Below are 226,358 nucleotides of genomic sequence, written 5' to 3'. Positions count from 1 at the left end.
ACGTGCGAACGGCCTCGACGACGCGCGCGAGATCGGCCACCATCACGCGGGCCCGACGCTGCAGCATGCGATCGTCTCCCGCCCAGTCGACAGCCTGCGCCACGGCGTCGTGACAGACGGCTCCGAGACCGGCGCGGTCAAGGGTCGGCACGACGGCGATCACACCCGCAGCATCCCGTCTTGCGGCGGCGCTGGCGAGTTCGGCGATCGCCGCCGTCAACGCTGACGACGATGCCTGTGCCGCGGCGGCGGTGAGCGGTTCGACGACGGATGCCCCTCCGATGCGCACCGCCACCGACGCCGTGAGGCTCGCGAGCAGCAGGTGCCCCAGCTCGAGCCCTCGGCCGACCGCGGTCGCGATCACCTCCACGGCGCGCTCGGGCTGCGAATCGTGCACCGCTATCCAGGCCTCGGCCTCGGCGGTCTGCAGCACCACCTTCACGTCGTCGCGGTGCGCGTCGGCCAGTTGGGCCAGCAGATCTCGGGCACGATCCAGCTCTCCGCGCTGCGCGTGCACCGTGGCCGCGAGTGCGAGGGCGGGGCCCACCAGACCGGTGAAGTCGCGCCAGCGCAATTGCTGCACGGCGAGAGCAGCGAGCGGCGCTGCGTCACTCAGCCGCCCCGAGTGCAGCGCGACAAGTGCGAGCGCATACGACCAGATGCCCGCCGAGTCGGCAAAGGGCGTCAATCGACGCCCTTCAGCGAACGAGCGGGCATCAGCGATGCGGCCGTCGGCGACATGCACGAGAAAGGTTGACAGGTCGAGCAGATCGCCCGCGTGGGGCTGCACATCGGCGAATCGGTCGGCAAGGGGGCGCCCCGCGTCGACGGCTGCCCGCGCCTCATCGACCCGCCCCATCATCGTGCTCATCATGGCCTGGCTCAGCGCTGAGCCGAGGGCCGCGGCCGAGTCGTCGGCCCCGGCTCGGTCGAGCGCCTGACCGACGGCCGAGGCGTCGCCAGCCATGAGCCGCCACTTTGCGAGGTCGGGGGCCAGCAGGTCGGCCGCCACGTGATCGAGCTGCGCGACGAGTGCGGTCGCGCGCGCGACGGCCGCCGCCGGGTCATGAGCCCGGAAGGCCGTGTGCTGACCCCAGCGAAGTTCGACGCGAGCACGCGCCTCGTCGTCGCGGGCGAGCTCTGCAGCGCGGGCGAACGCATTGTCGACCTCGACGTCGTCCCCCCGGATCGCGCTGAGCGCCACAGCGCGGGCGAGTGCCGCGCGGGCGGTCGCCGGGCCGAGTTGATCGCGCGTGTCACGCAGTGCGCGGTCGGCAAGCTGCACGGCTCGAGCATGATCGCCCACACGGTGCGCACGCTCAGCCGCCCACACCAGGTCGTCCGCGGCGATCTCGCCCTGGGCGTCGAACAGCAGACAGAGCGCAGTGAAACGCACGGTCTCTTCATCGATGCGCAGCAGTCGTTTGGCCGCTGTGCGCCGCCGGTCGGCGCGCTCGACCGCGCTCAGGCGCGCCAGAATGGCCTCGGCATAGAGCGAATGAGCGAGGTGCAGGTAGCCGGCTTCCGCCGGTTCGGCCGGCACCAGAACGCCGCTGTCGAGCAGATCGATGACAGCGTTCCTTTCGCTCTCGAGCACCGCGGCGCGCGGCCACAACTGTGCCACAGCCACGAGTTCGACGATCGATCGCTGCTCGTCGGTGAGCACCCGCAGGCGACCGGAGACCGACTCGAGCACGTGCGCAGGCACGTTGGCCGTCTCGACCGTGGCACCGTGCTCGTCGACGTGCACGCGCCCGGCCCGTTCGGCTTCGATCACGAGCTCGCGCAGAAAGAGAGGGTTGCCGCGCGTGCGCTCGTACAAGTGCTGCAGGGTTTCGGGCCGTGGTTCGACCGAGAACCGGCGGCTGAGCAGCGTGCGGGTTTCGTCGAGCGTCAGTTCGGCGAGCTCGGTGACCGTCACGAGATCTTCGTGCAGTAGGCGAGCGATCGCCCCGGTCATCGGATGCTCGTCGCGAGCGGTGAGAAGCGTCGGCACCCCGAACACGCGCACGAGCTGATAGAGCGCCGCGGCCGACGCCTCATCGAGAAGGGGTGCATCGTCGACGACCAGCAGGTACTCCCTGGCATGGCGGCCCACCAGTGCCATGAGCTCGTTCAGGCGGGTGCCGACGTCGCTTGCGGTGTCGCCCCGTGCCGTGGCGAGCAGGGGGGCAAGTGCACCCAAGGGCACCGAGCGCAACTCTTCGAGGGCGACGATCGGCACGACCGTGCGACCGCTCGCGACGAGCGTCGAGGCGACGGAAGCCGCCAGTGTGGTCTTGCCGACGCCGCTCGCACCTCGCAGCAGCTGCGCTCGAGACGGCGAACCGGTGAGTCCGCCGATGAGCGAGTCGAGCACGTCGGTACGCGCGACGAGAGGCCAAGGGGGCACGCAATTCTCCTTGACCGATTGACGTGACGGGGCAAACGATGCTGAACGCTGGTGCAGGGAATCTTAGGGGGGCACACTGGAAAGACATTCGACTGACGGGAGAATTCTCATGCGCCGTACCTCCATCATTGTCGCCCTGAGTGCCGGCCTGACACTGGCGCTCTCCGGGTGCTTCGCGAATCCGCTGGAACAGCTCACCGAAGGCCTGGTCGAAGGGGTCGTTGAAGGCGGCGTCGAACAGCTCATCGAGCAGGGCTCAGGCGTCGACATCAATTTCGGCGACGGTGCCGCCCTGCCTTCCGACTGGCCGGCAGAGCTTCCCGTGCCCGACGGCGAGATCCTGATCTCGGGGTCGGCCGAGGGCACGTCGACGATCGCCATGAACACGACACCGGCTCTCGCCGAGAGCGGAGTCGCTGACCTGCTCGCTCAGGGCTTCACCGTGGTGCAAGAGCAGTCAGCCGGCGACGGCACCAAGCTCTACATCCTGGAGAACGACGCCTACACCCTCTCCTACGCGTGGGCCAGCGGTTCTGAAGACGGCATCGTGTTCTTGCAGTACGGGGTGACTCCGAAGAACTAGCGCGGAGCATCCGCAGGTTCGTAGCGCACTTTCGTGCGTGCACGCACATTTCGTGCGTGGTTCGCAACCACGGCCCTCCACCGCCTGCGTAGGCTCGGGGGTGCGCGGTCTTTTTCGCGCGCTCGCACGCCACGACCTGACGAAGGAGGGACCCATGACTGACATCACAGCCGTACAGACCGGCACCATCATCGGAGAGCCCGAGGTTGTCGAAGACCGCGCAGCCGCCGATCGAACCGCACTGACGGATGCTGCGCTCACGGCCGCGCAGCTCGTCGCCGACCCGGCCTGGTCGCGACTGAAGCTGGCCGCCGAGGCGCTGCGCCCGATGCAGGTGCATGACGGCAGCATTCCCGAGGCCGAGCACCACGCCGAGGCCACGCGGCACGTCGCCGTCATCGTCGAGGCGCTGCGGCACTTCGCCCCGCTCATGCCGCACGATGAGCAGTACCTGACGACGTGCGCCGCCGACTTCGAGCGCTGGGCCGAGAGCGGCTTCGGCATGCCCGACTTCTACGAGTCGCTCGACGCCTTCCACCCCGCGCGCGATCGTCGTGATGGCGTCGCGCACCTCGTGGTCTTTCCGATGTACACGCAGAACGGCTCGGCCGACCGCCTCGTCGAGGCCGTCGTCTTCGAGGTGATCTGGCCAGACTTCGTCGCCGAGCTCGAAGCGGGCGACTACGGCAACGCGCTCTACCTAGGGCTGCGCTTCGCCGACTTCACGCCGGGATACGACACCAACTCGGCCGTGCTGTTTCCCGAGTCGGTGGCCGTCACCCCACGCGTGCCCGTCGGCGCGCCCGAGGGCACCCCGGCGCAGCTGCCGACGTTCACGTGGGGGGCGATCTTCGCCGACCGCGAGGCCGCGCGCTACCGCCGAGTCGTGCGCGCCGCCGCCGACATCACCAAGCTCGATCTGCCCGACGACGCTCTCGAGCTGCTCGACGACCAGGCTCTGGCCGAGCGCACCTTCGTCATGTGGGACATGATTCACGACCGCACCCACATGCGTGGCGACCTGCCGTTCGACCCGTTCATGATCAAGCAGCGCATGCCGTTCTTCTTGTACTCGCTCGAAGAGCTGCGGTGCGACCTGACGGCGTTCCGCGAAGCGGTGACCCTGTGGCGCGCCGAGGACACCGACGACGTGACCCGCCAGCACGCACGGCTCGTGCAGTACGCCGTCATCTTCGACCGCATCTTCCGCTTCGCGATCACGGGCACCCGCACGCGCAATTACGACGCGGTCGGCGGTCAGCTGCTGTTCGCGTGGATGCACCAGAAGGGTGTGCTGCACTGGACAGACACCCAGCTCGCCATCGACTGGGAGCACGTGCCCGACGTCGTCGTCGAACTCTCGAACGCGATCAATGACCTGTACTGGGCCTCGATCGACCGTCCCAAAGCGGTGCACTGGCTCAAGGCCTACGAGCTCGTCTCGAGCACTCTGACCCCGCACCCCGCGTCGGTCTGGGCGCGCGGGCTCAGCGACGAGGTGCTGGCTGGCCCGCTCAAGGGCTACACCGATCTCGTGCTCGACGACGAGTTTCCGCTCTCGATGTTCTACGAGGCCCTGCAGAAGAAGATGGCGGTTGTCATCGAGTCGACGGCGGGCATCACTGGTCGCACAGCGTGACGGGTGACCTCACCGACCGCACGGTCGTGGTGGCCGGCGCCGGCGGCGTCGGCGGTCGCGCCGTGTGCGCGGCCCTCACCGCCGCGGGCGCGCACGTCGTGGCGGTCGGGTCTCGAGCCGAGTCGCTGACCGACGTGGATGCGTCTGAAACCGCGGTCGTCGACCTCGCCGACCCGGCCGCCGTGACCGCGTGGGCGGCCGAGCTGCGCGAGCGCCGGCCGAGCATCGACGGCCTGCTGCACCTTGTCGGCGGATGGCGCGGCGGCTCTGACCCCGACGACTTCGAGTGGCTCGAACGTCGCGTGCTCACGACTTTGCGCGTGGTCAGCCGCGAGTTGCGCGACGACCTGAGCACGTCGAGCGCGGGGCGCTTGGCGATCGTGAGTTCAGCATCCGTCGCCCAGCCGAAGTGGGGCATGGCCAATTACGTCACCCTCAAGTCGGCGGCCGAGACGTGGGTGCAGGCGCTCGCGAGCGGCTGGCGCACCAAGGGCACCCCGACTGCGGCCGTGACGTTCGTCGTCGGAGCGCTCGACGAGCCGGGCACGGTCGACAACCTCGCCGCGGCGTGCGCGGCGCTCTGGTCGGTCGAGCACGATCAGCTCAATGGTGCCCTCGTCGAAGTGGCCACTGAGATCTGACGAGCGCGACCTGAGCGAATCCGTCTCGTGACGGATGCCGCGCCGTCTCGCGGCGGATAGCGTTCAGAGGTGAGCTCTGCAGAGGTCGATGCCGACGGGTACTGGATGCGCCCCGCCCCGGGCCGCGCCGGCCTGCGCGGCGACGGCCTGCTCGCGCTCGGCATCGCGCTCGGTGCCGCGGCCACCGTCGTGCTGTACTCGGCAGCCGAGTTCTTCGACGAGCCCCCTGTGCCGTGGATGGCCGCGCTCATGGTGCTCGGCCTCTCAGGGCCGCTGGTGTGGCGCCGCATGTACCCGATCACGGTGACCGTCATCATCTCGGTCGTCTTTATCGCCGGGTTGCAGAACGGCGTGCCCGAAGTACTGTTCAGCAATATCGCGCTCTTCGTGGGCATGTACTCGATCGGCGCGTGGAGCCGCTCTCGACGACGCGCGCTCATCTCGCGGGCCGTGATCGTGGGCGCCATGTTCGCCTGGCTGTTCTGGAGCCTGACGCAAGCCGCGTTCGACACCTCGCTCGCGCCGGAAGACTCGGGCGTCGGGTTTATCGCGCCCGGAGTCGCGTTCGGCATAATCACCGTGCTCACGAACATCCTCTACTTCGCTGGAGCCTGGGCGTTCGGCGACCGCGCGTGGGCCGCCGCCCGCGAGCGCGCCCAGCTGCAGGCCCGCACCGACGAGCTCGCCCGCGAGCGCGAGCGCACCGCCGAGCAGGCCGTGGCACTCGATCGCGTGCGCATCGGGCGTGAGCTGCACGACGTCGTCGCCCACCACGTGTCGGTCATGGGCATTCAGGCGGGAGCGGCTCGCCGGGCGCTCGGCAGCGATCGCCCCGAAGCCGCCGCGGCCGCGACCGCGTCTCTCGAAGCGATCGAGCAATCGGCCCGGCAAGCAGTCGATGAGCTACACCGGCTGGTGTCGACCCTGCGGTCTCCCGCCGACGGCGAGAGCGAGGCGGTCGACGGCCCGAGCACCCGCACGACCGCGCACCTGCAGCTGCTCGTCGACGATGTACGCGGCACAGGCCGCCCGGCGACCCTGACCGTCGTCGGCGAGCCCGTGCCGCTCGGCCCGCTCGTCGACACCACCCTCTACCGCGTCGCGCGCGAAGCCGTCACGAACAGCCTCAAGCACGCCGGGGCGAGTGCGGGCCTCGAAGTGCGGCTGCGGTTCACACCAGAGGCGGTCGAGCTCGAGGTCGCCGACTCTGGCGTGGGGGCGCGGGCAGCTGCCCGGTCAGGCGCATCCACGCCCGGCGGCGGGCTCGGGCAGGTCGGCATGCGCGAGCGGCTCGCCGCCGTCGGCGGCACGCTCGAGGCCGGGCCGCGCAGTCGCGGCGGGTACCTCGTGCGGGCATCCGTGCCCCTCATGGTGAGTGAGCACAGCGTGGCGGGGGGCGCGTCGTGACCGTGCGCGTGCTGCTCGTCGACGATCACGATCTGGTGCGCACGGGCTTTCGCACAATTCTCGAGTCAGAGCCGGACATCGAGGTTGTCGGAGAAGCGCGCGACGGGGCCGAGGCGATTAATCAAGCCACCGCACTGCGCCCCGATGTGATCTGCATGGACGTGCAGATGCCCGGCATGGACGGCCTCGAGGCGACGCACCGCATCGTCGAGGCGACGGATGCTCGCACAGGGCCGCCCGTCGGCGTTCTCGTCTTGACGACCTTCGACCGTGACGACTACCTCTTCGCAGCGCTCGACGCCGGTGCGAGCGGCTTTCTGCTCAAGAACGCGAGCCCCGAGAAGCTCGTCGAGGCCGTGCTTGTCGTCGCTCGGGGCGAAGCACTGCTGGCGCCCGACGTCACTCGGCGCGTGATCGAGCGGGCAACCGAGGCTCGCGAGGCTGCCTCGCCCACGCCTGACGCACGTCTCGCCGATCTCACCGAGCGCGAGACGGAGGTGCTGCGGCTGCTCGCCCGCGGCCTCAGCAACGCCGAGATCGCGCGCGAGCTCTGGCTCGGCGAAGCGACCGTCAAGACCCACGTCTCGAAAGTGCTGCTGAAACTCGGGCTGCGCGACCGCGTGCACGCCGTGGTGTTCGCCTACGAGAACGGCGTCGCCACCCCGGGCGACGCCGACTGATCCCCCGCGCGGGGGAGACCGCCGCCGCACGACCCGTCGCATGGGGGATGCCCCGACCGTGCCCGCTCTCTAGCGTGAGGAGAGACGAAAGGGGCACCATGCTCACGATCAGCAACGTGACCAAGCACTACGGCGAGCGCCGCGTGCTTGACGACGTGTCGTTTGAGGTCGGCCGCGGTCGCCTCACGGGCTTCGTCGGCGGCAACGGCGCCGGCAAGACCACGACCATGCGCATCATTCTCGGTGTGCTCGCCGCCGACTCGGGCTCGATCGACCTCGACGGCAGCCCGCTGACCCGCGAGGGCCGTCGGCGCTTCGGCTACATGCCCGAAGAGCGCGGGCTCTACCCCAAGATGAAGGTGCACGAGCAACTCGTGTACCTGGCGCGTCTGCGCGGTATGCGGTCTGCCGTCGCTGCCGAGAAGGCCGATGAGCTGCTCGAGCGGCTCGAGCTGCACGAGCGGCGCAACGAGCCCATCGAGAAGCTCTCGCTCGGCAACCAGCAGCGCGCGCAGATCGCTGCCGCGCTCGTGCACGAGCCCGAGGTGCTCGTGCTCGATGAGCCGTTCTCGGGCCTCGACCCGATGGCCGTCGAGACAGTGCTGGGCGTGCTGAGCGAGCGCGCTGCGCGCGGAGTGCCGGTGCTGTTCTCGAGCCACCAGCTCGATGTCGTCGAGCGCCTCTGCGACGACATCGTCGTGATCGCCGACGGCGCGATCCGGGCCGCCGGCACGCGCGAGGCGCTGCGCGAGGCCAACTCTGGCTCGCAGTGGGAACTGCAGGTCGGCGACGACGCCGCGTGGGTGCGTGCGATGCCCGATATCGAGGTCGTCGAGTTCGACGGCAGCTACGTGCTCTTCGAAGCCGATGCGCGCAGCGCCCAGAGCGTCGTGCAGCAGGCCGCCCAGCGCGGCGAGGTGCACCGATTCGCACCCCGTCGCCCCACCTTGACCGAGATCTTCCGAGAGGTCGTGCAGTGATGACCACCACCGTTGCTCCCCATTCAGCGCTCTCCACGCGCGCCGCCGTCGGCCTCGTCGCAGGCCGCGAGATCAGCTCGAAGGTGCGATCGAAGTCGTTCCAGATCTCGACCGCGATCCTCGTCGTGCTCGTCGCGGCGGGCATCATCATCGCGAACTTGCTGTCGAGCTCGGGTGATGCGACCCGCATCGCCGCGGTCGGCGACGCCGCCGACGGTTTCGTCGGCATTGAGAGCATCGAGGTCGAGGCCGTGTCGACCGTCGCGCAGGCAGAGCAGCTCGTGCTCGACGGTGATGTCGAAGCGGCCGTCGTGCCACTCTCGAACGCCGAGCCCGGCACTCCCGCCGTGGAGATCATCGCGCTCGACGCGACGCCCGTGTCACTCGTGCAGGCGCTCTCGATCGCACCCGATGTGCGCCTGCTGCAAGAGGCGCCGGTCGACTCAGGGCTGGGCTTTCTCATCGCCTTCGGCTTCGGCATCGTCTTCTTCACCGCCGCGATCACCTTCGGCGGCACGATCGCGCAAAGCGTTGTCGAAGAGAAGCAGACGCGCATCGTCGAGATTCTGCTGACCGCCGTGCCGGCCCGGGCTCTGCTCGCGGGCAAGGTCGTCGGCAACTCGGCGCTCGCGCTCGGTCAGATCGTGCTCATCGCCATCGCGGCGGCGCTCGCGCTCATGCTCACCGGGCAAGACGTGCTCTTGAGCGACTTGGGCCCCGCGGCCGTCTGGTTCATCGTGTTCTTCGCGGTCGGCTTTGTGCTGCTCGCCGCGATGTTCGCGGCCTCGGCCTCGCTCGTGTCGCGGATGGAGGACACGGGCAGCGTGCTGCAGCCGGTCATGTGGCTCGTGATGCTGCCCTACTTCTTGATCATCTTCTTCTACGACAACGAGGTAGTGGTCGGCATCATGTCGTACGTGCCCTTCTCGTCGCCCGTCGGCATGCCGACGCGCATCTTCCTCGAGCAGGTGCAGTGGTGGGAGCCCTACCTCTCGCTCGTGCTGCTCGCGGCAAGCGCCGCGGTCATCGTGGCGATCGGCGCTCGCATCTACGAGAACTCGCTGCTGCGCACCGGCGGCCGCGTGAAGCTCGGCGAGGCGCTGCGGGGCTGATGCAGCCAGGTGCTGAGCGATTCTGCACAGCACCACGGCCGCGGTGGGTGGGAGGATACGGGGGTGACCCGCATCCATGACACCACCTACCGCGGCTTCGCCAGCGACAACTACGCCGGCGTGCACCCCGAAGTGCTCGCCGCCCTCGCCGACGCCAACGGCGGCCACCAGATCGCCTACGGCGAAGACCAGTACACGGCGCAGCTCGCCGAGGTCATCAAGGCCGAGTTCGGCGAGCACGCCGAGGTGTTCCCCGTGTTCAACGGCACGGGCGCCAACGTACTCTCGCTCACCGCGCTCATGCCGCGCTGGGGCGCCGTCATCGCGAGCGGTACGGCGCACATTCACACCGACGAAGGCGGGGCACCCGAGCGCGTGAGCGGGCTCAAGCTCTTCACGGTGCCGACACCCGACGGCAAGCTCACCCCCGAACTCATCGACACCGAGGCCTTCGGCTGGGGCGACGAGCACCGCGCGCAGCCGCTCGCCGTCAGCATCACGAACACGAGCGAGGTCGGCACGGTCTACACGCCCGACGAGGTGCGTGCGATCGCCGACCACGCGCACGCGCACGGCATGGCGCTGCACCTCGACGGTGCCCGCGTCTGGAACGCCGCCGCCGCTCTTGGCACCAGCCTGCGCGCGTTCACCGCCGATGCTGGCGTCGACGTGCTGTCGCTTGGCGGCACCAAGAACGGGCTGCTCGGTGCTGAAGCGATCGTCGTGCTCGACCCCTCGCGCGTCGATGGGCTCATCTATCTGCGCAAGATGAACATGCAGCTCGCGAGCAAGATGCGCTTCATCTCAGCACAGCTGCTGACGCTGTTCGACGAGGGACTGGGCATCCGCTCGGCGATGCATGCGAACGCGATGGCGGCCCGCTTGCGATCGGGTCTTGAGGGGATGCTCGCCGCCGGCGACGTGCCCACCGACTCGCTCGGCTTCAGCCAGCCGACACAGGCCAATGCCGTGTTCGCACTCCTGGCGAACGACGCCGCCGACCGCATTCGCGAGCGCGTGCGCTTCTACGACTGGGACCGCGCTCGCGGCGAGGTGCGCTGGATGTGCGCGTTCGACACGACTGAGGCCGACATCGACGGCTTCATCGAGGTCGTGCGGCAAGAGCTCACCCGCTAGATCTGTCAGCACCCCCCAAGCTGCGCCGCGCAGGCTAGATGCGTGAGCACCCACGACCCCCGCATTCTTCAACCCGGCGACGCCGGGTACGAGGCCGCGGGTGCCGCGACGCGCATCACCAAGCCGCGCTCAGCCGCGGCGTCGGCGCGCGAGGCGATTCGGCGACGCCCGAAGCTCGACCGGGCCTACCGCACCGGCGTGAAGGTGGTCGGCGGCACGACCGTCGGGCTGGGCGTCGTGCTCATGCCTCTGCCCGGCCCCGGCACTCTCATCGCCCTCGGCGGACTCGCGATTCTCGGCACCGAGAGCGAGCGGGCGAAGAAGCTCAATCGGCAGGGCGTCGACCTGGCCACGCGCGCGGCGGCCACCGCGAAGGCGGCGCGCGAGAAGCGCGCTGCGCGAAAGGATGCTCCCCAGGCGTAGCGTGGGGTGCATGAGATTCGGACTCTTCATTCCCCAGGGCTGGCGCCACGACCTCGTCGACATCGACCCGAACGAGCACTGGGCGGTGATGAAGAGTCTCGCGCTGCACGCCGATGCGGGGCAGTGGGAGTCGATCTGGGTCTACGACCACTTTCACACCGTGCCGGTGCCGAGTGACGAGGCCACGCACGAGGCGTGGAGCCTCATGGCGGCGTTCGGCGCTGTGACCGAGCGCGTGCGCCTCGGCCAGATGTGCACGTGCATGGGCTATCGCAACCCCGCCTATCTGGCGAAGGTCGCTGCCACGGTCGACCACGTCTCGGGGGGTCGCGTCGAGATGGGCATCGGCGGCGGCTGGTACGAGCACGAGTGGAACGCCTACGGCTACGGGTTCCCCGAGATCGGCGACCGCCTGCGCATGCTCGACGAGGGCGTACAGATCATGAAGCAGGCCTGGTCTGAGGGCACGGCGACCCTCGATGGCCGGTACTACCAGGTCGACGGCGCGATCGTTCGGCCGCTACCCGTGCAGAAGGAGGGCATCCCGTTCTGGATCGCCGGCGGCGGCGAGAAGGTAACCCTGCGCATCGCCGCGCAGTACGCCCGGTACACGAACTTCGCCGGCACCCCCGAAGAGTTCACGCACAAGAGCGAGGTTCTGCGCGGTCACTGCGAACGACTCGGAACAAGCTTCGACGCGATCACGCGGTCGTCGAACTTCAACACCGTCGTCGGCCGCGATGAGGCGGAGGTCGCCGAGCGCATCGCCGCGATCGAAGCGCGCCTGACGCCCTACATCGGTGACGAGCGCGCGGCGAAGGCCGTCGCCGACCTGCGCAACGGGTCGGGTCTCGCCGGCACTCCCGAGCAGATCGTCGAGCAGCTCAAGGCACGCGAGTCACTCGGCATGACCTACGCCATCACCTACTTCGCCGAGGCCGCCTACGACACGAGCGGTATCGAGTTGTTCGAGAAAGAGGTCATGCCCGCGCTGCTGTAATCTCGTCGGGCCGGTCGCCGATGCGGGCGGTCTGACCGAGAGGATGCCCGTGCTGGAGGCACTGCTGGCTGGCGCGATCGCGGGCTATGCCCTGGCGATACCCGTCGGTGCGATCGCCGCGCTGCTGATCACTCTCGGCGCGCGGCACGGCGCGCGAGTGGCCGCGGGCGGCGCCTTCGGCGCCGCGACGGTCGACGGGATCTACGCGACCGTTGCGGTCACCGCCGGGGCCGTGATCGCGCCCCTGATCCTGCAGATCGAAGAGCCTCTGCGGTGGATCTCGGTGGTCGTGCTCGTGGTGCTGGGCATCGTGCTCGCGTGGCCCGCGTTCCGTCGGCAAGCGGCACCGATCACGGCGGTCGAGATCGACGAGCACAGCGCGGCTGATGCTGATGCGTCGACGGCTCGGGTCGGCGTGCGTCGCGTGACGGCATGGCGGCTGTTCGTGACCGTCAGCGCGCTCACGCTCATCAACCCCGTGACCGTCGTCTACTTCGCGGCGCTCATCGGCAGTTCGACGATCCCCGCAGACGCCACCGCGGCGGAGCGAGCGGTGTTCGTGCTCGCCGCCTTCGCCGCCTCGCTCAGCTGGCAACTGCTGCTCACGACGGCCGGGTCGCTCGTCGGGCGGGTGCTCACGGGCCCGAAGGGCGCGCGAGTTACCGCCCTCGTCGGCGGGGCGCTCGTCATCGCGCTCGCGGTGCGCGCCGCCCTCGTCTAGGTTCAGGACCTTCGGCCCTTTACCGCGACACGGCAGAGGATCACACTGAGCGGCATCCCCTCCGACCTTGGAGGTTCTCATGACCGAGACCCAGGCTGTTCCGCATCTGCTCACCGTCGACCCGTGCCCCGTCGCGGTGCTGCGCGAGGTCGTACCCCTGTCGACGTTGCCGCAGTTCTTCGATCGCGCGTTCCAGGCGGTTCCCGCCGTGCTGAGTCGCCAGCAGATCACGATCACAGGCCCGCCGCTCGCCATTTACTTCGGGATGCCCACCGACACCGTCGACGTCGCGGGCGGTGTGCCCAGCGCAGGCATGGTGGTGCCCGAAGACGGAGTCGGGGCGTTCACGCTGCCCGGCGGCCGCGTCGCGCGGGTCGTGCACCGCGGCTCGTACGACACTCTCGGTGAGAGCTACGGACTTCTCACCGAGTGGATGGGCGAGCACTCGCTGACCCCCGGGCCGCTCATGTGGGAGTCGTACCTCACCGAGCCCGAACCCGGTGGGGATCCGATGGACCTGCTCACCGAGATCAGCTGGCCGGTCGCCGAAGCAGCTGCTCCGAACTCCGACGCAGCAGCTTAGGCAGGCACGTCAGCCATACGGGCCACCACGAGGTCGTCGCCACCCGGTGCCACGTCGACCCGCACGACGTCGCCGTCGCTAATCGTGCCCGACAGTATCGCTCGGGCGAGGGCGTCGTCGATCTCGTGCTGCATGAGGCGGCGCAGCGGCCGCGCGCCGTACACGGGGTCGTAGCCGCGCTCGGCGAGCCAGGTGCGAGCATCCGGCGTCACCGCCAGTTGCAGACGGCGCTCGGTGAGACGGCGTTCGAGGCGGTCGATCTGCAGCGAGACGATCTGGCCGAGGTCGTCGACCGAGAGCGGCGAGAAGACAACGATGTCGTCGAGACGGTTGACGAACTCAGGCTTGAACGCCTGTCGCACGATGTCGTTGACGCCCGCGACCTTCGCCGGCCAGTCGAGCGACGGGTCGATGAGCAGCTGCGAACCCAGGTTCGAGGTCAGAATCAGGATCGTGTTGCGGAAGTCGACGGTGCGACCCTGACCATCGGTGAGACGGCCGTCATCGAGCACCTGCAGCAGCAGGTCGAAGACCTCGGGGTGGGCCTTCTCGACCTCGTCGAGCAGGATCACCGAGTAGGGCCGTCGACGCACGGCCTCGGTCAGCTGACCTCCCTGCTCGTAGCCCACGTAGCCGGGAGGGGCACCGATGAGGCGCGAGACAGAGAACTTCTCGCCGTACTCGCTCATGTCGATGCGCACCATCGACTTCTCGTCGTCGAACAGGTAGTCGGCGAGCGCCTTCGCGAGCTCGGTCTTGCCCACGCCCGTCGGGCCGAGGAAGAGGAACGAGCCGGTCGGGCGGTCGGGGTCGCTGATGCCGGCCCGGGTGCGACGCACGGCCTCGGCGACGGCGACGACCGCGTCTTTCTGCCCGATGATGCGCTTGCCGAGCTCGGCTTCGAGGGTCAGCAGCTTTTCGGTCTCGCCCTGCGTGAGCTTGTCGACGGGAATACCCGTCCACGCCGCAACGACCGCCGCGATGTCGTCGTCGGTCACCTGATCGTTGACCATGCGAGGGCCGCTCTCAACGCTCTCGGCGTCGGCGAGCTGCTGCTCGATGCCCGGAATGATCTCGTAGTTGAGTTTCGAGGCCTGCTGGTACTCGCCCTCGCGCATGGCCTTGTCGAGCGCGATGCGCGACTCGTTGAGGCGCGTCTTCAACTCGCCGACGGCGGTGAGGCCCGACTTCTCGAGGCTCCAGCGCTGCTGCAGAGCATCCCGCTGCTGGGTCTTCTCTTTCAGCTCATCGCGCAGTTTCACCAGACGCGCTTTCGAGGCCTCGTCTTTCTCCTTCTTGAGCGCGAGCTCTTCGATCTCGAGGCGCGTGACGGCGCGCTTGAGCTCGTCGAGTTCGACGGGGCTCGACTCGATCTCCATCTTGAGGCGGCTCGCGGCCTCGTCGACGAGGTCGATGGCCTTGTCGGGCAGCTGGCGGCTCGTGATGTAGCGATTGCTGAGGGATGCCGCTGCCACGAGCGCGCTGTCGGCGATCGTCACCTTGTGGTGCGCCTCGTATCGCTCTTTCAGGCCGCGCAGAATGGCGACGGTGTCTTCGACGCTCGGCTCGCCGACGAAGACCTGCTGAAAGCGGCGCTCGAGCGCAGCGTCTTTCTCGATGTACTCGCGGTACTCGTTGAGCGTGGTCGCACCGATCATGCGCAGTTCGCCGCGCGCAAGCATGGGCTTGAGCATGTTGGCGGCCGCGACCGAGCCCTCACCGCCTCCCGCGCCCATGAGCGAGTGCAGCTCGTCGATGAAGGTGATGACCTGGCCGTTCGACTCGTCGATCTCTTTCAACACCGCCTTGAGGCGCTCTTCGAACTCGCCGCGGTACTTCGCGCCGGCGACGAGCGCCGACAGGTCGAGGCCGACGAGCTGCTTGTCTTTGAGTGAGTCGGGCACGTCGCCCGCGACGATGCGCTGGGCGAGGCCTTCGACGACGGCGGTCTTGCCGACGCCGGGCTCACCGATGAGCACGGGGTTGTTCTTCGTGCGGCGGCTGAGCACCTGGCTGACGCGTCGAATCTCGGCGTCGCGCCCGATCACCGGGTCGAGCTTGCCCGACCGTGCGATCTCGGTGAGGTTGACGCCGTACTGCTCGAGGGCAGACTTCTGCTGCTCTTGGCTAGAGGGGGCGCCCTGCATGTTGGCCATGGTGTGCTCTCCTGCTGGTTGACCTGGTGTCGGATGAACCTGAGTCGGTATGACTCAAGTTTACGCCGCGCTTGGCTGTGAAGCCAGCGCGGGCCCCCGACTCTCCTGCGCTCACGGCGAACGGGGAATGCACCGGCGTGCTGACCGATTGCACCCAGCATGACCACGACGATAGGCATCATCGGTTCGGGCAACATCGGCGGCACCCTCGCCATCGCACTGACGAGAGCGGGGCACGAAGTCGTGGTGGCGAACTCGCGGGGCCCTGAATCGCTCGGCGCGGTCGTCGCCGAGTTGGGCGACCTGGCCAGCGCGGGCACGGTAGCCGAGGCGGCGCACGCGGGCGAGATCGTGGTCGTCGCGGTTCCGCTGTGGGCGCTCGCGAGCATCCCGAGCGACCTGCTCGAGGGGCGCATCGTGATCGACACGAACAACTACTACCCAGGTCGCGACGGCGCGATCGCTGAGTTGGATGCTCGCGAGACCACCACATCAGAACTCGTCGCCCGGCACTTCGCCGGTGCGCGCGTCGTGAAGGCGTTCAACCACATTCCGGCGCGCGAGATCCTCACGCACGCGCAGCCCGCAGGCTCCGACGGGCGTCGAGCGCTGGCCGTCTATGCCGACGACGCCGACGCGCGCGATCGGGTGGCCGCGCTCATCGACGAGATCGGTTTCGACGTCGTCGACGGCGGAGCGCTCACCGACAGCTGGCGCATCGAGCGCGATCAGCCCGGGTACATTCCGCACTTCACGGTTGAGCAGCTGAGAGGCAAGCTCGCCGAAGCCCAGCGCTGACGAAGTCGCTCAGCGTTTGCGCGAGACGGTCACCGTGAACTTCGGGGTACGGCTGGCCTGACGAGTCGAGCCCACGGCGCGCTCGAGCGCCGGAGTGTGCGCCAAGTGGCTGTTCCACACGGCCCAGAGCTGGCCGCCCGGCCGCAGCACGCGCGCGGCCTCGACGAACAGTCGCTCGGCGACTCCGGTGTGCACCGCGGCGCCCACGTGAAACGGCGGGTTGAGCACGATGAGGTCGGCGCTGCCGTGGGGCTGCAGTGAGAGTCCGTCGTCACGCACGGCCTCGATCGCGACACCGTTCGCCTGCGCCGTGAGAGCCGCGCTCGCGACGGCGACCGCCGAGATGTCGCTCGCGATGACGTGCGCGCCGGGCTCTCGGCGGGCGAGCGTCGTGGCGAGCACGCCGGTTCCGCATCCGAGATCGATCGCGCGCTCATAGGCAGGCCACTGGTCGGCGACCTCGAGCATCGCCCGCGTGCCGATGTCGAGCGACGCCCCGGCGAAGACGCCCGCAAGCGCCACGATCGTGAGGTCAAGCTCGTCGATGCGGGTTTCGGTCGGCGGTCGCGACGAGACGGCGCGCGGCCGCTGCGCCGTGAGCAGTCGCGCTTTGCCGCGCGCGAGCGACACGTCGACCTGCTCGAAGCTCTCGCGCAGCACGTCGTTTTGCGTCGGCGTCATGTGCTTGAGCATGTTGCCCGCGAGCACCACGACGTCAGACGGGCAAGCCCGCGCGATCTCGCGGACGATGGCGTCGAGATGGTCGAGCGCGCGAGGCAGGCGCAGCAGCACGAGGCGCGATGCCGCGGTCACGACCTCGTCGAGCGGATGCAGCGTGAAGCGGCTCTCGCCAAGCTCGGCGGCGTTCGCCTGCAGGGCCCGTTCGGCCACGAGCGAGTCGGTCTGCACGCGAACCTGCTGCGCGCCGAGTGCGAGAGCGCCCAGCGTCAACGCCCCGTGCGTATCGCCGATGACGACGACCTCGGTCGCGCGGTCGCTCAGTAGCGGGGCGGCGGTGTCGAGCAGATAGCGATCGGCGGCGTCCCACGCCCGCAGTTCTGCCGTGGCGATGTCGGGGCGACGGCTCAGGCCGTTGAGAAGAGTGTCGACGGTCATGGATCAGCCGCGCCGCAAGGGGCGCCAGACGACCAGCTGATTCGCTTTCTGCACGCGCGTGCCGGCTTTGATCGACACGACGTCGCCCTCGGCGCCAGCCGCGAAGACGCGACGGCCGGGGCGCGCGAGCAGCTCATCGGCGAGTGCCGTCTCGAGCTCGCGCACGCGCGAGCGCAAGGCGATGACCTCGTTCTCGAGCTCGAGAATGCGGCGAATGCCCTCGAGGTTGAGGCCCTCGCCGCTCAGCCGCGCGATCTCGCGCAGCTGCACGACGTCGCGCATCGAGTAGCGGCGGCTCTGGCCAGCCGTGCGCGTCGGCGAGACGAGCCCGAGCCGGTCGTATTGCCGCAGCGTCTGCGGGTGCATGCCGGCGAGCTCAGCGGCGACGGCAATCGCGAAGATCGGGCTGCTCTCGTCCATGGCCTCCACCCCTCTCGCTCCTATCCTTGCGCTCGAGTGATCAGCTCGTCACGCGGATTCTCGGCGGGCAGCGCCGCGGCGAAGGCCTGCAGATGCTTCTGGGCCTCGGCACTGAGGTGCGCGGGCACCGCCACCTGCACGGTCGCGAGCAGATCGCCCGTGCCTTTGTTCGTCGTCACCCCGCGGCCCTTGACGCGCAGCACACGGCCACTGGGGGTGCCGGGCGCCACCTTGAGCTTGACGGGAGCACCACCGAGGGTGGGCACCTCGATGGTCGCACCCAGTGCCGCCTCGACGAACGTGACCGGAACATCGACGCGCAGGTGAATACCGTCGCGCTCGAAGACCGGATGCTTGCGCACCTGCACCGTGAGCACGAGGTCACCGGCCTCGCCGCCGTCGGGGCTCGGCTCGCCCTTGCCGCGCAGTCGAATCTTCTGCCCGTCGGCTACACCGGCGGGGATCTTGACCTGCAGCGGCTTGCCCCCGCCCGGGCGCTCGAGCGTCACGGTGTCGCCCTGAATCGCGGTCATGAACTCGAGGCCCACGGTCGCGACCTGGTCGCGCCCCTTCGTGGGGCCGCCGTATCCGCGAAAGCCGCCGTTCGTCTGCCCGAACCGGCCGTTGCCGAACATGCCGCCGAAGATGTCTTCGAAGCCACCGGGGGCGGTGCGCTGACCTCCGCGCTGACCTTGCCCGAACATCCCGCCGAAGACATCGTCGAAGCCGCCCGGAGCACCGCCCGCCGTGAAGCGGGCGCCGGAGCCCATGGCGCGCACCTGGTCGTACTCGGCACGCTGCGCCGGGTCGCTCAGCACCGAGTGCGCTTCGCTGATCTCTTTGAAGCGCGCTTCGGCGGCGGCATCACCCGGGTTCGAGTCGGGGTGGTACTGCCGCGCGAGCTTGCGGTAGGCCTTCTTGAGTTCGGCCTCAGAGACATCTTTCTTCACGCCGAGCACGGCGTAGAAGTCTTTCTCGAACCAGTCTTGACTGGCCATGCCTCACCTACCCCTGCGGAACCGAGACAGCGACCTTGGCGGGCCGCACGAGGCGGTCGCCGAGGGCGTAGCCGCCCTCGATCACGTCAGCCACGGTGTTCTCGGTGACGTCAGCACTCGGCAGCTGCACGATCGCTTCGTGCACCGCCGGGTCGAAGGGCTCGCCCACGACGCCGACTGAGCGCAGACCGTAGCGCTCGAGCGCCGCCCGCAGCTTCTGCGCCACGAGCTCGAGGGGGCTGCCCTCGAGGTCGCCGTGCGCGGCCGCGCGATCGAGGTCGTCGATCGCGGGCAGCAGCGAACGGATCACGTCGGCAATGACCGCTTCGCGGTTCGCGGCGCGGTCGCGCTCGACGCGCGTGCGAAAGTTGGCGAGCTCGGCCTCGGCGCGGGCGGCGCGATCGCGGTACTCCTCGATCTCGCGCTGCCCGGCCTCGCTGAGGATGTGGTCGATGTCGGCGTCAAGAGTGTTCCCCGACTCCGACACCTCGACGTCGGCGTCTTCCGCCGCAAAGAGTTCGTCGATCTCTTCTGCATCGGTCACCGCGCCGTCCTCGGCGAGAGGCTCGGTCGATTCGTCGATCGGCTCGAGGTTCGCGTCGTTCTCGTCGTCGCGCTTCTTCGGCGCCATGACTAGCCCTTGTCCTTGTCCGCGTTCTTCTCCGACTCGTCTTCGTCGTCGACGATCTCGGCGTCGACCACGTCATCGTCGTTCGACGACTCCTGCTGGTCTTCCGAGGGCGTCGGGTCCATCTGCGAGGCAGCGTAGATCGCTTCACCGAGCTTGGTCTGCGAGGCGTTGAGGGCGTCGAACGCGGTCTTCACCGCCGCGTCGTCGTCACCGGCGAGCGCCGTCTTGAGAGCATCCACATCGGCCTGCACCTCGCCCTTGACGTCGTCAGGAAGCTTGTCGTCGTTCTCCTTGATGAGCTTCTCGATCGAGTAGACGAGCTGCTCAGAGTTGTTGCGCACCTCGGCCTTCTCGCGACGATCCTTGTCTTCGGCGGCGTGCTCTTCGGCCTCGCGCACCATGCGCTCGATGTCTTCTTTCGCGAGCGACGAGCCGCCCGTGATGGTCATCGACTGCTCCTTGCCGGTGCCCTTGTCTTTCGCCGACACGTGCACGATGCCATTGGCGTCAATGTCGAAGGTGACCTCGATCTGCGGAATTCCGCGCGGAGCCGGCGCGATGCCCGTGAGCTCGAACGTGCCCAGGTTCTTGTTGTCGCGCGTGAACTCGCGCTCGCCCTGGAAGACCTGGATCGCCACGCTCGGCTGGTTGTCGTCGGCCGTCGTGAAGGTCTCACTGCGCTTGGTCGGAATCGCCGTGTTGCGCTCGATGAGCTTCGTCATGATGCCGCCCTTGGTCTCGATGCCGAGACTCAGCGGGGTGACGTCGATGAGCAGAACGTCTTTGCGCTCGCCCTTCAGCACACCGGCCTGCAGTGCGGCGCCGACGGCCACGACCTCATCGGGGTTGACGCCCTTGTTGGGCTCTTTGCCACCCGTGAGCTTCTTGACGAGCTCGGTGACGGCGGGCATGCGGGTCGAGCCGCCGACGAGCACGACGTGCGCGATGTCGTCGACCTTGACGCCCGCTTCGCGGATGACGTCTTCGAACGGCTTCTTCGTGCGGTCGAGCAGGTCTTTCGTCAGCTCTTCGAACTTGGCGCGGCTGAGCGTCTCGTCGAGGTTCGCAGGGCCGTTCTCGGTCAGCGACAGGTAGGGCAGCTGAATGCTCGTGCTCGTCGAGCTCGAGAGCTCTTTCTTCGCCTGCTCGGCGGCCTCCTTGAGGCGCTGCTTGGCGATCTTGTCGTTGCTGACGTCGACGCCCGTGGTCTCTTTGAAGCGCTGGATCAGGTAGGCCACGACTCGGCCGTCCCAGTCGTCGCCGCCGAGGCGGTTGTCGCCGGCGGTCGAGCGCACCTGAATCGTGCTGAAGTCGTCGTCTTTGCCCACTTCGAGCAGGCTCACGTCGAAGGTTCCGCCACCGAGGTCGAAGACCAGGATGAGCTCGTCCTCCTTGCCCTTGTCGAGGCCGTAGGCGAGCGCGGCCGCGGTGGGCTCATTGATGATGCGCAGCACGTTGAGGCCCGCGATCTCGCCGGCCTCCTTCGTGGCCTGGCGCTCGGCGTCGTTGAAGTACGCCGGAACCGTGACGACGGCGTCGGTGACGCTCTCGCCCAGGTACTGCTCCGCATCCCGCTTCAGCTTCGCCAGAATGCGCGCGCTGATCTCTTGCGGGGTGTACTTCTTGTCGTCGACCTCGACCTTCCAGTCGGTGCCCATGTGGCGCTTGACGCTCGCGATGGTGCGGTCGACGTTGGTAACCGCCTGGCGCTTTGCGGTCTCGCCGACGAGCACCTCGCCGTCTTTCGTGAAGGCGACGACCGACGGGGTCGTGCGAAAGCCTTCTGCGTTGGCGATAACGGTGGGTTCTCCACCTTCGAGAACAGAGACGACGGAGTTGGTGGTTCCGAGGTCGATACCGACGGCACGAGCCATGGTGGTGCTCCTTACGAGATCAGGGAGCGCGAAAGGTTGAGTCGCGCTGTATCAAGTTTGGATTTCCGGATGCTCGCTGTCAAGTCGAGAGGCACAAACTTGAGCGGCACTGGCTCAATTCTCAGGTAGCTCTTGTCCGAGGCTGCCGCGCGGGGCTAGCGTGGCGGTAGTCGGATCGCGCACCAGCGCTTCGCGCCATCGAGAACAGCCCCGTCGAGAGAGGAGCACGCCATGACTGTCGTCAGCCTGCGCGCATACCCCTCGACCATTCGGGCCGCTCTCGTCTAGACCTTCTCTCTCAGCGCGGCGGCCTCCGGCATTCGGAGTTCTCTCGTGACCTCTTTCGACCTGCACCATTCCTTCTCTGCGCTCCCCGACGAGCCCGGGTCCGACCAGCGATGGTCGACCTGGCCCCTCACCACACCGACGCAACGCGGGCCCGCACCGCGCCCCGACTGGGTGATCACCGCATCCGCCGCCTGGGATACGGAGCTCGGCGTTCTCAAGACCGGCAAAGAAGCAGATGTGCATCTGATCGAGCGCGGTGTTGCGGGCGGCGATCGCGTGGTGCTCGCCGCGAAGCGCTACCGCGACCCCGACCATCGTGATTTCCATCGCTCGTCGCAGTACACCGAGGGCCGCCGGCTGCGGCGGTCGCGCGACACTCGAGCGGTCGAGCGCGGATCCCGCTACGGGCGCCAGGTGCAGGCCGGCGTCTGGGCAGCCGCAGAATTCGACGCGCTCAGCCGCCTGTGGATGCTCGGCGCACCGGTTCCGTACCCGGTGCAGGTGCTCGGCACCGAGCTGCTGCTCGAGTTCATCGGCGACTGCCGCGCCGCCGCGCCTCGACTTGCAGAGGTGCGCGTCGACCGCGCCGAGCTCGCGAGGCTCTTCGAGCAGGTGCGCAGCGTGCTGCTGCTGTTCGCCGACCAGGGCTGGGCGCACGGCGACCTGTCGCCCTACAACCTGCTCGTGCACCACAGGCGCATCGTGGTCATCGACCTGCCACAACTCGTCGACGTGGTCTCGAACCCGAGCGGTTTTGAGTTGCTCGAGCGCGATTGCCGCGTCATTGCCGAGTGGTTCGCGCGGCGTGGTCTCGCCGTCGACGCCCGGGCTCTCACCGACGAGGTGTTCGCGTGCCTGGGGTGACGATGCGCGGCGCGAAAACGATGCCGATTCGCGCTACCTGTTGTTCACTGCTGCGGGATAGCGTGAGCCCATGACTGAGAAGCCCTCCGACAACGACGTCGCACACGAATCAGCCGCCACTCCCCCCACCGTTGCTCGCACGGGAGCGGTTGCGGCAGTCGGTAGCACTGAAGCCACCGGCGCCGTACCCAAGAAGGCGGTGTGGTCGTGGGCGTTCTGGGACTGGGCCACACAGCCCTTCAACACGGTCATTGTGACCTTCGTGTTCGCCGCGCTGTACCTGACCTCTGACGCCTTCATCGACCCGGAGATCGCCGCTCTTGGTCCTGAGGACCCGCGCTACGGACAAGCGATCGACGCGCTCGCGGCCAACTATGGGATCGCCGGGCTCATCGCCGGCATCCTGATCGCCCTCATTGCGCCCGTGCTCGGCCAGCGTGCCGATGCGGCGGGCAACCGCAAACTGTGGCTCGGCATCGGAACAGGGCTGCTGGTGGCGTGCACCCTCGGCCTGTTCTTCGTCGAAGCGATGCCTGCCTACTTCTGGTTCGGCGCGTTGTTGATCGCGGCCGGCTCCGTGTTTGGTGAGATCGCAGGAGTCAACTACAACGCGATGCTGCGGCAGGTCTCGACGCCGGCCACCATCGGTCGCGTCAGCGGCCTCGGTTGGGGTTTCGGCTATCTCGGTGGCATCCTCGCGCTGATCCTCGTCGTCGTCGCCCAGACGTTCGACTTCTTCGGGCTTCCGCTCGACAACGGTCTGCCCTTCCGCGTGATCGCCCTGTGCTGCGCGATCTGGACGATCATCTTCGCGATTCCGATCTTCCTCAACGTACCGGAGGCACCCGCTGCCGCTGGTGCTGAGCGAGTCAGCTTCTTTCGGTCGTACGGGATCCTCGTGAGGAACATCGTCGATCTGTTTCGCAACGCACGTCAGACTTTCTGGTTCCTCCTCGCCGCCGCGGTCTACCGCGACGGGCTGGCAGGCGTCTTCACCTACGGCGCGATTCTGGCATCCGTCGCATTCGGATTCAGCGCCGAGCAGGTCATCCTGTTTGGCATCGCTGCCAACCTCATCGCCGGTGTTTCCACGATCTTCGCCGGCCGCCTCGACGATCGCTTCGGCGCTCGACGCGTCATCCTGTACTCACTGGCGGGCCTCAGTATCGCGGGAATCCTGGTCTTCCTCCTGGAGCCCGCTGGCGTCATCGTGTTCTGGATCTTCGGGCTTCTGCTCACTGCCTTCGTCGGACCGGTGCAGGCGGCGAGTCGTTCGCTCCTTGCGCGCGTCACCCCGCCCGGCCGGGAAGGCGAGATCTTCGGCTTGTACGCGACGACCGGTCGGGCCGCGAGCTTCCTCTCTCCCGCCGCGTGGGTCGGTTTCATCGCGATCGCGGTCGCTTTGGACATCCCTAACGCCACACTCTGGGGCGTTCTCGGCATCGTGGTGATCCTGGTGATCGGATTCATCCTGATGTTGTTCGTGAAGCCCGAAGCGCCCGTGGCCGTGGCCGAGTAGCGAGACGTGAGCGAACGCACACCTACGGTGCCCAAAGACTCTCCGGGTTCGCGCGCCCTCGAATCAGCCGATAGAGGTGCGGTGCTCGGGCGCGGCTGGCATCCTGACCCTTCAGACTCTCAACGCGAGCGCTGGCACGATGGAACGGCGTTCACCGAGCACACTCACCGAGCACTTCGGCGCGCGAGCTACCTGGGCGCCGGATACGACCGAAGTATGTGGCCAGGAGCAAATCACGACGCCCGAATCGCTCGGCGGGCTAGCAATGTGTCATCGCTCATCTTCATGCTGGCCTTCATCGGTGTGCTCGCGATTGTCGCTCTTCCCGTGGCGTTCACCATCATCGGCATCCTCATGCTGTTGTTGGCCGTCTCAGCCACCGTGCAGGTTCTCTTCGGTGCGCGGGGATGGCGGCGGGCATCAGTCGATGGAGCTCTCGGCATCTCGATCACCGTCGTTCTGCAGGGCGCGATCTATATGCTGATCAGCTTCGGCTACCTGGTTACCCGGGTCGTCTTCGCGCTCATCGGCTGAGCGCTTCCACCGCCGTCAGGTCGAGCGGCCACCGGCGACAAAGCGGGCGAGCATCTCGGCGAACTGCGCGCGCTCGTCGGCGGAGAAGCCCTGCAGTGCCTGCTCGACGGCGGCGCGGCGTTCGCGGCGGCGCTCGTCGAGCACGGCCCGGCCGGCGTCGGTGAGGGCGATGACGCTGCGGCGGGCATCCGCGAGGTCGGTCTGCTTCGTGACGAGACCGCGCTCGACGCAGTCGGCGACCACGCGGCTCGCGCGCGGCTGATCGACGCCGATCGCGGCGGCGAGCTCGTTCACGCTCGCACCGTCGCCCACGCGGTCGAGCGTCGAGAGCAGTCGGTAGCGCGCCATATTTGCGAACGGATGCTCGTGCCGCGGGCCCTTCCGCCCAAACGGCCCGTGCTGCCCGTCATGGAGCTGATGCGCGTCGCGGTGCTTCTGGTCTGCCGCCGGCCGGCTCCACGGCGACCGGCTGCCCGCACGCCGCAGCTCGCTGACGGCGCGCTCGATCGCGGTGATCGGGTCGAGATCATCGCGCGGAGCATCCATAGATGTCACGGTACATCGATCGCGCGCTCGATGGCGACCGTGGCGGTTGACGCCCTCCGGGAATATATGTATTGTGACATTCGTTGTCATATGACATACACACTGTCTGAAGGAGACATCCCTATGAATAACTCATCTGAGAAGTCAGAAGGCTCGAACCCTGAGCCCACCGACCGCGAGGCGTTCGACGCCGCGTCGATGACCCCCGGCCGCTGGATGCGCGCCGCTGCCTGGCGCAAGCGCGCCCTGGCCCACGAGTACTACCGCGGCCTCGACGCCACCGCCCGTGAAGGCATTAGCGACGAGGACTACGCCACGACCATGGCGACCCTCGAGACCATGGCCCGAAACCTGGGCTGGGATGAGAGCCAGGGCATGCCCGGGCGCGGCCCCGGCGGATGGCGCGGGCGTGGTCACGGTGACGGTCACGGCCACGGCCACGGCCATCACCGTGGACACCGTCGTGGTCACGGCCACTGCGGCGAGCACGGCGGCACCGCTGAACGCAAGGCCGAGCGCAAGGCCGCCAAGAAGGCGGCGCGCAAGACCGAGGCTGCTGGCTGATCGGTCGCAGCACGAGAGACGGGGTGGGCACGATGTGCTCGCCCCGCTTCTGTGTGACCGGAGTCGTGTCAGGGTAGAGCCATGCCCACTACCGCTGACAAAGCTGCCGCCCTCTCCGCCCTGCACATCCCGGGCGACCCGCTGATCGTCGTCAACGTGTGGGACGCCATGACTGCCCGCATCGTCGCCCGCACTCCCGGCGTGAAGGCTCTCGCGACCGCGAGTCACTCGATCGCATTCTCACTGGGCGTCGACGACGGCGAGGGCATGACAGTCGACATGGCGCTCGGCGCCGCCGCACGCATCACGGCCTCGACCGAGCTGCCCGTGAGCGTCGACTTCGAGCGGGGATACGCGGCAGATGCCGCGGGGGTGCGCGAGAACGTCGCGCGGCTCATCGAGGCGGGGGCAGCCGGGCTCAACATCGAAGACTCGCTCGCCGGAGCGACGAGCGAACGACGGCCGATCGACGAGGCCGCCGCTCGCGTCGCCGCCGCCCGTGCCGCGGCCGACGCCGCCGGAGTGCCGCTCGCGATCAACGCCCGCACAGACACGCTCGCGGGCTCGCCCGACAACTGGGAAGAAGCGATCGACCGCGCCAACGCCTACGTCGATGCGGGTGCCACGAGCATCTTCATGCTCGGCCTCAGTACGGAGGAGAAGGTCGCGGATGCTGTGGCCGCCGTGCGTGCGCCGATCGCCCTGTTCGCGCATCCCGGCTACATCCCGCTCGCCCGGCTCGCCGAGCTCGGGGTCGGACGCATCTCGTTCGGCCCGCAGATTCTCGGGCTGACCCTCAGCCACCTTGCCAGCGCCGCGGTGCAGCTCACCGCTCGGGGCGACTACCCGAGCGAGCTCGGCTACCGTTACGAGTTGTGAGCAGCGCGCCCTTCGACGACGACCTCGACCCCGATCAGTCGGGCGCCGGCTGGCAGCCCTTGCTCGAGAAGCCCGGCTACGAGCAGTGGTACGACGGTGCCGAGTGGCGCGGTCGCCCGCACCGCGAGCCCGACCCGTTCTCGGCCTTCACGCCCGACCTCGCGCGAAGCCTGCGCCCCGGCCCCAACCGGGCGGCGCACGTCGCTCGCATCGGTATTGCGGGTATTCTGCTGAGCTTCGTGCTGCAGACGCTCGTCGCGACGAGCACCATCGTGATCTCCGGGGTCGAGCAGATCGCCCTCATCATCGCAGCGCTCGTCGTCGCTGCCGCGATTGGCATCGGTACTGCCGTTGCCGCGACCCTCGCCCTGCGCGCGGCGCCCCGACTCGGAGGCAAGGCGATCGCGTCGCTCGCGCTCGGCACGAGCATTCTGCTCGGCTTGGCTCCGGTGCTGCTGCTCGTCGCGATCGGCCTCGCGGGCGGCGTGCAGGCCGGCTAGCGCAGGCGCACGACGGCAGCCGAGCGGGCGGGCAGCTCGAGCTGCGCGACTCCGGTCGTCTCGTCGACGTGCACTCGAGCGTCGGCCGTCGACAGCAGCAGCTGCGCACGCGGAGACGAACGAAGGCCGGTCGGCGGCGCGAACTCCATCACCGCGTCGTGCGCGAAGGCCGCGCACACCGCGACGAGTCCGCCGCGCGCATCGTGAGTACCAGGGCCCCGCAGCATGCGGAACGACTCGGGCGTCGCGGCCGCGTCGGCTCCAGCACTGGCGGCCGAGCTGTGGGCGAAGCTCGGGTCGGTCAGCTCGGGGGTCGTTCGCCGCAGGGTGATGAGCTCGCGATGCAGCTCCAGCAGGCGCGCATGACCCGCGTCGTCGAGCTCGGTCCAGTCGAGACGCGAACTCTCGAAGGTGGCAGGGTCTTGAGGGTTCGGCACGACCGACTCGTCCCACCCCATCTTGACGAACTCGGCGAGACGCCCTTCGGCAGTCGCGCGCCCGAGCTCGGGCTCGGGGTGCGAGGTGAAGAACTGCCACGGAGTCGAGGCGCCCCACTCCTCGCCCATGAAGAGCATGGGCGTGAAGGGGCTCGTGAGGTTCAACACGGCCGTGACCGCGAGCAGGTCGACATCGACGAGCGCCGAGAGACGATCACCCGCGGCCCGGTTGCCGATCTGGTCGTGGTTCTGCGCGCACGTCACGAACCGCCAGGCGGGCACCTCGACGGGAATCGGATGCCCGTGCTCGCGTTCGCGAAAGCTCGAGTACGTGCCGGCGTGGAAGAACCCGCGCATCGAGGTCGTGGGCAGAGCATCGCGCGTCGCGAAGTCGGCGTAGTAGCCCGCCGCCTCGCCCGAAACGGCGGTGTGGATCGCGTGATGGTGGTCGTCGCTCCACTGAGCGGTGAGGCCGTAGCCGCCCGCCTCGCGCGGCAGGATGAGCCGCGGGTCGTTGAGGTCGCTCTCGGCGATGAGCGACAGGGGCCGCCCGAGGTGCGCTGAGCGAGCATCCGTCTCGATCGCCATGTCGCGCAGAATGTGCTCGTCGGGGTCGTCGACCAGAGCGTGCACGGCATCGAGCCGCAGGCCGTCGACGTGGAAGTCGTCGAACCACATCGCGAGATTGTCGAGCACGAAACGCCGCACCTCGGGCTCGGCGAGGTTGACCGAATCGCCCCACGTGTTTGCGCTCGCCTCATGCAGGTAGGGGCCGAACCGCGGCAGGTAGTTGCCGCTCGGCCCCAGGTGGTTGTAGACGACGTCTTGCACGACGCCGAGGCCGCGCGCGTGGCACGCGTCGACGAAGCGGCGGTAGCCCTCGGGCCCGCCATAGCCCTCGTGCACGGTGTACCAGAGCACGCCGTCGTAGCCCCAGTTGTGGATGCCGTTGAATCCGTTGACGGGCAGCAGCTCGATGAGGTCGACGCCGAGGTCGACGAGGTGGTCGAGCCGCGCGATCGCCGCATCGAACGTGCCCTGCGGCGTGAACGTGCCGATGTGCAGTTCGTAGAGCACGCTGCCGGCGAGCTGGCGCCCTGTCCACGAGTCGTCGCTCCACGAGAACTCGCTCGGGTCGTCGAGCGCGCTCAGGGCATGCACGCCCTCGGGCTGCCGCCGCGAGCGGGGATCGGGCACGGGGTGCTGCGCATCGTCGAGCACGAAGCCGTAACGGTCGGCGGCGGCGAGCGCCGCCAGAGCGACGAACCAGCCGCCGCCGTCGGGCACCATCGGCACCCGTTGGGTCTCGCCCTCGCGCTCGCGATGCAGCTCGACGCTCATGGCCCGGGGCGCCCAGACGCGCGCGTCGACGTGGTGAGTGGTGTGAGTCACGATGGCTCCTCGAGCAGCAGGGCGACGGGATACCTGTGCAGCACATCCCTGAGCGGCAGCTCGCCGCCGGCGTAGTGCGCGCCCGTGATGACATCGATGACGGGGCGGTGCGGCAGCACGACGAGAGTGTCGTGCCAGCCGCCACGCCGTTCAAGCCCGACCGGCAAGCGGGTGGCGAGCGTCACCGCGCCGCCGCGATCGAAGGCGATCGCGTGATCGGCCGCTTGGCCCACGACCGAGAGCGGGGCGTAGCGCGTGAAGAGCTCGGGCCGATCGCGGCGGGCCCGCAGGGCGCGGTTGGTCACGAGCAGCTTGGCCGCACCCTCGGCGTCGATGGGCGGCAGTTCGCCGTCGTCGAGGCGCGCGAGAATCGACCGGCGCTGTGCGAAGTCGACCGGGCGGCGGTTGTCGGGGTCGACGAGGCTCGTCTCCCACAGCTCGCTGCCCTGATAGACGTCGGGCACTCCCGGCGCGGTGAGCTGCAGCAGCTTGGCGCTCAGGCCGTTCGACCAGCCCGCCGCCGCGACGTCGTCGACGAGCGTCTCGAGAAGCGCGCGCACGGCAGGGTCGTCGAAGGCGGCATCGACCGCGGCGTGCATCCGTGTTTCGAAAGCTGTGTCGGGCGCTGTCCACGTCGTCGAGGTGCCGGCCTCACGCGACGCCTTCTCGGCGTAGGCATGCGCTCGCTCGCGCGAGAGCGGCCAGGCGCCGACGATCGATTCCCACAGGATGTTCTCGAAGGGCCCGTCGCCGATCGGCGCTCGGCGGCGCAACTCGTCGAGCACGGCCTCCCAGCGTTCGTGATGCTCGGCAAGCACGTGGATGCGGGCGCGGGTGTCTTCGCCGCGCTTGGTGTCGTGCGTCGACAGCGTGGTGAGCGACGCGGGAAACGAGCCCTGCCGCACGGTCTGCCGTCGGTGGAACTCATCGACATCGATCGAGAACTCGGCCGGGTCGGCACCGACCTCGGTGAGCGAGGCCAGTCGCGAGTAACGGTAGAACGCGGTGTCTTCGACGCCCTTCGCCATGACCATGCCACTCGTCTGCTGAAAGCGGCGGGCGGCAGGCTGAGTGGCATCACCGAGCACGGTCGCGAGCGCGTCGAAGGCGGCCGAGAGCTCGGGGCGCGACCGGCGAGCGTTGGCGAGCGCCGCCTCGAGGTGCTCGAGCCCGACCGGCAAGTATGAGCGGTACACCGGAAAGCACGCCAGCAGCTCGGCGAGCGCGTCGGCCGCGCCCTCGACGGGGTGCGGCAGCTCGCGCTCGAGCCGCAGCACTTCGCTGCGCAGAATCGTGTCGGCGATGCGGCGCTTGGTCGATCGGATGAGGTCTGACCAGCTGGTGACCGACTCGGTTCCGCGCACTCGGGCGTCGAGCCGGCTGAGCGGCACGCGGGCATCAGGATCGACGAGCACGCGATCGATGGAGGCGAGCGCGTCGTAGCCGGTCGTGCCGGCTGTCTGCCAGTGGCCCGGCAGCGGCTCGTCGCCCTCGAGAATCTTCTCGACCCACACGGGTGCATGGTTCGTGAGGTCGGCGAGCGCGTCGAGGTACGCGCCCGGGTCAGCGAGGCCATCGGGGTGGTCGACGCGAATGCCGTCGACGAGCCCCTCGGTCACCCAGCGCACGATCTCGCGATGACTCTCGAGCATGACCCACGGCACCTCGACGCGAAGTGCGGCGAGCGTCGTGACGGCGAAGAACCGCCGATAGTTGAGCTCAGAATCCGCTCGGCGCCAGTGCACGAGCTCGTAGTGCTGACGTTCGAGCACGCGGCGCACCTCGGCGGGTGCCGCTGTCGTGCGGTCGACCACGTCGTCGGCGCTGCCCTCGGCGAGCGGATAGTCGGTGCCGTGAACCCGCACGGCGTCGTGGAGCAACTCGACCTCGCCCGCCGCGATGACCTGCGGCAGGTCGTCGCCGAGCACCGGCAGGCGGATGCGCCCGTCGGCGAAGGCCCAGTCGACATCGAAAGCCTCGACCATCGGGCCGTGTTGGCCGGTGCGCAGCAGCTGCCACCACCACGAGTTCTGCCTCGGGTCGGCGACGCCGACGTGGTTGGGCACGATGTCGACGAGCACTCCGAGTCGCTGCTCTCGCGCGGCGACGACGGCCCGCGAGAGTGCCTCGGCACCCCCGCGCTCGTCATCGACCGCACCGTGGTCGACAACGTCGTAACCGTGCGTCGATCCGCGAGTCGCCTGCAGCAGCGGTGAGAGGTAGAGCCAGTCAGCACCGAGGGCGCGCACATAGTCGGCCTGCGCCGCGACGTCGTCAAGAGTGAACTCGCTCGAGACCTGCAGGCGGTAGGTCGAGAGCGGCAGGCGTGCATCGGTCACGATGCGCTGCCCGAATCTGCCGTGCTGCCGAGCTCGGCGTCGGTCGTGCCCGACGGGGCCGACAGCGAGGCTGCCACCGCGCCGTCGAGCGTCGGCTCGGCCTCCATCCATTGACGCAGCACCACGAGGCTGCGCGGCTCGAGCGTCATGCTCGACCCCGCGTCGACGACCACGGGGCCGTCGATGCCCGCGGTGTCGACGAGCCGCTCCCAGCGCTCGCCGTAAGCCGCGCCTGGCAGCGTCACCTCGATCGACTCGTCGTGCGCCGACACGTAGACGACGAACGAGCGGTCGACGATGGGCTCGCCGCGAGCATCCCGCTCTCGAATGCCGTGGCCGTTCAGAAAGACGCCGACCACGCGCCCGAAACCGGCATCCCAGTCTGCCTCATCCATCGAACTGCCGTCGGTGCGCAGCCAGTCGAGGTCCGCCACCGAATCGCCGCCACCGCGGTGCACGAGACGCCCCGTGAAGAATCGGGTGCGCCGGAAGACCGGATGCTCGCGCCGCAGCCGCACGATCGAGGCGACGAACTCGATGAGCGCCGCGTCGGCCGTCGACCAGTCGATCCACGAAAGCTCTGAGTCGTGCGCATAGACGTTGTTGTTGCCCTTCTGCGTGCGACCGAGCTCGTCGCCGTGGGCGATCATCGGCACGCCCTGCGAGAGCAGCAGCGTCGCCAGCAGGTTGCGCACTTGGCGCGAACGAGCGGCGAGCACCTCGGGGTCGTCGGTTGGGCCTTCTGCGCCCATGTTGTATGACCGGTTGTGCGATTCGCCGTCGGCGTTGCCTTCACCGTTGGCCTCGTTGTGCTTCTCGTTGTACGACACGAGGTCGGCCAGGGTGAAGCCGTCGTGCGCCGTGATGAAGTTGATCGAGGCAACGGGGCGACGACCCGAGTTCTCGTAGAGATCGGCCGAGCCGGTGAGCCGCGCGGCGAACTCGCCGAGCGTGCCCTCCTCACCACGCCAGAAGTCGCGCATGGTGTCGCGGTAGCGGCCGTTCCACTCGGTCCACAGGGCCGGAAAGTTGCCCACCTGGTACCCGCCCGGGCCGACATCCCACGGTTCGGCGATGAGCTTCACCTGGCTCACGACGGGGTCTTGATGAACGAGGTCGAAGAACGCCGCCAGACGGTCGACGTCGTAGAACTCGCGGGCGAGCGCCGACGCGAGGTCGAAGCGAAACCCGTCGACGTGCATCTCGGTGACCCAGTAGCGCAGCGAATCCATGATCAACTGCAGCGAGTGCGGGTGGCGCACGTTGAGGCTGTTGCCCGTGCCCGTGTAATCCATGTAGTACTGCGGGTCGTCGTCGACGAGTCGGTAGTAGGCGGCATTGTCGATGCCCTTGAGTGACAGCATCGGCCCCAGGTGGTTGCCCTCGGCCGTGTGGTTGTAGACCACATCGAGAATGACCTCGATGCCCGCCGCGTGCAGCGTGCGCACCATGCTCTTGAACTCTTGCACCTGCTCGCCGCGATCACCGCTCGCCGAGTACGCGTTGTGGGGCGCGAGAAAGCCGATGGTGTTGTAGCCCCAGTAGTTGGTCAGGCCCTGGTCGACGAGGTGCTTGTCGTGCACGAACTGGTGCACGGGCATGAGCTCCAGGGCGGTGATGCCGAGTTTCTGAAGGTGCTCGATGATCGCCGGGTGCGCGACAGCCGCATAGGTGCCGCGCAGCTCGTCGGGAATCGCGGGGTGCGTGCGCGTGAGGCCGACCACGTGCGCCTCGTAGATGACGCTCTCGCTGTAGGGAGTGTTCGGCGGCCGGTCGCCTGCCCAATCGAAGTAGGGATTGATGACGACCGAAAGCATCGCGTGCGCCGCCGAGTCGTCGGTGTTGCGCGCGCTCGGGTCGTCGAAGCGGTACGCGAAGAGCGACTCATCCCAGTCGACCTCGCCGTGCACGGCCTTCGCGTAGGGATCGAGCAGCAGCTTCTCGCCCGCGCAACGGTCACCCGTCGAGGGGTCGTAGGGCCCGTGCACGCGAAAGCCGTACCGCTGGCCCGGCTGCACGCCCGGCAGGTAGGCGTGCCAGACGAAGGCGTCGACCTCGATGAGGGCGACCCTCGTCTCGACGCGATCGTCATCGAACAAGCACAGCTCGACGCGCTCGGCCACTTCGCTGAACAGTGCGAAGTTGGTGCCGCTGCCGTCGAAGGTCGCGCCCAGCGGATAAGCCTCGCCCGGCCAAGTCGTCAAAGTCAAGCCCCCCATGCATTCGACGGTACCCCTCGAACGAGGCACATTTCTCCCCCTAGCATGAGGGCCTTATGGGGGCTATGGGGGCAACAGGGGCAATCGGGTTCGTCGTGACCCACTACGGCAACGAGTATGTCGTGACGCCCGAGATCGCTGAGATCTTCTTGCGTCAACGACGTCGACTGCTCGACGCCGGTCAAGGAGAGCTCGTGCCTCTTCCGCATGCGCAAGGCGTCGCCATGCTCTGGGTCGAGGCGAGCGTGCCGTGCGGCACCGCCCCCATCACGGTGCTCGACGGGGAAGATGTCGAGGCAGCTCGCCGGCGCTGGGGCTTGTGCCGCCGCCGGCGCGCATCAAGCGGCACGGCAGGTGCTGCATCGGATTCCGCCCGGTCGATCGACGGCCCGACACTCGTCAGCGGTTGATCGCCCAGTAGATCATGAGCATCGTGACGATCGCGCCGGCCACGAAGTTGAGCAGCAAGAAGCGCTTCCAGCCGCGGTTGGCCGACTCGGCGGTCTCGTCGGTGATCATCCAGAACTGGGCCGTGATCACCACGTAAGGAAGGGCGGCGATCGCGGCGAGTGGCCCCGGCCAGTCGGTTCCGAGCAGCAGCAGCCCCGCGAGCACATAGGCGACGACCGACAGGCGCACGGTCGCACGCGCCCCGATGACTGTCGCCATTGAGGCGAGCCCGCCCTCGCGATCGGCGATGACGTCTTGCACGGCCCCGAAGGCGTGCGAGGCGATGCCCCACAAGAAGAACGAAGCGAGAATGAGCCACAGTGCGGGCGTGAAGGTCGCTCCCGCCAGCACGAGGCCGTAGACGGCCGGGCTTACGAAGTGGGTCGACGAGGTGACCGAGTCGAGAAAGGGCTTCTCTTTGAACCGGAGGCCTTTGGCCGAGTAGGCGATGACCGCGAAGACGCTCACGGCGAGCACGACCCACGAGAGCGGCGATCCGAGGGCCACCAGCGCCACGAGAAACGGCACGTTGGTGACGACCGCGGCCCACAGCGTCGTGCGGTGGATGCTCGGGTCGAGCAGTGCCCCCTCGACGCCGCCCTTGCGCGGGTTGCGCAGGTCGCTCTCATAGTCGAAGACGTCGTTGATGCCGTACATCGCGAGGTTGTACGGAACGAGGAAGTAGATCGTGCCCACGATGAACGCCGTATCGATGCGCCCCGTGGTCAGCAGGTAGGCGGCGGCGAAGGGGAACGCCGTGTTGATCCAGCTCAGCGGGCGCGAACTGATGAACAGCTGACCGAGGGTCCTCACGACTCACTATCCTGGCGCGCGGGCGTTCGCCGCAGCAGCTCCCACACCGAGGGCAGCAGCACGAGAGCGGCGACCGTGTAGGCGAAGTCTTCGATCGGAGCGAGCCCGATGCGCACCCCGCTGATGAGGCTGTCGTCGTACGCGACGAGGCCCGTGCCGATGATGACGTTGTCGAAGACGGCCGTGAGGGTGAGCAGCAGCACGGCGGCGAGCCCCACCGCGCGCCAGCGCGGTGCCCGGCGCACGACGATGGCAGCGATCGCGACGAGGGCTACGATCGCCAGAAAGACGACGTTGAGAAGGGTGTAGGTCATCCTTCGCGACCTCCCTCGATCGAGGGTGTGGATGCTCGCCGCGCCCACCGGCCGTCGAGCCAGTCGCCCGCCGCCGTGTACGCGTTCATCGTGTTGTAGCAGAGCAGCGTGAGGAAGAAGACCTCTTCGATCGGCAGCTCGGGCCCGATGAGAAGCCCTGTCATGAAGTCGGTCTGCCCACGAAAGAAGATGCCGAGCAGAATGCCGCCGAGATCCCAGATGAGGAAGAAGGCCACGCCGGTCACGATCACGATCGCGGCACGGCGTGCGTCGCGCCAGAAGAACAGCGTGAAGCGGCGGTCGAGCAGCACCATGCCGGTGAGCGCCACGGCGAGCGCGGCGAGGTACGCGAAGTTGATCGGTGACATCGCGACGCTCAGGCTCATGCGGTGGCGGATTCAGTCACGGGCTCGGCAGGCACCGTGCGCTCGAGAGGCTCGGGTAGCGGGCCGGTCGACGTGTCGCCGCGTAGGCGCTTGACGAGCACCTCGGCACTGATGAGGCACATCGGCAGTCCGATTCCCGGAATCGTCGAGCCGCCCGCGTAGTAGAGGCCTTTGACCTTCTTCGAGATGTTGCCGGCCCTAAAGAAGGCACTCTGCGAGAGGATGTGCGCCGGACCGAGGGCCGTGCCGCGCCAGGCGTTGAGGTCGGCATTGAAGTTGCCGGGGCCGTAGCTACGGCGCACGACGATGCGGTCGGCGAGGTCAGGAATCTTCGCCCAGTCGGCGATTTGGGCGATGATGCGGTCGGCGTACACCTCGAGAGGAGTGTCGCCATCGCCGTCGACATCGCCGCGCCCAAACGAGAGGTCGGCGGGCGCCGGAACGAGCACGAAGACGTTCTCGTGGCCCTCGGGTGCGACCGAAGGGTCGACGCCGCTCGGCTTGCAGATGTAGAGCGACGCCGGGTCGGGCAGGCTCGGCTGCGGGCCGAAGATGGCCTCGAAGTTCTCGCGCCAGTTGGCCGTGAAGAGCAGCGTGTGGTGCTCGAGCTGCGGCAGATCGCCCTCGACGCCCAAGTAGAGCAGCAGAGCGCTCGGCCCCGCGGTCTTCTTGTCCCAGTACGACTGCGGATAGGTCTGCAGCGCCTCGGGCAGCAACTGAGTCTCGCTGTGGTGCAGGTCGGCCGCCGACACGACAATGTCGGCTTCGATGACCTCGCCCCCCTCGAGCTCCACACCCGTGGTGCGCTTCGTGGTCTCGTCGACGAGGATGCGCGCGACGGGCGAGGAGGTGCGGATGCTCACGCCCTGCTGCTCTGTCACCGCGGCGACGCGCTCGATGAGTTTCGTGAAGCCGCCCATCGGGTAGAGCACGCCGTCGGTCAGGTCGAGGTGCGACATGAGGTGGTACATGCTCGGGGTCAAGAACGGCGACGAGCCGAGGAACACCGCGGGGTAGCCGAGCACCTGACGTAGGCGCAAGTCGCTGAAGCGGCGGCCCACGTAGTCGTCGAGACTCTGCAGCAGCATCTTGACGAGCTTTCCCGTGCGCTTGAGCACGTCGCCGCGCAGTAGCGGGCCGAAAGAGGCGAAGCTCGTGTAGAGAAAGCGCTTCTTGGCCATGTCGTAGGTGTCGAGTGCCGAGTCGAGGTACTTGTCGAGCTTGGCACCCGCGCCGGGCTCGATCGACTCGAACAGGGCGATGTTCTCGTCGCGCGTGGCCGCGATGTCGGTCGGCTCGTCGAAGCCCTGCGTGATGACGCGGTAGCCCGGGTCGAGCTGCACGAGCTCGAGCTGCTCTGCTGCGCTCGTGCCGCACAACTTGAAGAAGTGGTCGAACACCTCGGGCATGAGGTACCACGAGGGGCCCATGTCGAAGCGGAAGCCGTCTTTCTCCCACGACCCTGCCCTGCCACCCACCTCGGGCTGCTTCTCGACGAGCGTCACCTGGTGACCATCGCGAGCAAGCAGGGCTGCGCTCGCGAGGCCGGCGATGCCTCCACCGATGACGACGACGCGACTCATGATGCTGCTCCGATCGAAAGGGTTGCCGCGGCGGGCCGCGGTCGAGGAGTGCGGCCGGCGAGCGCCCCGAGGGCGATGCGGGCCTTGACGGGGTCGGGCACTCGCACCCGCGCGCGCACGAGCTGCGACGCGGGGGTCTTGCGCAGTCGCACAGAGAGCTCGGCGAAGAGGCCTTGCGCGAGGGCGACAGCCCGGCGGCTGCCCTTGGGCAGTTCGGGAATCACCGCGGCAGAGGTACGCAGGTCGGCGTCGATGTCGTCGAGCAAGCGGTGCTTCTCCTCTTCGGTGAACGAGTCGACGCGGATTCCGGGAAAGTAGCTGCGCCCGAGCGTCTCGAAGTCAGCCGCGAGGTCGCGCAAGAAGTTGACCTTCTGGAAGGCCGCGCCCAGTGCCCGTGCTCCGGTGACCAGGCGCTCATCCTGCTCTGCGTCGATGGACATCCCCTGAACGAATGCCCGCAGGCACATGAGCCCGACGACCTCGGCCGAGCCGTAGACGTAGCGGTCGAAGCTCGCCTGGTCGTGCTCGGTATCGGTGAGATCCATGCGCATCGAGTGGAAGAAGGGCTCGGTGAGCTCGGTGCCGAACCCCACTTCGCGCGCTGTGCGGGCGAAAGCGTGCACGACGAGATTGGTTGAGTAGCCCGACTGCATAGCGGCCTCGGTCTCGGCCTCGAACTCGTTGAGGTAACGCGCGGCGTGCACGCTGTCGAGGCCGGCGTCGGTGACGCCGCCGTCGACGATCTCGTCGGCGACGCGCACAAGCGCGTAGATGTTCTCGACGTGCTGGCGCACGCGGGCGTCGAGCAGGCTCGAGGCGAGACCGAACGAGGTCGAATAGCGGCGGATCACCATCGACGCGGTTTCGTCGGCAACCCGGTCGTAGAGACTGAGGCGGTTCATCGCACCCGTTTCAGCACGGTCTCGGCGACGGGGTGCAGCTCGTCGCGCAGGGCGGAGGGGATGTGCGGCTCGGCGAGCCGTGCGAGAGCCCGGTTGGCGTAGCCGCGAGCGAGGTCTTCGGCGAAGGCGCGGGCGCCGCACTCGATGAGCAGCAGTCGCGCTTCGCTCGCTTCGTCGAGCGAGAGGTCTGGCTTGCCGATGAGCTCGCACAAACGGGCCCACGCGGGCGTCGAGCACGCGAACGCGATCATGACGGTGCGCTTGCCCTCGCGCAGGTCGCCGATCGTCGTCTTGCCGGTCGCCTCTTCTTCGCCGAAGACCCCGAGCACATCGTCGACGATCTGGTAGGCGATGCCGATGTCACGGCCGAACTCGCCGAGAGTCGCGACGGTGCTCTCGGGAGCCCCCGCAAGGATCGCGCCGGCCTGCAGAGGCGACTCGAACGAATAGACGGCCGTCTTGAGGCGCTCCATGGTGAGAATGTCGTCGACGAGCGGCATCTCGGGGTCGATCGAGAAGTCGACGTCGATGAGCTCGCCCGCAGCACTCGTGAACATCGCCTCGTCGAGCACGTCGAGCAGACGCTCTCGAACGGGCGAGCCGACGCCGCTCTTGTCGATGAGGCGGTACGCGTTGAAGAGTGCGAGGTCGCCCGCGATGACCGCCGCCGACACTCCGCGGTGCTCGGCGATCTCGACGCTCACGCCCCGATCGACGGCGTGGTCGCGATAGGCGCCAGAGATGTTCGGGATGCCCCTCCGCACGAAATCGCGATCGATCACATCGTCGTGCACGATGAGGGCGGTGTGCAGCAGCTCGAAGGCGGCTCCCACGTAGGCGGCAGCATCCCGATCATCGCCGCCGAGTCCTTCATACGCGGCCATGACCATGCGAGGCCTGAAGCGCTTGCCGCCCTGGGTGTTGCGCTCGAGCAAACCCCAGAGGTGCTCGTAATGCGCGCCGAGAGGCGCCGCGCGCTTCTTGGATAGGCTGAAGAAGCGCTGCAGCACAGCGTCGACCAAGGCAGCTCGCGCCTCTGCGATGCTCGACTGGTCGTTCCTCTTCACCCGAGCAGACTACCGCGGCCCATGAACGAACTTCCTGAAACCGTCGTGCTGCTGTCTGACGACGGCACCGCCATCGGTACGGCCCCCAAGGCGACCGTGCACACCACCGAGACTCCCCTGCATCTGGCGTTCTCCTGCCACGTGTTCGATGGAGCCGGCCGCGTGCTCGTCACCCGTCGGGCACTGAGCAAGGCCACCTGGCCGGGAGTGTGGACGAACTCGTTCTGCGGGCATCCGGCGCCCGGCGAAGACACGGTCGAGGCGATCGTGCGCCGAGCGCAGCGCGAGCTCGGGCTTGCCCTCACCGACGTGCAGGTCGCCCTGCCCGAGTTCCGCTACCGCGCGGTCGACGCCTCAGGAGTCGTCGAAAACGAGATCTGCCCGGTCTACGTCGCCCGCGCCGCGACCGACGTCGCCCCGGCTGACGACGAAGTCGCCGAGTGGGCGTGGGTCGACCCCGCTGAACTGCGTGCCTCGGTCGAGGCGGCACCGTTCGCGTTCAGCCCCTGGCTCGGCTGGCAGTTGGCCGCCTGGCCCGGCGACTACCGCGCGGCCGACTGAGTCGGCGGAGCGATCGACAACGGCGACCGCGGAATGCGCACGACCACACTCGTGCCGGCCACGCCATCAGAGCTCAAGGCCACCTGCCCGCCGATGCGGTGCTCAACGAGCGCGCGCACGATCGGCAGGCCGAGCCCGGTGCCCGGCACGTCGCGGTGCTGAGGCGTCTGCACGCGGTAGAAGCGCTCCCAGACCGCCTCCTGCTCAGCCAGCGGAATGCCGGGCCCCTCATCGTCGATGCGCACATCGAGCCACGCCGACGCAGGCGGTGCATCGAGCGTGACGACGACCGTGCCCTCGGCGGGGCTGAACTTGAGGGCATTAGTGAGCAGATTCGAGAAGACCCGCACGAGATCTGGTTCGATGCCGTGGATCATCACCGGCTCGTCGGGCAGTCGCCGCTCGACCGTGACGGCGCGCGCCGCCGGCACGAGAATCAGCGTGTCGTCGATGCAGTTGTCGAGCAGCTCGCGCAGGTCGAGATCGGCGGGTGGGCGAGTGCTGCCCTCTGAGGTGCTCAAGCGACTGAGCTCGAGAACGTCTTCGATGACGTCGGCGAGTCGGCGTGCATTGCGGTGGATGATGCGCCCGGCTTGATCAGTCTCGGGGTCGAGGTCTGCGTCGACGAGCTGCTCAGCGAAGCCCAAGATGCTCGTCACGGGCGTGCGCAGCTCATGGCTGACGGCCGAGATGAAGTCGTCTTTCTGTGCGTTGAGCTGCAAGAGCTCATCGGCCACCAGCGTGGCATCGCGCTCGCGGGTAGCGAGGGCTTCTGCGGCAGTGTTCCAATCGGAGCTCTGGCCCGAGACGAACAGGGCGGCGGCGGCATGGGTCATGATGAAGAGCTGCAGGGCGAAGATGGCTCCGCGCTGATCGGTGTCGAGCAGTAGTGCGAAGGGGCCGATGCCCGTAGCGGTGGCCAGGGTCGCCGCGACCGCGAGGGCGACGGTCTGCAACGCGACGGTCATCGGCGGCAGTCGATAGGCACCCCACATGAGCGTCGTGATGATCAAGAACGTCAGCGCGAGGCCACCCGCGAGAGCGAAGACGACGACTGTGAGAAACACGAGAGCAAGGGTCTGCACGAGGGGCTCCCACGCAGGCACCCGCAGCGGAATGCTCGGCGAGACCAGGGCGAGCGGCCCGATGGCGAAGAAGGCGCTGGCGTGCGAGGTGATGAGCGATGAGGCGACGAGCGCCGGTTCGGCGCCGGCGAGCAGGGCCGCCGCCCCCGCGGTCAAGATAGCGAAGAGCAGCGTGCCGACGGCGACGCTGATCAAGAAGCGCCCGATCTGCGTCAGAGTCGTGAACCGGGCGTGCGCTGCGCCGCCGGTCAGAATACGCACGACGATCCAGACCTCGATCGCATTGGTGAGCCCGTAGGCGAGAGAAAGCTCGAGAGGCTGACCCCCGAGGTAGTTTCCGACCGCCACGGCCACGGCCACGACGCCGCTCACGGCGAGGCGGCGACCGCGACTGGCGAGCACCGCGAAGAAGAGCACGCCGATCGCCGGCCACCAGAGCGCGATCGGGGCGTCAGGGCTGATGGCTGACAGGCTCAGCCGCGCGACGCCGATCGCGGCGACGATGAGTGCTGCGATGAGGATGCGCCGGGGCAGGGCGGGCAGGTCGTGTAGACGAGCGGCCAGCCCTCGAGCATCCATCGTTCGTCCTCGACTCAGTGCGAGGGCTTAATCACCCTCGTGCGCCAACGATAGCGCCGGAGCCTCGCTGGGCAGGCGAACAATCGCGGTCGTTCCTCCGCCTTGGGTCTCGGTGATCGACACGGTTCCGCCGAGCCGAGTCTCGACGAGTGCCCTGACGATCGGCAGCCCCAGCCCCGTGCCCGGCACTGCACGGTGGCTGTCGACGGGAGCCCGTGCGAAGCGCTCCCACACCATGTCGCGGTGCTCGGCCGGAATGCCGAGCCCGTGGTCGATGACGTGCACCACGGCACCCTCGCCGTCGCGCTGAATTTCGATCGTGACGGTTCCGTCGTCGTGCGAGAACTTGACCGCGTTCGAGAGCAGATTCGCGCACACTCGCTCCAGCTCGCGAGTGCGCGATCGCACGACGACGGGACCATCGGGTGCCGACACGGTCACGCTCACGCGGCGGCTCAGCACGAGACCTTCGGAGTCGCGCGCGCACTCGGCCGCGAGCGTCACGAGGTCGATCGTCTCGGGCGCCGTGCGCGGGCCTCCGAGGGCGCTCAACCGGCTGAGCTCGAGCACGTCGTCGATGACATCGGCCAGTCGGCGCGCGTTGCGGGCGATGATCGCACCGGCCTGCGCAGCCTCGGGGGGCAGAGGCGATGCTTCGAGCTGCTCGCTGAAGCCGAGAATACTCGTCACCGGCGTGCGCAGCTCGTGGCTGACTGCAGAGATGAAGTCGTCTTTCTGGTCGTTCAGGCGACGCAACTGGTCAGCGCTCTCGAGAGCGACTCGCTCGCGCTCATCGCGCTCGGTCACGTCAGAAATCACGATGGTGACGAGCCCAGGTCCTTCGCTCACACCTCGTTCGGCAATCGACGCCTCATACGTGCGATCGTCGCGCTCGAAGACAACTTGGCCAGAGTCAGAATTCTTGACCAGCTGGTCGATCGCGGCGATCCCGAACGGGGGGCCATCCGCGCCGAAGACGCGAAGCGCGAGATCATTTCGAGCCACCTCGCGCAACCCGTGTTCTGCACGTTCAGCGATGAAGATGCCCGCGTCGGCGGCGACGATTCCCTCTCTCAGCAACTCTTCTTGCGCTCGCAGCCGAACGACCACGGCAAGCCAGTCCGCTCGAGCAGCACACGTCAGCAGTGCGGTGATGGCATAGACGAGAAGAAAGGTCTGGATCAAGACGACCGGAATGCGCCCGCCACCGTCGTCGACGAGCGCGAACGGTCCTCCCCCCAACAACGTCAACACGATCACCGCGGCCGCGGTGGCGAGCATCTGCGCAGCGCTCACCAGCATCGGAAAGCGAAACGCCGACCAGAGGAACGCGACTACAGGAAGGAAGGCGATCGGCCATGTGTTGCCAGGCCAGAACACGAGCAAGACCAGGCCGATCAAGAAGGTTGACTGCGTCACGACTTCTAGCCAGCGTCGACCCAGACCTTGAGGGATCGGCACCATGAAGAGGGGCAGCATGACTAGGGTCGCAGACGCATGCGACGCGGTTAACTGCGCGAAACCTTCAAGAAGAGGTCGCTGAAGAAACAGCATTGCCGCGATCGCAAGAGCCGCGCCCGTCGCGGCAGCGGCGAGCAACGCGACCGCGATGAAGCGCACACTGTGCAGAAGTGTCGACAACCGGGAAGGCACCCCAGCCGGCGCCAGCATCGCAGCGATGATCGCCACCTCGAGGGTGTTTCCCACCGCCAGCAGCGCCGCGAAGAGGGGGTCGCGGCCGGCCAGCAGATTGCCGCTGCCCGTCGCCACCACGACGAGCAGGAGCACCAGCCACCTCTCGCGGCCGCGAGCGAGCATCGCGGCCACCGAAGCGAAGCCGGCCGCCGGCCACCATGCCGCCAGTTCCGGATCAACGAAGCTGAACGCGACCGCCGCGTATGCGGCGACAGCCGTGGCCCCGATCAACAAGGCGATGGCAACCCGGCGCACCGCGTCGGAGGAGGCGGCGAGTCGTGCGATGATGCTCACGCGGACTCCTCTCTCGGCGACAGGCGTCCCTTCGCATAAGGCGAACGTCGATCTGCGTGAGAGACTATCGACATCACGAGGGGACGTGGGGTGGCATGGCGCAGATCTTGATCGTCGAGGATGAGCCCGACGTGCTGCTGCTGCTCGAGAACCGAGTTCGCGCGGCCGGGCACGACGTCGAGAGCGCCACCGACGGCGAGACGGCGCTCGAGATGATCGCCGAGCGCCGCCCGGGTGTCATCGTGCTCGACTGGATGATGCCGCGCGTCAGCGGCATCGACGTGCTCGAGAAGCTGCGCGTCGACGACCCCGACCACGAGGTCAAGGTGCTCATGCTGACCGCGAAGTCGCAGCAGAGCGATATCGATCGTGCCTATGCCGCGGGGGCCGACGACTACATCGTGAAGCCGTTCAGCTCGCGCGACCTCATCGAGCGCATCGCGAGCCTCGCCGGCGCGTGACGCCCGACCGGCCTACTCGGCGGTCGGTGCGATCTCAGTGCGGTGGAAGTTCTGCCACGAGCGCGACGCCGTCGGCCCGCGCTGCCCCTGATAGCGGTTCAGGTACCCGCCCGTGCCATAGGGGTTCTCTGCCGGAGAGCTGAGCCGGAAGAAGCACAGCTGCCCGATCTTCATGCCCGGCCACAGCTTGATGGGCAGGGTCGCGACGTTGCTCAGCTCGAGCGTGACGTGTCCCGTGAACCCCGGGTCGATGAAGCCCGCCGTCGAGTGGGTGAGCAGGCCCAGTCGCCCGAGCGAGCTCTTGCCCTCGAGCCGAGCCGCGACGTCATCGGGCAGGCTGACCTGCTCGTAGGTCGAACCGAGCACGAACTCGCCCGGGTGCAGAATGAACGGCTCGTCGGGCCTCGCCTCGACCAGGCGCGTCAGCTCGGGCTGCTCGTCAGCCGGATCGATGAACGGGTACTTGTGGTTGTCGAACAGCCGGAAGAGCGAGTCGAGCCGCACGTCGACGCTCGAGGGCTGCACCATCGCCAGGTCGAGCGGGTCGAGGCCGATGCGGCCCGAAGACAGTTCAGTGCGGATATCGCGGTCGCTCAGCAGCATGCGGTCAGCCTAGCGACGCTTGCTACACTGCTCACGCGACCTGGTGCCCAAGACGGGCACCAGCGCTGGCGTCGCGGCGAAGATCAGAAATGATCTTCGCTCTGAGCTCCAGCGCGGGGATGTAGTTCAATGGCAGAACTTCAGCTTCCCAAGCTGATAGCGCGGGTTCGATTCCCGTCATCCCCTCTGGCCCGCCGAAAGTTTCCCGGCACGATGCTCGACGCGCAGACGCTGACGCGTCTGCGGGGTGGGCCCACGCCGCCAGAGGCTCCGCGCGCCGGGAAGCGGCGTGTGGAGGGGCGGTGGGGACGATTCCCGTAATCCCCTCTGTGTTGATTTCTGGCTGCGCCGCCGCTCCTGCGGCGCAGCGCGCTTCGCGCCACGAGCGCGGTCGCGGCGCTTCGCTGGCGACGGGCTCTCAGTCTTCGTCGGTGATCGCGTAGCTGGCGATCTCGGCTCGCAGGGCGTCGAGGGCGGCCGGGGTGAGGCCCGCGTCACCGGTCACGTCACGCCAGCCGTCGACCATGACGTCGCCGAAGTTGTGGCCGTGCCGCGCCGGAACGCTCTGCCCCATGAGCATGTCGATCGTGACCTGCAAGCCGGTGACCACGGGAATCCAGCGCATCGACGGGCTTACGTCGGCACCGCGCTGCTCGGGCTCGAGCCACTCGGGCGGTGACCACAGCAGCTCAGGCGTCAGCCACGTGATCGGGTCGGTTGCGTGCTGCAGGTACAGCACCCGGGGCTCGGCCCACGGGCCGGGCAGACGCTCGGTGTCACCCGGCTGCGACATCCACCGCACTTCGGCGCCGCCGTCGAGCACGGGCTGCCAGGCAGGAGTGCCGGCGTCGCGCGCGGCCTGCAGCTCGCGCCACATGGTCGAGCTCGCCGGGCTGCCCACGAAGAGTGCGCCGTCGGTGCGCTCGCGCAGCTCGTCGACATCGGCGAACGTCTCCTGCCCGCCGTGCGCACCGAGGCTGAGCCCATAGGTCACGAGCCGAGGGCGATCATCAGCAGGCAGACTCGACCACTCGGCGTAGACCGCCTCGAAGGTCGCCTGCGCGGCCCCGATCGGAGCATCCTGATCGAACAAGAACGACACCCAGCTCGGGGTGTAGGCGTACTGCACCGCCACGATCGCCGTGTCGCCCGCGTGCAGGTACTCGACCGAGTCGACCCCCTGGTCTTCGAGCCACCCCGAGCCGGTCGTGGTCGCGACGACGAGTAGCTCGCGCTCGAACGCGCCCGTGCGGCGCAGCTCGGCGACCGCGAGCTCGGCCCGCTCGACGACCGTCTCGGCATGAGCGAGCCCCACGTACACGCGAATGGGCTCGAGGGCGTCGACACCCGTCTGCTCGCTGATCTGCGCCGCCGTCGGGCCGCCCGCGATGAAGGTGCCACCGTGCCGGCCGAGGCCCTGCCACTCGACGGCCGACTGGGGCCCGGCCGAGCGGAACTCGCTCGAGGGCTCGACGAGCGCGGCATCGGGCGCACCGTTGCGGTCGGCGTAGATCGCGTCGATCGCCGCGACGACTACCATGCCGAGCGCGAGCACTCCCGCTGCGACCGCGACCGTCGCCGTGAGCAGGCCGATCGCCGGACCGGCGAGCCGCACGGGGTGGGCGCTCATCCGCCGCACGCCGCGGCCGATCACCACGAGCAGAACGGCGGTGACGAGCGCACCGGCGAGGAAGGCGCCGACCGCGACCGCGTCGAGCGGGGAGACCTCGACGAGCGCGCGCACCTCGTTCTGCCAGCCCACGGCCACGAGACCGATCACGATGATGATGAACGCGGCGAGAGCGAGCATCCCCCACCAGAACGCGCGACGCACGCGCGCAGTCGGCCGCCACCCGAGAGACGACCGGATGATCCACCAGACGAGGGCGCCGACCATGTACCCGAGGCCGAACGCGACGCCCGCGAGCACCCCCTGCAGAATCGCGGGGCGCGGCAGCAACGAGGGCGTGAGCGAGAGGGCCACGAGCGCGAGGCCGATGAGCACTCCGCCCGGGTCGAGGTGCCACCAGCGCCGGGTCATGGCGTCAGCCTAGGGCGGCGATGAGGGTTGAGAAAGTTCCACCAAACCACTCTGCGCCGGGTGCCGAACTCCATGCACACGCAAGGGGGAGAAATGAGAACCGCAGTGAACCGGGCACTCGTGACCATGGCAGCGGTGGGGGCCGCCGTCATTCACGCCGCCGCTGCTCTCACGACGACGTCGGGGAGCGTCGGCGCTGTTCTCTGGGTGGTGGCAGCCATCGAGCTGGCGATCGCGGTGGGGGCCGCACTCGCCGCCCGATGGCTCCCCGCCGCACGCACGGTCGCACTGGTGCTCGTGGCACCGGTGCTGCTGTGGGCGACGTTGCTGCTGGTCGCCGTCACCGCCGATTCACCGGCGATCGCGAGTGCGCTCGCGACCGCTCCGCTCGTCGGAGCATCGATTCTGGGGCTGGCCGGGGCTGCATTCGCGGGGGCGGATGCGCGGCGCACGCGGGTGGGGGCCCGCGTGCGCCCGGCCCGCGCCGCGATCGCCCTGGCGGCCTCCGCCGCACTGACGGTGCTCGTCGTCACGCCCTCGGTCGCTGCCACGCTGCCGGCACCGAGCGTCGCGCCCGAGGTCGTCGAGGTCGAACGGGCCGTCGTCTTCGGTGACCACAGTGGGCACGAGGGCTACACCGACTGAGCGACCGCCCGGCCGATGAGCGGCTCGACGTCGGCCATGAAGCGCCGCACGTTCTCGTCGACGATGATGTCACTCGGCCGCAGCGGGCGTGCCAGGTGCAGGCCGTCGAGCGAGCGGATGCGGCTGAGCGCCACATACGTCTGCCCCGGCGCGAAGGCTCGCGGGCCGAGGTCGACGATCGCCGCGTCGTAGGTCGAGCCCTGCGACTTGTGAATCGTCACCGCCCAGGCCAGGCGCAACGGAAACTGGGTGAATTCGGCCACGATGTCTTTCGAGACCCGCTTCGTCGCGCTCGAATAGGTGTAGCGGTACTTCTCCCACGTGGCCGGCACGACCTCGTGGCTCACGCCGTCGACCTCGACGAAGACCGTGCGACCGATGCGCTCGACGGTGCCGAGCGAGCCGTTGACCCAGCGCGGGGTGCCATCACCCCCGGTGTCATTGCGCAAGAACATGACCTGCGCACCGATCTTGAGCTGCAGCTCTTCGTCGGCGGGGTAGCCGCCCTTCGGCCCGAACTCGCCCTGCACGTCGGCCCGAGCCGTCTTCGGTTCTCCGGGCAAGCGGCGGAGGGCATCCATATTGATGCGCGTCACGGTCGCGTTCGTCGTCGCCAGGGTCAGCACGCCCTCGCTCGGCGCGGGGCGCGCACCCGCCTCGTTGAGCGCCCAGCCGATCTCGGGGGTCACCGTGCCGTGGCGCACGGCGGTGAGCATGGCCCGGAAGTCAGCGTCGTGCTGCCGATGAATCGTCTGCAGCTCGACGATGCGTAAGGAGGCCTCGTTCCACACCGAAGCATCGAAGAACCACATCGAGCGGTAGTGGTCGGCGTAGTACGCACGCTCGCCCTCATCGCGGCCGGGCACGGGCGCGAGCTGGTACGGGTCGCCGAAGAGCACGACCTGCACGCCGCCGAACGGCTCGTGACGGCGCGCACGGGCCTGGCGCAGGCGTCGATCGATCGCATCCATGAGGTCGGCGCTCACCATCGAGACCTCGTCGATGACGACCGTGTCGATCGAGGCGAGCAGGCGACGCAGCTCGGGTGGGTCGTCGAAATCATGATCGGCGATGAGCCCGATCGGCAGCCGGAAGAGCGAGTGGATGGTCTGCCCGCCGACATTGAGCGCCGCCACACCCGTGGGGGCGCAGACGACGACCTGGCGGTCGGTCGCAGCGATGAACGACTCGAGCAGGGTCGACTTGCCCGTGCCGGCGCGACCCGTCACGAAGACGTGCTCGCGCGTCGACTCGATGAGGTCGAGCACAGCCGACTGCTCGGGGCTGAGAGGCGTGCCGTCGGGCGCGGTGCGACCCTCGGCCTGCATCGTCATGCGTCTCCTGACCCGTCGGCGATCGGCCGACGATCCTCCACTGTAGCCGTGGCACCTCGACAGCCTGGCGCGACCCCCGGGTGGTCGTCGACGCGCGCGCCTAGGCTGACCGCATGAGACGCGAAGCCCAGCTCTGGGGAGGAGCCGCCGCCGCAGTGCTCGGCCTGGGCGCGGCGTCGTTCGCGCTCGCCGTGGTCGCGACGGCCACTCCTGAAGCGCATGTGCTGCGCTACCTAGAGGCGCTCGCCGCCGACGACCTCGTCGCCGCAGCGCGACTCGCGGGAGTGCCGGACGGCGACGCGCTGCCCCTCGGAGACGACGGCGAACCGAGCATCGTGCGCATCATCGAACGCACCGACAGCACCGACGGCGACGCGCGGGTGATCGCCGAGTACGGCACAGAGCAGGATGCGGTCACGGCGGTGTTCTTGCTCACGCCCGGCCCCGCGCATCTCGGCATCGTGCCGGTCTGGCAGTTCGCTCGCTCGCCGATCGACAGCGCATCCGTCGAGGTCGACCAGCATGATCGTCTGCGGGTGAACGGTCAGATCGTACAGACCCCCGAGGCGGGCGAGGCCGTGTCTCTCGCGGTCTTCGTGCCGAGCCGCGTCACGGCTCGCGTCGTCGACCCACACGTGCAGGCAGACGCGGTCTCGCGTCGCGTCAACGGTTCGACCCCGACGGCGATCGTGCTCGAGGCGAAACCCACCGCTCTCTTGACGCGCGACGTCGCTGTCGAGTTCGAGTCGTTCCTCATCGCCTGCACCGAGCAGCGCGTGCTGCTGCCCACCGGGTGCCCGTTCGGGCGTTCGGTGACGGAACGCGTTGTCGATCGGCCGACCTGGCAGCTCACGTCGCCGCCCGACATCGAGATCGTCGCGGGGCGGTCACCCGGAACGTGGGCCGTGGTCGGCGAGGCCGAGCTGCGACTGACGGTGCAGGTGCAACGCCTGCGCGACGGACTCGTGAGCGATCTCGACGAGACAGTCACGGCAAACCTCGGCGGGGAGGTCGTGATCACTGACGATGGCCCTGAGCTGACGATCTATCCGCCGCCCGGCTGATCGACCTTCTGGCGCTCGGCTCGCTCGGCGAGCATCGCGTTCCAGGCCGCCAGGTCGGCATCGCCGTCACGATCAGCCTGCCGATCGCGACGTTTCGACTCGCGGCCGTCGGCTCGGCTCCACGACCAGACCACGAGCATCGCCAGCACCAGGGTGGGAATCTCGCCGACGCTCCAGGCGATGCCGCCGCCAGTCTGCTGATCAGCGAGCGGCGTCTGCCCCCACTCGCGCCCCATCGCGCCGAACCACTCGGGCAGCAGCAGCCCGGTGCCCGTGATGAGCGAGAGCCCGAAGAACGCATGGAACGCCATGGTCGCGAGCAGGATGATGAGCCGGATCGGGTACACCGGCCGGTACGGCGACGGGTCGACGCCGATGAGCGCGTTGACGAACAGGTAGCCGCTGAGCAAGAAGTGCAGAATCATCCACTGGTGCCCGAGGTGGTCGCTCACCGCCCACGAGAACAGCGGCGAGTAGTAGAACACCAGCAGCGACACCGCAAAGACGACCGAGGCGACGAGCGGGTGCCCCATGATGCCCGCGAAGCGCGAGTGCACGATGGCGAGAATCCATTCGCGCGGGCCCCGCGAACCGTCTGTGCGGGCGTGGATGGCCCGCGACGCGAGCGTCACGGGCGCCCCCAGCACGAGCATCACGGGAATGCCCATGCTGAGCACCATGTGGCCGAGCATGTGGACGCTGAACAGGTAGCGCTCGTACACAGCGAGGCCGCTGCTCGTCACGAGCACGAGCGACAGCATGCCGAGCGTGAAGAGAATCGTGCGGTGCAGGGGCCACGCGTCTCCTCGGCGATGCAGGCGCGCAGCGCCCGCGAGGTAGAAGAAGGCGCCGAACACTGCGATGAGCGCCCACAGCAGGTTGAGATCCCACTCGGTCGCAAGGCGCCACGGCTCGAAGGCCGGCGGCAGGGGCGCGCCCGTGAGAATCTCTGCCGGAGACGGGTCGGCTAGTTGATCGACGGGCACCTGCGGCACCGGGGTGGCCGTGCGCGCGAGCGCCGTGGCGAGCCCGGCGGCGGCACCCATGAGCGCGAGCTCGGCCGCCACGATGATCCAGAAGGCGCTGCGCCCGCGGTCGTCGCGCTCCATGCGCGCGATCATGCGCAGTCGGTAGTACGCGCCGAAGGCGCCCAGCCCGATGAGGGCGACGACCTTCGCGATCACGAGGAGCCCGTAAGGAGTCGCCAGCGCCTCGAGGCCGCCGACGCGCAGCTGCGCGCTCACGAGTCCGGATGCCGCCACGACGATGAACGAGATGAGTGCGACCGTCGAATAACGCCGAAGCACGACCGTGAGGCGCTCGTCGAGCACCGGGCGCAGTGTCGCGATCACCAGCAGCCCGCCGATCCAGACGGCCGCGAACACGCTGTGCAGGTAGACCGCGGTGACGGCGGCATCGTGGTCGGCGGTGCCGCCGGTGTGACCGGTCTGCGCGACCGGCCACAGGGCGGCCGCGGCGATCGCGGCAACGCCCGCGAGCAGCGCGGGGCTGCGCACGGCGAAGCACAGCACCGTCACGACCGCGGCCAAGAGCGCCGTCGAGAGCCAGGCCTGCCCGAGGTCGGTGGTGCTGAAGTACGCCCCGAGCAGTGCGCCGAACCGCTCATCGATCGAGAGCGGCTCGTTGTAGACGCTCATGAAAGTGAAGAAGCCCGTCGCGACCGCTGCGATGGTCCAGACCGCGGCCGAGGCGGCGGCCACGTCGAGGGCCCTCGAGAACTCGGCGCGCGTCGGGCTCAGCGCGAGCAGTGCGAGCAGCAGGCCACCGATGGTGCCGGCGGCACCCAGCGTCGAGGCGATCTTCGCGATCGGCAGGCCGTACCGCACGATCGCCCCGGGGTCGATGGCGAGGGGGGCGTCGGCGCCGCCCCCGATCGCGAGCCCGATGAGCAAGGCGACGATCGCGCCCGACACGAGCGATGCGGTGCCGACGAGAGCCCAGGGCAGCGCAGTAGTGCGGGTCGCCGGAGCAGTCGTGGTCACGATCTCAGGGTAGGCGACGGTGCTGTGCGGGGGCTTCGGCTGAGCATCCGGAATGCGCGAAGGGCGACCCCCCGTCGAAACGGGAAGCCGCCCTCACAGCGGTGCGAGACCGAAGACTACTTGGCAGCAGCCTTCAGCTTGCTACCGGCGCTGACCTTCACGCCGTTCGACGCGGCGATCTGAATCGTCGCACCCGTCTGGGGGTTGCGGCCGGTGCGCGCCTTGCGGTGCGTCTGCTCGAACGAGATCCAGCCCGGGATCGAGACCTTGGTGCCCGACGCGACGGCGCCCGAGACGACCGAGAAGAGTGCGTCGACGGTGCGGTTCACATCTGCCTGGCTCAGGCCCGACTCAGCGGCCACAGCGGCGACAAGCTCGGAACGGTTCATGGTGTCCTCCTCGGACCTCAACGTTGGTGGTGATAATTCGCGAGTCATGAATGACTGCGAACCGCCTTGACGGTATCAGCAGACCCGCGTGTTTCCGGGCAATTCACCTCGGTGCGCCGAAACTGGGGATTCCGCGGTCGAGAACGCGAAAGGCGGGGTACCCCGGCTCGGGGACCCCGCCTTCGCAGACTGTTCTGACTACCAGCTCGACTTGGTGATGCCGGGCAGCTCGCCGCGGTGCGCCATGTCGCGGAACCGCACACGCGAGATGCCGAACTTCGTCAGCACACCACGGGGACGGCCGTCGACGGCATCGCGTGAACGCACGCGCACGGGCGAGGCGTTGCGGGGCAGCTTCTGCAGACCCTTGCGGGCAGCCTCGCGCGACTCGTCGGTGCCGTTCGGGTCGACGAGGGCCTTCTTCAGTTCGAGTCGCTTCGCGGCGTATCGCTCGACGACGACCTTGCGCTGCTCGTTGCGCGCGATCTTGCTCTTCTTGGCCATGACTTAGCGCTCCTCGCGGAATTCGACGTGCTTGCGGACGACCGGGTCGTACTTCTTGAGCACGAGGCGGTCGGGGTCGTTGCGACGGTTCTTGCGGGTCACGTAGGTGTACCCGGTACCGGCGGTCGACTTGAGCTTGATGATCGGACGGACGTCCTGCTGCTTGGCCACTAGATCTTCACCCCACGAGCGAGCAGGTCTTTGACGACCGACTCGATACCGCGAGCATCAATGGTCTTGATGCCCTTGGCCGACAGGGTGAGGGTCACATTGCGGCGAAGCGACGGCACGAAGTACGTCTTCTTCTGAATGTTCGGATCGAAACGGCGCTTGGTGCGCCGGTGCGAGTGCGAGATGTTGTGCCCAAAGCCGGGAACGGCTCCGGTCACCTGGCAGACGGCTGCCATGGTTCCTCCAATATGTGGTTACCGTACGGCGAGCGCCGTACCCAAGGTCACTTGTCGGCACGCAGACACCCGCTGGTCCTTCCGATGACACTGGAAGGGCGAGAGCGCGTACAAGAAGAGCGGATGGCCGCTCAACACAAACCCCTAGCTTACGACGAAGAGGGGCCGGCCTGCAATTTGGAACAACGCTCGCACAGGCCGAAGACGTCGACGACGTGCTCAGCCCTGGTGAATCCATGCTGCGACGCCACCTGGCGCGCCCAGTCTTCGACCGCCGTCGCCTCGATCTCGACTGTGAGACCGCAGTTGCGGCAGATGAGGTGGTGATGGTGGCTGCCGGGCGTGCAGGCGCGGTAGAGCGCCTCACCCTCCTGCTGCAGCGAGTCGGCCTCGCCCTCATCCGCGAGGTCGGCGAGGGCCCGGTAGACGGTCGCGAGCCCAATGCTCGAGCCCGACTCTCGCAGGGCCCCGTGGAGGGCCTGAGCACTGACGAAATTCTCGTTCTCGCTGAGAGCCGTGCGCACGGCCTCACGCTGCCACGTATTGCGCTTCATGCCGCCCTCACATCGGCCGCCTCAGCCAGAGCAGATCTCGCCTTCACCGAACCGCGACGCGAACCCACGACCCGGCAGACGACGTAGATCGCGAACGAGATCGTCGTGATGTACGGGCTTATCGGCAGGGAGCCGCCGAGCGCGAGCAGGATTCCGCCGACCGCCGAGACGAGGCCGAAGACCATGCTGAGAATCGGCACGAGCACCGGTGACGCTGAGACCCGCAACGCCGCAGCGGCAGGTGTCACGAGCAGCGCGAGCACGAGCAGCGCCCCGATGATCTGCACCGACACGGCCACCGTGAGACCGAGAAGAGTCATGAACACGAAGCTGAGGGCTCGGCTCGGCACCCCGCGGGCGCTCGCCACCTCGGGGTCGAGGCTGTCGAAGGTGAGCGGCCGCCAGACGATGAGCAGCGAGATGAGCACGACGATGCTGATCGCGATGAGCAGCCCGAGTTGAGGAAGGTCGACACTGATGATCTGCCCGGTGAGTAGGCCGAACTTGTTACCGCTGCGTCCCGGGTAGAGGGCCAGGAACAGAATGCCGAGACCGAGGCCGAACGGCATGAGCACCCCGATGATCGAGTTGCGATCGCGGGCCTTGGCGCCGAGCACGCCGATCAGCGCCGCAGCGATGAGCGAGCCCACGATCGATCCGGCCACGACATTGATGCCCAGCAGCAGCGCCGCCGCGGCGCCCGCGAACGACAGCTCGCTGATGCCGTGCACGGCGAACGCCATGTCGCGCTGCATCACGAACACCCCGATGAGACCGCCGACGATGCCGAGCACGGCCGCGGCGATGATCGAGTTCTGCACGAGCGCGAGCAGCTGTAGGTAGGTGGCGGGGTCGACGAAGGTCACGCGATCACCTCGTGGTGGTGCTCGGCCTCGGGTGCACCGACGACGACGACCCGGCCGCGCGAGCGGAACACTTCGACCGGGGTTCCGTACAGGCGCGAGAGCACGTCGTCGCGCAGCACCTCGTCAGGTGTGCCGATCGTGAAGCGGCCCTGGGCGAGGTAGAGCACCCGGTCGACCATGCCCAGCACCGGGTTGATGTCGTGCGTCACGAAAATGACGGCCGTGCCGTGCTGGCGCCGCCGACGGTCGATGAGCTCGCTGACGGCACGCTGATGCTGAAGGTCGAGGCTCATGAGCGGTTCGTCGCACAGCAGCAGGTTGGGGTCGTCGGCGAGCGCCTGGGCAACGCGCAAGCGCTGCTGCTCGCCGCCCGACAGGCTGCCGAGCGGCTGGTCGGCGAACGACTCGGCGCCGACTGCCGTCAGCAGAGCATCCACCGCCGCACGATCGTCGCGCCGCGTGATCGGAGGCCCAAAGCGCTGACCGTTGACGCCGAGCATGACGAGATCGCGGCCTCGCAGGGGAGTGCCAGGGGCGACGATCTTCTGCTGGGGAATGTACCCGATGCGGCGATGACCGCGATGTGCCGGATGCCCGTCGACGAGCACCGCGCCGGCGTCGAGCCGCTGCTCGCCGAGCATGGCGCGTAGCAGGCTCGTCTTGCCCGTTCCGTTTCCGCCGAGCACGGCGATGAACTCGCCGGGCTGCACGTCGAGGTCGAGCCCGCTCCAGAGTGCGCGGTCGCCGAAGCCGAGAGCCCCGCCCCGAATGCTCAGCACCGGGGCGGGGTCGGTCACATCGTCGCGAGCCGTCACGCGGCCGTCAGTGCCCCGCTCACGGCCTCGAGGTTCGCGCGCATCCACGAGACGTAGTCTTCACCGTCAGGCAGGGTTTCGACGAATGAGACCACGGGAATGCCCGCCGCCTCGGCGGCCGCGCGCACGCGCTCGGTCTCGGGGCTCGCAGTCTGCTCGTTGTAGGCGAGCAGTCGCACGTCGCCCGCCTCGATCATGTCGAGCGTCTGCTGCAGTGCGAGCGGCGGCACATCAGCACCCTCTTCGATCGCCTCGAGAAACGCTTCGGGGGTCTCGTCGTCGAAACCGAGTTCGGCCAGCAGGTAGGCCGGAACCGGCTCGGTCGAGGCGACCATGCCGCCACCGAGCTCGCTCGCGAGCACCTCGAGCTCGGCCTCGAGGGTCTCGAGCTCGGCTTCGAAGTCGCTGAGGTTCTGCGCGTAGGCCTCGGCGTTGTCGGCGTCGACGGTCGAGAGCGCCTCGGCGATCGCCGCGGCGACATCGCCCATGACGTGAATGTCGTACCAGACGTGCTCGTTGGCGCCGTCGAGGTGACCGTGGTCGTCGCCCTCTTCAGAGTGGGCGTCTGCCTCGTCTTCGGCGTGCGCCTCGTCTTCTGCATGCGCCTCTTCTTCTGCATGCGCCTCTTCGTCGCTGTGACCGTGCTCCTCGATCTCGAGCCCCGCCACCTCAACGGCGTTGACGACCAGGGCGGTCGAGCCAGAGCCGTCAATGAGCACGTCAACGAAGGGGTCGTAGCCCCCGCCGTTCTCGATGACGACATCGGCACCGGCGATAGCGAGCTGGTCTTGCGCGTTCGCCTCGTAGCTGTGCGGGTCGATAGCGGCTGAGCTGATGATGCTCGTGACCGTGGCGAAGTCGCCGGCGATCGAGGCGGCAATGTCGCCGTAGACGTTGGTCGAGGCGACGACGGAGATGCCGGTCGCTTCCGGTGCGGGTGCGGCGCATCCCGTGAGGGCGAGACCGGCGGTGGCGGCGACGAGCAGTGCGGGTAGAGAGCGGCGGTAGGTCATGGCTCGATGCTAGAGCTTATCGAGAATGATTGTCAAAACGATTCTCAATAAGGCCCGCGCTGCGGCTACGCCTCAGGATGCCCCGCTAGCGTGCCGCCATGTCGAACCGTCGCTCGATGCTCACCATGACCGGGCTGCACCGCGCCGTGCTGCGGCTGAGTGGCGGTCGGCTCGGGCGCCGGCTCGGGGGAATGCCCGTGGTCGAGCTCACCACCATAGGCAGGTCGAGCGGCCTGCCGCGCACGACGATCCTCACCGTTCCGCACCGCGAGCCGATGCCCGACCGTCAGAGCGGCGAACGGCTGGTCGTCATCGCGAGCCGGGGTGGCGACGACCTGCAACCGGCGTGGTACCTCAACCTGCTGGCCGAGCCGAGCGTGCAGGTGGCGCGGTGGGGCGAGCATCCGTCGCCGTATCGGGCGCGCACCGCGGATCGCGACGAGCGCGCCCGGCTGTGGCCGCTCGCGGTCGAGGCCTACAGCGGGTACGCCGCGTACCAGCGCAAGACCGAGCGCGAGATACCGGTCGTGATTCTCGAGCCGATGCCGACGAGCTAGATCAGTCGAGCAGCAGCGCGGGCTCTTCGATCACGCTCGCGACATCGGCCAAGAAGCGGCTCGCCACGTCGCCGTCGACGACGCGGTGGTCGAACGAGGCGCCGAGCGTCGTGACGAAGCGCGGGCGCACCTCGCCGTCGACGACCCACGGCTTCTGCTTGATCGTGCCGAGCGCGACGATCGCGACCTCGCCGGGGTTCAAGATCGGCGTGCCGGTATCCATGCCGAAGACGCCGATGTTCGTGATCGTGATCGTGCCGTCGGCCATGTCGGCGGGCTGCAGCTTGCCGTCACGCGCCGTGATGGTCATGGCCTCGATCGCCTGGGCGAGCTCGCGCAGGCTGAGATCTTGCGCGTTCTTGATGTTCGGCACGACGAGCCCGCGGGGGGTCGCCGCCGCGAAGCCGAAGTTGACGAAGTGGTGCACGATGATCTCGGTGTCGGTCCAGGTCGAGTTGACCGTGGGGTTGCGGCGCACGGCCCAGATCATCGCCTTCGCCATGATCAGCAGCGGCGAAACCTTGATGCCCGCGAAGTCGGGGCTCGCCTTAAGTCGCTTGACGAACTCCATCGTGCGGGTCGCGTCGACGTCGACGAACAGCCCGACGTGCGGGGCGCTGAAGGCGCTCTTCACCATGCCAGCGGCGATCGCCTTGCGCACGCCCTTGACGGGGATGCGGTCTTCGCGCTCGTTCGGCCAGGCGGGCGTCTGAATGTTGCGGAACACGCTCGCCTGCTGCGCGTGACGGATGACGTCGTCGCGCGTGATCTCACCCGCGAGGCCCGTGGCGGTGACCGCCGAGAGGTCGACATCGAGGTCTTTCGCGAGCTTGCGGATGGGCGGCTTCGCGATGACCGGGCCCGAATCGGCAGCCGGTACCGAAGCCAGACGCGGGGCCGCGGCGGGCGGGGCGGTCTCGGCGGGCACGGCGGGTCGACCCCGCGTACGGCGCGAAGCGACGTGCCCCTTCGAGCCGTAGCCGACAAGCACGGCGCCCGACGTCGACGGCTCGGCCTCGCTCGCGATGCTCGAGGCGGTGTCGGCGACGCCGTCGGCGGCACCGGTGTCGGGCGACGCGAGATCAGCATCCCCCCGCACCGTGATGATCGGCGTGCCGACCTCGACGGTCTGGCCCTCGTCGACCAGCAGCGCGTCGACCGTGCCCGCGAACGGCGACGGCAGCTCGACGAGCGACTTCGCCGTCTCGATCTCGACGAGCACCTGGTTGATGGTCACAGTGTCGCCGGGCTTGACGCGCCACGACACGATCTCGGCCTCGGTGAGGCCTTCCCCGACATCGGGGAGGGGGAACTCGGAGACGCTCACGGTGTCCTCCAGTCAGGCTTCGGTCAGTATGCCAGGGCGCGGTCGACGGCGTGCAGGATGCGGTCGACGTCGGGCAGATAGACGCCCTCGAGCTTGGCGGGCGGGAAGGGGGTGTCGTAGCCGCTCACGCGCAGCACCGGCGCTTCGAGCGAGTAAAAGGCGCGCTCGGTGATCGTCGCTGCGATCTCCGACCCGATGCTCACCGAGCCCGGGGCCTCTTGCGCCACGACGAGCCGGCCAGTGCGCCGCACCGAGTCGAGCAGCGGGCCGTAGTCGATGGGTGAGAGTGATCGCAGGTCGACCACCTCGATGCTCGTGCCCTCTTCGGCAGCGAGCTCGGCAGCGTCGAGCAGCATGCTCACCATGGCGCCGTGGCCCACGACCGTGACATCGGTGCCCGCGCGCACGACGCGCGAGGCGTGCAGCTCGATACCCGGGGCATCGAGGTCGACCTCGCCCTTCGGCCAATAGCGGCTCTTCGGCTCGAAGAACAGCACGGGGTCGGTGCTCGTGATCGCCTGCTGAATCATCCAGTAGGCGTCGTGCGGCGTGGCCGGGCTGACGAGACGCAGGCCGGGCGTGTGCGCGAAGTAGGCCTCAGGGCTCTCTTGGTGGTGCTCGACGGCGCCGATGTGCCCGCCGTAGGGCACGCGGATCACGACCGGTAGCTGCAGAGAACCTTCGTGGCGAGCCGTGAGCTTGGCGAGCTGCGTCGTGATCTGGTCGAAGCCCGGAAAGATGAAGCCGTCGAACTGAATCTCGCAGACCGGGCGGTAACCGCGCATGGCGAGACCGATCGCGGTGCCGACGATGCCCGACTCAGCGAGAGGCGTATCGAGCACGCGCGTCGCACCGAACTGCGACTGCAGCCCCTCGGTCACCCGGAACACGCCGCCCAGCGGACCGATGTCTTCACCCATGAGGACGACCTTCTCGTCGGCCTGCATCGCGGCCGCGAGCCCGAGCGTCAGGGCCTTCGCCATCGTGAGAGTCTCGACAGCCATCAGGCACCACCCTCAAACGAGGCCTCGTAGTCGGCGAGCTGCTGGCGCTGAGCATCCATGACCGGATGCGCCTCGCTGTAGACGTGGGCGAACATCGATTCGGCGGGCGGCGGTTCGAGAGCGAGGGTGCGCGCCCGGGCCTCTGCCGCGAACTGCTCGGCTTCGTCGTGCACGTCGGTGAAGAAGGCCTCGCCCTCGCCGAGACCGCGCAGGTAGGTCTCAAAGCGCGCGATAGGGTCGCGCTCTTGCCAGTAGTGCAGCTCGTCGTCGTCGCGGTACTTGCTGGGGTCGTCGCTCGTCGTGTGGGCACCGATGCGATAGGTCAGCGCCTCGATGAACTGCGGGCCCTCACCGCTGCGAGCGGCGTCGAGGCTCGACGCCGTGGCGGCGTAGCTCATGAGCACGTCGTTGCCGTCGATCTGCACGCTCGGAATACCGAAGCCGCGCGGGCGGTGGAAGAGCGGCGTGCGCGACTGCACGCGCACGGGCACCGAGATGGCCCAGTGGTTGTTCTGCAAGAAGAAGACCTGCGGCGTCTGATAGCTCTGCGCGAAGACGAAGGCCTCGTTGACATCGCCCTGGCTCGTCGCGCCGTCGCCGAAGTAGACCATGACCGCGGTGTCGCGCTCGGGGTCTCCCGTGCCGACAAGGCCGTCGAGCTGCACGCCCATCGCGTAGCCCGTCGCGTGCAGCGCCTGCGACCCGATGACCAGGGTGTAGAGGTGAAAGTTGCCGGTCTCGGCCGGGTTCCAGCCGCCGTGGGTGTGGCCGCGCAGCATCGTGATGATCTGAACGAGGTCGAGGCCGCGAATGTGCCCGACCGCGTGCTCGCGGTACGCGGGAAAGATGTGGTCGTGCGCCCGGGCGGCAAAACCGGAGCCGACCTGGGCCGCTTCCTGCCCGATGCTGGGGATCCAGAGGGCAAGCTGGCCCTGGCGCTGCAGATTGCCCGCTTCCACGTCGAAGCGGCGCACGACGGTCATGGTGCGGTAGAACTCGCGCAACTGCTGCTCGGTGAGGGCATCCACGTAGGGGAGATAGGCCTCGGTGGCCTCGCTGTCGACGCGAGTTCCGTCCGGTGCCAGTAGCTGGAGGGTCTCCGGCGTGTACGACATGGATTCCACTCTAGGCCCGACCATATGCCGACTCGTCAGAGGGTTCGCACAACCTCACCCGCGACGCGCACGAGAGTGGCGACAGACTCGGCTTCGGCGATCGAGATGCGGATGCCCTCCGGAGCGAAAGCGCGCACGACGAGCCCTGCACCGGCAAATGCCGACGCCGCCTCCGCCGTCGCCTGGCCCGTCGGCAGCCACACGAAGTTGCCGTGCGAGACGGGCAACTGCCAGCCCTGCGCGCACAGCTGCTGTTGCACCTCGTCGCGCCGCGCCGCGAGCACGGCCACATGCTCGAGCAGCTCAGCCTCGTGATCGAGGGCGGCGAGCACCGCGCGCTGGGCTGCCTCGGTCACTGAGAGCGGAATCGCAGTGCTGCGCGCCGCACGCACGATCGCCTCGTGCGCGATCGCGTAGCCGACGCGCAGGCCGGCGAGTCCGTAGGCCTTCGAGAAGGTGCGCAGCACGACCAGGTTCGGGTAGCGCCCGAGGAGGGCTGCACCGTCGACCGAGGTGTCGTCACGCACGAACTCAACGTAGGCCTCGTCGAGAATGACGAGCAGGTCGTCGGGCACGGTCGCCATGAACGCTTCAAACTCGTCGGCCGTCACGATCGTGCCCGTGGGGTTGTTGGGGGTGCAGACGATGACGACCCGCGTGCGGTCGGTGATCGCGGCGGCCATGGCAGGCAGATCGTGGCGGGCGTCGGGCAGCAGCGCGACCGCAACACCAGTTGCACCCGCGACGGTGATGAGCCCGGGGTAGGCCTCGAAGCTGCGCCAGGCGTGCACGACCTCGTCGCCGACCGAGGCGGCCGCGCTGATGAGTTGCGCGAGCACCGCGACTGAGCCTGCGCCGACGATGATCTCGTCTGCCGTCACTCCATGGCGCGACGCCAATCGCTCTCGCACGACGAGCGCCGAGGCATCCGGGTACCGGTTGATGTCGAGATCACGAATCGCGGCGAGCACGGCGGGATGCGGAGGGAAGGGGTTCTCGTTGCTCGAGAGCTTGAAGGCATCGGGCGCCGCCGGGCGACCCTGCGCATAGGCCGGCAGGGCGACGATCTCAGGGCGCAAGCGCACGGGTGAAGACACGTCGTCAGCCTATGTCGAGTGACCCGTCACCTGATGCTCGTTTGCCACGGCCGTGCCCGCCTCGGCATAGTTGACCCATGGCCCGCTTTCTGATCCGCCTCATCATCAACACCATCGCCCTGTGGCTCACGACCCTCATCGTCGCTGGCGTCTCGGTCGTCTCGTACGGCACCGAGGGCGACACGGTGGCCCTCGTGCTCACCTATCTGCTGGTGGGTCTGATCTTCGGCCTCGTCAACGGCATCATCGGCAACCTCATCCGCATTGTCGCCTTTCCGCTTTACATCCTCACCCTCGGCCTCATCGCGCTCATCGTGAACGGCCTGCTGCTGCTGCTCGTGGCGTGGATCTCGAGCCTGCTCGGTTTCGGCCTCACGGTCGACGGCTTCTGGTGGGGCGTGCTCGGAGCCATCGTGCTCGGCCTGCTGAGCTGGCTCATCGGCATCCTGCTGCGGCCGCTCGTCGGTCGCAAGCGCTCTTGATCTGACGGCATCACTGCTCGCCTCGAGCGACGCGCGTCGCCGTGTACGTCAGGCGCTCGCCGTTCGTCGACGGAGACGGTAGGCCCGCAATGGCCGCTTGTAGCGCGGCATGGGTGTGCGCATCGGCGGCCGTCGCGGTCGTCTCGTAGCGTTCGAGCTCGTGCGCGGGCAGCGCGCTGTCGTGCCCCGTTGCTGAGGTGAGCGCATCACCGCGCACGATGACGGCGTTCGTCTCGCGACGGATGCCCGAGAGCACCGGCACGAGATCCTCGCGGTGCTCGATCACGACGGCGGGGTAGTCGCCCTGCACGGGCATGCCGCCGGTGGGGGCGCCGACCGTCACGAGCCCCGTGGTGCTCCACTGACCCGACGCGGCGAGTGCTGTGGCGATGGCCCCGCCCTGCGAGTAGCCGGTGAACACCACCGAGCTCGCCGACGTCGCGCCGGCGTCGAGCAGCGCCGCCTGCACCGCCTGCAACGAGCTCGCGTTCTGCTCGGCGACAAGTGCGACGTTGCTCGCCATGTCCCACGGCCGATCGCCCCCGAGCTCGGCAGACGAGTCGGTGCCCGCGATGTACACCTCGAAGTGCCACGTGCCGTCGGGCAGGGGGTAGCGCTCGATCACGATCGGCGTGGCCGGGTCGGGAACCCTGCCCACCCGGTCAGCGATCGAGGCAGGAGGGGTGCTCGCGGTCTGGCCCTCGCCGCGTCGCCGGTCGGCGCCGACGCGGTCGACGCGCACGGGGTCGACTCCGCTCGACCCGGCGAGCGCCGCGAGCCCCAGCACGGCGAGCGCCGCAGAGTCGATGCCCGACACCTCGGTGCCGGTCTCGCCGAGGGCCGCGACGAGCGCGGGTGGCACCCCGATAGCGCCGAGCGCCGCATCGTCGACAAACGTGAGCGCGTGGCGCAGCGTGTCAACGAATCGTGGGTCGCTCAGCGCGGGAACCCCCTGGTCGAGAGCGACGGCCGCCCCGTGGCTCGCAGCCTCGCGCAGCGCCGGGGGCAGTACCGCCCAGACGGCGGCAGCCGCGATCGCGGCGTTGACGAGCGCGGGCACGATCATGAGGCCGAGCCGCGCCGCGACGAGCCCGACCGTCGCGGCGAGCTGGGCCATGACCATCTCGACCGCCGAGGCCGCTGCTCGCTCTGTCTGCGTGTAGAGCTCGACGGCGGCCTGCAACGACGCGGCGAGGTCGCTGAGTCTCTCGCGCACCTGACGCACGGTGCGATCGATATCGGCGAGGTCGGCCTCGCGCGCCGCGTTGTCGCCGGTGCGCAACGGCGGAAGGCGCACGATGATCTCGTGGCACTCTGCACTCGCGCGCCGCAGCCGCCCAGCGAGCAACTCGAGGTGCTCGGTCGCGATAGAGGCTGGACCGCCGATCGTGATTGAGCCGGTCACGGCATGCCCCCGAGCGAGACTGTCTCGGTCTCGATGAAGTACGCGTCGGCCCTCAAGCTCGACCGCACAGTGTCGAGCCGATACACCTGACGACCGAGGTGCGCACCCTGCTCGTCAACCGCCGCCGTGAAGAGATCGGCCGCGGCACCTCGCCACCCTTCGAGATCGGCACCGGTCGGCAGCCCGCGCCTGATGGCGACGATGCGGTCGAAGAGGTCATCGACGAGTCGCGCCTGGCGCCGCAGTTCGGCGGCCCGGTCGGCCGTCGAGCCCGGCGCCGGGCATCCGATCGCATCATCGCCCACAGCTTCGCCCTCTTCTCGCAGCGGATCAGTCGGCGTCGAGCATGACGGCCCGCGCGGCACAGGCTGCCGCCAAGACTCCGACCGCCGCTCGGCCTCGGCCGGCCGCCGAGTGTGGAGGAGGGCCAACTGGGACACAATGGGGGCATGAGCTTCGACCGGGTCCTCGCTGAACCCGGAGCGTTCCGCATCTGCTTCGTGTGCACCGGCAACATCTGCCGGTCGCCTATGGCGGAGGCCGTGTTTCGAGAGCTGATTCGCGCGCGCGGGTGGGAGAACCACGTGACGGTGCTCTCAGCCGGCACGGGAGAGTGGCACGTCGGCGAGCGCAGCGACCCTCGCACCCTCACCTCGCTGACCGCGCGAGGCTACGACGGCACCGCTCACCGAGCACGGCAGTTCGAGGTCGACTGGTTCGACAAGCTCGACCTCATCATCGCGTTCGACCGCACGCACGAGCGCATCTTGAAGACCTGGGCGCCCGACGACGACGCCCGGTCGAAAGTGCACCTGCTGATGAGCTTCGACCCCGAGGGCAATGGCGCGCTCGATGTGCCCGACCCGTACTACTCCGACACCGCGATGTTCGACTCGGTGCTCGGCATGATCGAACGGGCGTGCGCGGCACTGTTCCGACAACTCGAACCCGGAATCCGACAGGGAGTGTCATGAGTCCGCTCAACATCCAGCCCCTCAGCCCGCTCGACGGGCGCTACCGAGCCCAGGTCGCGGCCCTCGGCGAGCACCTCAGCGAGGCCGGACTCAACCGCGCTCGCATTCAAGTCGAGGTCGAGTGGCTCATCCACCTCACCGACCACGAGCTCTTCGGCTCGCGCCGGTTGAACCCTGAGCAGCTGCGGCAGCTGCGGCAACTCGTCACCGAGTTCGGTGACGACGACATCGCCGACCTCGCCCGCCGTGAAGCCGTAACACGGCACGACGTCAAGGCCGTCGAGTACCTCGTACGCGACAAGCTCGCCGACCTCGGGCTCACCGAGATCGCCGAGCTCACGCACTTCGCCTGCACGAGCGAAGACATCAACAACCTCGCCTACGCCATCACGATCCGTGCGGCTGTGCGGGATGCCTGGATGCCCAAGGCCCACTCGGTCGTCGACGCGTTGCGACAGCAGGCGCTCGCGCTGCGCGACGTGCCGATGCTTGCTCACACCCACGGTCAACCCGCGACCCCCACCACGATGGGCAAAGAGCTCGCCGTTGTCGTGCACCGCCTAGAACTGCTGCTCGCAACGGTCGATGAGGTCGAATACCGCGGCAAGTTCTCGGGCGCGACCGGCACCTTCTCGGCGCACCTCGCCGCTGATCCCGACCACGACTGGATCAGCGCATCCCGCGACTTCGTCACCTCGCTCGGTCTCACCTGGAACCCGCTCACCACGCAGATCGAGTCGCACGACTGGCAGGCGCAGCTCTACCAGCGCATCAGCCACGTCGGCCGCGTGCTGCACAACCTCTGCACTGACGTGTGGAGCTACATCTCGATGGGCTACTTCCGGCAGATTCCGCAGGAGGGCGCGACAGGCTCGTCAACGATGCCCCACAAGATTAACCCCATCCGCTTTGAGAACGCCGAGGCGAACCTCGAGCTCGCGAGCGCACTGCTCGACTCGCTCGCGGCCACCCTCGTGACCTCGCGGCTGCAACGCGACCTCACCGACTCGACGACGCAGCGCAACATCGGCGTGGCTCTCGGGCACTCGCTACTCGCGCTCGACAACATCGAGAAGGGCCTGGGCGAGATCGCGATCGACGAGGCAGCGCTCGGCCGCGACCTCGACGCCAACTGGGAGGTGCTCGGCGAGGCGATCCAGACTGTCATCCGCGCCGAGGTGACCGCGGGGCGCAGCTCGATCGCCGACCCGTACGCCTTGCTCAAGCAGCTCACGCGCGGCCATCGGGTCGGCGCCGACGAGTTGCGCCAGTTCATCGACGGGCTCGACATCGGCGCTGAGGCGAAGTCACGACTGCGCGAGCTGACGCCGTGGACGTATGTCGGCGCGGCCTCGCAGCTTGTCGATTTCGTCGAATCCGACACTGCTTCGTAGCGACGCTCCCCGTCGAGCAGCAGCTCAGTCGTTAAACGACTCAATCGTTGAGAGTCTCAATCGTTGAGAGTCTCAGGCTGACGTTCGCCGTCGGCCGGGCGGTTGGGGGTGACCGCAAGCATGAGCATCGCGAGTGTCACGAGGTCGAGTACGAACGTCGCGCCGAAGGCGATCGCGGCAATCACCGGGTCGCGCGTCACCATGAGCGTGATGAGCCCGATGAAGACGGCGATGATGCCAGCAAGGGCAACGAGTTCGCCCGGCTTGAGAGTGATGCGCTGACGGGGTTCGCTCATGCGGCCGACGCCTCCTGGGTTGTGACGGGCGTGGTCGTCTCGGGCGTGGTCGCGTCCGACCACCGCGCGCTGAGCCCGGCGATGATGAGGAAGATGCCGAGCATCACGGCGTAGGCCCCGAAAAACCCGACCGCGCTGACCGGGTCGGCCACGAGCGCGAGCACGATCGCGAGGGCGAGAGTGCCAATGCCGATGACCACGCCGTCGCGAGCGAGCGCGCTGCGTCCTCGATGACGGATGCCCCAGACGAGTTCGAGCGCCCCCGCGAGCACGGCGTACCCGCCGACGAGCAACAGCAGCACGGGCAGCGCCGAGCCGACGAGCGCTGCAGCCACCGCCGCGAGCACGCCGACCACGGCTGCGACAAGCGCGAGGCCTCGGTGTAGTCCGCGCACGGGCTCGGTGCTGTCGAGCCGCAGGCTCGTGGCGAGCAGCACGAGCGCCGACGTCATGCCGAAGACCGCGAGCATAACGAGGCCGAGCAGAGCCGAGTGGTCGGCGATGAACGTGATGGCGAGGCCAACCGCGATGGCGGGAACGGCCCGCAGCACAGGGGCGAGCCAGGGCGAGCGCGCTGCGGCACGCGGGTCGGCGTCAGGCGCGGTCGTCATGACCTTCATCGTAGAGCGGGTATGCCGTGAAGTCTCTGCGCATGCGGCGGTCGCGACCGCCGACCCACGACGGCACCGGCCACGACGAGACTGCTGCTCGCGGGCCAGTGGAAGAACTAGATGCGGGGCATGTCGGCGAAGCGCGAGAAGTGACCCTGGAAGGCGACGGTGATGGTCTTGGTCGGGCCGTTGCGGTGCTTCGCGACGATGAGGTCGGCCTCGCCCGGGCGGGCGCTCTCTTTCTCGAAGGCATTGTCGCGGTGCAACAAGATGACCATGTCAGCGTCTTGTTCGAGCGAGCCCGACTCGCGAAGGTCGCTCAGCGCCGGCATCTTGTCGGCTCGCTGCTCGGGACCACGGTTGAGCTGCGAGAGGGCGACGACCGGAACCTGCAGTTCTTTCGACATGAGCTTGAGAGCCCGCGAGAACTCGCTGACCTCTTGCTGCCGACTCTCGACGCGCTTGCCGCTCGTCATGAGCTGCAGGTAGTCGATGACGACCATCTTCAGGCCGACTTTCTGCTTGAGCCGCCGACACTTGGCGCGAATCTCGACGAGCGTCATGTTCGGGCTGTCGTCGATGTAGAGCGGTGCATCGTTGATGCGCCCGCGCACCTGGGCGATCGTCGTCCAATCGCGGGCGTCGACGGTGCCCTTGCGCATCGACTGCAGCGGAACGGAGGCCTCGGCCGAGAGCAGGCGCATCGCGATCTCGCTGCGGCCCATCTCGAGCGAGAAGATGATCGTGGGCATGTCGTGCTTGATCGCCGCGCCGCGCGCGAAGTCGAGCGCGAGGGTCGACTTGCCCAGCGCGGGCCGCGCCGCCACGAGAATGAGCTGGCCGCCGTGAAAACCGTTCGTGAGCTCGTCGAGATCAGCGAAGCCCGTGGGCACGCCCGTCATCGAACCGTCGCGGCCCTTCGCAGCCTCGATCTCATCGATGGCGACCGTGACCGCCTCGGTGAGCGGGATGAAGTCTTCTGACTCGACCCCGCCGGCCACCTGGTAGATCTCGGCCTGCGCGTTGTTCACGAGGTCGGTGACCTCGCCCTCCGAGGCGTAGCCCATTTGCACGATGCGCGTGCCGGCCTCGACGAGCCGGCGCAGCACGGCCTTCTCGGCCACGAGTGAGGCGTAGTACCCCGCGTTCGCCGCAGTCGGCACGATCGCGGTGAGCGTGTGCAGGTAGTCGGCGCCGCCAGCCCGCCCGAGGGCGCCTCCCTTGGTGAGCTCGTCGGTCACCGCGATGACGTCGGTCGGCTCGCCGTGCGAGTAGAGCGTCATGATCGCTTCGAAGATGACTTCGTGCTTCGGAATATAGAAGTCGATGCCGCGCACGACCTCAATGACATCGGCGACGGCGTCTTTGCTCAGCAGCATGCCGCCAAGCGCACTCTGCTCTGCCAGCAGATCGTGCGGGGGAACCCGGTCGGGGCCGCGCGAGTCGGAGGTCGCCCGCGTCTCAGGAGCTGCCGAGATGTGCGTGATCGACATAGTGACTCCCTCCCCGAATTCATGGTGCGCGCTCGCGCCGTACCGCTGTGTCTGGTCTACCGCCGACCCCCGACGCACGGGCTGACGACGCGCCCTGCGACCGTGATCGGAGCGTGACGGTTCACCCTAGGAACGGGTGAGAGTAGCGGGCAAGCCGGCCTGTGGATAACTATGTGGACTTCTGCGGAGAAACGCCGCTGATCGTGGGGACAACCTGGGGAAAGTCCTGTGCACTTTTCAGTAGTTTCGGCCATGAAACGAACCCTGACCAGGCTTTTCTTCATGCACACCGTGTGTGTAGAAACAGCCTTCAAGTGCCGCCTGAGAGTTGTGGATGCGCAGGGTCGGGCTGTGGACGAACACGCCGACAGCGACTTGACAGCGCGCACAGAAAAGCGGTAGCCGGGCGAGCGCCCGGCTACCGCTGTGCAGAGTCTGCCGGCTACTTCGCCGCAACCACCTTGAGGGTGATCGTGGCGACGATGCCGTCGCGCAGCTTGAGGATCGCCTCGTACTGCCCGACCGTCTTGACGGGCGTGACGAGCTCGAGCAGTCGCTTGTCGATCGAACCGAGGCCCGCTGCAGCAACCGCGTCGGCCACGTCTCCGGTCTTCACCGAGCCGAACAGTCGGCCTTCGGCTCCGGCCTTGACGACGAGCGTGACGGGGTTCGCTTCAAGGCGGGCCTTGAGGTCTTGCGCCTCTTCGATCGTGGCGTGCTCGCGAGCGGCGCGAGCGGCCTTGATCGACTCGATCTGCTTCTCGCCACCGCGGGTCCACGCCACGGCGAGGCCCTGCGGAACGAGATAGTTGCGTGCGTAGCCGTTCTTGACCTCGACCACGTCGCCGGGGGCACCGAGGCCCGTGACATCCTGCGTGAGAATGAGCTTCGACATCAGATGCTCCTAACGGCCGGCGCCGGCATAGGGGAGCAGTGCCATCTCACGCGCGTTCTTGACGGCGCGGGCGATGAGGCGCTGCTCCTGGACGGAGACACCGGTGATGCGGCGTGCACGGATCTTCCCGCGCTCGGAGATGAACTTGCGCAGCGTCGCGACATCTTTGTAGTCGATGACGCCGACGCGGATTGCTTTCGCGGGGGCAGCGTTCTTCGCGCCCTTGCCACCGCGAGGCTTGCGGCGATCGCCGCTGCTCTTGCCAGCCATGTGGTTGTCCTTTGCTTACTGAGAAATTACGAAGAGATGCGGTCGACGACCGGATCAGAAGGGAGTGTCGTCCGAGAACGACCCAGGCGTGTTCCAGACATCGCCGCCGCTGGCGGGAGCAGCAGCTCCGCCGGCCGGTGCGCCCCACGGCTCGTCGGCCACGGGTGCGGCGCCGGAGCGCTGGCCCATCTGACCGCCGCCGCCGCCACTGCTCTGGCTGCGCGTGACCTGCGCGGTCGCGTAACGCAGACTCGGGCCGATCTCGTCGACCTCGAGCTCGATCGCGGTGCGCTTCTCGCCCTCTTTGGTCTCGTACGAACGCTGCTTCAGGCGACCCTGCGCGATGACACGCGAGCCCTTCGTCAGCGACGACGCGACGTGCTCGGCGAACTCGCGCCAGACGCTCGCGCGCAGGAACAGGGCTTCACCGTCTTTCCAATCGTTCGACGCGCGGTCGAACGACCGAGGAGTCGAGGCGATCGTGAAGTTCGCGACGGCGAGCCCGCTCTGCGTGTACCGCAGTTCAGGGTCGGCGGTGAGGTTGCCGACGACGGTGATGATCGTCTCGCCGGCCATGACTACTCCGCAGCTTTCGCGGCGGCGGCAGCCTTTCCGGCGGCAACAGTCGCGCGAGCGGCCTTCGCCTCGGCGCGAGCAGCGTTCTCGGCCTCGATCGACGCAGCGCGTGCCACGGCCTCTTCGGTGCGGAGCACCTTCGTGCGCATGACTGCTTCGCTGAGCTTCAGCTGACGGTCGAGCTCTTGCGTCGCGGCCGGAGTCGCCGAGAAGTTGACGACGGCGTAGATGCCCTCGTTCTTCTTGTTGATCTCGTACGCGAGCCGGCGCCGGCCCCAGATGTCGACGTTCTCGATGGTGCCGCCGTCGTTCCGGATCACGCCAAGGAACTTGTCCAGGCTCGGAGCGACAGTGCGCTCATCGATCTCCGGGTCGAGAATGACCATCAATTCGTACTGATGCATGACTCACCCACCTCCTTCGGACTCGAACGGCTGCAGACGGTCTGCAGCAGGAGGGTTATGGCATCGTGTGCACCCACGCAGAGAACCGCCGGGGCAACCTGCAGAGTCTAGTCGCATGCGGCCCGGGTCTCCAACCGCGGTCGTTCACTCCTCGCGCGCGGCGTACCAGTCGCGCAGCCGGCGCTCGGCTTCGTCCTCGCCGAGCGGGCCCTCATCGAGCCGCTGCTCGAGCAGGAAGCGGTAGGCCTCGCCGACGATCGGTCCGGGCCGCACCCCCAGCAGAGCCATGATCTGCTCGCCGTCGAGATCAGGGCGAATGGCCTGCAACTCTTCCTGCTCGGCCAGTTCGGTGATGCGGCTTTCGAGCTCGTCGTAGGCGCCTCGCAGCCGCGCCTCCTTGCGCCGATTGCGCGTCGTGACATCGGCACGGGTGAGCATGTGAAGTCGTTCGAGCTCATCGCCAGCATCCCGCACATAGCGCCGCACGCCTGAGTCGGTCCACGGCGCATCGCTGTAGCCGAAGAACCGCAAATGCAGCTCGATCAGTCGCGAGACCGCGGCGATGGTGTCTTTATCGAACCGCAGCGCGGTCAGTCGCTTGCGGGCGAGCTTCGCGCCGACGACATCGTGGTGGTGAAAGCTCACCGCTCCGCCCGACTCGACCTTCTTCGTGGCGGGTTTGCCGATGTCATGCAGCAGCGCCGCGAGGCGCAGCACGACATCGGCAGGCTGCTCGGGGTGACGCTCGCGCTCGAGGTCGATGGCTTGCTCGAGCACGGTCAGAGTGTGCTCATAAACGTCTTTGTGGTGCGCGTGCTCGTCGACTTCGAGCCGCAGGGCGGGCAGCTCGGGCAGCACGAGCTCGGCGATGCCGGTGTCGACGAGCAGCTCGAGGCCAGGTCGCGGCCTCTCGGTGCTGAGTAGCTTCACGAGCTCGTCGCGCACGCGCTCGGCCGACACGATCGACAGCCGGTCACGCATTCCCGTCATGGCCTCGATGACCGCCGGGTCGACCTCGACGTCGAGCTGCGCCGCGAAACGTGCGGCACGCAGCATGCGCAGCGGGTCGTCGCCGAACGACTGCTCGGGCCCCCCGGGGGTGAGCAGCCGTCGGGCGAGTAGGTGCTCGAGTCCGCCAGAGGGGTCAACGAGGGTGAGGGACGGCAGGCGCAGCGCGAGGGCGTTCATGGTGAAGTCGCGCCTCACCAGATCGCCGTCGAGCGTGTCGCCGAAGTGCACCTCGGGCTTGCGCGAATTGGCCGAGTAGTCGTCAGAGCGGTAGGTCGTGATCTCGACCGTCTGGTCGCCGAGCCTCGCGCCGATGGTGCCGAACGCCCGGCCGATCTCCCAGTGGGCATCGGCGATCGGGCGCACGATGCGAACGATGTCGTCGGGATGCGCGGAGGTCGCGAAGTCGAGGTCGTTCACGGGGCGACCCAAGAACGCATCACGCACCGGTCCGCCGACGAGCGCGAGCTCGTGCCCTGCCGCGGTGAACCGCTCGGCGAGCGTCGCCAAAGGCTCGGATGCGGCGAGAGCCTGCAACCGAGTGACGGCCTCGGCCACGCTCTGCATAGTCACCAGAGTCTAGACTTCCCCCATGTCGGCCGTGCGGGAACGAGGGGGTCGCCGCACCCCTCTCCGCTCGGTACTGGGGGTGGCGATCGCGCTGGGGCTGGCCCTGCCGACGGTCGTGGATGCGGGCGCTCCGAGCGCCGCGACCGTCACGGAAGAGTCTGCTGAACTCGAGGTGCTCGCCGCGCCGAGCGCGAGCGGAGCAGTGCGTGAGGGGCAGCCGCTCACCGTGCGGGTCACTCTGTCGAACGACGGTGAGCAGGCAACCGGGCCGCTCGACATTGAGCTGCGGCTCGACGGTTCGCGTGTCGCCCCTGCTGACGAGCTGGCGGCCTGGTTCGAGGGCGGCGAAGACCCTGCGCCGCTGCTCGATGTCGGGCTGATCGCGGCACGGGCCTCGATCGGCGCGCTGGCGCCCGGGGCGAGTGCCGTGCTCGATCTCTCGGTCGCTGGCTCGAGCGCCTTGTGGGGCGGAGCCTTCGGCGCACGCCTTGCCGAAGTGCTGGTCGCCGACGGCGACCAGTTGCTCGCGGTCGACCGCACGGCGGTCGTACGTGTGCCCGACGGCACGACGCCGGGGTCGGCGGCGACGGTGTTCGTGCAACCGCTGACGACCCCCGGCGAGACGGCGGGGCTTCTCTCGGCAGAGACGCTTGAGGCTCTCACCGCCGAGGCAGGCGTGCTGAGTCGCACGCTGTCGGCGAGCGCCGGCCGATCGGTGCTGCTCGCGATCGACCCGCGCGTGATCGCGTCGATCCGAGCTCTCGGTGAGGCCGCGCCGGCGAGCGCGCTCGACTTTCTCGACCGGCTCGCGACAGCGCCGAACGAGAGCTTCGTGCTGCCCTGGGCCGATGCCGACCCCTTGGCGACGATCGCGACGGCCGACGTCGTGCTGCCGCAGCCCGAGGGAACGGGCCTGGTCACGGGCGATCAGGGCGTCGACGAGACGGAGGCGACTGCAGAGCCCAGTGAGGCTCCCGCCGACGACCCCGACGAGAGCGAGCTCATGACGCAGCCCGTCGCCGGACTGATCGGCGTCAGCGCGACGCTCGACGGCGTCAGCTGGCCCGGCGCCGAGGGGTTCAGCGCCGCAGCACTCGAGTCGGCCGCGGCCGAAGGCACTCGCGTCGTGATCGCGCCCTCGTCGGTGCTCGAGAGCGACGACGCCGTGCAGCGCTATCAGGGCACGGTGTTGCTACGCACCGACGATGCCCTCGGCATCGCCGCCCGCGACGCCGTACGAGCCCCCTCGCAACAGCAGTTCGACCGGGCGATGGCGCGGGTGTCTGCATTGCTGGCGACGAGCGCCGCGCGTGCGCCGGGAGCCCCGGCGATCATCGCCCTCGACCGCGAAGTGCCTCGCGGCGCCGACCGACTGCTCGACACGCTCGCGCAGACGATCTCGCTGCCGTGGTCATCGGCGGGCTCGACAGCCGCTGCCATCGCTCGACCGGCCGCCGACGCCGTCATCATCGACGCTCCGCTAGGCGAGGCGCGGCAGATGGCCGTGGTCGCTGCGCTCGACGCCGAGACAGCCGACCGCCAGTTCGCGCAGATCGCCCTGACCCCCGCCCTCATCACCGACGTGCGCCGGCTCGAGCTGCTCTCGGCCCTCTCGCTCGGCTGGGGCGAGACCTCGGTCGAGGCGCTGCGCGGCTTCAGCGCTCAGTCGCAGGCTCTGCGAGCATCCGTTCAGGTGGTCGAGAGCGTGCCCATCTTGCTGCTCTCCGACCGTTCGACGCTGCCCGTCACCGTGCAGAACGATCTCGACGTCGCCGTGCGCGTCTTCGTGCGCGTCGAGCCCGATACCGCGCAACTGCGGGTGCTCGACTCAGCCGTCGAGGCGACCGTCGAGCCGCGATCGCAAGCACGAGTGCTCGTGCCGGTCGAATCGCTGACGAACGGCGAGGTCGACATCACCGTGACGGTGCGGGATGCGCAGAACCGCGTGCTCTCAGAGCCCACGCGCGTCTCGCTGAACCTGCAGGCGGGGTGGGAGACGGCGGGCGTGATCATCGTGGCGATCGCTGTCGCGCTGCTGTTCGTGGTCGGCATCGCGCGCGACCTGCGCAAGCGCGGGCGGCGCGCTGCCGAGAAGGCAGACCCCGACGACGACGCGTCGCTCGCGAGCGAGAGCGATCTCTCGTGAGCGCGCCCGCCGTCGCCGGCAACGGGGGTATCGGCCGAGCGAGCATGATGCTCGCCTCGGGCACGATCGTCTCGCGACTGCTGGGCTTCGTGAGCGCTGTCGTGCTCGCGCAGACGATCGGCACGGTCGGCGCCGGTGCCGACGCTTTCGCGCTCGCGAACCAGTTGCCCAACAACATCTACGCGATCGTCGCGGGCGGTGTGCTCAGCGCCGTGCTCGTGCCGCAGATCGTGAAGGCCGGGCTCAACGACGACGGCGGAACGCGGTTCGTCAACAAGCTCGTCACCCTGGGTGTCGTCATCTTTCTCGCGGCAGCCGTCATCGCCACGCTCGCAGCCCCGCTGCTGGTGGCCCTCTATGCGCAGCAGGCGGGCGACAGCGGCCGGGGCTTCTCCGACGATGAACTCGCCCTCGCCGTGGCGTTTGCCTACTGGTGCCTGCCGCAAGTGCTCTTCTACGCGCTCTATGCCCTGCTCGGCGAAGTGCTCAACGCCCGCAAGGTCTTCGGCCCCTTCACCTGGGCGCCCGCGCTCAACAACGTCGTGACGATCGCGGGACTCGTCGCGTTCACGCTGCTCTTCTCCGCCGACGTCACCGACGCCACCGCGTGGACCCCGGCGATGATCAGCGTGCTCGCCGGCTCGGCGACCCTCGGCATCGCGGCTCAAGCCCTCGTGCTGACCTTCTTCTGGCGCCGCGCGGGCCTGCGCTACCGCCCCGACTTCCGCTGGCGCGGGGTGGGCCTGCGCGACACGGGCCGCGCCGCGGGCTGGGTGTTCGGCATGGTGATCGTGACGCAACTCGCGGGCATCGTGCAGGCGAACGTCGCTTCGCTCGCGGCCGCCGGCGACGACCCCTCGCTCGCGGTGCTGCGATTCTCATGGCTCATCTTCATGCTGCCGCACTCGGTCGTCACCGTCTCGCTCGCCACCGCGTACTTCACGCGCATGAGTGCGCACGCCCGCGACGGTGATCGCGTCGCGGTGCGCGCCGACGTCAGCGAGTCGCTACGGCGCATCCTCATGATCATGGTGCTCGCCGCCGTGGGCCTGCTCGTCGTCGCCGCGCCCTTCGCCCGTCTCTTCGGCAGCAACCAGGCGGTCGTCGATGCGATGGCGCTCGTGATCTCGGCCTACGTGCTTGGCCTGATCCCGTTCACGGTGCTGTTCGTGGTGCAGCGCGTGTTCTACGCCCTGAACGACACACGAACGCCCTTCGTCATCCAGGTCGTGCAGGCCCTCGTCTTCGTCGGCGGGGCGCTGCTCGTGTCGATGGCTCCGACGCCGCTCATCGCAATCGGCCTGGCGCTCGTCACCTCGTTCGCGGGCACCGTACAGTGCCTGCTCGGCGTGGCCCTGCTCCGTCGACGCCTGCAGGGCATCGGCGGCCGCGCGATCATGCGCCGCCTCGGGCAATACGCTCTCGCGTCGATTCCCGCAGCGCTCGTCGGGGTGCTGCTGGGCTGGGCACTCGGCGCCTACGACCCGGCCGGCGCGGCGCGAGCGAGCGAGTGGGCCGCCGGCAGCACGATGGTGCTCATCGCGATCGTGATGACGCTCGTCTATGGCGGGGCCCTGCGGGCGATGCGCATCCCCGAGCTCGCGGCGATCACCGACCCCGTGATGCGTCGGCTGCGTCGCGGGCGCTGAGTGAACAGCCGCTGAATCGCCCCCGCACGAGCACGCGGGTCGGAATACGGCCGACCTACACTGGGTTGTCACTGCTGTCGCCGTTCGAGCGACGCGCCCGTCGGGCGCCGGTACGACCGCGAGGGGAACCATGCGACACGTCATCATCATCGGCTCAGGCCCTGCGGGGTACACCGCAGCGATCTACGCCGGGCGCGCGAACCTCGAGCCGCTCGTCATCGCGAGCTCAGTCGAGTTCGGCGGCGAGCTCATGAAGACCACCGACGTCGAGAACTTTCCGGGCTTCCCCGAGGGCATCATGGGCCCCGACCTCATGACCCGCATGCAGCAGCAGGCCGAGAAGTTCGGCGCCGAGATCGTCTATGACGATGTCGTCTCGCTCGAGCTCGACGGGCCCGTCAAGGCCGTGACGCTCGGCAACGGCGACCGGCACGAAGCCCACGCGATCATCTACGCGACCGGCTCGGCCTACCGCAAGCTCGGGCTGCCCGATGAAGAGCGGTTGAGCGGCTACGGCGTCTCGTGGTGCGCCACGTGCGACGGCGCGTTCTTCCGGCAGAAGACCGTCGCGGTCGTCGGCGGTGGCGACTCGGCCATGGAGGAAGCGACCTTTCTGACTCGTTTCGCCGACAAGGTCTACGTCATTCACCGCAGTGAGACTCTTCGCGCCTCGGCTGCGATGGTTGACCGCGCCTCGAACGACCCGAAGATCGAATTCATCTTCAACGCGCGCGTCGACCGCATCTTCGGCACCGACCTTGTGACGGGCGTCGGCCTTGTTGACACCGTGACGGGCGTCGAGTCGACGCTCGACCTGCAGGGGCTGTTCATCGCGATCGGCGCCGACCCGCGTACGCACCTCGTGCACGGTCTGCTCGACCTGACCGATCAAGGCACGATCGCGGTCGAAGGGCGCTCGTCGCGCACGAGCCTGCCGGGCGTCTTCGCTGCGGGCGATGTCGTCGACCCGACCTACCGCCAGGCGATCACAGCGGCCGGCAGCGGCACCGTGGCCGCCCTCGACGCCCAGCACTACCTCGAGACGATCGCCGACGACGTGCGCCGCACGGCCGCGACCGTCTGACCCACCTACCACCCACCGAAAGGGGACCCATGTCCACGCGCGATGTCACCGATGCCACCTTCGACAGCGAGGTGCTGCAGAGCGAGAAGACGATCATGGTCGACTTCTGGGCAGAGTGGTGCGGCCCGTGCCGCGCCGTCTCGCCGATTCTCGACGCGATCGCGTCAGAGAACAGCGACAAGATCGAGATCGTCAAGCTCAACGTCGACGACAACCCGGCGACGGCGATGAAGTACCAGATCACCTCGATCCCCGCGATGAAGGTGTTCCGCGGAGGCGAGGTCGTCAAGACCGTCATCGGCGCGAAGCCCAAGCCGGCGCTTGAGGCCGACCTGGCCGAGTTCCTGGCGTAAAGCATCCGTCTACGGGTTACCGACCCGCTGCGACCAGAAGCCCGTCCCCGTTCGCGGGGGCGGGTTTTCTCCTGTCGACCCGTATTCTGGAACGCACTGCCCCTCCGGCAGTGCGCGCCGGCCGTTCTGGCGCGTCGAGGCGATCAGAAACGACGAGCATGACGATCTCGCGCGAGGGCACCAACCTCGACCCCTGGTACGGCCACTACGCCGACCGCACCTCGGGGCTGAGCGCCTCAGAAGTGCGCGCGTTGTTTGCCGTCGCCTCGCGCCCCGAGGTCGTCTCGCTCGCCGGCGGCATGCCCGCCGTCTCGGCTCTGCCGCACGAGACGATCACCGAGTCGATGCAGCGCGTCATGCGCGACCGCGGCTCGGCCGCCCTGCAGTACGGCTCGGGGCAGGGCACGCCCGAGCTGCGCGAGCACATTCTCGAGATCATGGCGCTCGAAGGCATTCGCGCCGGCGTCGACGATGTCGTCGTCACGACCGGCTCACAGCAGGCTCTCGACCTCGTCGCGAAGCTCTTCCTCGATCCGGGCGACGTGGTGCTCGCCGAGTCGCCCTCGTACGTGGGCGCCATGGGCATCTTCCGGTCGTATCAAGCGGCGGTCGCGCACATTCCGATGGATGCTGACGGCATGATCCCCGCCGCCCTCAGCGAGCGCATCCAGAGCCTCAAGGCCGAGGGGCGCAGCATCAAGCTCCTCTACCTCATTCCCAACTTCCACAACCCTGCAGGGGTGACTCTCAGCAGCGAGCGGCGCCTCCAGATCATCGACATCGCCCGCTCCGAAGGCATTCTGATCCTGGAAGACAACCCCTATGGGTTGCTTTGGTTCGATCGGCCCGCTCCTGCCGCGATGCGCTCGGTCGAGAGCGACGGCATCATCTACCTCGGGTCGTTCTCGAAGACTCTCGCCCCGGGCTTCCGCGTCGGGTGGGCTCTCGCCCCCCACGCCATCCGCGAGAAACTCGTGCTCGCCGCCGAGTCAGCGATCCTCAGCCCCTCGTCGCTCAACCAAATGGTCATCAGCGATTACCTCGACCAGGCCGACTGGCGCGGCCAGATCGACGTGTTCCGCGATCTGTACCGCGAGCGGCGCGACGCGATGATCGACGCACTTGAGCACCACCTGCCCGATCTCACGTGGACCGTGCCGAACGGCGGCTTCTACGTCTGGCTTTCCCTCGGCGACGGCCTCGACTCAAAAGACATGCTGCCGCGTGCGGTGAAAGAGCTCGTGGCCTACACCCCGGGCACCGCCTTCTTCGCCGACGGCTCGGGCCGGGGTCACCTGCGGCTCGCGTTCTGCTACCCGCCGCCCGCTGAAGTGCGCGAGGGCATCCGTCGCCTGGCCACCGTCGTGCGGTCGGAGCAAGAGCTTCTGCAGACCTTCTCGCCGACCGGACCCATCGAGGCGGTGCGCTACGACCCGCACGTCACGAGCCCGCCGCCGAACCTGTCGTAGCGATCATGACCGGTACAGACTCCAGTGCCGCGCAGCGCGTGCTCGTGCTCGCCGGCGGCATCTCGCACGAGCGTGACATCTCGCTCAAGTCGGGTCGACGTGTCGCCGACGGGCTCGCCGCGCACGGGCTGCAGGTCGAGCTTCGCGACCCCGATGCCACCCTGCTGCCCGCGCTGCTCGCCGATCGACCCGAGGTCATCTGGCCGACGCTGCACGGCGCGAGCGGAGAAGACGGGGCCCTGCGCAGCCTGCTCGAGTTTCTCGGCATCCCCTACGTGGGCTCGACCGCGAGCGCGACACGGCTGGCCTGGGACAAGCCCCGGGCCAAGACGCTCGTCGAGCGCGCGGGGGTTCCGACGCCGCACTCGATCACACTGACGCGTGACGCGTTCCGCGAGCTCGGCGCCGAGAGCGTGCTCTCGGCCGTGCAGCACGAGCTGCCGCCCCCCGTCGCGGTGAAGCCTGCCCAGGGCGGCTCGGCGCAGGGCGTGAGCCTCGTGAGCACCGACGACGAGCTGCGGCGTGCGATGGTGCTCGCCTACACCTACTGCGATGTCGCGCTCATCGAGCAGCGCATCACGGGCGTCGAGGTGGCCATCGGCATCATCGACACCGGTGATGGTCCGGTTGCTCTGCCGCCCGTCGAGATCGAGCCGCTGTCGGGCGTGTACGGCTTCGAGGCGCGCTACAACGCGGGGGAGACCCGCTTCTACGCTCCGGCGCGCATCGACGATGACACGGCCGCCCGCGCCACCGAGGTGGCGCTCGCCGCGCATCGCGCGCTCGGGCTGCGGCACATCAGCCGCATCGACCTCATCATCGACGGCGCGGGAACGCCGTGGTTTCTCGAGGCCAGCGTCATGCCAGGACTCACCGAGACCTCGACCTTCGCGCTCGCGCTCGAGGCCGCAGGGCACGACGTCGGGTGGGTCTACGCCGAGCTCGCGCAGACGGCGTGGCGCGAGGCTCGCGCCTAGCTGTACCCGGTCATGACGTTGGTGACACTCGGCTGATCGGCGGCAGGCCTCCGCAAGCGGTGTGGCCTCGAGCGTAGTTGTAATGCTCAAGCCACGGCGAGAGAGCATCGTGACGAGCTTGGTTGGTCAAGAACGGATGCCGATAAGCCCAGTTCTCCTGCAGGGTTCTGTTGAACCGTTCAGCCTTGCCGTTCTGCCATGGGCAGTGCGGCCGCGTCGTCACGTGCCGTGCGCCCAGCAGTCTCAACGTGTCTTGGAACGCGTGGGAGATGACGTAGTTCTTGGCGTTGTCCGTCATCACCGCTCGAATCGCCACGCCGTGCTGGGCGAAGAACGCTGCCGCGGCGGTGAGGAACGCCGCGCACGTGGCGCCTTTCTCATCCGGCAGAATCTGCGCAAACGCGAGCCGGGAGTGGTCATCGACGGCGACGTGAACGTAGTCGAACCCGAGCTTGGCTGACTTCACGCGGCCGCGATTGTGATCGATGACGGCAGGGCCGTCGATTCTCCACCCGCCGCCGTCAGGAATGCGACCGAGCTTCTTCACGTCGACGTGGATCAGATCGCCGGGCCTCTCGTGCTCGTAACGCAGCTGCGTGGTCCGGGAGGCGCGAATACGAATCCCGGTGACCGGGTCCAGCTCATGCAGGCGCGGCAGCCCTGCTCGAGCGATGATCCGAGACGCCGTCGAGGCGCTGACCGTGAAGCGCAACGCCAACTCGTCACGGCCGATGCGTTCGGCCTGACGGACCGCAATCAGCTCCCTGACGACCGTGGACGGCGTCGCCGTCGGTGATCGCCGTGGCCTCGATGAGCGATCGATTAAACCCGCAGCGCCGTGGCTGCGGAAGCGGCCCACCCATCGGTGCGCGCACTGGCGCGAAACACCGAGTTCTTTCGCGACGTGCGAGATCGGGCGGCCCTGCAGCACCCGTTGAACCAGGATCATTCGGCCGGCGGGCGCCAGCCTCGCATTACGGTGGACCAAGAGAAGGCCTTCCTCTTCGATGGCGTTAGACACCACTCAGAATGAAGGCCTTCTCCTCAACTCCGTGTCACCAACCTGCTGACCGGGTACACCTAGCGGAAGCCGTCGTCGCCGAGTTCGCCGAGAATGCGGTTGAGGTCGGCCACGGTCGCGAAGTCGATCACGAGCGAGCCCTTCTTTTGGCCGAGCGAGATCGAGACGCGGGTGTTGAGCCGATCACCTAGCCGTTCCGCGATCTCGTTGAGCTGACCCTGGCGCGAGCCCGCTACGGGCTTCTTGGCCGCCTTCTTCGCCGACGTGCCGTTGAGCAGCGCGGCCGCGGCTTCAGCCTGTCGCACCGAAAGCTCTTCGTTGACGATCTTGTCAGAGAGCTTGAGCATGGCCTGCGCATTCGGGGCGGCGAGAATCGCCCTCGCGTGGCCGGCCGTCAGAACGCCGGCGGCGACGCGCGCCTGCACGGCCTCGGGCAGCTTCAGCAGCCGCAGGGTGTTGGTGATCTGCGGTCGCGACCGACCGAGGCGCTCGGCGAGTTGCTCCTGAGTGATGCCGAAGTCGTCGAGCAGCTGGTGGTAGGCGCTCGCTTCTTCGAGCGCGTTCAGCTGGGCACGGTGCAGATTCTCGAGCAGAGCATCCCGCAGCATGGCGTCGTCAGCCGTATTGCGCACGATCGCAGGAATCGTCTCGAGGCCCGCGATCGTGGATGCTCGCAACCGCCGCTCGCCCATGATCAGCTCGTACTGCGCCTCGCCGGCTGCCGCACCCGCGCGCTCGCGCACCACGATCGGCTGCAGAATGCCGAACTCACGCACCGAGTGCACGAGCTCGGCGAGCTCTTCTTCGCGGAACTCCGTGCGCGGCTGCTGCGGGTTGGGCACGATGTCGCTCGGCGCGATCGCCGCAAGCCGGGCGCCAGGAACCGCAGCCAGATCGGCCGCGTTGACGGGAGCAGGAAAGAAGACGTCGACGGGGCGCTCGCCCTCGCCGGTCGGGATGAGTGCTCCGATGCCGCGACCGAGACCGGTGCGCTTGGGTCCGGCCATCAGGCGGCGCTCCCGCGACGGGCGATCTCGGCGGCGGCCTCGAGGTACGAGAGCGACCCGGGGGAGCCCTCGTCATAGCTGATGACGCTCTGGCCGTAGCTCGGCGCCTCGCTGATGCGCACCGAGCGCGGAATCAGAGTGTCGAGCACCTGCTCGGGAAAGTGCTCGCGCACATCGCTCACGACCTGGTTGGCGAGGTTGGTACGCGAGTCGTACATGGTCAGCAGGATCGTCGAGACCCGCAACTGCGGGTTCAGGTGCCGCTCGATGAGCTGAATGCTGTTGAGTAGCTGGCTCAGCCCTTCGAGGGCGTAGTACTCGCACTGGATGGGGATGAGAACCTCGCGCGCCGCGACGAAGGCGTTGATCGTCAGCAGGCCGAGCGAGGGCGGGCAGTCGATGAAGACGTAGTGGAACTGCTCGTTGGTCGTCGTGAGAAAGGTGTCGAGCGCCGTGCGCAGTCGCTGCTCGCGCGCGACGAGCGAGACGAGCTCGATCTCGGCACCGGCGAGGTGGATGGTCGCGGGCACGCAGTACAGCTGCTCGAACTCGGGGCTCTTCTGCACGACATCGGCGAGGGGCGAGTCGCCGACGACCACGTCGTAGACGCTGGGCGTGTCAGCACGATGCTCGACCCCGAGCGCCGTCGACGCATTGCCCTGCGGGTCGAGGTCGATCACGAGAACTCGGGCACCCGAGCGCGCGAGCGCGGCGGCAAGGTTGACGGTCGTGGTGGTCTTGCCGACTCCGCCCTTCTGATTCGAGACGGTAATCACGCGCGTGACCGCAGGCAGCGGCAGGTCGGTGTCGGCGAGAGCAAGCCGACGCCGGGTGATCTCCGCGACCTCCCGCGCCAGCGGCGTGGTCTCGTCGTACGGCGTCTCGGTCGTCACAGCCCAGCCTCCAGCTTGCAATGTTTCACGTGAAACGGTCGGCCCCGCGGCCCCCGTGCGGCATCGACTCGCGAGCCCTGCACCGCAGTCGCGGTGCCGCTCTCCGTCAGGATGCCCCGCCTACTGTAGCCCGAAACAGTCGCGTGACTTCGGGCACGACTCCAGCCCCGAGCTCTAGCACTTCGACATCATGCACCCGATGCTTGCGGATGACCGCTGAAGCCGCCGCGATCTCATCACTCACACGTGCGCCCTTGAGGAACAGCAGCTCGCCCTCCGGCCGCACGAGCGGAGCAACGAGGGGGATGAGCTTCGACAATGCGCTCACCGCGCGCGCCGTCACCTGGTCGAAGCGACCCGCCTCGAGCGCGCCCGTACCGGCGACCTCTTCTGCTCTGGCTCGCAGCACTGTGACGTTCGTGAGGCCGAGGCGCTGAGTCTCGGCCAGCAGCCAGTCAGTGCGTCGCTCCATGGGTTCGATGAGCACGAGGTCGACGTCGGGGCGGGCAATGGCGAGCACGAGTCCGGGCAGGCCGACACCGCTGCCGACATCACCCACTCTCCCGCCAGCACGCAGGTACGGGCCGACGAGAGCGCAGTTGATGATGTGGCGCGACCACAGGCGCGAGGCCTCGAGCGGACCGATCAGACCGAGCTGCTCGCCGAACTGCGCGAGGTCGGCCGTGAATCGACGTGCAAGCTCGATGCGATCTCCGAACACCTGCAGGGCGCTCTCCGGCTCCGACTCCAGGGGCGCGGCGGGTCGACCCGATGAGGGGCCGAATGTTTCACGTGAAACAGTGGGGGAGTCGTCAGCCACGTCGAATGACGGTGTGGCGCTCAGAACCCTCACCCTCGGACTCGGAGGTGAAGCCGCGCTCAGAGACGAGGTCGTGCACGAGCTTGCGCTCGTAGCTCGACATCGGCGGCAGGGCGGCCGACGCTGCGCCGGCCTCGATGCGCTCGACCGCACGATCGACCAGGCGCTGAAGCTCTTCGGCGCGGGCATCGCGCGAGCCGGCGATGTCGAGGATCAGGCGGGAGAACTCGCCGGTCTTGGCGTGCACCGCGAGTCGAGTGAGTTCTTGCAGCGCGCCGACGGTGTCGGGCTTCGACAGCAGGCGGAGGGCATCCGGTTCGTCAGCCTCGACGGTCAGGTACACCCGACCAGCGCGCGTGGCGATCTCGATGTCTCCATCGAGGTCGGCCAGGTCGAGCAGCTCTTCGAGGTAATCGGCCGCGATGTCGCCCTCGTCGATCGCGGATGACTCGTCGACCTCCGGAGCGTCGGTGGGAGCGTCGGTGATGGTCGGGGTCTCAGTGGTGTCGCTCATGAGTCAGCGGCCGCCCTTCTTCTTCGCACGGTTCTTGCTGACAGGTTGAGTGCGCTGCGGCTTCTTGGGCTCCTCGACGGCCAGGGTTCCTGGCTCGTCTTCAATGATCTCGGGGAGGCCCCGACGTTGCCGGCGCTTGGCAAGACGGGCCTCGCGTGCGAGGGCCGCATCGCTGCCCGGGGTCGGCATGTTCCTGATGACGATGAACTGCTGCACCATCGTCCAGATGTTCGAGACGAACCAGTAGAACATCACGCCGAGGGGGAAGGCCACGCCGGAGAAGAGGAAGACCAGCGGCAGGATGTAGAGCAGGATGCGCTGCTGCCGGTACATCGGCGAGGCCTTCATCTCTGGGCTCTGGTTCTTCGACATGATCTGCAGCTGCGTGATGAACTGCGATGCCGTCATGAGGATGATGAGCACGATCGCGATCACGATGACCCAGACATTGCCGTCTGAGGTGAGCATGGTCGAGCCGAGGGGGGCGATGCCGAAGAGCGTCGCGCTGCCGAACTCCGCCGAGAGCTGCTCGTTGAGAAGGCCTACGCCCGAGAGTCCGTTGAACGAGCTGTTGAGCACCGAGAACAGGCCGAAGAAGATCGGCATCTGCAGCAGGATCGGCAGGCACGACGACAGAGGGTTCGTGCCGTGCTTCTTGTAGAGCGCCATGGTCTCGCGCGACATGGCCTCACGCGAGAACTGGTCGCGTTTGCCCTTGTACTTGTCTTGGATCTTCTTGAGGTCGGGTGAGATCTCGAGCATCTTGCGCTGGTTCTTGATCTGGCGCACGAAGACGGGGATGAGGGCGGCACGCACGACGACGACGAGGCCCGCGATCGAGAGCACCCACGTGAGGCCGGCCTCGCTCTCGAGACCCATGAACGTGAACAGCCAGTGGAAGCCCACGAGAATCGCCTCGATGGCCCATTTGATGGGCCAGAGGATGATGGCGAAGATGTCCATGGTGGCGGGTTATGCCTTTCTCTCGAGCACGATCAGGCCCCACCGCGTGCGGCGGTAGGGAGAGTTGTCACGGACGGGCCAGTCGTCGATGCCGCCCTCTGCCCACGGGTGGCAACGAGCCAGCCGACGTGCGGCGAGCCAGCCGCCCTTCGTCACCCCGTGCTCTTGCACAGAGCCCAGCGCGTAGGCCGAGCAGCTCGGGTAATAGCGGCAGACATCACCGTACAACGGTGAGATCACCGCTCGATAGGCCCGCAGCACGATGACCACGGCGTTGCGCGGGATCAGAGCGACCGTCTGCGCGGCGCGCACCACCGTCGTCGTCACCGTGCCACCACCGCCCGTCGCAATCCGTCGCCGATCTCCGAGCGCAGAGTATCCCACCCGACCTCGGGTGAGCCGGGGAGTGCCCGCACCACGATCAGATCGCCGTGCGGAACGGTCGACAGGTGATCGGCGCAGATCGACTGGATGCGACGGCGCACCCGGTTGCGCACGACCGCGCCCCCGACCTTCTTCGACACGACGACGCCGAAGCGTGCAGCGCTATCGCTGCCGTTCGGGATGCGATGCACCACCGCGTGAGGCGTCACGGTTCGCCTGCCACGACGCACAGTCATGACAATTTCGGCGCCCCGGGAGATCCGGTGTGCTCGCGGGAGCACGATAGTGCTCAGGCCGAGAGTTCGGTGCGACCCTTGCGGCGACGAGCGGCCAGGATCGAGCGGCCGGCGCGCGTGCGCATGCGCAGGCGGAAGCCGTGAACCTTGGCGCGACGGCGGTTGTTCGGTTGGAAGGTGCGCTTGGTCATGGCTATCTCCTCGGCCCGGAGGCCAGCGACGATGGAACGAGAATGTCTAGATGCCGTGAATCGGCGTCAGACAGAAGTCAACCGGTTAACAATAGGTCCCGACTCGGTACCGGTCAAACTGCACGCGGCGCGGCCGCATTATCCACACCTGCCCATTGCATCGTTGGTAACGACGCGCCGTGTCGAACTACAGTAGGCGCACGGCCCCCGCGCCCCTCCGTGCGCGGTGCCCACAGACTTATCCACCTGGTTATCCACTGACTCATCCCAAGGAGTTCCGCGATGTCGGACGACACCGAATCCCCCCTCGAGCTGTGGGAGTCGGTGAAGGCGGTGCTCACCGCCGACGAACGCATCACCCCTCAGCTGCATGGGTTCATCAACCTCGTCGAGCCGCGTGGCGTCATGGCCGGCACCTTGTATCTCGAGGTTCCCAACGAGCTGACCCGGGGCATGCTCGAGCAGCGCATCCGTCTTCCTCTGCTCAGTGCCCTCACCTCTGCAGCCGGTGAGACGGTCTCGAGCTTCGCGATCGTCGTCAATCCCGAGATCCAGCATGAAGACCTCGAGGGCAGGTCCGAGCCGCTCGAGGCGAGCCCCTCGTACATCGAGCAATCGGTGCCACCCGCCACCGCAGAAGCCTCGGGTCGGCGCGGCGACAGCCGACTCAACGACAAGTACAGCTTCGACAACTTCGTCATCGGCGGCTCGAACCGATTCGCCCATGCTGCGGCCGTCGCCGTGGCCGAAGCGCCCGCCAAGGCCTACAACCCGCTCTTCATCTATGGCGAGTCGGGCCTGGGCAAGACCCACCTCCTTCACGCCATCGGTCACTACGCCGAAAGCCTGTACCCGGGCATCCGGGTGCGATACGTCTCGAGCGAGGAGTTCACGAACGACTTCATCAACTCGATCGCCAACAACCGCGCGAGCCTCTTCCAGTCGCGCTATCGCGAGATCGACATTCTGCTCATCGACGACATCCAGTTTCTCCAGGGGAAGGACTCGACGCAGGAAGCGTTCTTCCACACCTTCAACACGCTGCATGATCACAACAAGCAGGTGGTCATCACGAGCGACCTGCCGCCGAAGCACCTCACCGGCTTCGAAGACCGCATGCGCAGCCGTTTCGAGTGGGGCCTCATCACCGACGTGCAGGCTCCCGATCTCGAGACGCGCATCGCGATCCTGCGCAAGAAGGCGCAGAACGACAAACTGCAAGTTCGCGACGACGTGCTCGAGTACATAGCCTCGAAGGTCTCGAGCAACATCCGCGAGCTCGAAGGCACGCTCATCCGCGTCACCGCGTTCGCCAACTTGAACCGCACTCCGGTCGACATGCAGCTCGTGCAGACGGTACTGAAAGATCTCATCACCCTCGATGAAGACAACGTCATCGCACCGGTCGACATCATCAATCACACCGCCGCCTACTTCAAGCTGACGGTCGACGACCTCTACGGTTCATCGCGTTCACAGGCTGTGGCCACCGCCCGACAGATCGCCATGTACCTGTGCCGTGAGCTCACGAACCTCTCGCTGCCGAAGATCGGCCAGCTCTTCGGCAACCGCGATCACACCACCGTGATGTACGCGAACAAGAAAATCAGCGACCTCATGAAAGAGCGCCGCTCGATCTACAACCAGGTCACCGAGTTGACCAGTCGTATCAAGCAGAATCACCGCTACAGCTGATCTTTTGTCGCCCGACCCAGTCAACGTCCAGTTTCACTGCACGTTTCGCACACTGGGGAAAGCCTGTGGATAACTTCGTGTCTGCATGGGGATGACCGTGGCACAACTCGTCGTCGGATGTGAAAGTCGACCGAGCTGCGGGTGAACATCCCACGCTCACCACGCAGGTTCTCCCCGGCTCGCACACATCTTGCACCGTTGTAGTTCCCGCTGAATGGGCGGACTCCGCGATGTTATCCACACTGTGAACAGAGGTTAATGATGCTGTTCTCTTCTTTCTTCCATGCCGGATGAGGGATAACTTTTCGAGTCTCGAAGCCCGGCACCCCCACGAGCACGGGCTGTGCCAGTATGGAAGGCCCCGGGCCCACGGGTGAGGTTCGACCGAGAGGGAGCCGCGTGAAGTTCCAGGTCAATCGCGATGTCTTCAGCGAAGGCGTGTCATTCGCCGTGAAGCTTCTTCCGCAGCGCACTACTCTGCCGATTCTCAGCGGCGTGCTGCTGCGTGCCGAAGGCTCGACCGTCACGCTCTCCTCGTTCGACTACGAGGTGTCTGCCCAGACATCGATCACCGCTGACGTCACCGAAGACGGCACCGTGCTCGTGTCGGGCCGGCTGCTCGCCGAGATCGCCTCGCGCCTTCCGAATGCACCCGTCGAGTTCTCCACCGACGACGGCAAGATCGCTGTGCGCTGCGGTTCGGCGCGCTTCACCTTGTCGAGCATGCCCGTCGAGGAGTACCCGAGCCTGCCCGTCGTCGATGGTGCCAGCGGAATTCTGCCGGGTGAGGCGTTCGCCGACGCCGTCGGTCAAGTCTCGGTCGCGGCTTCTCGCGACGATGTGACGCCGGTCATCACGGGCGTGCAGCTCGAGATCGCCGACAACAGGCTGTCGCTCGTGGCCACCGACCGCTATCGCGTCGCCGTTCGCGAGATCGACTGGGAGAGCTCTGCTGTCGCCGAGGGCGTCACCGCTCTGGTTCCCTCACGCACGCTGTCAGAGATCGGCAAGATCTTCGCGCACGCAGCGACCGTGACTGTCACGATCGTCAGCGGGGGCGACCGCGAACTCATCGCCTTCTCGGCCGACCAGAAGACCGTGACCTCGTTGCTCATCAAGGGCAACTTCCCACCCGTAAAGCGCCTCTTCCCCGAGACGGTCGACAACTACGCGGTCATGAACACTGCCGAGCTGATCGAAGCCACCCGCCGCGTGCAGCTCGTGCTCGAGCGCGACGCCGCTCTGCGCTACAGCTTCTCTGACGATGGCCTCACCCTCGAGGCCATCGGCTCTGAGAATGCCCAGGCCTCCGAGACGATCGACGCTCACTTGACCGGCGGTGACACCACGGTGTCGCTCAAGCCGCAGTTCTTGATCGATGGTCTCTCGGCGGTGCACAGCGAGTTCGTGCGCATCTCGTTTACCAAGACCGACAACCCGAACAAGCCGGGGCCTGTGCTCATCACGAGCCAGTCGTCGAAAGACCAGCCGGGCGCTGACAACTACCGCTACCTGCTGCAGCCCAATCTGCTGCTGCGCTGACGCGCGTGCACGTCACGCACCTCGCGCTCACCGACTTTCGCAACTACGAGCGCGCCGAGGTCGCACTCGCCCCGGGTGCGGTGCTTTTCGTCGGCCGCAACGGCCAGGGAAAGACGAACCTCGTTGAGGCGATCGCGTATGCGGGTAGCGCGGCGTCGCACCGCGTCTCGACCGACCAGGCACTCATCCGCTTCGGTGCAGAGTCGGCGACTGTACGGTTGCGGGTGCAGCACGACGATCGCGCGCTCGTCATCGATGTCGAACTGAATCGCTCTTCGCCGAATCGCGCGCAAGTCAACCGCTCGTCGGTTCGGGTGCGTGAACTGCCCCGCTATTTCGCGAGCGTCATTTTTGCCCCCGAAGACCTCTCGCTCGTGCGGGGCGACCCGGGCGTGCGTCGTTCTTTTCTCGACACCCTCGTCGTGCAGCGGTCGCCGCGGTTCGCGGGGGTCATCGCCGACTATGACCGCGTCGTGCGCCAGCGCAACTCGCTGCTCAAGTCGGCGAGAGCATCACGGCTCTCTGCCGACAACCTGCCCACGCTCGACGTGTGGGACGAGCGGCTGGTGAGTCTGGGCACCGAGCTCATCGTTGCGCGCGCTGAGCTCATCGACGCTCTTCGGCCTCACGTCGCCCAGGCCTACGCCGCCGTTGCCGGCGATGATCACACCACCCGACTCTCTCTGAAGCTCAGTATTGATGGCGAGATCGAGGGCGAATCCGTCGAGCACATCGAGATCACAGAGGCGCTCGCAGAAAAATTTCGCTCACGGTTGGCGAGTGTGCGACGGGCCGAGCTCGACCGCGCGGTGACGCTCATCGGGCCGCACCGCGACGACCTCGTGCTGACGCTCAACGAGCTACCCGCCCGTGGCTACGCGAGCCACGGCGAGAGCTGGTCGTACGCACTCGCACTCAAGCTCGCCTCGGCCGAGGTGCTGCGAGCGGACGCGGTCGCCGGCGATCCGGTTCTGATTCTCGACGACGTCTTCGCCGAACTCGACGAAGGGCGCCGAGAGCGTCTGGCTGACGCTGTCGGCGGGTTCGAGCAGGTGCTCATCACCGCGGCAGTCGGCGCTGATGTACCCAAGCGGCTCGCCGCGACGCGCATCGGCATCGCCGCCGGCGCGATCGAGCAACGGGGTGCCGAATGACCGCGATGCCTGACGACACCGAGCCGACCCCGGAAAGCGAGGCGGTCGCCGTCTACCGCCGGTTGCGCCGGGTGTTCGGCGACCCGTCGATGCGTTCCTCCGATGCGCGCCGACGCGCGATCAAGACTCCTGGAGCATCGTCACCCTTCGGTGCCGGTCGAGACCCGGAAGGCATCGGCGACGTGCTCGAGGGCATGACCCGGTCTCTCGGCTGGACCTCGCCGCTCGCGCGCGGCGAGCTGCTCACCTCGTGGCCCGAGCTCGTCGGCGCTGACGTCGCCGCGCACTGCGAGCCCGCGGGCATCGACGAGGGCGTGCTCACGGTGCAGTGCGACTCGACCGCCTGGGCGACCCAGTTGCGCCTCATGCGGGCCGACATTCTCACCACGATTCTGCGTCGGTATCCCGAGGCGCAGGTGTCGAGCATCCGCTTCACCGGGCCCGGAGCACCGAGCTGGAAGCGGGGCCCGCGCTCCGTTCCGGGCCGAGGGCCCCGCGACACCTACGGTTGAGCCTCGAGCGGCCGAGAAACAAATCACTCCACCTGTGTCGCGAAATCTCCCCAGAGGCCCCGTCTGGCGGCTCTGGGGGGCATTAACTTGGTAGGATGGACCCGCTGCTGGGAGCCCCATCCGGGCCCCCGTGATCGGCCACCACGATCGACCTCGGCGGGAGCCCTACGTTCTATGACGACCTCGTCCCCCACCCCTCGGAACGACCACAGCTACGACGCCGGAGACATTCAGGTTCTCGAGGGCCTCGAGGCCGTGCGCAAGCGGCCGGGCATGTACATCGGCTCGACGGGCCCGCGCGGGCTGCACCACTTGGTCTACGAGATCGTCGACAACTCGGTCGATGAGGCACTCGCCGGGCACTGCGACACGATCCACATCACACTGCTCGCCGATGGCGGGGTCAAGGTCGTCGACAACGGCCGCGGAATCCCGGTCGACGAGCACCCCGTCGAGAAGAAATCGACGGTCGAGGTCGTGCTCACGATTCTGCACGCCGGCGGCAAGTTCGGCGGCGGCGGCTACGCGGTGTCGGGTGGTCTGCACGGAGTCGGCAGCTCGGTGGTCAACGCGCTCTCGAAGCGACTCGCCGTCGAGGTGCGCCGCCAGGGCAGCGTCTGGCGCCAGAGCTACCAGAACGGTGTGCCGGATGCTCCTCTCGCGCAGGCGGAGAAGACCGACTCGACCGGCACGACGATCACCTTCTGGCCGAACGACGACATCTTCGAGACCGTCGAGTTCGACTTCGAGACGCTGCGCACACGCTTTCAGCAGATGGCCTTCTTGAACAAGGGGCTGCGCATCACGATCGCCGACGAGCGTCGTGATGCCGATGCCGCCGCCGATGCAGAAGATCGACGCGAAGAGTTCCTTTATGAGAAGGGCCTCGTCGACTACGTCGAGTTCTTGAACTCGGCCAAGAAGATCGAGGTCGTGCACCCCGAGATCATCTCGTTCGAGTCAGAAGACACTGAGCGCCGCATCGCGCTCGAAGTGGCCATGCAGTGGACCAACGCTTACTCCGAGTCGGTGCACACCTACGCCAACACGATCAACACGCACGAGGGCGGTACGCACGAAGAGGGCTTTCGTGCCGCGCTGACGACGCTCGTCAACAAGTACGCCCGCGAGAAGGGCATTCTCAAGGAGAAAGACGAGAATCTCTCGGGCGACGACGTTCGCGAGGGTCTCACCGCGGTCATCTCGATCAAGCTGGGCGAGCCGCAGTTCGAGGGTCAGACAAAGACCAAGCTCGGCAACACCGAGGCGAAGTCGTTCGTGCAGAAGATCACCGGCGAGCACCTGGCCGACTGGTTCGAACGCAACCCCGTGCAGGCGAAAGACGTGATCCGCAAGGCGCTGCAGGCCTCGGCCGCGCGCATCGCCGCGCGCAAGGCGCGCGAGCAGACCCGGCGCAAAGGGCTGCTCGAATCGGGCGGCATGCCCGGCAAGCTCAAAGACTGCCAGTCGAAAGACCCCTCGCTGAGCGAGATCTTCATCGTCGAGGGTGACTCGGCCGGGGGCTCCGCCGTGCAGGGGCGCAACCCCGAGACCCAGGCGATCCTGCCGCTGCGCGGCAAGATTCTCAACGTCGAGAAGGCGCGTCTCGACCGCGCGCTCGGCAACGCCGAGGTGCAGGCGATGATCACGGCCTTCGGTGCGGGCATCGGAGAAGACTTCGACCCCGACAAGGTTCGCTATCACAAGATCGTGCTCATGGCCGATGCCGATGTCGACGGCCAGCACATCACGACTCTGCTGCTCACCCTGCTCTTCCGCTACATGCGACCCCTCATCGACCTCGGCTACGTCTACCTCGCGCAGCCGCCGCTCTACCGCTTGAAGTGGACCAACGCCGATCACGAGTACGTCTACAGCGACCGCGAGCGCGACGCGCTCATGGAAGCCGGCGTCGCGGCCGGCAAGCGCATCCCGAAAGACAACGGTGTTCAGCGCTACAAGGGTCTCGGCGAGATGAACCACCAAGAGCTGTGGGACACGACGATGAACCCCGAGTCGCGCACCCTGTTGCAGGTGACTCTCGACGACGCGGCCATGGCCGACAGCGTGTTCTCGACCCTTATGGGCGAAGACGTCGAGTCGCGCCGCACGTTCATCCAGCAGAACGCGAAAGACGTGCGCTTCCTCGACATCTAGTGCTGGTTGCCGCACTCCGATCACACCACCACCAAAAGGATTCCCCTCATGGCAGACGACACCACCGGCACCGAGCCGGTCGACTACGGACCGGGCGGCAGGGTCAACCAGGTCGACCTCCAGCTCGAGATGCAGCGGTCGTACCTCGACTACGCCATGAGCGTCATCGTCGGGCGCGCCCTGCCCGACGTGCGCGACGGTCTCAAGCCCGTGCACCGCCGCGTGATCTACGCGATGTTCGACGGCGGCTACCGCCCCGACAAGGCCTACTCGAAGTGCTCGCGCGTCGTCGGTGACGTCATGGGGCAGTTCCACCCGCACGGCGACTCGGCCATCTACGACGCGCTCGTGCGCCTGGTGCAGCCGTGGTCGATGCGGTATCCGCTCGCCGCCGGGCAGGGCAACTTCGGGTCGCCCGGCAACGACGGTGCCGCGGCCCCTCGGTACACCGAGACCAAGATGGCTCCGCTCGCCATGGAGATGGTGCGCGACATCGAGGAAGACACCGTCGACTTCCAAGACAACTACGACGGCAGAACGCGCGAGCCGAGCATCCTGCCCGCCCGCTTCCCGAACCTGCTCGTCAACGGCTCGGTCGGCATCGCGGTTGGCATGGCCACCAACATTCCTCCCCACAACCTGCGCGAAGTCGCCTCGGCCGCACTGTGGCACCTCGAGAATCCTGACGCCGACCGCGAGAGCCTGCTCGAGGCCATACTGCAGCGGGTCAAGGGCCCCGACTTCCCGACCGGTGCACAGATTCTCGGCGTCAAGGGCATCCACGATGCTTATCGCACCGGCCGCGGCTCCATCACCATGCGCGCGGTCGTCACCGTCGAAGAGATCCAGGGCCGCACCTGCCTTGTCATCACCGAGCTGCCGTACCAGGTCAACCCCGACAACCTGGCGATCAAGATCGCCGACCTCGTCAAAGAGGGCAAGCTCGGCGGCATCGCCGACATTCGCGACGAGTCATCGGGCCGCACGGGCCAGCGCCTCGTCATCGTGCTCAAGCGCGACGCGGTCGCGAAGGTCGTGCTCAACAACCTCTACAAGCACACGCAGCTGCAAGACAACTTCGGCGCCAACATGCTCGCGATCGTCGATGGCGTGCCGCGCACGCTGCCGATCGACGGCTTCATCACCTACTGGGTGTCGCACCAGATCGAGGTCATCGTGCGCCGCACGGCGTTCCGCCTTGCGAAGGCCGAGGCAGACGCTCACATTCTGCGCGGCTACCTCAAGGCGCTGGATGCTCTCGACGAGGTCATCGCCCTCATTCGTCGCTCGCAGACCACGGAAGAAGCCCGCGACGGCCTCATGCAGCTGCTCGACGTTGACGAGCTGCAGGCGACGGCGATCCTCAACCTGCAACTGCGCCGACTCGCTGCGCTCGAGCGCCAGAAGATCCAAGATCAGGCGGAAGAGCTCGAGCGGCTCATCGCTGATTACCAGGCGATTCTTGCGAGCCCCGAGCGGCAGCGCTCGATCGTGAGCGATGAGCTCACCGAGATCGTCGACCGCTACGGCGATGACCGGCGCACCGAGATCATGTTCGGCTTCGACGGAGACATGAGCGTCGAAGACCTGATTCCCGAAGAGGAGATGGTTGTCACCGTCACGCGCGGCGGCTACATCAAGCGCACGCGCAGCGACAACTACCGCTCGCAGCACCGCGGCGGCAAGGGCGTCAAGGGTGCGCAGCTGCGCGCCGACGATGTCGTCGAGCACTTCTTCGTGACCACGACGCACCACTGGCTGCTGTTCTTCACCACCACGGGCCGGGTCTACCGCCTGAAGACCTACGAGATTCAAGAGGCCGGCCGCGACGCCAAGGGCCAACACGTCGCCAACCTGCTGGCGCTGCAGCCGGGGGAGGAGATCGCGCAGATTCTCGACATTCGCGACTACTCCGTCGCGCAGCATCTCGTGCTCGCGACCCGGCGGGGCCTCGTCAAGAAGACGGCGCTGACCGAGTACGACACCAACCGCACGGGCGGCATCATCGCCATCAACCTGCGCGAGGGAGACACTCTGGTCTCGGCCATGCTCGCCGACGACTCCGACGACATCCTGCTCGTCTCACGGCTCGGAATGTCGTTGCGCTTCACGGCCGACGACTCGGCCTTGCGCCCGATGGGCCGCTCGACCTCGGGTGTCACGGGTATGAAGTTCCGCGCGAACGACGAACTGCTCTCGGCCTCCGTGGTGGGCGACCGCGGCTACGTCTTCGTCGTCACCGAGGGCGGCTACGCCAAACGCACCGATGTCGACCAGTACCGCATCCAGCAGCGCGGTGGCCTCGGCATCAAGGTCGCGAAGCTCAGTGACGACCGCGGCGCGCTCGCCGGCGGTCTGATCGTGGCCGACGACGACGAGGTGCTCGTGGTGATGCAAAACGGCAAGGTGGTACGCTCCTCGGTGGCCGAAGTGCCCGCTAAGGGCCGCGACACCATGGGGGTCGTGTTCGCCAGGCCGGACGACGACGACCGCATCATCGCGATCGCCCGCAACAGCGAACGCAACCTGGTCGACCCTGACGCGGAGCCCGTAGAGGCTGAAACCGATGGCCGAGAAGCGGCCAGTATTGAAAACACAGACGACACCGCCGAGACTGCATCACAGGTCGAGGTCGGAAAGGACGAGAACGAGTGAGTACTGTCGCCGAGAAGCTGCAGCGCAAGTCGCAGCGCCAGGCCCCCACCAAACAGGTGCGCCTCAAGCTCGTCTACATCGACTTCTGGTCGGCGGTGAAGCTCTCGTTCCTCGTCGCCATCTGCGGCGCGATCCTGCTGCTCGTTGCCACGCTGTTCGTGTGGATCGTGCTCAACTCGCTCGGCGTCATCGAGCAGGTCGACTCGGTCTTCAGCGACATCATCGGCGACGAAGCGACGAGCCTTGCCAGCGTCTTCTCGCTCGGTCAGGTCATGTTCTTCGCGAGCATTGTGGCCGTGCTGAACATCGTGGGCGGCACCGCCATCGGCGCGATCAGCGCCCTTCTCTACAACCTCAGCGTGCGCCTCACCGGCGGACTGCTCGTCGGCTTCACCAACAACTGATCGGCCGCCTCCGCCCGATTGGGAGGAGGCTCACCGGGTGCGGTACAGTCGTACCCGGTCTTACGGGGATATAGCTCAGGCGGTTAGAGCGCTTCGCTGATAACGAAGAGGTCCGAGGTTCAAGTCCTCGTATCCCCACGCGATGTTCTTCTATCGCGCCGCCGCTCCTACGGCGCGATGCCGCTTCGGTAGAATCGAAGCAACGGGGCCTTAGCTCAATTGGTAGAGCGCCTGCTTTGCAAGCAGGAGGTCAGGAGTTCGATTCTCCTAGGCTCCACTCCTTGCCCGCCGCTCTCTTGCCCGCGCTCAGGCTCGACGCGCAACCGCATAACCTGCGGTCGCGGGGTTCGATTCTCCTAGGCTCCACTCCATTTTCTGATCGCGCCGCCGCTCCTGCGGCGCGATGCCGCTTCCGCGTCACGAGCGCGGTCGCGACGCTTCGCGTCTCGGCTCGGGGTTGCACGGAGGCGCTCCTGCGGCGCGATGCCGCTTCCGCGAGACAATGGGGCGATGAGCCCTCGTACGGTCGGCATCGACGAGGTCGTCACGCAGATCACTGCGCTGCGGGATGCTCGCACGCCCGTGATCGTGGGGATCGACGGCGCGGGCGGCTCCGGCAAAAGCACCCTCGCGGCCGCGATTGCGGAAAGGCTCGGCGCCGACGCCGTCGTGATTCCGATGGACGACTTCATCGTGCGCGAACGCATGCTCGACGACTCGTGGGATCGGGGTTGGGATCACGATCGGCTTCTGCAGCAGGTCATCACTCCGTTACGCCGCGGCGAACCTGTCGTCTATCAGCGACGGGAGTGGTCGTCGAATTCTCTGAGCGATCCGATCGCTGTGCCCGGAGCCTCGATCGTGATCGTGGAAGGCATCACGGCGCTGCACCCGACGCTGGCACCGCACTGGGATCTCGCGATCTGGGTCGAGACCGATGCGATGATCGCTCTCGAGCGGGGCCGAGCGCGCGACGCTGGCAACGAGAATGCTCAGCACTGGGAGCTCTGGTCGAGCAACGACGCGCGCTATCGCGCCGAACACGAACCGCACGGCCGTGCCGACCTCATCGTGCGCGGCGCGTGATGCACAGTGCATGAGCAGGTTGCCGTGCAACTCTAGAGTTGAGCTCGAGAGAGAGCCCCCGGACGAGGTATCCCGTACCCGGACAGCGACAAGACGGGTCAGAAGGCTGACCTCATGTCGTGGATCATCTTGCTCGCCTCGGGCGTGCTCGAAGCCGTCTGGGCTACCGCCTTGGGAGCATCCAAAGGCTTCACCAAGATCGTGCCGTCGATCGTCTTTCTCGTCGCCCTCGCCCTCAGCATGCTCGGACTCGCTATCGCCATGCGCGAGATTCCGACCGGCACCGCGTATGCAGTGTGGGTTGGCGTCGGCGCGAGCCTGACGATCGTCTGGGCCATGATCACCGGCGCCGAGACCGCCTCAGTGATCAAGCTGCTACTCGTGCTCGGCATCGTCGCGTGCGTCGTGGCGCTCAAGCTCGTGAGCGACGTCGAGCACTGAGAACCGGCGCTAGGCGGCAGGCGTCGGGTCGACCGTCTCGTCTTCTTCGACCCAGAGGTCGTCGTCGGCGCGCAGCGTCTGCCAGGCGGCGTAGGCGATGGCGGCCGTGGCGACAACACCGAGGCCGATGAGAATGTAGGTTCCCGGGCCGCGCTGCGGCTTGACCTCGATGAGGCCGACCCTCTGGCCCGCTTTGGTGGCGAGCTCGCGACCGGTCGACGACACCGACTTGAGAGCATCCCGAATGCGCTTGTCGCGCGCGACGTCGAGAACGGCGATGGCTGACCCGATCGCGCCCGTCACGGCGGGGATCACGTCGTCGACGAAGCGGTCGCGCGTCGCGCTCGCAGCGTGCTTGACCGAATCGACACCGGCCTCGACCGTTGGCACGACGCGCTTCTCGTAGGTGCTGCGCACGCGGGGTGCGACATCATCGCGGGCGACGCTGGCGGCTTGACGGCTGGCATCACGCAGGATGCTCGCCGCGTGCTCGAGAACCTCGCGCTGCTCGTCCCAGACGCCTTCGGCCTCTCGGCGCAGCTTCTTGATCTCGCGACGGCGCTTGCGTGACAGTTCCATGACGTCCTCCCCTGGTCGACAATGTGCGACACCACCATCCTGGCACTGATGACCAGGGCACCCAACAGGCATCGACCGAATGCTCAGGAAGCGACCAGCGCCCACCGTGCCAGAATTGGGGTATGACGATCCACACCGCTGTTGCGACCATCCACACCAACCACGGCGACATCGTCGTCAATCTCTTCGGCAACCACGCGCCCAAGACAGTCGACAACTTCGTCGGCCTCGCCACGGGCACGAAGGAGTGGAAGAACCCGGCCACGGGAGAGACCACCACCGCCCCGCTCTACAACGGCGTGATCTTCCACCGCATCATCAAAGACTTCATGCTGCAGGGCGGCGACCCGCTCGGTCAGGGCATTGGCGGCCCAGGATACGAGTTCGACGACGAGATCCACCCCGAGCTGCAGTTCACCGAGCCGTACCTGTTCGCCATGGCCAACGCCGGAAAGCGCATGGGCAAGGGCACGAACGGCTCGCAATTCTTCATCACGACGAAGCCGACCACGTGGCTGAACGGCAACCACACGATCTTCGGCGTTGTGGCCGATGAGGCGTCGCGTGCGGTCGTAGACGCGATCGAGGCCGTGCCCACGAATGCCAACGACAAGCCTCTCGACGACGTCATCATCACGTCTATCGAGGTCGTCGAGGTCGCGTGACCGATCCGGTCGGGGGAGGGCCGCGCGCCGGCGCTGACTCCGACACGTGCTACCGGCACCCGGACCGCCGTAGCTTCGTGCTGTGCCAACGGTGCGGGCGCACGGTGTGCCCGCAATGCCAGACGCCGGCGCCCGTCGGCGTGCACTGCCCGGACTGCGTCGCAGGTGCGCGGGCCGCTCAACCCCGCAGACCATCAGCCCTGCAGCGCGCCTTTCGGCCGGGCAGTCGAGTTCCGGTCGTCAGCTACAGCATCCTGGCTGTGACGCTCGTGGTCTTCGTGCTGCAACTGCTGTCGCAGGGCGCCGTGACGAACGCGCTCGCCTACTACCCGCCGTTCACGCTGCAAGAGCCGTGGCGCATGCTCACCGTGGCCCTCGTGCACAGCGACCGCTCGTTCTTCCACATTCTGTTCAACATGTACTCGCTGTTCGTGCTCGGGCCGCTGCTCGAGGCTCTCATCGGTCGAGTCCGCTTCGCGGCGACATATGTGCTCTCGACGCTCGGCGGCTCCGTCGCGGCGCTGTGGCTCGCACCGGACACCGCCATTGTGGGAGCATCCGGTGCGATCTTCGGCCTGCTGGGTGCCTTTTTCGTCATTCAGCGGCGCTTGGGCGGAACCAGCATTCAGCTCGTGGTGATCATTGCGATCAACCTGGGGCTCGGCTTCATCGTGCCGGGACTCTCATGGCAGGCGCACATTGGCGGTCTGCTCGTCGGCGCTGCGTGCGCGGCCGTGATGCTGCGCACCCGTCGCGCCGACCAGCAGCGACGGCAAGCGCTGCTGCTGGCGCTCGTCGGCGGCGTGCTCGTGCTCGCGACGATCGCGCGTTTCGCCCTGCTCTAAAGGGGCGCGGGTGGAAAGTTATCCACAGACGATTCCACAGTGGGGATAATCACACCGCTGTAGTTTTCGAGAAAGCCCCGGTCAGCGCCACCGGGTGGTCATCAAGAACCCGATGAACATGATGCCGAAGCCCACCATGATGTTCCAGGGGCCGAGGCTCGGCACCGGCCACGATGCCTGGCTCACGTAGTAGACGAGAATCCAGATAAGGCCGACGAGCATGAACCCGAACATCACGGGCTTGAACCAGACGGGGTTCGGGGCGTCGTTGCCGCGGGGGGTCTCGGGGTTCTCGGCGCTGCGCGCAGTTGACCGTGCCATGCGGTCGAGTCTAGCCCGACAGGCCGCACAGCACCTGCGCCTACAATGAGCGGGTGATTGAGAACGACCGGCCTCACGACGGTCTCTCGCCCGACGAGGCCGCTGGGCCCGGGGTGGAGCCAGAAGCGAGCGCGCCGTTGAGCCGCAAAGAGGCTCGCGAGCGCGAACGTGCCGCGTCGAAGCGCACCCGCTCGGCACAATCACGATCGTCAGACGACAGCGCTTTCGAGACCAGCCCCTCAGAGTTCGGCTCGACCGACGCGACCCCGCCAAAGGCCGCACCGAAGATCACCATCGTGGGAGTGCTCGGTGAGCTGCTGATCACCGCGGGTGTCGTCGTGATGCTCTTTTTGGGCTGGTACGTCTGGCTCGACGACATCATCTCGGGCACCGAGCAGCAGGCCGCGGGTGTTGAGGTGCAGCAGCAGCTGCAGCAGGAGTGGGAGCGGGCGGAAGCCATCACCGAGCGACCGGCGGTGGACAACGGCGAACCTGTGGTGGCTGAGCCTGCCGCGGCTGGTGAAGTGTTCGGCACGCTCATCGTTCCGCGATTCGGTGCCGACTGGGTGCGCCCGATCGCGGGCGGCATCGACCTGAGCACCGTGCTCAACAATCGACAGATCGGTGTGGGGCACTACCTCGACACGCAGATGCCCGGCGAGATGGGCAACTTCGCCATCGCCGCGCACCGCACGACCTTCGGGGCGCCCTTCGCCAACATCGCTGAGCTGCGGGTCGGCGACCTGATCTACGTCGAGACCGCCGACGGCTGGTACGAGTACGGCTTCAGAGGCCTCGAGTACGTGTGGCCAACCTACGTCTCGGTGCTGGAGCCCGTGCCACGCGAGCCGTCGGTCGAAGCAACCGATCGCTTTCTCACCATGACGAGCTGCAACCCTCGGTTCTCATCGGCCGAGCGCATCATCGCCTACGCCGTGATGGAGAACTGGTACCCCCGCGCAGGAGGCCCGCCCGCCGCCATCAGCGGTCTCGTCGAGGCGGCCGGCTCGTGAGCGCTCGAGGCGGCGACTGACGTGTACGCATCGCTCTGGCGCATTCTGCCCGGCCCGGCCTGGCTGCGCATCCTGATTTTCGCGGTGGCTGCGGTGTTCATTGTGGCAGCACTCGTCGAGTGGGTCTTTCCGTGGGCTTCCGACACCTTCCTGCCGCAAGACTCGACCGTGGAGGAGTGACGTCAGTGCGCGTTCTCGTCATCGACAACTACGACAGCTTCGTCTACACGCTCGACGGATATCTGCAGCAGCTCGGCGCTGAGACGACGGTCGTGCGCAACGACATTGTCGAGCCCGGCGGGGTCGAGCGACTCATCGCCGACTACGACGCCGTGCTCATCTCGCCTGGTCCGGGAAACCCCGCTTCGGCCGGCATCTCGATCGATGTCGTTCATGCGACGATGCGAAACGACACTCCGCTGCTCGGGGTGTGCTTGGGGCATCAGGCGATCGCCGAAGCTCTCGGAGCCACCGTGACGCACGCCGACGAGCTCATGCACGGCAAGACCTCGATGATCGAGCACGACGCGAGCGACTTCTTCGACGGGGTGCCGCAGCCGTTTCGTGCCACGAGGTACCACAGCCTGGCGATCGTCGACGGTACGGTACCAGATGAGCTGATCGTCACGGCGCGCACCGAGGGCGGCGTCATCATGGGCGTGCGGCACCGCGAAGCTCGGGTGCACGGCGTGCAGTTCCACCCCGAATCGGTGCTGACCGAGGGCGGCTACCGCATGCTCGGCAACTGGCTTGCCGAAGCTGGTCTGCCCAGCGCGCGCGAGACGGCGAACGGGCTCAGCCCGCTCGTTGCGCTCACGCCGCACGCCTGACGCGCGACTCGAACGAGGTCTAGTCTCCGTCGCCCGGCTGGCCGCTGCAGTAACGCAGCGTGACGGCCGAGCCTTGCGGTCGGTCTCCAGGTGCGAGCGACTGCGCCGTCACCGTCTGGCCCGTGCAACTGTCATCGCCCTGCACCGACACGGTCAGCCCGAGTGCGGTGAGCTGCGCTGAGGCCTCGCCGATCTGAAGCGTGCGCACATCGGGCACCCGCACGAGGCCCGTCGACACCACGACGTTGACTGTGTCGCCCTCGCGCAGCTCAGCCCCTGACTCGGGGTCGGAGCGGATGACGACGTCTTTCGCGACTGAGGACGAGTTCTCGGCCGAGACCGTGCCGAGCACGAGCCCTCGGGCCTCGAGCGCCGCCTGCGCCTCGGCGAGAGTGAGCAGGGCGATGCTCGGCACCTCGATGCGCTCGGGGCCGGACGAGACGAGCACCTCGATGACCTGCCCGGGCGAGACCGTGATGCCTGCACCAGGGTCGGTGCTGATGATCTGGCCCTCGGGCACATCAGGGTCGGTGATCGTCGTCGGCTGCGGCTGAAGCTCGGCGTCGAGAAGAATCTGGCCGCCCTCCTCGTAGGCGAGGCCCACGACGTCGGGAACCTCTACGGCGACGGAGCCGACGAGCGGAGTGCGCTCGAGCGTGAACGCCCAGAACAGCACAGCGGCCACGACGGCGGCCATGACGACGATGCCCGCCCAGATCCACGCGACGGGCGGCCTCGACTGTGTGCGGCTGCGGCGCTCTTCGTCATCATCGACGCTGAGCTGGCGCATGGCCGCTTCAGTGTCGGTTGTTGCCGCGGGGTCGATGCCGAAGAGGGTCGACGTGAAGTCGGAGCCGGTCTCGGGCCGTACCGGTAGCGCTTGGCCTGCCGCGGCCGCAGTGAGGTCGGCGCGAAACTCGCTCGCGGTTTGGAAGCGGGCGAACCGGTCTTTGGCGAGGGCGTGCAGAACGACGGCGTCGAGTGCGACCGGCACCTGCGGAGCGATGGAGCTCGGAGCCGCGGGCACCTCACTGACGTGCTGGTACGCCACGGCGACGGCCGACTCGGCCTGAAAGAGCGGGCGACCCGTGAGCATCTCGAAGAGCACCACGCCCGTTGCGTAGAGGTCGGTGCGAGCATCCACAGCCTCGCCCTTCGCCTGCTCCGGCGAGAAGTACTGCGCCGTGCCGAGAATCGAGCTGGTCTGCGCGACCGTCGCGGCCGAATCGGAGATGGCTCGGGCGATGCCGAAATCCATGACCTTGACCTGGCCGGTCGCCGTCACCATGACGTTGCCGGGCTTGATGTCGCGGTGCACGACACCTGCGCGGTGCGAGTACTCGAGCGCGGTCAGAATCTGCTCGGCGATGCGGGCGGCCTCGGCCACCGGCATCGGTCCTTCGTCGATGAGCTCGCGCAGCAGGCGGCCCTCGACGTGCTCCATGACGATGAAGGGCACGACCGACTCGGCACCCGCGGCATCGCGCACGATCTCTTCGCCGGCGTCGTAGACCCGAACGATCGTGGGGTGCGCCATGCGCGCCGCGGCCTGCGCCTCGTGACGGAACCGCGTGCGGAACACCGGATCGTTGGCGAGACTCGACTTGAGCAGCTTGATGGCCACGCGCCGCCCGAGCTTGGCGTCGGTGGCGACGTGCACGTCAGACATGCCGCCGCGCCCGATGAGCGGGCCGACCTCATAGCGCCCCGCGATCACGCGTGCGGTCTGTGCGACCTCGTCCATCGCCCCTCGGCTCTCGTCGTGCTGCTGCGGTACTCAGCCCAGTCTAGGCCGTCGAGTGGTGCTCGACTCTGCAGGCCGGTTGGCTACGGTGCTGGATCGATCGTGACGGCGAGCTCGTTCGATCGCTGCGACTGAAGCGAGTCGCACAGGGCGATGTAAGTCACCCGCAGTTGACCGCTGGCCGCGAGCGTCACGGTCAAACTCGTGGCGGACGCCGGCAGCGGGTTCGACTGCGCAGGCGTGCCGCCGACGATCGTGAAGTTGTAGCCGGTGAGCGAGAAGCCCGCGGGGCACTCGTTGTAGGTCGGCCAGTTCAAGACGACCTCACTGCCGCCCACGTACGGCCCCGAGCCGGGGTCGATCGCCAGATTTGCGGGTTGCGGTGGTGTCGGAATGTTGGTGTAGAAGAACACTGTGATGACGGCGTTCGCCTGCACGACCCCGCTGCGCGGATTGATCTGGTACGAGAGCCCCTGTTGCGCCGTCGACGGTGCGATGTTGCCTTCGACGGGGTCGAGCCGCAGCCCGAGGTCGGCGATCTTCGCGTCGATCGCCGCGCGGGTGAGACCGAGCCACTCGTCTTCGACGATGAGCACGGTGTCGATGGTCGGCGTCGGCGAGGGCGTATCGGTCTCCGTCGGCTCGGCCGACGGGGTATCGCTCGGCTCCGGTTCGGGCGGGCTCGGCTGCGCGAACACAGCGATGAGTGCGCCGACGAGCAGCACGATGAGAATGCCGATGAGAGCGACAAGCGGCCAGGTCCAGGGGCTGCGTTGCGTCTCGGTGGGCGTCGTCGGCGTCTCGCCCATGCTCGGCAGAACGCGCGTCGTCTCGTCGTTGGCCGCAGGCTGCATGACCCGCGTGGCCGCGGTTGCATCGGCGCCCGAGGCGACCGCAGGAACGATCGCGGCAGCGGCGCCAACGTCGCCCCGGCGCAGGGCCTCGGCGGCGCGAGCGAAGAGCTGCGCCGAGGCGGGGCGTCCGGCGGGCTTCTTGGCGATCGCCGCGAACACCAGGTTGCGCACGGGCTCGGCGACTGTGATCGGCAGCTCGGGCGGTGGCTCGTTGATCTGCGCCATGGCGATGGCGACTTGCGACTCGCCCGTGAACGGGCGGCGACCGGCGAGGGCCTCGTAGGCGACGATGCCGAGCGAGTAGACGTCTGTCGAGGGCGATGCGGGATGCCCGCTCGCCTGCTCGGGCGACAGGTACTGCACCGTTCCCATGACCTGGCCGGTCGCGGTGAGGGGCACCTGGTCGGCGATGCGCGCGATGCCGAAGTCGGTGATCTTCACCCTGCGGTCGGGCGTGATCAGCAGGTTGCCCGGCTTGATGTCGCGGTGTACGAGACCGGCCTGGTGCGCGGCGTGAAGAGCCGAGGCCGTTTGCGCGACAATATCGAGCACCTGATCGGCGGGCAGCACGCGCTCGCGCTCGAGAATCGTCGAGAGCGCCTCGCCCGGCACGAGCTCCATGACGAGAAAGGCGCTGCCCTCTTCTTCGCCGTAGTCGTAGACGTTGGCGATGCCCTCGTGGTTCACGAGCGCGGCGTGCCGTGCCTCGGCGCGGAAGCGCTCGAGGAACCCGGGGTCGCCGAGGTACTCCTCTTTCAAGATCTTGATCGCGACCGTGCGCCCGATGACGAGATCGGTCGCCTGCCAGACTTCGCCCATGCCGCCGATCGCGACGCGCGAGAGCAACTGGTAGCGCCCGCCGAAGGTCACACCGCTCGTGGGTCTCATCTGCTCAGCACCGCCTCAAGCACTCTCTTCGCGATCGGTGCCGCGATCTGGTTTCCTGACCCGTCTTGACCGCGCCCTCCGCCGTCTTCCACGACGACCGCGATCGCCACCTGAGGGTTCTCGGCCGGAGCGAATCCGGTGAACCACAGCGTGTAGGGGCGGTCTCCGCCGTTCTCGGCGGTGCCCGTCTTACCCGCGACGGCGACGCCTTCTATTCTGGCATTAGAGGCGACGCCGTTCGAGACTCCGTCGACCATCATTCGCGTCATCGTCTCCGCAGTGGTGCGCGTGATGGGCTGGCTCACGAGCACCGGGTCGGGCTGCTGCACGATCGAGAGGTCGGGCGCGATGATGCGGTCGAGCAGAGTGGGCTGCATCAGGTTTCCCCCATTGGCGATCGCGGCGCTCACGAGCGCCATCTGCAGCGGGGTGACCCGCGTGTCGAACTGGCCGAACGACGAGAGCATGAGCTGCGCGTCATCCATGTCTTGTGGGTAGGTCGACGCCGTGGCGGTCATGGGCACCTCGAACTGCGTGCCGAATCCGAACGCCGTCGCGTAGTCGTCGATGGTCTCTTGACCGAGCGCGAGCCCGAGCTCGGCGAAGGGGATGTTGCAGCTGAGTCGCAGAGCCGTCTCGATCGAGACGGTCTCGGTGCCGCCGCACGTGCTGCCGCCCGAGTTGGTGATCACCCGCGTGCTCAACGGAAGCTGCAGCTGGGGCGGGTTGGCGAAGACATCGGTCGAGGTGAACTGACCCGAGTCGATCGCGGCCGCGGCGACCAGCAGCTTGAAGGTCGAGCCCGGAAAGTAAAGGTCGCCCGCGATCGTGCGGTTCACGAGGGGATCGTTCGGGTCGGCCAGCAACTGGTCATAGGCCTCGAGCACGCTGCTTGTGCTGTGGGACGACAGCCGGTTCGGGTCGAAGCTCGGCGTCGACACCATGGCGAGAATGCGGCCGGTGGCGGGCTCAATCGCGATGATGGCGCCCTTCAGGTCACCCATCGCGTCCACTGCCGCCTGCTGCACCACCGGGTCAATGGTCACCTGCACCGCGGCGCCCTGCGGGCGCTGGCCGGTGACGAGCGCGCCGAGCTGGTCGAGAAACTGCTCGTTGGCGGTGCCCGTGAGAAAGTCGTTGAAGGCGCCCTCGACGCCCGTGTTGCCCTGATTGAGAGTGAAGTAGCCGGTGACCGGAGCGTAGAGCTCGGGCTCGGGGTAGACCCGCAAGAACTCGAACACCGACTCGACGGCGACCGACTCGGCGATCGGCTGCCCGTCGACCAGAATGGGCCCGCGTTCGGCCGAGTAGCTCGCATACAGCGTTCGCACATTGCGCGGGTCGGCCCGCAGCTCGTCGACCGCGAAGACCTGGATCACGCTCGTCGAGACGAACAGGGCGAGGAACATCGCGAGCGTCACGATGCTGATGCGCCGAAGCTCTTTATTCATCGTCGGTCACCACCAGTCGGGGCTGGTGCCGCACTGTGTCGCTGAGCCGCAGCAGCAGCGCGGCGATGATCCAGTTGGCGACGAGCGCCGAGCCGCCTGCCGCCAAGAAGGGAGTCGTGAGGCCCGTGAGCGGAATCACCCGCGTCACACCGCCGATGACGATGAAGACCTGCAGCGCGACGACGAAGGCGAGCCCGACCGCGAGCAGTCGCCCGAAGTCGTCGGTGCCGTTGAACCCGATACGGAACCCTCGGGCGACGAAGAGCAGGTAGAGGCCGAGGATCGCGAAGAGCCCGACGAGACCGAGTTCTTCGCCGAGGCTCGCGACAATAAAGTCGCTCTCGGCGAGTGGCACGATGTCGGGGCGGCCTTGCCCGAGCCCGGTGCCAATGAGGCCGCCGTCGGCGAGCCCAAACATGCCCTGCACGAGCTGGAAGCTGCCGCCGATCGCGTCGTAATTCTCTTGCTCGAACGCACCGAGCCATGCGGCGAAACGACCATTGACGTAGCCGAGGGTCTGCGCGGCGATGAGCGCGCCGCCCAAGAAGAGCGTGAGCCCGAGCAGCACCCAACTGAGTCGGCCGGTGGCGACGTAGATCATGACGAGGAAGAGCCCGAAGTAGAGCAGCGAGGTGCCGAGGTCGCGCTGGAAGACGAGCACCGCCATCGCGGCCACCCACACGACGAGAATGGGCCCGAGATCGCGGCCGCGCGGCAGACGAATACCGAGCACGGTGCGCCCGACCATCGAGAGCGACTCACGAGCGGTCATGAGATAGCCCGCGAAGAACACGGCCAGAGCGATCTTGCCGATCTCGCCCGGCTGGAACGAGAACGGCCCGACCTGAATCCAGAGACGGGCACCGTTGATGGTCTGCCCGATACCCGGAAGCATCGGCAGCAGTAGCAGCGCGATGCCGGCGAGCATGGCCACATAGCGGTAGCGCGCGAGCATGCGGTGGTTGCGCACGATGAGCAGCACGGCAAGAGCGATGACCATCGCGATCGCCGTCCAGACCATCTGCCGCACGCCGGCCATCTCCCAGCCCACGTAGCCCTCGGCCAGGTCGAGCCGGTAGATCATGGCGACACCGAGGCCGTTGAGTGTCACGATGATCGGCAAGATGAACGGGTCGGCGTCGGGGGCCGTGATGCGCAGCACGACGTGCATGCCGAGAGCGAGCATCCCGAGACCGGCGCCGTAGCCGATGATCGTGAGATCGAGCTCGCCGATCGCGCCGAGTTGCACGAGAGCGACAGCCGCTCCCGTGATGCCGATAGCGACGAGCAGCAGCAGCAGCTCGAGGTTGCGCAGCTTGGCCGGGGTGCGCAGCTTGATGGTGATGGCTTCCGTGACCGTCACGCGCGGTGCAGCGACGTCGACCGCGGGGCCGGCGGCATCAGTCGAGCTCATCGCGCAGCCGTTCGATGATCGAGAGGGCGTCGGGCAGATCGTCGGCGTTGATGGTCGCCTCGACCCGTTGACGCGTGAAGGGCGAGAGCTCGTCGACATCGATGCCGCTCTCGAGGTAGACGCTCGAGAGGGGGAACGGCCCGATGCCCTGCTGAACGCCCTGGAAGACTGCGACCTGACCGTCGGAGACGCCGACGAAGAAGCGCGACTGCGTCCACTGGTATCCGGCGACGAGGGCGCCGATGACGAGAGCGGCGACGAGCACGAGGCCGATCGACCAGGTGATGCGGCGGCGAACCTTGCGTCGAGCGTCTTCGGCGATGAGCTCGCGCAAGAACTCTTCAGATTCGGGCTCGAAGTGCTCGTCTTCGGGAATCGTCGCGGCCTTGAGCGGGTGCAGCAGCAGGGCCGGAAGCCGCACGCTGCGCTTGGGCGACTTGGCCGCGTAGGTGAGCGGCTGGGCGGCGGCCCCGACCATGACGGGCTGCGGCGCCGAGCTCGTCGGGGTCTCGTCGATGTCGACGATCACGACGGTGACATTGTCGGGCGCGCCCTCGTCGAGGCTTTCGTCGATGAGAGCCTCGACCGCCGCGCTCGCGTCGGAGTGCTCGACGAGCAGCTCGGCAACGCGCTCGTCAGAGACGAAGCCGCTGAGGCCGTCAGAGCACAGCAGCCATCGATCGCCCGATTGCGTCTCAACGATCTCGGTGTCGATCTCGGGGTTGAGGTCGACGTCGCCGAGCACGCGCATGAGCACCGAACGCCGAGGGTGCACCGCGGCCTCTTCTGCCGTGATGCGTCCGCTGTCGACGAGACGCTGCACGAAGGTGTGGTCTTTCGTGATCTGGGTGAACTCGCCGTCGCGCCAGCGGTAGATGCGGCTGTCGCCGATGTGGGCGAGAGCGAGGCGGTCACCGACGCGCACAACGCCGCTCACGGTCGTGCCCATGCCGGTGAGTTCGGGATGCTGGAAGACCGCCTCGGCGAGCTCGCCGTTGGCCTCGAGCAGCGCGGATCGCAGAACGCGCTCGGCCTCATCGACCGAGTCGAACGGGCGGTCGACGTGGGCGATCGACTGGATCGCGATCGCGCTCGCGACATCGCCGCCCGCGTGCCCGCCCATGCCGTCGGCGACGACAAACAGGTGGGTGCCGGCATAGCCAGAGTCTTGGTTGTTCGACCGGACTTTGCCGACGTGCGAGCCGGCGGCCGAGAGCGACGTCATGGGCTACCGTCGCAGCTCGAACGTCGTCGTGCCGATGCTGACGGGAGTGTTGGGGGGCACGGGGGTCGGGGCACCGACCTTCTTGCCCTTGACGAAGCTGCCGTTGGTCGAGTCGAGGTCTTGCAGCATCCAGACGTCGTCCCACAGCATGAGGCGCGCGTGGTGCGTCGAGGTGTAGTCATCGCGAATGACGAGACCCGAGTCGGCCGAACGGCCGATCGTGAGCTGGTCGTCGTCGAGGGCGAGCTCGAGGCCTTCTTTCGCGCCCGAGGTGATGACGAGCCGGCGGGCCGGAGGGCCGTCGGCGGCGGGCGGCGAGCTCGTGGCACGAGGGGCGGCAGCAGGAGCGGCAGATGCGGGGGCGGCGGTAGCCGCGGGGGAGGCCGCTGCGGGCATCCGTCTCACGCGCGTGCCGAACAGATCGGAGCGCAAGGCGTAGACGATCGCGAAGACGAACGCCCACATGAGGATGAGAAACCCGATGCGCAGCAGCAGCAGGGTGAGCTCGCTCATCGGCCGCCTCCTCGTGGTCGGTTTCGGGGGTCGGCCACTTCGCCGCGCTGGGCGAGCACTCGGAACAGGATGCGCGTGCGCCCGATCTCGACCACGCTATCGGGCGGCAAGACGGCCCGCGTGATCGGCTCACCGTTGAGCAGGGTTCCGTTGGTGCTGCCGAGGTCGGTTACCTGGGCGCGCTCGCCGTCCCACAGAATCTCGACGTGCTTGCGGCTCGTGCCCGAGTCATCGAGCGTGATGTCGGCCTCGCTGCCCCGGCCGATCACCGTGCGTGAGCGGGTGAGCGGGTGACGTGTGCCGCCGATGTCGAGCACGGGGCTCCACACGACCTGGCCTTTGACGGTCTGCGAACTGACGGCCACGACGCCTTCGGCGACCGAGCCGTCGCTCTCGAACGAGATGCTGATGCCGCCCGGAAAGGTGTAGCCCTGCGCGGTGCCGTGATTCTGCAGCAGCAGCGTGAGCTCGTCGATGAGCGACTCGCCGAGGTCGGTCATGCGCGCGTGATCGGGCGGAGCGAGTCGCACGTGCAGCTCGTTCGGCACGAGAATGCGGTCGCGCGAGACGACGGCCGCCTTCGTGTCGAGCTCGCGGCGCAGCGCAGCAGCAATCTCGAGCGGCTGCACACCGCTCTTGAACGTTTTCGCGAACGCACCGCCGACGGCGCGCTCAAGGCCGCGCTCGAAGCTGTCGAGAAGCCCCACCTGCGTCCTCCCTCGGCCGATGACCTTCTGATGGTAGTCGGCTGGCCTTGCTGGTGCCGCACAGCCGCCCGGGTGCGCTGTGCTAATCTCGCTGAGTTGACGAGCCTGAAGGCCCGTCGCGCGCGAGTGGCGGAATGGCAGACGCGCTGGCTTCAGGTGCCAGTGTCCGTAAGGACGTGGGGGTTCAAGTCCCCCCTCGCGCACCAGGGTTTCTTCTGGTGCGAGGTTCGACCCGCTTCGGCGTAGGCTCGGGCCTCATGGCAGCCGGCGCAGTGGTCTACACGTTCACGGGCTCTCTTGCCGATATCGATCGCGGCGTCTACGACGACCTTTCGTTGCGTGTGGCCCGCCACCCCTCCGAGACCGACACGTACATGGTCACTCGGCTTCTCGCGTACTGCCTCGAGTTCGAGGAGGGCATCGCGTTCAGCGAGGGCGTCTCGTCGACCGATGAGCCCGCCGTGATCGTGCGCGACCGCACGGGTCGCCTCACGGCCTGGGTCGAGGTGGGGGCTCCGGATGCTGAGCGCTTGCATTTCGGCAGCAAGAAGGCCGACCGCACGGTGATTTATACGCACCGCGACCCTGCGAAGGTGCTCGCGCTCTGGGCGGGCAAGAAGATTCACGAATCAGATCGCATCGTGCTGCACAGCTTCGACCCCGGCTTCATCGACGCCGCGGTCGCCGTGCTCGAGCGACGCAACACGATCACGGTGTCGGTGACCGAGCGGCAGCTCTATCTCGACCTCAACGGTGTGACGTTGAGCTCAGTCGTGCACGACCACCCGCTGGTCTGAGCCCGCGCGCAGGGCGCGATCGCCGAGGGTGACGAGTGCCATGTGGGGCACCGTCAGGGCCGCGAGGCCGATAAAGACGACGCGCAGCAGCTGGTCATCGAGGGAGGCCGTGCCGGCCGTCGCCCACAGGAACGCTCCCGCCAGCAGCAGGGGGGCGAGCGTGTAGGTCGCGACGATGAGCACCGTCAGGCGGCGGCCGTGACCGTGCTCTTCGCGGAAGCCCTCGCGCAAGTGCCGCGCACTGTGCAGCGCGCAGAAGTAGACGATGAAGAACATGAGCGGCGGGGCGAGCAGGGCGAGGGCGGCGGCCGCGAGCAACTCGATCCCCTCGTGGGGTGCTCGGCGGGCGGCGACGACCGCGGCCGCCGCCAGGGCGACGAGGAGCACGGGGCCGATCGCGGCCTGGGTCTGGGCGACGACGCGAGCGCTCTCGCCGGCGAGGGTCGCGTAGAGGTCGGCCACGGCATCCACGTCGCGAAGTGAAGGGAGGCTGAGCAGGGCCGCGCCCGTGATGAAGCGCAGGGTGAGGGGGCGCTCGCGGTTCCAATCGCTGCCGAAGTGGGCGGCCGAGATGAGCAGGAAGGCGACGAGGCTCGGCACGGATGCGATGAGCCAGAGGGCGACGACCGCGGCCGCGACGCCGGTATAGACGAGGTTGAAGACCGCGAAGGTCAGCGGCGTGCGCCAGTAGCCGAGGCGCCGCGCGATGAGCGGGTCGAGGGCGCCGTGCGGCATGCCGAGCACGGCGGCGAGGATCGCGATCGCGGCGATCTGTGCGACGAGCGGCGGCTCGGGAGTCGCGAGCAGGAAGGCGAGGGCGGTCAGCAGGGCGAGCGACAAGAAGAGGCGGGTCTCGAGCGGCACGACGACGGAAGCCGTCGTGTGCCTCGGCCGCGCGGCTGGCGTCGAGAGCGCGGGCGTCGTCGTGACCGCGGTGGGTTCGATCGACGTCATCGCGACACGCGGTCGGCGCGTGCGGCGCTCGCCGCCGCGACCAGTCGTGCGCGCTTGTCGGGCAGCTGCGCGAGGAACGGCAGCAGGGGCAGACTCACAATGATGCCGGCGAGGTCGCCGACGGTTGCACGATCGGTGAGGAACCGCAGCAGGCGCCGAGGGGCAACCCCGCGCGACATCGCCATGAAGTAGTCGGCGGTGCGCTCCGGATGCGCGCGCACAGCCTGCAAGAAGATGCGGTCCATCTGCCGCCGCACCCACGGCTCGGGCGGGTGCGGCGCAGGGTCTTCTCCCCGCGCGAGCGCATCGGAGCACCGACGCGCCCACTGCTGGATGCGCAGGAAGGCGTACCCCGAGGCATCCCGAAGCGCGCCGCCGGCGTTGCCCGCCAGCACGACGCCCGGGATCGAGGTGTCGTCTGCGGGCATGCGTCCCATCGGCAGAATGCCGCCCTCCTCGCGCACGACCGTCGCCTCCGCGAGATCCAGGGCCCCGAGCTCGGCGTCGCGCTCCGCGACCACCACCTGCTGAGCGAGCGGCACGGGGCTGAAGCGCGTCCACTCGACGAGTGCGCGCGTCGGTGACAGTGGTAGCACGTAGACAAAGCCCAAGCCGTCGGCGCCGCTGCGCATGCGGGTCATCAGTCCCACAGCGTCGGGCTCGGTGGTGAGCGCGCCGCCGTGCTCCACCTCCACCCCGCTGAAGCACTGGTACAGCAGCGCGGGCGACCGTCGCGGCCGGGTGTCGACTACGCGGCGGGCGAGCACGTCGCCGCCGTCGGTCGTGACGCGCACGCCCTGCGAGCCGTCGGTGAGCGTGATCGACGACAGGTCGCGAGCCGCGACGCCGAGCCGCAGCTCGATGCTCTCATCGCCGGCGATCTCGGCAAGGGCCCAGCGGTAGAAGTCGACACCGCGGATGTACTGGTAGCTCATGTCCGGCACGCGATGCGTGATCGGTTCGCCGTCAAGTGCCGCGTATGTCCAACCGCTCCATTGGTGGGCGACAATGTCGCGCAGCGGGTGGTGGTCGTGGTGCCAGAAGCTCCAGCTGCGGTCGTCGGCGAACTCGGTGCGCGGGTCGATCAGCGTGACCCGCAGGTCGCCGTCGCCGCTCGCGAGACGGGCCGCGAGCGAGAGCCCCGCGCATCCGGCACCGAGAATCGCGAGGTCGACGACCTCGTCGGGCGTCACAGGGGGCATCGACGGCTCCAGCGTGAGGGGGCGATCGTCGGAGCGGAGCGGCCCGACGGTGCCGACGCTAAGCACCGAGGCTGGAGGCCCGCCGCACAGCGGGTGGGGGAATGCTGGTGATGCGCGCGCGGTCGTCAAGCAGTACCCCCGGGGGGTTTGCTACCATGTGGCGCATGGAGACCACACGAACTGACCTGCTGACCGGCGCGAGCGTTGAAGCCGCGGGCGAAGCCAACCTCATGGGCGGCGGGTGCTGCGGCGGAGGGTCGTGCGCCTGCAGCAACGGCGCCGAGAGCACGACCGAGAGCGTTGCCGTGCCTGCCGCGACCGCCGGCACCGAGTTTCTCGTCACGGGAATGACCTGCGGCCACTGCGTCTCGAGCGTGACCGAAGAGGTCGGCGCCATCGACGGCGTCGAGTCGGTCGAGGTCGTGCTCAAGAAGGGCGGTGCCTCGCGCGTCACCGTGACGTCGGCCGGCCCGATCGATGCGGATGCTGTGCGCGCGGCAGTCGAAGAAGCCGGCTACCAGCTGGCCTGAGCCCAGTACGGAGAGAAGGGGCGGAGCCTGACGGCTCCGCCCCTTCTGCGTTGGTCGTGGCTAGCGGCGCGCCGGGCGAACCGTGAAGCGGCGGATCGCGATGAGCGCGGCACCGGTGCCGAGCAGCGCAGCGGCGATTCCGCCCATCAGAAGCTGCTCATCGATGCCCGCGCCGGTATCGGCGAGCTCGGCATCGGGCGCAGCGGCGGGCTGCCAGTTGCCGACGGTGACCTCGGTGGGAATGCCGCGCGTGAGGCGACCATTAAAGCTCGCAAACTCGGCCATGAACGAGGCCGGAGTCTCGGCTTCGTGGCTCGAGGCGGGGGCGGGGACCGGCATCGGAGCCAGGTCGTCTGCCGCCTCGTTTGACGTCTCGGCATCAGCAGGAGCCGAGTTGGGCAGCGGCTGCTGCAGTTCGAGCTCGGGCTCTTGCACCTTGTGGAAGAACGCGATCGCCACCGTCTCGCCTGCGGCGATCGTCGCCCCGGCCGCGGGGTCGAGCAGCACGCCCGCCTGGTCGTACCCGCTGTGACCCACCCTGGTTCCGAACAGCGGCAGGCCGTCAATGCCCCAGGCGACGCCCGCGTTCAGGGTCTCGTCGCCGATGTTGTACGACCACACGTCTGATGCTCCGAGGAGTCCCTCGTCGGCAGCCGTGTCTTGCACGATGGTCGGCTCGCTGCTGCGCACGTGACCGGTGCTCTCGCCGTAGTTCCAGTAGTACTCGTAGCTCAGCACGATGGGGGCTGCCGTGGTGTTGGTGATGAAGAACGTCATGCGGGCGAGATCGCCCGGTGCGAGCACACGCACATCAGACGTGATCGAGAGGCCCCACGGCGTCGTGAGGGTCTGGTCGCAGCTGACGACCTCGTCATCACCCGACACGGTCAGGGTCGACGACACGCACTCGAAGGGGAAGTACCCCGCAGGAATCGCCGGCTCGATGCCCTCGGACGTGCTCGCCACGTCAAACTCATCGGGGTCGTAGAAGACGGCGCCCGAGCCGTCCCAGGCGTCGCCGCCCCTGGTGATGCCGTCGTCGTATGAGGTCTCGTCGACACTCCACTCGCCACCGCCGGCGGCGATGTACCAGTTCCACGGCGGCATGTCGACGGTCTGGCCCGCGCCATTCGCGAAGGCGGGCGCCGCGACAAGTGCGGTGACGCTCGCGAGGGCGGCGATGATCGTGATGCGGGCACTGCGGCGCATGAGAAACCTCAGGGGATCGGGGTGGAAAGAAAGAAGATCCTTCACAGGGTAAACCTCGGGAGCGCCCTTCACCCACGATTCGGAGAGATTGATACCCCAGAGGGGTATGCGTACACTGAAGGCATGACCACCCACCCCGCACCATCGCTCGACCTGCAGCTCGAGCTGACGGGCATGACCTGCGCGTCGTGCGCGAACCGCATCGAGCGCGGACTCAACAAGGTGCCGGGCGTCGAAGCCACGGTCAACTATGCGACCGAGAAGGCGTCGGTGCGCGCGGCCGACGGTGCCGAGCTCGACGCCGATGCACTGATCGCGGCCGTCGCGAAGGCCGGGTACGGGGCGACGGTGGTCGTTCCGCGCGAGGTGAGCGCAGCATCCACCGCCCCCGTGTCGGCGCCGGTCGACGAGCTCGCGCCTTTGCGGCAGCGGCTGATCATCTCTGCCGTGCTGACGGTGCCGGTGCTGCTGCTCTCGATGATTCCGGCGCTGCAGTTCACGAACTGGCAGTGGCTCGCGCTGACCCTGGCCTCGCCGGTCGCGGTGTGGGGGGCATGGCCGTTCCACAAGGTGGCGCTGCACAACGCCCGCCGCTTCATCGCGAGCATGGACACCCTCATCTCGGTGGGCGTGACCGCCGCCTACCTGTGGAGCCTCTACGCCCTGTTCTTCGGCGAGGCCGGCATGCCGGGCATGACCATGACGCTGCAGCTGCTCGGGCGGCCCGAGGAGGGCGCGCACGAGATCTACCTCGAGGTCGCCGCGGCCGTGACCGTCTTCATCCTGCTGGGGCGCTACCTCGAGGCGCGCGCCAAGCGCTCGTCGCGCGAAGCCCTCGACGCCCTTCTCGACCTCGCCGCCCGTGACGCTGCGGTGCTGCGCGACGGCGTCGAAGTGCGCGTGCCGGTCGGCCAGCTGCAGCTCAACGACCGCTTCGTCGTGCGCCCGGGCGAGACCATCGCCACCGACGGCGTCGTCATCGAAGGCACGTCATCGGTCGACAACTCGCTGCTGACGGGTGAATCGCTGCCGGTCGACGTCGAGCCCGACAGCCGCGTCGTCGGCGGCACCATCAACGTGGGCGGCCGACTCGTTGTCGAAGCCTCGCGCATCGGCGCCGACACCGAGCTCGCGCGCATGGGCCGCCTCGTCGAAGAGGCGCAGACCGGCAAGGCCGACGTGCAGCGCCTCGCCGACCGGGTGTCTGGCGTGTTCGTGCCCATCGTCTTCGTGCTCGCGCTGCTCACCTTGCTCGGGTGGATTCTGCTCGGCAACTCGGTCGAGATCGGCTTCACCGCCGCGGTCGCGACGCTCATCATCGCCTGCCCGTGCGCCCTCGGGCTCGCGACCCCGACCGCGCTGCTTGTCGGCACGGGGCGCGGCTCGCAGCTCGGCATCCTCATCCGCGGCCCGCAGGTGCTCGAGCGCACGCGCCGCATCGACACGATCGTTCTCGACAAGACCGGTACCGTCACGACGGGGCAGATGGCCGTCACCTCGGTCATCGCGGTGCCGGGTGTCGATAGTGACCGGATGCTCGCACTGGCCGCCTCGGCCGAAGACGGGTCGGAGCATCCGCTCGCCCGGGCGGTCGTCGACCACGCGCGCAGTGTCGGCGTCGATGCGCCCGCTGCCGAGAGCTTCGAGTCGCACGCTGGCGCGGGTGTCACCGCCGTGGTCGAGGGGCATGCCCTCGCGATCGGCCGCGCGTCATGGCTGCACGAGGCCTGGGCGATCGAGGTCGACGCCGCGCTCATCGTGACGCACGAAGACGCGGGCGCGACGCCGATCGTCGTCGCGATCGACGGGGCCGTGGCGGGAGTCATCGTGCTCGCCGACACGCTCAAGCCGACCTCGGCACTCGCGATCGAACGGTTGCGCGCCCTCGGCCTCGAGCCCGTGCTGCTGACCGGCGACAACGCCGGTGCGGCGCGCACCGTGGGTTCGGCTCTCGACATCGACGACGTGCGTGCAGGGGTGACTCCGGCGGGCAAGCTCGACGTCATTCGGCAGCTGCAGGCCGACGGTCACGTCGTGGCGATGGTCGGCGACGGTGTCAACGACGCGGCGGCGCTTGCCGCCGCCGACTTGGGCATCGCCATGGGCGGAGGCACCGACGCGGCGATGGCGGCCTCCGACCTCACTGTGGTGAGCGGCGACCTGCTCGTCGTCGTCGACGCCATCCGGCTCGCGCGGCGCACGCTGCGCACGATCATCGGCAACCTGTTCTGGGCCTTCGGCTACAACGTCGCCGCGATCCCGATCGCAATGATGGGGCTGCTCAACCCGCTGCTCGCCGGGCTCGCGATGGCGTTCTCGAGCGTGTTCGTGGTGACGAACTCTTTGCGACTGCGCGGCTTCAGGCCCCAGGGGCAGTAGCCCGCACGGTGGGCAGGCCTAGCGATACGGGCAGGCGCAGCTCGCCCACCGCGCCGACCGGCACCACGGGCGACTGCGGGGTCACCGGCGGCACGGGCACGTAGGTCGCGCCGAGCGCAGGGCGGGCATCCGTGTCGCCGCGATTCGGCCAGAGAGCAAAGGCGCGTTCCGCCTGCGCGGTGATCGTGAGCGAGGGGTTGACGCCGAGGTTGGCCGAGATCGCCGCCCCGTCGACGACGTGCAGCCCGTCGTGCCCGAACACGCGGTGGTAGGCGTCGACCACTCCGGTCTCGGCCGAATCGCCGATGGGGCAGCCGCCGAGAAAGTGCGCCGTCATCGGCACGTCGAAGACCTCGCTGATGCCCGACTGGGCGAATCCGTTCATGTGCTTCGCCATGAGCTCGTAGGTCTCGTTGGCCTGCGGAATGTAGGTGGGGTTCGGCTCGCCGTGACCCTGGCTCGACCGCAAGCGGAAACCGCCCAAAGGTCCGCGGCCCGCGCGCACGGTGATCGAGTTGTCGCGGTTCTGCATGACGAGGCCGACGATCGAGCGGCGCGACCAGCTGCCGATGCCGAAGATCATCGAGAAGACGCGGCCGGGGTGGCGCAGCAGCTGGCCGATCCACCGCAGCCAGCGCGGGGTGCGCCCGCCGCCCGGCACGGCGACCGTGGCGAGCAGGGCGAGGGCGTTCGACCCGTGGCCGTACCGGCACGGCTCGACGTGCGTGTGGTCGTCGGGGTGGATCGACGAGGTGATCGCCACGCCGCGAGTCAGGTCGACGCCGCGCGAGTGACGCAGGGCGGTGGATGCTCCGCCGAGGGCCTCGGAGTTCGTGCGGGTCAGCTCGCCCAGCCGCCCAGAGATGCCCGGCAGGTGCCCCTCGGCCTTCATGCGGTGCAGCAGCTGCTGGGTGCCCCACGCGCCCGCGGCGATGACGACCTGGTCGGCGGTGAGCGTGCGCTCGGTGCGTCGGCCCTTGCCCGTGGTGCGCGTGGTAACGCGGTACCGTGCGCGAGCATCCCCAGATTCGCCTCGAATCGGCGGAACCTCGTCAGCACTACGCCCTTGTGGCCCAGATCTGGCAGGGGGGAGGGGCTCGAGGCGCGTGACCGTCGTCAGGGGGAAGACCTGCGCGCCAGCGCTCTCGGCAAGGTGCAGATAGTTCTTGACGAGCGTGTTCTTGGCGTTGTGGCGGCACCCCGTCATGCACTCGCCGCACTCGAGGCAGCCGCGGCGTGCGGGGCCGGCGCCGCCGAAGTAGGGGTCGGGCGCCTCGACGCCCGCGCCCTCGCCGAAGTACACGCCGACCGGGGTCAGGTGGAAGGTGTCAGAGACTCCGAGGTCGGCGGCGACCTTCTGCAGAATCTCGTCGGCGGGGCTGACGCTCGGGTTCTGCGTGACGCCGAGCATGCGCGACGCCTGGTCGTAGTAAGCGTCGAGCTCGGCCTTCCAGTCGGTGATGTGCGCCCACTGGCGATCGGTGAAGAACGCGTCGGAGGCCGGTCGGTAGAGGGTGTTGGCGTAGACAAGCGAGCCGCCGCCGACCCCTGCCCCGGCGAGGATCATGACGTCGTCGAGCAGGTGGATGCGCTGGATGCCGAGCAGCCCGAGGGCGGGCGCCCAGAAGAACTTGCTCAGACTCCACGAGGTCGTCGCGAACTCATCGTCGGCGAAGCGACGACCGGCCTCGAGCACAGCTACCGAGTAGCCCTTCTCGACGAGCCGCAGGGCGGCGACCGAGCCGCCGAAGCCCGAGCCCACGACGATCACATCGACGTGCGACGTCTCGCTCACCCTCAGCCCTTCCGGTAGCTGTCGATCGCGGCAGCTCCGATCGGGGCGGCGATGGCCCACGAGTCGATGCCCGCGAAGCGCGTCAGACGGCGCGCGGTGATGTGCGAGGTCTGGTTGTCGACGTACCAGAGCGGGGTCGGCGAGGGCTTCCAGGCGCCCGTGCCGACCGTGCGCTCGACGTGCTCGGGGTCGAGTAGCAGCGCGTTGTGCACGACTCCGATACCGCTGCCGACGTTGTCGAGCGTGTGCCCGGGGTACGCGCCCCAGCTGCCGCCTGGCATGCCGAAGATCGTGCCTGTCCAGGCGTTGACGCCGATCGTGCCGTAGCGCAGCTCGGCGACGGCGGCGTCGAAGTGGGCGCCGAGCGTCTCGCGCGTGCGGGGATGAATGTGGATGCCCGCACTGAGCGTGCCGTCGAGCCGATTGTTCGCGAACGCGACCGCGTGGGCGAGGTACGCCGCAGGTTCGCGAGATCCGGAGAGCCGCACGACGCCGAGCACGGGCCCGAACGCCTCCACCGTGAAGAGGTGCTCGTCGCGCTTCTCAGGGTCGAGGTGGTCGATGAGCGTGCGGGGCACGTTGGGGTCGCCGCCGAGCACCGAGGCGTCGGGGTGCATCGTGACGGCGGCGAGCTGGCGGCTTGAGGCGCCAGGGTAGTAGGCGGGGCGCACGGGTGCTGCGGCGAGACGGCGACGCAGCGCGTCGACGAATTCGTCAGCCCGCTGCCACGCTTCGGGAATCACGACGATCTGCGTCGCGACGCAGTTGAAGCCGCTGTTGTGCAGCCGCTGGGTGACGATGTCGCGAGCGACGTCGTCGACGTTCTCGGTCGTCCACCCGTCTTCGGGCACGACGATCGCCGGGCCGACGCCGCCGAGCTCGCTCGAGATCGGCTTGGTGAGCAGTGGGGTGCCGGCCGCCTTGCGCGCCTCGGCCTGATCGTCGGCGCCCCACACGATCGCGTCGTGGGTGTGGCGGCTGCCTGTGATGTGCACGGTGTCGACCGCCTCGTGCGCGATGAGCGCGCCGCCCAGCTCGTGGTCGCCTTCGACGACGAGCAGCACCCCGAGCTCAATGAAGGGGGCGTAAGCCTGCTTCAGCGCCGCAGCGAAGCCGGCCTGCACGGGGTTGAGCTTGACGACGACGGCCGAAGCCTCTTGGTAGAGCGCGGTCAGCACGTCAAGGGCGGGAATGCCAGTGAGGTTGCCGGCGCCGAGCACGAGCGTGACACGCGGCTCGCGGTTCGGGTCGCGCAGCGCTCGAGCGACACCGCGTCGCGCCTGGTCGAGCGAGACGCCGGGCCGCAGCCACAGGTGCGCCTCATACCCCTGCAGCACGAGATCTTTCGGCAGATACGGGAAGACCCGCAATGTCGTGCGGCCTCCGGGCGCCGTGCTGAGCTCGACATGGTCGATGGGAGATAGGCCACGGTCGAGCATCCGGAGCGTCTTCTCGATGGCGCTCGTCGCGGTGATGACCGAATATGGACCGCTCGACCATTCTTCTCCTGCGGCGGGCGAGCGGAGGTCGATGCCCTTGATGGCGCACGCCGCGTCGACCCACGCGGGTGCTGCCGCGAGGGTCGCGGCCCGCACCTCGCGCAGCAGCAGACGGCGCTCGGCGATCGTCATGCGCACCCAGCGCTCGGCACCCTCGCGCAATGAGCTCAGAGCGGGTTCGAGTTCGGCGATGGTGACAGCCACGGTGGTTCCTCCTGCGCACGGTCGGCGACGAATGATCCGACGCGTCGACCCTACTCGCGCACGGCCCGTGTCAACCCTGCGAATCGGTGCAGGGTGCTGTGCCATCATTCCGCCATGGCTCAGATTCTCGCGGTGGCGCCGGTGCTGCCCGAGCACGCCACCACGCAACGTCAGATCACCGACGAGCTGGCGCAGGGCATGACCGACGACCCCGCCGCCCGAGCGGTCATGCACCGCATTCATGCCGCGAGCGGCATCGACACGCGTCACTTGGCACTGCCGCTCGCCGAGTATCGAGGCCTCGAGGGCTTCACAGCGACGAACTCTCTGTTCGCCGAGCTCGCTCTGCCGCTCGCCGAGCGCGCGGTGACGGCGGCGCTCGCCGAGGCCGGGCTCACGGTCGCCGACGTCGACCACCTTTTCTTTACGACCGTGACGGGGCTTGGCGCACCGTCGCTCGATGCGCAGCTGGCTACGAGCATGGGCTTTCGGCCAGATCTGCGGCGGGTGCCGAGCTTCGGCCTCGGCTGCGTGGCGGGGGCGGCGGGGCTCGCGCGAGTCGCCGATTATCTGGCGGGCAACCCTGCCGGCGTCGCCCTGCTCGTCTCGGTCGAGTTGTGCTCGCTGACGCTGCAATGGGACGACCCGTCGATGGCGAACGTCGTCGGCACCGGCATCTTCGGCGACGGCGCCGCCGCGGTCGTCATGGTGGGGGATGCCCACCCCGCGGCACTCGCCGCCGCCGAGCCGCGCGCCCACGTGGTCGGCAGCCGCAGCGCGCTCTACCCCGAGAGCGCCGAGATGATCGGCTGGCGCATCGGCGAGAGCGGCTTCAGACTCATGCTCGCCGCAGGCGTGCCTGCGCTCATTGACGGCCACTTCGCGGCCGCGGTCGACGAGCTGCTCGCCGAGGCCGGTTGGAGTCGCGCCGACGTCGACGACTGGATCGCCCACCCGGGCGGCCCGCGCGTGCTCGAGTCGTTTAGCGCCGCGCTCGATCTCGCTCCCGCCGCACTCGCGACGAGCTGGGCCGTGCTCGCGCGCGCCGGCAACATGTCGTCGGCCGCGGTGCTGCACGTGCTCGCCGAAGGGGGCGGGCGCCCGGCCGGAACGCGCGGTGTGCTCTTCGCGCTCGGCCCGGGCGTCACCGCCGAAATCGTCCTCTTGGAGTGGTCATGAGTGTTGTTCTCTACATCGCCTTGGTGCTCGCGACGGGCGTCGAGCGCCTCATCGAGCTCGTCATCTCGAAGCGAAACGCGGCCCACGCCTTCGCGCAAGGTGGTGTCGAGTACGGCAAGGGGCACTTTCCGTTCATGGTCGTACTGCACACCGGGCTCTTGCTCGCCTGCATCGCCGAGGTCATGCTGCTCGACCGCCCGTTCATCGGCGCGCTCGGCTGGCCGATGCTCGTCATCGCGCTGCTCTGCCAGGCCGGCCGCTACTGGGTGATCGCGTCGCTCGGCCGACAGTGGAACACGCGCGTCATCGTCGTGCCGGGGGCGGCTCGCGTCACCCGCGGGCCGTACCGATTCGCCTGGCTGCGCCACCCGAACTACTGGATCGTCGCGATCGAGGGCATCGCCCTGCCGCTCGTGCACTCGGCGTGGATCACCGCGATCGTCTTCACGGTGCTCAACGCCGTGCTGTTGCTCGCCTTCCGCATTCCGACCGAGAACCGCGCACTGGCGGCGCTGCGCACGACATGACGGCCTCCTCCACCGGTGGGCGCCGTCTCGACGCCGATGTGCTCATCGGCGGCGGCGGGCCCATCGGCCTCGCGACGGCGCTCGAGCTGCATGCGCGAGGACTCACCGCGATCGTGCTCGAACCGCGTGAGGGCACGATCGACAAGGCCTGCGGCGAAGGCCTCATGCCGGGGGCGCTCGCGGCGCTCGGCAGACTTGGCGTCGACCCGGCCGGGCACCCGTTGCGGGGCATCCGCTATCAGGATGCCCGCCGCTCGGTCACGCACCGCTACCGCTCGGCGGCCGGGCGAGGCGTGCGTCGCACGGTGCTGCACGATGCACTGCGAGCGCGCGCGGCCGAGGTGGGCATCGAGACGCGGCACGAGCGGGTCGATCGCATCACGCAGAGCGACATCGACGTGACCGCCAACGGCCTGCGGGCGCGCTGGCTCATCGGCGCCGATGGGCTGCACTCGACCGTGCGCGAGGTCGCCGCGCTCGACCGGCCGGCGCGCGAGTCGACGCGCGGCGCACGACGCTACGGTCTGCGGCAGCACTTCGCCGTCGCGCCGTGGAGCGATCTGGTCGAAGTGACCTATCTGCCCGACGCCGAGCTCTACATCACGCCCGTCGACGAGCGCACGGTCGGTGTCGCAGTGCTCGCGCCTCGCCCGCTCGACCTTGAGATGGCGATCGCGCAGACTCGTGAACTCAAGGAACGGCTCGAGGGTGCCGACGAGGCGAGCGCGCTGCGCGGAGCCGGCGCGCTGCGGCAACGCACGCGCGCGCGCACGGCGGGCCGGGTCGCGCTCGTCGGCGATGCCTCGGGCTATGTGGATGCTCTCACCGGCGAAGGTCTGCGCGTCGGGCTCGCCCAGTCCGAGGTTCTCGCCGACTGTCTCGCCGCCGGGTCACTCGCGGGCTACGAGCGGGCATGGGCGCGGTCGACGCGCGACTTCCGCGTGCTGACCGCCGGGCTGCTCGCCGCTGCGACCTCGCCCGCGCGGGGGCTCATCGTGCCCGCGGCAGCCGCGCTGCCGCGCGTCTTCGGCGCAGTGGTCGAGCGCCTCGCGCGCTGACAGGCTCTACAGCCCGAGCAGCGTGCGCAGCTCGTCGACGTCGTGGGCGACGGCTCGGGCGTGCTCCCATTCCGCGGGCTCGCCGTAGCCCCACGACACGGCGATCGTCGGAATACCGTGAGCGGCAGCACCCTCGACGTCGTGCACGCGGTCGCCGATCATGATGGGGCGCGAGAGATCAGCATCCATCGCCCGCAATCGAACGAGCGCCTCGGCGACGACATCGGCCTTCGCACTCCGCACCTCGTCGGCCGAGGCACCCGTGATCAGATCGAAGTGGTGGGCGATCGTGAAATGCTCGAGCATGAGGGTCGCGGGCAACTCGGGCTTCGAGGTCGCGAGGCTGAGCGGAATGCCCGCCTCGGCGATGTCGGCCACGAGCAGCCCCATGCCCGGGTAGAGGGTTGCGTCATATGCCCCTCGGTCGAGATACCGCTCGCGGTAGACCTCGAGGGCGCGCTCGCGCTCGGCCAGGTTCATGCCCGCGCGATCGCGGAACGAGTCGAGAATCGGCGGGCCGACGTAGCGCAGCAGCTCGGCCTGGTCGGGAATCGGCAGACCCAGCTCGCCGAACGTGTAGGCGAGCGTGTCGGTGATGCCGGGTGCCGAGTCGGTGACCGTGCCGTCGAGGTCGAGCAAGATCGCGGTGTAAGGAAAGGGAGACATGAGGTTTTGAGAGTAGCCCGACTGCCACTGACGCAATACGAATACGGCGCAGGAGCGCGCGATGCGAAAGGGCCTCAGACGTGACAAAGTTCGGCGATCCGCTGTATCTCGAGAGGAATCTTCGACATGTCACCCACCCGCCATGGTGCGCGCCTGGCTAGCGCGACCGCAGCACTCGCGATTCTCGCCATCGCCGTCGGCGCCGGCGCCGCGAGCGCCAGCCACTTTCGTGCCAGTGGACCCGACCTGTCTGTCACGGGCGATGTTGCCACGTGGGAGTTGACGAGCGCCTGGGCGACGAACAGTCATGGAACCTTCGTTGCTGAAGAAGAGTACGACGACGACCTCGGCGACTACACGGGTGAGTGGGTCGGCGAGACCGAGGTCAAGGCCATCAGCTCCTACTCAGACATTCCGGGCGCGGGCGCGGGCACGGGAGTCACGCTGTCGATCACGAGCGTGATCGAGACAGACGAGCCGCTCTTCGCGCAGGTCGTCGAGACCATGAGCGGCAGCCTTGCGGGTCTTCCCGACGGCCTCTACGAGCTGTATGCCGAGGGGTGCTGCCGCGTCGGCGACATCGAGAACAGCGCCACCAGTGACTTCTCGCAGTGGGTGCGTTTCAGCAAGACCGGATCGACCTACGCCGTTGCCCCGCGCCTCACCTCGCCCATCATCTACGCACCGCTCGCCCTCGACGGAACCACGACGATGGTCTCGTACGCCGCCCCCGGCGCGACCACCTGGACGGTCGTGGAGAGCGCCGACGGGCCGTACTACGGCTCACAGACTTTGCCCTGCTCGACCTTCGTCGGCGCCGCCCTCGAGATCGGCGCGGAACACTGCACCGGGGGCGACGTGTACACCGACATCTACCTCACCGGCACCTTCTGGGCGTTCAAGACGACGATCGCCGACGCGGCTGGCCGCCAGAGCGTGGCCGAGACGCTGTTCCGCGTTGAGTCCATCCCCGAGCCGTACATCGACGAGCACGCGTGGCTCGACGGTGGCGGCACCGCTGTCTTCAGTGCCTACGCCGAAGACGTCGTCGTGAACAGCTGGCGCGTCACGTGTACCAACACCGCCGACTCGACGGACGTGCTGACCGCGACCTCGCCGACCTCACCGATCTCTGTGTCGGGCTTCATCGGCGAGCAGCAATATGACTGCGTCGTCGCGGCGACCAATGGTGCCGGCACGGGTACGACCACGCAGGGCGACTATGTCGTCACGGCTCCTGACATTGAACTTGCACTGGAGTTCGGTGCTGGTGACCTTTATGCCGGTAGCTCTGCACTCGTCAGTGGAGCGGGACTCGACGAAGAATCTGACTACACGTTGACGATGTACTCCGACCCGCTCGAGCTACTGAGCGGTGTCACCGACCTCGACGGCGCCTTCTCAGAAGACGTGGTCATCCCTGAAGATGCATGCATCACCGGAGAGCACGAACTGCGCCTTATCGGTCAGTCTGACAATGCATCGGTTTCGGCCTCGCAGTACGTCGAGATCGACGCGGAATGCATGGTGGTGCGCGTGAGCAGCACGCCGTTCGGTGCCCCCGAGCTCGCCGAGACCGGCAGTGCGCCGACCGCGCTCGCCGTGGGAATCGGCACCACGACGCTCGCCCTCGGCGCCGCATTGCTGCTCGGCGCGGGGCTGTTGCGGCGGGCATCCCGCCGCACCGTCTGACAGAGCAGACGAACGGCAGTGCCCCGGCTCGATCGAGCCGGGGCACTCGTCGTCTACAGAGCGACGCTCTCGGAGGTCAGGGGGTGGTCGCGTGACGCCGACTGGCCGCCGTCAGACGAGCAGCGCCGACTGCGATGAGCCCAGCGCCGATGAGCGCGAGCGCGAACAGGAGCGGCACCTCGGTCTCTGCGCCGGTGGCCGCGAGTCCCGAGAGCTCAGCCTCAGGGGATGCTGGGTCAGGTTCGCCAGTGTCGGGCAGGTCGAACGTCGGCAGCTCGGTCAAGACCTCGATGCTCACGAGCTGCTCATCAGAGACCGACAGGGCAGCGATCCCGGTGACCGCGTCGCCGGCGACTGAGATGGTCCTCCACATGATTCCGGTCTCGGCATCGTCATCGGTCACGACGTACAGTTCGTCGGCGACGCAGGTGGTCGACTCGCCCACCTCGAGCGAGTCGTCGACGCAGGTCACCGTGCCGAACACCGGGTCAGTGACCACGATGCTGGTGAGTGCTGCGTTACCCACGTTCGTCACGACGAATCGAGCGCGCAGCAGGTCTCCGGCGTAGATCGAGCCATCGGCGTCGGTGGTGCTCTCGTTGTCGTGCGAGACCGTCACGGAGATCGCCGGTGCAAGGGCCTCGGTGGTGACGGTCGCCACCGACTCGGCAGACTCGACGGGCGCCGCGCCGAAGGGAGGGGTGGCGCGAGCCGTCGCTCCGTTCGAGACCGAACCCACGACAAGGTCACCGGAGGCCACCACGTGGGTGGACGTTCCGGTGCAGTTCGCGCTCTCGCCCACGGCCAGCGTCGACGGAACGCACGTGATCGTGCCGCCTTCCGGGTCGACGACCGTGACATCACTGAGAGGCACGTCTCCGGTGTTCTCGACGACATAGCTCCACACGATGGTGTCGCCGAGGGCGGCGGCGTGGTGGTTCTCTGCCGGCGCCACCGTGCCTGAGGTGACGATCGACACGGAGGGAGCATCCGGCGTGATGGCGGTTGTCGTCGTGTTGGAGGTCGACACCCGCGCCTGAGCCGACAGCGCATCGGTGAAGGCGACCGTGGCCGTGTTGTCGACGGAGGGGAGCGCGGCGATCGAGTCAACGGTCACGCTAAACGAGACGGTGACGGATGCTCCTGCCGCGAGTGTTCCGCCCACTGAGCTCGACGCGCCACTACCCACCCGCACACGAAGCTCGCGCGAGTCGACATCGAACTCGCCAGCATCGTCGGCGAGGTCGTCGGTAACTGTCGTCGTCGCGGCGCCGTCGGTGACGGAGATCGACCCGGGAATGAGCGAGACACCCACCGGCAGGCTGTCGATCACCGAGGTCAGCGACGCGTCGCTCGCACCCTGGTTCGTGGCTGTGACGGAGTACTGAAGGGTGTCTCCGAGACGGACGGTGTCGCCACCCGTGAGGTTCGTGACGCTCTTGCTCGTGACGACGCACGCCCCGGAGGTGACCGAGACGGCGTCGACGAAGTTGCCGTACGAGGCATTGCCGTTCGCGCTGCTGATCGAGTCGAACGAGATGCGCGTGATGGTCTGGCCGGCGGGAACCGTGTAGAGGCCCGAGTAGGTGCGCCAGGTCTGCCCGGTCGCGAGGGTCGACTGCAGGGCGAGAGCAGCCTCGGGGGCGCCCATCCGCACCTCCATGGTGTCGATGCCGGTGCGTCCGCGGTGCTGAAGCTGCCAGCGGATCGTCTCTCCGGGCGTCGTGGCGACATCTTGGTAGAGCTTCGACCGCTGGGTCGCGTTGATCTCGACGAACTGCACGCCCTCGGGTACCGGCACTCCCTGGAAGGGCGCGTGCCAGATCTCGATCCTGTCGTCGGTCGCGGTGGTCGACCACCCCGGCATGGTCGATTCGTTGACCTGTCGCGAGGTGTTCGCCGGAGTGGCCGGGTTCTCGAACGACCCGTTCTCAATCGAGACGTTCGCGCACGTGCTCGGCAACTGAGCGGCGCGTGACTCTGGCACGGGCGCGACCGCCACGACGAGAGCGCTCACGGCAATGACGGCGGTGGCAGCGGCGGCGCGCTGCACAAAGCTCGGGTACAGACGATGCATGAGGGGTTCGGGCTCCCAGTGACAGACCAGATCTTCCGAGCATCGGGCTGCTCTCCGGTCAGAGAAACAGGTTCGCTTATTCCGCAGCGGGTCGCGTCCCCCAGAACAGGGGGACGATCGCGGTCGAGGCCGGGCGCGACCGGTTCAGAAGAGTCGGGGTACTCCGTCGTCGAGGCCGCGCATCGTGTCATAGTCGAGCAGCAGACAGCGTATGCCGCGGTCTTCGGCGAGCGTGCGCGCTTGCGGCGTGATCTCTTGCGCCGCGAACACTCCGGCGACCGGCGCGAGCAGCGGGTCGCGGTTCATGAGCTCGAGGTAGCGCGTCAACTGCTCGACGCCGTCGATGCCGCCCCGGCGCTTGATCTCGACGGCGACGGATGCTCCGCGCGCGTCGCGCGCCAGAATGTCGACCGGGCCGATGGCCGTCATGTACTCGCGGCGCACGAGCGAGAACCCCTCGCCCAGCAGCTCGATGTGCTCGGCCAGCAGCTTCTGCAGGTGAGCCTCGACACCGTCTTTCTGCAGGCCGGGGTCGACGCCTAGCTCGTGCGCCGAGTCGTGGAGCACCTCGTGGATACTGACCACCAACAGGTCGGCGGTCTTCGCGTGCGTCACGCGCCAGAGCTCGAGCACCCCGGCCTCGCGCTGGTCGTCGTCGGGCTCGTCGATGACGAGGGTGCACGGCGGGCTCATCCAGTTGAGCGGCTTGTAGCTGAGCGCGTCAGCGTGCACGAGCAGGCTGCCGTCGCTCTTGTGGATGAGCAACCGCGTCGCGAGCGGCAGGTGCGCACTGAGCCGGCCAGCGTAGTCGACGGAGCAGCGGGCAATGACGAGGCGCATCCGCTCAGCCTAGAGCGGTCGAGTCACGCCCAGAGGCCCGGGCGGCGCTCCTCCGCGATGCCGTTACCGCCGTCGACGACGATGAGCTGGCCGGTGACGTACGACGCTCCGGGCGAGGCGAGCCAGGCGATCGCGCTCGCGACCTCGTCGGGTCGGCCGCTGCGGCCGAGGGGTACGAGCTCGCCCTCCTCGGCCTCCTGCTCGAGCTGCGAGGCGGTGGCGATCCAGCCGGGGGCCACGGCGTTGACGGTGATGCCGCGGCGGGCCTCGTCGACCGCGAGCCCGCGAGTGAAGCCGAGCACGCCGGCCTTCGCGGTGGCGTAGCCGAGGTCGTCGCGCGCGGCCTGCACCGCGCCCGTCGTCGATGCCACGTTCACGACGCGGCCCCAGCCCTGCGACCGCATGCCCGCGATCGCGGCCCGTGTCACGAGGAACACGCTCGTGAGGTTGACGTCGACCGCGCTGCGCCACTCGCCGATGCTCATCTCGATGTCGCCGCGGGGGAACTCTTCACCCGTGGCGATCATGCCCGCGTTGTTGACGAGGATGCTCAGCGCGCCCACCGCGTCGACGGCGGCCGCGACGGCTGCACCGGCGGCCTGCTCGGTCTCCAGTCGCGCGACGACACCGTGAGCGTCGAACCCCAGCTCGGCCAACTCGGCCACGCGATCGTCGATGCGTGAGGTCGTGGCGGTCATGACGACGCGGGCTCCGCGCTCGGCGAGCGCACGAGCCGTGGCGAATCCGATGCCCTGAGCAGATCCGCACCCCGTGACGAGAGCCGCGCGACCTGTCAGGTCGAGGTCGTGCGGCAGCGGCGGGCGTGCGGAAGCAGAGCTCGTCATGCGGTGAGCTTAGGGGCGGGCATCCGTCGACGGGGCGTCAGCCGACGCCGCACCCGCGGCCGCGCCGCTCTCACGCGCGGCCGGCGTCGCGACGAAGGCGAGCGCGATGAGCACGAGCACGACCCAGAAAGCGTTGAGCAGGCCGAACTGCTCGCCCAAGAAGCCGAGCAGAGGCGGCCCCACCAAGAAGGCGAAGTAGCCGACCGTCGCGACAGCGGCGACGCGCGCCGCGGCCTTCGACGGCTCATCGGCGGCGGCTGACATGCCGACCGGGAATCCGAGCGCAGCGCCGAGCCCCCAGGCAACGATGCCGATCGCGGCTGCAACGGGGTGGGGCACGAGAATCAGGATGGCGATGCCGAGCATGGCGAGCAGGGCCGAGGCTCGCAGCACGGGCACGCGGCCGAACCGGTCGAGCACCCAGACGCCGCCGATGCGACCGACCGTCATGGCCGTGGCGAAGAGGCCGAAGTAGAGAGCACCGGTCGCTTCGGTCACACCGCGGTCGTCGACCATGGCGAGGGCGAGCCAGTCGTTCGCCGAGCCCTCGGCGAAGGCCATGCCGAGCACGATGAGTCCGATCACGAGGGTGCGCGGCTCGCGCCAGATAGCCATGCGCTCGCGGAATGTCGTCGTGGCGGGGCCGGGGCCGTCGTCATCGAGGCCGGGCAGGGCGCGATGACGCGGCAGGGAGCGCACGGCAATGAGAGCCGCGATCGCGAGCAGCACGGCCATGCCGGCGAGGTGCACGTCGAGCGAGACTCCGAGCGCAGTGATGCCCGCGGCGATCGCGGCCCCGACGATCGTGCCCATGCTCCACGCCGCGTGGAACCACGGCATGATGCTGCGGCCCTGAGCCTGCTCGACCCCGGCACCCTCGACGTTCATGGCCACATCGGTGATGCCCGTCGTCGCCCCGAAGACCACGAGCGCGATGAAGGTGACGGCGAACGAGCCGAGCGTCTCAGAGCCGAAGCCCATGAGGGCGAGCGCACCGAGGCAGCTCACCAGGGCGATGAGAATCGTCGTGCGTGAGCCGATGCGCGCAATGATGTGCGACGACGCCAGCAGACCGGCGATCGAGCCTGCTGCCATGCCCATGATGAGCACGCCGAACTGGTCGGTACGCACGTCGAGCGCGTCGCGGATAGCGGGCGTGCGGGCGAACCAGCTCGCCATCGCGAGGCCGTTGATGGCGAACACCGCGAACACGGCGAGGCGCCAGGCGGTGAGAGAGGGGCGAGTGCCCGCAGATGTAGTCACGACGATCTTTCGAGAGAGAGGATGCTCGCGCTCGTTGACCGGAGGCAGCGCGTCCGACAACGCTAACAGTGGCGCAGCAGGCGAAGGATGCCGACGGCTTGCTGAGAAGTCAAGGGGGCGCGGTCGACTGCGCGCAGTGGCACCGTTGGTGAGGTCGATCCACGAGATCGACAAAAGAACCGACGACGACAAGGAGTCGACCATGAACGATGCAGCAGACAAGATGAAGCACAAGGGCGAAGAGCTCGGCGGCAAGGCGAAAGAGACCGCTGGCAAGGCCACTGACAACGAAGAGCTCGAGGCGGAAGGTCGCGCCGACCAGACGTCGGCCAACCTCAAGCAGGCCGGTGACGACGTCAAGGACGCCGTCACGAACTGAGTCTCGCCTCACACGATCGGGCGCTCGGGCTTCGGCTCGGGCGCCCGTCGTCGTGCGCAGGGCCCGGCGCTTGCGTTTTGCGGCCGGAGTACTAGAGTCTGCGGGTGCCGTTTTCGAGGGGCCGCAGCACATCGGCCCTCACACGCTTTCGCCTCAACGCCCCGCAAGCCGTCGTCCTGGGGTTTCTCGCCGTCATTGCGGTCGGTACTGGCCTGCTGTCGTTGCCTTGGGCGCACGAGCCCGGTGCCGAGGTTACCGTGCTCGATGCGGCCTTCACGGCTGTCTCGGCCGTCTGCGTGACGGGGCTTATCGTGGTCGACACTCCCGCGGCATTCTCGCTCTTCGGCGAGATCGTCATCATTGTGCTCATTCAGGTGGGCGGGCTCGGCATCATGCTCGTGGCCTCGCTGATCGGCTTGACGCTGGCACGCCGCATGCGCCTGCGCAACCGCGTATTGACGGCAACGGAGAACCGTAGCGTCACACTTGGCGACGCCGGTCGACTCGCTCGCGGCATTCTGCTGACGTCGCTCGCGATCGAGGCCGTGCTCGCCGTCATTCTGTCGCTGCGGTTCGCGTTCGCGTACGGCTACGACGGTGTCAATGCGGCCTGGCTCGGCATCTTCCACGCAGTGTCGTCGTTCAATAACGCGGGCTTCTCGTTGTTCTCCGATTCGATGATCGGCTTCGCGACTGACCCGATCATCGCGATCCCCATGTGCATCGCGATCATTCTCGGCGGTCTCGGGTTTCCGGTGCTGCTGCAGCTGCGTCGCGAGTTCACACGCCCCCTGCACTGGAGCATGAACACCAACATCGTGCTGAGCATGACCGCTGTGCTGCTCGGCGGCGGCACGATCTGGATCGCGGCCAACGAGTGGAACAATCCCGGCACGATCGGCACGATGTCGTGGGGCGACCGCCTGCTCGTCGCCTTCTTTCACTCAGTGCAGGCGCGCACCGCCGGGTTCAACAGCGTTGATGTGGGCCTCATGCAGCCCGAGACGTGGCTCGGCATCGACATCTTGATGTTCATCGGCGGCGGCCCGGCGGGCACCGCTGGCGGCATCAAGGTCACGACCTTCGCGGTGCTGCTGTTCATCATCATCACCGAACTGCGCGGCGACGGGGCCGTCAACATCTTCGGCAAGCGGCTCTCTCGCGCCGTGCACCGTCAGGCCATCACGATTGCTCTTCTCGGGGCGGCTGCCGTCGCCGCGGCGACGGTTGCGCTCATGACGATGACGCACCTCGACCTCGACGTGCTGCTGTTCGAAGCCGCGAGCGCCTTCGGCACGGTCGGCTTGAGCACGGGCATCACCGGCGACCTGCCGCCCGAGGCGCAAGCGCTGCTCATGGTGCTCATGTTCCTCGGCCGACTCGGCCCCCTGACGCTCGGCACCGCGCTCGTGCTGCGCGAGCGCCGAACCCTCTACGAGCTTCCGAAAGAAAGGCCCTCCATTGGCTAAGTCACCCTTCCGCACCGGCCGGGCCGGGCGCATTGCCGAGGCAGACTCGGTCGTCGTGATCGGGCTCGGTCGCTTCGGTCGCGCGCTCGCCCTCGAACTCATGGAGACGGGCACCGAGGTGCTCGGCATCGACAATGACGAAGAGATCGTGCAGTCGCTCAACGGCGAGCTCACGCAGGTGGTGCGCGCCGACTCGACCCGTGAAGAGACGCTGCGGCAGCTCGCCGTGCACGAGTTCGACCGCGCGGTGGTCGCGATCGGCGGCGACATTCAGGCGAACATCCTCACCGCATCCATCTTGCGCGGATTCGAGATTCCGCACTTGTGGGCGAAGGCGACGAGCGATCAGCACGGCCGCATTCTGGAGCAACTCGGGGTCGCGCACGTCACCTACCCCGAGGCCGAGATGGGCAGACGTGTCGCCCACCTCGTGCGCGGCGCGGCGCTCGACTACATCCCCGTCGACAACGACTACTCGCTCGTGAAGATGAGCCCCAACAGCATTGTCATCGGCCGACGACTGGGCGACAGCGGCATCCGGCAGAAGTACGGCGTGACTGTTATGGCCGTGCGGCGCGGCGGCGAGCCCTGGTGCAACGCCGACTCCGACACTGTCGTGCAGCCCGACGACACGATTCTCGTCGCCGGGCCGACGGTGAAGGCCGAGGCGTTCGGCCAACTGCGCTAGCGGGTCGCGCCGGTCACGATCCAGGCCGAGCCGCGAGCGCGCAGGCCGAGCGTCAGCGCGCGAGCGCCCAGGTAGACGAAGGTGAACGCGGCGAGCAGCCAGCCCAGTTCTCTCACGAACGGCAGCACGGCGAGATAGGCCAGCAGGTTGAGCACGCCGGTGATCGCCAGATAGCGGCCGTCGCCTGCGCCGATGAGCACTCCGTCGAGCACGAACACGAGACCTGCGAGCGGTAGCCCGATCGCGAGGATGATGAGAGCGAGCGGCAGGGCGGCGCGCACCGCATCATCAGAGGTCATAACGAGCGCAATGAGCGGGATGCCCGCCATGACCAGCACCGCCAGCACCACTCCGACGACGGCACCCCAGGCGAGCAGGCGCCGCGTGATCGCGTGCACGCGATCAACCTCTGCCGCGCCGAGGCCGTGACCGATGAGCGCCTGGCCCGCGATCGCAAGGGCGTCGAGCGCGAGGGCGAGCAGGCTGTAGATCGCGAACCAGACGTGCGTTGCCGCGAGCTCGGTCGTGCCGAAGCCCGTCGCGACGACGACCGTGACGACGAGCGCGACGCGCAGGCTCACGGTGCGCAACAGCAACCACGAGCCGGCGCGGCCCGCGGCCGCGATGCCCGCGCGCCCCGGGCGCAGGGCGGCCCGCGCCGCGCGCGCGTGCCGCACGCACACGCCCACGAGCACGGCGGCCATGGCCCACTGCGCGATGACCGTGCCGATCGCCGACCCCGCAATGCCGAGCCCGAGCCCGTAGATGAGTACCGCGTTGAGCGCGATGTTGGCGCCGAAGCCGGCCGCGGCGACGATGAGCGGCGTGCGAGCATCCTGCAGCCCTCTCAGCAGACCGGTCGCGGCGAGCACCAGCAGCATCGCGGGAATGCCCCACCACGCGATCTGCAGATAGACGAGGGCCGCGGCTGTCACGGCGGACGCCGCGCCGAACCAGCCGACGACGAGCTCGCTCGTGGGCAGCATGACCGCGAGCAGCAGCACGCCGATGCCGAGCGCGAGCCACAGTCCGTCGACCCCAGCGCTGAGCGCGCCGCGCGGGTCGCCCGCCCCGAGCCGTCGCGCCACCAGGGGAGTTGTGGCGTAGGCGAGAAAGACGAGTAGCCCGATCGCGGTCTGCAGCACCGTGCTCGCCAGGCCGAGGCCCGCGAGCGGCTCGACCCCGAGGTGGCCGACCATCGCCGTGTCGGTGAGCACGAACAGCGGCTCGGCAACGAGTGCGCCGAGAGAGGGCACCGCGAGGCGGAGAATGTCGCGATCGAGCGCGCGGCCGAGTGGGGGGCGCGAGTCGGTCACGACGCCACCGTAGCCCGCTCTAGCATCAGTGCATGCTCTCGGTGCTGCGCGACCGCCGCTTCGCCGCCCTGTTCGGTTCGCAAGTGGCGTCACTGCTGGGCACCGGCGTGCTGACGGTCGCGATCGCCCTGCTCGCGGCGCGCATCGCGGGCGACAATGCGGGCGTCGTGCTGAGCATCGCGCTCACCATTCGCATCGCGACCTATGTGGTGGTCTCGCCCATCGCGACGGCGCTGCTCGCCGGTCGCTCATCGCGCGCGATCCTCATCGGCGCCGACGCCGCACGCATCGTGATCGCGCTCTCGCTCGTAGTCGTGAGCGAGGCCTGGCAGCTGTATGTGGCGATTCTGCTGCTGCAGACCGCGTCGGCCGTCTTCACCCCTACTTTTCAGGCCGCGATTCCGGAAGTGCTGCCCGACGAAGGCGACTACACCGCCGCCCAGTCGCTCTCGCGGCTCGCCTACGACCTCGAGTCGCTCGTGAGCCCGCTGCTCGCCGCCCTGCTCGTGACACTGCTGCCCACCTCGTGGCTGTTCGCGGTGACCGCTGTCGGCTTCGCCCTCTCGCTCATCGCCGTGCTGCTTTCGCGCCTGCAGCTGCGCACGCCCGTCACGGGCGAGCCCTTCGTCTCGCGGCTCGTGCGCGGGCTGCGGCTCATCGCGACCATCGAGTCGACGCGCTTTCTCGCGCTGCTCGATGCCGTCGTGGCTGCTGTCTACGCGACGGTGCTCGTCAACACCGTCGTCATCGCACTGCGGCTCGAGGGCGAGGTCGACGACGTCGTCACGCCGCTCGCGATCGCACTGGCCCTGTTCGGCGCCGGGTCGATTCTCGTGGCGCTGGCGCTGCCGGCCCTGCTGAGGCGCACCACCGATCGGGTTGTCATGACGGGCGGGGCCATCGCCGCCATCGCGGTGCTGGCCGTCGTCGCGCTCATCGAAGCCGGGCCCGGGCTCGATCTGCTCGGCCTCGGCGTCTTCTGGCTGCTGCTCGGCGCGGCCTCGTCGGCGATCAGCACACCGAGCGCGCGCCTCATTCGGCGCGACGTCGCCACGGCCGACCGCCCCGCGGTCTTCGCCGCGCGGTTCTCGACGTCGCACGCGTGGTACGCGGTGGCGTATCCACTCGCGGGCGTGGGTGGAGCGGTGTGGGGGGGTCGCGGCAGCGACCGGGGCGCTTGCGGCGCTCGCGTCGGCCGTGCTGGTGGCGGCGGTGGGGGGCGCGCGGAGGGCATCCCGAACCGCAGCGACATCGCTGGACTGACTTTTCTGCCCGCTGCACGGGTCGGGCCATTAGGCTCTGGCGGGTGACTGACGTGCTTGCGAGCGGCATCGACCGCGCAGAACTCGACCCCGCGGTGCGACCGCAAGACGACCTCTACCGCCACGTGAACGGGCAGTGGATCGCCCGCACGCCGATTCCGGAGGACAAGGCGCGGTACGGCTCGTTCTTGGTGCTCGCCGAAGAAGCCGAGAAGGCCGTGCGCGAGATCATCGAGCAGGCGCAGAACGCTCAAGCCGGCACGCTTGAGAAGAAGGTCGGCGACCTCTATGCGAGCTTCATGGACGCCGAGCGCATCGAGGCCCTCGGCGCAGCACCGCTGGCACCGCTGCTGACGGAGGTCGACGCGGTCGCTGATGTGGATGCTCTGCTCGCGACCGTCGGCCGCCTCGAGCGCCGCGGGGTGCCGGGCTTCGTGCAGCTCTTCGTCGACAACGACCCGGGCGACCCCGAGCGCTACCTTGTCTTCGTCGAGCAGGGCGGGCTAGGCCTGCCCGACGAGGCCTACTACCGCGAAGAGAAGCATGCCGAGACGCTCGCCGCCTATCGCGCGCACGTCGAGCGCATGCTCTCGCTCGCGGGCCTCGACGACGCCGCGGCTCGCGCCGAGCGCGTGGTCGCCCTCGAGACGGCCATCGCCGCGCACCACTGGGACACCGTGAGATGCCGCGATGCTCAGGCGACCTACAACCTCACGACCTTCAACGACTGGGCCGCGCGCGTTGCGGGCGTCGACCTCGCGACGTGGCGCGATGGCTACGGCATTCCGGCCGAGACGCTCGCCGAGGTTGTGCTGCGCCAGCCCGACGTCACCGATGGCATTGCTGCCGAGCTCACCGGTCGCGACCTCGATGAGTGGCGCGACTGGCTGCGTTACGCGATCGTGCGATCGATGGCACCGTATCTGTCGAGCGCCTTCGTCGACGAGAGCTTCGCGTTCTTCGGCCGTACGCTCACCGGCGCCCCTGAACTGCGCGCGCGCTGGAAGCGCGGCGTCGCCCTCGTCGAGCGCGCCATGGGCGAGGCGGTCGGCGCCACGTACGTCGAGCGGCACTTCAAGCCGACCGCGAAGGCGGCGATGGACGACCTCGTCGCAAACCTCGTCGAGGCCTACCGCCAGAGCATCGAGACGCTCGAGTGGATGACTCCTGCCACGCGCGAGCGTGCCCTCGACAAGCTACAGAAGTTCACGCCCAAGATCGGCTACCCCGACCGCTGGCGTGACTACTCGTCGCTCGAGATCGACGCCGACGACCTGCTCGCCAACGTGCAGGCTGCCGGCGAGTTCGAGTTTCAGCGCGAGCTGAAGAAGATCGGCTCGCCGATCGACCGTGACGAGTGGTTCATGACCCCGCAGACGGTCAATGCCTATTACAACCCCGGCTTTAACGAGATCGTCTTCCCCGCCGCCATCCTGCAGTTTCCGTTCTTTGATGAAGATCGGGATGCTGCGGCCAACTACGGCGCGATCGGCGCCGTCATCGGCCACGAGATCGGCCACGGCTTCGACGACCAGGGTTCGCGCTTCGATGGCGACGGGCGACTGCACGACTGGTGGACCGAAGAAGACCGCACGGCGTTCGAGGCGCGCACGGCAAGCCTCATCGCCCAGTACGACGCGCTCGAACCGACTGAGACGCCCGGCCACCACGTGAACGGCGCGCTCACGATCGGCGAGAACATCGGCGACCTCGGCGGGCTCGGCATCGCCTGGAAGGCCTACCTGCTGTCGCTCGACGGCGCTGAGCCGCCGGTCATCGACGGCCTCACGGCCGCTCAGCGCTTCTTCTTGTCGTGGGCGCAGGCCTGGCAGATCGCCATTCGCCCCGAAGAGGCGCTGCGGCTGCTGTCGATCGATCCGCACTCGCCCAACGAGTTTCGGTGCAACCAGATCGTACGCAACCTTGATGCCTTCTACGAGGCGTTCGACGTCACCCCTGCCGATCAGCTCTGGCTCGAGCCTGACGCCCGGGTGGCCATTTGGTAGATGCGCCGCTGACGCGAGATCGGGGTGCTCGGGCGGGCGCCCCGCGTCAGGCGCGCCATCTGGCGCTTGAGCGGCAACCGCATTTCAGGCCCGCGTACCGCGTGCTCGGTGCCGTGGCCTACGAGGGCGCGCGCGTCTCAGTCGCGGTCGTCGACCTCGACTCGGGCGAAAGCGTCTTCGCGGTCGACGAGCGCATCGTGCTGCCGACGGCGAGCATCGGCAAGATCTTGCTGCTCATCGAGGTGAGCGCCCGGCTCACCGATCACACGGTGAGCGACTACGCGATCGCCGATAGATCGGCACAGGATGCTGTGGCCGACAGCGGCCTCTGGCAGCACCTGCAGGCCCCCGCCTTCCCGATCGCCGACCTCGCGGCACTTGTCGGCGCGACGAGCGACAACCTCGCGACGAACGTGCTGCTGCGGCACGTCGGCCTCGACGCGGTGCGCTCGCGCACCGAGAAGCTCGGCCTCGTGCGCACGGCGCTGCTCGACCGCGTGCGCGATGTGCGCGGGCCCGATGATGCGCCGCAGTTGTCGGTCGGCTCTACGGCAGAACTCGCCTGGCTGTTCCAAGCACTCGCCAACGGTCACATCATTGACCCCGCTACGAGCCAGCGCGTGCTCAGCTGGCTCTCGCTCAACGCCGACCTCTCGATGGTCGCGAGCGCTTTCGGGCGCGACCCGCTCTCGCATCGCGGCGTCGAACACAACACCTGGATGGTCAACAAGACGGGCACCGACGCGGGAGTGCGCAGCGAGGCGGGCATCTTGCGCGGCCCCCGGGCCGGGGTCGCCTACGCGGTCTCGGTGCACTTCGACGACACCGATCTGCCCCGCCGACTGCGGGTGATGGATGCTCTGCGCGCGCTCGGCGTCGACCTGCTCGAGTTCGTCCACTGAACGCAACTCTCCCCTTTCGGGGGTAGACCGACCAGTCTGTCCTGGTGTGTGTCGGCGCGGAGTACTACAGTGCCGTTGCGTTGATTTTCGACATACCCGCTTTTAGTCGAATCTCACGTGAGCAACACACCCGAATACCCGAATACCCGAACCTCCCCCGCTTGCACTGTGCGTGGATCTTTGGGCTCCCTACCCCCAGGAGCACTCCATGTTGCGTTCCAGAATTATGTCTGCGGCGACCGCCGCTGTTCTCATGCTCGGCATGAGCGTCGGCGGCGCTAGCGCTGCTTTCGCCGAGACCGACGACCTGGTTTCTGCGGTCGACGAGAACGTCGGCACCGAGACTGTCGTCGAGCCGGTGCGCGACGAGCCGACTGAGTCGACTGTCACTCCCGCGGTCGTGCCCCCCGGCCTGGGCGACGAGGTTGGCGGAGGCGGAGGCGGTGGCCCAGCGCCGCACCCCGATGGCGGTGCGACGAAAGTCGCCGTGTGCCACGCGACTCCTCCCGACACCGCGGCGGAGGGCTGGAACCTGCTGTCGATCGACGACGACGCCGCCGCGACGAACCAGTCGGGCCACGACCAGGAACATGATGCCGACATCATTCAGGCCTTCTCGTACTGGCACAAGGTCGGCAACGGCAACGATGCGACCTGGGAGTACTTGTCATACCCGGGCAAGAACCTCACGACCGACTTTGACGGATTCACGGGTGCCGAGATTCTGGCGAATGACTGCGTGAAGCCGTCGACGCCCCCACCGCCCGTCATCTACGAGGTTGGCCTATACCTCTACAAGAAGCTGAACCCCGATGCCCCCGCCTCGTGGCCCAACTCAGGGCCTCAGACGTTCATCGACTCGCAGCTTGGCGTCGATTGGTTCACGGAGTTCCCCAGCGTCCTCCCCGAGAACGTGTGCGGAGAAGGTTGGGCAGTTCAGCAAGACAAGGTCTCGCACACCGGTGGCTTCACCTGGCCAGCGTCGATCACCTACCCGAATGACAACATCGGGTGGCCGCCGATCTACGACGCTCGACACGACAACCTTGAGACGTACCTCGAGGTTCCAGACTGTGAGCCGCCGACGCTGCCGACCATCAACGTAACGGCCTCGTCGATCGGCTTCACGTGCGAGCGGCCCAGCGGCTCGTTCACCGTCGGCCTCGGCCTCGCCGAGGAGAACGGCAGCAAGCTTCTGTGGAGCACCTCGATGGCCGGGGACCCGGTTTTGCCGGGTACCGTGCCGGTCACTGAGGCGGGAGTCATCACCGTGACGGTCGACGTGCTCGATGAGTTCGCAGACGAGTACGGTCTGAATGACGAGAGCGGCCTCGGTGTCGTCGATCCGGTGACAGGTGCGATCACGTGGACGTTCACGTTCACCGAGCCGGATGACTGCGAACTCGGTTCCGTCGTGGTGCCGATCGTGACCTACGAGGACTACTGCGAAGGCGCGGGGCCGAACGCGTTGCGCGTCGCCACCTTCACCGTGACCGATGTCGAGAATGCGTCGTACACGTACACGGTGAATGGCGGCGCCCCGATGGCGGTCGTCTTCAACGGAGCAGACACAGTGACGATCGCGGTCAATCCTCTTGACATGGTCGTCGTCACGGCGACGCCCGCCGACGGCTTTGAGCTGAACGAGGGCTATGAGCCCTGGAGCCACTCGTTCATCGGCGCTGCGTTCTGCCCCGGCACCTTCCCGGCGACGGTCGCGGCTGCCGAGATCACTCCCGGTGACTGCGAGGGCAACGGCCCCGTCGTCACGCTCACCAATGAGGGTGGAGTGATCTGGACGCTCAACGGTCAGATCGTGGCCGGAGAGACGAGCCACCAGCTGCCGTGGGGTTCTGCCGTGATGCTCACGGCCAGCCTTGAGGAACCGACTCAGCAGAACCCGGGCGGTTGGACCTGGAGTGACCCAGAGCAGCAGACCGTGTGGACCGCCGACGGCATGTCTGAGGAAGACTGCCTCTCGAGCCTCGCCTACACGGGCACCAACTCCGCCACCGCGTGGATCGGCGCTGCAGCGGTCCTGATGATGATCGCTGGAATGGGCTTCGTCGTCCGTCGCCGGAGCGTCGAGATCTAACCCGAACCTCGACGAGCGCAGATGCGCCGGGCCGACCCGAACACGGCCCGGCGCATCCTCGTCGAGGGGCGTGCTCGCCCGCTCGCGCGCGCGCGATCACCCCCTTCTGCGGGCAGACAGACCGTTCTATATAGCGATCAGGTTCGAAAACCGAATATTGTTGGACTTTGCACCACCACTGCCTGTGCGCGTCGCACCCACGACGGCGCACGCACCACAACCCGAATACCCGAACACCTGCACTCTCCCCCCAAGTGAGCACGGGCTCCCTACCCGAGGAACCCCTTTATGTTGCGCAAAGAGCAGCGCCGTCACGAGCGCCGCAGTACCCTCCGTCGTCGTCTTCTCGCGGGCTCGACCGCCGCCATCCTCGCCCTCGGCATGGCCGCGGGCGGTGCGGCTCCCGCCTTCGCGACGCCACCCAGCAGCGGTCTGCCGACACCGATCGTCGACGCCGGTGGTGTCACGACCTACGATCAGGGCGGCCTGGTCTGCAGCGCTTCGAGCATCGGTTTTCAGAAGCCGGCGGCCCTCGACAATCTCAACAGCAACGACGGCTCGTTTACGGCGGCCTGGGGAACGATCAGCTGGGACGCCTCAGAGCGAACGGTGACGTGGTCGATCGTCGACGGTTGGGACGTCGACGTCTGCGTGAAGGGCGGCACCGTCCTCTCAATCGTCGACACGAGCGAGACCGAGGGCACGAGCTACACCCACACGTATGCGGGCCTTTCGCACCTCGGGTTCCGCATCAACGCCTCGACGCCGGGCAATGACCTCGACTGCGTCACGGCCACCAACTTCCAGGGCCGAGCTCTCACCAACGGTGACCACATCAACATGGACATCGTGCAGGGTGGCTCGAAGTTCCAGATCAACGCCCAGATCGACATCCGCCAGAGTCAAGACCCGGCCAGCGAGTCGGGCTTGGTCGTGCGCGTGAACGCCCCGGGCGGTCCGTACACGCTGCCGCTCTCGAACGCCGAGCGAGATTCCGGCGTCTTCGCGTTCTCGTACTCGACGTACCTCACCGGACAGTGGACGGTCGAGTGGGTGCAGTTCAACAGCACCTACTTCAACCAAGATCGCAGCTCGGGCGCGTTCCTCATCTGCGGCGATCTGCCGACAGAGAATCTCGTGACCCCGACCGCGCGCATGGTCGACCTCGAGTGCGACACCACCGGCTCGTACACGCTCGACGACGTCGACGGCGTGCGCTGGTTCATCGGCAACGACGAGATTCAGCCGGGCACCTACACGGTCACGACCGCGCAGACGATCGTCGTGCGAGCCGAGGCCGATGCGCCCGAGTTCGGGCTCGAGCCCGGTGCCACTGACGAGTTCACCTTCGTGTTCACCGAGCCCGACGACTGCGTGCTTCCCTGCCTGCCCGCCAGCGCCGTGTCGTACACGTACTACAACCTGTCGACGGCGACGAGCGGCAACCCCGCGAACTCCGGCCTCATCACGGTGGCAGCGCGTGACGGCTACAGCGACGAGCTCTGCAACGACTTCTGGGTCGTCGCGGCAGCGTGGAACTACAGCTCGTCAACGAGCATCTGGCCGCAGACGCTGCGATCGACCGACCCGGCCGGTGACGACCCCGAGGGCTACATCGGCTCCGTCGGCACCTACTTCTTCCACGCTCCGGTCGAGTGTGGCCAGGGGGACGTCTACGCCTCGTTCACGGGCATGCCTTACGTCGGCCCCGAGCTCTTCGGCCCGAGCAATCCCTTCACCGAGCGCTTCTTGCACGGCATGGGTTTCACCGGTCCGACCCCGACCTACCTGAACACGCAGCCCGGCTGTAATGTCGCGAACCCGATCGCACCGACGGCGAACCCCATCGTCGAGTGCGGCACCTACGGCTCGATCGATGTCTCTGACGTGGCCAACCCCTACGTGGGCTACACGGTCTACCGCGGCGTTGCCGACGAGAACGGCTCGGTCGCGGGACTCGACAGCGTCGCGATCGACGACGCCACCGAGGGTGTGTTCACGGTAGTGGCGACCCCGCTCAACGGCTATATCTTCGCGCCGGGCACCGAGCGTCAGTGGGAGTTCGACCTGGGCGAGTACACGCCGTGCCCGGTCGAGGTCGACCTGCGCTTGACCTACATGGAAGAGTGCGCGCCCGACCCCACGTACACCTTCCGCGTCAAGAACCTCTCTGACGTGAGCGTGCCGTACACCTACGTTGTCGCCGGCAACCCGTCGCTCAACGGTTCTGGCGTCGCGCCTGTCGGAGACTCGTTCTTCGACCTCGATGTCGACCGTACGAACCCCGCGACGTCGTACACCGTGACCCTGCACTGGGGCGACGGCACCACAATCGTGGCTGACTCGACCGTCAAGGCCAGTGGCCGCGACAAGGTCTGCTCTCTCACCGTGCAGCCTGTCGTCGACATCGAGTGCACGACTGACGGCAGCTACACCGTGCCGACGGTGCTCGGTGTGACCTGGTCGATCGCGGGCACACCGGTGGCGCCCGGCACCTACACCGTGACCGACGAGAGCGCGATCGTGCTGCGCGCCACGGCCGCGAGCGGCTACGTGCTCTACAACGGCGGCACGCTGTCGCAGACGCGCGATTTCACGCTCGAGTTCACCGAGCCCGAGTTGTGCTTGCCCCCGACGTTCGACGGTGAGACCTTCACGGCCTCGGAGTGCGACAACGACACCCCGTGGATCAACTACTCGGTGGTCGTCAACGACCCCGACGGTCAGCTCACCAGCACGACCGCGCGCCTGATCTTCGCCTACCCCGGCGACGAGACGAAGAACCACGTGATCGAGCTCGGCGAGGTGACGGTGGGCGAGCCCCTCACGGGCCGCATCCTGTGGCCCGGTGCGAGCGTCGACCCGATTACCGGCGAACCCACGGGCTGGCCGGGCTGGGCGCAAGACGTCGACGGCAACTGGTACGAGACGGCCTACGACGAGAACTTCGCCTGGACGCGCACGCTCACCGAGGTGACCCTCGAGGTCAACCCCGAGATGCAGATCGCCATCGCCTACCCGCCGGCGACCACCGACTGCACCGCCGAGCCGATCACGGTCGAGCCGGTGGCGCAGAAGAGCACCTGCGAGAGGGGCGGCGCATCGATTCTGCTGCCCCCCGTCGAGGGTGTGGTGTGGTTCGTGAATGGCGTCGAGACGCCGGGCAGCCTGACGCCCATCGAGGTGCTCGAGGCCGGCAATTACACCGTGACCGTCGAGATCGATCCTGATGCCGAAGGCGGCCCCTACGCCTTCGCCGACGGAGCCGTGACTTCATGGCCGTTCGTCTTCACCGACGACGAGCTGTGCGAGCTGGGTCAAGAGACGTTCACCAACGCATCGATCGGGTTCATCGACCCGACGTGCGACCTGGGTCAGCGCCTCGACCCGTCGAAGCTCATCGTGGCCGACGACACTCTCGCCGAACTGCAGAGCTACGAAGAGTTCACTGACGGCTCGTACGAGGTCGTGTTCGTCACGATCGACCCGGATGCTCGCTTCGTCGAGTTCGAGACCCCCACCCCCGGGCGCACAGTGTCTGATGGCGGCACGGTGCTGACGTTCACCGGGCAGCTGCTCGGGCCCGACCGCAGCAGCGAGTGCGTCACGACCGTCGAGTTGACCGACCCGGTGACCTACACAGACTCGTGCCTCTTCGGCGGCAGCTTCACGATCTATCGGGTCGAGGGCATCGCCTACACGGTCTTCATCAACGACGAGACCCCCTTCGTCGTCGAGTGGGCAGACGGTGAGCTCACGCGCACCTACGACGTCGAGCAGGGCGACAGCGTTCGCGTCGAGCCCTCGCCCGAGAGCGACCGCTACACGATCTCTCCCGACCCGGCACCGTTCGAGCGCACCTTCGCGGTGTACGACGACGACTGCCTGCCCACCCTGCCGCTGACCGAGGGGAGCGTCACGTTCACTCCCGCCACGTGCCTCGACGCCACTAACTGGGTCGTGCTGCCGAGCACAGAGGGTGTTCAGTGGTGGGTCGACGGAGAGCAGACGGCTGCCGGCAAGTGGGCCATGCCCGCCGGCGAGGTCGTCGTCGAGGCGACTCCTCTGCAGGGCTACGGCTTCCCTCTCGAAGCAGAGACCCGGTGGGAGTACGAGTTCGCCGCGGCTGACGAGGCGTGCGACCTGTCGTCGCTCGCCGAGACGGGTGCATCCAACGCTCTGGTCGGCATCGGCCTGGCGGCCGTGCTCATTACGCTCGCCGGCTTCGGTGTCGTCATCGGCCGCCGTTTTCAGCAGGCCTGACCGCAGCGCGTCGTCGAGCCGGGCCCCGTTCTCTGAGCGGGCGCCCGGTTCGACGTGGCACGATGGCGCCATGATCAGCACTGGGCTCGCTCGGCAGTTGCGCGACGCGGGGCTGCGCTGGAAGCCAGCGTCTGGTGACCGATTCCAGATCGACCGCAGCGAGTTCGACTCTGAGGTCTTCACCGTCAGCGAGCTCACGGTCGAAGCGCACGAGTACTCGACCGGCACCGTGCTCGGCTTCAACGGCACGACCGAATGGGCGCTCGACTCGGTCGACGTCAATGACGCTCTCTGGCTGCCGCGCGAAGACCAGTTGCGCGACCTGCTGCGTGTCGCGTTCCGCACTCTCGAGCGCACCGACGACGGCTACGCCGTCACTCTCGACCTCGACGGAGACAGGCAGGTCTTCTCGAGCGTCTCGGCCCCGGAGGCGTACGGCCTCGCGCTCCTCGCGCTGCTCGATCGGGTCTCGGCATGACCGGCATGCCGAGACCGAGAGCAGTGTCGTGACGTCGTGAGCGAGATCACCGTCATCGGCGCCGGCCTCGCCGGTCTTGTTGCCGCACGCGAGCTCGTGCTGCAGGGTCACACGGTGCGCGTGCTCGAGGCGTCTGCCGAGGCCGGCGGCCAGCTCGCGCATGCAGAGATCGCCGGGCACCGCATCGATGTGGGCGCACTGCAGCTCGACGCAGCCGACGACGCGGTGTCGTCGCTGCTGGGGCGCGTCGACCACGCTCCGGCGGTGACGACGTCTCTTCCTCGGCGCTGGTGGCTCTCTACGCACGCCGGCGTGCATCCGCTTCCTGCTGTGCACTGGTGGGGAGTACCCGCAGCTCCCTTGGCCGCCGATACCGTCGCGATCATCGGGCGCCGTGCGGCCTGGCGCGGGATGCTCGACGCGCTGCTGCCCGGACCCCGCGGGGCGAACGCGACCACGCTCGATGAGCTGGTGCGCATCCGAATGGGTGACGACATCGTCGAACGCCTCGTTGCCCCGGTGGTCGAGGCGCAAACTGGCCGAGACGCCGCGTCGATTCTGGTCACCGAGGTGCCCGGGCTGCGGCACCGCATGCTGCAGCAGAACTCGCTCACGCGTGCCGTGACGAGCCTGCGTCTCGACCAGCCCGAGAACGCCGAGCTCGCGACGCTCGAAGGCGGGCCATCGAGGCTGATCGACGCTCTGCGCGCCGAGCTAGAACGGTTTGGTGTCGCGATTGAGTTCGGCACCCGCGTCGACGAGTTGACAGACGAGGGTGCCGTCGTCAACGGAGAGGTTCTCGAGGGAGCCTTCGTGCTCGCGGCCCCACTCGGCGTCGCCGCGGTGCCTGAACGTGCGGTCGTGACGCTCGTTCTCGACTCGGAGAAGGTGCCGGTGGGTGCGCGAGACGCGGGAGTGCTCGCCGAACGAGGCAGGCGCGACGGCGTGCGCCGGGCAGTCGACCTATCTGCTCTCTGGCCCGGGGTCACTGGCGACGACCGGACGTCTACCGTTGTGCGGGTCGAAGGGTCGAACGCGATGACGCTCGAGGGTGCCGTGCGCGCTGTCGGCGAGCTGTGGGGTGAGCCTGAGCTCAACGAGGTCGTGCTCGGCGCGCACCTCTCGACCTGGGCCGGGGGAGCATTCCCGAGCGAGCGTGCCGCGAGCGAGCATCCGTCGACAGTCATCGCGCTCGTCGGCGAACACACCGTGGGGCCGGGCATCGCCCACGTGATCCGCACAACGATCGACGCGGTCGCGCCGCTCGCCCCCGAGGCGCCGACCGCGACGGCCACCGACGCTGCCGCGGAAGTGTAGACGTTACGTTCCGGCCTGGGAATCCCCTCCGTATCGCTGGTGAGGTGCAGGGGGGTTCGCAGTACGCTGGGGGCGCCACCGCGATCTCGCCGAACCGGTCGGGTGGCGTGACTCAAGAGGAGATCGACATGCGAGGCAAGATTTTGTTCGCCGCCGGCCTGGCCGTCGGCTACGTGCTCGGCACCCGTGCTGGCCGCGAACGCTACGAAGAAATCAAGCGTGCCGCCGACTCGTTCTGGAACAGCCCGCGCGTCAAGCGCCGCGTCGACCAGGTTGAAGACTTCGTCAAGGAGAAGGCTCCCGAGGTCGCGGAGTTCGTCTCAGACGGTGCGAAGAAGATCGTGAACCAGGTCACCGGTGCCTCGTCGAAGAAGCCGGCCGCGAAGACGGCGACGAAGACCAGTACGTCGTCGGCATCCACGGCGAAGAAGCCCGCAACGCGGTCGAAGGCGGCGAGCTCCGGCTCGTCGTCGTGACGTGCAGGGCGCGATCACGATGACCAACCCAGAGGGTTCGCCGCGCGAACGGCGCGGATTGTTCAGGCTGATCACCGACATTCCCGGCCTGATTCGCGAGCTCATCGAAGCAGAGATCGAGTCGCTCAAGGCCGAGATCGTCGGCAAGCTCAAGGCCGCGGGCATCGGCGCGGGCTTTCTCGTCACGGCGGGCGCCTTTGCTTTCTTCGCGGTGCTCGTGCTGACGGCTTCGGGGGTACTGGCCCTGGCGCTCGTGGTTCCGGCGTGGGCGGCCGCGCTGATCGTGGGCGGGGCCCTGTTGCTGCTCGCGGGCATCGCCGCCGCGATCGGCGTCGCCCAGTTGAAGCACGGCGTGCCGCCGACCCCCACCGAGACCATCGAGAGCGTGAAAGAAGATGTGCGCGTCGTGCGTGGCATCAGAAAGCGAGAGACATCATGAGCGACACCGTGTCGAACACCGTTGAGAGCGCCCGTGCCAAGCTCGAGCAGACCCTCGACGCCATTGACGAGCGCCTCGACGTCAAGAAGCAGGCGAGCGAGCTCACCCACCGCGTGAAAAGCTCGTATGAGTCGAACCCCGTGCCGTGGATCATCGGCGCGACCGCGGCGGCCGTCGCCGTCGTGGGCCTCGTCGCCTGGGCGATTTTCAGCGACGACTGAGCCCGTCGGGCGCTGCGCTCGATTATGACTCTCGTGCCGGGAGAGTCATCATGGAGTGATGACTTTTCTGCCTGAAGTGACCATCGAGCGCACGCCCACCGGCGCGTTGCCGGTGATCAAGCCGCTGCTCGGCTGGCGCGTGCTCGTGCCCCGCGGCGGCAAGTGGGGCGACGGCATCGCCGCGCAGTTGCGGGCACTCGGCGCGACTCCGGTGATTGCCCCACTTATCAACTTCGCGGGTAGCGACGACCCCGATCGCCTCGCCGACGAACTCGCGGCTCTGCAGCGCGGCGAAGTCGAGTGGCTCGTCGTCACCAGCGCGACGACCGTCGATGTGCTCGTGGGGCACGGCGTGAGCATCCCCGAATCGACGCGCGTCGCCGCCGTCGGCGAGACGACCGCGCACGCTCTGCAACTGGCCGGCTACCCGGTCGACTTCGTGCCGAGCGATCACTCGGCACGCGGACTCGTTAAAGAGTGGCCCGCCGCTGACGTGCGCGGACGTGTGCTCGTGCCGCAGTCGCAGATCGCGGAGCCGACGCTCGTGAGCGGCTTGCTCGAGCGGGGCGTCGACGCCCGGTTCGTCACGGCCTACCGCACGGTGGGCGTCGAGGCTCCCGCGGAGGTCGTGCGCGACGTCGCCGCGGGCCGCATCACCGGCCTCATCATCAGCTCGGGCAGTGTCGCCCGACAGGTGGCCGAGCAATTCGCGCCGCTGCCCGACTGCACCGCCGTGGTCTGCATCGGCCCTCGCACGGCGTTCGACGCCCGCGCTGCCGGGCTCACCGTGCACCGCATTGCAGAAGAGCGCTCGAGTCAGGCGCTCGTGAGGGCGCTCGCCGAGTATGCGATGGACCCCGACGACAACTGCCCCCCGGTCGTGCCCTAGCCGTTGATGACGAGGGCGGTGATCGCGAGAAGCGGCACGCCACCCTGCGCCAGAGCGATCGGCAGCATGCGTCTCGGCGCAGTGACGGCCAGGGCGATGCCGGCGAGCACCATGAGCGAGCATCCGGTGATGACGACGACGAGACCGATTCCCCACGAGTCGCGCGCCAGCACGAGGATGATGCCCACGAGCACCACGAGCGCGAGCCCCAGGTTGTAGACCCCCTGGTTGACCGCGAAGAGCCGCAGCGGCGCCGAGTCGTTCTCGGGGCGCACGCCGAAGATGCGTCGCCCGAGGGGCAGGCGGAAGAGCACGCTCTCGAGCACGAAGAACGCGAGGTGCAGCACAGCAGCCATGGCGGCGAACACGAGGCCGGTGATGAGCAGAGCGGTCATGCGAGATCTCCGATCGATACCGAAAGGCGCCCTCGCACCCGGCCCGCCAGCAGATCGGTCGCCGCCGATTGCGCCTCGGAGAGGGGAATGGGTCGGGCGATGCGGTCGACGACGTCGGCATCGAGCTCGGTCGCCAGCCGCGCCCAGGCCTGCTCGCGCAGTGGCAGCCCCGTGACGGTCGAGTTGACACCGAGCAGGGCAACGCCGCGCAAGATGAACGGCATGACCGTCGTCTCGAGCGAGGCTGAGGCCGCGTTGCCGCAGGCGACGGCCGCGCCGCCCTGCCGCAGCTGAGACAGTGCCGTCGCGAGCGAGCGGCCGCCGACGGAGTCGATCACCGCGTCGAACCGCTGTGACTCGAGCGGGCGCGACTCGCGGTCGAGCTCGTCGCGGTCGACGACCGAGGTGGCACCGAGCTCGCGCAGGTCTGCGGCGCTCTCGGCTCGCCCCGTCGAGGCGGTGACCGTGAAGCCCGCGCGCGCGAGCAGGGCGACGGCAAAGCCGCCGAGTCCGCCACTGGCGCCCGTCACGAGCACGTCGCCCTGAATGATGCCGTGCCGCTCGAGGGCGAGCACCGCAAGCATGGCCGTGAAGCCCGCGGTTCCGATGCCGGCGGCGTGGGCATCCGTGACAGCAGACGGGGTGGCGACGAGAGTGCCGCCGTCGAGAATGGCACGGCTCGCGAGGCCGCCGTGCCGCGTCTCACCGGCTCCCGCGCCGTTCAGCAGCACGCGGTCGCCGACCGCCCACGCGGGATGAGTCGACGCGGCGACCGCGCCGACGACGTCAATTCCGGGCACGAGGGGCGAGATGCGCGCGACCCCCGGGTTGCCGGCGAAAGCGAGCGCGTCTTTGTAGTTCAGGCTCGACCAGGTGACATCGACCGTCACGTCGCCTCGCTGGTCGGCGGGTGGTTGCAGCGCGTCATCGTCGAGGTCGACGAGAGCGACCGTCGCGTCACCACCCTCAGCGGCGCTGCGAGTGATCTGCCAGCCGAGAGTCATGCGAGCCAGCCTAGGCCGCCCTGCCGCGCACGGCGAGGGTTCAGCCGAAGAGCAGTGCCGCTTCGTCGTAGCGCTCTTGCGGCACGGTCTTGAGCTTGCCGAGAGCCGCCTCGAACCCGACGGGCACGATGTCGGTGCCGCGCAGTGCGACCATCGAGCCCCATGCCTGATCATTGACGAGACCGATCGACGCCATGCCGAGCCGCGTGGCGAGCACGCGGTCAAACGCGCTGGGGGTGCCGCCGCGCTGAATGTGGCCGAGGGTGGTCGCCCGCGTCTCGATGCCCGTGCGCTGCTCGATCATCGGGGCGATGAGCTCACCGATGCCCCCCAGTCGAGGTCGGCCGAACGCGTCGAGGCCGCGCTCGGAGTGCGGCTCGTCGGCTCCGTCGAGTGTGAAGCCCTCGGCGACGACGACGAGCGGTGCGCGACCGCGGTCGTGGGCGCGCATGACCCAGCTGCAGAGCTGCTCCATGCTGGTGTTCTGCTCAGGGATGAGAATGGCGTGGGCTCCCGCGGCCATGCCCGAGTGCAGGGCGATCCAGCCGACGTGCCGGCCCATGACTTCGGCGACCATGCAGCGGTTGTGGGCGTCGCCCGTGGTGCGCAGGCGGTCCATCGCCTCGGTGGCGATCTGCACCGCAGTGTCGAAGCCGAAGGTGTAGTCGGTGGCGTCGAGATCGTTGTCGACCGTCTTGGGAACGCCGACGATGCGCACGCCCTCGTCGGTGAGGCGCTTTGCGGCCGCGAGCGTGCCCTCGCCCCCGATGGCGATGAGGGCGTCGAGTTCGTTCGCGGCGAAGACCTCGTTGACGCGGTCGACGCCGCCGATGCCCTCGAAGGGGTTGGTGCGGCTCGTGCCGAGAATCGTGCCGCCCTGCTTCGAGATGCCCTTCACCTCGTGCCGGCCAAGCGGCAGGGTGTGGTTCTCGACCACGCCTTTCCAGCCGTCTTTGAAGCCGACGAAGTCGTGGCCGTGCACCGTCGTGCCGGTGAGCACGGCGGCGCGGATGACCGCGTTGAGGCCGGGGGCGTCGCCGCCGGAGGTGAGCATTCCGATGCGCATGGTTCCATCATGGCCGCTCGGGGCGCGACGCGCGAAAGCGAGGTGCGCCCGCGCAGTTCTCGGCGCATCCGCGGCGATGCGCACTACCGTGAGGGCACCCGCACCGCACGCCCTGACGGAGGACGCATGGCCGACTCGACCGCCCTGCTCGCCCTCGCCGACGAGCAGTACGTGCTGCTGACGACGACGCGGCGGTCGGGCGTCGCGGTGCCCACGCCGGTGTGGGTCGCGCGCGACGGCGATGCCCTCGTGGTGACCACCGGAGCCGAGTCGGGCAAGGTCAAGCGCATGCGGCACACGCCCCGAGTGACGCTGCAGGCATGCGACCGAGCGGGCACTCCCGACCGTGCGGCACCGATCGTCGAGGCGAACGCGAGCGTGCACGACGACGCCGAGTCGCGTGAACGTCTCGACGCGGCCTTGAGCGAGAAGTACGGTGTGCAGTACGCGGCGATTCGCGCCATGGGAAAGCTGCGCGGCCGGCGCGCCAACGAGTCGGTTGTCGTGCGCCTCGCACCCACTGAGTAAGGAGTCGACATGACCGACGCCCCACCCCCGTCGTCGTACGCTCTGCCCGTCGAGCCCGTGCCGGGCCGCACGATGGGCATCATCTCGCTCGTGCTGTCGATCATCGGGCTGCACGTGATCGGCATCATTCTCGGCTTCGTTGCCCTTGCCCAGTCGAAGCGCGTCGGCCAGGGCAACGGGTTCGCGCTCGCCGGGGTCATCGTGGGCTTCGTGCTGATGGCACTCACGCTCGTCGTCGTCGGTCTCAGCGTGGCGGGTGGCGTCGCGTTCTGGGGCTTCCTGACCGAGGCCTGCCGCGACCTGGGCCCGGGAGTCTGGGAGGTCGACGGCCTCACCTATTCCTGCCCGTAGTGACAGCGGGCTGACCTAGCCTGGTCGCGTGATCGTCGCGACTGCGGATGCTGAGCTCGAGTTCGAGCCGTCAGAGCCGCGCGATCTCGCCGCCACACTCGGCGTCATCCGGCGCGGACGCGGCGACCCCACCCTGCACGCCGTCGAGGGGCCGGGAGCCTGGCGCGACGTCTGGCGCGCGCAGCGCACGCCCGAGGGCGCTGCGACCCTGCGGCTGATCGTCGACGGTCCGCTGGTGCGGGCCCAGGCCTGGGGTGCGGGCGCCGCATGGAGCGTGGCTCGAGCGCCGCACCTCATCGGCGAGCACGACGACTGGCGCGCGCTCGACGAGCTGCTCGCCGAGCGCGACGACCCGGCGTCGAGCGCGCTCGCCCGTGTGCGGCGTCGTACCCGCGGGCTTCGACTGACGAGCACGGGCGTCGTGCTCGAGGCGGCCGTTGCCGCGGTGCTCGAGCAGAAGGTGACGGGCGTCGAGGCGCGACGCGCGTGGCGCACGCTCGTGCGGCAGCACGGCGAGCGGGCGCCCGGCCCCGCGCCCGAGGGGCTCACGGTCATGCCCGACGGGGTGGGATGGCGCAGCATCCCCGATCATGACTGGCACCGGGCGGGGGTGGGCCCGCAGCGCATGGCGACCGTTCGACGCGTCGCGGCGGTCGCCTCGTCGCTCGACCGGTTGAGCGAGCGCGAGCCGGCGGCGCTCGAGGCTGCATTGCGATCGATACCCGGCGTCGGCGAGTGGACGGTCGCCGAAGTGCTGCAGCGCTCGCACGGCCACCCCGACCTGGTGAGCGTTGGCGATGCGCACCTGCCGCACGTGATCGGCACGTGGTTCACGGGCGACCGCGCCGACGACGCAGGAATGCTCGACCTGTTGGCCCCGTGGGGCGGCCATCGGCAGCGGGTTGTGCGACTCGTCACGTCGCTGGGTGTCGAGGCACCCCGCTTCGGTGCGAAGGCCACGATCGAAGACCACCGCAACCGCTGAGCGCCTATCGTGGCGCCGTGAACAAAGTCTTCCGGTTCTGGTGGGTGCTCTGGCGTGCTCGCCGCGCTGCCGCGCTTGCCCCGACCGACGTCGGCACGGTGCGCTTTCGCGTGCTGCCGAACGACCTCGACCTGCAGCGGCACATGAACAACGGCGTCTACCTCTCGCTCATGGATCTCGGCCGCATCGACCTCATGGTGCGCTCGGGCGTCTGGAGCGAGCTGACCCGGCGCGGCTACTACCCGGTCATCGTGAGTTCGACGATCACCTACCGCCGCTCACTCGAACTGTGGCAAACCTACGAGCTCGAGAGCCGCATGGTCGGCATCGACGACATTGCTGGCTATGTCGAGCAGCGCTTCGTGCGCGACGGCGAGATCTGCGCGCGCGCTGTCATCAAGGCCCGCTTTCTCAAGAAATCGGGCGGCATCGTGCCCATCCCCGAGCTCGCCGAGCTGTTCGGACTCGACCCGCAGAACCACCCCTTGCCGGAATGGCTCGCCGACTGGAGCGGCGCCGCCGCCCTGCCCTCGCGTCGCGAGCCCGCGCCGAGTGAGTGGGCGTAGCTGCCGTCAAGGGGTAGTTGCGAGTCGCCGGGCAGCGCTACCGTGCGATCATGACTGACGACGATCGCCGCCCCCGCTCTGTCTATTCAGTGGGAGACGAGCCCGAGGTGCAGGCTTCGCTGGCGAACGAGCGCACTGCCCTGTCGTGGATTCGCACGGGCATGGCGCTCGTCGCTGGCGGAGTCGCCCTCGCGACCCTCGCGAGTTTCGGCGACCTGCCTCTCGTGATCATCGCGATCGCCGGGCTTGCGAGCCTCGGTGGCACTGCCCTCGGCATCTGGGCGCTCGTCTCGTGGCGTCGCACCGAGCGCGCACTGCGGCTTCGCGAGCCCTTGCCGCATCCCTCTGCCTTGCCGTGGCTCGTGGCCGGAGTCGTCGCGGTCGGACTGTTCCTGGCAGGCTTCGCGGCCTTCCAGGCGATCGAGCTCGCGCGCTGATCACCTCGTGGATGCTCAGCGCGCGCCGGTCGACCGCACGAGCCTGTCGTGGCAGCGCACGGCGGCTCACTCGGCTCTCGTCGCCCTCGTGGCTGCCGCGACGGCGCTGCAGCTCGGCGAGCCCCTCGTCGGCATCGTCGCCGCCAGTCTCGCCATGGTCGCCCTCGTCGTCGGGGCGACGACTCCGCGCGTGAGGCGATCGACGGCCGACCGTCGCGACCCGTGGCCGCTCATGCTGCGCACGCTCGCCGTGCTGCTCGCCAGCAGCGTGGTGGCGCTCACGCTCGTCGTCACGGTCGCACTCGACCGTTGACGGTGGCCAAGTTGTCGGGCTTCTGCAACTATGGAATGACATCTTCTCTCGTTTCGCTCCGGTGCGCTGCGCGAGACCCCTCCTCTGCCCGACATTCCCCGAGAGGCTCGATCGATGATGTCTGTTCGCCGCAAGGCACTCACGGCGGGGGTGGCAGCGGGCGTCGCCGCCCTCGTCGTCGTGCCGGTCTCGATCGCGCTCGCCGCCCCCAGTTCGACCATCGACGTCGGTGATTCTCCCGTCGGCGTGGTCGTGTCTCAAGACGGCCAGTATGCCGTCGTCGCCTCGAGCGACGGCCAGAGACTCGATGTCGTCGATCTTGCGACACGTGTCGTCGATCGCACGGTCGCACTGCCGAACCGGGCGACCGATCTCGTCGCGCATCCCGAGGCCGACCGGTACCTCGTGGCCAGCTTCACGGGCAGCGAGGTGTATGACATCGACCTCTCGACCGACCCCGCGTCAATCGCGACCATCGATCTGCTGTGGGCCCCCGATCAGGTCGACGTCACACCGTCGGGAGACCGTGCGGTGCTCGCGAATCGCGCGACCGACGAGATCGCCATCCTCGACCTCGACGTCGGCACGGTCGAGCGATACGTCGATTCGGGCGTCGACAACCCCAGCCCCGTGATCGTCATCGACGATGCCACGGCGTGGGCGGGGGCCGAAGGTTCAGCGGAGCGCGTGCGCATCGCCCTCGCGACGGGGGCGACCGAGATCGTGGCGACCGGCATCGATGACAACAGTGCGTTCACCCTCGATCCCGACGGCGTGCATGCGTGGACCGCCCACGGAATCACAGGCGATCTCACCCAGTGGCGATTGTCTGATGGCGCCGTGACCGAAACGGTGCTCCTGGCTTCGGGCCAGTTGACCTCGGTGGCCGCCAACCCGGTTGTGCCTCTTCTTTATGTTGCCGACTTCGGCGGAGATGTACTCGTGCTCGATCGCTCGACCGCGAGCTACCTTGATCCCATCGACGCCGCCGGCCCCTACCGTGTCGCCGTCTCGGATGATGGAGCGACCCTGCTGGTGGTGCTCTTGACGGGTGATGTCTTGCTCGTTTTCGATCTCGTCGTCATGGCCGAGCCCGTCGCTCCCCTGCAGGGGGTCGAAGGCGAGCCGTTCTCGTTCAGCACCGTGGTGATCGACGTCGATGGCATGTCGGCCTCGATCACCGACGGGGCGCTGCCGCAAGGTCTGGTGCTCGACCCGTCAACCGGCGTCGTGAGCGGAGAACCCGAAGAGTTCGGTACGTTCTCGGCGACGATCACCGTGACCGGCTCGGGAGACGGCCAGCCGCGCACGCTCGAGCTCGACATCGAGGTCGAGCCTGCCGACGACGTCAACCCCTTACCCAGCGCCTCACCCTCGATCACTCCGTCTCCGAGCCCCTCAGGGCCGGCTCCCGATCTGGGCGGTGACGGCGCTGAGAACGACCTGGCCGCCACCGGTGCTGCTCCCGTGCTGCCCTTGCTGGCGCTGGGCGGCATGGCAGTTGCGCTCGGGCTCGTCGTCACCCGACTGGTTCGCGTTCGCGAGTGAGCGCTGAAGCGAGAGCGCGCTGCTAGCGGCTCTCGAGTACGGCCATCGCGGCGTTGTGGCCGGCGATGCCGCTGACGGCGCCGCCGCGGCGCGCGCCTGAGCCGCACAGCAACACGCCCGGCAGGCCCGTGTCGACGCCCCAGCGCTGAGCCGGGGTGTCGAGCGGGGCACCGTTCTCGACCCACGGCCAGTCGAGGTCGCCGTGAAAGATGCTGCCGCCCGGCAGGCGCAGCGCGTGCTCGAGGTCGCGCGTGGTCTTCGTCTCGACGCACGGCTGGCCGTTCGCGTCGGTGAGCAGCAGACTCTCGACCGGCTCAGCGAGCACCGAGTTCAGCGAGTCGAGCACCGCGCGCTGCAGGGTCGCGCGCATGTCGTCGTTCGTGCTTTCGGTGACGAGCCGGTCGGGCGTGTGCAGCGCGAAGACCGTGAGCGTCTGAGCGCCGCTCGCGCGCAGCTCGGGGCCGAGAATGCTCGGGTCGGTGAGCGAGTGGCAGTAGATCTCGGCGGGCACCGGGTCGGGCACGCGGCCGGCGACGGCCGCGTCGTGCGCGGCCTGCAGCTGCGTGAAGGTCTCGTTGATGTGGAACGTGCCACCGAAAGCCGCTGCAGGGTCGAGCGCAGCATCCTGCAATCGGGGCAGTCGGCTCAGCAGCAGGTTGACCTTCACCTGGGCGCCTTCAGCGGGCGGTGCGGCGAGGCCCGCTTCGGAGATGCCGCCGGATGCTCCAGCACCGCTGCCCGCGGCGAGCAGCCGCGCGAGCTCGTGCGGTGAGCAGTTGACGAGAACGTGCTCGGCGGCGGTGGCGTGCTCGACTCCTGCGCCGTCGACCCAGTGCACAACGCGGTCGGGCGTGAGCGAGGTGACCTCGGCGCTTGTCGTGAGGGTCGCGCCCGCGAGCCGCGCAGCTCGTTCGAGCTCGCCCGACACGGCGCCCATGCCGCCGACCGGAACATTCCAGTCACCCGTTCCCCCGCCGATGACGTGGTACAGAAAACACCGATTGGCGAGCAGCGACTCGTCGTCGTTCGGCGCGAAGGTGCCGATGAGGGCGTCGGTGTAGACGACGCCGCGCACGAGGTCGTTGTTGAAGGTATCGGCGATCGTGCGGCCGACGGGCTGCTCGATGAGCGACTGCCAGAGGGCATCGTCGCCGACCGCTGCCCGCGCCTCGTCGCGCGTCAGCAGCGGGTCGGTCACGGTCGGGAACAGCGCTTGAGCCAGCCGAGCAGTGCCCTCGTAGAACGTGCGCCACGCATCCGCATCGTCCGTTGCGCCGATGCTCGCGAAGCTCGCGGCCGTCGCGGCGGGGTCATGATTGTCGACCAGCAGCCCGCCCTCGCCACCCGGCACGGGCGTGTACGAGCTGTAGCGGCGCGGCGCGAGCGCGATCTGCAGCCCGAGGTCGTCGATGATGCGCTGTGGCAGCAGGCTCACGAGATACGAGTACCGGCTCAGTCGAGCATCCACGCCGACGAAGGCCTCGGCCGAGATCGCGGCACCGCCCAGAACGTCGAGGCGCTCGAGCACCTGCACGTCGAGGCCCGCCTGCGCCAGGTAGGCGGCGGCGGTCAGGCCGTTGTGGCCCCCGCCGATGATGACGACGTCGCGGCGCTCGGTCACGGATGCCCTCCTTCGGTGCGGCCGCGCTCAGCGTATCCCGGCGCCGTCTCGATCGACCGTGCGAGCACCTCGCGCACGGCCGTGATCGCGGGTCGCCCCGCTGCCGAGGTGCGCGCGGCCGTGAAGAGTGTGCGGTGCGGGTCGTCGGGCAGCGTCACGAGTGAGACGCGCGGGTCGCGGCCCGCCCAGACGAGGTCGGGCAGCAGCGCGACGGCGTGCCCTGTCTCGACCAGGCTGATGTGCGCCTGCAGATCGGCGGTCTCGAAGCGCACGTCGGGCTCGAAGCCGGCGAGTCGACACTGCTGCTCAGCCCAGTGTCGTGAGGCGGTGCCACGAGGCTCCATGACCCACGCGGAGCCAGCCGCATCGGCGAGCGAGTGGATGCTGCTGTCGATCGACACCCCGAGCTTCAGCCCGTCTTGCACGAGAGGCACGCGGTCGAGTTCGCGACGCCGCGGAGCGGCGTGCGCCGGGTACTCCTCGGCGATCACGAGATCGAACTCGCGCGCCCACACCTCGTCGAGCGCGCTCTCGGGCTCGCGCTGCGTGATCTCGACGCGCAGCTGCGGGTACTCGTCGGCGAGGAGCGAGAGGGCGCGTGGCACAATGCCGAGCGCCGCCGACTGGAAGACGGCGAGCCGCACGGTGCCGGTGACCTCGTGGCTCGTGGCGTCGAGCGCGGTCTCGAGTCGCTCGAGATCGTCGAGCAGAGCGCTCGCGCCGTCGACGAGCACGAGGCCTGCGGGGGTGAGGTGCACGCGCCGCCCCGACCGCTCGAGCAGAGCGACCCCGACCTCGCGCTCGAGCAGGCTGAGCTGCTGCGAGATGGTCGAGGGGCTGTACGACAAAGCGCGGGCGACGGCGTGCAGGGTGCCGCGGCGGTGCACTTCGCGCAGCAGGCTCACGCGGCGCAGGTCGAGCATGGGTGCCCCTCTGCTCATTGTTCGGCTTTGTCGAACAGAAGTGTACGACGATCATCACTTTTCGCGCACAACATCGAGGGCCAGACTGTACCTATGACGTTCGACTCTTCCGCAGGCCCTCACGACGCAGCCGCCGGCGATGCCGACTCCGCCGTCGGCCTCGTGCGGCAGTGGCTGCGTCAGACCGAGGGAGTGAAGCCCGACGCGAGCGCCGCACGTCTCGGCGGGCTGCTGCAAGACCCCGTGGGGCTCGACTTCGCCATCGGCTTCGTCGACCGGGTGGCGCGGCCCGACGACCTGCGCGTTGCGGGGCGCAACCTCGAAGAGCTCGCGCGCAGCATCCCGAGCTTTCTGCCCTGGCCCCTGCGCGTGCTCATCGCCATCGGCGGTCCGCTCGCCCGCCTGCTTCCGTGGCCCATCGTGCCGATCGCGCGGCGGGTGCTGCGCAGCATGGTCGGGCACCTCGTCATCGACGCCACCCCGAACCGGCTGGGCCGCACTCTCGAGCGGCTGCGCGGCGAGGGCGACCGGCTCAACATCAACCTGTTGGGCGAAGCGGTGCTCGGCGACGCCGAGGCCGACCGTCGGTTGAGCGGCATCACCGACCTCGTCAAGCGCAACGACGTCGACTACGTCTCGGTGAAGGTCTCGGCGATCGTCAGCCAGCTGAGCATGTGGGCGTTCGACGAGACCGTCGAGCGTGTCGTCGAACGCCTCACGCCGCTCTACGACACGGCGGCGCTCGGGGTGAACCCGACGTTTCTCAACCTCGACATGGAGGAGTTTCGCGACCTCGACCTCACCATCGAGGTGTTTCAGCGGTTGCTCGACCGGCCGGCACTCAAGAACTACGAAGGCGGCATTGTGCTGCAGGCCTACCTGCCCGAGGCGCTGCCCGCTCTCGACCGCCTCACCTCGTGGGCGCAGGCGCGTCGCGCGGCCGGCGGCGCAGGCATCAAGGTGCGCGTCGTCAAGGGCGCCAACCTCGCGATGGAGCGGGTGGATGCTGCGCTGCACGATTGGCCCGTCGCCGTGCTGCCCAGCAAGCGTGACAGCGACGCCAACTACAAGCGCGTGCTCGACGCCGCTCTGCGCACCGAGAGAGTGGACGCGGTGCGCATCGGGCTCGCTGGTCACAACCTCTTCGACATCGCGTGGGCGTGGAAGCTCGCCGAAGGGCGTGGGGTCACCGAGGCCGTCGAGGTCGAGATGCTGCTCGGCATGGCGCCCGATCAGGCCGATGCCGTGCGCCGCACGGTCGGACACCTGCTGCTCTACACGCCCGTCGTGCACCCGAGCGACTTCGACTCGGCGATCAGCTACCTCATTCGCCGCCTCGAAGAAAACGCGAGCACCGACAACTTCTTGTCGGGGGTGTTCGAGCTCACGACGCAACCCGAGATCTTCGAGCGCGAAGAGCAGCGCTTTCGCGACTCGCTCGCCACGTTCGAGGCCGCACCCGGGGCGCCCGTGCGGCATCGCGTGCAGAACCGGCTCGACGAGCGGCCGCTCGACGACTACGAGGGGCTGCCCGTGCCCGGCGGAGTGCGCTCGGGCTTCGAGAACGCGGCCGACACTGACCCGGCGTTGCCGGGCAACCGCGAATGGGGTCGCGCCATTCTGCAGCGCGCGCAGACCACGACGCGCGGGCAGGCGCTCGTCGACGCGAGCGGGGTCGCCTCGGCCGGCGCGATCGAGCGCATCGTCGCCGAGACCCGCGAGGCCGGAGCCGGGTGGGCCGCGCGGTCGGTCGATGAGCGAGCGGGCATCCTGCACCGCGCCGGTCGCATGCTCGCTGCCCGCCGCGCCGACCTGCTCGAAGTGATGGCGGCCGAAGCCGGCAAGACGCTCGCCGAGGGCGATCCCGAGGTGAGCGAGGCCATCGACTTCGCGCACTACTACGCCGAGAGCGCGCGCGACCTGGCTCGCCTCGACGACGCGACGTTCACGCCCGTGCGGCTGACGCTCGTTGTGCCGCCGTGGAACTTTCCCGTCGCGATTCCGGCCGGCGGCGTTCTCGCGGCGCTCGCCGCGGGCAGCGCCGTCATCATCAAGCCCGCGCCGCAGGTGCGCCGCAGCGCTGCCGTCATGGTCGAGGCGCTGTGGGACGCCGGGGTGCCGCGCGACGTGCTGCGCTATGTCGACGTGCCCGAGAACGAGATCGGGCAGGCGCTCGTCGCGCACCCGGCCGTCGACCGTCTCGTGCTGACGGGGGCGTGGCAGACGGCGGCGCTGTTCCGGTCGTGGCGGCCCGAGCTGCCGATTCTCGCCGAGACGAGCGGCAAGAACGCGATCGTCATCACGCCCTCGGCCGACATTGATCTCGCCGTTGCCGACCTCGTCAAGTCGGCGTTCGGGCACGCGGGCCAGAAGTGCTCGGCGGCCTCCCTGGCGATCCTGGTCGGCTCGGTCGCGACGTCCGAGCGTTTCGAGCGCCAACTCGTGGATGCTGTCACGACGTTGCGCGTCGGCTCGGCACTCGACCCCACTACCGTCGTTGGTCCGCTCATCGATCGCGCCGAGGGCAAGTTGCTCGGAGCGCTCACGCGCTTGGCCGAGGGTGAGGAGTGGCTCGTTCAACCGCGAGCCCTCGACGCGACGGGGTCGGTGTGGTCGCCGGGCGTCAAGCGCGGCGTCGCCGACGGCAGCGAGTTCCACACCACCGAGTACTTCGGGCCCGTGCTCGGCATCATGCGCGCACGCGACCTCGATGAAGCGATCGACCTGCAGAACGCTGTGGCCTATGGCCTCACGGCGGGGCTTCACTCGCTCGACGTCGACGAGGTCGAGCACTGGCTCGACCAGGTGCAGGCGGGCAATCTCTATGTCAACCGCGGCACGACGGGCGCGATCGTGCGACGCCAGCCGTTCGGCGGCTGGAAGCGCTCGAGCGTCGGCGGCTCGACCAAAGCCGGCGGCCCGTCGTACGTCATGAACTTCGGCACCTTCGCACCCGTGCCCCGCGAGCCCCGCGAGTCGCTGAGCCTGCGCGGTCTCGACCGCGGCGTGCGGGCCGTGCTCGAGGCGAGCCAGCCCGGCATCGACTTCGCAGGATTCGACGCCGCGCGGGCCGGCGCGGTGAGCGATCAGCACGCCTGGGACGACGAGTTCGGCATCGCGCGCGACGCGAGCCAGCTCGGCGGCACGGTCGCCCACGTCGTCGAGCGCAACGTTCTGCGGTATCGCCCGACTCGCGTGACGGTGCGCGCGGCCGAGGGCGCCATAATGTCCGACCTCGTGCGCGTGCTGCTCGCCGCCACTCGTGCCGGGTCGCGCGTCGAGATCAGCAGTGCGACTCCGCTGCCCGCCAGCCTGCTCGCGCTGCTCGACACGGGAACCTCGAAGCTTCGGGCGGCCTCGATCGCGATCGAAGCGGATGCGCGGTTTGCCGAGCGCATGCGGGATGCCCGCCCCGCCCGCATCCGCCTCATCGCGCCCGACGGCGCAGCCGTGGCACGCGCCCTTCACGAGTCGCTCGACGGCGACCCCGACGTCGCGATCTGGTCGGGGCCGGTGACGGCCGCGGGCCGCGTCGAACTGCTGCCCTTCGTGCGCGAGCAGGCCGTGTCGATGACGGTGCACCGCTTCGGCAACCCCTTCCCGGCGCTGGCCGAGCTCGAGCTCTAGCCGCGCTGAGCCGCCCGCACCAGCTCGAGCGCGCTCGCATCGTCGAGCCCGAGTCGTCGAGCCCGATCGACGTATTCGCGTGCAGCGATCTGCGCCTGCCGGGTGGCCGCGTCCCCTTGGGGCGCGACGAACGAGCCAGCTCGACCGCGGGTCTCGATGGCGCCGTCGGTCTCGAGCTCGCGATAGGCGCGGGCGACGGTGTTCACCGCAAGCCCGAGCTCGTCGGCGAGCCCGCGCACGGTCGGCAGCTTGGCTCCTGCCACGAGCTCGCCCGCTGCGACCGCGTCGCGTACCTGCACGCGCAGCTGCTCGTACGGAGGCGTCGACGCACCAGGGTCAATGACGAACCTCATGCTGCGCCGCCCGTCGGCGCGTGCCTCTCGAGAAAGCCGAAGACCTCGGTCTGGTCGACTCCCGGGAACGACTCGGTCGGCAGCGCAGCGAGCAGCGACGAGTGGATGCGCGCCTGAGGCCGCGCCGCGCCGCTCCAGCGCGCGGCGAGCGGCGCCGGCGCCTGCCGGCAGCACGCCGCATCCGGGCAGGTCGATTCGCCGCGACGCGAGGTCTCGCGCCCGCGGAACCATTTGACGTGCGCGAACGGCGTGCCGACCGAGATCGAGAACTCGCCCGCCGAGCCCGACTCGATGCGCGACGTGCACCAGTAGGTGCCCGTGGGCTTGTCGGTGTACTGGTGATACGCGCTGAAGCGATCGGGCTCGTCGAACACCTGGCGGGCCGACCACTTGCGGCACACCAGCTGGCCTTCGACCGCGCCCAGAGCATCCGTCGGAAACTGCACAGAGTCGTTCTCGTAGGCCTTCGACAGCACGCCGGCGGGGGACACCTTCAAGAAGTGCACGGGAATGCCCAAGTGTTCAGTGGCGAGGTTGGTGAACCGGTGCGCGGCCGTCTCGTACGAGACCGCGAAAGCGTCGCGCAGGTCTTCGACGGCGAGCTCGCGGCGCTCCTTCGCCTTCTGCAAGAAGGCCACCGCGTCGGCTTCGGAGATCAGCAGTGCGGCGGCGAGGTAGTTGGTCTCGACGCGCTGGGTGAGGAACTCCGCGTAGTCGCGGGGCTCGGGTCGACCGAGCACGTGCGCGGCGAGAGCCTGCAGCAGGGTCGTGCGCGGGTCGCGGCCCGGCGCGTTCGCGACGGGCAGGTAGATGCGCCCGTTCTCGAGATCGGTGATCGAGCGGGTCGAGCTCGGCAGGTCGCTCACGTGGTGCAACGAGAAGCCGAGGTGCGCGGCGAGCTCGCCCGCGACGCGCTGCGGCAGCGGCCCGCCCTCGTGACCCACTGCCCGCAGCAGTTCGGCGGCAGCGGTCTCGAGCTCCCCGAAGTAGTTGCCGCGGTCGCGCATCGCCCGCCGCAGCTCGGCGTTCGCGCGTCGTGCCTCTTCGGGTGTCGCCGCGCGCTCGACGTGCACACGCTGCAGTTCAGCATGCAGCGCCAGCACAGTTTCGATCGCCTCGTCGCTCAAGCCCTTGCGCACCGGAAGTGGCGCAATGCCCAGACTCGCGAACAGCGGACCCTCCTGGGCCCGCGCCAGCGCGATCTCGAGCGCCGCGCGCTTGCTCGGCGGTGTCGGGGTGAGCAGCTCGTCGAGCGTGACGCCCACTGCACGGGCCACCGACTGCAGCTCGCTAAGTTTCGCTTCGCGCTTGCCGTTCTCGAGGCTCGACATGTGCGAGGTGGCCACCCCGACGGCACTCGCGACGTCGGCGAGCGTGAGCGCAGCATCCGTTCGCAATTGACGGATGCGCTTGCCGAGGGTCAACGAATCGATCACCTCATCAGCCTGGGGGCGCGAGAGCGGCGAATCGAGCATGTCGAGAGCCTGGCAGGCCACAGTTTTCAGTGCAACTGAATTTTTGATGTATTTCAGTCGGTTGCGGTTGGTTCGCAGGTCGATTCTTCGCACAGGCTTGCTGACACGACCACCATCGACCCCGCTAGCGCGTGTGTCGTGTTCGTAACTCAGGCTGACGTGACTCAAGTGACTCATTGATGGGCCACTTCTGGTCACACAGCCTGAGTTACGAACACGAACCCGCCGCGGCCGACCTAGGAGCACCTCATGACGAACCACCGACCGGGCGACCAGACCGAGACCGCCGCCGAGCTCGAGACCCGTTGGAAGACCGACGCCCGCTGGAACGGCGTGCGCCGCGACTACACCGCGGAAGACGTCGTCGCGCTGCGCGGCCCCGTGCGCGAAGAGCGCACGCTCGCCCGCCGCGGCGCCGAGAAGCTGTGGGAGCAGATTCAGGCGAACACCGAGAACCCCGAGGAGTGGACGTACGCCCTCGGCGCCCTCACCGGCAACCAGGCCGTGCAGCAAGTGCGCGCGGGCCTCAAGGCCATCTACTTGAGCGGCTGGCAGGTCGCCGCCGACGCCAACCTCTCGGGTCAGACCTACCCCGACCAGAGCCTCTACCCGGCCAACTCGGTGCCCGCCGTCGTGCGCCGCATCAACAACGCCTTGCTGCGCGCTGGCCAGATCGAGCAAGACGGAAGGGACTGGATGGCCCCGATCGTCGCCGACGCCGAGGCCGGCTTCGGGGGCCCGCTCAACGCCTACGAGCTCATGCACGGCATGATCGAGGCCGGCGCGGCGGGAGTGCACTGGGAAGACCAGCTCGCGAGCGAGAAGAAGTGCGGCCACATGGGCGGCAAGGTGCTCGTGCCCACGAGCCAGCACATCCGCACCCTCAACGCCGCTCGCCTCGCGGCCGACGTCGCCGACGTTCCCACCATCGTCATCGCGCGCACCGACTCGCTCGCCGCCAACCTCATCACGAGCGACGTGGATGACCGCGACAAGCCCTTCCTCACCGGCGGCCGCACGGCCGAAGGCTTCTACGAGGTCGAGCCCGGCATCGGTCCGGTGCTCGCACGCGGGCACGCCTACGCCGAGTACGCCGACCTGCTCTGGGTCGAGTCGAGCGAGCCCGACTTGGAGCTCGCGCGCACCTTCGCGGAGAGCATCCACCGAGAATTCCCGGGCAAGAAGCTCGCCTACAACTGCTCGCCCTCGTTCAACTGGAAGCGCCACCTCGATGACGACACCATCGCGAAGTTCCAGCGCGAGCTGTCGGCCATGGGCTACGCCTTCCAGTTCATCACCCTGGCGGGCTTCCACTCGCTCAACCACGGCATGTTCGAGCTCGCGAGCGGGTACCGCGACCGCCAGATGAGCGCCTATGTCGAGCTGCAGGAGGCCGAGTTCGCCTCTGAGGCTCACGGCTACACCGCCACCAAGCACCAGCGCGAAGTGGGCACCGGCTACTTCGACCGCATCGCCACGGCTCTCAACCCCGAGAGCGCGACCCTGGCACTCGTCGGCTCCACCGAGTCAGAGCAGTTCCACTAAACCTCTCGAACGAGACACGGAGACGATCATGAATACGAAGAACCTCACCATCAACGGCCCCATGCGGCCGCGCTACGACGAGATCTTGACGCCGGATGCTCTGGCCTTCGTCGAGCAGCTGCAGCACCGGTTCGCCGGTCGTCGCCACGGGCTGCTCGCCGAGCGCATGCAGCTGCGCTACGACCTCGGCAATGGCCGCGACCTGCGCTTTCTGCCCGACACGGAGCACATTCGCACGGATGCCGATTGGCGCGTCGCCGGGGCCGGCCCCGGTCTCGAGAACCGACGCGTCGAGATCACCGGGCCGTGCGACCCGAAGATGACGATCAACGCGCTCAACTCGCGTGCCAACGTGTGGCTCGCCGACCTCGAAGACGCGACGAGCCCGACATGGGCGAACATCATCGAGGGGCAGCTGTCGCTCAAGGACGCGATTCGCGATGAGCTCGAGTTCACGACGCCCGAGGGCAAGCAGTATCGCGTGACCGCCGAGCGCACTCCGACGATCGTGATGCGCCCGCGCGGCTGGCACCTCGTCGAGAAGCACCTCGAGCACACCGACCGCAGCGGCCGCACCTACGCGGCCAGTGCGAGCCTCGTCGACTTCGGGCTGTACTTCTTCCACAACGCGGCCGAGCTCATCGCCCGCGGCCGGGGGCCGTACTTCTACCTGCCGAAGCTCGAGAACCACCGCGAGGCTCGCCTCTGGAACGACGTGTTCTCGTTCGCTGAGGCCGAGCTGGGGCTGCCGCACGGCACGATTCGTGCGACGGTGCTCATCGAGACCTTCCCGGCCGCGTTCGAGATGGACGAAATTCTCTACGAGCTGCGCGACCACTGCGCAGGCCTCAACGCCGGCCGGTGGGACTACGTCTTCTCGATCATCAAGAACTACCGCAATCGCGGCCAGCGCTTCGTGCTGCCCGACCGCGACCAGATCTTGATGACGCTGCCGTTCATGCGCGCTTACACCGAGCTACTCGTGCAGACCTGCCACAAGCGGGGCGCGCACGCGATCGGCGGCATGAGCGCGTTCATCCCCAACCGACGCAGCCCCGAGGTGACCGAGCGCGCTCTCGAGCGCGTGGCGGCCGACAAGCGCCGTGAGGCTCGTGACGGCTTCGACGGCTCGTGGGTCGCGCATCCCGATCTCATCCCGACGGCGCGCGCCGAGTTCGACGCGGTGCTGGCCGACCGGCCGAACCAGCTCGAGCGCACCCGCGACGACGTGAGCGTGACGGCGGGCGACCTGCTTGACATCCGCTCGGCCGGTGGAGAGGTGACGCTGACCGGCGTGCGGGCGAACGTGTCGATCACGGTGCGCTACCTCGAGTCGTGGCTGCGCGGCGTCGGCGCCGCGGCGATCGACAACCTCATGGAAGACGCCGCGACGGCCGAGATCAGCCGCTCGCAGCTGTGGCAGTGGATGCACCAAGACCACCGCACGGTCGAGGGCGAGCAGATCACCCGCGATCTGGTCGAGGGGATGCTGGCCTCGGTTCTCGAGGAGCTGCCGCGCCCCGAGGGCCACAAGCTTGCCGAGGCGGAAGAGGTCTTCCGCACGGTGACGCTGCAGGAAGACTTCCCGACCTTCCTCACGGTGCCGGCGTACGCGCGGTTCCTCGTCGAGCGCGACGAGCCCGCGCGAGAGTTCGCCGCTGCCTGATCGCCGTCGCCGGGCGCATCACTCGATGCGCTCGGCTTCGGCCTGCTCGTCGGGGTGGTTCGGGGTCCAGCCGTACCAACCGTCAGCGGATGGGATCACGGTCCAGTCCCCGCACGCGTAGGCGCTGTCGGTGTACGGGTTTGGGGCGCCGTCGACAGAGAACACCGGGCCGGAAAGCCGCTCGGTCTCGACGCAGACGCTGGGGTCGAGGTCGGCCGAGCTCGTGGCCAGAAGCACTGCGGGCGCGGCATCCGGCGTCTCTCTGATGCGGATACCCGTGGCATCGTTGGGCAACCAGGGGGCCGTCCGCTCCCAGTTCTGCGAAAGCTCGGTGGTCGTCGAGAACTCGCTCACTCTCTCGTTGTTGAGCGCGTCGCCGATTGAGCATCCGGTGAGCGCTGCGGCCGAGACGAGTGCGACGAGCGTGAGGGGAACGAAACGTGAAATGGTCATGCTTCTAGTGAGCACCACGACCACGGGCGGCCACGTCGGTCGCAGGGACCGATCGCCTCCGCCCTTCGGATGAATCCGACGAAGCTACTGGTTGCGGCGGTCGATCAAGCGCGTGAGGATGATCGCGCTGCGGGTGTGGTCGACGTTGGGGGCCACGCGCACCCGCTCGAGAGCATCCTCGAGCGAAGCGATGTCGCGCGAGCGGATGTGGACGATCGCGTCCGCGTCGCCCGTCACGGTGCCGGCATCAACGACCTCGGGCACGGCCGAGAGGATGCGCCGCAACTCGTCGGGCGCCACAGTGCCGCGGCAGAACAGTTCGACGTAGGCCTCGACAGCCATTCCGTCGACGGCGGGGTCGACTTGCACCGTGAACGAGCGGATCACGCCGTCAGCCACGAGTCGATCGACGCGGCGCTTGACCGCTGAGGCCGAGAGCCCCACTACGTCGCCGATGTCGCCGTAGCCCGCGCGTGCGTTCTGCCGCAGCTGGTCGATGATGCGCGAATCAATGGCGTCCATGCCGCGAGCGTATTGCACCCGGCCCGGCAGGTCGCCAACGGCCAGCACGGGTTGTGCATGGTGCTTAGGTAAGGCTACCCTTAGCAACGGCAGTGTCGCCGGTTCCCTTTTCCTTCTCACTCCTTTGGAGCTCCTTCGTCATGCGCATCACCGCACCCCTCTCGCTCACCGCTCTCGCCGCCGTCGGCCTACTGCTCGCCGGCTGCGCCGCTGGCGCGCCGACCGAGACCGAGCAACCCGCGGAGCCCACCGCCGACGGCACCTTCACGCTCTACTCGGGCCGCGATGAGGCGCTCGTGCAGCCACTCATCGATCAGTTCGAGGCGGCGAGCGGCATCGAGGTCGAGGTGCGCTATGGCAACACCGCCGAGCTCGGCGCACTGCTGCTCGAAGAGGGCGACGCGACGCCGGCCGATGTCTTCCTCTCGCAGGATGCCGGAGCCCTCGGCGCCTTGAGCCAGGCAGGACTCTTCACGGCTCTGCCCGACGACATCGCCGACGCGGTGCCCGCCGGCTTCACCTCGACCGACGCCAGCTGGGTCGGCATCACCGGACGCGCGCGCGTCGTCGTGTACGACGGCGATGAGTTCACCGCCGACGAGCTGCCCGACACGATCGACGCGTACGTCACCGACGAGTGGAACGGCCGCATCGGCGTCGCCCCCAGCAATGCGAGCTTCCAATCGTTCGTCACCGCCCAGCGCGTGCTCGATGGTGAGGATGCTGCCGCCGAGTGGCTCGCCGCACTCGCGGCCAACGACCCGCAGATCTTCGAGGGCAACACCCCGATTCTCACGGCCGTCAACGAGGGCGTGGTCGATGCCGGGCTCATCAACCACTACTACTGGTTCCGCGCGGCGGCCGAGGTCGGCGCCGAGAACATGCGCGCGCAGTTGAAGTTCTTGGCCGCCGGTGATGCAGGCTCGATCGTCAACGTGACGGGAGCGGGCATCCTGAGCCCTGCCGTCGACGATGCCGACGCCCTTGAGTTCGTGCGCTACCTGATCTCGCTCGATGCGCAGACCTACTTCGTCGAGCAGACCTTCGAGTACCCGCTGGTGGCGGGCGTCGATGCACCCGAGGGCCTGCCGAGCCTCGAGAGCCTCGTCAACCCCGAGCTCGACCTCAGCGATCTCGACGACCTCGCGACGACGCAGCAGTTGCTCGCCGATGCGGGCCTCATCTAGGCCAGATCGACCCGGCTAGGACTTCCGTCCCTGCCGACCACCAGTCGAAACGTGATGCACTAGAGCCATGACTGTGGCGCCCGAAGCGGGCACGACTGCCGCGGGGGTTCCGGAAGCCCGGACGGCCCCCGCGGCACAGTCGCGCCTGGGGGCTCTGCGTCTCGGGGCGCCGGGCACGCCGCCAACGTGGCTGGTCATCGCCGCCGTCGTCTCGGCCGCCGCGGCGTCGATCCCGCTCGTCTACCTGCTCGTGCGAGCGCTCGAGTCGGGCGCGGCGTCGATCATCGAGACGCTCTCGCGCGGTCGCGTGCTCGAGTACGCCTCGAACTCGCTCGGCCTCGCCGCGGCCACGACGGCGACCGCGCTCGTGCTCGGCACGGCCGTCGCGTTCGTGCTCACGCGCGTGCGGGTGCCTTTCGCGCGCACGTGGCTGCTCATCTCGGCGCTGCCGCTCGCGGTGCCGTCGTATCTCGCCGGGTATGGCTGGCTCGTGGCGATTCCGTCGCTCAACGGCTTTCTGCCGAGCTGGCTGCTGCTCACGGCCGTCACGGTTCCGTACGTGACGCTGCCGGTGGCCGCCGCCTTGCGCGGAGCATCCGGAGACCTCGAAGGTGTCGCGCGCACGCTGGGTCGTGGCCCGCTGCGGGCCTTTCTCGTGGCGACCTGGCCAAGCGTGCGGCCGGCCGCGATCGCCGGCTCGCTTCTCGTTGCGCTGTATGCGCTGAGCGACTTCGGACTCGTGGCCATGATGAGGTTTCCGACCCTGACGTGGGGCATCAACGCGGCCTACTCGGCGAGCTTCGACCGGGCGCAGGCCGCGACGCTCGCGCTGCTGCTCGTCGTGCTCGCGCTCGTGGTCGTGGCGGGGGAGCGCAGTGCGCGCCGACAACTGCCGCGCGCGGCTGCTCGGGCGGTCGCGCCCCGAACGGTCGGGCGAGGGATGCTGATCTCGCTGCTGCCCGTCGTCGCCGTCGCCCCGCTCGTGGGCGTCGCGGTTCCGCTGCTCGGGCTGCTGACACGGCTACTCGACGCCGCCACCCTGCGGGCGATCGACGTGCCTCGGTTGCTCGAGGCGGTCGGCTCAACGGTGGGCGTCGCCGTGGCCGCCGCGCTGCTGGCCGTGCTGCTCGCCCTGCCGATCGCGGCGCTCGCCTCACGCTACCGAGGGCGTCTCATCACCGCGATCGAGTCGGTCGGCTACCTCGGCCACGCGCTGCCGGGCATCGTCGTCGGGCTCTCGCTCGTGTTCTTCGCGCTCGCCGTCGTGCCCGCGCTGTATCAGAGCATCGTCGTGCTCGTCTTCGCCTACGCAGTGCTCTTCATGCCGAAGGCCATCGGCACGATGCGGGCGGGGCTCGGAGATGTTCCGCCGCGGCTCGTCGCCGTCGCGCGCACGCTCGGGCAGTCGCCGCTGCAGGCATGGTGGCGCGTGACGGTGCCTCTCGCGCTGCCGAGCGTCGGCATCGGCGCCCTGCTGGTGGCCATCGCGACCATGAAAGAATTGCCCGCGACGCTGCTGCTGCGCCCGACCGGGGTGCAGACGCTCGCGACCGAGCTGTGGAACCGCACGGTGGTGTTCGAGTTCGGCGCCGCGGCGCCCTACGCGGCGCTGCTCGTGCTCGTCGCGGCCGTGCCCGCGGTGATCTTGTCGGGCGTGCGCAGTTCAGCCAAGGAGGAGTTGTGAGCGACCTCGTCGTCGACGCAGTGAGTGTGACCCACGGGTCGACGCTCGCGATCGACGACGTCTCGCTGAGCATCCGCAGCGGTGAGCTCGTCGCCGTGCTCGGGCCCTCGGGCTGCGGCAAGACCACCCTGCTTCTCGCCATCGCCGGGCTGCTGCCCGTGCGCTCGGGCACCATCACGATCGGCGACCGTGAGATCTCGCGCGCCGGCCGCACCGTCGCGCCCGAAAAGCGCGGCATCGGCTGGGTGCCGCAAGAGGCCTCGTTGTTTCCGCACCTGTCGGTCGGCGACAACATTGGCTTCGCGGTGCCGCGCGGTCGCGGCGGTCAAAGCCGGTCGAGTTTCTTCCCTTCCGAAGTTGTGGAAGGCGCGGCTGAGGGTGACCGCGCCCCCTCGCCACGATCAGCGCGCGAGGCACGCGTTGCCGAGCTCGCGTCGCTCGTCGGCCTCGGCGACCTCACCGGCCGCGCCCCCAACCAGCTCTCGGGCGGGCAGGCGCAGCGTGTCGCGCTCGCGCGTGCTCTCGCACCCCGCCCCGATCTGCTGCTGCTTGACGAACCCTTCGCCGCCCTCGACACCCAGCTGCGCACGGGCCTGCGCCGCGAGGTCGCCGAACTGCTGCGCGCGCAGGGCACGACCTCTCTGCTCGTCACGCACGACCAAGAAGAGGCGCTCACTCTCGCCGACCGAGTCGCCGTGCTGCACGACGGGCGCCTCGCGCAGTTCGGCACGCCCGAAGAGATCTACCAGCACCCCGCCTCTGACTGGGTGGCCTCATTCGTCGGCGACGTCGTCGAACTGCCCGGGCAGTGGCGGCACGGTCGCGTGGTGTGCGCGCTGGGGTCGGTCGAGGCGTCGGCCGTGGGGTTCACCCCGGCCGATGGCGACTCGGTGCGGCTCATGCTGCGCCCCGAGTGGATCGTTCCGCGCCCCGACCTGCTCGCCCAGGCGGCGGCGGGCGCCGACGCCCGCGTCGCGGCCATTTCGTACGCCGGGCACGACGCCATGATCACGGCCGACCTCGTGAGCGGGCCTTCGGTGCAGCTGCGCATGGCCGCGGTCGAGCTGCCCGACGTCGGAGACGACGTGCGCCTCGCGGTGCAGCGCCCCGGGCTCGCGTTCGCCGCGCAGTAGTCCTCGACATCCTTGGCGAGCTGCCCGTCGGCGAGTGGTCAGTTGTTGCCGCCACCTGCCGGTGAAGCGACAACAACTGGCAAGTCAGGGCATGCCGGGGCGCGGCTAGGCTCGCGGCATGACTGCGAACCCCGCCGAACTGGGCGCCCGCGCTGCCGTGCTCGACGCCGCCGACCCGCTCGCCGTGTACACCGCGCACTTCGTGCCGGGCGACGACCTCGTCGCCTACCTCGACGGCAACTCGCTCGGGCGCCCGGTGGCGAGCGTGCCCGCCGCCCTCGACGCCTTCGTGCGCACGCAGTGGGCCGGGCGGCTCATCCGCGGCTGGGACGAGCTGTGGCTCACCCGTCCAGCTGAGCTCGGAGACCGCGTCGGGGCGGCGTGCCTCGGCGCAGCATCCGGTCAGACGATCGTCGCCGACTCGACGAGCGTGCTCATCTTCAAGCTGCTGCGCGCCGCGATCGCCGCGCGGCCCGACCGCGACGAGCTCGTCATGCTGAGCGACGAGTTTCCGACCGATCGCTTCATTCTTGAGAGGCTCGCTGACGATCACGGACTGACGGTGCGGTGGGTGGATGCTCCGCTCGACGCCGGCATCACCCCCGAGCTCGCTGCCGCGAGTGTGGGCCCGCGCACCATCGCCGCGCTGTTCAGCGGCGTCGCCTACCGCAGTTCGTGGTGGGCCGACATGCCCGCGGTCACGGCGACGGTGCAGGCCGCGGGCGCGCTCATGATCTGGGATTGCTCGCACGCCGTCGGATCTGTGCCGCTCGAGCTGGATGCGTGGGGCGTCGACTATGCCGTGGGCTGCTCGTACAAGTACCTCAACGGAGGCCCCGGCGCACCGGCCTGGGCCTACGTCGCCGCGCGGCACCACGACACGCTGCGCAACCCGATTCCCGGCTGGCTCGGAGCGGCCGCACCGTTCTCGATGACCGAGGGCTACTCGCCAGCGCAGGGAGTCGCGTCGCTCGTGAGCGGCACCCCACCGATTCTCAACATGGTGGCCCTCGAGCAGATGGTGCAGCTCATCGAGAGTGCGGGTATCACGGCGATTCGAGAGAAGTCGATCGCGCTCACGACCTATGCGATCGAGCTCGTCGAGGTGCTCATCCCGGCAGCGACCGTGAGCACGCCGCGCGACTCGGCCCGCCGCGGCAGCCACCTGACGCTCGACCACCCGAACTCGGCGATTGCTGTCGAGCGGCTCTGGGCGCAGGGAGTCATCCCTGACTTCCGGCACCCGAGCGGCGTGCGCATCGGCCTCTCGCCGCTCAGCACCAGCTTCGCCGAGGTCGAGCGAGGCATCCGCGCCCTGTCAGAGGCGCTGGGCTAGGCACCCAGCGCCGATGTGCCCCAGATCTGGGCCATATCGGCGCAACTCCGCGTACGTTGCGCCCTTTTGCCCCAGATCTGGGCCAGAACGGGCCGCGCTAGCGCGAGAGCGACGCGAACTTGCGGATCGACAGCGGCACGAAGACGATCAGCAGCACGACCACACCGATGAGCACCGTGGCGATGGGGTTCTGCGCCGTCCAGGCGTCGCCGACGGGCGTGCCGGGAGGCACGTTGCCGAAGAGCTCGCGGGCCGACTGCACGAGCGACGACACCGGGTTCCACTCGGCGAAGATGCGCAGCGGCGTGGGCAGGTTCTCACTCGGTACGAACGCGTTCGAGATGAACGTCAACGGAAAGAGGATCAAGAACGAGGCGTTATTGATGATCTCGGGGCTCTTGACCGCCATGCCGAGAAACGCCATGACCCACGAGAACGCGTAGGCGAAGAGCAACAGCAGCGCAACGCCGGCCAAGAACTCGAGCGGCGACGAGTTGACGCGCCAGCCGACCGCGAGGCCGGTGAGCATCATGACGATCATCGAGAGCGCGTTGATGACGAGGTCGCCGTTGGTGCGCCCGACGAGCACGGCCGCGCCGTTCATCGGCAACGTGCGGAATCGGTCGATGATGCCGTCTTTGAGGTCTTGCGCCATGGCCGAGCCCGAATAGGTCGAGCCGAACACGACCGTCTGCGCGAAGATGCCCGCCATCAAGAACGACGTGTACCCGTCGCCCGGAATGTCGATGGCGGCACCGAACACATAGGTGAACAGCAGCACGAACATGATCGGCTGAATGAGGCTGAACAGCAGGATCTCGGGCACGCGGATGATCTTCATCAGGTTGCGCCACGTCGTCACCCACCCGTCGCTCACGAACCGGGAGATCGGGCTGCCGGGCAGCGGCTGCAGCGTGCCGGGCGCCGACGTCGAGGCCGCCGCTCTCGTGATCGCGCTCTTCGTGGACTCAGTGCTCATGCCGCACTCTCCGTGGTCTCGTCGTTCTCGTCGGCCACGTGGCCGGTCAGCTGCAGGAACACGTCGTCGAGGGTGGGCCGGCGCATGCCCGCGTCATGCAGCGCGATGCCGTCGCGTGCCGCGGCGCTCATGATGGCGGCGAGGGCGGCGGGGCCGTCGTCGACGGGCACCACCCAGGTGCGGCCGCCCGTCACGACGGGCTCGCCCGTGCCCTGCGAGGCGAGGAGGGTGCGCACAGCATCCCCATCGGCCTCATCGACGACCGTCAGGGCGACGCGCTGGCCGCCGACTGACGATTTGAGCTCGTCAGCGGTGCCGCGCGCGATGACCTGACCGTTGTCGATGACTGAGATCGAGTCAGCGAGGCGGTCGGCTTCTTCGAGGTACTGGGTCGTGAGCAGCACCGTGGTGCCGTCGGAGACGAGCTTCTCGATGACATCCCACAGGCCGAGGCGGCTGCGCGGGTCGAGACCGGTCGTGGGCTCGTCGAGAAAGAGTACGGGCGGCTTGATGACCAGTGCTCCGGCGAGGTCGATGCGCCGGCGCATACCGCCCGAGTAGCCCTTGACCGGTCGGTTCTGCGCTTCGGTCAGGTCGAAGAGCTCGATGAGCTCGGCAGCTCGCTGCCGCGCGACCTTCGAGCCGAGGTGGTAGAGCCGGCCGACCATCATGAGGTTTTCGAGGCCCGTGAGGTTCTCGTCGACGGCGGCATACTGGCCGCTCGCGCCGATCATGCGGCGGATCGACTGCGGGTCGCTGAGCACGTCGATGCCGTCGATGACGGCGCGGCCCGAGTCGGGTTGAATGAGCGTCGTGAGCACTTTGACGGTCGTGGTCTTGCCGGCACCGTTGGGGCCGAGCAGTGCGGTGACGGTGCCCTGCGGCACCTGGAGGTCGAGGCCGTCGAGCGCGCGCACGACGGGCGCCCCCTTCGGCGAATAGGTCTTGACGAGCCCTTCGGCTTCGATGAATGCCATGGGGAGGATGCTACAACTCGAGTACGACGATGCGGCCGGTGTCGACGCGCTCGGCCAGTGCCTCGTCGAGACTCGCCATGGCGACGGCGATGCGGCGGCCGTCGGGGTGCACGGCGCAGTCGTAGACGCCGAGCGGGCCGGCCCCCGGCCCCGAGGCGATCGGCTCGGCCCGGTACACGAACTCGGCGGGAGCATCCGGCCCCGCTTCGAGGGGCGCGAGGCGCGCGAGGGCGGCCGCGAAAGCCAGCGCGACGTACACCGCGCCGTCGGGCGCGATCGAGAGGCCGTCGGGCCCGCTGCCCGGCTCGAACCTCGCACGCTGGGTGACCGCGTTGTCAGGTGACATCGACGACACGCGATCGGCAAAGGTTTCAGCGACGAGGAGCGCGCCCCTCGCGTCGCGCTCGCATCCGTTCGGAAAGACGAAGGCGGATGCTGTGGCCGAGGCCTCCCCGTCGGCGCCCACCCGCACGAGCGGCGAGGGCACGGGCTCGTCATGCTCGGGGTCGAAACCGTAGCCGCCTACCCAGGCCGTGCCGTCGGGATCGACGTGCATGTCGTTCGCGGAATGCGTCATGAGGTCGGCGAGGTCCGCGTGCACCGTGACCGCGCCGTCGTGCACCCGCAGCACGCGGCGCTGCTCGCAGTCGACGACGAGCAGCGAACCGTCGGGCAGCCAACCGAGCCCGCCGGGCACGGTCGGCCCGTCGTCTGAGAGGTCGAGCACCGTCTCGGCCTGAGCCCCCGGCACCCACCGCATGACGCGCGACCGAAACATGTCGCTGAACCACAGCGCACCGTCGCGCCAGCGCAGCGCTTCGGGAAAACCCAGGCCCTCGAGCATCGTCATCGCACGCCCCTAGAACGTCATGGTGAGACCGCCGTCGACGGTCAGCACCTGGCCGGTGATGTAGGTGTTCTCGCGCGCCGAGAGGAACTCGACGGCGGGCGCGATCTCACCTGGCAGCGAGGCGCGACCGAGCGGCAGCTTGCCGCTCGCCACATACTGCTGACGGAATGCATCGGTGTCGGTCTCGTCGGTGCCGTCGGGCAGCAGGCTCATGCGCGTGCGCACGAAGCCCGGGGCGACGGCGTTGGCGAGCACCCCGTGCGGCGCGAGGTCGAGTGCGGCCGAGCGCGTCGCTGCTTCGAGCCCCGCCTTCGAGACGTCGTAGGCGAGGCACCCGGGCTGAGCCTGCCGAGCATGCACGCTCGTGATGGTCACGATGCGACCGAACCCCTGCTCGACCATGCCGGGCGTGAGCATACGCATGAGGTCGAGCGGAGCATCCAGATTCACCGCCCACACCGCCCGCCAGTCGTCGAAGCCGCTGTCGTGAATCGAGCCCTGCCGAAAGATGCCCGCGACGGTGACGAGAACGTCGACGCCGCCGAGCCGCTCGATCGCGGTCGCGACGCCATGCGCGCGAGCCTCGGGGTCGGCCAGGTCGGTGAGCACGACATCCTGGCCCTCTTCGCGGTCGAGGCCGACGACACGGTCGCCGCGTGCTCGCAGCCGGTCGGCGATCGCAGCCCCGATGCCATTGGCCGAACCGGTGACGATGGTGCGCAGTGCGGTCATGATTCCTCCGTGATCGATGAGTGATCGGCGGCGGATGCCCACCGCACGCCGAGCGAGACGCCCCACTCGAGCGTGCCGCCCGGGGCGAGCCGCACGAGCGACGAGTCGAGCGAGGTGCCCGCGCCGTGCGGCGTCGACGTCGGCTCGATGCCCAGGGCCTGCACCTGCCCGTTCCAGGGGTGCTCGGTCGAGACTCCGAGCTCTTGCCACAGCAGCGCGTGGGGCAGGGCCGAGCCCTGCCACTCGACGAGCACCTCGACGTGCTCGCCGCGCGCGCCGATGCGCTGGGGGTGCACCCCCATGAGACCCGTGACGCGGGCCGGGGTCGTTCGGTCGAAGGTGTTCCAGTGCTCCGCCGGATCGCCCGGCCACATCACGGGCGAGCCTTCGGGCAGCCCGGCGTAGTCGAGCGGCCGCAGCAGTGTGGTCGGTGGCACGTCGAGCGAGAGCGGGCCGGCGAGCACGTCGCCGCCCAGGATGAGGTGCTCGGCGATGACGAGCACGCGCGACTCGGGCCCCGCGTTGTGCGCGCGGGTGGCGACCGCGATGCCGTCGTCGGTAAGCCGCCAGAGGCGCTCGGCACTCAGGCCGTCGAGGTCGGTCCAGCCGAGCGCGACGGTGTCGGCGGTGCGGGCCACCTCGAGCCACGGCGCTTGCGATGCCGCCCCGTGAAATCCCTCGGCGACAGCGGCCGACGGGTTCGGCTGCCCAGCGGTCGGAAAGCACAGCTGCCATCCGCCCCGCCAGCGCTCGACCCAGGCGGCTTCATCCAGGGCGGGGCGCGGCGACGGTGCGACCGTCGAGGCCCAGGGCGTGGCAGCGAGCACGGGCCGGCCGTGCACGAGCAACTCGGCGAGCACGCCGCCCTCGTCGGGCAGCACGATCGCACTGATGCCGCCGCGATCGAGGCGCACGGCCGGCTGAGCAGTCATCCCCATGCCTTCGGGGTGTCAGCCCGACGACGCGACATCGCGCTGGTCGCTGAGGGCCTTGATGAGCGCGTTCTTGCCGTCGAGCACGACGTGCAGCATCGCCTCGGCCGCCTTCTCGCCGTTGCCGCGGTTGATTGCCTCGAACACTGCGGCGTGCGTCGCGGCATCTTCGAGGAACACATCGTCGTCGGCAGCGGTGGCCTGCTGCACGTTGAACGTGGCGTACATGAAGTCGGCGACGACGCTGCCGAACTGCCGCAACAGAACGTTGTGGGAGGCGGCGTAGACCGCGAGGTGGAACTCGACGTCGGCGTGCGCGTAGCCTTCGCGATCGGTCGCGGATGAGACCATCGCGGCGAGAGCATCGTCCATGCGCCGCAGGTCGTCCATTGACGCCCGCCCCGCCGCGAGTCGGGCAGCTGCGGGCTCCATGATCTGCCGCACCTCGACGAGGTTGCGCATGATCTCATCGCCGAGACCGACCTCGCTGTGCCAGCGCAAGATGTCGCTGTCGAAGACGTTCCAGTTCTCGGGCTGGCGAACCTTGGTGCCGATCTTCTGACGGATGTCGACGAGGCCCTTGGCGGCCAGCACGCGCATGCCTTCCCGCACCGAGGTGCGCGAGACGCCGAACTGCTCGGTGAGCTCGGCCTCTTTCGGCAGCAGGTCGCCGGGCGCGTACTGGCCGCCGATGATCTGCCGACCGACGCCGTCGATGACGCGACCCTGCAGGCCGCGCATCGCATACCCCGCTCCACGATCGACATCACTGGCGATCTCTGCCATACGCCAGCCTCCTTGTGCCTAGACGACTGCACTCACCTTATGCGGCACCTCGGGGCTCGTGTAGACGCGCTCGTGGTCGATCGAGATCTCGACGTGCCGCAGGTAGGGCACGAGGCCGGCGAGGTCGACCTCGATGCCGAGGCCGGGCGCATCGGGGGCGCGCACCTCGCCGTTGGCGTCGAGCAGGATGTGGTTGCTCGAAATCGCGAGGGCCACGGGCTTGGGCTCGACGGGGTATTCGCAGATGCGGTGGTCGGCGAGACCGGCGAAGGGCTGCATCGACGCCGAGAGTGCGAGGTGCGAGGTGAAGGTGTGGTTGACGTAGGTGACGCCATGGCGCACGGCGTGCTCGGCGACGGCCTTCGAGGGGCCGATGCCGCCGATGCGCGCGGCGTCGACCTGAATGAAGCGCACTCCGCCGTAGTCGATGAGGTTCGTGGCCATGTGCACCGTGTGGGCGCCTTCGCCGCCAGCGATGCCGACGCTGCGGGCGCGGGATGCGAGGGCGGCGTGCGCCACGAAGGCGTGCGGAACGAAGGGCTCTTCGAGCCACGTCGCGCGAGCGTTCTCGAGCGCTTCGAGCCGGGCGATCGCGGCGTCGACATCGTCGCCCCAGATCTGGCCGGCATCGATGAGCAGCTGCGCGTCGTCGCCGAGACCCTCGCGGGCGGCGGCGACGTGGTCGGCGTCGTCGGCAGCAGAACCGGTGCCGTAGCTACCCCAACCGAACTTCACGGCGCGGAAGCCGTTGCTGCGGGCGAGGCGCGCCCGGTCGAGAGTCTCTTGCGGGGTGTCACCCATGAGCATCGAGGCGTAGGGCAGCTTGGCGTGGTTCTCGGTGTAGCCGAGCAGCTTCCACACGGGCTCGCCGCGCACCTTGCCGAGCAGATCCCACAGCGCGATCTCGATGCCCGACCAGGTGTGACCCGCCTGCAGCAGGTCGAGGCTGTTGCGGCCGACGTTGCGCGAGATGCGGTCGATGTCGTCGGGGCCGTCGAGCGTCTCGCCCAGCACTGAGGCGGCGACGGGTTGACACACGCCGTGAGAGCGCGGAGCCACGAATGCCGCGATGGAGGTGAGCGGCGATGCTTCGCACTCGCCCCAGCCGACGTGACCATCAGCGACCACTCGGACAAGGAGCGCATCCTGACTGCCATCGGCCTCGAGGGTGACCTCGGGCATCGATGCGTAGAAGAAGTCGACGGAATCGATGATCATGTGTCGTGTGCCGCCTTCGCAATGGTCAGGGGATGCGTGCTCTCTGCGTGGAGAGTCGGGCACCTGCCCGTGACCGCCACTGCGCGATGCACCTTTAGATCATACGTTATCACCGAGAAGTGTCGCGAGCGTGGTAACAATTTCGGATCCGGCCTTGCGCAACGCGAGTCTAGGTATGATGTAATGGCTTCACCCACCGGGCTCACGCCTCGGTACGGAGAAACGGGACGATGATGTCGCAGACGCTAGAGAGCACCCTGGCCCACGCCGGTCATGCCTCGCGCCTGCGCGCGTTCCGCGACCTCCCCTCTCGACCTTCGGCAGGTTGCATTGCCCGCCCGAAGCTCGCCGCAACACCGACGACCCGGCGACGTGTCGACGGCCTGCGCGCGATTCCCGAATCGGCCGGGAACTCCCGGCCGGGTGCTCCGATTGGAAGGACACAGCAATGAAGAAACGACAGGCAGGAGCGCTAGCGCTCCTCACCGCGGGCGTCATGGTCGGCATGACGGCGTGCGCCCCGGCAACGCCCGCAGAAGGAGAATCGCAGGAGCTCCTGATCTGGGACACCGGAATTCTCGGGCGCACCCTTGAGAACGGTGACCCTGACCTCGAAAACTCGTTCCTCGACCGCATGGCCGTCGCCTTCGAAGAGGCGAACCCCGGCGTGGAGATCACGACCGCCCAGCAGGGTGGTGACATTTCGTCGAACAGTGCGGCCTTCCAGGCAGCGTCGATCGCCGGCACCGGGCCCGACATCCGCGTGCAGTACGCGGGTGGTCCGACCATCTCGTTCGCCGACTTCTTCGTCGACCTCGAGCCGCTGCTGTCGCAGGAGACCCTCGACTCACTCGCGGGCTTCAACGTGAACCGCGAAGGCTTCGCTCCCGACGGACGCATTCTCGGCATGCCGTATGGCGCAGGCAACCTCTTCACCGTCTTCCAGAACCACGCGATTCTCGAAGAGGCCGGTCTCGACCCTGCAGACCGCCCGGCATCGTGGGAAGAGCTGATGGAGAACGGTCAGCAGGTCGTCGACAACACCGACGCCGTGGGCTTCTCTGTTGCCAACCTCGAGGGCTACGTCGGCGCCTGGGTGATCAGCGCCATGGTCGGCGGTGAGCTCGGTGAGACGGTCTTCACCGAGATGTTCGCCGGTGAGGTTCGTGTCGACGACCCCGCCATGGTCAAGGCCTACGAAGCCTTCGCCGAGTGGGGTGCGAGCGGCCTCACGAACCCCGACGCCGGCTCCTTGGGCGGCGGAGGTGCGCCTCTCTTCATCGAAGGCGGCGCCGCCTACTACGTTGTCGGTAGCTGGGAAAACAACCTCATGCTCGAAAGCTTCGGCGAAGGGAACGTCAGCTCGTTCTTCATCCCGACGCTCGAGGGAGCGGACTTCCCGCTCATGGGTGCCGGTGGCCCCGAGATCGCGATCTCGATCACGGAGGCTTCGGAGAACAAAGAGCTCGCTGTCGAGTTCCTCGAGTTCCTGGCTGACCCGGCCAACCAGGATGTCTTCGTCGAGATCTACCAGACGCAGGGCTCCAACCACCCTGATGGTGACCCCTCGAAGATCCAGAACCCGTTGCTGCGGGAGCAGTTCGAGCAGCTCGCTGTCTCGACCGATGGCATCGTGTTCGCCTTCGACAGCGTCATGCCGCAGGCGACGATCGACCTGTTCTACCGGGTCAACGCGGCTGTGTTCTTGGGCACCCTCTCTCCTGAGGATGCTGTGGCTCAGTTGCAGGCGTCGTACGAGCAGGAGATCGCGAACCTGTGAGCATTGCGTCTCTGACCTCGCGCGCGGGTGCCGCTTCGGCGGCACCCGCGGGCGGGGGCCCGTCTGCGAAGCCCCGCCGCCCCGGGGCTCTGCACAGGAAGGATCGGTTGATCGGCGCGCTCGCCGTGCTCCCCGCACTGCTGCTCGTCGTTGCCTTCTCGGCGTACCCCATTGGGTTCGCCTTCTTCATCTCGTTCACGCGCACGAACGGGTTGACCTTCGAGTGGCGCTGGTTCGAGAACTACATCGCGATGGTCACCGACCCGATCGTGCAGCAGGTCTTCCTCAATAACTTCAAGTTCTTGATCGCCATTCCGCTCGTCATCTTCATCGCGATCGTCGTCTCGATCCTGCTCTTCGAGCGCGTTCGCGGGTGGAAGTTCTTCCGCGTCATCTTCTTCTTGCCGAACGTGCTCTCGGTCGCCGTCATCGGCATCATGTTCCGCAACGCCTTCGGCTACTACGGTGGGGTCAACCAGGCGCTGGGGCTCTTCGGGATCGAACCGATTGAATTCTTCACCGAGGGCGACATCGCCATTGCGATCATCATTCTTGCCCTCGTGTGGTCGGGCTTCGGCTACATGTCGCTGCTCTTGTTCGCCGGCCTCACCGCGATCAACCCCGCCGTCTTCGAGGCCGCGGCGATCGATGGCGCTGGCTGGTGGAAGAGACTCTGGTACATCACGCTTCCCAACATCCGCAAAGTGCTCGGGTTCGTCTTCATCATCAACGTGATCTACACCTTCACCGGTCTCTTCGGGTTCGTGTTCGTCATGACCGCGGGAGGACCCGGTTATGAGACCACCACCATCGACTACCTCGTCTACTTGAGGGCCTTCTCGAGCTCGAATCTCGGGTCGGGGGCGGCGCTCGCCGTGATGCTGTTCCTGTTCATCGGTGTCTTGACCCTGCTGCAGAACAAGGTCTTCAAGTTGCAGGAGGAGGACTGACCGTGGCGGAAGAAGCAATCATCAGCAAGCGCTTGACTTCGGGCCGCGCGAATGGCCCGGTGTTCATCGTTCTGGCGCTCGTGGCCATCTCGATCGTGTACCCCCTCTACTTCGTCATCGTGACCTCTCTGCGACCGAACGTGGACTACCTGCGTGACCCCTTCGGCTTGCCGGGCGAGTGGACCTTCGACAACTACCTGCGCCTCCTTGAGTCGTACGGTGTCGGTCAAGCGTTCTTGAACAGCTTGTATGTCGCGGTCGTCACGATTCTGCTCGTGCTGATCCTGGCGACTTTCGCGGGCTACGCCCTCGCGAAATACCCGGTTCCCGGGGCGAAGTACGCGACCGCCGCGTTCGTGTCTCTCATGCTGATCCCGGGCGCGGTGCTCATCATTCCGACCTATGTGATGCTGGCCCGCTTGGGTCTCGTCGGCAGTTACTGGGGCCTGATTCTCGTCTATGTGTCGGGCGCCTTGCCCTTCGCGGTGTTCTTCCTGTCTCTCACGTTTCGAGGTATCCCCGCCGAAGTGATCGAAGCGGCTCGCATCGACGGCGCAGGGTTCTTCCGCACGCTGTGGTCGGTCGTCCTTCCGATGGGTTCCAGCGGTCTCGCCACCCTTGCGGTTCTGCAGTTTCTCGGGGTCTGGAATGAACTGCTGTGGGCGCTCATCCTCATCCCCGAACAGTCGATGAAGCTCCTGACGCCGACGCTCGCGAGCATCGGAACTCGGTTCTTGACCGATCAGCCGCTGGTTTCGGCAGGCTTGTTCTTTACCGCCTCTGTGCCCCTGCTGCTGCTCATCTTCGCCTCGAAGTACGTCATGCAGGGCCTGCAGGTCGGCGTCAGCCGCTAAAGCGCACACGCTCTCGCGGGGTCGGGTTGCCCGAGCATCCGGCCTCGCGAGTCTGCGCGTCTAGAGCGCGGAGTCGAACCAGCCGCGTTCGTGGAACGTCGCGTCGATCGCGGGGCCTCGGCGGGTGGGGGCGGCCCACTGCACGCCATTGGCGAGTACGCGACGGATGCCCGCGTGGTGATACACGGGGTACTCCTGGTCGCCCGGCGAGAAGTAGAAGACCCGCCCGTGCCCACGCGTCCACGTGGCGCCCGAGCGGAAGACTTCGCCGCCCGTGAACGACGAGATGAAGATGAGCTCGTCGGGGGTGGGAATGTCGAAGAACTCGCCGTACATCTCTTGCGCCTCGATGACGAGCGGGTCGGGCACGCCTGCGGCGATCGGGTGGGTCGGGTCGACCGTCCACACCACCTCGCGGTCGCCGTCGTTACGCCAGCGCAGCGAGCAGCTCGTGCCCATGAGCTTCTTGAAGATCTTCGAGTAGTGGCCCGAGTGCAGCACGATGATGCCCATGCCCCCGAGCACCGCGTCGTAGATGCGATCGACCACGGCATCGTCGACCTCGGGGTGCGCCTCGTGGCCCCACCACAGCAGCACGTCGGTCGCATCGACCACCGACTGCGGCAGGCCGTGCTCGGGCTCGTCGAGCGTCGCGGTGCGCACCTCGACGGCCTCGCCGAGCATCTCGGTGAGTCCTTCGGCGATCGCGCCGTGCATCCCCGTCGGGTACAGCTGTGCGGTGAGCGAGTCGGGGTAGTTCTCGTGACGGTTCTCGTTCCAGACCGTCACGCGCAGGGGTGCCTGAGCAGGGGTTGTCATGACTCCAGTCTGACCTCTCTGCCCTCGGCGGCCGAGCGGTAGCAGGCGTCGAGCACGGCGGTGCGGTGCAGGGCGAAGTCGCCGCGGTGGGCATCCCAGTCGCCGCCCCGCACCGCGTCGACGAACTCCGCGATGACGATCGGATGCTCGCCGCCCGGCACGTGAACCTCAGGTGTCAACGTCACCGCGACGCCGTCGACGTCGCGGTACATGCGCAGGGTGTCGTCGCTCGCGTAGCGCGGCACGAAGAGGCGCACTCCGCCGTCGACGCCGAGCAGCTCGATCGAGATGTCTTCGTCATCGACCGTGTGGCCGGCCCAGGTGATCTCGAAGGCGACGCTCGAGCCGTCGTCGAGTCGGAAGAGCGCGCTCGCGAGATCTTCGACCTCGAAGCTGCCCGTGTCGGAGGCCATCTGCTCCTGTCGGTTCATGGCGCCGTAGCCGGCGCGGCCCAGCTCGCCGTGCGTCACGGCGCTCACCGCCACGACACGTGGCTCACCGAGCAGGAACAGCAGCGAGTCGAGCACGTGCGGGCCGAGGTCGATGAGCGCCCCGCCGCCGGCCATCGTCTTGCTCGTGAACCACGAGCGCAGGCCGGGAATGCCCGAGCGGCGCTTCCAGGTCGCGCGCGAGTGGTAGATGCGCCCGATGCCTTCTGTCTCGAGGTAGCGGCGGGCGAACTGCACGTCGGCGCGACGCCGGTGGTTGAACGCCACCTCGAGCACGCGGTCGTGGTCTTTCGCGGCTTGCACCATCTCGGCGGCTTGCGCGGTGTCGAGGGCGAGCGGCTTCTCGCAGAAGACGTGCTTGCCCGCGGCGAGCGCCGCGACGGCGATCGGGTGGTGCAGCGCGTTCGGGGTCGCGATGCTCACGATGTCGAGCTCGGGCAGGGCCACGAGCTCTTCCCAGTCCTCGAAGAGGTGGGGCAGGTTGTACTCGGCGCCGAGCAGGGCCAGGCGATCGGTCTCTTTGCCGGCGAGCGCCACGACCTGCACGCCGGGGATGCCGGCGAACGATGTCAAGTGGGTGGTGCCGGCGTAGCCGAGGCCGACGACGCCGACGCGCAGCACGTCGGGGGTCGATCGAGAAGAAGTGGATGCCACGGTGGATTCCCTTGAGAAGAGTGCGGTGGGCCGAGACCCTTAGGTATGATGTAAAGCCTACCGGTGAGGACCACAGATGACCCACGCAATGTTGCGCGCCCGCTCTGACGACGGAGGTCGCGTCACGGTCTCACTCGGCGACTCGATTCTCAGCGATGTCTCGCCCCTCATGGTCGAGGTCGACGGCCGAGTCGCGTCGGAGTGGCTCAAGCCCGAGGTGAGCAGCGCGACCGACGAGCTCGTCGCCCTCGAGGGAACCCTCGCCGGGCTGCGCGATGACGCGACCGTGCACGCCGCGTGGAGCGCTCGCCGGGTCGCCGGCCAGCCCGTGTGGGAGTGCGCGCTCACGCTGCGCAACGACGGCGAGCATCCCGTGACGATCACGCGCATGGACCCGCTCTCGATCGAGACGGGGTCGACGTGGCGAGTCGAGAGTTTTCGCAGCGCCTGGGGCGACGAGTTTCGACCCGTCACCGGCCACCTGGGGCACCACACCATCATCGAAAGCCGGTCGGGTCGCAGCTCGCACGGCTGGATTCCGTGGCTGGGCCTCGAGCGCGGAGGTGAGAGCGGGCCGGGCGCGCACGAAGAACCCGCGGCGGTCTCCCTAGCCCCTGCGTACAGCGGCAACTGGCACATTCACGCGATGGCTGGGGGCTACGTGACGGCGGGCATCTCGCCGTGGCAGTTCGCGGTCGAGCTCGCGCCGGGCGAATCGGTCGTCGCTCCGAGCGTGGTGCTGACGATCGCCGCTGACCTGGATGCGGCCGCCGTCGCCCTGCAGCGCGCCGTCGCCGCCGACTGGCTGCCCCGCACGCCCTTCACCGACGGCGTGCCCGTCGAGTGGAACCACTGGTGGCCCTACGAAGACCAAGAGGTCAACGAGCAGGTCATCGCCGACAACGCCGCGGCCGCGCACGAACTCGGGATCGAGATCGCGACGGTCGACGCCGGCTGGTTCGGCGCCGCCGATCCGACGAGCGACTGGCAAGAGCAGCGCGGCGACTGGTCGAGCGTCAACACCGCGCGGTTCCCCTCGGGGCTCGAGGCGCTCGGGCAGAGCATCCGCGATGCGGGCGTTCTGCCGGGCATGTGGATCGAGGCCGAGGCCGTCGGTTCGCACTCGCTGCTGCGCGCGGCGAAGCCCGACGCGATGGCGCACACGGTCGAAGGCCGTCGCCCCGACCCCTCGTACCGCGTGCAGACCGAGTCGCTCGACGACGACGACCCGACCTTTCTCGGCTACGTCTGCCTGGGTTCGGCCGCCGGCCGCGAGCACGTTCTCGAATCGATGAGCACGCTCATCACGACGACCGGAGCGCGCTGGATCAAGCTCGACTTCAACATCGACCCCGACGCCGGTTGCACCCGCACTGACCACGGGCACGGCGCCCGCGACGGGCTGCTGCGGCACTACGAGGGCCTCTATGCCGTGCTCGACGAGGTGCGCGCGCGCCACCCCGAGATCATGCTCGAGTCGTGCTCGTCGGGCGGCCTTCGCATCGACCTCGGCCTCGCGCGCCACGTGCACGGCTTCTTCTTGAGCGACCCCGACTACACCGACCACCACCTCGAGGTGCTGTGGGGCGTGCGCAACCTGTTGCCGCCGATCGGCATTCTGCACTGGTCGTGGTCGCAGTGGCGCGGAGACTTCCCGCCCGCCTACCTCGACTGGGCGACGCTCAGCGCCGACGACTTCGACACGACGCTGCGTGCGGCGATGCTGCACCGATTCGGCGTGAGTCTGCGACTGCCCGAGCTGCGGCCCGAGCTGTTCGAACGACTGCGCGTGCACGTCGAGCTCTTCCGGCGCGAGCTCGTGCCCTTCGTGCGTGACGGCGCACTGCAGCCGCTCACGGCCACGCCCGAGCGTGGCGGCTTCGGCGAGCGCGCGCCGAGCATGCAGCTGACGCACCCCGATGGCCGCATGCTCATCGGCGCCTTCGTGATGCCCGGCGGCCGACGACCGCACGCGGTCTACCCGCGCGGCATCGAGCCTGACACGATCTACACCGTGACCGATCTCGCCGACGGCGAGGTTCGCCGCATCTCGGGTGCCGAACTGCTCGATGATGGCATCGTGACGCTCGGCGACGACGTTGTCACGTCGTGGCTGCTGATCATCGCCCCTGCCTGATCGCCCGTCTCACGAGAAAGTACTCATGCACAACGACCACCACCTCGTCGAGGCTCGCCTCGATCGCTTCGTGCGCGATCACCTGACGCCGGCGCTCTATCGGGATGCTCGCCCGCTCACCGCGACCGCGTGGCAGGTGCCGAGCGAGCCCGTGCCGTTCGAGCACGCCGTCGAGCAGCCGTTCGAGCCCGTGGAGCTCGGCTGGCGCTGGGGTCGGGCGTGGTCGACCGTGTGGCTGCGCGTCTCGGGCGAGCTTCCCGCCGACTGGGTGCCAGCGCCGCCGGAGGGCACGCGCGTCGAGGTGCTCGTCGACTTCGGCTACAACCGCTCGCGTTCGGGCTTTCAGGCCGAGGGCCTCGCCTACCGGCCCGACGGCTCGCTCATCAAGGCGATCTCGCCGCTCAACTCGTGGCTGCCGGTCGCGGCGGGGGAGTCGAGCGTCGACGTGCTCATCGAGGCCGCCGCGAACCCCGATGTCGCGGGCGAGTACAGCTTCGACCCGACGCCCTACGGCACGTGGGAGACCTCGCCCGACGAGCCGCTCTACGAGCTCAAGCAGCTTGAGCTCGCCCTGCTCGACGTCACCGTGTGGGAGCTCTTGGCCGACGTGTGGACCCTGCGCGGGCTCATGGCCGAGCTGCCCGAGGGCTCGTCACGGCGCCACGAGATCTTGCGTGCGCTCGAAGACATGCTCGACGTGCTCGATGCGCAGAGCATCCCGACCACGGCGCAGGCCGGCCGCGAGGCGATCGCGAGCGTTCTCGCGAAGCCCGCCCATGCGAGCGCCCACCGCGTGCTCGCGACGGGCCACGCGCACATCGACTCGGCCTGGCTGTGGCCGTTGCGCGAGACCGTGCGCAAGTGCGCTCGCACGTTCACGAACGCCATGGACCTCATGGACGAGCACCCCGACTTTGTGTTCTCGTGCTCGAGCGCCCAGCAGTACCTCTGGATGAAAGAGCACCACCCTCGCGTTTTTGCGCGCATCAAGGAGAAGGTCGCTGCTGGCCAGTTCGTGCCGGTCGGGGGCATGTGGGTCGAGAGCGACAGCAACATGCCCGGCGGCGAAGCCATGGCGCGGCAGTTCATCGCCGGCAAGCAGTTCTTTCTCGACGAGTTCGGCGTCGAGTGCGAAGAGGCCTGGATGCCCGACTCATTCGGCTACTCGGGCGCGATGCCGCAGATCGTCGCAGCGGCGGGCTCGCGCTGGTTCTTGACCCAGAAGATCTCGTGGAACCAGATCAACCGCATGCCGCACCACACCTTCTGGTGGGAGGGCATCGACGGCACGCGTGTCTTCACGCACTTTCCGCCCGCCGACACGTACATCAGCGAACTCTCGGGCAAAGAGTTGGCGCACGCCGAGCGCAACTTCAGTGAGAAGGGTCGCGCCACGAGGTCGCTCGTGCCCTTCGGCTGGGGCGACGGTGGCGGCGGACCGACGCGCGAGATGATCGCGGCCGCGCACCGCACCGCCGACCTCGAGGGCTCGCCGCGCGTCACGATCGGCTCATCGCGCGACTTCTTCGCGGCGGCCGAGGCCGAGTACTCGCAGGCTCCGGTGTGGAGCGGCGAGATGTATCTCGAGCTGCACCGCGGCGTCTTCACCTCGCAGCTGCGCACGAAGCAGGGCAACCGCCGCAACGAGGCCCTGCTGCGGCAGGCCGAGTTATGGGCTGCTACTGCGGCGCTGCGGGCGGGCTACGTCTACCCGCGCGACGACCTGCAGCGCGCCTGGCACACGGTGCTGCTGCTGCAGTTCCACGACATCCTGCCCGGCAGCTCGATCGCCTGGGTGCACCGTGAGGCCGAGCAGCGTCACGCCGAGGTGACGGCGACGCTCGAGGGCATCATCGCCGAAGCTTTGGCGGCGTTGGCCGGTTCGGGCGACTCGGAGGCGGCGTTCGCCGTCAACGCCTCACCCTTCGCGCGCGAGGGCGTGCCGGCACTGGGCGCGGCGGAACGAGAGGCGGAGCATCCACCGGTGACCGCGGAGGAGGCGGCAGACGGGGCGACGGTTCTCGACAACGGCGTGATCCGCGCGGTCGTGGATGCTCGGGGCCACCTGGTCTCGCTCATTGCGCACGCCGACGGTCGCGACGCGCTCACCCCCGGCCACCCGGCCAACGTGCTGCGCCTGCACCGCGACCTGCCCAACCTGTGGGATGCGTGGGATCTCGACCAGCACTACCAGCGCACCGTGACCGAGCTGCACGACGTCGACGAGCGGCGGGTGCGTCACGGTGAGGGCGAGGTCGCGGTCATCACGACCCGTCACGTGGGCGAGTCGACCATCGAGCAGCGACTGATTCTGAGGGCTGGCGCGAGCTCGCTCGAGATCGAGAACCGCATCGACTGGCGCGAGCGCGAGAAGATTCTCAAGCTCGCGATGCCGCTCGACGTGCACGCCGACCGCATCGCGGCCGAGACGCAGTTCGGGCACCTCTTTCGCCCGACGCACACCAACACCAGTTGGGATGCCGCACGCTTCGAGGCCTGCCAGCACCGCTTCGTGCACCTCGCCGAACCGGGCTACGGCGTCGCGATCGCCAACGACTCGACCTACGGCTACGACGTTTCGCGCGACACGCGCGCCGACGGCGGCACGACCACGACCGTGCGCTTCTCGCTGCTGCGCGCCCCGCTCTTCCCCGACCCCGAGACCGACCAGGGCGAGCACCTGCTGCGCTTCCGCATCGCGCCGGGTGCCTCGATCGGCGACGCGGTCGCGCTCGGCTACGACCTCGCGAACCCGCTGAGGGTCGTGCACGCGGGGGCGCCCTTCGCGCCGCTCGTGACGAGCAGCGACCCGGCCGTCGTCGTCGAGACCGTCAAGCTCGCCGAAGACGGCAGCGGCGACCTGGTCGTGCGGCTCTACGAGTCGTGCGGCGGGCGTGCTCGCACGACCCTCACGCTCGACGGCACCGCGGCGACGATCGAGTGCACCGATCTGCTCGAGCGAGCGCTTGCCGATGAGCCGGTCGGTCAGGGGTCGAGCATCGACCTGCCCTTCCGCGCCTTCCAACTGCGCACTATTCGATTCAGAAACGTGAGCGCTCGATGACCGCCCGCCCGCTTCACCCGCACCCCCTCGACGACGTCGCCCCCGCGCCCGGAAGCCTGCCGCCGACCGCGACGGTGCGCACCGATGCGAGTGTGCTGAGCCTTGATGGGCTCTGGCGCTTCCGCTGGTCGCCGTCGGCCGCTGCCGCGCCCGTCGGCGTCGAGCGCCCTGACTTCGACGACAGCGAGTGGGGCACGATCGCGGTGCCGTCGAGTTTCACGATGCCCGTGTATGACGCCACCGTCGGTGGGCCGCACGGGGCCCCTGCCTATACGAACGTGAAGTACCCCTTCCCCGTCGACCCGCCGCACCCGCCCGACGTGAACCCGATCGGTGATCACCGGCTTCGGTTCGCGCTCGAGACCGTGCCCGAGCGCGCGCACCTGCGGTTCGAGGGCCTCGAGGGCGCAGGCGACGTGTGGCTCAACGGCACCCTGCTCGGGTCGACGCGCGGCAGCCGGCTGCCGACCGTCTTCGAGGTGGGCGACCTGCTGAGCGCCGACAACGTGCTCGTCGTGCGCGTGCACACCTTCAGCGCGGCCTCCTACGTCGAAGACCAAGACGAGTGGTGGAACCCCGGCATCATCCGCTCCGTCACCCTGCGCGAGCGGCCCGAGCTCGCCATCGACGACGTGCACGTGGTCGCCGGCTGGAGCCCGAACGGCGCGAGCCTGCGGGTCGACGTGCGCGCAGCATCCGAATCGATCACGATCGAGGTTGTCGAGCTGGGACTGTCGGTCGCCCCCGGCGTCGAGGTGCATATTCCGGATGCTCTGCCGTGGTCGGCCGAGAGCCCGCAGCTCTACACCCTCAGGGTCTCGAGCGGCCCGGCCGGCGGTGAGACGGTGACGACCCGCATCGGCTTCCGCTCGATTGCGATCGCCGATGGCGAGTTCACCGTCAACGGCGCGGCCGTGAACTTGCGCGGCGTCAACCGGCACGAGCACCACCCCGACTTCGGGCGCGCCGTGCCGCGCGAGACTCTCGAGCTCGACCTGCACCTCATGAAGCGTCACAACGTCAACGCGATCCGCACCGCGCACTACCCGCCCCACCCTGACCTGCTCGACCTGGCTGACGAGCTCGGCTTCTGGGTCATCGACGAGTGCGACCTCGAGACGCACGGCTTCGGCGACGTCGGCTGGCGCGGCAACCCGACCGATGATTCGACCTGGGAGCCCGCGCTGCGCGATCGCGCCGCCCGCATGGTCGAGCGCGACAAGAACCACCCGAGCATCATCATGTGGTCGCTCGGCAACGAGGCGGGCACGGGGCGCAACCTCGCGGCGATGGCCGCGGAGATCCGTGGTCGCGACGCCTCCCGTCCTCTGCACTACGAGGGCGACCTCGCCTGCCGCGATGTCGACGTCTACAGCCGCATGTACGCCTCGCAGACGGAAGTCGAGCAGATCGGCCGCCGCGAGGAAGAGCCGCTCGCCGAGAACCCGTGGCTCACGCTCGGGCCCGACGACGATGCGGCCGCGCTCGACGCCCGACGGCGCGCCATGCCCTTTCTTCTCTGCGAGTACGTGCACGCCATGGGCACCGGTCCAGGCGGCATGACCGAGTACCAGCAGCTGTTCGACGGCCACCCGCGGCTCATGGGCGGCTTCGTCTGGGAGTGGCTTGAGCACGGCATTCACCGCCCTCTGCCCGACGGCGGTGTCGGCACCTTCTACGGCGGCGACTTCGGCGAGCCCGTGCACGACGGCAACTTCGTGATCGACGGCCTCATCGCCGCCGACCGCACACCGCGCGCGCAGCTCGCCGACCTGGGTGCCGTCTTCGCGCCGATCACGATGGCGGTGGATGCTGATGCCGGCATTCTGCGCGTACACAGCCGTCTCGACCACACCGACACCGCGCGGTTCCAACTGAGTTGGAGAGTGGCCTCGGCTGCCTCGTCGGTCGATGCCGACGGGCTCGATGCCGACGGGGTGACGCAGGGTCGCGCAGGCGTGTTCGCGCACCGGCCGGTCGCTCCGCGCGGTGCCGCCGAGATTCCGCTGCCGCCGCCCCTGCTCGAGCACGTGCGCACGCCCGGGCTCGTCGTGACCATCGAGGCGAGCGAGCTCGACGACACTGCGTGGGCCCCGGCCGGCTGGGTCGTCGCCCGAACGCAGGTCGTCACGGTCGAGCCTGACGCGGCGAGGCCTCTCACGCTGCCGGCTCCCAGGGCGCTCACCCTCGACGACCTGCACCTCGATGACGCGACGGGCGCGGTCACCGCGCTCGGTGAGCAACCGGTCGAGCAGTGGCGGCTCGAGCTGTGGCGCGCGCCGACCGATAACGACCGAGGCATGGGCTGGGATACCGGCGGTGCCGCGTCAGACGCCGATCACTGGGCCTGGCTCGGTCTCGACCGTCTCGTGTCGCGGCTCGTGTCACTGAGCCGCTCGGCCGACGCGGTCGAAGTCGTCACGCACGTCGGCGCGGCCGCGACCGACATCGCTGTCACGCTGAGCTGCCGCTGGACTGCCGACGACGAGGGGCTGCTGCTCGACGTCATGATCGAGCCGCACACGCACGAGGCCCCGCGCGTCGAGTGGGCCAGGGCAGGCGTCTCGTTCGCGTTGCCCGGGCTCGTCGAGCACGTGCAGTGGTTCGGCCGCGGGCCGGGCCCGGCATACCCCGACACGGGGCAGGCGGCGCACGTGGGCTGGTTCACGCGCGACCTTGAGGGGATGCTCGAGCGCACCGTGCGCCCGCAAGAGTCGGGCGCCCGCGCGGGCGTGCACTGGGCGCGGCTCGCGAGCGGGGCGGGAGCGCTTGAGGTCGCCTCGCCCGACCCCCTCGCCCTCACTGTGCGGCCGTGGTCGACCGAGACGCTCGCCGCCACGACCCACGACCACCTGCTGCGCGGCGACGGCCGCACCCACGTCGTGCTCGACCTGGCCCAGCACGGCGTCGGCACGGGCGCGTGCGGCCCCGGGGTTCTGCCGCAGTACCGGCTCAGCGCGCGCGAACTGCGTGCGAGCATCCGCTTCACCACCACACCGACCACCGCGACGAAGGAGTCACGATGACCGAACCGACCGACAGCGCGACGAGCCGCACCGAGCCCACGACGATCGATTCGGGCGTCGACGGCATCGTCATGCGCCTCACCCCGACCGAGCGCCTGACGGTGCGCAACTTCGTCGACTGCAACATGGCGACGGCGTGGGTGGGCGATGAGTTCCGTATCTTTCCGGGCAAGTACGGCGAAGACCCCCTGTGGGGCGACGCGAACGAGCTGAAGTTCGCCGGTGGGGCGACCGTGGCCGAGGCCTTCGACCGCGGGCCGGACGAGTTCACCGAGCCGGTACTGCCCCCGAACACGCCGCCGGGCGAGCCCGGCCTGCACGGTGCCGTCTGGTTCGAGACGATCTATCAAGACCCCAGCGACGCGAGCGGTCGCACGCTCTACGCGCTGTACCACAACGAGAACTACCCCTCGACGCTGCCGTTCGACGAGGCGACGGGCGAGGGCTACCGCGACATCGACTGGCCTCCTGGGCTCACCGGACCCGAGGGCGTGCAGGCGGTGCCGCGCATCGGCATCATGCACTCGACCGACGGCGGCGAGAGCTGGGTGAATCGCGGCATTCTGCTGCAAGACCTCGACGAGCGCATGATCAAGCTGCCGGTCAACCGCAACAACTGCTTTCCGGGCGGAGTCGGCGACCCGAGCGCCGTCGCCTCGGGCGATCACCTCTACGTGTTCTTCGGCGAGTACGCGTACCCGACCGCGTGGAGCGCCGAGACGTGGGATCGCGAGACCGAGGCTGCGGCGCAGTGCGTGAGCGTCGCGCGCATTCCTCTCTCTGACTTGGATGCTCCCACCGGGGCTGCCCGTCGGTGGAGCGGCACCGGCTGGGATGCGCCGTGGGATGGCGTCGGGCAGCCGATCGCGAGCCTGCGCATCCCCACGTCTGAGGGCGGCGGAGCCGTCTCGCAGGGCGACGAGCTCTACTACTGGGGCCCGTCGGTCAGCTGGAGCGAGCACCTCGAGGTCTGGGTCATGCTGCTCGGGCGCGTCGACGGCAGCTTCTGGGTGGGCGACAGCCTGTTCATGTCGATCAACCCGCATCGCGACTTGGGGCACGGCGACAACGCGCAGCAGTGGTCGACGCCCGTGCGCATCATCCACCGCCCCGGTCACGTGCTCTGGTACCCCTCGCTGCAGCCGACCGACTCGCCCGAAGACCTCGCCGAGAAGCGCACCTGCCTGCGGCTCGGTCGTGAGGCGCGCCTGTTCTTCAAAGACATGACGGATGCTGAGCACGTCTACATCAGCGACTACACCGTCGAGCTCACGCGAGAGGCGAGTGACTCATGACCGGCGTTCGGCGCGCGCTCATCACGGGCGGCGCGAGCGGGCTCGGTGCGGCGACGGCAGAACGATTGCGCGCCGACGGCATCGAGGTCATCACGGCCGACGTCTCGGATGCTGCCGACTACCAGCTCGACATCTCTGACGATGCGGCCGTGCAGGCCATGGCCACCGCGGTCGGGCCCGTCGACATTCTCGTGAACTGTGCCGGCATCGTCGGGCCGAACAAGCCGCTGCTCGAGACCACCCCCGACGAGTGGCGCCGAACGGTAGACGTCAACGTCATGGGCACGGTCTCGACCATTCGCGCCTTCGCGCCCGGCATGGTGTCGCGCGGCTGGGGTCGCATCGTCAACTTCGCCTCGATGGCGGGCAAAGACGGCAACCCCAACCTCGCCGCCTACTCGGCGACCAAGGGAGCCGTCATCGCCCTCACGAAGTCGGTGGGCAAAGAGCTCGCCCAGACGGGCGTGCTCGTCAACGTCATCGCGCCGGCCGTCATCGACACCCCCATGAACGCGAAGACCGATCCGGGGGTGCTGCAGTACATCACCGACCTCATCCCCATGAAGCGCGTCGGTCGTGCCGACGAGGTCGCCGAGCTCGTGGCGTGGCTGACCTCTGACAAGGTGAGTTTTTCGACCGGAGCCGTCTACGACATCAGCGGCGGCCGCGCCACCTACTAGCGTCGCTTCCACAACTTCGGAAAGGGACGCCGGCAGTTCCGCGCGTCGCTTCCACAACTTCGGAATGGAAGGCAACTCGATGAAACTCATGCGCCTCGGCCCCGCGGGCCACGAGAAGCCCGTCGTACGCGTCGACGAGACCTCGTACGTCGATGTCAGCGATGTCGTGCCCGATTTCGATGAGGCCTTCTTCGGTGGCGGCGGGATGCTCCGCCTCGAGCAGGTCGTCGCTGAGCGCATCGCGGCCGGCAGTGTGCATCCGTTTGCGGGTGAACGCATCGGCGCGCCGATCGCCCGGCCGCACCAGATTCTCTGCATCGGCTTGAACTACAGCGACCACGCGGCCGAGTCGGGCATGCCCGTACCTGACGAGCCGATCCTGTTCACGAAGAGCCCCAACACTCTCGTCGGGCCGCACGACGACGTCATCATGCCGCGCGGGGCGACGAAGCTCGACTGGGAGGTCGAGCTCGGCATCGTGATCGGCGCGCGCACGAGCTACCTCGACTCACCTGAGCAGGCGCGCGAGCACATCGCCGGCTACGTGGTGGTGAACGACGTGAGCGAGCGGGCGTTCCAGATCGAGCGCGGCGGCCAGTGGTCGAAGGGCAAGTCGGCCGAGACCTTCAACCCCGCCGGGCCATGGCTCGCGACGCCCGACGAGCTCGACGACGTGATGGCACTGGGCATGTGGCTCGACGTCAACGGCCAACGTCGGCAGACGGGCTCGACCTCCACGATGATCTTCGACCCGTTCGTGATCGTGCACTACCTGAGCCAGTTCCTCGTGCTCGAGCCGGGCGACCTCATCAACACGGGCACGCCGCCCGGCGTGGGCCTCGGCATGACGCCGCCGACCTATCTGCAGGTGGGCGACGTCATGACGCTCGGCATCGACGGGCTCGGCGAGCAGCGGCAGACGGTCGCGCCGCCGCGCTGACGCCGCTCTCGAGCGGCTTCAGTTCTGGCTCGAGAAGGCCGCGTCGAACGACTGCTCGGGCAGATCCCACAGCAGCGAGCGCACGAACTCAACCGCCTCGGCGGCGCCGTGCAAGCGGCTCATGCCCGCGTCTTCCCACTCAATCGAGATCGGACCCGAGTAGCCGATCGCCTTGAGCGCGCGGAACGAGTCTTCCCACGGCACGTCACCGTGCCCCGTCGAGACGAAGTCCCAGCCGCGCTTCGGGTCACCCCACGCCAGGTGCGAGCCCATGACGCCGGCACGGCCGTTCTGCGGGCGCAGGCGCGTGTCTTTGCAGTCGACGTGATAGATGCGGTCGGCGAAGTCGACGATGAAACCCACGGGGTCGATGTTCTGCCACATCATGTGCGAGGGGTCCCAGTTGAAGCCGAAGGCCTCGCGATGGTCGATCGCCTCGAGGGCGCGCACGCTTGTCCAATAGTCATAGGCGATCTCGCCGGGGTGCACCTCATGGGCGAACCGCACGCCCTCGCTGTCGAAGACGTCGAGAATCGGGTTCCAGCGGCGGGCGAAGTCGGCGTACCCCTCGTCGATGCGCTCGGCGGGCACGGGCGGGAACATCGCGACGTACTGCCAGATGCTCGAGCCTGTGAAGCCGACGACCGTGTCGACACCGAGCCGCCGGGCGGCGCGCGCGGCATACTGCAGCTCGGTCGCGGCGCGCTGACGCACGCCCTCGGCGTCGCCATCGCCCCACACCCGGCTCGAGAGAATCGCCTGGTGTCGAAAGTCGATGGGGTCGTCGCACACGGCCTGCCCCGCGAGGTGGTGCGAGATCGCGTAGAGCTTCAAGTTGTGGCGCTTCAGAATGTCGAGACGCTCGGCGAGGTAGGCGTCGTCTTCGACGATGCGCTGCACGTCGAGGTGCTCGCCCGAGGCCGCGATCTCGAGGCCGTCATAGCCCCAGCCTGCGGCGAGCTCGGCCACTTCTTCGAGGGTCAGGTCGGCCCACTGGCCGGTGAACAGGGTGACGGGATGCGTGCTCATCGGTGCTCCTTGCGTCAGGTCTGAACGGCACTGTTCGAGACGGGTGTTCCTCAGGTGAGTGCGGGCAGGTCGACCCAGCTGTCGCGGGCCGCCGAGTCGAGCACGGCCTCGGTCAGCTGTGCGGCGCGGAGTCCGTCGGTGAACACCGGGAGGCCATCCACCGCGGTGCCCTGCTCAATCGAGCGCACCGTGTCGGTGACGAACGCCGTGAACGCGTCCTGATACCCCAGCGGATGCCCTCCCGGCAGCACGCTCAACCGCGCAGCGTCACCCTGCAACTCGTCGGGGTTGCGCAGCTGCAGCAGGCTCTCGCGGCGCCGGCCGATCCAGAGTTCTTCGGGACGCTCTTGCACGAAGCGCAGGCTCTCAGCCTCGCCGTGCAGCTCGAGCACGAGACCGTTCTTGCGACCGGGAGCCACTTGCGAGACGAGCAGGCTGACGACCGCGCCGCCCTCGAGCTCGGCGAGCACGCCCACGAGGTCTTCGGTCGACACGGGGTGGCCGCCGCGCTCGGCGTGCACGGTGCGGGTGCGGGAGGTGAGGCGTGCGATGCGCTCGCCCGCGATGAACTCGAGCAGGTCGCACAGGTGGCTGCCGATGTCGGCGAAGGCCCGCGATGCCCCGCCCGAGGCGGCGTCGACGCGCCAGTTGTCGTCGTCGGCGGCGAGCAGCCAGTCCTGCAGGTAAGCGCCCTGCACCGAGAGCAGTCGACCGGTCTCGCCGCGAGCGATGCGACCTCGAGCCTCGCGCACCATGGGGTGGAATCGGTAGACGAAGGGCACTGAGGTGATGCGGTCGGTCGAGGCGGCCTGCTCGACGAGCGCGCGGGCATCGTCGCTTGAGGTCGCCAGGGGCTTCTCGCACACCACGTGCTTGCCGGCCGCAAGGGCGGCGGTCGTCAGCGGCGCGTGCGTGTCGTTGGGGGTGAGTACGTGCACAAGCGTCACGGCGTCGTCAGCGAGCAGTTCGTCGACGTTCGCGTAGGCACGGTCGAGCCGAAGACGCTCAGCGGCCCGCTCGGCGCTCGCCGCCGACGATGACGCGACACCCACGATCGGCACGCCCGCTGCCCGCAGGGCCCGGGTGTGTACCTCGCCCATGAACCCTCCACCGATGAGGGCCGCGGCGATCGAACTCACAGCGTCGCCTTCCACGGGTCAAGGTCGTCGGGCATCGCGGGCGCGGTCGTGGCCGAGGTGGTGAGGGTGATCGGCTGGCCCGAGGCGGCTGACTCTTCGGTGCTCTGCATGATGTCGAGCACGTGCAGGGCGAGCTCGCCGCTGGCGCGCTCGGGCACGCCGGCGCGGATGGCCCGCGCGAGCTCGATCACCCCGAGGCCGCGCGTCATGCCGTGCCCCGTCGCGTCGTGCCGTTCGGGCTCATCATCGGGCATCATGCCCGCCCGCCAGATCTGAATCTCGCCGTCGAATCCGTTCGGGTCGGGCAGCACGAGGGTGCCCTCGGTGCCCGTGATCTCGACGACGCCGACGCGCGGTCGGGGCGACTCGAAGCTGAAGGTGCTCTGGGCGACGTGCCCGGCGGCGGTCTCGTAGAGAGCGGCGACGTTGGTCGGAACTTCGACGGGGAAGCGCGTGCCTGCCTTGGGGCCCGAGCCGATGACGCGCTCGGTGCGCGCGCGGGTGCCGCGAGCATCCACACGGGTGAAGGCGCCCAGAAGCTGCACGAGCGTCGTCAGGTAGTAGGGACCCATGTCGAAGAGGGGGCCGCCGCCGCGGGCGTAGAGAAACTCGGGGCTCGGGTGCCAGGCCTCGGGCCCCGAGACCTGAAACATCGTGAGGGCGCTCACCGGCTCGCCGATCGCGCCCTGCTCGAGCAGTCGCCGCGCGGTCTGCACGCCAGGGCCGAGAACGGTGTCGGGAGCGCAGGCGACGCGCAGGCCTTTCTCGTTCGCGAGGGCGAGCAGGCGACCGCCTTCGTCGCGGTCGAGGGCGAAGGGCTTCTCGGTCCAGACGTGCTTGCCGGCCTCGACGCAGGCCGTGGCGACAGGCGCGTGCGCGGCGGGGATGGTGAGGTTGAGCACGATCTCGATGTCGTCGCGCGCGAGCAGCTCGTCGACCGTGCCGGCGCCCGAGAGGTCGTACTCGTCAGCACGCGCGCGAGCGCGCTCGACGTCGAGGTCGGCGATCATGCGCACGGCGACGTCGCCGGCCTTCGTGAGGTTGTCGAGGTACTGCGTGCTGATGACTCCTGCGCCGATGATGCCGACGCCGACGGGCCCGCTCATGCGCTGACCTGCTCGGTGACCCAGCGGGCCGAGGCGGCGATGGCGTCGAGGCCCTCGCCGGGGATGATGTCGAACTCGACAACGGGGCGTGCGTGCGGTGCTGCAACGAGCACCTCCGCGAGCGGCACTGAGCCAAGCCCGGCCGGCACCTGCTGCTCGATCGTGCCGGCGGGGTCGCCGTCTTTCACGTGAAGGGCGATCAGTCGGTCGCCGAGAGTCTTCGCGATCTCGACCGGATCGACTCCGCCGACCGCGGCCCAGTAGGCGTCGAGTTCGAAGACGACGCGGGGGTCGGTGAGCTCGGCGAGCACGAGCAGGGCGGGCACACCGTCGACCGCACTGCTGAGTTCGAAGCCGTGGTTGTGGTACCCCACGACGATGCCGTGCACGGCGGCGGCCTCGGCGGCAGCGGTGAGCTCGGCCGCGACCGCGGCGATCGACTCGCGGTCGGCGAAGCGCGCGGGGTCTTGGTAGGGCTCGATGATCGTCTGCACCCCGAGCTCAGCCGCGGCCGTGATCGTCTCGGCCGTGCGGGCGAGAATCGACCCGTGCGCTGTCGGCGTCGCGAGGCCGTGCGCGGCGAGGGCCTCGCGCACCGCGGTCGGCAGGTCGGGCAGGCCGAAGGGCTCAACGGCGGTGAAGCCCATCGCGGCGAGCGCTTCGATCGTGCCGGCCGCGTCGGCCTCGAGGTGGTCGCGCACCGTGTAGAGCTGCACAGACATGGGGGGTCGCGTCATCGGTTCCTCCGAGATCGTTCGGGGCGTAGCGCCCGAACCTCAATCATATGATCTAAGAGAGCCCCGGGGCAGTGGTGGTGGCGCGGGCTCTGGCTGCCGACGAATCGGCCGCGAGACCCGCACCGTCATCGTACTGATCGCGGTGCTGACACAGGGGCGCGCGAGTAGCGTGGGGTCATGAGCGTGCTGACCCCCGAGCTGCTCGCGCGCGTGCGCGAACGCGCCCCGGGCTACGACGAGGCGAACAGCTTCTTCGACGAAGACCTCGACGAGTTGCGCGCGGCAGGCTATCTGGGCGCGCGCGGGCTCGAGCGGGCATCCGCCGACCAGCGCCTGCTCGCCGCGCACGCTCCTGCCACTGCGCTGGGCCTGACCATGCACCTCGTCTGGATGGGCGTCGCGCGCGACTTGGCCGCCGCGGGCGACGACTCTCTGCAGTGGGTGCTCGACGACGCCGAGCGCGGAGAGCTCTTCGCCTTCGCGATCAGCGAGGCTGGCAACGATCGGGTCATGAGCGACTCGCTGACCCGCGTCGACCGGGTCGATAGCGGTTGGGCCTTCACCGGCACGAAGATCTTCACGACGCTCTCGCCCGCCTGGACGCGGCTCGGGGTGCTCGGGCGGCACAACCCGGCCGACGGCGCAGAGCCGACGATCGTGCACGGCTTTCTCACGCGCGAAGCTACGGGGGTGAGCATCACCCCCGACTGGAACACCCTCGGCATGCGCGCGACCCAGAGCCACACCACGGCGCTCGATGGTGCTGTTGTCGCCGACGCTCGGGTTGCGCGCATCCTGCCCGTCGGCCCTAGCGGTGATGCCTACACGCTCGCGATCGCCGCCAACTTTCACACCCTCATCGCGAGCGTCTATGCCGGCATCGCCGACCGCGCACTCGAGCTCGCCGTCGAGAGCGCTCAGCGGCGCACCAGTCTGCGGGCCGGGGGAGCGCCCCAGGCGTACGACCCCGACATTCGCTGGCGCATCGCGGATGCTGCGCTCGCCCTCGACGCGCTGGCTCCGCAACTGCAGGCCGTCGCGCGCGATCGCGATCAGGGTGTCGATCGGGGGATGCGGTGGTTCCGCGACCTGGCGGGGCTCAAGCACCGCAGCGTTGAGACCGCGCGGCACGTGGTCGACCAGGCCATGCGCATCGCCGGTGGGGGTGCCTATCGCGCGACCGCCGAGCTGAGTCGCCTGCAGCGCGACGTGCTCGCCGGCATCTACCACCCGAGCGACACCGAGGCCGTGCACGCGACTGTCGCTGCCGACCTGCTGGGGCCGCTGCCATGAGCGAGCCGACCGACCTTCCCACCGACGAGCTATCGGGACAGATCGACCTGCGCGTCGGCGCCTATGCGATCGTGCACGACGAGCGTGGCGTGCTGCTCTCGCACTGGCAGGACGGCGCGCACGGAGGGTGGACCTTGCCCGGGGGCGGCATGGAGCCTGGCGAGCATCCGGAGGCCACGGTCGTGCGCGAGGTGCGCGAAGAGACCGGCTACGACGTGCGCGTCGACGCGATACTCGGCGTCGGATCGATTCTGATCTCGGGTGCCGACCGGTTGACCGGGCCCGGTCACGATCTGCAGGGCCTGCGCATCGTCTACCGCTGCACGATCATCGGCGGTGAGCTCGCGGTCGAGCAAGACGGCTCTACGGATGACGTCGGCTGGTTCACGCTTGACGAGATCGCACGCCTCGAGCGCGTCGAGCTCGTCGATGAGGGGCTTGCGTTCGTGGGGCTCGCGCTACCCGGCCCGGCGATCGACCCGACTTGGAAATGAGCGGCATGCCTGACATGCACGAGTTCGACCTGACGCTGCCCGATGGGCGCACCCTGCACGGCTACGACAGCGGCAGTGAGGGCGCGCCCGTCATGTGGCACCACGGCACCCCGAACACGGGTGCCCCGCCGAAGCCGCTGCTCGCGCTGGCCGATGAGCTCGGCCTGCGCTGGGTCTCGTTCGACCGGCCAGGCTACGGCGGCTCGACGGCGCACGAGGGGCGCACGATTGCCACCGTTGCTGCCGACGCTGCGGCGCTCGCCGATTCTCTCGGGCTCGACCGCTTCGCCGTCGTCGGGCACTCCGGTGGAGGACCGCATGCTCTCGGCTGCGCCGCGGCGTACCCGGAGCGCGTCTCGGCGGTCGTGACCCTCGGCGGGCTTGCCCCGTTCGACGCCGAGGGCCTTGACTGGTTCGCCGGTATGGGCCCGACGAGCACCGCATCGCTGCGGGCCGCCGTCAACGGTCTCGAGGGCAAGCGGCTGCACGAGCAGGAAAGCGCCGACGCGCCGATCGACTTCACCGCGCGCGACTGGAAGGCCTTGACGGGCCCGTGGAGTTGGCTCGGCGAGGTTGCTGCTGCTGCTGGAGTGGCGTCGGGCATCGAGGCGCTCATCGCCGACGACCTCGCCTACGTCACGCCATGGGGCGTCGACCTCGAGGCGATCATCGCGCCCGTGCTTCTCGCGCACGGTGCCGACGACCACGTCGTGCCGCCGAGTCACTCGGCGTGGCTCGCCGCTCACCTCGACGGCGCCGAGCACTGGCAGGTCGAGGGCGAGAGCCACATCTCGTCGCTCGACGCCGACGAGCACGGCGCCGAGGCAGCGCTGCGCTGGCTCTCCGTTCGCGTACAGAAATACGGCAGTCGCCCAGTGTCCTGAGTCGAGCATCACGATCGCAGACGAGACGGTGATCGCGGGGCGGTGGGGTCCACCCCACTCGTGCACGGATGCACAGGCATCATGTCAACCCGGTGTGCCGATTCGGCGAAGCGCCTAGCGTGGAAACGGAACAGAGGAGACTTCGATGAGCGCTCACGCCGCATCCCCCGCCCGCCCGACCGAGACCACCCCTGCATCTGCAGGTCGTCGCCGATGGCTGCGCATCCTCGTGGTGGTGCTCGCCATCGGCCAGCCGATCTCGTCGCTCGTCTTCGACTGGCTGTCGCCCCGAGACATGCAGTCAGGTGCGGAGTTCTCGCCGCTGATTCCCCCGGGAGCCTGGTTCGCCATCTGGGGCGTGATCATCATCGTGAGCATCGCTTGGTCGCTCGCCCAAGTGCGCCCCTCGACCCTCACCGACACGATCGGCGTGCGCGATCGCATCGCCCTGCCCATGGCGGTCGTCTATCTCTGCTTCGGGCTGTGGCTCGCCGCGGCGAGTCTCGGGCAAGAGAACCCGCTCGGGCTTGCCGTGTTCGCTGTCATCATCACGGCTCACGTCGTTGCCTGGCGTCGCGTCGTGGCGGCGCGCGCCGAGATCGCGAGCTGGAAACCGTTCGAGCGCGGCCTGCTGCTGGTCATGCTCGGGCTCTATTCGGGCTGGACCTCGATGGCCGCCTTCCTGCAGATCGCAACCGTCGCGCAAGGCACTGGCGCTCCGGTCGAATCGGCCTGGGGCGTCACGTGGCAACTGCTCGTGCTTGCAGCCGCAGCGGGCGTGGCCGTCGCGTTTGTCGTCGTCTCGCGCGGATCGATTGTCTACGCCGCGACCGTCACCTACGCGCTCATCGGAGTCGGACTCAGCACCGCCGAGGCGGGTCTCACCCCGCTGTGGGTCGCGTGCGTCATCGCGGTCAGCGTTGTGTGGGCATCCGTCATCGTGATCAGAGCGGTGGATGCTCGCCGCGCGTCGCGCTGAGTCTCAGTCGACCCAGCCGAGCTCGCGCAGCCACTCCGCGCAGTCGCGGGTCCAGTTCGCCGCGATGCCGGCGTGCTCGCCGCCCTCGATGCCCGTCACCATGCCGAGCCCGTGGCGCCCGCGCGGGTAGACGTGCAGCGCGTGCGGCACGCCGTGGCGGGCGAGGGCCTCGCCGAGCCGGTACGGATGCTCGAGCGGCACTGCGTTGTCTTCCGTCGTGTGCCAGACGAAGGTCGGGGGCATGCTCGGCGTGACGAGCTTCTCGACCGAGGTCGCGGCCCGCGCCCACGGCGTCGCCCAGCGCCCGAGCAGTTCACGACGCGAGCCGCCGTGAGTGGGGGTGAGCATCGAGACGACGGGGTAGCACAGCACCGCCGCGTCGACGAGGCCGAGCGCCGCCGCGTGCCCGGCGAGGTGACCCCCGGCCGAGAACCCCAGAATGCCGACCCGCTCGACCCCGCTGGCGCGCAGTTCGGTGACGCGCATCCGCACCGAGTCGATCGGGCCGGGGTGTCGAGTCTTCACCGGATACGCGTGCACGCTCGCGTCGAGACCGAGCGACCGCAGCCACTCGGCGACGGGCTCGCCCTCGTGCTGAGCGAGGTGGCCGTAGCCGCCGCCGGGCAGCACGACGATGTGCGGTCGCGCGCTCATGAGGCCGAGAAGACGGCGTTGAGCAGCCCGTCGAACTGCACGCCCACGTCGGGCTCGCTCGCGTCAAGACGGTTGGTCAGCAGCACGGCGCACCGTCCCGAGGCGCGCGACACCCAGAACTGCGATCGGCACCAGCCTTCGTGGCCGAAGACGCTGTGGTCGAGCAGGGTCGGGCGGCGCGGCAGATTGAACCCCAGCCCGAAGTCTTCGAGCGCCTTGCGGGGGTCGGCGTCGATGACGTAGAGCCCGCTCGTGCGGGGCCGCAGCATCGCCTCAAGCGTCGTCGGCGCGATGGCCGCGCCGTCACCCGCGAGCAGCGAGGTGCCCATAGCGAGCAGGTCGCTCGCGCGGGCGGCCGCACCCGCGGCGGGGTGACGCAGCGGCAGCAGTTTGGCGGGGGTGTGGCCGTAGCGCTCGCCGCCGTGAACGGTGTGCACGCCCTCGGTGTCGAACGACAGGCCCTCGGCACCGACGGCCGCCGCGAGATCGGCGAACTCCGCTTCGAAGGCCCGGCCCGTGGCGTGCTCGACGAGAGCCGCGACGCCCTGCCACGCCAGGTTGTTGTACCGACGCGCGGTGCCCGTCACGAACTCGAGGGGCGCGCGCTCGATAGCCTCGCGCAGAGTCGAGGCGTTGCCGTGCGAGGCGATCGGCGGGGTGCCTTCGAGCGTGAGATCGGCGATGCCGGAGGTGTGGCTCATGAGGTGCGCAAGAGTGACCTGCGGGTGCGCGAACTCAGGGAGAGCATCCCGCAGCGGAGTCTCGGTCGTGAGCAGACCGCGCTCGACGGCGCGCATCGCCGTCAGGGCGACGAGCGGCTTCGTGACCGAGTAGAGGGCGAAGCGGTCGTCGACGTGCGCGGTGCGGTCGCCATCTGAGCCGAAGGCCTCGAGGTGCAGCACACCGCTCGCGTCGGCGATGCCAAGCACGGCGACGGGCAGGCGGCCGGCGTCGACGTGGCGTCGGGTCCAGTCGAGGGCAGGGGTGAAATCGGTCACGGATGCTCCGCTCAGGTCAGTTCAGGTGCGGCAGCACGTCGGCCGCGATGAGGTCTAGGTGCTCGAGATCGGTCATGTCGACCGTCTGCAGGTAGACGCGGTCGACGCCGAGCTCGGTCAGTGCGCCGAGCCGGTCGATGACCTCAGAAGGGGTGCCGACGAGGCGCTCGCTGTGATCCGATTCGGGGTCGATGCCGACCGCAGCGCAGCGCCGCGCGATCTCGGCGGAGTCGCGGCCGACGACGGTGGGCCAGGCGACCGACATGCTGAGGGTCGCCGGGTCGCGCTCCTCTTCTTCGCAGACTGCCCGCACGTTGGCGAGCACCTCGGCGAAGCCTTCGAGCGTGCGGAACCCGATGTTGAACTCGGTCGCGTACCGCGCCGCGAGCTGGGGCGTCTTGCGCGGTCCGCCGCCGCCGACGATGACGGGCATGCGGTCTTGCGCGATCTTCGGCAGCGCGGGCACGTCGACAAGCGTGTAGTGGTCGCCCTCGAACGAGAAGGTGGCGCCGTCGGGCGTTGCCCAGTAGCCCGTCACGATGGCGAGCTGCTCCTCGAGCATCCCGAACCGCTTGTCAGGAAAGGGGATGCCGAAGGCTTCGTGCTCACGCGCGTACCAGCCGGTGCCGAGGCCGAACTCGATGCGCCCGCCCGACATCTGGTCGACCTGCGCGACCTGCACGGCGAGGATGCCCGGGTGCCGGTGCGTGGCCGAGCTGACGAGCGTGCCGAGGCGAATCGTGCTCGTCTCGCGGGCGAGGCCAGCGAGGGTCGTCCAGGCGTCGGTCGGGCCAGGCAGGCCGTCGCCCTCGCCCATGATCAGGTAGTGGTCACTGCGGAACCAGGCGTGAAACCCGAGGGCCTCGGCGCGCTGCGCGTGGGCGACGATCGTGTCGTAGCTGGCGCCCTGCTGGGGCTCGGTGAAGATGCAGTACTGCATGGGTTCGAGCCTACGATGCTCGACAGGCTCGGGCGGCGCGGTCAGAGGGCGCTCGGCAGCACGGGCGCGCCCGTGACGGCGACTCGGGCCGAGAAGACGGCGCCGGCGTCGGGCTGCTCGACGCGGTCGACGCCCCGTGCTGAGGTCGTGATGAAGAGCGTGCGTCCGTCGTCACCACCCAGGGTGCAGGCGGTGACGTGACGAACGGGCACAGTCACGATGTCGGTGAGGGTGCCGTCGGCGGTGTAGCGGTGCACCGCAGACCCGCCCCACAGCGCGACCCAGATGCCGCCCTCGGAATCGATGCACAGTCCGTCCGGGGTTCCGACGGCCGGGTCGATCTCGACGATGACGTCGAAGTCATGCCAGGGCCCGTCGTCGTCGGGCAGCCGGTACCGCCGCACCTGCTGGGTTGGCGAGTCGACGAACACAGCGCTCGCGCCGTCGGGACTGAAGGCGAGACCGTTCGAGATCGTGAGGCCTTCGAGCACCGTCGTGGTCGAGCCGTCGAGCTCGAGACGGTGCAAGGCGCCGCGACCGGCCGCGGCGTCATAAGCCATCGTTCCGCACAAGAAGCGGCCCTGAGTGTCGCACGCACCGTCGTTCATGCGCACGGTGGGGTCGGTCCAGATCTCGGCAAACGTGGTGAGCTCGCCGTCGGGCGAAAGCATCGCGAACCCGCGCTCAACGGCGATGACCAGGCCGCCGTCGCCTCGCGGCCTGAACGCAGCGGCGACTGTTCCGACGGTTCGCCGGTCGACGAGCGCACCCCCCGCATCGATGGTGACGATGCTCCCCGCGAGCATGTCGACGAACTGAAGCCGCGACGTCTCGGCACTCCATACGGGTCCTTCTCCGTGCTCCGCGAGCGGGGCGCAGAGTTGCTCTGCTGCTGTCGTCGTGACCATGATCCGACTGTAGCGAGACACTGCTACAGCTCGGTCGGCTTGATCTGCGACCGCGCGACGATCGACACGATCGACTCGCCCCGCTTGAGCCGCACCTGCAGGCGCAGCGAGCCCGAGCGGGCGATGAGCGCCGCGATGACGACGGCGGCGAGCGCGGGCACCGCGCCCGAGATGACGAGAGCCGCCTGCGGCCCGAGCAGTTCAGCGAGCCCGCCCATGAGCGGCCCGCCGATGGCCTGCCCGCCGACCATGATGATCACGTAGAACGACATGACGCGGCCGCGAATGCCCGGGTTGCAGCTGAGCTGCACGAGCGAGTCGGCCATGATCGCGTAGACGAGTCGAAAGATGCCGATGCCGACGAGCAGGGCGAGAAACACCCCGTACCAGGGGGCGAAGCCGGCGATGGCCTGAAGGGTTCCGTAAATCAAGGCCGCGGCGATCAGCGTCCTCAGACGCAGCGTGCGGAGGCGGGTTGACAGGAGTGCTCCCGTGAGCGCCCCGATCGCCACGAGCGAGGTGTACAGGCCGTAGCCCGTCGACCCCGTCTCGTAGACCTCGTTCGCCATGCCCGTGAGGATCACGGGCAGTGACATACCGAACACGGCGACGAACGAGAGCATGATCATCGGCCAGAAGATGGTCGGCTTCGAGCGGGCGTAGCGCAGCGCCTGTCGGATCTGCCCGCTCTGCCGCGGCTGCACGGGGATGATGCGCAGCTCGTCGCTGCGCAGAGTGGCCAGGGTGATGACGACCACGAGGGCCGCGAGCGCGTTGACGCCGATCGCCCAGCCCGAGCCGGCCACGGCGATGATGACGCCGGCGACGGCGGGCCCGATGAATCCGCCGAAGTGGAAAACCGATGCGTTGAGGCTGATGGCGTTCTGCAGCAGCCGCGGCTCGACCATCTCGCTCACGAGCACGACGCGCGCGGGGCTCTCGACGACGAACACACAACCAATGACGACTGAGATCGCGTAGACGTGCCACAGCTCGACGACCCCGGTGAGGGCGAGCGTCGCCAGTAGGGCGCTGAGCACGCCGAACACCGTGTACACGCCCATGAGCAGCTTGCGCTTCGAGAACCGGTCGGCGATGACGCCGCCGTAGGGCCCCAGCAGTAGCATCGGCCCCCACTGCAAGAAGATCGTCAGGCCGACGGCCGCGATGTTGCCGGTGATCTCGAGCACGAGCCAGTCTGTGGCGATGCGCTGCATCCACCCCGCCGTGTGCGCGAGCAGTTGCGAGGCCTGAAAGCGCCGGTAGTTGCGCACCTGCAACGATGAGAAAGAGTCGCGCAGGCTCGGGGTTCCGCGGTGCACCGGTATGGGCTCGGTGGGCGGAAACGCTGACGCGGTGGGGCTGGGCACAGTGCCTTCATTGCAGACGAACGGATGCTCGGCGCACGCCGCCGGCAGGCCTCAAGCCTACGCCTGATCGCGAGTCGCTCAGCCGGTCAGTCGAGCGTCGCGAAGGCCTCGGCGATCATCGCCTCGAGCTCGACGAGGTCGACAGAGCCGAGGTCGGCGATCGTCACGGCCGCGGCACCCACCTTGGCCTTGCCGAGCCGACCGTCGTACTTCTTCGTGAGGTAGGCGCCGTCGACCGCGGCATTGACGTAGAGGCTCACGTGCTTCTGCTGCAGCGCGAGCCCGATGAGAAACCACTCGACCGCGGGGCCCTTGGGCCTCGGCTGCTCGATGCGCGCGTAGCCGATGATCTGCTGCTCGGTGCCGCCCCAGAACACTCCTTCCCAGAGCTCGCGCTCGCGCGAGCTCAGATGGCGGCGGATGAGTGCGTCGAGCGCGACTAGGTCGTCGCGGCGGGCATCCGGAAGCCCCGCAACAAAGACGTCGACGTCGGCACCGGTGCGTTCCATGGGGGCGAGTCTAGAAGAGCCCCGCCGCGAGGACCACCACAGCCTCGCGACGGGGCCCGGCTCGGTCAGCCGCGCGGCACCAGCCGCTGCAGCTGCGTCACGTGGCCGGGCTCGAGCTCATCGAGCGAACTCACGCCCAGCAGGCGCATCGTGCGGGCGACCTGCTCGCCCAGAATCTGAATCGTACGGTTGACACCGTCACGCCCACCAGCCATGAGGCCGTAGAGGTAGGCGCGGCCGATGAGCGTGAAGCGGGCGCCGAGGGCAACCGACGCCACGATGTCGGCGCCCGACATGATGCCGGTGTCGAGGTGCACCTCGGTGTCACGGCCGACCTCGCGCACCACCTCGGGCAGCAAGTGGAACGGAATGGGCGCGCGGTCGAGCTGGCGACCGCCGTGGTTCGAGAGCGTGATGCCATCGACGCCCAGGGCGGTGAGCCGCTTCGCGTCGTCGACCGTCTGCACGCCCTTGACGACGAGCTTGCCGGGCCACTGCTCTTTGATCCACTTCAGGTCGTCGTACGTGACCGTGGGGTCGAACATGGCGTCGAGCAGTTCGCCGACGGTGCCGTTCCAGCTCGAGAGGCTCGCGAAGGCGAGGGGCTCGGTGGTCAAGAAGTCCCACCACCACCACGGGCGGGGGATCGCGTTGACGATCGTACCCATCGTGAGCGCCGGCGGAATCGAGAAGCCGTTGCGTTTGTCGCGCAGCCGCGCCCCGGCGACCGGCACGTCGACGGTGACGAGCAGCGTGTCGAAGCCCGCGGCGGCCGCACGCTCCACAAGCTGCATCGAGCGCTCGCGGTCTTTCCACATGTAGAGCTGAAACCAGTTGCGGCCGTCGGGCGCCGCTGCGCGAACATCCTCGATGCTCGTCGTTCCCATGGTCGACAGCGAGAACGGGATGCCCGCCGCGGCCGCCGCGGATGCCCCCGCCACCTCGCCCTCGGTGTGCATCATGCGCGTAAACCCGGTGGGCGCAATGCCGAAAGGCAGTTCGACTCGCTTGCCGAGAACTTCCCACCCGGTGTCGACCTGGCTCACGTCGCGCAAGATCGCGGGGTGAAACTCGATGTCGTCGAACGCCTGGCGCGCGCGCCCGAGGCTCAGCTCGGCCTCGGCGGCACCCTCGGTGTAGTCGAACGGCGCCTTCGGCGTGCGACGCTGCGCGATCGCTCGCAGGTCGTGAATGGTGAGCGCGCCCTGCAGGCGGCGCTTCTTCGCGTTGAGGGTCGGCTTCTTGAAGCGCATGAGCGGCGCGAGCTCGCTCGGGCGCGGAAAGCGGCGTTTCACCATTGTGGGCTAATCCTTCTCGTGGGCCTGGGCGGTGTGTTGAGAGTCGTAGCGCGCGAGCAGTCGGTCGCGCGCTCCTTCTATATGGGCACGGGTGAGGCTGCCCGCGAGCTCGGGGTCGCCCGCGGTGACGGCGTCGAGAATGCCCTGGTGTTGGGCAACGACGTCGTCGAGCGCGAGCAGCCGATGCGCCTGCACCTGGCCTGTGCAAAGTTCGATCTCACCCATGAGCAGCGCGTGCAGGCGCGCGAGCCGAGGGGAGCGCTGCGCCTCGACGAGGGCCCGGTGAAAGGCGATGTCGGCCCGGGCCAACGGAGTCGTAGCGGCCGAGCTCGAGGCGTCTCGCGCGGCGTCGGCGAGCATCCGCTGCGCCGCGATGGCCGCGAGGGGAACGACGCCGTCGGCCGCGAGCGTGCGCAGCGCGGCTTCTTCGACGATGGCCCGGTTGGCGTAGAGGTCGACGATGTCGTCGCGCGTCAGCTCGGGCACGCGCGCGGTCTTGTGGGCGGTGCGCCGCAGCAGCCCGTCGGCAACGAGCCGTTCGAGCGCGACCTTCGCGGTCGGGCGCGCGACCCCGAATCGGTCGGCGATGGCCTGCTCGGTGACGGCGGCGCCGGGCGCTTCGCTCTGGTTCAGGATGCTCTCGCGCAGCGCCTCGTACACCGCATCGGGCACGCGCGTCACGGCGAGGGCCTCACTGCTCATGGAGGCGACAGTAGCAGATTGTTATACAAGTGCACACCGTTGCCGCTACTCTCGAGAAACTGGGTGGTCTCGTCGGCCGTTCAGTGCGACAGAGTTGTCGACGCAGATCGAAGGAGACATGACGATGCCCCTCACCGGGTTGCTCGGTGCCGTAGCCGATCCCTCTCGCGTGCGCACGGGTGCCATCGACCGTGTCGCCTACGCGAGTGATGCCTCGCACTATCTGCACACTCCCGAAGTGGTCATCGTCGCCGCCGATGCGGCCGAAGTTGGCGCGATTCTTCGCGCTGCCGCCGAGAGCGGTCGGCACGTGACGTTCCGCTCGGGGGGAACCAGCCTGTCTGGCCAGGCCTCGGGCGACAGCGTCATGATCGACGTTCGTCAACGCTTTCGCGGCATCGAGGTGCTGGACGACGGCCGCCGAGTGCGCGCGCAACCCGGCGCCACCGTGCGGCAGGTGAACGCCCGGCTCGCCCGTCTCGGCTATCGCTTGGGCCCCGACCCCGCGAGCGAGGTGGCGTGCACGATCGGCGGCGTGATCGCGAACAACTCGAGCGGCATGGCGTGCGGCATCGCAGAGAACACCTATCGCACCCTCGAGTCGGTCATCATCGTGCTGCCCTCGGGCACCGTCATCGACTCGGCGCACCCCGATGCCGAAGCGCATTTGCGTGAGCGCGAGCCGGCCCTCGTTGACGGCCTCGTCGCCTTGCAGCGTCGGGTGCGCGAAAACCCCGACTCGGTGCAGACCATTGAGCGGCACTTCGCCCTCAAGAACACCATGGGTTACGGCATCAACAGCTTTCTCGACCACGAGTCACCGCTCGACGTGCTCGTTCACCTTCTCATCGGCTCGGAGGGCACTCTCGGCTTCGTCGCCGAAGCGACCTTCCGCACGGTGGAGGTGCGCACGCTGCTCGCGACGGGAATCGCAGTGTTTCCGAACCTGCACGCCGCCACCTCGGCCCTGCCCGCGCTGGTGGCCACGGGCGCGGCCACTCTCGAGCTCATGGACGCGACCTCGATTCGCGTCGGCCAAACCCTTGCCGACGCTCCCGCCGAGATTCTCGGCTTCGAGGTGGGCGACGAGGCCGCTTTGCTCATCGAGTATCAGGGGCGGGATGCTCACGAACTTGCCGAGCGTGTCGCGCGAGGCACCGCGGCACTCGGTGGTGAGGCTCTGCGCGCGCCCCTCGAGCTGAGTGCCGACCCGCAGCGGCGAGCCAGGGCGTGGTCTTTTCGCAAAGGGCTCTATGCCTCGGTTGCGGGTGCCCGGCCTTCCGGTACGACGGCGCTGCTCGAAGACATCGCTGTGCCCGTCGAGGCGCTCGCCGACACGTGCCGCAGCCTGCAAGAGCTGTTCGATCGCTACGGCTACACCGACAGCGTGATCTTCGGGCACGCGAAAGACGGCAACATCCACTTCATGCTCACCGACCGTTTCGAAGGAGTCGAGGCGATCGGGCGCTATCTGGCCTTCACCGACGATCTCGTCTCGCTCGTGCTCGGGCACGGCGGCAACTTGAAGGCCGAGCACGGCACGGGTCGTGCCATGGCGCCATTCGTGCGCCGTCAATACGGCGACGAGCTCTATGAGGTCATGCGCGAGCTCAAGAACCTGTGCGACCCCGAGGGCATTCTCAACCCTGGCGTCATCATCGACGACGACCCCGAAGCGCACATTCGCAACATCAAGCTCTCGCCCAGCGTCGAAGAAGAGGTCGATCGCTGCGTCGAGTGCGGTTATTGCGAGCCCGTGTGCCCGAGCCGCGACCTCACCCTCACCCCGCGGCAGCGCATTGTCGTGCGGCGAGCCGAGGTCGCCGCTGAACAGAAGGGTGATGTCGCCCTCGCCGCCGAGCTCGCGAAGGCCTATGAGTACGCGGGCGTGCAGACGTGTGCCGCCGACGGCATGTGCGCGACAGCGTGCCCCGTCACCATCGACACGGGTTCTCTCATGAAGCGTTTTCGGCGCGAGAGCGCATCACCCGTGCTCGCCGCCGGGTGGTCGGCAGCCTCGCGCCACTGGGGTGCGGTGAGTCGCATGGGGTCGACCGCGTTGAGCGTGGCCGACGCCCTTCCCGCCGCGCCCATCGTGGGCGTCACCGCGGTAGCTCGGGCGGTGCTCGGGCACGAGACCGTGCCGCGCTATTCAGACGAGTTGCCGGGCGGCGGTTCGAAACGCAAGACGCTGCGCGGAACCGTCGGCGCTGCCGACACCGCCCCGGTGGCCGTCTACCTGCCCGCGTGCGTCTCGAGCATGTTCGGTGCAGGCGGCGACGGCGACGGCGCGACGACGGCGCTCGTCACGTTGCTCGAGCGCGCGAGCGTCAGTGTCGCGGTGCCCGAGAACATCGAGGGTCTCTGCTGCGGCACCCCGTGGTCGTCGAAAGGCTTCACCGCGGGCTACGACATCATGCGCGAGAAGGTGCTGCAGAGCATCCTGACCCTGACAGACGGCGGCCGCCTGCCCGTCGTGAGCGATGCCAGCAGTTGCACTGAGGGCTTTCACCGCATGCTCGACGGCAGTGGCGTGCGCGTCATCGATGCCGTGACGCTCGTGCGCGAGCACGTGCTGCCGCGCGTCGTGGTGGGGCAGCGGGTCGCGACGCTCGCGCTGCATCCGACGTGTTCGACGCGCAAGCTCGGTATCGATGGGGATGCTCACGCGATCGCTTCCGCGGTGGCCGACGAGGTCTTCGTTCCCGACGCCTGGGGTTGCTGCGGATTCGCCGGAGACCGCGGCATGCTGCACCCCGAGCTCACCGCCTCGGCGACTGCCCAGCAAGCGGCCGAAGTGATCGCCGCCGATGCCCAGGCGCACGCTTCGACCAACCGCACGTGCGAGCTCGGCATGACGCGCGCGACCGGGCGCGAATACGAACACGTGCTCGAGCTGCTCGAACGCGCGACGCGCTGAGCGGCCTCAGCCCGTCGTGCTGGCTCTGACGACGAGTTCGGGCTGGAAGACGACGTCGCGCGGCGCTCGCGGAGGATCGGTCGTCGCGTCGAGCAACAGTTCAAGTGCCGTTGAGCCAATCAGGTGGCTCGGTTGACGCACCGACGTGAGGGGCACGATCGTCGCGCTCGCGAAGTCGATGTCGTCATAGCCGACGAGCGCGATGTCGTCGGGCACGCGCAGTGAGCTTGACATGACGAGGGCTTGCAGAACGCCGACGGCCATGAGGTCGTTGACCGTGAAGATTGCGTCGGGTCGAGCAGCAACGGGCCGTGCAGCGATCTCTTCGCCGCTGCGGCGTCCGTCGATGACAGAGAGTCCGGTCGCCGTGATCACTTCAAGAGTGACGCCGGGTGTCTCGGCGACCGCGCGTCGGGCGCCCTCGAGCCGGTCGGTCACCTGGCGCATCTCGAGTTGGCTTGCGAGGTAAGCGATGCGCGTGCGTCCCCGCTCGATGAGGTGCCTGACGGCGACGTAGCCGCCGGCGATGTCGTCCATCGAGACAGACGAGAAGCCCGTCTCGCGGCCGCTGCGGTCGACAAGCACGGCGGCCGTGCCGCGATCGCGCAGTCGAGCCAGTCGATCGGTGACGTCGCCGATGGGTGAGATGAGCACGCCGTGCACGCGCTGCTCTTCGAACAAGTCGAGGTAGGCCGCTTCGCGCGCCGGGTCGTCATCACTGTTGCCCAGCAGGATCGACAGGCCAGCGGCGGCGGCGCGATCTTCTGCTCCGCGAGCTAGCTCGGTGAAGAAGGGGTTGCGCACGTCGAGCACGATGAGCCCGACAGTGCTGCTGCGCCCGACTCTCAATTGCCGCGCGGCGTCGTTGCGCACGAAGCCGAGCTCGTCGATGGCGGCTCGAACACGAGAGACGGTGTCGGCGCTCACGCGATCAGGGCGATTGAGCACGTTCGAGACGGTTCCGACCGAGACGCCCGCCTGACGCGCGACGTCTTTGATGCTTGCGGCCGCCATGAGCCGAGGCTAGTCGAAACGATTCACTTGACGCGCGTGAACCCTCCGCCTAGTGTTGTGAATCGATTCAATCCGTCTCACGAGAGAGCAGCATCCGTCAATGACGACCTTCGACTCCATTGCGCCCCAGCTCGAACGCCAAGCCATCGAGCTGCCCTCGTGGGCCTTCGGCAACTCGGGAACGCGCTTTCGGGTGTTCACCACTCCCGGTACGCCGCGCGACCCCTTCGAGAAGATCGCCGACGCAGCCCAGGTGCACCGCTACACCGGCCTCGCGCCGAGCGTGGCCCTGCACATTCCGTGGGACAAGGTCGACGACTACAGTGCACTGCGCGCGCACGCTGACGAGCACGGCGTCGCTCTCGGCACCATCAACTCGAACACCTTCCAAGACGAGGAGTACAAGTTCGGCTCGCTCGCCGCCAGTGACCCGAAAGCTCGTCAGCGCGCGATCGATCACCACTTCGACTGCATCGACGTCATGCACGCGACCGGCTCGCGCGATCTGAAGATTTGGCTCGCCGACGGCACCAACTATCCGGGCCAAGACGACATGCGTCGCCGGCAAGACAACCTTGCTGAGAGCCTCGCCACGATCTATGAGCGCATTGGCGACGAGCAGCGACTCGTGCTCGAGTACAAGTTCTTCGAGCCGGCGTTCTATCACACCGATGTTCCCGACTGGGGTACCGCCTACGCTCAGGTGGCCGCGCTCGGTGACAAGGCGATGGTGTGCCTCGACACGGGTCACCACGCGCCCGGCACGAACATCGAGTTCATCGTCATGCAGTTGCTGCGCCTCGGCAAGCTCGGCTCGTTCGACTTCAACTCACGCTTCTACGCCGATGACGACCTCATCGTCGGCGCGGCTGACCCCTTCCAGCTTTTCCGCATCATGGTCGAGGTCGTGCGAGGCGGGGGCTATGACGAGGGCAGCGAGGTCGCGTTCATGCTCGACCAGTGCCACAACATCGAAGAGAAGATTCCCGGCCAGATGCGCTCGGTGCTCAACGTGCAAGAGATGACGGCCCGCGCTCTGCTCATCGACCGTGAAGCGCTCGATGCGGCCCAGCGCAGCAACGACGTGCTCGCCGCGAACGCGATCATGATGGACGCCTTCTACACGGATGTTCGCACTCCGCTCGCCGCCTGGCGAGAGTCGCGCGGCCTGCCCGCAGACCCCATGGCGGCCTACGCCGCGAGCGGCTATCGCGAGCGCATCGTCGCCGAGCGCGTGGGTGGCACTCAAGCGGGCTGGGGTGCCTGATTTGCGTGTGGCCTTTCGCCTGCAGGTGCGCCCTGAGCTGCTCGACGAGTATCGGGCCGTGCACTCTCCGGTGCGCCGCGAGATGCTCGAGGCCATCGCGGCGAGCGGCCGACGCAACTACTCCCTCTTTCTCGACGACACCGACGGCACGCTCTTCGGCTACTACGAGGTCGATGACGATGAGGCGGCGCAGGCCTCGCTCGCCACGAGCGACGTCGCAACGCAGTGGGAGGCGGAGATGTCGCGCTACTTCATCAGCCTCGGCGGTCGCGCTGACCAGGCCGCGCGTCGGCTGCCCGAAGTGTTCAACCTCGCCGACCAACGAAGCGGTGCTGCTGATCGGGAGACCGACATCTCCTGAACCCGGCCAACTCAGCGCGCGCTGACTGTTCGCTCTAGGATGGTTCATTGAACGCTGGACAAGGGGGTGCGCATGGCCACGATCCGCGATGTCGCGCGCCTTGCCGAGGTCTCGGCCGGCACCGTCAGCAACGTGCTCAACCGCCCGTCGTACGTGCGCGAAGAAACGCGGGAGCGCGTGCTCGCGGCCATTCGCGAGCTCGACTTCGTTCCCGACCAGGGTGCCCGCCAGTTTCGACCAGGGCGGGTGCGCACTCTCGGTCTCGCGATTGCCAACCTCGACAACCCGTTCTTCGTCGATGTCGCGCTCGGGGCCGAAGAGCGCTGCAAAGAGCTCGGCGTCGGAGTGGTGTTCTGCAACAGCGGCTATGACCCCGTGCGCGAGCAGCAGAACCTCGACCTGCTGGTGCAGTCGCGCGTGCAGGGCATCATCATCGCGCCCGTCGACGAGCGAAGCCCACGGCTCGAGATGTTGCGTGACCGCGGAGTGCCGATGGTCTTCGTCGACCGCGTCGGCGACGATCGAGACTGCTGGTCGGTCGTAGTGGACGACTTCGAGGGCGGCCGCCTCGGGGCTCGGCACTTGGTGAGCGAGGGCCACACCCGCATCGCCTTTCTGGGCCACCCCGACAAGAGCCCGAAGGTGCGCACCCGTCTCGCCGGAGCACGCAGCATCATCGAAAAGGCGCGCGGTGTCGAGCTCGAGCTCATCGAGGCCGATTCGTGGACGATCGAGGCAGGTCGCGCCGCCGGTCGCCGGCTCGCCGACCGCCTTCCGGATCGACGCCCGACCGCTGTCTTCTGCGCCAACGACATGCTCGCGCTCGGGCTCGAGCAAGAACTGCTGCGCGACGGCGTTCGTGTGCCCGACGACATCGCGATCGTCGGCTACGACGACCTCGAGTGGGCCTCGGTGTCGAGTGTGCCCCTCACGACGGTGAGTCAGCCGAGGTTCGGCCTCGGCCGCACCGCCGTTGACATGATCATGGATCTGCTGTCGCGCGCGGACAAGACCGTGCCGTCGGCGAATCACGTGGTTTTGCGCCCCGAGCTCGTGCGTCGCGAGAGCGCCTGACTAGGCTGACAGACGCATCGGGCCCGCTCCTCCTGAATAGGAGCGGGCCCGACGTCTGATGGAAACCGTGGTGCGAATGGCGCCTAGAGGGCCGGCTCGACGTCGTCGACGTTGTCGATCGTGACGGTCGTGAGCGGGATCGGGATGCGCGCGTCGACGGCCTCGCCGCGAGCGGCGCTGACGATTGTGTTCAGAGCGAGCTTGCCGTCTTCACGGGGCGACTGCACGATCGTGGCGAAGAACTGACCCGCCTTGATCGACTCGAACGCATCCTGCTGACCGTTGATGCCCATGATCGGCGGGATGTCGTCGAGGCTGCGACCTGACTCGGACCATGCGTCGATGAAGCCACGAGCCATGGTGTCGTCGTTGGCGTACACAGCGTCGAGGTCGTCACCGAAGCGCGTGATCAGGTCGCGGCTGGCCTCGAGGGCCTTCTGTTGGTCGAAGTCAGCGTTGACGATCTGCAGCACCTCGATACTCGAGCCGAGTTCGGTAAGGCGCTCGGTGAAGCCGTCAGTGCGTCCGATCGTCGTACCGTTGCCGGCCTGGCCCGCGATGATGACAACGTTTCCTTCACCGCCAAGCAGATCATTGAGCAGATCAGCAGCAATCACTCCTTGGTTGTAGGTGTCTGGTCCGGTGAACGACGTGACGAACTCGAGTGCAGCATCGTCCATCGGCGAGTTGATGAGCACAACCGGAATGCCCGCGTCTTGCGCCGAGATCAAACCAGGAATGTAGGCCTGCGGGTCGAGGGGCCAGAGCACGATGCCGTCGGGGTTTTGCCCGACGCACGTGTTGAGCTGCTCGGTGCCGGTCTGCACGTCGAACTCTTGAGAGAGACGGGTGACCGTGACGCCCGCCTCCGCTGCCGCCTCGTCGAACGCTTCGTTCGCCGGGGTGACGTAGGGGTGGGCCTCAGCTGCGGTGACGTAGCAGATGCTGATGTCTTCGGCCGCGGCGTCGCCGTTGCCGTTGTTGTCGGCGGCAGGTGCGCAACCTGACAGGACGAGTCCAGCGGCTGCCACCAGGGCAGCGCTACTGACCAGGGAGATGCGATTTCTCATGGTGCAGGGGTCCTTTCGTTCTTTCGGGAAGACCATGATGAGCGCGCTCGTCGCACCAGTGCGACTAGCGTGACATCACGGCGTTGACTGCCCGACACTGTGCGGTCGAGCAGGATCAGGAGCAGGAGGATCACACCGGTGACGATGTCCTGCAGGTAGGCGGGAACGCTCTGGTACTCCATCGCGGTCGTGAGCGCTGCGATAGTGAGGAGGCCGCCCAGGGTGCCCAAGGCCGAACCGCGACCGCCCTCGAGCCGCGTGCCGCCGATGACAACAGCGGCAATGGCGATCAGCACGATGTTCTCGCCGAAGACCGGCGAACCGGTGTTGACGCTGAGGCTCTGAATCACGCCGGCGACGCCTGCCATCGTGCCGCTGAACACGAAGACACCGAAAAGATAGGCGCGCGACCGGATGCCACTGGCTTCGGCGCTCGCCGGGTTGCTGCCGACAGCGAAGAGCTGTCGGCCGGCGACCGATCGAGTGAGCCAGAGGTGCAGCAGGATGATGAGCACGAAGAACAGCAGTGTGCGACCCGTGAAGGTGCCGGCGATGGGTCGCGAGACGACGAGACCAAAGAGCGGGTCGATGCCGCTGATGGGCCGCGACTCGGTGATCAGATGGCACAGGGCACGGAAGAACAGCATCGACGCGAGCGTCGCGACCAGTGAGTTGATGCGCAGCACGACGACGAGGAACCCGTTGATGGCTCCTGCCGCGACTCCGACCGCGAGGCCCACGAGCGCCGCGGGAATCTGGCCGAGTTGCTCCTGCAACCCGATGGTGGCGATGCCCGAGAGCGCCAGAATGGCGCCGCCCGAGAGATCGAGCTGACCGGCGATCAAGACGACCGTCAGGCCGATGGCGAGAAGCCCGAGGGTGGCCATGCGGTCGAGCCCCAGACTCGCGGTTCTGAATTCGAGGAAGCCCGGAACCATCGTGGCGCCAATGATGAGCGTCGCGCCCAGAATGACGACCACGCGGTTGCGCACGAGAGCGTGGAAGACGTCGCTGTCGAGAATGTGTCGTGACGAGGTCATTCTCGTCCTCCCCGTCGGCGCAGTGCGACATCGATGGCGACGGCACCCGCGATGAGAGCGCCCTTGACGATTCCCTGCGGCTCGGTGGGAACTCCTTGCAGAACCATGATGTTGGTGAGCAGCTGCACGAAGAGCAGGCCGCCGAAGGCGTAGAGCACGGTGCCCGAACCACCGAGCAGGCTGACGCCGCCGACGACCACAGCGGTGATGGCGTCAAACTCGTACCCCATGCCGATGCCGGGTCGCGCGGTCTGCAGGGTGATGCCCAGCAGCACGCCGCTGAACCCGGCGAGCGTGCCCGTGAGCAGGAAGGCGATCGCGCGCACCCGCTTGACGGGCACGGCACTCGCCTGCGTGGCCGAGGGGTTGCTGCCGACGGCGTATGACCACCGGCCGAGCACGCTACGGCTCAGCACGAGGTGGCCCGCGGCCACGACGGCGAGGAAGATCAGCACGATGACGGGCACGACGCCGAAGACGCGGCCGGTCAAGAACGCCTGGGCGTCGGGGTCGCTGCCGTAGACGATGACGCCGCCCACGAACACTTGGGCGATGCCGAGCACGATCGTGCCGCTCGCGAGCGTCGTGATCACGGGGTTGAGGCCGGCGTAGCCGACCAGCCAGCCGTTGACCGCGCCCGCGATCGCCGCGGCGAGCACTCCCACCACCGCGGCGGCGAGCGTGCCGATGCTCGACTCGAGACCGAGCACGAGCAAGCCTCCGACCGCGACCGTCGCGGGCACGGAGAGGTCGGCGAGACCGCGCGTGACGAAGACGAAGGTCATGCCGACGACGATGATGCCGACGATCGACATGTTGATGAGCACGTTCGTCAGGTTCTGCACCGTCAAGAATCGATCGCTCAGCAGCGAGCCGACGATGAGGGTCACGACGATGCCCGCGGGTAGGCCCAGTCGGGCCCCGTAGCGACTGAAGAGCCCGCTCTGCACGGTGCGAGTGGGGGGTGGCATGGCTGCGCTCACGATGCGCCCTCTCCGGTTGCGGCGTGCATGACCTCGTGCTCGGCAGCGCCGCGCGGCAGTTCTGCGGCGATGCGCCCCTCGTGCAGCACGACGATGCGGTCGCTGACGGCGAGCACTTCGGGCAGCTCGGACGAGATCAGGATGATGGCGGTGCCCTGTGCGGCGAGCTCACCGATGATGGTGTGAATGTCGGCCTTGGCGCCGACATCGACGCCCCTCGTGGGCTCATCGAGAATCAGGATGCGGGGGCCGGTCGCGAGCCACTTCGCGAATACCGCCTTCTGCTGGTTGCCGCCCGAGAGGGTGTCGATGCGAGGCGCGATCGCAGGTGGCGAGACCGAGAGCTCTTCGGCCTTCTGCTGGGCCAGTGCTCGTTCGGTTCGCGGACGGATCCAGCCCGCGACCGAGACGCGCTCGAGCACAGAGAGCGAGATGTTGTCCTTGATCGACAGTTGCGGAACGATGCCGTCGCGCTTGCGATCTTCGGGTACGTAGGCGATGCCGGCCCGCACCGCGTCTCGCGGCCCGCGGATCACGACGGCTGTGCCGTCGACCTCGATCGTGCCGGCGTCGAGCGTGTCGAGGCCGAAGATCGCTCGCGCGACCTCGGTGCGACCCGCCCCCACGAGCCCGGCCAGGCCGACGATCTCGCCCGCGCGCACGCTCAGGCTGATGTCATCGAACTCGTCGGTTCGTGAGAGCCCGCTGACCGAGAGAACGACCGCTCCGATCTCGACCTCGCGCTTGGGAAAGACGTCGGTGAGGTCGCGGCCCACCATTAGCCTGATCATCTCGGGCGCGGTGATGCCCGCCGTAGGGCGGGTCTCGACGAGGCGCCCGTCACGCAAGACCGTGACGCGCTGCGAGATCTCGAGCACCTCGCGCAAGCGGTGCGAGATGTAGATGACCGCGATGCCTGCTTCGGTCATGCGCCCGATGATGCGGAAGAGCGACTGCGTCTCGTGCTCGCTCAACGACGACGTCGGCTCGTCGAGCACGACGATCTTCGGGCGAGCCGCGTAGACCTTGGCGATCTCGACGATCTGCTGCTGGCTGACGGTGAGAGACCCGACGAGGTCATCGGTGTCGATACGGGCGTCGAGCTCATCGAGCACGGCGCGGGCCTGATCGCGAAGGGCCCGTCGGTTGACGACGCCCATTCGCGACGGTGTCGCGCCCAGAAGGATGTTTTCGGCGACGGTGAGGTCAGGCACGAGGTTGAGCTCTTGGTAGACCATGCCGATGCCGCGGCGTCGGGCCTCGATGGGGTCGGCCAGTCGCACCGCCGCGCCAGAAAGCTCGATCGTTCCCTCATCAGGGTGGTGCACGCCCGCGAGAATCTTCACGAGGGTCGACTTGCCGGCGCCGTTCTCGCCGACGATCGCGTGCACCTCACCCGCCTCGACATCGAGGGCGACATCGGAGAGCGCGCGGATGCCCGGAAACGACTTCGAGATGCCCGTCATGCGCAGAGCAGCTGGAGTGGTCATCACACTCCACCCTGCTGAGAGGCTCCGAGTCGAAGCTCGAGCGAGTAGGTCACGTCGCGCCCGCGACGCAGCGTCGGCAGCACGCCCGCGGCGGCAGCGCCGGCCCGGCCACCGAAGGTATTGACGTTGACGGGCTCCAGACCCATGACGTAGTGGCCTTCGCCGCTCATCTTCCACTGGTGCATCGCGGGAAGCGTGGCCGAGTCAAACGCGAGCTCGAGCCGGAGGTCGAGGGTCGGATTGTCGATCGAGACCGTCGCCATGCCGTGGTCGCGGAAGTCGTGGCCGAAGACCTGCTCGCGGTAGCCCTCGTGCGGAGGTTCGATCTGGTGCCAGCGGCCCGCTCCGGCGCGAGCATCCTCATCGCGGGGCGTCACCTCTCGCGAGCCGACATTGAGCGTCGCTGATTCGTCGAGCAGGGGCCACCCGACGTTGACGTGGTAGAGAACCATGTGACCGGTGTCGGCGAGGCCGTCATTGCGCACGACGTCGGTGAGGCGCAGGGTCGAACCCCCGATGTCGGCCGACCAGGTGCGGTGCAGCAGGAGGTTCTCGCCGAAAACGGTCGTCTGGCGAACCGTGCCCGAGACGATGAGTTCATCACCGACGACCTCGGCGCGCGTCAGGGTGGCGGGAGTCACACCCACCCGACCGTGCTGCGGGTAGTCGACGCCGTCGGACACTGTCGGAGGGCCGAAGGTGTCGAGACCGCAGGTCGCCAGCAACCCGCCCCCGAACGATCGCAGCCACTCGTTGCCGCGCGACTCGGTCAACGCGGGCGACGTCATGCCGACAGGTGAGATCCACGCGAGCGGCACACCGCGGTAAGTGACCTGACCGAGGTCGAGCGCGCGGTCCGGGTGGATATCGACTTCGAGGCCACCGCCCGTGATCATGCGCACCCGGCGCGCGCCGCGTGCTGGCCCGTCGTCCTCGACGAAGCGGTCGATGCGCGCGACCTGGTGCAGGGCGCCCACGCGGCGCTCTGCCTCGCCGCGCGATCGGCCGAACACGTTCATGGACGAGGTCACGCACGCTCCCCGGAGACAGGGCCGTTGTCGGCTGCGAGCTCGCTGTTGCCGGGGCCGAAGTGCTTGAGCAGCACGAGGTCGGCACTCGGCGAGGTGTTGCGCACGCGCACGCCCTCGCGAGCGGCCGACGAGGTCACGAAGTACTCGTCGTGCGAGAGCTGCCCGTAGCGAATCGACGAGATGGCCGCGACCGGAAGCCCGTTGATGTCGCCGTGACCGTCGACGGCGATGAAGCCGTAGGCGTCGCTCTCGTCGATCGTCACCTCGCCTCCCGGCTTGACGGTGAGCTCCTTGGCGCTGAACGAGCTCGATCGGTAGGTGATCCAGCGCTCGGTGTATCGGTCGTCGCTCGAGGCCATGCTCGCGCCGGTCTCGACAGGAGCGGTGAAGCGGTGGCTCCAGAACTCGGGATCGACGTTGCGCTCCCAGTCCATGATCTCGAGCACGAACTCGAGGTCGCCGACGCGGTCAGCCGGAATGTCCTTCCACAGCAGCTCGTCGGGAACCTCGCGGTTGTTCGACCACGACTCGGTCATGGCGAACACGTCGCTCGCCGACTGCGGCTCGTAGGTGCACATGCTCGCCGGGGCGTGCAGCACGCCCGGCGGCACATCCCACCCGGTACCCGGGGTGATGCGGTAGGCCGTCGAGAGCTCGGTGATGCGGTTGTCGCCTCCGCGCAAGAAGCCCTGCAGTTTGTCGAGCACCTGCTGGCGGGTGGTCTCGGGGTGGAAGCCGAAGAACGTGTACGGAAACTCGCCGCCGTGGTTGTTGAGCTGAGGCGGAAAGTAGTAGGCCTCGGGCTTGCCGCGCTTGCCGACGAGGGCCGCGTGCTCATCTTTCTGGTGCAGGTGGAAGGGCAGCGGAAACTGGTTGTCGAAGAACTTCGAGTACATCGGCCAGGTGCCGAACTCGTTGTAGAGTCCGCCGATCGCCGCGCTCTTGGTGTGCGCGAGGAACTCGTCGAAGGGAATGATCTCGCCATCGGGTCCGACGACGAGGCTGAGGCCCTCGAACGGATCGGTGAGCGGGCCGTTCTCGGCGCGGATCGCACTCGAGAACCAGCGCTCGTCGATGCCGCCGCGGTCTTTGCCGAGCGGGAAATAGTCGTCAGGGTGCAGGCGAAGGCGCTTGCCGGGAGTGCAGAACGACCGCGGCACCCAGGCGGGCGCGAGACGCAGGACGCCGCCGCCGGCCTCCATGGCTCGCTCGATGCTCGCCTCGGTGGAGGTGACTCCCTCGTACGGTCCCGCCTTGCTCATGGCTTCCCTTTGATGTTCGGGCGCCAGAGTCGGCGCCATCGCCTTTCCCGCGCAGTGCTGCGGGCCGGTCTCTCGCAGTGAGATCGTGTCTGGTTCATTGAACCACTGCTTGATTCAGTGAACCTAACTCGGGCGACGGGGGCGTGTCAATACGCAATCTCATCACGGTCACCAAGGGGGTCACTGCGTAGCCTGTGTGTCATGGTCGTTCCCCTGCCCGCCAGTCGCCGGGCTCGATTGCTCGAGATTCTGGAACGCGACGGCGCCATCAGGCTCGAGTCCGCCGCCGCCGAATTGGCGGTGTCCGTCATGACCGTGCGCCGCGACATTCAAGACCTCGATGCCGACGGTCTCGTGCGCCGAGTCAGAGGTGGCGCGGTGTCGATAGTGCTGCCGCGAGTGTTCGGCGACCGTGCGATGACCCGAGCGTCGGCGAAGAACTCGGTTGCTCGCAAGGCCGAGGCCCTGGTTCCGAGCGTGGGGGCTGTCGGAGTCGACGCCTCGACCACGAGTGGGGCTCTTCTCGCGATCATCCGCTGCGAGCGTCTTCTCGTCGTGACCAACTCGGTCGACAATGCCGCAATCGCCCGAGCGCGCCCGGGCGTCCGCGCCGTGCTCGCCGGGGGAGAATTCGAGCAGCAGACCGGAAGCCTGGTCGGCCCCACTGCTGAGCAGACTGCTCGCAGCTTCGCGTACGACGTGTTTTTCACCTCCGCCAGCGCCGTCGATGCGGCCACTGGCACCATGGAGGTGTCACTCGAAGAGGCTGCCGTCAAGCACGCGTTCGCGGCGAGGGCGCGCACGACAGTGGTGCTGGCCGACTCGTCGAAGCTCGGCCAGCAGGCGCTCGCTCTCGCGCTCGAGTGGAACGTCATCGACACGCTGGTAACAGAGCTCGACCCCAGCGACGACCGCCTCGATCCCTTCCGTGGTCTTGTCGAGATACTGTGACCCTGTTATCGTGTGCAAAAAGTAACAACATCTAACACGAGAGCGATCATGGTCAGCACACCGGCAGCACTCATCGCCCGCAGCAACCGCCTCGGCGCCGAGCCGCACATCACCAATTACGCCGGCGGCAACACGTCGGCCAAGGGCACCGAGACCGACCCGGTCACGGGCGAGCAGGTCGAGCTGCTGTGGGTCAAGGGTTCGGGCGGCGACCTCGGCACGCTCACTGAGCAGGGCCTGGCCGTGCTGCGTCTCGACCGCATGCGCGCGCTCGTCGACGTCTACCCCGGCCTCGAGCGCGAAGACGAGATGGTCGCGGCCTTCGACTACTGCCTGCACGGCACGGGCGGCGCGGCCCCCAGCATCGACACCGCCATGCACGGCCTGGTGGATGCGGCCCACGTCGACCACCTGCACCC

The 226,358-nt window shown here is 68.3% G+C and carries 213 protein-coding genes, 4 tRNA genes, 1 pseudogene and 1 riboswitch (2 of these 219 running past the window's edge); of the genes and pseudogenes, 107 read left to right on the top strand and 111 right to left on the bottom strand.

Annotated elements, in window-relative coordinates; all coding sequences use genetic code 11:
- Positions 1–2,392, bottom strand: partial view of a LuxR C-terminal-related transcriptional regulator gene (locus tag KL788_RS09450; protein ID WP_293170706.1) — the 5' portion only. The gene continues 206 nt to the left of window position 1, outside the view; the window shows 2,392 of its 2,598 coding nt (coding positions 1–2,392); the start codon lies at positions 2,390–2,392; the stop codon falls past the left edge of the window.
- 109 nt (positions 2,393–2,501) lie between these two features.
- Between KL788_RS09450 and KL788_RS09445 the strand changes: the two genes are divergently transcribed.
- The 12 genes from KL788_RS09445 (at position 2,502) to KL788_RS09390 (ending at position 13,298) form a co-directional block, all read left to right on the top strand.
- Positions 2,502–2,975: a hypothetical protein gene (locus KL788_RS09445; RefSeq protein ID WP_293170704.1), complete on the top strand. Its 474-nt coding sequence runs from the start codon at positions 2,502–2,504 to the stop codon at positions 2,973–2,975.
- Positions 2,976–3,129: 154 nt separating this feature from the next.
- Positions 3,130–4,614, top strand: coding sequence for a DUF6421 family protein (locus KL788_RS09440; protein WP_293170702.1), 1,485 nt, complete (start codon positions 3,130–3,132; stop codon positions 4,612–4,614).
- On the top strand, positions 4,611–5,255 hold the full coding sequence (locus tag KL788_RS09435) for an SDR family NAD(P)-dependent oxidoreductase (protein WP_293170700.1): 645 nt from the start codon (positions 4,611–4,613) through the stop codon (positions 5,253–5,255). Before KL788_RS09440 ends, KL788_RS09435 begins: the two co-directional genes overlap by 4 nt.
- Positions 5,256–5,324: 69 nt before the next feature.
- A complete protein-coding gene (locus KL788_RS09430; RefSeq protein WP_293170698.1) occupies positions 5,325–6,662 on the top strand; it encodes a sensor histidine kinase in 1,338 nt (445 codons plus the stop codon).
- Positions 6,659–7,342: a response regulator gene (locus tag KL788_RS09425; RefSeq protein ID WP_293170697.1), complete on the top strand. Its 684-nt coding sequence runs from the start codon at positions 6,659–6,661 to the stop codon at positions 7,340–7,342. The genes KL788_RS09430 and KL788_RS09425 overlap by 4 nt, the downstream gene beginning before the upstream one ends.
- Positions 7,343–7,440: 98 nt before the next feature.
- Positions 7,441–8,322, top strand: coding sequence for an ABC transporter ATP-binding protein (locus KL788_RS09420; protein ID WP_293170696.1), 882 nt, complete (start codon positions 7,441–7,443; stop codon positions 8,320–8,322).
- A complete protein-coding gene (locus KL788_RS09415) occupies positions 8,322–9,434 on the top strand; it encodes an ABC transporter permease (RefSeq protein ID WP_293170695.1) in 1,113 nt (370 codons plus the stop codon). Before KL788_RS09420 ends, KL788_RS09415 begins: the two co-directional genes overlap by 1 nt.
- 63 nt (positions 9,435–9,497) lie before the next feature.
- The gene (locus KL788_RS09410) at positions 9,498–10,571 is read left to right on the top strand and encodes a threonine aldolase family protein (RefSeq protein WP_293170693.1); all 1,074 of its coding nucleotides are present in this window, start codon (positions 9,498–9,500) and stop codon (positions 10,569–10,571) included.
- 42 nt (positions 10,572–10,613) lie between these two features.
- Positions 10,614–10,994, top strand: coding sequence for a PGPGW domain-containing protein (locus tag KL788_RS09405; protein ID WP_293170691.1), 381 nt, complete (start codon positions 10,614–10,616; stop codon positions 10,992–10,994).
- A 10-nt stretch (positions 10,995–11,004) separates the two neighbouring features.
- Positions 11,005–11,994: an LLM class F420-dependent oxidoreductase gene (locus KL788_RS09400; RefSeq protein ID WP_293170689.1), complete on the top strand. Its 990-nt coding sequence runs from the start codon at positions 11,005–11,007 to the stop codon at positions 11,992–11,994.
- A gap of 49 nt (positions 11,995–12,043) precedes the next feature.
- Complete coding sequence (locus KL788_RS09395) at positions 12,044–12,715, top strand: LysE family transporter (protein ID WP_293170687.1); 672 nt, start codon at positions 12,044–12,046, stop codon at positions 12,713–12,715.
- Between the two features lie 79 nt (positions 12,716–12,794).
- On the top strand, positions 12,795–13,298 hold the full coding sequence (locus tag KL788_RS09390) for a GyrI-like domain-containing protein (RefSeq protein WP_293170685.1): 504 nt from the start codon (positions 12,795–12,797) through the stop codon (positions 13,296–13,298).
- On the opposite strand, the gene KL788_RS09385 is transcribed toward KL788_RS09390, so the two are convergent.
- The gene (locus KL788_RS09385) at positions 13,295–15,454 is read right to left on the bottom strand and encodes an ATP-dependent Clp protease ATP-binding subunit (protein ID WP_293170683.1); all 2,160 of its coding nucleotides are present in this window, start codon (positions 15,452–15,454) and stop codon (positions 13,295–13,297) included. The two genes, KL788_RS09390 and KL788_RS09385, sit on opposite strands and share 4 nt — an antisense overlap.
- A gap of 159 nt (positions 15,455–15,613) precedes the next feature.
- Between KL788_RS09385 and KL788_RS09380 the strand changes: the two genes are divergently transcribed.
- Entirely contained in the window at positions 15,614–16,252 is a 639-nt protein-coding gene (locus KL788_RS09380) for an NADPH-dependent F420 reductase (protein WP_293170681.1), read from the top strand.
- A 9-nt stretch (positions 16,253–16,261) separates the two neighbouring features.
- Here the strand turns inward: KL788_RS09380 and KL788_RS09375 are convergent, their stop codons facing one another.
- The 5 genes from KL788_RS09375 to dnaK are packed head-to-tail and all read right to left on the bottom strand — an operon-like array spanning position 16,262 to position 21,291.
- The gene (locus KL788_RS09375; protein ID WP_293170679.1) at positions 16,262–17,368 is read right to left on the bottom strand and encodes a class I SAM-dependent methyltransferase; all 1,107 of its coding nucleotides are present in this window, start codon (positions 17,366–17,368) and stop codon (positions 16,262–16,264) included.
- A 3-nt stretch (positions 17,369–17,371) separates the two neighbouring features.
- Positions 17,372–17,788, bottom strand: a complete 417-nt coding sequence (locus KL788_RS09370; protein ID WP_293170677.1) for a heat shock protein transcriptional repressor HspR — start codon at positions 17,786–17,788, stop codon at positions 17,372–17,374.
- A 20-nt stretch (positions 17,789–17,808) separates the two neighbouring features.
- Positions 17,809–18,786, bottom strand: a complete 978-nt coding sequence (locus tag KL788_RS09365) for a DnaJ C-terminal domain-containing protein (RefSeq protein ID WP_293170675.1) — start codon at positions 18,784–18,786, stop codon at positions 17,809–17,811.
- A 7-nt stretch (positions 18,787–18,793) separates the two neighbouring features.
- Entirely contained in the window at positions 18,794–19,417 is a 624-nt protein-coding gene (locus tag KL788_RS09360; protein WP_293170673.1) for a nucleotide exchange factor GrpE, read from the bottom strand.
- 2 nt (positions 19,418–19,419) lie between these two features.
- On the bottom strand, positions 19,420–21,291 hold the full coding sequence (dnaK, locus tag KL788_RS09355) for a molecular chaperone DnaK (protein ID WP_293170671.1): 1,872 nt from the start codon (positions 21,289–21,291) through the stop codon (positions 19,420–19,422).
- A gap of 333 nt (positions 21,292–21,624) precedes the next feature.
- On the opposite strand from dnaK, the gene KL788_RS09350 reads away from it, so the two are divergent.
- From KL788_RS09350 to KL788_RS09340, 4 genes and pseudogenes are all read left to right on the top strand, one after another.
- On the top strand, positions 21,625–22,443 hold the full coding sequence (locus KL788_RS09350) for a serine protein kinase RIO (RefSeq protein WP_293170669.1): 819 nt from the start codon (positions 21,625–21,627) through the stop codon (positions 22,441–22,443).
- 70 nt (positions 22,444–22,513) lie between these two features.
- A complete protein-coding gene (locus KL788_RS09345; RefSeq protein WP_293170667.1) occupies positions 22,514–23,962 on the top strand; it encodes an MFS transporter in 1,449 nt (482 codons plus the stop codon).
- A 6-nt stretch (positions 23,963–23,968) separates the two neighbouring features.
- Positions 23,969–24,124: pseudogene (locus tag KL788_RS14110) on the top strand (DUF2510 domain-containing protein); the annotation flags it as partial.
- Between the two features lie 105 nt (positions 24,125–24,229).
- Positions 24,230–24,496, top strand: a complete 267-nt coding sequence (locus KL788_RS09340; protein WP_293170665.1) for a hypothetical protein — start codon at positions 24,230–24,232, stop codon at positions 24,494–24,496.
- A gap of 15 nt (positions 24,497–24,511) precedes the next feature.
- Here the strand turns inward: KL788_RS09340 and KL788_RS09335 are convergent, their stop codons facing one another.
- A complete protein-coding gene (locus KL788_RS09335; protein ID WP_293170664.1) occupies positions 24,512–25,042 on the bottom strand; it encodes a MarR family winged helix-turn-helix transcriptional regulator in 531 nt (176 codons plus the stop codon).
- A 123-nt stretch (positions 25,043–25,165) separates the two neighbouring features.
- Between KL788_RS09335 and KL788_RS09330 the strand changes: the two genes are divergently transcribed.
- The 3 genes from KL788_RS09330 (at position 25,166) to KL788_RS09320 (ending at position 26,985) form a co-directional block, all read left to right on the top strand.
- A complete protein-coding gene (locus KL788_RS09330; protein WP_293170662.1) occupies positions 25,166–25,606 on the top strand; it encodes a hypothetical protein in 441 nt (146 codons plus the stop codon).
- An 81-nt stretch (positions 25,607–25,687) separates the two neighbouring features.
- The gene (locus tag KL788_RS09325) at positions 25,688–26,485 is read left to right on the top strand and encodes an isocitrate lyase/PEP mutase family protein (RefSeq protein ID WP_293170660.1); all 798 of its coding nucleotides are present in this window, start codon (positions 25,688–25,690) and stop codon (positions 26,483–26,485) included.
- Positions 26,482–26,985, top strand: a complete 504-nt coding sequence (locus KL788_RS09320) for a hypothetical protein (protein ID WP_293170658.1) — start codon at positions 26,482–26,484, stop codon at positions 26,983–26,985. The genes KL788_RS09325 and KL788_RS09320 overlap by 4 nt, the downstream gene beginning before the upstream one ends.
- Here the strand turns inward: KL788_RS09320 and treZ are convergent.
- From treZ to glgX, 3 genes are read right to left on the bottom strand one after another with little or no spacing between them, the layout of a single operon-like run.
- Positions 26,982–28,817, bottom strand: coding sequence for a malto-oligosyltrehalose trehalohydrolase (gene treZ, locus KL788_RS09315; RefSeq protein WP_428846134.1), 1,836 nt, complete (start codon positions 28,815–28,817; stop codon positions 26,982–26,984). The genes KL788_RS09320 and treZ overlap by 4 nt on opposite strands.
- The gene (gene treY / locus KL788_RS09310; protein ID WP_428846133.1) at positions 28,811–31,156 is read right to left on the bottom strand and encodes a malto-oligosyltrehalose synthase; all 2,346 of its coding nucleotides are present in this window, start codon (positions 31,154–31,156) and stop codon (positions 28,811–28,813) included. Before treY ends, treZ begins: the two co-directional genes overlap by 7 nt.
- Positions 31,150–33,357, bottom strand: a complete 2,208-nt coding sequence (glgX, locus tag KL788_RS09305) for a glycogen debranching protein GlgX (RefSeq protein WP_293173282.1) — start codon at positions 33,355–33,357, stop codon at positions 31,150–31,152. The genes treY and glgX overlap by 7 nt, the downstream gene beginning before the upstream one ends.
- A gap of 110 nt (positions 33,358–33,467) precedes the next feature.
- On the opposite strand from glgX, the gene KL788_RS09300 reads away from it, so the two are divergent.
- On the top strand, positions 33,468–33,782 hold the full coding sequence (locus KL788_RS09300) for a hypothetical protein (RefSeq protein ID WP_293170652.1): 315 nt from the start codon (positions 33,468–33,470) through the stop codon (positions 33,780–33,782).
- Here the strand turns inward: KL788_RS09300 and KL788_RS09295 are convergent.
- The 6 genes from KL788_RS09295 to KL788_RS09270 are packed head-to-tail and all read right to left on the bottom strand — an operon-like array spanning position 33,772 to position 38,887.
- Positions 33,772–34,635 carry a prenyltransferase gene (locus tag KL788_RS09295; RefSeq protein ID WP_293170650.1) on the bottom strand — a complete coding sequence of 288 codons (864 nt, stop codon included), beginning with the start codon at positions 34,633–34,635 and terminating at the stop codon, positions 33,772–33,774. The two genes, KL788_RS09300 and KL788_RS09295, sit on opposite strands and share 11 nt — an antisense overlap.
- The gene (locus KL788_RS09290; RefSeq protein WP_293170648.1) at positions 34,632–34,949 is read right to left on the bottom strand and encodes a lycopene cyclase domain-containing protein; all 318 of its coding nucleotides are present in this window, start codon (positions 34,947–34,949) and stop codon (positions 34,632–34,634) included. Before KL788_RS09290 ends, KL788_RS09295 begins: the two co-directional genes overlap by 4 nt.
- Positions 34,946–35,335 (bottom strand): lycopene cyclase domain-containing protein, encoded by a 390-nt coding sequence (locus KL788_RS09285; protein WP_293170646.1) that lies wholly within the window; start codon positions 35,333–35,335, stop codon positions 34,946–34,948. The genes KL788_RS09290 and KL788_RS09285 overlap by 4 nt, the downstream gene beginning before the upstream one ends.
- Positions 35,332–36,918, bottom strand: a complete 1,587-nt coding sequence (crtI, locus tag KL788_RS09280) for a phytoene desaturase family protein (protein WP_293170644.1) — start codon at positions 36,916–36,918, stop codon at positions 35,332–35,334. The genes KL788_RS09285 and crtI overlap by 4 nt, the downstream gene beginning before the upstream one ends.
- Positions 36,915–37,820 carry a phytoene/squalene synthase family protein gene (locus tag KL788_RS09275; protein ID WP_293170642.1) on the bottom strand — a complete coding sequence of 302 codons (906 nt, stop codon included), beginning with the start codon at positions 37,818–37,820 and terminating at the stop codon, positions 36,915–36,917. The genes crtI and KL788_RS09275 overlap by 4 nt, the downstream gene beginning before the upstream one ends.
- Positions 37,817–38,887 carry a polyprenyl synthetase family protein gene (locus tag KL788_RS09270; protein WP_293170640.1) on the bottom strand — a complete coding sequence of 357 codons (1,071 nt, stop codon included), beginning with the start codon at positions 38,885–38,887 and terminating at the stop codon, positions 37,817–37,819. The genes KL788_RS09275 and KL788_RS09270 overlap by 4 nt, the downstream gene beginning before the upstream one ends.
- Positions 38,888–38,908: 21 nt before the next feature.
- On the opposite strand from KL788_RS09270, the gene idi reads away from it, so the two are divergent.
- Entirely contained in the window at positions 38,909–39,448 is a 540-nt protein-coding gene (gene idi / locus KL788_RS09265; protein WP_293170638.1) for an isopentenyl-diphosphate Delta-isomerase, read from the top strand.
- Here idi and KL788_RS09260 read toward each other — a convergent pair.
- Together KL788_RS09260 and KL788_RS09255 are read right to left on the bottom strand one after the other, a co-directional pair.
- Positions 39,430–41,112 (bottom strand): ATP-binding protein, encoded by a 1,683-nt coding sequence (locus tag KL788_RS09260; RefSeq protein ID WP_293170636.1) that lies wholly within the window; start codon positions 41,110–41,112, stop codon positions 39,430–39,432. The genes idi and KL788_RS09260 overlap by 19 nt on opposite strands.
- Positions 41,113–41,139: 27 nt before the next feature.
- Complete coding sequence (locus KL788_RS09255; protein WP_293170634.1) at positions 41,140–43,101, bottom strand: ATP-binding protein; 1,962 nt, start codon at positions 43,099–43,101, stop codon at positions 41,140–41,142.
- 95 nt (positions 43,102–43,196) lie between these two features.
- On the opposite strand from KL788_RS09255, the gene KL788_RS09250 reads away from it, so the two are divergent.
- Positions 43,197–43,562, top strand: a complete 366-nt coding sequence (locus KL788_RS09250; RefSeq protein WP_293170632.1) for a response regulator transcription factor — start codon at positions 43,197–43,199, stop codon at positions 43,560–43,562.
- A gap of 12 nt (positions 43,563–43,574) precedes the next feature.
- Here KL788_RS09250 and dcd read toward each other — a convergent pair whose 3' ends face one another.
- Positions 43,575–44,165 (bottom strand): dCTP deaminase, encoded by a 591-nt coding sequence (gene dcd, locus KL788_RS09245; RefSeq protein WP_293170630.1) that lies wholly within the window; start codon positions 44,163–44,165, stop codon positions 43,575–43,577.
- Between the two features lie 115 nt (positions 44,166–44,280).
- Here dcd and KL788_RS09240 point away from each other — a divergent pair.
- Positions 44,281–44,351 (top strand) — tRNA-Gly (locus tag KL788_RS09240).
- Positions 44,352–44,583: 232 nt separating this feature from the next.
- On the opposite strand, the gene KL788_RS09235 is transcribed toward KL788_RS09240, so the two are convergent.
- Positions 44,584–46,206, bottom strand: a complete 1,623-nt coding sequence (locus KL788_RS09235; RefSeq protein ID WP_293170628.1) for an alpha/beta hydrolase — start codon at positions 46,204–46,206, stop codon at positions 44,584–44,586.
- 93 nt (positions 46,207–46,299) lie between these two features.
- Between KL788_RS09235 and KL788_RS09230 the strand changes: the two genes are divergently transcribed.
- Complete coding sequence (locus KL788_RS09230; RefSeq protein ID WP_293170627.1) at positions 46,300–46,851, top strand: hypothetical protein; 552 nt, start codon at positions 46,300–46,302, stop codon at positions 46,849–46,851.
- Here the strand turns inward: KL788_RS09230 and KL788_RS09225 are convergent.
- Entirely contained in the window at positions 46,839–48,185 is a 1,347-nt protein-coding gene (locus tag KL788_RS09225) for an ATP-dependent DNA helicase (RefSeq protein ID WP_293170625.1), read from the bottom strand. The genes KL788_RS09230 and KL788_RS09225 overlap by 13 nt on opposite strands.
- Before the next feature lie 113 nt (positions 48,186–48,298).
- Between KL788_RS09225 and KL788_RS09220 the strand changes: the two genes are divergently transcribed.
- On the top strand, positions 48,299–49,249 hold the full coding sequence (locus KL788_RS09220; RefSeq protein WP_293170623.1) for a hypothetical protein: 951 nt from the start codon (positions 48,299–48,301) through the stop codon (positions 49,247–49,249).
- Here KL788_RS09220 and KL788_RS09215 read toward each other — a convergent pair.
- The 9 genes from KL788_RS09215 to KL788_RS09175 all read right to left on the bottom strand — a co-directional run bounded on the left by KL788_RS09215 (position 49,231) and on the right by KL788_RS09175 (position 55,800).
- A complete protein-coding gene (locus KL788_RS09215; RefSeq protein ID WP_293170621.1) occupies positions 49,231–51,252 on the bottom strand; it encodes a cytochrome c oxidase assembly protein in 2,022 nt (673 codons plus the stop codon). The two genes, KL788_RS09220 and KL788_RS09215, sit on opposite strands and share 19 nt — an antisense overlap.
- Before the next feature lie 116 nt (positions 51,253–51,368).
- On the bottom strand, positions 51,369–51,641 hold the full coding sequence (locus KL788_RS09210) for an HU family DNA-binding protein (protein WP_293170619.1): 273 nt from the start codon (positions 51,639–51,641) through the stop codon (positions 51,369–51,371).
- 198 nt (positions 51,642–51,839) lie between these two features.
- On the bottom strand, positions 51,840–52,145 hold the full coding sequence (rpsN, locus tag KL788_RS09205; protein ID WP_255160588.1) for a 30S ribosomal protein S14: 306 nt from the start codon (positions 52,143–52,145) through the stop codon (positions 51,840–51,842).
- 3 nt (positions 52,146–52,148) lie between these two features.
- Complete coding sequence (gene rpmG / locus KL788_RS09200; RefSeq protein ID WP_100823747.1) at positions 52,149–52,316, bottom strand: 50S ribosomal protein L33; 168 nt, start codon at positions 52,314–52,316, stop codon at positions 52,149–52,151.
- On the bottom strand, positions 52,316–52,552 hold the full coding sequence (gene rpmB, locus KL788_RS09195; protein WP_293170614.1) for a 50S ribosomal protein L28: 237 nt from the start codon (positions 52,550–52,552) through the stop codon (positions 52,316–52,318). Before rpmB ends, rpmG begins: the two co-directional genes overlap by 1 nt.
- Before the next feature lie 149 nt (positions 52,553–52,701).
- Positions 52,702–53,106, bottom strand: a complete 405-nt coding sequence (locus tag KL788_RS09190) for a Fur family transcriptional regulator (protein ID WP_293170612.1) — start codon at positions 53,104–53,106, stop codon at positions 52,702–52,704.
- Positions 53,103–53,972 carry a metal ABC transporter permease gene (locus KL788_RS09185; RefSeq protein WP_293170610.1) on the bottom strand — a complete coding sequence of 290 codons (870 nt, stop codon included), beginning with the start codon at positions 53,970–53,972 and terminating at the stop codon, positions 53,103–53,105. The genes KL788_RS09190 and KL788_RS09185 overlap by 4 nt, the downstream gene beginning before the upstream one ends.
- On the bottom strand, positions 53,969–54,787 hold the full coding sequence (locus KL788_RS09180; protein WP_293170608.1) for a metal ABC transporter ATP-binding protein: 819 nt from the start codon (positions 54,785–54,787) through the stop codon (positions 53,969–53,971). The genes KL788_RS09185 and KL788_RS09180 overlap by 4 nt, the downstream gene beginning before the upstream one ends.
- Positions 54,784–55,800 (bottom strand): metal ABC transporter solute-binding protein, Zn/Mn family, encoded by a 1,017-nt coding sequence (locus KL788_RS09175; protein ID WP_293170606.1) that lies wholly within the window; start codon positions 55,798–55,800, stop codon positions 54,784–54,786. The genes KL788_RS09180 and KL788_RS09175 overlap by 4 nt, the downstream gene beginning before the upstream one ends.
- 98 nt (positions 55,801–55,898) lie before the next feature.
- On the opposite strand from KL788_RS09175, the gene KL788_RS09170 reads away from it, so the two are divergent.
- Positions 55,899–56,357, top strand: coding sequence for a nitroreductase/quinone reductase family protein (locus KL788_RS09170; protein WP_293170604.1), 459 nt, complete (start codon positions 55,899–55,901; stop codon positions 56,355–56,357).
- A gap of 1 nt (position 56,358) precedes the next feature.
- On the opposite strand, the gene KL788_RS09165 is transcribed toward KL788_RS09170, so the two are convergent.
- From KL788_RS09165 to KL788_RS09150, 4 genes are read right to left on the bottom strand one after another with little or no spacing between them, the layout of a single operon-like run.
- Positions 56,359–57,684, bottom strand: a complete 1,326-nt coding sequence (locus KL788_RS09165; protein WP_293170602.1) for a dihydrolipoamide acetyltransferase family protein — start codon at positions 57,682–57,684, stop codon at positions 56,359–56,361.
- A 23-nt stretch (positions 57,685–57,707) separates the two neighbouring features.
- The gene (locus KL788_RS09160) at positions 57,708–58,688 is read right to left on the bottom strand and encodes an alpha-ketoacid dehydrogenase subunit beta (RefSeq protein ID WP_293170600.1); all 981 of its coding nucleotides are present in this window, start codon (positions 58,686–58,688) and stop codon (positions 57,708–57,710) included.
- A complete protein-coding gene (locus tag KL788_RS09155; RefSeq protein ID WP_293170598.1) occupies positions 58,688–59,803 on the bottom strand; it encodes a thiamine pyrophosphate-dependent dehydrogenase E1 component subunit alpha in 1,116 nt (371 codons plus the stop codon). The genes KL788_RS09160 and KL788_RS09155 overlap by 1 nt, the downstream gene beginning before the upstream one ends.
- A 35-nt stretch (positions 59,804–59,838) precedes the next feature.
- A complete protein-coding gene (locus tag KL788_RS09150; RefSeq protein WP_293170596.1) occupies positions 59,839–60,900 on the bottom strand; it encodes a histidinol-phosphate transaminase in 1,062 nt (353 codons plus the stop codon).
- Between the two features lie 77 nt (positions 60,901–60,977).
- Here KL788_RS09150 and KL788_RS09145 point away from each other — a divergent pair, with 77 nt between their 5' ends.
- Entirely contained in the window at positions 60,978–61,382 is a 405-nt protein-coding gene (locus KL788_RS09145) for a phage holin family protein (protein ID WP_293170594.1), read from the top strand.
- 10 nt (positions 61,383–61,392) lie between these two features.
- Here KL788_RS09145 and KL788_RS09140 read toward each other — a convergent pair whose 3' ends face one another.
- Both KL788_RS09140 and KL788_RS09135 read right to left on the bottom strand, forming a co-directional pair.
- Entirely contained in the window at positions 61,393–62,787 is a 1,395-nt protein-coding gene (locus KL788_RS09140; protein WP_293170592.1) for a hypothetical protein, read from the bottom strand.
- Entirely contained in the window at positions 62,784–63,092 is a 309-nt protein-coding gene (locus KL788_RS09135) for a hypothetical protein (protein WP_293170590.1), read from the bottom strand. The genes KL788_RS09140 and KL788_RS09135 overlap by 4 nt, the downstream gene beginning before the upstream one ends.
- 144 nt (positions 63,093–63,236) lie before the next feature.
- Here KL788_RS09135 and KL788_RS09130 point away from each other — a divergent pair, with 144 nt between their 5' ends.
- On the top strand, positions 63,237–63,761 hold the full coding sequence (locus KL788_RS09130) for a low molecular weight protein-tyrosine-phosphatase (RefSeq protein WP_293170588.1): 525 nt from the start codon (positions 63,237–63,239) through the stop codon (positions 63,759–63,761).
- Complete coding sequence (gene purB / locus KL788_RS09125) at positions 63,758–65,155, top strand: adenylosuccinate lyase (protein WP_293170586.1); 1,398 nt, start codon at positions 63,758–63,760, stop codon at positions 65,153–65,155. Before KL788_RS09130 ends, purB begins: the two co-directional genes overlap by 4 nt.
- 56 nt (positions 65,156–65,211) lie before the next feature.
- On the opposite strand, the gene KL788_RS09120 is transcribed toward purB, so the two are convergent.
- The 8 genes from KL788_RS09120 to KL788_RS09085 form a co-directional block, all read right to left on the bottom strand.
- Positions 65,212–65,451 carry a hypothetical protein gene (locus KL788_RS09120; RefSeq protein WP_293170584.1) on the bottom strand — a complete coding sequence of 80 codons (240 nt, stop codon included), beginning with the start codon at positions 65,449–65,451 and terminating at the stop codon, positions 65,212–65,214.
- Positions 65,448–66,062, bottom strand: coding sequence for a hypothetical protein (locus tag KL788_RS09115; protein WP_293170582.1), 615 nt, complete (start codon positions 66,060–66,062; stop codon positions 65,448–65,450). The genes KL788_RS09120 and KL788_RS09115 overlap by 4 nt, the downstream gene beginning before the upstream one ends.
- Positions 66,063–66,178: 116 nt before the next feature.
- Positions 66,179–67,555 carry a replicative DNA helicase gene (gene dnaB / locus KL788_RS09110; protein ID WP_293170581.1) on the bottom strand — a complete coding sequence of 459 codons (1,377 nt, stop codon included), beginning with the start codon at positions 67,553–67,555 and terminating at the stop codon, positions 66,179–66,181.
- 442 nt (positions 67,556–67,997) lie between these two features.
- Positions 67,998–68,450, bottom strand: coding sequence for a 50S ribosomal protein L9 (rplI, locus tag KL788_RS09105; protein ID WP_293170579.1), 453 nt, complete (start codon positions 68,448–68,450; stop codon positions 67,998–68,000).
- Positions 68,451–68,459: 9 nt separating this feature from the next.
- The gene (gene rpsR / locus KL788_RS09100; RefSeq protein ID WP_047561128.1) at positions 68,460–68,720 is read right to left on the bottom strand and encodes a 30S ribosomal protein S18; all 261 of its coding nucleotides are present in this window, start codon (positions 68,718–68,720) and stop codon (positions 68,460–68,462) included.
- A gap of 54 nt (positions 68,721–68,774) precedes the next feature.
- Positions 68,775–69,296 (bottom strand): single-stranded DNA-binding protein, encoded by a 522-nt coding sequence (locus KL788_RS09095; RefSeq protein ID WP_293170574.1) that lies wholly within the window; start codon positions 69,294–69,296, stop codon positions 68,775–68,777.
- A 2-nt stretch (positions 69,297–69,298) separates the two neighbouring features.
- The gene (gene rpsF / locus KL788_RS09090) at positions 69,299–69,700 is read right to left on the bottom strand and encodes a 30S ribosomal protein S6 (RefSeq protein WP_293170572.1); all 402 of its coding nucleotides are present in this window, start codon (positions 69,698–69,700) and stop codon (positions 69,299–69,301) included.
- A gap of 144 nt (positions 69,701–69,844) precedes the next feature.
- On the bottom strand, positions 69,845–71,275 hold the full coding sequence (locus KL788_RS09085; RefSeq protein ID WP_293173279.1) for a CCA tRNA nucleotidyltransferase: 1,431 nt from the start codon (positions 71,273–71,275) through the stop codon (positions 69,845–69,847).
- 25 nt (positions 71,276–71,300) lie between these two features.
- Here KL788_RS09085 and KL788_RS09080 point away from each other — a divergent pair, with 25 nt between their 5' ends.
- From KL788_RS09080 to KL788_RS09055, 6 genes are all read left to right on the top strand, one after another.
- A complete protein-coding gene (locus KL788_RS09080; RefSeq protein ID WP_293170570.1) occupies positions 71,301–73,424 on the top strand; it encodes a DUF6049 family protein in 2,124 nt (707 codons plus the stop codon).
- Entirely contained in the window at positions 73,421–75,073 is a 1,653-nt protein-coding gene (gene murJ / locus KL788_RS09075; RefSeq protein ID WP_367120432.1) for a murein biosynthesis integral membrane protein MurJ, read from the top strand. The genes KL788_RS09080 and murJ overlap by 4 nt, the downstream gene beginning before the upstream one ends.
- A gap of 130 nt (positions 75,074–75,203) precedes the next feature.
- The gene (trxB, locus tag KL788_RS09070) at positions 75,204–76,157 is read left to right on the top strand and encodes a thioredoxin-disulfide reductase (RefSeq protein ID WP_293170568.1); all 954 of its coding nucleotides are present in this window, start codon (positions 75,204–75,206) and stop codon (positions 76,155–76,157) included.
- Between the two features lie 29 nt (positions 76,158–76,186).
- On the top strand, positions 76,187–76,510 hold the full coding sequence (gene trxA / locus KL788_RS09065) for a thioredoxin (protein WP_293170566.1): 324 nt from the start codon (positions 76,187–76,189) through the stop codon (positions 76,508–76,510).
- Positions 76,511–76,668: 158 nt separating this feature from the next.
- On the top strand, positions 76,669–77,979 hold the full coding sequence (locus KL788_RS09060) for a PLP-dependent aminotransferase family protein (protein WP_293170564.1): 1,311 nt from the start codon (positions 76,669–76,671) through the stop codon (positions 77,977–77,979).
- A 5-nt stretch (positions 77,980–77,984) separates the two neighbouring features.
- Positions 77,985–78,956, top strand: a complete 972-nt coding sequence (locus KL788_RS09055; RefSeq protein ID WP_293170562.1) for a D-alanine--D-alanine ligase family protein — start codon at positions 77,985–77,987, stop codon at positions 78,954–78,956.
- 10 nt (positions 78,957–78,966) lie between these two features.
- Here the strand turns inward: KL788_RS09055 and KL788_RS09050 are convergent, their stop codons facing one another.
- The 9 genes from KL788_RS09050 to rpmH form a co-directional block, all read right to left on the bottom strand.
- The gene (locus tag KL788_RS09050; RefSeq protein WP_293173273.1) at positions 78,967–79,944 is read right to left on the bottom strand and encodes an IS481 family transposase; all 978 of its coding nucleotides are present in this window, start codon (positions 79,942–79,944) and stop codon (positions 78,967–78,969) included.
- Positions 79,945–80,036: 92 nt separating this feature from the next.
- Positions 80,037–80,984, bottom strand: coding sequence for a ParB/RepB/Spo0J family partition protein (locus KL788_RS09045; RefSeq protein WP_293170560.1), 948 nt, complete (start codon positions 80,982–80,984; stop codon positions 80,037–80,039).
- Positions 80,984–81,898, bottom strand: a complete 915-nt coding sequence (locus tag KL788_RS09040; RefSeq protein ID WP_293170558.1) for a ParA family protein — start codon at positions 81,896–81,898, stop codon at positions 80,984–80,986. The genes KL788_RS09045 and KL788_RS09040 overlap by 1 nt, the downstream gene beginning before the upstream one ends.
- An 85-nt stretch (positions 81,899–81,983) precedes the next feature.
- Entirely contained in the window at positions 81,984–82,628 is a 645-nt protein-coding gene (rsmG, locus tag KL788_RS09035; protein ID WP_293173270.1) for a 16S rRNA (guanine(527)-N(7))-methyltransferase RsmG, read from the bottom strand.
- Positions 82,629–82,689: 61 nt separating this feature from the next.
- Complete coding sequence (locus KL788_RS09030; protein WP_293170556.1) at positions 82,690–83,211, bottom strand: protein jag; 522 nt, start codon at positions 83,209–83,211, stop codon at positions 82,690–82,692.
- Positions 83,212–83,214: 3 nt separating this feature from the next.
- Positions 83,215–84,174, bottom strand: coding sequence for a membrane protein insertase YidC (yidC, locus tag KL788_RS09025; protein ID WP_293170554.1), 960 nt, complete (start codon positions 84,172–84,174; stop codon positions 83,215–83,217).
- A 9-nt stretch (positions 84,175–84,183) separates the two neighbouring features.
- Positions 84,184–84,489: a membrane protein insertion efficiency factor YidD gene (gene yidD, locus KL788_RS09020; protein ID WP_293173267.1), complete on the bottom strand. Its 306-nt coding sequence runs from the start codon at positions 84,487–84,489 to the stop codon at positions 84,184–84,186.
- An 8-nt stretch (positions 84,490–84,497) separates the two neighbouring features.
- Positions 84,498–84,839, bottom strand: a complete 342-nt coding sequence (gene rnpA, locus KL788_RS09015; RefSeq protein ID WP_293170552.1) for a ribonuclease P protein component — start codon at positions 84,837–84,839, stop codon at positions 84,498–84,500.
- A gap of 8 nt (positions 84,840–84,847) precedes the next feature.
- Positions 84,848–84,985 carry a 50S ribosomal protein L34 gene (rpmH, locus tag KL788_RS09010; protein WP_293170550.1) on the bottom strand — a complete coding sequence of 46 codons (138 nt, stop codon included), beginning with the start codon at positions 84,983–84,985 and terminating at the stop codon, positions 84,848–84,850.
- A gap of 282 nt (positions 84,986–85,267) precedes the next feature.
- Here rpmH and dnaA point away from each other — a divergent pair, with 282 nt between their 5' ends.
- From dnaA to KL788_RS08955, 11 genes are all read left to right on the top strand, one after another.
- On the top strand, positions 85,268–86,680 hold the full coding sequence (gene dnaA, locus KL788_RS09005; protein WP_293170548.1) for a chromosomal replication initiator protein DnaA: 1,413 nt from the start codon (positions 85,268–85,270) through the stop codon (positions 86,678–86,680).
- Positions 86,681–87,079: 399 nt separating this feature from the next.
- Complete coding sequence (gene dnaN / locus KL788_RS09000; RefSeq protein ID WP_293170546.1) at positions 87,080–88,222, top strand: DNA polymerase III subunit beta; 1,143 nt, start codon at positions 87,080–87,082, stop codon at positions 88,220–88,222.
- Between the two features lie 5 nt (positions 88,223–88,227).
- Positions 88,228–89,376, top strand: a complete 1,149-nt coding sequence (recF, locus tag KL788_RS08995) for a DNA replication/repair protein RecF (protein WP_293170544.1) — start codon at positions 88,228–88,230, stop codon at positions 89,374–89,376.
- Between the two features lie 5 nt (positions 89,377–89,381).
- The gene (locus tag KL788_RS08990) at positions 89,382–89,888 is read left to right on the top strand and encodes a DUF721 domain-containing protein (RefSeq protein ID WP_293173264.1); all 507 of its coding nucleotides are present in this window, start codon (positions 89,382–89,384) and stop codon (positions 89,886–89,888) included.
- Between the two features lie 174 nt (positions 89,889–90,062).
- A complete protein-coding gene (gene gyrB, locus KL788_RS08985; protein WP_293170542.1) occupies positions 90,063–92,045 on the top strand; it encodes a DNA topoisomerase (ATP-hydrolyzing) subunit B in 1,983 nt (660 codons plus the stop codon).
- 48 nt (positions 92,046–92,093) lie between these two features.
- Entirely contained in the window at positions 92,094–94,700 is a 2,607-nt protein-coding gene (gyrA, locus tag KL788_RS08980) for a DNA gyrase subunit A (protein ID WP_293170540.1), read from the top strand.
- A complete protein-coding gene (locus KL788_RS08975) occupies positions 94,697–95,104 on the top strand; it encodes a DUF3566 domain-containing protein (RefSeq protein ID WP_293170538.1) in 408 nt (135 codons plus the stop codon). Before gyrA ends, KL788_RS08975 begins: the two co-directional genes overlap by 4 nt.
- Positions 95,105–95,168: 64 nt before the next feature.
- Positions 95,169–95,242: transfer RNA gene (locus tag KL788_RS08970), tRNA-Ile, on the top strand.
- Between the two features lie 66 nt (positions 95,243–95,308).
- A tRNA-Ala gene (locus tag KL788_RS08965) sits at positions 95,309–95,381 on the top strand.
- A gap of 233 nt (positions 95,382–95,614) precedes the next feature.
- Positions 95,615–96,190 carry a uridine kinase family protein gene (locus KL788_RS08960; protein ID WP_293170536.1) on the top strand — a complete coding sequence of 192 codons (576 nt, stop codon included), beginning with the start codon at positions 95,615–95,617 and terminating at the stop codon, positions 96,188–96,190.
- A gap of 37 nt (positions 96,191–96,227) precedes the next feature.
- Positions 96,228–96,293: riboswitch (guanidine-III (ykkC-III) riboswitch) on the top strand.
- An 11-nt stretch (positions 96,294–96,304) separates the two neighbouring features.
- Complete coding sequence (locus KL788_RS08955) at positions 96,305–96,631, top strand: DMT family transporter (RefSeq protein ID WP_293170534.1); 327 nt, start codon at positions 96,305–96,307, stop codon at positions 96,629–96,631.
- A gap of 9 nt (positions 96,632–96,640) precedes the next feature.
- Here the strand turns inward: KL788_RS08955 and KL788_RS08950 are convergent, their stop codons facing one another.
- Positions 96,641–97,210: a hypothetical protein gene (locus KL788_RS08950; protein WP_293170532.1), complete on the bottom strand. Its 570-nt coding sequence runs from the start codon at positions 97,208–97,210 to the stop codon at positions 96,641–96,643.
- A gap of 122 nt (positions 97,211–97,332) precedes the next feature.
- Here KL788_RS08950 and KL788_RS08945 point away from each other — a divergent pair, with 122 nt between their 5' ends.
- On the top strand, positions 97,333–97,875 hold the full coding sequence (locus KL788_RS08945) for a peptidylprolyl isomerase (RefSeq protein WP_293170530.1): 543 nt from the start codon (positions 97,333–97,335) through the stop codon (positions 97,873–97,875).
- Positions 97,876–98,135: 260 nt separating this feature from the next.
- Entirely contained in the window at positions 98,136–98,720 is a 585-nt protein-coding gene (locus KL788_RS08940; protein ID WP_293170528.1) for a rhomboid family intramembrane serine protease, read from the top strand.
- 81 nt (positions 98,721–98,801) lie between these two features.
- Here the strand turns inward: KL788_RS08940 and KL788_RS08935 are convergent, their stop codons facing one another.
- The gene (locus KL788_RS08935) at positions 98,802–99,041 is read right to left on the bottom strand and encodes a cell division protein CrgA (RefSeq protein WP_293170526.1); all 240 of its coding nucleotides are present in this window, start codon (positions 99,039–99,041) and stop codon (positions 98,802–98,804) included.
- 53 nt (positions 99,042–99,094) lie between these two features.
- On the opposite strand from KL788_RS08935, the gene KL788_RS08930 reads away from it, so the two are divergent.
- The 3 genes from KL788_RS08930 to KL788_RS08920 are packed head-to-tail and all read left to right on the top strand — an operon-like array spanning position 99,095 to position 100,884.
- Positions 99,095–100,054: a class E sortase gene (locus tag KL788_RS08930; RefSeq protein WP_293170524.1), complete on the top strand. Its 960-nt coding sequence runs from the start codon at positions 99,095–99,097 to the stop codon at positions 100,052–100,054.
- Positions 100,055–100,075: 21 nt separating this feature from the next.
- Entirely contained in the window at positions 100,076–100,234 is a 159-nt protein-coding gene (locus KL788_RS08925; RefSeq protein ID WP_293170522.1) for a hypothetical protein, read from the top strand.
- A gap of 5 nt (positions 100,235–100,239) precedes the next feature.
- On the top strand, positions 100,240–100,884 hold the full coding sequence (locus KL788_RS08920) for an anthranilate synthase component II (protein ID WP_293170520.1): 645 nt from the start codon (positions 100,240–100,242) through the stop codon (positions 100,882–100,884).
- Between the two features lie 19 nt (positions 100,885–100,903).
- Here the strand turns inward: KL788_RS08920 and pknB are convergent, their stop codons facing one another.
- The 7 genes from pknB to KL788_RS08885 form a co-directional block, all read right to left on the bottom strand.
- Complete coding sequence (gene pknB, locus KL788_RS08915) at positions 100,904–102,628, bottom strand: Stk1 family PASTA domain-containing Ser/Thr kinase (RefSeq protein ID WP_293170518.1); 1,725 nt, start codon at positions 102,626–102,628, stop codon at positions 100,904–100,906.
- Between the two features lie 83 nt (positions 102,629–102,711).
- Positions 102,712–104,370: a protein kinase domain-containing protein gene (locus tag KL788_RS08910; RefSeq protein ID WP_293170516.1), complete on the bottom strand. Its 1,659-nt coding sequence runs from the start codon at positions 104,368–104,370 to the stop codon at positions 102,712–102,714.
- Positions 104,367–105,821, bottom strand: a complete 1,455-nt coding sequence (locus KL788_RS08905) for a peptidoglycan D,D-transpeptidase FtsI family protein (RefSeq protein WP_293170514.1) — start codon at positions 105,819–105,821, stop codon at positions 104,367–104,369. Before KL788_RS08905 ends, KL788_RS08910 begins: the two co-directional genes overlap by 4 nt.
- Entirely contained in the window at positions 105,814–107,235 is a 1,422-nt protein-coding gene (locus KL788_RS08900) for an FtsW/RodA/SpoVE family cell cycle protein (RefSeq protein WP_293170512.1), read from the bottom strand. Before KL788_RS08900 ends, KL788_RS08905 begins: the two co-directional genes overlap by 8 nt.
- Entirely contained in the window at positions 107,222–108,460 is a 1,239-nt protein-coding gene (locus KL788_RS08895) for a Stp1/IreP family PP2C-type Ser/Thr phosphatase (RefSeq protein ID WP_293170510.1), read from the bottom strand. The genes KL788_RS08900 and KL788_RS08895 overlap by 14 nt, the downstream gene beginning before the upstream one ends.
- 3 nt (positions 108,461–108,463) lie before the next feature.
- Entirely contained in the window at positions 108,464–108,973 is a 510-nt protein-coding gene (locus KL788_RS08890) for an FHA domain-containing protein FhaB/FipA (RefSeq protein WP_293170508.1), read from the bottom strand.
- Positions 108,970–109,680, bottom strand: coding sequence for an FhaA domain-containing protein (locus tag KL788_RS08885; protein WP_293170506.1), 711 nt, complete (start codon positions 109,678–109,680; stop codon positions 108,970–108,972). Before KL788_RS08885 ends, KL788_RS08890 begins: the two co-directional genes overlap by 4 nt.
- Positions 109,681–109,800: 120 nt before the next feature.
- On the opposite strand from KL788_RS08885, the gene KL788_RS08880 reads away from it, so the two are divergent.
- Both KL788_RS08880 and KL788_RS08875 read left to right on the top strand, forming a co-directional pair.
- Positions 109,801–109,886: transfer RNA gene (locus tag KL788_RS08880), tRNA-Leu, on the top strand.
- A 51-nt stretch (positions 109,887–109,937) separates the two neighbouring features.
- Positions 109,938–110,477, top strand: a complete 540-nt coding sequence (locus KL788_RS08875; RefSeq protein ID WP_293170504.1) for a YaeQ family protein — start codon at positions 109,938–109,940, stop codon at positions 110,475–110,477.
- Here the strand turns inward: KL788_RS08875 and KL788_RS08870 are convergent.
- Both KL788_RS08870 and KL788_RS08865 read right to left on the bottom strand, forming a co-directional pair.
- A complete protein-coding gene (locus KL788_RS08870) occupies positions 110,448–111,431 on the bottom strand; it encodes a Brp/Blh family beta-carotene 15,15'-dioxygenase (protein ID WP_293170502.1) in 984 nt (327 codons plus the stop codon). The genes KL788_RS08875 and KL788_RS08870 overlap by 30 nt on opposite strands.
- Positions 111,428–112,633 (bottom strand): lycopene cyclase family protein, encoded by a 1,206-nt coding sequence (locus KL788_RS08865; RefSeq protein WP_293170500.1) that lies wholly within the window; start codon positions 112,631–112,633, stop codon positions 111,428–111,430. The genes KL788_RS08870 and KL788_RS08865 overlap by 4 nt, the downstream gene beginning before the upstream one ends.
- Before the next feature lie 164 nt (positions 112,634–112,797).
- Between KL788_RS08865 and KL788_RS08860 the strand changes: the two genes are divergently transcribed.
- Positions 112,798–113,163: a heavy-metal-associated domain-containing protein gene (locus tag KL788_RS08860; protein WP_293170498.1), complete on the top strand. Its 366-nt coding sequence runs from the start codon at positions 112,798–112,800 to the stop codon at positions 113,161–113,163.
- A 60-nt stretch (positions 113,164–113,223) separates the two neighbouring features.
- Here KL788_RS08860 and KL788_RS08855 read toward each other — a convergent pair whose 3' ends face one another.
- Positions 113,224–114,417 carry a hypothetical protein gene (locus KL788_RS08855; protein WP_293170496.1) on the bottom strand — a complete coding sequence of 398 codons (1,194 nt, stop codon included), beginning with the start codon at positions 114,415–114,417 and terminating at the stop codon, positions 113,224–113,226.
- A 78-nt stretch (positions 114,418–114,495) separates the two neighbouring features.
- On the opposite strand from KL788_RS08855, the gene KL788_RS08850 reads away from it, so the two are divergent.
- Positions 114,496–116,751, top strand: coding sequence for a heavy metal translocating P-type ATPase (locus KL788_RS08850; protein ID WP_293170494.1), 2,256 nt, complete (start codon positions 114,496–114,498; stop codon positions 116,749–116,751).
- On the opposite strand, the gene KL788_RS08845 is transcribed toward KL788_RS08850, so the two are convergent.
- Together KL788_RS08845 and KL788_RS08840 are read right to left on the bottom strand one after the other, a co-directional pair.
- Entirely contained in the window at positions 116,732–118,546 is a 1,815-nt protein-coding gene (locus tag KL788_RS08845) for a GMC oxidoreductase (protein ID WP_293170492.1), read from the bottom strand. The genes KL788_RS08850 and KL788_RS08845 overlap by 20 nt on opposite strands.
- Positions 118,547–118,548: 2 nt before the next feature.
- Positions 118,549–120,249 (bottom strand): aldehyde dehydrogenase family protein, encoded by a 1,701-nt coding sequence (locus tag KL788_RS08840; protein WP_293170490.1) that lies wholly within the window; start codon positions 120,247–120,249, stop codon positions 118,549–118,551.
- Positions 120,250–120,363: 114 nt separating this feature from the next.
- On the opposite strand from KL788_RS08840, the gene KL788_RS08835 reads away from it, so the two are divergent.
- Genes KL788_RS08835 through KL788_RS08825 form a run of 3 tightly spaced genes read left to right on the top strand, consistent with a single transcriptional unit; the run spans position 120,364 to position 123,013 of the window.
- Entirely contained in the window at positions 120,364–121,428 is a 1,065-nt protein-coding gene (locus tag KL788_RS08835) for a type III polyketide synthase (protein ID WP_293170488.1), read from the top strand.
- Positions 121,425–121,955 carry an isoprenylcysteine carboxyl methyltransferase family protein gene (locus KL788_RS08830; RefSeq protein ID WP_293170486.1) on the top strand — a complete coding sequence of 177 codons (531 nt, stop codon included), beginning with the start codon at positions 121,425–121,427 and terminating at the stop codon, positions 121,953–121,955. The genes KL788_RS08835 and KL788_RS08830 overlap by 4 nt, the downstream gene beginning before the upstream one ends.
- On the top strand, positions 121,952–123,013 hold the full coding sequence (locus tag KL788_RS08825) for an NAD(P)/FAD-dependent oxidoreductase (RefSeq protein ID WP_293170484.1): 1,062 nt from the start codon (positions 121,952–121,954) through the stop codon (positions 123,011–123,013). Before KL788_RS08830 ends, KL788_RS08825 begins: the two co-directional genes overlap by 4 nt.
- A 6-nt stretch (positions 123,014–123,019) precedes the next feature.
- Here KL788_RS08825 and KL788_RS08820 read toward each other — a convergent pair whose 3' ends face one another.
- Entirely contained in the window at positions 123,020–123,679 is a 660-nt protein-coding gene (locus KL788_RS08820) for an HAD hydrolase-like protein (protein WP_293170482.1), read from the bottom strand.
- A 126-nt stretch (positions 123,680–123,805) separates the two neighbouring features.
- Here KL788_RS08820 and KL788_RS08815 point away from each other — a divergent pair, with 126 nt between their 5' ends.
- Complete coding sequence (locus tag KL788_RS08815) at positions 123,806–125,371, top strand: hypothetical protein (RefSeq protein ID WP_293170480.1); 1,566 nt, start codon at positions 123,806–123,808, stop codon at positions 125,369–125,371.
- A 76-nt stretch (positions 125,372–125,447) separates the two neighbouring features.
- Here KL788_RS08815 and KL788_RS08810 read toward each other — a convergent pair whose 3' ends face one another.
- The 4 genes from KL788_RS08810 to KL788_RS08795 all read right to left on the bottom strand — a co-directional run bounded on the left by KL788_RS08810 (position 125,448) and on the right by KL788_RS08795 (position 130,396).
- Complete coding sequence (locus KL788_RS08810) at positions 125,448–127,448, bottom strand: DUF7507 domain-containing protein (RefSeq protein ID WP_293170478.1); 2,001 nt, start codon at positions 127,446–127,448, stop codon at positions 125,448–125,450.
- 144 nt (positions 127,449–127,592) lie between these two features.
- Positions 127,593–128,288: an endonuclease NucS gene (gene nucS, locus KL788_RS08805; protein ID WP_293170476.1), complete on the bottom strand. Its 696-nt coding sequence runs from the start codon at positions 128,286–128,288 to the stop codon at positions 127,593–127,595.
- A gap of 23 nt (positions 128,289–128,311) precedes the next feature.
- Complete coding sequence (locus KL788_RS08800) at positions 128,312–129,133, bottom strand: SDR family NAD(P)-dependent oxidoreductase (protein WP_293170474.1); 822 nt, start codon at positions 129,131–129,133, stop codon at positions 128,312–128,314.
- 9 nt (positions 129,134–129,142) lie between these two features.
- On the bottom strand, positions 129,143–130,396 hold the full coding sequence (locus tag KL788_RS08795) for an MFS transporter (protein WP_293170472.1): 1,254 nt from the start codon (positions 130,394–130,396) through the stop codon (positions 129,143–129,145).
- A 202-nt stretch (positions 130,397–130,598) separates the two neighbouring features.
- Here KL788_RS08795 and KL788_RS08790 point away from each other — a divergent pair, with 202 nt between their 5' ends.
- From KL788_RS08790 to KL788_RS08780, 3 genes are all read left to right on the top strand, one after another.
- Positions 130,599–130,775 (top strand): CsbD family protein, encoded by a 177-nt coding sequence (locus KL788_RS08790; protein WP_293170470.1) that lies wholly within the window; start codon positions 130,599–130,601, stop codon positions 130,773–130,775.
- Positions 130,776–130,879: 104 nt separating this feature from the next.
- On the top strand, positions 130,880–132,244 hold the full coding sequence (locus KL788_RS08785; protein ID WP_293170468.1) for a TrkH family potassium uptake protein: 1,365 nt from the start codon (positions 130,880–130,882) through the stop codon (positions 132,242–132,244).
- Positions 132,237–132,932 (top strand): potassium channel family protein, encoded by a 696-nt coding sequence (locus KL788_RS08780; RefSeq protein WP_293170466.1) that lies wholly within the window; start codon positions 132,237–132,239, stop codon positions 132,930–132,932. The genes KL788_RS08785 and KL788_RS08780 overlap by 8 nt, the downstream gene beginning before the upstream one ends.
- On the opposite strand, the gene KL788_RS08775 is transcribed toward KL788_RS08780, so the two are convergent.
- Positions 132,929–134,248: an MATE family efflux transporter gene (locus KL788_RS08775; protein WP_293170464.1), complete on the bottom strand. Its 1,320-nt coding sequence runs from the start codon at positions 134,246–134,248 to the stop codon at positions 132,929–132,931. The genes KL788_RS08780 and KL788_RS08775 overlap by 4 nt on opposite strands.
- A gap of 32 nt (positions 134,249–134,280) precedes the next feature.
- On the opposite strand from KL788_RS08775, the gene KL788_RS08770 reads away from it, so the two are divergent.
- The 11 genes from KL788_RS08770 to KL788_RS08720 all read left to right on the top strand — a co-directional run bounded on the left by KL788_RS08770 (position 134,281) and on the right by KL788_RS08720 (position 148,596).
- The gene (locus KL788_RS08770; RefSeq protein WP_293170462.1) at positions 134,281–135,558 is read left to right on the top strand and encodes an MFS transporter; all 1,278 of its coding nucleotides are present in this window, start codon (positions 134,281–134,283) and stop codon (positions 135,556–135,558) included.
- Entirely contained in the window at positions 135,555–137,516 is a 1,962-nt protein-coding gene (locus KL788_RS08765) for a M13 family metallopeptidase (RefSeq protein ID WP_293170460.1), read from the top strand. The genes KL788_RS08770 and KL788_RS08765 overlap by 4 nt, the downstream gene beginning before the upstream one ends.
- Positions 137,517–137,617: 101 nt before the next feature.
- On the top strand, positions 137,618–138,418 hold the full coding sequence (locus KL788_RS08760) for a serine hydrolase (RefSeq protein WP_293170458.1): 801 nt from the start codon (positions 137,618–137,620) through the stop codon (positions 138,416–138,418).
- 208 nt (positions 138,419–138,626) lie between these two features.
- Positions 138,627–140,513 carry a hypothetical protein gene (locus tag KL788_RS08755; protein WP_293170456.1) on the top strand — a complete coding sequence of 629 codons (1,887 nt, stop codon included), beginning with the start codon at positions 138,627–138,629 and terminating at the stop codon, positions 140,511–140,513.
- A gap of 288 nt (positions 140,514–140,801) precedes the next feature.
- Complete coding sequence (locus KL788_RS08750) at positions 140,802–144,776, top strand: hypothetical protein (protein WP_293170454.1); 3,975 nt, start codon at positions 140,802–140,804, stop codon at positions 144,774–144,776.
- 70 nt (positions 144,777–144,846) lie between these two features.
- Positions 144,847–145,254, top strand: coding sequence for a pilus assembly protein CpaE (locus KL788_RS08745; RefSeq protein ID WP_293170452.1), 408 nt, complete (start codon positions 144,847–144,849; stop codon positions 145,252–145,254).
- A 36-nt stretch (positions 145,255–145,290) separates the two neighbouring features.
- Complete coding sequence (locus KL788_RS08740; protein ID WP_293170450.1) at positions 145,291–146,571, top strand: protoporphyrinogen/coproporphyrinogen oxidase; 1,281 nt, start codon at positions 145,291–145,293, stop codon at positions 146,569–146,571.
- Between the two features lie 128 nt (positions 146,572–146,699).
- Positions 146,700–147,047: a YtxH domain-containing protein gene (locus KL788_RS08735; protein ID WP_293170448.1), complete on the top strand. Its 348-nt coding sequence runs from the start codon at positions 146,700–146,702 to the stop codon at positions 147,045–147,047.
- Positions 147,048–147,066: 19 nt separating this feature from the next.
- Positions 147,067–147,486: a phage holin family protein gene (locus KL788_RS08730; protein ID WP_293170446.1), complete on the top strand. Its 420-nt coding sequence runs from the start codon at positions 147,067–147,069 to the stop codon at positions 147,484–147,486.
- Positions 147,483–147,707: a DUF3618 domain-containing protein gene (locus tag KL788_RS08725; RefSeq protein WP_293170444.1), complete on the top strand. Its 225-nt coding sequence runs from the start codon at positions 147,483–147,485 to the stop codon at positions 147,705–147,707. Before KL788_RS08730 ends, KL788_RS08725 begins: the two co-directional genes overlap by 4 nt.
- 58 nt (positions 147,708–147,765) lie before the next feature.
- On the top strand, positions 147,766–148,596 hold the full coding sequence (locus KL788_RS08720; RefSeq protein ID WP_293170442.1) for a uroporphyrinogen-III synthase: 831 nt from the start codon (positions 147,766–147,768) through the stop codon (positions 148,594–148,596).
- Here the strand turns inward: KL788_RS08720 and KL788_RS08715 are convergent.
- Genes KL788_RS08715 through KL788_RS08705 form a run of 3 tightly spaced genes read right to left on the bottom strand, consistent with a single transcriptional unit; the run spans position 148,593 to position 151,061 of the window.
- Complete coding sequence (locus KL788_RS08715; protein ID WP_293170440.1) at positions 148,593–148,991, bottom strand: DUF1304 domain-containing protein; 399 nt, start codon at positions 148,989–148,991, stop codon at positions 148,593–148,595. The two genes, KL788_RS08720 and KL788_RS08715, sit on opposite strands and share 4 nt — an antisense overlap.
- Positions 148,988–149,995, bottom strand: a complete 1,008-nt coding sequence (locus KL788_RS08710) for an acryloyl-CoA reductase (protein ID WP_293170438.1) — start codon at positions 149,993–149,995, stop codon at positions 148,988–148,990. The genes KL788_RS08715 and KL788_RS08710 overlap by 4 nt, the downstream gene beginning before the upstream one ends.
- A gap of 40 nt (positions 149,996–150,035) precedes the next feature.
- Positions 150,036–151,061 carry a 6-phosphofructokinase gene (locus KL788_RS08705; RefSeq protein ID WP_293170436.1) on the bottom strand — a complete coding sequence of 342 codons (1,026 nt, stop codon included), beginning with the start codon at positions 151,059–151,061 and terminating at the stop codon, positions 150,036–150,038.
- A gap of 9 nt (positions 151,062–151,070) precedes the next feature.
- Between KL788_RS08705 and KL788_RS08700 the strand changes: the two genes are divergently transcribed.
- From KL788_RS08700 to KL788_RS08670, 7 genes are all read left to right on the top strand, one after another.
- A complete protein-coding gene (locus tag KL788_RS08700; RefSeq protein ID WP_293170434.1) occupies positions 151,071–151,589 on the top strand; it encodes a PPOX class F420-dependent oxidoreductase in 519 nt (172 codons plus the stop codon).
- Between the two features lie 9 nt (positions 151,590–151,598).
- A complete protein-coding gene (locus KL788_RS08695) occupies positions 151,599–151,940 on the top strand; it encodes a DUF4190 domain-containing protein (RefSeq protein ID WP_293170432.1) in 342 nt (113 codons plus the stop codon).
- Positions 151,941–151,968: 28 nt separating this feature from the next.
- Positions 151,969–152,925: a DNA-3-methyladenine glycosylase family protein gene (locus KL788_RS08690; protein ID WP_293170430.1), complete on the top strand. Its 957-nt coding sequence runs from the start codon at positions 151,969–151,971 to the stop codon at positions 152,923–152,925.
- Between the two features lie 17 nt (positions 152,926–152,942).
- Positions 152,943–153,491, top strand: a complete 549-nt coding sequence (locus KL788_RS08685; protein ID WP_293170428.1) for an acyl-CoA thioesterase — start codon at positions 152,943–152,945, stop codon at positions 153,489–153,491.
- A 50-nt stretch (positions 153,492–153,541) separates the two neighbouring features.
- Complete coding sequence (locus tag KL788_RS08680; RefSeq protein ID WP_293170426.1) at positions 153,542–153,928, top strand: YidH family protein; 387 nt, start codon at positions 153,542–153,544, stop codon at positions 153,926–153,928.
- A 7-nt stretch (positions 153,929–153,935) separates the two neighbouring features.
- Entirely contained in the window at positions 153,936–154,241 is a 306-nt protein-coding gene (locus KL788_RS08675; RefSeq protein WP_293170424.1) for a hypothetical protein, read from the top strand.
- Between the two features lie 114 nt (positions 154,242–154,355).
- Positions 154,356–155,789: a putative Ig domain-containing protein gene (locus tag KL788_RS08670; protein ID WP_293170422.1), complete on the top strand. Its 1,434-nt coding sequence runs from the start codon at positions 154,356–154,358 to the stop codon at positions 155,787–155,789.
- 22 nt (positions 155,790–155,811) lie between these two features.
- Here KL788_RS08670 and KL788_RS08665 read toward each other — a convergent pair whose 3' ends face one another.
- Entirely contained in the window at positions 155,812–157,410 is a 1,599-nt protein-coding gene (locus KL788_RS08665) for a phytoene desaturase family protein (protein WP_293170420.1), read from the bottom strand.
- On the bottom strand, positions 157,407–158,333 hold the full coding sequence (locus KL788_RS08660; protein WP_293170418.1) for a LysR family transcriptional regulator: 927 nt from the start codon (positions 158,331–158,333) through the stop codon (positions 157,407–157,409). The genes KL788_RS08665 and KL788_RS08660 overlap by 4 nt, the downstream gene beginning before the upstream one ends.
- Positions 158,334–158,426: 93 nt before the next feature.
- Here KL788_RS08660 and KL788_RS08655 point away from each other — a divergent pair, with 93 nt between their 5' ends.
- Positions 158,427–161,960 (top strand): proline dehydrogenase family protein, encoded by a 3,534-nt coding sequence (locus KL788_RS08655; RefSeq protein WP_293170416.1) that lies wholly within the window; start codon positions 158,427–158,429, stop codon positions 161,958–161,960.
- On the opposite strand, the gene KL788_RS08650 is transcribed toward KL788_RS08655, so the two are convergent.
- Both KL788_RS08650 and KL788_RS08645 read right to left on the bottom strand, forming a co-directional pair.
- Positions 161,957–162,313, bottom strand: coding sequence for a GntR family transcriptional regulator (locus tag KL788_RS08650; RefSeq protein ID WP_293170414.1), 357 nt, complete (start codon positions 162,311–162,313; stop codon positions 161,957–161,959). The genes KL788_RS08655 and KL788_RS08650 overlap by 4 nt on opposite strands.
- On the bottom strand, positions 162,310–163,788 hold the full coding sequence (locus KL788_RS08645; protein ID WP_293170412.1) for a helix-turn-helix transcriptional regulator: 1,479 nt from the start codon (positions 163,786–163,788) through the stop codon (positions 162,310–162,312). Before KL788_RS08645 ends, KL788_RS08650 begins: the two co-directional genes overlap by 4 nt.
- Positions 163,789–164,037: 249 nt before the next feature.
- Between KL788_RS08645 and aceA the strand changes: the two genes are divergently transcribed.
- Together aceA and aceB are read left to right on the top strand one after the other, a co-directional pair.
- Positions 164,038–165,333, top strand: a complete 1,296-nt coding sequence (gene aceA / locus KL788_RS08640; RefSeq protein ID WP_293170410.1) for an isocitrate lyase — start codon at positions 164,038–164,040, stop codon at positions 165,331–165,333.
- A gap of 28 nt (positions 165,334–165,361) precedes the next feature.
- On the top strand, positions 165,362–166,999 hold the full coding sequence (gene aceB, locus KL788_RS08635) for a malate synthase A (RefSeq protein WP_293170408.1): 1,638 nt from the start codon (positions 165,362–165,364) through the stop codon (positions 166,997–166,999).
- An 18-nt stretch (positions 167,000–167,017) separates the two neighbouring features.
- On the opposite strand, the gene KL788_RS08630 is transcribed toward aceB, so the two are convergent.
- Together KL788_RS08630 and KL788_RS08625 are read right to left on the bottom strand one after the other, a co-directional pair.
- On the bottom strand, positions 167,018–167,452 hold the full coding sequence (locus tag KL788_RS08630) for a hypothetical protein (protein WP_293170406.1): 435 nt from the start codon (positions 167,450–167,452) through the stop codon (positions 167,018–167,020).
- Positions 167,453–167,536: 84 nt separating this feature from the next.
- Positions 167,537–167,974, bottom strand: a complete 438-nt coding sequence (locus KL788_RS08625) for an Lrp/AsnC family transcriptional regulator (protein ID WP_293170404.1) — start codon at positions 167,972–167,974, stop codon at positions 167,537–167,539.
- Positions 167,975–168,114: 140 nt separating this feature from the next.
- Here KL788_RS08625 and KL788_RS08620 point away from each other — a divergent pair, with 140 nt between their 5' ends.
- The 4 genes from KL788_RS08620 (at position 168,115) to KL788_RS08605 (ending at position 173,314) form a co-directional block, all read left to right on the top strand.
- Positions 168,115–169,161 (top strand): extracellular solute-binding protein, encoded by a 1,047-nt coding sequence (locus tag KL788_RS08620; protein ID WP_293170402.1) that lies wholly within the window; start codon positions 168,115–168,117, stop codon positions 169,159–169,161.
- A 67-nt stretch (positions 169,162–169,228) separates the two neighbouring features.
- Positions 169,229–170,845 carry an ABC transporter permease gene (locus tag KL788_RS08615; protein ID WP_293170400.1) on the top strand — a complete coding sequence of 539 codons (1,617 nt, stop codon included), beginning with the start codon at positions 169,229–169,231 and terminating at the stop codon, positions 170,843–170,845.
- Entirely contained in the window at positions 170,842–171,978 is a 1,137-nt protein-coding gene (locus KL788_RS08610) for an ABC transporter ATP-binding protein (protein WP_293170398.1), read from the top strand. Before KL788_RS08615 ends, KL788_RS08610 begins: the two co-directional genes overlap by 4 nt.
- A gap of 118 nt (positions 171,979–172,096) precedes the next feature.
- A complete protein-coding gene (locus tag KL788_RS08605; protein WP_293170396.1) occupies positions 172,097–173,314 on the top strand; it encodes a kynureninase in 1,218 nt (405 codons plus the stop codon).
- A gap of 97 nt (positions 173,315–173,411) precedes the next feature.
- Here the strand turns inward: KL788_RS08605 and KL788_RS08600 are convergent, their stop codons facing one another.
- From KL788_RS08600 to KL788_RS08570, 7 genes are read right to left on the bottom strand one after another with little or no spacing between them, the layout of a single operon-like run.
- Positions 173,412–174,293 carry an ABC transporter permease gene (locus tag KL788_RS08600; RefSeq protein ID WP_293170394.1) on the bottom strand — a complete coding sequence of 294 codons (882 nt, stop codon included), beginning with the start codon at positions 174,291–174,293 and terminating at the stop codon, positions 173,412–173,414.
- Positions 174,290–175,270, bottom strand: coding sequence for an ATP-binding cassette domain-containing protein (locus tag KL788_RS08595; protein ID WP_293170392.1), 981 nt, complete (start codon positions 175,268–175,270; stop codon positions 174,290–174,292). The genes KL788_RS08600 and KL788_RS08595 overlap by 4 nt, the downstream gene beginning before the upstream one ends.
- Positions 175,271–175,280: 10 nt before the next feature.
- Positions 175,281–176,120, bottom strand: a complete 840-nt coding sequence (locus KL788_RS08590) for an SMP-30/gluconolactonase/LRE family protein (protein ID WP_293170390.1) — start codon at positions 176,118–176,120, stop codon at positions 175,281–175,283.
- A gap of 9 nt (positions 176,121–176,129) precedes the next feature.
- Positions 176,130–176,852 (bottom strand): SDR family NAD(P)-dependent oxidoreductase, encoded by a 723-nt coding sequence (locus KL788_RS08585; protein ID WP_293170388.1) that lies wholly within the window; start codon positions 176,850–176,852, stop codon positions 176,130–176,132.
- On the bottom strand, positions 176,849–177,784 hold the full coding sequence (locus tag KL788_RS08580; protein ID WP_293170386.1) for a hypothetical protein: 936 nt from the start codon (positions 177,782–177,784) through the stop codon (positions 176,849–176,851). The genes KL788_RS08585 and KL788_RS08580 overlap by 4 nt, the downstream gene beginning before the upstream one ends.
- A gap of 18 nt (positions 177,785–177,802) precedes the next feature.
- Positions 177,803–178,570: a FadR/GntR family transcriptional regulator gene (locus KL788_RS08575; protein ID WP_293170384.1), complete on the bottom strand. Its 768-nt coding sequence runs from the start codon at positions 178,568–178,570 to the stop codon at positions 177,803–177,805.
- An 18-nt stretch (positions 178,571–178,588) separates the two neighbouring features.
- A complete protein-coding gene (locus KL788_RS08570) occupies positions 178,589–179,788 on the bottom strand; it encodes a mandelate racemase/muconate lactonizing enzyme family protein (protein WP_293170382.1) in 1,200 nt (399 codons plus the stop codon).
- A gap of 448 nt (positions 179,789–180,236) precedes the next feature.
- On the opposite strand from KL788_RS08570, the gene KL788_RS08565 reads away from it, so the two are divergent.
- The 3 genes from KL788_RS08565 (at position 180,237) to KL788_RS08555 (ending at position 183,372) form a co-directional block, all read left to right on the top strand.
- Positions 180,237–181,568 (top strand): ABC transporter substrate-binding protein, encoded by a 1,332-nt coding sequence (locus tag KL788_RS08565; RefSeq protein WP_293170380.1) that lies wholly within the window; start codon positions 180,237–180,239, stop codon positions 181,566–181,568.
- Positions 181,569–181,675: 107 nt separating this feature from the next.
- Positions 181,676–182,518, top strand: a complete 843-nt coding sequence (locus KL788_RS08560) for a carbohydrate ABC transporter permease (RefSeq protein WP_293170378.1) — start codon at positions 181,676–181,678, stop codon at positions 182,516–182,518.
- A gap of 2 nt (positions 182,519–182,520) precedes the next feature.
- A complete protein-coding gene (locus tag KL788_RS08555; protein WP_293170376.1) occupies positions 182,521–183,372 on the top strand; it encodes a carbohydrate ABC transporter permease in 852 nt (283 codons plus the stop codon).
- A 60-nt stretch (positions 183,373–183,432) separates the two neighbouring features.
- On the opposite strand, the gene KL788_RS08550 is transcribed toward KL788_RS08555, so the two are convergent.
- Together KL788_RS08550 and KL788_RS08545 are read right to left on the bottom strand one after the other, a co-directional pair.
- The gene (locus KL788_RS08550; RefSeq protein ID WP_293170374.1) at positions 183,433–184,191 is read right to left on the bottom strand and encodes a ThuA domain-containing protein; all 759 of its coding nucleotides are present in this window, start codon (positions 184,189–184,191) and stop codon (positions 183,433–183,435) included.
- Positions 184,188–185,294 carry a Gfo/Idh/MocA family protein gene (locus KL788_RS08545; RefSeq protein WP_293170372.1) on the bottom strand — a complete coding sequence of 369 codons (1,107 nt, stop codon included), beginning with the start codon at positions 185,292–185,294 and terminating at the stop codon, positions 184,188–184,190. Before KL788_RS08545 ends, KL788_RS08550 begins: the two co-directional genes overlap by 4 nt.
- 76 nt (positions 185,295–185,370) lie before the next feature.
- Here KL788_RS08545 and KL788_RS08540 point away from each other — a divergent pair, with 76 nt between their 5' ends.
- The 6 genes from KL788_RS08540 (at position 185,371) to KL788_RS08515 (ending at position 196,436) form a co-directional block, all read left to right on the top strand.
- Entirely contained in the window at positions 185,371–187,431 is a 2,061-nt protein-coding gene (locus KL788_RS08540; protein ID WP_293170370.1) for an alpha-galactosidase, read from the top strand.
- A gap of 25 nt (positions 187,432–187,456) precedes the next feature.
- Positions 187,457–190,495 carry an alpha-mannosidase gene (locus tag KL788_RS08535; protein WP_293170368.1) on the top strand — a complete coding sequence of 1,013 codons (3,039 nt, stop codon included), beginning with the start codon at positions 187,457–187,459 and terminating at the stop codon, positions 190,493–190,495.
- Positions 190,492–193,521: a glycoside hydrolase family 2 TIM barrel-domain containing protein gene (locus KL788_RS08530; RefSeq protein WP_293170366.1), complete on the top strand. Its 3,030-nt coding sequence runs from the start codon at positions 190,492–190,494 to the stop codon at positions 193,519–193,521. Before KL788_RS08535 ends, KL788_RS08530 begins: the two co-directional genes overlap by 4 nt.
- Positions 193,518–194,816, top strand: a complete 1,299-nt coding sequence (locus KL788_RS08525; RefSeq protein WP_293170364.1) for a hypothetical protein — start codon at positions 193,518–193,520, stop codon at positions 194,814–194,816. Before KL788_RS08530 ends, KL788_RS08525 begins: the two co-directional genes overlap by 4 nt.
- Positions 194,813–195,496: an SDR family NAD(P)-dependent oxidoreductase gene (locus tag KL788_RS08520; protein WP_293170362.1), complete on the top strand. Its 684-nt coding sequence runs from the start codon at positions 194,813–194,815 to the stop codon at positions 195,494–195,496. The genes KL788_RS08525 and KL788_RS08520 overlap by 4 nt, the downstream gene beginning before the upstream one ends.
- Positions 195,497–195,575: 79 nt before the next feature.
- Positions 195,576–196,436 carry a fumarylacetoacetate hydrolase family protein gene (locus KL788_RS08515; protein ID WP_293170360.1) on the top strand — a complete coding sequence of 287 codons (861 nt, stop codon included), beginning with the start codon at positions 195,576–195,578 and terminating at the stop codon, positions 196,434–196,436.
- 18 nt (positions 196,437–196,454) lie between these two features.
- Here the strand turns inward: KL788_RS08515 and KL788_RS08510 are convergent, their stop codons facing one another.
- From KL788_RS08510 to KL788_RS08495, 4 genes are read right to left on the bottom strand one after another with little or no spacing between them, the layout of a single operon-like run.
- Positions 196,455–197,465 (bottom strand): sugar phosphate isomerase/epimerase family protein, encoded by a 1,011-nt coding sequence (locus KL788_RS08510; RefSeq protein ID WP_293170358.1) that lies wholly within the window; start codon positions 197,463–197,465, stop codon positions 196,455–196,457.
- Positions 197,466–197,515: 50 nt separating this feature from the next.
- Positions 197,516–198,604, bottom strand: coding sequence for a Gfo/Idh/MocA family protein (locus KL788_RS08505; protein WP_293170356.1), 1,089 nt, complete (start codon positions 198,602–198,604; stop codon positions 197,516–197,518).
- The gene (locus tag KL788_RS08500; RefSeq protein ID WP_293170354.1) at positions 198,601–199,710 is read right to left on the bottom strand and encodes a Gfo/Idh/MocA family protein; all 1,110 of its coding nucleotides are present in this window, start codon (positions 199,708–199,710) and stop codon (positions 198,601–198,603) included. Before KL788_RS08500 ends, KL788_RS08505 begins: the two co-directional genes overlap by 4 nt.
- Positions 199,707–200,447 (bottom strand): sugar phosphate isomerase/epimerase family protein, encoded by a 741-nt coding sequence (locus KL788_RS08495; protein ID WP_293170352.1) that lies wholly within the window; start codon positions 200,445–200,447, stop codon positions 199,707–199,709. Before KL788_RS08495 ends, KL788_RS08500 begins: the two co-directional genes overlap by 4 nt.
- 177 nt (positions 200,448–200,624) lie before the next feature.
- Here KL788_RS08495 and KL788_RS08490 point away from each other — a divergent pair, with 177 nt between their 5' ends.
- From KL788_RS08490 to KL788_RS08475, 4 genes are all read left to right on the top strand, one after another.
- Entirely contained in the window at positions 200,625–201,740 is a 1,116-nt protein-coding gene (locus KL788_RS08490) for an acyl-CoA dehydrogenase family protein (RefSeq protein WP_293170350.1), read from the top strand.
- Positions 201,737–202,234, top strand: coding sequence for an NUDIX hydrolase (locus KL788_RS08485; RefSeq protein ID WP_293170348.1), 498 nt, complete (start codon positions 201,737–201,739; stop codon positions 202,232–202,234). The genes KL788_RS08490 and KL788_RS08485 overlap by 4 nt, the downstream gene beginning before the upstream one ends.
- A 5-nt stretch (positions 202,235–202,239) precedes the next feature.
- Positions 202,240–203,118, top strand: coding sequence for an alpha/beta fold hydrolase (locus tag KL788_RS08480; protein ID WP_293170346.1), 879 nt, complete (start codon positions 202,240–202,242; stop codon positions 203,116–203,118).
- A 145-nt stretch (positions 203,119–203,263) separates the two neighbouring features.
- Positions 203,264–204,097 (top strand): hypothetical protein, encoded by an 834-nt coding sequence (locus KL788_RS08475; protein ID WP_293170344.1) that lies wholly within the window; start codon positions 203,264–203,266, stop codon positions 204,095–204,097.
- Positions 204,098–204,100: 3 nt separating this feature from the next.
- Here KL788_RS08475 and KL788_RS08470 read toward each other — a convergent pair whose 3' ends face one another.
- The 8 genes from KL788_RS08470 to KL788_RS08435 form a co-directional block, all read right to left on the bottom strand.
- A complete protein-coding gene (locus KL788_RS08470) occupies positions 204,101–204,751 on the bottom strand; it encodes an alpha/beta hydrolase (RefSeq protein WP_293170342.1) in 651 nt (216 codons plus the stop codon).
- Complete coding sequence (locus KL788_RS08465; RefSeq protein ID WP_293170340.1) at positions 204,748–205,749, bottom strand: serine hydrolase domain-containing protein; 1,002 nt, start codon at positions 205,747–205,749, stop codon at positions 204,748–204,750. Before KL788_RS08465 ends, KL788_RS08470 begins: the two co-directional genes overlap by 4 nt.
- Before the next feature lie 16 nt (positions 205,750–205,765).
- Positions 205,766–206,689: an LLM class F420-dependent oxidoreductase gene (locus tag KL788_RS08460; protein ID WP_293170338.1), complete on the bottom strand. Its 924-nt coding sequence runs from the start codon at positions 206,687–206,689 to the stop codon at positions 205,766–205,768.
- Between the two features lie 41 nt (positions 206,690–206,730).
- Positions 206,731–207,597, bottom strand: coding sequence for an SMP-30/gluconolactonase/LRE family protein (locus KL788_RS08455; RefSeq protein ID WP_293170336.1), 867 nt, complete (start codon positions 207,595–207,597; stop codon positions 206,731–206,733).
- A gap of 23 nt (positions 207,598–207,620) precedes the next feature.
- Positions 207,621–208,967, bottom strand: a complete 1,347-nt coding sequence (locus KL788_RS08450; RefSeq protein ID WP_293170334.1) for an MFS transporter — start codon at positions 208,965–208,967, stop codon at positions 207,621–207,623.
- Positions 208,968–209,053: 86 nt separating this feature from the next.
- Entirely contained in the window at positions 209,054–209,476 is a 423-nt protein-coding gene (locus KL788_RS08445; protein WP_293170332.1) for a hypothetical protein, read from the bottom strand.
- 65 nt (positions 209,477–209,541) lie between these two features.
- Positions 209,542–210,774, bottom strand: coding sequence for an alpha-hydroxy acid oxidase (locus tag KL788_RS08440; protein ID WP_293170330.1), 1,233 nt, complete (start codon positions 210,772–210,774; stop codon positions 209,542–209,544).
- Positions 210,775–210,780: 6 nt separating this feature from the next.
- Positions 210,781–211,476 (bottom strand): GntR family transcriptional regulator, encoded by a 696-nt coding sequence (locus KL788_RS08435; RefSeq protein WP_293170328.1) that lies wholly within the window; start codon positions 211,474–211,476, stop codon positions 210,781–210,783.
- A 118-nt stretch (positions 211,477–211,594) separates the two neighbouring features.
- On the opposite strand from KL788_RS08435, the gene KL788_RS08430 reads away from it, so the two are divergent.
- Positions 211,595–214,396: an FAD-binding and (Fe-S)-binding domain-containing protein gene (locus KL788_RS08430; RefSeq protein WP_293170326.1), complete on the top strand. Its 2,802-nt coding sequence runs from the start codon at positions 211,595–211,597 to the stop codon at positions 214,394–214,396.
- Between the two features lie 6 nt (positions 214,397–214,402).
- Here the strand turns inward: KL788_RS08430 and KL788_RS08425 are convergent, their stop codons facing one another.
- The gene (locus tag KL788_RS08425) at positions 214,403–215,410 is read right to left on the bottom strand and encodes a LacI family DNA-binding transcriptional regulator (protein ID WP_293170324.1); all 1,008 of its coding nucleotides are present in this window, start codon (positions 215,408–215,410) and stop codon (positions 214,403–214,405) included.
- 100 nt (positions 215,411–215,510) lie between these two features.
- On the opposite strand from KL788_RS08425, the gene rhaI reads away from it, so the two are divergent.
- From rhaI to KL788_RS08410, 3 genes are all read left to right on the top strand, one after another.
- Entirely contained in the window at positions 215,511–216,677 is a 1,167-nt protein-coding gene (gene rhaI / locus KL788_RS08420; protein WP_293170322.1) for an L-rhamnose isomerase, read from the top strand.
- Positions 216,670–217,038, top strand: coding sequence for an L-rhamnose mutarotase (locus KL788_RS08415; protein WP_293170320.1), 369 nt, complete (start codon positions 216,670–216,672; stop codon positions 217,036–217,038). Before rhaI ends, KL788_RS08415 begins: the two co-directional genes overlap by 8 nt.
- A gap of 72 nt (positions 217,039–217,110) precedes the next feature.
- Entirely contained in the window at positions 217,111–218,112 is a 1,002-nt protein-coding gene (locus tag KL788_RS08410; RefSeq protein ID WP_293170318.1) for a LacI family DNA-binding transcriptional regulator, read from the top strand.
- Positions 218,113–218,195: 83 nt separating this feature from the next.
- Here the strand turns inward: KL788_RS08410 and KL788_RS08405 are convergent, their stop codons facing one another.
- From KL788_RS08405 to KL788_RS08380, 6 genes are read right to left on the bottom strand one after another with little or no spacing between them, the layout of a single operon-like run.
- On the bottom strand, positions 218,196–219,182 hold the full coding sequence (locus tag KL788_RS08405; RefSeq protein ID WP_293170316.1) for a sugar ABC transporter substrate-binding protein: 987 nt from the start codon (positions 219,180–219,182) through the stop codon (positions 218,196–218,198).
- Entirely contained in the window at positions 219,179–220,222 is a 1,044-nt protein-coding gene (locus KL788_RS08400) for an ABC transporter permease (RefSeq protein WP_293170314.1), read from the bottom strand. Before KL788_RS08400 ends, KL788_RS08405 begins: the two co-directional genes overlap by 4 nt.
- Positions 220,219–221,193 (bottom strand): ABC transporter permease, encoded by a 975-nt coding sequence (locus KL788_RS08395; RefSeq protein WP_293170312.1) that lies wholly within the window; start codon positions 221,191–221,193, stop codon positions 220,219–220,221. Before KL788_RS08395 ends, KL788_RS08400 begins: the two co-directional genes overlap by 4 nt.
- An 8-nt stretch (positions 221,194–221,201) precedes the next feature.
- Positions 221,202–222,695, bottom strand: coding sequence for a sugar ABC transporter ATP-binding protein (locus KL788_RS08390; RefSeq protein ID WP_293170310.1), 1,494 nt, complete (start codon positions 222,693–222,695; stop codon positions 221,202–221,204).
- Positions 222,695–223,726 (bottom strand): aldose 1-epimerase family protein, encoded by a 1,032-nt coding sequence (locus KL788_RS08385; RefSeq protein ID WP_293170308.1) that lies wholly within the window; start codon positions 223,724–223,726, stop codon positions 222,695–222,697. The genes KL788_RS08390 and KL788_RS08385 overlap by 1 nt, the downstream gene beginning before the upstream one ends.
- Positions 223,723–224,988, bottom strand: a complete 1,266-nt coding sequence (locus tag KL788_RS08380; protein ID WP_293170306.1) for a hypothetical protein — start codon at positions 224,986–224,988, stop codon at positions 223,723–223,725. The genes KL788_RS08385 and KL788_RS08380 overlap by 4 nt, the downstream gene beginning before the upstream one ends.
- A gap of 201 nt (positions 224,989–225,189) precedes the next feature.
- Between KL788_RS08380 and KL788_RS08375 the strand changes: the two genes are divergently transcribed.
- A complete protein-coding gene (locus KL788_RS08375) occupies positions 225,190–225,939 on the top strand; it encodes a DeoR/GlpR family DNA-binding transcription regulator (RefSeq protein ID WP_293170304.1) in 750 nt (249 codons plus the stop codon).
- Between the two features lie 48 nt (positions 225,940–225,987).
- Positions 225,988–226,358, top strand: partial view of a bifunctional aldolase/short-chain dehydrogenase gene (locus KL788_RS08370; protein ID WP_293170302.1) — the 5' end (the start) only. The gene runs 1,663 nt beyond the window's last position; 371 of the gene's 2,034 nt are visible here — the first part of the coding sequence; it begins with the start codon at positions 225,988–225,990; the stop codon falls past the right edge of the window.

Origin of the sequence: Microcella sp. (assembly GCF_019739195.1) — a bacterium.
GTDB lineage: Bacteria > Actinomycetota > Actinomycetes > Actinomycetales > Microbacteriaceae > Microcella.
Note: the sequence above shows the minus strand (reverse complement) of the source record. Positions and strands in the feature narration are given on the sequence as shown.

Excerpts from the sequence above, each read along its gene's own strand:
- KL788_RS09445 (WP_293170704.1), top strand. The coding sequence starts at position 2,502 with ATGCGCCGTACCTCCATCATTGTCGCCCTGAGTGCCGGCCTGACACTG.
- KL788_RS09440 (WP_293170702.1), top strand. The coding sequence starts at position 3,130 with ATGACTGACATCACAGCCGTACAGACCGGCACCATCATCGGAGAGCCC.
- KL788_RS09420 (WP_293170696.1), top strand. The coding sequence starts at position 7,441 with ATGCTCACGATCAGCAACGTGACCAAGCACTACGGCGAGCGCCGCGTG.
- KL788_RS09415 (WP_293170695.1), top strand. The coding sequence starts at position 8,322 with ATGACCACCACCGTTGCTCCCCATTCAGCGCTCTCCACGCGCGCCGCC.
- KL788_RS09400 (WP_293170689.1), top strand. The coding sequence starts at position 11,005 with ATGAGATTCGGACTCTTCATTCCCCAGGGCTGGCGCCACGACCTCGTC.
- KL788_RS09390 (WP_293170685.1), top strand. The coding sequence starts at position 12,795 with ATGACCGAGACCCAGGCTGTTCCGCATCTGCTCACCGTCGACCCGTGC.
- KL788_RS09385 (WP_293170683.1), bottom strand. The coding sequence starts at position 15,454 with ATGGCCAACATGCAGGGCGCCCCCTCTAGCCAAGAGCAGCAGAAGTCT.
- KL788_RS09380 (WP_293170681.1), top strand. The coding sequence starts at position 15,614 with ATGACCACGACGATAGGCATCATCGGTTCGGGCAACATCGGCGGCACC.
- KL788_RS09375 (WP_293170679.1), bottom strand. The coding sequence starts at position 17,368 with ATGACCGTCGACACTCTTCTCAACGGCCTGAGCCGTCGCCCCGACATC.
- KL788_RS09370 (WP_293170677.1), bottom strand. The coding sequence starts at position 17,788 with ATGGACGAGAGCAGCCCGATCTTCGCGATTGCCGTCGCCGCTGAGCTC.
- KL788_RS09365 (WP_293170675.1), bottom strand. The coding sequence starts at position 18,786 with ATGGCCAGTCAAGACTGGTTCGAGAAAGACTTCTACGCCGTGCTCGGC.
- KL788_RS09360 (WP_293170673.1), bottom strand. The coding sequence starts at position 19,417 with ATGGCGCCGAAGAAGCGCGACGACGAGAACGACGCGAACCTCGAGCCG.
- dnaK (WP_293170671.1), bottom strand. The coding sequence starts at position 21,291 with ATGGCTCGTGCCGTCGGTATCGACCTCGGAACCACCAACTCCGTCGTC.
- KL788_RS09345 (WP_293170667.1), top strand. The coding sequence starts at position 22,514 with ATGACTGAGAAGCCCTCCGACAACGACGTCGCACACGAATCAGCCGCC.
- KL788_RS09335 (WP_293170664.1), bottom strand. The coding sequence starts at position 25,042 with ATGGATGCTCCGCGCGATGATCTCGACCCGATCACCGCGATCGAGCGC.
- KL788_RS09330 (WP_293170662.1), top strand. The coding sequence starts at position 25,166 with ATGAATAACTCATCTGAGAAGTCAGAAGGCTCGAACCCTGAGCCCACC.
- KL788_RS09325 (WP_293170660.1), top strand. The coding sequence starts at position 25,688 with ATGCCCACTACCGCTGACAAAGCTGCCGCCCTCTCCGCCCTGCACATC.
- KL788_RS09290 (WP_293170648.1), bottom strand. The coding sequence starts at position 34,949 with ATGACCTACACCCTTCTCAACGTCGTCTTTCTGGCGATCGTAGCCCTC.
- KL788_RS09285 (WP_293170646.1), bottom strand. The coding sequence starts at position 35,335 with ATGAGCCTGAGCGTCGCGATGTCACCGATCAACTTCGCGTACCTCGCC.
- crtI (WP_293170644.1), bottom strand. The coding sequence starts at position 36,918 with ATGAGTCGCGTCGTCGTCATCGGTGGAGGCATCGCCGGCCTCGCGAGC.
- KL788_RS09275 (WP_293170642.1), bottom strand. The coding sequence starts at position 37,820 with ATGAACCGCCTCAGTCTCTACGACCGGGTTGCCGACGAAACCGCGTCG.
- idi (WP_293170638.1), top strand. The coding sequence starts at position 38,909 with ATGAACGAACTTCCTGAAACCGTCGTGCTGCTGTCTGACGACGGCACC.
- KL788_RS09260 (WP_293170636.1), bottom strand. The coding sequence starts at position 41,112 with ATGGATGCTCGAGGGCTGGCCGCTCGTCTACACGACCTGCCCGCCCTG.
- KL788_RS09250 (WP_293170632.1), top strand. The coding sequence starts at position 43,197 with ATGGCGCAGATCTTGATCGTCGAGGATGAGCCCGACGTGCTGCTGCTG.
- dcd (WP_293170630.1), bottom strand. The coding sequence starts at position 44,165 with ATGCTGCTGAGCGACCGCGATATCCGCACTGAACTGTCTTCGGGCCGC.
- KL788_RS09235 (WP_293170628.1), bottom strand. The coding sequence starts at position 46,206 with ATGACCCGGCGCTGGTGGCACCTCGACCCGGGCGGAGTGCTCATCGGC.
- KL788_RS09230 (WP_293170627.1), top strand. The coding sequence starts at position 46,300 with ATGAGAACCGCAGTGAACCGGGCACTCGTGACCATGGCAGCGGTGGGG.
- KL788_RS09225 (WP_293170625.1), bottom strand. The coding sequence starts at position 48,185 with ATGACGATGCAGGCCGAGGGTCGCACCGCGCCCGACGGCACGCCTCTC.
- KL788_RS09220 (WP_293170623.1), top strand. The coding sequence starts at position 48,299 with ATGAGACGCGAAGCCCAGCTCTGGGGAGGAGCCGCCGCCGCAGTGCTC.
- KL788_RS09210 (WP_293170619.1), bottom strand. The coding sequence starts at position 51,641 with ATGAACCGTTCCGAGCTTGTCGCCGCTGTGGCCGCTGAGTCGGGCCTG.
- rpsN (WP_255160588.1), bottom strand. The coding sequence starts at position 52,145 with ATGGCCAAGAAGAGCAAGATCGCGCGCAACGAGCAGCGCAAGGTCGTC.
- rpmB (WP_293170614.1), bottom strand. The coding sequence starts at position 52,552 with ATGGCAGCCGTCTGCCAGGTGACCGGAGCCGTTCCCGGCTTTGGGCAC.
- KL788_RS09190 (WP_293170612.1), bottom strand. The coding sequence starts at position 53,106 with ATGAAGCGCAATACGTGGCAGCGTGAGGCCGTGCGCACGGCTCTCAGC.
- KL788_RS09175 (WP_293170606.1), bottom strand. The coding sequence starts at position 55,800 with ATGACCTACCGCCGCTCTCTACCCGCACTGCTCGTCGCCGCCACCGCC.
- KL788_RS09170 (WP_293170604.1), top strand. The coding sequence starts at position 55,899 with ATGTCGAACCGTCGCTCGATGCTCACCATGACCGGGCTGCACCGCGCC.
- KL788_RS09160 (WP_293170600.1), bottom strand. The coding sequence starts at position 58,688 with ATGGCTGTCGAGACTCTCACGATGGCGAAGGCCCTGACGCTCGGGCTC.
- KL788_RS09155 (WP_293170598.1), bottom strand. The coding sequence starts at position 59,803 with ATGTCGTACACGCCGGAGACCCTCCAGCTACTGGCACCGGACGGAACT.
- KL788_RS09145 (WP_293170594.1), top strand. The coding sequence starts at position 60,978 with ATGGCCCGCTTTCTGATCCGCCTCATCATCAACACCATCGCCCTGTGG.
- KL788_RS09130 (WP_293170588.1), top strand. The coding sequence starts at position 63,237 with ATGAGCTTCGACCGGGTCCTCGCTGAACCCGGAGCGTTCCGCATCTGC.
- purB (WP_293170586.1), top strand. The coding sequence starts at position 63,758 with ATGAGTCCGCTCAACATCCAGCCCCTCAGCCCGCTCGACGGGCGCTAC.
- KL788_RS09120 (WP_293170584.1), bottom strand. The coding sequence starts at position 65,451 with ATGAGCGAACCCCGTCAGCGCATCACTCTCAAGCCGGGCGAACTCGTT.
- KL788_RS09115 (WP_293170582.1), bottom strand. The coding sequence starts at position 66,062 with ATGACGACCGCGCCTGACGCCGACCCGCGTGCCGCAGCGCGCTCGCCC.
- dnaB (WP_293170581.1), bottom strand. The coding sequence starts at position 67,555 with ATGTCGATCACGCACATCTCGGCAGCTCCTGAGACGCGGGCGACCTCC.
- rplI (WP_293170579.1), bottom strand. The coding sequence starts at position 68,450 with ATGTCGAAGCTCATTCTCACGCAGGATGTCACGGGCCTCGGTGCCCCC.
- rpsR (WP_047561128.1), bottom strand. The coding sequence starts at position 68,720 with ATGGCTGGCAAGAGCAGCGGCGATCGCCGCAAGCCTCGCGGTGGCAAG.
- KL788_RS09095 (WP_293170574.1), bottom strand. The coding sequence starts at position 69,296 with ATGGCCGGCGAGACGATCATCACCGTCGTCGGCAACCTCACCGCCGAC.
- rpsF (WP_293170572.1), bottom strand. The coding sequence starts at position 69,700 with ATGCATCAGTACGAATTGATGGTCATTCTCGACCCGGAGATCGATGAG.
- KL788_RS09085 (WP_293173279.1), bottom strand. The coding sequence starts at position 71,275 with ATGCAGAGCGTGGCCGAGGCCGTCACTCGGTTGCAGGCTCTCGCCGCA.
- KL788_RS09080 (WP_293170570.1), top strand. The coding sequence starts at position 71,301 with ATGTCGGCCGTGCGGGAACGAGGGGGTCGCCGCACCCCTCTCCGCTCG.
- trxB (WP_293170568.1), top strand. The coding sequence starts at position 75,204 with ATGCGACACGTCATCATCATCGGCTCAGGCCCTGCGGGGTACACCGCA.
- trxA (WP_293170566.1), top strand. The coding sequence starts at position 76,187 with ATGTCCACGCGCGATGTCACCGATGCCACCTTCGACAGCGAGGTGCTG.
- KL788_RS09060 (WP_293170564.1), top strand. The coding sequence starts at position 76,669 with ATGACGATCTCGCGCGAGGGCACCAACCTCGACCCCTGGTACGGCCAC.
- KL788_RS09055 (WP_293170562.1), top strand. The coding sequence starts at position 77,985 with ATGACCGGTACAGACTCCAGTGCCGCGCAGCGCGTGCTCGTGCTCGCC.
- KL788_RS09045 (WP_293170560.1), bottom strand. The coding sequence starts at position 80,984 with ATGGCCGGACCCAAGCGCACCGGTCTCGGTCGCGGCATCGGAGCACTC.
- KL788_RS09030 (WP_293170556.1), bottom strand. The coding sequence starts at position 83,211 with ATGAGCGACACCACTGAGACCCCGACCATCACCGACGCTCCCACCGAC.
- yidC (WP_293170554.1), bottom strand. The coding sequence starts at position 84,174 with ATGGACATCTTCGCCATCATCCTCTGGCCCATCAAATGGGCCATCGAG.
- rpmH (WP_293170550.1), bottom strand. The coding sequence starts at position 84,985 with ATGACCAAGCGCACCTTCCAACCGAACAACCGCCGTCGCGCCAAGGTT.
- dnaA (WP_293170548.1), top strand. The coding sequence starts at position 85,268 with ATGTCGGACGACACCGAATCCCCCCTCGAGCTGTGGGAGTCGGTGAAG.
- KL788_RS08990 (WP_293173264.1), top strand. The coding sequence starts at position 89,382 with ATGCCTGACGACACCGAGCCGACCCCGGAAAGCGAGGCGGTCGCCGTC.
- gyrB (WP_293170542.1), top strand. The coding sequence starts at position 90,063 with ATGACGACCTCGTCCCCCACCCCTCGGAACGACCACAGCTACGACGCC.
- gyrA (WP_293170540.1), top strand. The coding sequence starts at position 92,094 with ATGGCAGACGACACCACCGGCACCGAGCCGGTCGACTACGGACCGGGC.
- KL788_RS08960 (WP_293170536.1), top strand. The coding sequence starts at position 95,615 with ATGAGCCCTCGTACGGTCGGCATCGACGAGGTCGTCACGCAGATCACT.
- KL788_RS08955 (WP_293170534.1), top strand. The coding sequence starts at position 96,305 with ATGTCGTGGATCATCTTGCTCGCCTCGGGCGTGCTCGAAGCCGTCTGG.
- KL788_RS08950 (WP_293170532.1), bottom strand. The coding sequence starts at position 97,210 with ATGGAACTGTCACGCAAGCGCCGTCGCGAGATCAAGAAGCTGCGCCGA.
- KL788_RS08945 (WP_293170530.1), top strand. The coding sequence starts at position 97,333 with ATGACGATCCACACCGCTGTTGCGACCATCCACACCAACCACGGCGAC.
- KL788_RS08935 (WP_293170526.1), bottom strand. The coding sequence starts at position 99,041 with ATGGCACGGTCAACTGCGCGCAGCGCCGAGAACCCCGAGACCCCCCGC.
- pknB (WP_293170518.1), bottom strand. The coding sequence starts at position 102,628 with ATGGACGAGGTCGCACAGACCGCACGCGTGATCGCGGGGCGCTATGAG.
- KL788_RS08910 (WP_293170516.1), bottom strand. The coding sequence starts at position 104,370 with ATGAGACCCACGAGCGGTGTGACCTTCGGCGGGCGCTACCAGTTGCTC.
- KL788_RS08905 (WP_293170514.1), bottom strand. The coding sequence starts at position 105,821 with ATGAATAAAGAGCTTCGGCGCATCAGCATCGTGACGCTCGCGATGTTC.
- KL788_RS08900 (WP_293170512.1), bottom strand. The coding sequence starts at position 107,235 with ATGAGCTCGACTGATGCCGCCGGCCCCGCGGTCGACGTCGCTGCACCG.
- KL788_RS08895 (WP_293170510.1), bottom strand. The coding sequence starts at position 108,460 with ATGACGTCGCTCTCGGCCGCCGGCTCGCACGTCGGCAAAGTCCGGTCG.
- KL788_RS08890 (WP_293170508.1), bottom strand. The coding sequence starts at position 108,973 with ATGAGCGAGCTCACCCTGCTGCTGCTGCGCATCGGGTTTCTCATCCTC.
- KL788_RS08875 (WP_293170504.1), top strand. The coding sequence starts at position 109,938 with ATGGCAGCCGGCGCAGTGGTCTACACGTTCACGGGCTCTCTTGCCGAT.
- KL788_RS08870 (WP_293170502.1), bottom strand. The coding sequence starts at position 111,431 with ATGACGTCGATCGAACCCACCGCGGTCACGACGACGCCCGCGCTCTCG.
- KL788_RS08865 (WP_293170500.1), bottom strand. The coding sequence starts at position 112,633 with ATGCCCCCTGTGACGCCCGACGAGGTCGTCGACCTCGCGATTCTCGGT.
- KL788_RS08860 (WP_293170498.1), top strand. The coding sequence starts at position 112,798 with ATGGAGACCACACGAACTGACCTGCTGACCGGCGCGAGCGTTGAAGCC.
- KL788_RS08850 (WP_293170494.1), top strand. The coding sequence starts at position 114,496 with ATGACCACCCACCCCGCACCATCGCTCGACCTGCAGCTCGAGCTGACG.
- KL788_RS08835 (WP_293170488.1), top strand. The coding sequence starts at position 120,364 with ATGGCTCAGATTCTCGCGGTGGCGCCGGTGCTGCCCGAGCACGCCACC.
- KL788_RS08830 (WP_293170486.1), top strand. The coding sequence starts at position 121,425 with ATGAGTGTTGTTCTCTACATCGCCTTGGTGCTCGCGACGGGCGTCGAG.
- KL788_RS08825 (WP_293170484.1), top strand. The coding sequence starts at position 121,952 with ATGACGGCCTCCTCCACCGGTGGGCGCCGTCTCGACGCCGATGTGCTC.
- KL788_RS08820 (WP_293170482.1), bottom strand. The coding sequence starts at position 123,679 with ATGTCTCCCTTTCCTTACACCGCGATCTTGCTCGACCTCGACGGCACG.
- KL788_RS08815 (WP_293170480.1), top strand. The coding sequence starts at position 123,806 with ATGTCACCCACCCGCCATGGTGCGCGCCTGGCTAGCGCGACCGCAGCA.
- KL788_RS08810 (WP_293170478.1), bottom strand. The coding sequence starts at position 127,448 with ATGCATCGTCTGTACCCGAGCTTTGTGCAGCGCGCCGCCGCTGCCACC.
- nucS (WP_293170476.1), bottom strand. The coding sequence starts at position 128,288 with ATGCGCCTCGTCATTGCCCGCTGCTCCGTCGACTACGCTGGCCGGCTC.
- KL788_RS08800 (WP_293170474.1), bottom strand. The coding sequence starts at position 129,133 with ATGACGAGCTCTGCTTCCGCACGCCCGCCGCTGCCGCACGACCTCGAC.
- KL788_RS08790 (WP_293170470.1), top strand. The coding sequence starts at position 130,599 with ATGAACGATGCAGCAGACAAGATGAAGCACAAGGGCGAAGAGCTCGGC.
- KL788_RS08770 (WP_293170462.1), top strand. The coding sequence starts at position 134,281 with ATGCTCTCGGTGCTGCGCGACCGCCGCTTCGCCGCCCTGTTCGGTTCG.
- KL788_RS08755 (WP_293170456.1), top strand. The coding sequence starts at position 138,627 with ATGTTGCGTTCCAGAATTATGTCTGCGGCGACCGCCGCTGTTCTCATG.
- KL788_RS08750 (WP_293170454.1), top strand. The coding sequence starts at position 140,802 with ATGTTGCGCAAAGAGCAGCGCCGTCACGAGCGCCGCAGTACCCTCCGT.
- KL788_RS08745 (WP_293170452.1), top strand. The coding sequence starts at position 144,847 with ATGATCAGCACTGGGCTCGCTCGGCAGTTGCGCGACGCGGGGCTGCGC.
- KL788_RS08735 (WP_293170448.1), top strand. The coding sequence starts at position 146,700 with ATGCGAGGCAAGATTTTGTTCGCCGCCGGCCTGGCCGTCGGCTACGTG.
- KL788_RS08730 (WP_293170446.1), top strand. The coding sequence starts at position 147,067 with ATGACCAACCCAGAGGGTTCGCCGCGCGAACGGCGCGGATTGTTCAGG.
- KL788_RS08725 (WP_293170444.1), top strand. The coding sequence starts at position 147,483 with ATGAGCGACACCGTGTCGAACACCGTTGAGAGCGCCCGTGCCAAGCTC.
- KL788_RS08720 (WP_293170442.1), top strand. The coding sequence starts at position 147,766 with ATGACTTTTCTGCCTGAAGTGACCATCGAGCGCACGCCCACCGGCGCG.
- KL788_RS08715 (WP_293170440.1), bottom strand. The coding sequence starts at position 148,991 with ATGACCGCTCTGCTCATCACCGGCCTCGTGTTCGCCGCCATGGCTGCT.
- KL788_RS08710 (WP_293170438.1), bottom strand. The coding sequence starts at position 149,995 with ATGACTCTCGGCTGGCAGATCACTCGCAGCGCCGCTGAGGGTGGTGAC.
- KL788_RS08705 (WP_293170436.1), bottom strand. The coding sequence starts at position 151,061 with ATGCGCATCGGAATGCTCACCTCCGGCGGCGACGCCCCCGGCCTCAAC.
- KL788_RS08700 (WP_293170434.1), top strand. The coding sequence starts at position 151,071 with ATGGCCGCTCGGGGCGCGACGCGCGAAAGCGAGGTGCGCCCGCGCAGT.
- KL788_RS08695 (WP_293170432.1), top strand. The coding sequence starts at position 151,599 with ATGACCGACGCCCCACCCCCGTCGTCGTACGCTCTGCCCGTCGAGCCC.
- KL788_RS08680 (WP_293170426.1), top strand. The coding sequence starts at position 153,542 with ATGACTGACGACGATCGCCGCCCCCGCTCTGTCTATTCAGTGGGAGAC.
- KL788_RS08670 (WP_293170422.1), top strand. The coding sequence starts at position 154,356 with ATGATGTCTGTTCGCCGCAAGGCACTCACGGCGGGGGTGGCAGCGGGC.
- KL788_RS08660 (WP_293170418.1), bottom strand. The coding sequence starts at position 158,333 with ATGCTCGACCTGCGCCGCGTGAGCCTGCTGCGCGAAGTGCACCGCCGC.
- KL788_RS08655 (WP_293170416.1), top strand. The coding sequence starts at position 158,427 with ATGACGTTCGACTCTTCCGCAGGCCCTCACGACGCAGCCGCCGGCGAT.
- KL788_RS08650 (WP_293170414.1), bottom strand. The coding sequence starts at position 162,313 with ATGAGGTTCGTCATTGACCCTGGTGCGTCGACGCCTCCGTACGAGCAG.
- KL788_RS08645 (WP_293170412.1), bottom strand. The coding sequence starts at position 163,788 with ATGCTCGATTCGCCGCTCTCGCGCCCCCAGGCTGATGAGGTGATCGAT.
- aceA (WP_293170410.1), top strand. The coding sequence starts at position 164,038 with ATGACGAACCACCGACCGGGCGACCAGACCGAGACCGCCGCCGAGCTC.
- aceB (WP_293170408.1), top strand. The coding sequence starts at position 165,362 with ATGAATACGAAGAACCTCACCATCAACGGCCCCATGCGGCCGCGCTAC.
- KL788_RS08630 (WP_293170406.1), bottom strand. The coding sequence starts at position 167,452 with ATGACCATTTCACGTTTCGTTCCCCTCACGCTCGTCGCACTCGTCTCG.
- KL788_RS08625 (WP_293170404.1), bottom strand. The coding sequence starts at position 167,974 with ATGGACGCCATTGATTCGCGCATCATCGACCAGCTGCGGCAGAACGCA.
- KL788_RS08620 (WP_293170402.1), top strand. The coding sequence starts at position 168,115 with ATGCGCATCACCGCACCCCTCTCGCTCACCGCTCTCGCCGCCGTCGGC.
- KL788_RS08615 (WP_293170400.1), top strand. The coding sequence starts at position 169,229 with ATGACTGTGGCGCCCGAAGCGGGCACGACTGCCGCGGGGGTTCCGGAA.
- KL788_RS08605 (WP_293170396.1), top strand. The coding sequence starts at position 172,097 with ATGACTGCGAACCCCGCCGAACTGGGCGCCCGCGCTGCCGTGCTCGAC.
- KL788_RS08600 (WP_293170394.1), bottom strand. The coding sequence starts at position 174,293 with ATGAGCACTGAGTCCACGAAGAGCGCGATCACGAGAGCGGCGGCCTCG.
- KL788_RS08595 (WP_293170392.1), bottom strand. The coding sequence starts at position 175,270 with ATGGCATTCATCGAAGCCGAAGGGCTCGTCAAGACCTATTCGCCGAAG.
- KL788_RS08590 (WP_293170390.1), bottom strand. The coding sequence starts at position 176,120 with ATGACGATGCTCGAGGGCCTGGGTTTTCCCGAAGCGCTGCGCTGGCGC.
- KL788_RS08585 (WP_293170388.1), bottom strand. The coding sequence starts at position 176,852 with ATGACCGCACTGCGCACCATCGTCACCGGTTCGGCCAATGGCATCGGG.
- KL788_RS08580 (WP_293170386.1), bottom strand. The coding sequence starts at position 177,784 with ATGACTGCTCAGCCGGCCGTGCGCCTCGATCGCGGCGGCATCAGTGCG.
- KL788_RS08575 (WP_293170384.1), bottom strand. The coding sequence starts at position 178,570 with ATGGCAGAGATCGCCAGTGATGTCGATCGTGGAGCGGGGTATGCGATG.
- KL788_RS08570 (WP_293170382.1), bottom strand. The coding sequence starts at position 179,788 with ATGATCATCGATTCCGTCGACTTCTTCTACGCATCGATGCCCGAGGTC.
- KL788_RS08565 (WP_293170380.1), top strand. The coding sequence starts at position 180,237 with ATGAAGAAACGACAGGCAGGAGCGCTAGCGCTCCTCACCGCGGGCGTC.
- KL788_RS08550 (WP_293170374.1), bottom strand. The coding sequence starts at position 184,191 with ATGACAACCCCTGCTCAGGCACCCCTGCGCGTGACGGTCTGGAACGAG.
- KL788_RS08540 (WP_293170370.1), top strand. The coding sequence starts at position 185,371 with ATGACCCACGCAATGTTGCGCGCCCGCTCTGACGACGGAGGTCGCGTC.
- KL788_RS08535 (WP_293170368.1), top strand. The coding sequence starts at position 187,457 with ATGCACAACGACCACCACCTCGTCGAGGCTCGCCTCGATCGCTTCGTG.
- KL788_RS08530 (WP_293170366.1), top strand. The coding sequence starts at position 190,492 with ATGACCGCCCGCCCGCTTCACCCGCACCCCCTCGACGACGTCGCCCCC.
- KL788_RS08525 (WP_293170364.1), top strand. The coding sequence starts at position 193,518 with ATGACCGAACCGACCGACAGCGCGACGAGCCGCACCGAGCCCACGACG.
- KL788_RS08520 (WP_293170362.1), top strand. The coding sequence starts at position 194,813 with ATGACCGGCGTTCGGCGCGCGCTCATCACGGGCGGCGCGAGCGGGCTC.
- KL788_RS08515 (WP_293170360.1), top strand. The coding sequence starts at position 195,576 with ATGAAACTCATGCGCCTCGGCCCCGCGGGCCACGAGAAGCCCGTCGTA.
- KL788_RS08510 (WP_293170358.1), bottom strand. The coding sequence starts at position 197,465 with ATGAGCACGCATCCCGTCACCCTGTTCACCGGCCAGTGGGCCGACCTG.
- KL788_RS08500 (WP_293170354.1), bottom strand. The coding sequence starts at position 199,710 with ATGAGCGGGCCCGTCGGCGTCGGCATCATCGGCGCAGGAGTCATCAGC.
- KL788_RS08495 (WP_293170352.1), bottom strand. The coding sequence starts at position 200,447 with ATGACGCGACCCCCCATGTCTGTGCAGCTCTACACGGTGCGCGACCAC.
- KL788_RS08490 (WP_293170350.1), top strand. The coding sequence starts at position 200,625 with ATGAGCGTGCTGACCCCCGAGCTGCTCGCGCGCGTGCGCGAACGCGCC.
- KL788_RS08485 (WP_293170348.1), top strand. The coding sequence starts at position 201,737 with ATGAGCGAGCCGACCGACCTTCCCACCGACGAGCTATCGGGACAGATC.
- KL788_RS08480 (WP_293170346.1), top strand. The coding sequence starts at position 202,240 with ATGCCTGACATGCACGAGTTCGACCTGACGCTGCCCGATGGGCGCACC.
- KL788_RS08475 (WP_293170344.1), top strand. The coding sequence starts at position 203,264 with ATGAGCGCTCACGCCGCATCCCCCGCCCGCCCGACCGAGACCACCCCT.
- KL788_RS08470 (WP_293170342.1), bottom strand. The coding sequence starts at position 204,751 with ATGAGCGCGCGACCGCACATCGTCGTGCTGCCCGGCGGCGGCTACGGC.
- KL788_RS08460 (WP_293170338.1), bottom strand. The coding sequence starts at position 206,689 with ATGCAGTACTGCATCTTCACCGAGCCCCAGCAGGGCGCCAGCTACGAC.
- KL788_RS08455 (WP_293170336.1), bottom strand. The coding sequence starts at position 207,597 with ATGGTCACGACGACAGCAGCAGAGCAACTCTGCGCCCCGCTCGCGGAG.
- KL788_RS08445 (WP_293170332.1), bottom strand. The coding sequence starts at position 209,476 with ATGGAACGCACCGGTGCCGACGTCGACGTCTTTGTTGCGGGGCTTCCG.
- KL788_RS08440 (WP_293170330.1), bottom strand. The coding sequence starts at position 210,774 with ATGGTGAAACGCCGCTTTCCGCGCCCGAGCGAGCTCGCGCCGCTCATG.
- KL788_RS08435 (WP_293170328.1), bottom strand. The coding sequence starts at position 211,476 with ATGAGCAGTGAGGCCCTCGCCGTGACGCGCGTGCCCGATGCGGTGTAC.
- KL788_RS08430 (WP_293170326.1), top strand. The coding sequence starts at position 211,595 with ATGACGATGCCCCTCACCGGGTTGCTCGGTGCCGTAGCCGATCCCTCT.
- KL788_RS08425 (WP_293170324.1), bottom strand. The coding sequence starts at position 215,410 with ATGGCGGCCGCAAGCATCAAAGACGTCGCGCGTCAGGCGGGCGTCTCG.
- rhaI (WP_293170322.1), top strand. The coding sequence starts at position 215,511 with ATGACGACCTTCGACTCCATTGCGCCCCAGCTCGAACGCCAAGCCATC.
- KL788_RS08410 (WP_293170318.1), top strand. The coding sequence starts at position 217,111 with ATGGCCACGATCCGCGATGTCGCGCGCCTTGCCGAGGTCTCGGCCGGC.
- KL788_RS08405 (WP_293170316.1), bottom strand. The coding sequence starts at position 219,182 with ATGAGAAATCGCATCTCCCTGGTCAGTAGCGCTGCCCTGGTGGCAGCC.
- KL788_RS08400 (WP_293170314.1), bottom strand. The coding sequence starts at position 220,222 with ATGACCTCGTCACGACACATTCTCGACAGCGACGTCTTCCACGCTCTC.
- KL788_RS08395 (WP_293170312.1), bottom strand. The coding sequence starts at position 221,193 with ATGCCACCCCCCACTCGCACCGTGCAGAGCGGGCTCTTCAGTCGCTAC.
- KL788_RS08390 (WP_293170310.1), bottom strand. The coding sequence starts at position 222,695 with ATGACCACTCCAGCTGCTCTGCGCATGACGGGCATCTCGAAGTCGTTT.
- KL788_RS08380 (WP_293170306.1), bottom strand. The coding sequence starts at position 224,988 with ATGAGCAAGGCGGGACCGTACGAGGGAGTCACCTCCACCGAGGCGAGC.
- KL788_RS08375 (WP_293170304.1), top strand. The coding sequence starts at position 225,190 with ATGGTCGTTCCCCTGCCCGCCAGTCGCCGGGCTCGATTGCTCGAGATT.